This window comes from Shewanella pealeana ATCC 700345, from assembly GCF_000018285.1.
Classification (GTDB): domain Bacteria; phylum Pseudomonadota; class Gammaproteobacteria; order Enterobacterales; family Shewanellaceae; genus Shewanella; species Shewanella pealeana.
Map to the genome: position 1 here is coordinate 3,875,980 of NC_009901.1, position 230,686 is coordinate 4,106,665.

The 230,686-nt window shown below is 44.8% G+C and carries 198 protein-coding genes, 1 tRNA gene, 1 other RNA gene, 3 pseudogenes and 2 riboswitches (2 of these 205 running past the window's edge); of the genes and pseudogenes, 102 read left to right on the plus strand and 101 right to left on the minus strand.

What is annotated here, in order from left to right:
- The 3 genes from clpB to rluD form a co-directional block, all read right to left on the minus strand.
- Positions 1–809: the 5' end (the start) of an ATP-dependent chaperone ClpB gene (clpB, locus tag SPEA_RS16735; protein ID WP_012156381.1), read on the minus strand. Its footprint begins 1,765 nt before the window's first position; the window shows 809 of its 2,574 coding nt (coding positions 1–809); its start codon is at positions 807–809; the stop codon falls past the left edge of the window.
- A 225-nt stretch (positions 810–1,034) separates the two neighbouring features.
- Entirely contained in the window at positions 1,035–1,781 is a 747-nt protein-coding gene (pgeF, locus tag SPEA_RS16740) for a peptidoglycan editing factor PgeF (RefSeq protein ID WP_012156382.1), read from the minus strand.
- On the minus strand, positions 1,781–2,752 hold the full coding sequence (gene rluD / locus SPEA_RS16745; protein WP_012156383.1) for a 23S rRNA pseudouridine(1911/1915/1917) synthase RluD: 972 nt from the start codon (positions 2,750–2,752) through the stop codon (positions 1,781–1,783). The genes pgeF and rluD overlap by 1 nt, the downstream gene beginning before the upstream one ends.
- 122 nt (positions 2,753–2,874) lie before the next feature.
- Here rluD and SPEA_RS16750 point away from each other — a divergent pair, with 122 nt between their 5' ends.
- Positions 2,875–3,636 (plus strand): outer membrane protein assembly factor BamD, encoded by a 762-nt coding sequence (locus tag SPEA_RS16750; RefSeq protein ID WP_041411049.1) that lies wholly within the window; start codon positions 2,875–2,877, stop codon positions 3,634–3,636.
- A gap of 116 nt (positions 3,637–3,752) precedes the next feature.
- Here SPEA_RS16750 and SPEA_RS16755 read toward each other — a convergent pair whose 3' ends face one another.
- Positions 3,753–5,936, minus strand: coding sequence for an efflux RND transporter permease subunit (locus SPEA_RS16755; protein ID WP_223296517.1), 2,184 nt, complete (start codon positions 5,934–5,936; stop codon positions 3,753–3,755).
- Between the two features lie 238 nt (positions 5,937–6,174).
- On the opposite strand from SPEA_RS16755, the gene SPEA_RS16760 reads away from it, so the two are divergent.
- Positions 6,175–6,250: transfer RNA gene (locus SPEA_RS16760), tRNA-Phe, on the plus strand.
- Between the two features lie 187 nt (positions 6,251–6,437).
- Here the strand turns inward: SPEA_RS16760 and SPEA_RS16765 are convergent.
- The gene (locus SPEA_RS16765) at positions 6,438–8,300 is read right to left on the minus strand and encodes a methyl-accepting chemotaxis protein (protein WP_012156386.1); all 1,863 of its coding nucleotides are present in this window, start codon (positions 8,298–8,300) and stop codon (positions 6,438–6,440) included.
- Between the two features lie 240 nt (positions 8,301–8,540).
- Here SPEA_RS16765 and lhpI point away from each other — a divergent pair, with 240 nt between their 5' ends.
- From lhpI to SPEA_RS16785, 4 genes are all read left to right on the plus strand, one after another.
- Complete coding sequence (gene lhpI / locus SPEA_RS16770; protein WP_012156387.1) at positions 8,541–9,488, plus strand: bifunctional Delta(1)-pyrroline-2-carboxylate/Delta(1)-piperideine-2-carboxylate reductase; 948 nt, start codon at positions 8,541–8,543, stop codon at positions 9,486–9,488.
- 234 nt (positions 9,489–9,722) lie between these two features.
- Positions 9,723–10,268, plus strand: a complete 546-nt coding sequence (locus SPEA_RS16775) for an RNA polymerase sigma factor (protein WP_012156388.1) — start codon at positions 9,723–9,725, stop codon at positions 10,266–10,268.
- Positions 10,261–10,803 carry a hypothetical protein gene (locus tag SPEA_RS16780; protein ID WP_012156389.1) on the plus strand — a complete coding sequence of 181 codons (543 nt, stop codon included), beginning with the start codon at positions 10,261–10,263 and terminating at the stop codon, positions 10,801–10,803. Before SPEA_RS16775 ends, SPEA_RS16780 begins: the two co-directional genes overlap by 8 nt.
- Positions 10,800–11,741, plus strand: a complete 942-nt coding sequence (locus tag SPEA_RS16785; RefSeq protein ID WP_012156390.1) for a DUF4097 family beta strand repeat-containing protein — start codon at positions 10,800–10,802, stop codon at positions 11,739–11,741. Before SPEA_RS16780 ends, SPEA_RS16785 begins: the two co-directional genes overlap by 4 nt.
- Positions 11,742–11,828: 87 nt before the next feature.
- Here SPEA_RS16785 and SPEA_RS16790 read toward each other — a convergent pair whose 3' ends face one another.
- A complete protein-coding gene (locus SPEA_RS16790) occupies positions 11,829–12,731 on the minus strand; it encodes a LysR family transcriptional regulator (protein ID WP_012156391.1) in 903 nt (300 codons plus the stop codon).
- A gap of 446 nt (positions 12,732–13,177) precedes the next feature.
- On the opposite strand from SPEA_RS16790, the gene SPEA_RS23480 reads away from it, so the two are divergent.
- The gene (locus tag SPEA_RS23480) at positions 13,178–18,127 is read left to right on the plus strand and encodes a S8 family peptidase (RefSeq protein WP_012156392.1); all 4,950 of its coding nucleotides are present in this window, start codon (positions 13,178–13,180) and stop codon (positions 18,125–18,127) included.
- A gap of 269 nt (positions 18,128–18,396) precedes the next feature.
- On the opposite strand, the gene rsuA is transcribed toward SPEA_RS23480, so the two are convergent.
- Entirely contained in the window at positions 18,397–19,089 is a 693-nt protein-coding gene (rsuA, locus tag SPEA_RS16800) for a 16S rRNA pseudouridine(516) synthase RsuA (RefSeq protein WP_012156393.1), read from the minus strand.
- A 403-nt stretch (positions 19,090–19,492) separates the two neighbouring features.
- Here rsuA and SPEA_RS16805 point away from each other — a divergent pair, with 403 nt between their 5' ends.
- The 4 genes from SPEA_RS16805 to SPEA_RS16820 all read left to right on the plus strand — a co-directional run bounded on the left by SPEA_RS16805 (position 19,493) and on the right by SPEA_RS16820 (position 24,136).
- Positions 19,493–21,577 (plus strand): M13 family metallopeptidase, encoded by a 2,085-nt coding sequence (locus SPEA_RS16805; RefSeq protein ID WP_012156394.1) that lies wholly within the window; start codon positions 19,493–19,495, stop codon positions 21,575–21,577.
- Between the two features lie 391 nt (positions 21,578–21,968).
- Positions 21,969–22,754, plus strand: a complete 786-nt coding sequence (locus tag SPEA_RS16810) for a RelA/SpoT domain-containing protein (RefSeq protein WP_012156395.1) — start codon at positions 21,969–21,971, stop codon at positions 22,752–22,754.
- Between the two features lie 412 nt (positions 22,755–23,166).
- The gene (locus SPEA_RS16815) at positions 23,167–23,571 is read left to right on the plus strand and encodes an SMI1/KNR4 family protein (RefSeq protein ID WP_012156396.1); all 405 of its coding nucleotides are present in this window, start codon (positions 23,167–23,169) and stop codon (positions 23,569–23,571) included.
- 64 nt (positions 23,572–23,635) lie between these two features.
- A complete protein-coding gene (locus SPEA_RS16820) occupies positions 23,636–24,136 on the plus strand; it encodes a DUF4447 family protein (RefSeq protein WP_012156397.1) in 501 nt (166 codons plus the stop codon).
- A 303-nt stretch (positions 24,137–24,439) separates the two neighbouring features.
- Here the strand turns inward: SPEA_RS16820 and SPEA_RS16825 are convergent, their stop codons facing one another.
- Positions 24,440–25,063 (minus strand): glutathione S-transferase family protein, encoded by a 624-nt coding sequence (locus SPEA_RS16825; protein ID WP_012156398.1) that lies wholly within the window; start codon positions 25,061–25,063, stop codon positions 24,440–24,442.
- Positions 25,064–25,304: 241 nt separating this feature from the next.
- On the opposite strand from SPEA_RS16825, the gene SPEA_RS16830 reads away from it, so the two are divergent.
- From SPEA_RS16830 to SPEA_RS16850, 5 genes are all read left to right on the plus strand, one after another.
- Complete coding sequence (locus tag SPEA_RS16830) at positions 25,305–25,841, plus strand: PH domain-containing protein (protein ID WP_012156399.1); 537 nt, start codon at positions 25,305–25,307, stop codon at positions 25,839–25,841.
- 46 nt (positions 25,842–25,887) lie between these two features.
- Positions 25,888–27,150: an Nramp family divalent metal transporter gene (locus tag SPEA_RS16835; protein WP_041411050.1), complete on the plus strand. Its 1,263-nt coding sequence runs from the start codon at positions 25,888–25,890 to the stop codon at positions 27,148–27,150.
- Positions 27,151–27,174: 24 nt separating this feature from the next.
- Positions 27,175–28,344 (plus strand): serine hydrolase domain-containing protein, encoded by a 1,170-nt coding sequence (locus SPEA_RS16840; RefSeq protein WP_012156401.1) that lies wholly within the window; start codon positions 27,175–27,177, stop codon positions 28,342–28,344.
- A gap of 97 nt (positions 28,345–28,441) precedes the next feature.
- Positions 28,442–28,915: a YehS family protein gene (locus tag SPEA_RS16845; RefSeq protein WP_012156402.1), complete on the plus strand. Its 474-nt coding sequence runs from the start codon at positions 28,442–28,444 to the stop codon at positions 28,913–28,915.
- A 684-nt stretch (positions 28,916–29,599) separates the two neighbouring features.
- Positions 29,600–31,288 carry an NAD-dependent malic enzyme gene (locus SPEA_RS16850; RefSeq protein ID WP_012156403.1) on the plus strand — a complete coding sequence of 563 codons (1,689 nt, stop codon included), beginning with the start codon at positions 29,600–29,602 and terminating at the stop codon, positions 31,286–31,288.
- Positions 31,289–31,495: 207 nt separating this feature from the next.
- Here the strand turns inward: SPEA_RS16850 and SPEA_RS16855 are convergent, their stop codons facing one another.
- From SPEA_RS16855 to SPEA_RS16870, 6 genes and pseudogenes are all read right to left on the minus strand, one after another.
- A complete protein-coding gene (locus SPEA_RS16855; RefSeq protein ID WP_012156404.1) occupies positions 31,496–32,074 on the minus strand; it encodes a 4Fe-4S dicluster domain-containing protein in 579 nt (192 codons plus the stop codon).
- Positions 32,075–32,157: 83 nt separating this feature from the next.
- Positions 32,158–34,428 carry a thiosulfate reductase PhsA gene (gene phsA / locus SPEA_RS16860; protein WP_012156405.1) on the minus strand — a complete coding sequence of 757 codons (2,271 nt, stop codon included), beginning with the start codon at positions 34,426–34,428 and terminating at the stop codon, positions 32,158–32,160.
- 615 nt (positions 34,429–35,043) lie between these two features.
- Positions 35,044–35,202 (minus strand): annotated as a pseudogene (locus SPEA_RS22835) (IS4 family transposase); the annotation flags it as partial.
- A 369-nt stretch (positions 35,203–35,571) separates the two neighbouring features.
- Positions 35,572–35,775 (minus strand): hypothetical protein, encoded by a 204-nt coding sequence (locus SPEA_RS23145; protein WP_150102246.1) that lies wholly within the window; start codon positions 35,773–35,775, stop codon positions 35,572–35,574.
- A gap of 160 nt (positions 35,776–35,935) precedes the next feature.
- Positions 35,936–36,373 carry a DUF3069 domain-containing protein gene (locus SPEA_RS16865; protein WP_041411051.1) on the minus strand — a complete coding sequence of 146 codons (438 nt, stop codon included), beginning with the start codon at positions 36,371–36,373 and terminating at the stop codon, positions 35,936–35,938.
- 80 nt (positions 36,374–36,453) lie between these two features.
- Positions 36,454–36,978 carry a phosphatase PAP2 family protein gene (locus SPEA_RS16870; protein WP_012156408.1) on the minus strand — a complete coding sequence of 175 codons (525 nt, stop codon included), beginning with the start codon at positions 36,976–36,978 and terminating at the stop codon, positions 36,454–36,456.
- Positions 36,979–37,163: 185 nt separating this feature from the next.
- Between SPEA_RS16870 and SPEA_RS16875 the strand changes: the two genes are divergently transcribed.
- The 3 genes from SPEA_RS16875 to queG all read left to right on the plus strand — a co-directional run bounded on the left by SPEA_RS16875 (position 37,164) and on the right by queG (position 42,508).
- The gene (locus SPEA_RS16875) at positions 37,164–39,047 is read left to right on the plus strand and encodes a GGDEF domain-containing protein (RefSeq protein ID WP_012156409.1); all 1,884 of its coding nucleotides are present in this window, start codon (positions 37,164–37,166) and stop codon (positions 39,045–39,047) included.
- A gap of 236 nt (positions 39,048–39,283) precedes the next feature.
- Complete coding sequence (locus tag SPEA_RS16880; protein WP_012156410.1) at positions 39,284–41,167, plus strand: tetratricopeptide repeat-containing diguanylate cyclase; 1,884 nt, start codon at positions 39,284–39,286, stop codon at positions 41,165–41,167.
- 117 nt (positions 41,168–41,284) lie between these two features.
- Positions 41,285–42,508, plus strand: a complete 1,224-nt coding sequence (queG, locus tag SPEA_RS16885) for a tRNA epoxyqueuosine(34) reductase QueG (RefSeq protein WP_012156411.1) — start codon at positions 41,285–41,287, stop codon at positions 42,506–42,508.
- A 66-nt stretch (positions 42,509–42,574) separates the two neighbouring features.
- Here the strand turns inward: queG and SPEA_RS16890 are convergent, their stop codons facing one another.
- Complete coding sequence (locus tag SPEA_RS16890) at positions 42,575–42,787, minus strand: dodecin (RefSeq protein WP_012156412.1); 213 nt, start codon at positions 42,785–42,787, stop codon at positions 42,575–42,577.
- 163 nt (positions 42,788–42,950) lie between these two features.
- On the minus strand, positions 42,951–43,454 hold the full coding sequence (locus SPEA_RS16895; protein ID WP_012156413.1) for a carboxymuconolactone decarboxylase family protein: 504 nt from the start codon (positions 43,452–43,454) through the stop codon (positions 42,951–42,953).
- A 129-nt stretch (positions 43,455–43,583) separates the two neighbouring features.
- On the opposite strand from SPEA_RS16895, the gene SPEA_RS16900 reads away from it, so the two are divergent.
- A complete protein-coding gene (locus SPEA_RS16900) occupies positions 43,584–44,477 on the plus strand; it encodes a LysR family transcriptional regulator (RefSeq protein ID WP_012156414.1) in 894 nt (297 codons plus the stop codon).
- Between the two features lie 80 nt (positions 44,478–44,557).
- Here SPEA_RS16900 and SPEA_RS16905 read toward each other — a convergent pair whose 3' ends face one another.
- The 5 genes from SPEA_RS16905 to metE form a co-directional block, all read right to left on the minus strand.
- Positions 44,558–45,124 carry a protein disulfide oxidoreductase gene (locus tag SPEA_RS16905; protein ID WP_012156415.1) on the minus strand — a complete coding sequence of 189 codons (567 nt, stop codon included), beginning with the start codon at positions 45,122–45,124 and terminating at the stop codon, positions 44,558–44,560.
- Complete coding sequence (locus tag SPEA_RS16910) at positions 45,111–45,845, minus strand: DsbA family protein (RefSeq protein WP_012156416.1); 735 nt, start codon at positions 45,843–45,845, stop codon at positions 45,111–45,113. The genes SPEA_RS16905 and SPEA_RS16910 overlap by 14 nt, the downstream gene beginning before the upstream one ends.
- Before the next feature lie 130 nt (positions 45,846–45,975).
- Complete coding sequence (locus tag SPEA_RS16915) at positions 45,976–48,033, minus strand: protein-disulfide reductase DsbD family protein (protein WP_012156417.1); 2,058 nt, start codon at positions 48,031–48,033, stop codon at positions 45,976–45,978.
- 218 nt (positions 48,034–48,251) lie between these two features.
- Positions 48,252–48,767 carry a hypothetical protein gene (locus SPEA_RS16920; RefSeq protein WP_223296519.1) on the minus strand — a complete coding sequence of 172 codons (516 nt, stop codon included), beginning with the start codon at positions 48,765–48,767 and terminating at the stop codon, positions 48,252–48,254.
- A 164-nt stretch (positions 48,768–48,931) separates the two neighbouring features.
- On the minus strand, positions 48,932–51,202 hold the full coding sequence (metE, locus tag SPEA_RS16925; protein ID WP_012156419.1) for a 5-methyltetrahydropteroyltriglutamate--homocysteine S-methyltransferase: 2,271 nt from the start codon (positions 51,200–51,202) through the stop codon (positions 48,932–48,934).
- 177 nt (positions 51,203–51,379) lie between these two features.
- Here metE and SPEA_RS16930 point away from each other — a divergent pair, with 177 nt between their 5' ends.
- Entirely contained in the window at positions 51,380–52,282 is a 903-nt protein-coding gene (locus SPEA_RS16930) for a LysR family transcriptional regulator (RefSeq protein WP_012156420.1), read from the plus strand.
- A gap of 50 nt (positions 52,283–52,332) precedes the next feature.
- On the opposite strand, the gene SPEA_RS16935 is transcribed toward SPEA_RS16930, so the two are convergent.
- The 4 genes from SPEA_RS16935 to SPEA_RS16950 all read right to left on the minus strand — a co-directional run bounded on the left by SPEA_RS16935 (position 52,333) and on the right by SPEA_RS16950 (position 57,429).
- Positions 52,333–53,061 (minus strand): HDOD domain-containing protein, encoded by a 729-nt coding sequence (locus SPEA_RS16935; protein ID WP_012156421.1) that lies wholly within the window; start codon positions 53,059–53,061, stop codon positions 52,333–52,335.
- A gap of 585 nt (positions 53,062–53,646) precedes the next feature.
- Complete coding sequence (locus SPEA_RS16940; protein ID WP_012156422.1) at positions 53,647–54,252, minus strand: arylesterase; 606 nt, start codon at positions 54,250–54,252, stop codon at positions 53,647–53,649.
- Positions 54,253–54,349: 97 nt separating this feature from the next.
- Positions 54,350–56,203, minus strand: coding sequence for a TonB-dependent receptor domain-containing protein (locus SPEA_RS16945; RefSeq protein WP_012156423.1), 1,854 nt, complete (start codon positions 56,201–56,203; stop codon positions 54,350–54,352).
- 123 nt (positions 56,204–56,326) lie between these two features.
- Positions 56,327–56,548: riboswitch (cobalamin riboswitch) on the minus strand.
- A gap of 233 nt (positions 56,549–56,781) precedes the next feature.
- Positions 56,782–57,429 carry a hypothetical protein gene (locus SPEA_RS16950; RefSeq protein WP_012156424.1) on the minus strand — a complete coding sequence of 216 codons (648 nt, stop codon included), beginning with the start codon at positions 57,427–57,429 and terminating at the stop codon, positions 56,782–56,784.
- Between the two features lie 258 nt (positions 57,430–57,687).
- Here SPEA_RS16950 and SPEA_RS16955 point away from each other — a divergent pair, with 258 nt between their 5' ends.
- On the plus strand, positions 57,688–58,065 hold the full coding sequence (locus SPEA_RS16955; RefSeq protein ID WP_012156425.1) for a BlaI/MecI/CopY family transcriptional regulator: 378 nt from the start codon (positions 57,688–57,690) through the stop codon (positions 58,063–58,065).
- A complete protein-coding gene (locus SPEA_RS16960) occupies positions 58,062–59,255 on the plus strand; it encodes a M56 family metallopeptidase (RefSeq protein WP_012156426.1) in 1,194 nt (397 codons plus the stop codon). Before SPEA_RS16955 ends, SPEA_RS16960 begins: the two co-directional genes overlap by 4 nt.
- 97 nt (positions 59,256–59,352) lie before the next feature.
- On the opposite strand, the gene SPEA_RS16965 is transcribed toward SPEA_RS16960, so the two are convergent.
- Together SPEA_RS16965 and SPEA_RS16970 are read right to left on the minus strand one after the other, a co-directional pair.
- On the minus strand, positions 59,353–60,138 hold the full coding sequence (locus SPEA_RS16965; protein WP_012156427.1) for a hypothetical protein: 786 nt from the start codon (positions 60,136–60,138) through the stop codon (positions 59,353–59,355).
- Between the two features lie 491 nt (positions 60,139–60,629).
- Entirely contained in the window at positions 60,630–61,151 is a 522-nt protein-coding gene (locus SPEA_RS16970; RefSeq protein WP_012156428.1) for an NADPH-dependent FMN reductase, read from the minus strand.
- Between the two features lie 206 nt (positions 61,152–61,357).
- On the opposite strand from SPEA_RS16970, the gene SPEA_RS16975 reads away from it, so the two are divergent.
- Together SPEA_RS16975 and SPEA_RS16980 are read left to right on the plus strand one after the other, a co-directional pair.
- Positions 61,358–62,251: a LysR family transcriptional regulator gene (locus SPEA_RS16975; protein WP_012156429.1), complete on the plus strand. Its 894-nt coding sequence runs from the start codon at positions 61,358–61,360 to the stop codon at positions 62,249–62,251.
- A 179-nt stretch (positions 62,252–62,430) separates the two neighbouring features.
- Entirely contained in the window at positions 62,431–64,578 is a 2,148-nt protein-coding gene (locus SPEA_RS16980) for a cation:dicarboxylate symporter family transporter (protein WP_223296520.1), read from the plus strand.
- 103 nt (positions 64,579–64,681) lie between these two features.
- On the opposite strand, the gene SPEA_RS16985 is transcribed toward SPEA_RS16980, so the two are convergent.
- The gene (locus SPEA_RS16985) at positions 64,682–65,401 is read right to left on the minus strand and encodes a pseudouridine synthase (RefSeq protein WP_012156431.1); all 720 of its coding nucleotides are present in this window, start codon (positions 65,399–65,401) and stop codon (positions 64,682–64,684) included.
- 200 nt (positions 65,402–65,601) lie between these two features.
- Between SPEA_RS16985 and pyrC the strand changes: the two genes are divergently transcribed.
- Both pyrC and SPEA_RS16995 read left to right on the plus strand, forming a co-directional pair.
- Positions 65,602–66,639, plus strand: coding sequence for a dihydroorotase (gene pyrC / locus SPEA_RS16990; protein WP_012156432.1), 1,038 nt, complete (start codon positions 65,602–65,604; stop codon positions 66,637–66,639).
- Between the two features lie 269 nt (positions 66,640–66,908).
- Positions 66,909–67,253 carry a DUF3718 domain-containing protein gene (locus SPEA_RS16995; RefSeq protein ID WP_012156433.1) on the plus strand — a complete coding sequence of 115 codons (345 nt, stop codon included), beginning with the start codon at positions 66,909–66,911 and terminating at the stop codon, positions 67,251–67,253.
- Between the two features lie 93 nt (positions 67,254–67,346).
- Here the strand turns inward: SPEA_RS16995 and SPEA_RS17000 are convergent, their stop codons facing one another.
- The gene (locus SPEA_RS17000) at positions 67,347–68,126 is read right to left on the minus strand and encodes a CLCA_X family protein (RefSeq protein WP_012156434.1); all 780 of its coding nucleotides are present in this window, start codon (positions 68,124–68,126) and stop codon (positions 67,347–67,349) included.
- 260 nt (positions 68,127–68,386) lie between these two features.
- On the opposite strand from SPEA_RS17000, the gene ppiC reads away from it, so the two are divergent.
- Entirely contained in the window at positions 68,387–68,665 is a 279-nt protein-coding gene (gene ppiC / locus SPEA_RS17005) for a peptidylprolyl isomerase PpiC (RefSeq protein ID WP_012156435.1), read from the plus strand.
- Positions 68,666–68,954: 289 nt separating this feature from the next.
- On the opposite strand, the gene SPEA_RS17010 is transcribed toward ppiC, so the two are convergent.
- From SPEA_RS17010 to gshB, 3 genes are all read right to left on the minus strand, one after another.
- A complete protein-coding gene (locus SPEA_RS17010; protein WP_041411054.1) occupies positions 68,955–70,040 on the minus strand; it encodes a PQQ-dependent sugar dehydrogenase in 1,086 nt (361 codons plus the stop codon).
- Positions 70,041–70,476: 436 nt separating this feature from the next.
- Positions 70,477–72,471 (minus strand): flavohemoglobin expression-modulating QEGLA motif protein, encoded by a 1,995-nt coding sequence (locus SPEA_RS17015; protein WP_012156437.1) that lies wholly within the window; start codon positions 72,469–72,471, stop codon positions 70,477–70,479.
- The gene (gene gshB, locus SPEA_RS17020) at positions 72,455–73,492 is read right to left on the minus strand and encodes a glutathione synthase (protein WP_083766690.1); all 1,038 of its coding nucleotides are present in this window, start codon (positions 73,490–73,492) and stop codon (positions 72,455–72,457) included. The genes SPEA_RS17015 and gshB overlap by 17 nt, the downstream gene beginning before the upstream one ends.
- Positions 73,493–74,002: 510 nt before the next feature.
- Between gshB and SPEA_RS17025 the strand changes: the two genes are divergently transcribed.
- On the plus strand, positions 74,003–74,791 hold the full coding sequence (locus tag SPEA_RS17025; protein ID WP_012156439.1) for a phosphatase PAP2 family protein: 789 nt from the start codon (positions 74,003–74,005) through the stop codon (positions 74,789–74,791).
- Between the two features lie 92 nt (positions 74,792–74,883).
- Here SPEA_RS17025 and SPEA_RS17030 read toward each other — a convergent pair whose 3' ends face one another.
- The 4 genes from SPEA_RS17030 to SPEA_RS17045 form a co-directional block, all read right to left on the minus strand.
- Positions 74,884–75,915: a GGDEF domain-containing protein gene (locus tag SPEA_RS17030; RefSeq protein WP_012156440.1), complete on the minus strand. Its 1,032-nt coding sequence runs from the start codon at positions 75,913–75,915 to the stop codon at positions 74,884–74,886.
- 276 nt (positions 75,916–76,191) lie between these two features.
- On the minus strand, positions 76,192–77,301 hold the full coding sequence (locus SPEA_RS17035; RefSeq protein WP_012156441.1) for a cadherin-like domain-containing protein: 1,110 nt from the start codon (positions 77,299–77,301) through the stop codon (positions 76,192–76,194).
- Positions 77,302–77,325: 24 nt separating this feature from the next.
- Complete coding sequence (locus SPEA_RS17040) at positions 77,326–78,219, minus strand: LVIVD repeat-containing protein (RefSeq protein WP_012156442.1); 894 nt, start codon at positions 78,217–78,219, stop codon at positions 77,326–77,328.
- A 98-nt stretch (positions 78,220–78,317) separates the two neighbouring features.
- Complete coding sequence (locus SPEA_RS17045; RefSeq protein WP_012156443.1) at positions 78,318–78,962, minus strand: LVIVD repeat-containing protein; 645 nt, start codon at positions 78,960–78,962, stop codon at positions 78,318–78,320.
- 263 nt (positions 78,963–79,225) lie between these two features.
- On the opposite strand from SPEA_RS17045, the gene SPEA_RS17050 reads away from it, so the two are divergent.
- Positions 79,226–80,770 carry a glutamate synthase-related protein gene (locus tag SPEA_RS17050; protein ID WP_012156444.1) on the plus strand — a complete coding sequence of 515 codons (1,545 nt, stop codon included), beginning with the start codon at positions 79,226–79,228 and terminating at the stop codon, positions 80,768–80,770.
- Between the two features lie 165 nt (positions 80,771–80,935).
- Here SPEA_RS17050 and SPEA_RS17055 read toward each other — a convergent pair whose 3' ends face one another.
- Complete coding sequence (locus SPEA_RS17055; protein ID WP_012156445.1) at positions 80,936–81,526, minus strand: HAD-IB family hydrolase; 591 nt, start codon at positions 81,524–81,526, stop codon at positions 80,936–80,938.
- Positions 81,527–81,572: 46 nt separating this feature from the next.
- Positions 81,573–84,146: a [protein-PII] uridylyltransferase gene (glnD, locus tag SPEA_RS17060; protein ID WP_012156446.1), complete on the minus strand. Its 2,574-nt coding sequence runs from the start codon at positions 84,144–84,146 to the stop codon at positions 81,573–81,575.
- 413 nt (positions 84,147–84,559) lie between these two features.
- On the opposite strand from glnD, the gene SPEA_RS17065 reads away from it, so the two are divergent.
- Positions 84,560–84,973, plus strand: coding sequence for a hypothetical protein (locus SPEA_RS17065; RefSeq protein ID WP_012156447.1), 414 nt, complete (start codon positions 84,560–84,562; stop codon positions 84,971–84,973).
- A gap of 27 nt (positions 84,974–85,000) precedes the next feature.
- Here the strand turns inward: SPEA_RS17065 and SPEA_RS17070 are convergent, their stop codons facing one another.
- From SPEA_RS17070 to SPEA_RS17080, 3 genes are all read right to left on the minus strand, one after another.
- Entirely contained in the window at positions 85,001–85,960 is a 960-nt protein-coding gene (locus SPEA_RS17070) for a hypothetical protein (protein WP_012156448.1), read from the minus strand.
- 145 nt (positions 85,961–86,105) lie between these two features.
- Complete coding sequence (locus tag SPEA_RS17075) at positions 86,106–87,575, minus strand: MBL fold metallo-hydrolase RNA specificity domain-containing protein (RefSeq protein WP_012156449.1); 1,470 nt, start codon at positions 87,573–87,575, stop codon at positions 86,106–86,108.
- A 259-nt stretch (positions 87,576–87,834) separates the two neighbouring features.
- Positions 87,835–89,025 carry an alginate export family protein gene (locus SPEA_RS17080; RefSeq protein WP_012156450.1) on the minus strand — a complete coding sequence of 397 codons (1,191 nt, stop codon included), beginning with the start codon at positions 89,023–89,025 and terminating at the stop codon, positions 87,835–87,837.
- Between the two features lie 492 nt (positions 89,026–89,517).
- On the opposite strand from SPEA_RS17080, the gene SPEA_RS17085 reads away from it, so the two are divergent.
- Positions 89,518–89,766: an HP1242/YdcH family protein gene (locus tag SPEA_RS17085; protein WP_012156451.1), complete on the plus strand. Its 249-nt coding sequence runs from the start codon at positions 89,518–89,520 to the stop codon at positions 89,764–89,766.
- Between the two features lie 73 nt (positions 89,767–89,839).
- Here the strand turns inward: SPEA_RS17085 and SPEA_RS17090 are convergent, their stop codons facing one another.
- Positions 89,840–91,723, minus strand: a complete 1,884-nt coding sequence (locus SPEA_RS17090) for a beta strand repeat-containing protein (protein WP_012156452.1) — start codon at positions 91,721–91,723, stop codon at positions 89,840–89,842.
- Positions 91,724–92,255: 532 nt separating this feature from the next.
- Between SPEA_RS17090 and SPEA_RS17095 the strand changes: the two genes are divergently transcribed.
- The 5 genes from SPEA_RS17095 (at position 92,256) to yghU (ending at position 99,881) form a co-directional block, all read left to right on the plus strand.
- Positions 92,256–93,143 (plus strand): prohibitin family protein, encoded by an 888-nt coding sequence (locus SPEA_RS17095; protein ID WP_012156453.1) that lies wholly within the window; start codon positions 92,256–92,258, stop codon positions 93,141–93,143.
- Between the two features lie 249 nt (positions 93,144–93,392).
- Positions 93,393–95,138 (plus strand): DUF3859 domain-containing protein, encoded by a 1,746-nt coding sequence (locus tag SPEA_RS17100; RefSeq protein ID WP_012156454.1) that lies wholly within the window; start codon positions 93,393–93,395, stop codon positions 95,136–95,138.
- 262 nt (positions 95,139–95,400) lie between these two features.
- Entirely contained in the window at positions 95,401–96,480 is a 1,080-nt protein-coding gene (locus SPEA_RS17105) for a PepSY-associated TM helix domain-containing protein (protein ID WP_012156455.1), read from the plus strand.
- 234 nt (positions 96,481–96,714) lie between these two features.
- Positions 96,715–98,793, plus strand: coding sequence for a M13 family metallopeptidase (locus tag SPEA_RS17110; RefSeq protein WP_012156456.1), 2,079 nt, complete (start codon positions 96,715–96,717; stop codon positions 98,791–98,793).
- A gap of 230 nt (positions 98,794–99,023) precedes the next feature.
- Positions 99,024–99,881, plus strand: a complete 858-nt coding sequence (gene yghU, locus SPEA_RS17115) for a glutathione-dependent disulfide-bond oxidoreductase (protein ID WP_012156457.1) — start codon at positions 99,024–99,026, stop codon at positions 99,879–99,881.
- A gap of 74 nt (positions 99,882–99,955) precedes the next feature.
- On the opposite strand, the gene SPEA_RS17120 is transcribed toward yghU, so the two are convergent.
- Both SPEA_RS17120 and SPEA_RS17125 read right to left on the minus strand, forming a co-directional pair.
- Entirely contained in the window at positions 99,956–100,441 is a 486-nt protein-coding gene (locus SPEA_RS17120; RefSeq protein WP_012156458.1) for a cupin domain-containing protein, read from the minus strand.
- A 223-nt stretch (positions 100,442–100,664) separates the two neighbouring features.
- Positions 100,665–100,913, minus strand: a complete 249-nt coding sequence (locus SPEA_RS17125; protein WP_012156459.1) for a hypothetical protein — start codon at positions 100,911–100,913, stop codon at positions 100,665–100,667.
- A 300-nt stretch (positions 100,914–101,213) separates the two neighbouring features.
- Between SPEA_RS17125 and guaD the strand changes: the two genes are divergently transcribed.
- Positions 101,214–102,578: a guanine deaminase gene (gene guaD, locus SPEA_RS17130; RefSeq protein ID WP_012156460.1), complete on the plus strand. Its 1,365-nt coding sequence runs from the start codon at positions 101,214–101,216 to the stop codon at positions 102,576–102,578.
- Positions 102,579–102,694: 116 nt separating this feature from the next.
- Here guaD and SPEA_RS17135 read toward each other — a convergent pair whose 3' ends face one another.
- Entirely contained in the window at positions 102,695–103,993 is a 1,299-nt protein-coding gene (locus SPEA_RS17135; protein WP_190272115.1) for an NCS2 family permease, read from the minus strand.
- A gap of 494 nt (positions 103,994–104,487) precedes the next feature.
- Here SPEA_RS17135 and SPEA_RS17140 point away from each other — a divergent pair, with 494 nt between their 5' ends.
- Complete coding sequence (locus SPEA_RS17140) at positions 104,488–105,240, plus strand: sporulation protein (protein WP_012156462.1); 753 nt, start codon at positions 104,488–104,490, stop codon at positions 105,238–105,240.
- A 165-nt stretch (positions 105,241–105,405) separates the two neighbouring features.
- On the opposite strand, the gene SPEA_RS17145 is transcribed toward SPEA_RS17140, so the two are convergent.
- The 3 genes from SPEA_RS17145 to SPEA_RS17155 form a co-directional block, all read right to left on the minus strand.
- Positions 105,406–106,560 (minus strand): mandelate racemase/muconate lactonizing enzyme family protein, encoded by a 1,155-nt coding sequence (locus SPEA_RS17145; protein WP_012156463.1) that lies wholly within the window; start codon positions 106,558–106,560, stop codon positions 105,406–105,408.
- A 4-nt stretch (positions 106,561–106,564) separates the two neighbouring features.
- Entirely contained in the window at positions 106,565–108,163 is a 1,599-nt protein-coding gene (locus SPEA_RS17150; RefSeq protein WP_012156464.1) for a BCCT family transporter, read from the minus strand.
- A gap of 98 nt (positions 108,164–108,261) precedes the next feature.
- Positions 108,262–109,617 (minus strand): FAD-dependent oxidoreductase, encoded by a 1,356-nt coding sequence (locus SPEA_RS17155; RefSeq protein WP_012156465.1) that lies wholly within the window; start codon positions 109,615–109,617, stop codon positions 108,262–108,264.
- A 177-nt stretch (positions 109,618–109,794) separates the two neighbouring features.
- On the opposite strand from SPEA_RS17155, the gene SPEA_RS17160 reads away from it, so the two are divergent.
- The gene (locus tag SPEA_RS17160; RefSeq protein WP_012156466.1) at positions 109,795–110,442 is read left to right on the plus strand and encodes a GntR family transcriptional regulator; all 648 of its coding nucleotides are present in this window, start codon (positions 109,795–109,797) and stop codon (positions 110,440–110,442) included.
- Positions 110,443–110,719: 277 nt separating this feature from the next.
- On the opposite strand, the gene SPEA_RS17165 is transcribed toward SPEA_RS17160, so the two are convergent.
- On the minus strand, positions 110,720–111,415 hold the full coding sequence (locus tag SPEA_RS17165; RefSeq protein WP_012156467.1) for a hypothetical protein: 696 nt from the start codon (positions 111,413–111,415) through the stop codon (positions 110,720–110,722).
- Between the two features lie 379 nt (positions 111,416–111,794).
- On the opposite strand from SPEA_RS17165, the gene gltS reads away from it, so the two are divergent.
- The gene (gltS, locus tag SPEA_RS17170) at positions 111,795–113,018 is read left to right on the plus strand and encodes a sodium/glutamate symporter (protein WP_012156468.1); all 1,224 of its coding nucleotides are present in this window, start codon (positions 111,795–111,797) and stop codon (positions 113,016–113,018) included.
- Positions 113,019–113,336: 318 nt separating this feature from the next.
- Here gltS and SPEA_RS17175 read toward each other — a convergent pair whose 3' ends face one another.
- The 7 genes from SPEA_RS17175 to SPEA_RS17210 all read right to left on the minus strand — a co-directional run bounded on the left by SPEA_RS17175 (position 113,337) and on the right by SPEA_RS17210 (position 122,217).
- Positions 113,337–114,248 carry a DMT family transporter gene (locus tag SPEA_RS17175; RefSeq protein ID WP_012156469.1) on the minus strand — a complete coding sequence of 304 codons (912 nt, stop codon included), beginning with the start codon at positions 114,246–114,248 and terminating at the stop codon, positions 113,337–113,339.
- A gap of 292 nt (positions 114,249–114,540) precedes the next feature.
- Positions 114,541–116,727: an OsmC domain/YcaO domain-containing protein gene (locus tag SPEA_RS17180; RefSeq protein WP_012156470.1), complete on the minus strand. Its 2,187-nt coding sequence runs from the start codon at positions 116,725–116,727 to the stop codon at positions 114,541–114,543.
- Between the two features lie 219 nt (positions 116,728–116,946).
- Positions 116,947–117,177, minus strand: a complete 231-nt coding sequence (locus tag SPEA_RS17185; RefSeq protein ID WP_012156471.1) for a hypothetical protein — start codon at positions 117,175–117,177, stop codon at positions 116,947–116,949.
- Between the two features lie 178 nt (positions 117,178–117,355).
- Positions 117,356–118,543, minus strand: coding sequence for an ankyrin repeat domain-containing protein (locus SPEA_RS17190; RefSeq protein ID WP_012156472.1), 1,188 nt, complete (start codon positions 118,541–118,543; stop codon positions 117,356–117,358).
- Positions 118,544–118,757: 214 nt separating this feature from the next.
- Positions 118,758–119,159 (minus strand): ribosome recycling factor family protein, encoded by a 402-nt coding sequence (locus SPEA_RS17195; RefSeq protein ID WP_012156473.1) that lies wholly within the window; start codon positions 119,157–119,159, stop codon positions 118,758–118,760.
- Positions 119,160–119,285: 126 nt separating this feature from the next.
- A protein-coding gene (locus SPEA_RS22845; RefSeq protein WP_086024287.1) for an IS3-like element ISSpe1 family transposase occupies positions 119,286–120,520 on the minus strand; the annotation gives its coding sequence in 2 pieces (ribosomal slippage) (positions 119,286–120,163 and positions 120,163–120,520; 1,236 coding nt in all).
- A gap of 113 nt (positions 120,521–120,633) precedes the next feature.
- Positions 120,634–122,217 carry a Na+/H+ antiporter NhaC family protein gene (locus tag SPEA_RS17210; RefSeq protein WP_012156474.1) on the minus strand — a complete coding sequence of 528 codons (1,584 nt, stop codon included), beginning with the start codon at positions 122,215–122,217 and terminating at the stop codon, positions 120,634–120,636.
- 82 nt (positions 122,218–122,299) lie between these two features.
- Positions 122,300–122,473, minus strand: a riboswitch (Lysine riboswitch).
- 456 nt (positions 122,474–122,929) lie between these two features.
- Here SPEA_RS17210 and SPEA_RS17215 point away from each other — a divergent pair.
- From SPEA_RS17215 to SPEA_RS17225, 3 genes are all read left to right on the plus strand, one after another.
- Positions 122,930–123,118: a hypothetical protein gene (locus tag SPEA_RS17215; RefSeq protein ID WP_012156475.1), complete on the plus strand. Its 189-nt coding sequence runs from the start codon at positions 122,930–122,932 to the stop codon at positions 123,116–123,118.
- A gap of 518 nt (positions 123,119–123,636) precedes the next feature.
- Positions 123,637–123,846, plus strand: coding sequence for a transcription antiterminator/RNA stability regulator CspE (gene cspE, locus SPEA_RS17220; RefSeq protein WP_012156476.1), 210 nt, complete (start codon positions 123,637–123,639; stop codon positions 123,844–123,846).
- A gap of 369 nt (positions 123,847–124,215) precedes the next feature.
- Positions 124,216–124,425, plus strand: a complete 210-nt coding sequence (locus tag SPEA_RS17225; protein WP_012156477.1) for a hypothetical protein — start codon at positions 124,216–124,218, stop codon at positions 124,423–124,425.
- A 454-nt stretch (positions 124,426–124,879) separates the two neighbouring features.
- On the opposite strand, the gene SPEA_RS17230 is transcribed toward SPEA_RS17225, so the two are convergent.
- Positions 124,880–126,847, minus strand: coding sequence for a multiheme c-type cytochrome (locus SPEA_RS17230; RefSeq protein ID WP_012156478.1), 1,968 nt, complete (start codon positions 126,845–126,847; stop codon positions 124,880–124,882).
- A 1,318-nt stretch (positions 126,848–128,165) separates the two neighbouring features.
- The gene (locus tag SPEA_RS17235) at positions 128,166–129,254 is read right to left on the minus strand and encodes a DUF3083 family protein (protein ID WP_012156479.1); all 1,089 of its coding nucleotides are present in this window, start codon (positions 129,252–129,254) and stop codon (positions 128,166–128,168) included.
- Positions 129,255–129,685: 431 nt separating this feature from the next.
- Between SPEA_RS17235 and SPEA_RS23525 the strand changes: the two are divergent.
- Positions 129,686–130,018, plus strand: a pseudogene (locus tag SPEA_RS23525) (acyloxyacyl hydrolase); the annotation flags it as partial.
- 99 nt (positions 130,019–130,117) lie between these two features.
- On the opposite strand, the gene SPEA_RS17240 reads toward SPEA_RS23525, so the two are convergent.
- The 4 genes from SPEA_RS17240 to SPEA_RS17255 form a co-directional block, all read right to left on the minus strand.
- Positions 130,118–131,749: a methyl-accepting chemotaxis protein gene (locus tag SPEA_RS17240; RefSeq protein WP_012156480.1), complete on the minus strand. Its 1,632-nt coding sequence runs from the start codon at positions 131,747–131,749 to the stop codon at positions 130,118–130,120.
- Between the two features lie 286 nt (positions 131,750–132,035).
- On the minus strand, positions 132,036–133,223 hold the full coding sequence (locus SPEA_RS17245) for a GGDEF domain-containing protein (protein ID WP_049767982.1): 1,188 nt from the start codon (positions 133,221–133,223) through the stop codon (positions 132,036–132,038).
- A 489-nt stretch (positions 133,224–133,712) separates the two neighbouring features.
- The gene (locus tag SPEA_RS17250; RefSeq protein ID WP_012156482.1) at positions 133,713–134,636 is read right to left on the minus strand and encodes a glucosaminidase domain-containing protein; all 924 of its coding nucleotides are present in this window, start codon (positions 134,634–134,636) and stop codon (positions 133,713–133,715) included.
- Positions 134,637–134,820: 184 nt separating this feature from the next.
- Entirely contained in the window at positions 134,821–135,069 is a 249-nt protein-coding gene (locus tag SPEA_RS17255; protein ID WP_041411606.1) for a DUF3297 family protein, read from the minus strand.
- A gap of 281 nt (positions 135,070–135,350) precedes the next feature.
- Between SPEA_RS17255 and SPEA_RS17260 the strand changes: the two genes are divergently transcribed.
- From SPEA_RS17260 to nhaD, 3 genes are all read left to right on the plus strand, one after another.
- Positions 135,351–135,938 (plus strand): GNAT family N-acetyltransferase, encoded by a 588-nt coding sequence (locus SPEA_RS17260; RefSeq protein ID WP_012156484.1) that lies wholly within the window; start codon positions 135,351–135,353, stop codon positions 135,936–135,938.
- A gap of 325 nt (positions 135,939–136,263) precedes the next feature.
- On the plus strand, positions 136,264–137,409 hold the full coding sequence (locus tag SPEA_RS17265; RefSeq protein ID WP_223296521.1) for an NRAMP family divalent metal transporter: 1,146 nt from the start codon (positions 136,264–136,266) through the stop codon (positions 137,407–137,409).
- Positions 137,410–137,828: 419 nt separating this feature from the next.
- Complete coding sequence (nhaD, locus tag SPEA_RS17270; protein WP_012156486.1) at positions 137,829–139,256, plus strand: sodium:proton antiporter NhaD; 1,428 nt, start codon at positions 137,829–137,831, stop codon at positions 139,254–139,256.
- Positions 139,257–139,324: 68 nt separating this feature from the next.
- Here the strand turns inward: nhaD and SPEA_RS17275 are convergent, their stop codons facing one another.
- Positions 139,325–139,591, minus strand: a complete 267-nt coding sequence (locus tag SPEA_RS17275; protein ID WP_012156487.1) for a hypothetical protein — start codon at positions 139,589–139,591, stop codon at positions 139,325–139,327.
- Positions 139,592–139,734: 143 nt separating this feature from the next.
- On the opposite strand from SPEA_RS17275, the gene SPEA_RS17280 reads away from it, so the two are divergent.
- Positions 139,735–141,147: a class I SAM-dependent methyltransferase gene (locus SPEA_RS17280; RefSeq protein ID WP_012156488.1), complete on the plus strand. Its 1,413-nt coding sequence runs from the start codon at positions 139,735–139,737 to the stop codon at positions 141,145–141,147.
- Here the strand turns inward: SPEA_RS17280 and SPEA_RS17285 are convergent.
- Positions 141,096–142,835 (minus strand): sulfatase-like hydrolase/transferase, encoded by a 1,740-nt coding sequence (locus tag SPEA_RS17285; RefSeq protein ID WP_223296522.1) that lies wholly within the window; start codon positions 142,833–142,835, stop codon positions 141,096–141,098. The two genes, SPEA_RS17280 and SPEA_RS17285, sit on opposite strands and share 52 nt — an antisense overlap.
- 531 nt (positions 142,836–143,366) lie before the next feature.
- Positions 143,367–144,473: a M20/M25/M40 family metallo-hydrolase gene (locus SPEA_RS17290; protein ID WP_041411056.1), complete on the minus strand. Its 1,107-nt coding sequence runs from the start codon at positions 144,471–144,473 to the stop codon at positions 143,367–143,369.
- 228 nt (positions 144,474–144,701) lie between these two features.
- Here SPEA_RS17290 and SPEA_RS17295 point away from each other — a divergent pair, with 228 nt between their 5' ends.
- The 14 genes from SPEA_RS17295 to SPEA_RS23455 all read left to right on the plus strand — a co-directional run bounded on the left by SPEA_RS17295 (position 144,702) and on the right by SPEA_RS23455 (position 155,950).
- The gene (locus tag SPEA_RS17295) at positions 144,702–145,136 is read left to right on the plus strand and encodes a dCMP deaminase family protein (RefSeq protein WP_012156491.1); all 435 of its coding nucleotides are present in this window, start codon (positions 144,702–144,704) and stop codon (positions 145,134–145,136) included.
- 543 nt (positions 145,137–145,679) lie between these two features.
- Complete coding sequence (locus SPEA_RS17300; protein ID WP_012156492.1) at positions 145,680–146,111, plus strand: hypothetical protein; 432 nt, start codon at positions 145,680–145,682, stop codon at positions 146,109–146,111.
- Between the two features lie 79 nt (positions 146,112–146,190).
- Entirely contained in the window at positions 146,191–146,724 is a 534-nt protein-coding gene (locus SPEA_RS17305) for a Na+/H+ antiporter subunit E (RefSeq protein WP_012156493.1), read from the plus strand.
- A complete protein-coding gene (locus SPEA_RS17310; protein ID WP_041411057.1) occupies positions 146,724–147,020 on the plus strand; it encodes an MrpF/PhaF family protein in 297 nt (98 codons plus the stop codon). The genes SPEA_RS17305 and SPEA_RS17310 overlap by 1 nt, the downstream gene beginning before the upstream one ends.
- A complete protein-coding gene (gene mnhG / locus SPEA_RS17315; protein ID WP_012156495.1) occupies positions 147,017–147,343 on the plus strand; it encodes a monovalent cation/H(+) antiporter subunit G in 327 nt (108 codons plus the stop codon). Before SPEA_RS17310 ends, mnhG begins: the two co-directional genes overlap by 4 nt.
- A 2-nt stretch (positions 147,344–147,345) precedes the next feature.
- Positions 147,346–148,473, plus strand: coding sequence for a Na(+)/H(+) antiporter subunit B (locus tag SPEA_RS17320; protein WP_083766691.1), 1,128 nt, complete (start codon positions 147,346–147,348; stop codon positions 148,471–148,473).
- A complete protein-coding gene (locus SPEA_RS17325) occupies positions 148,473–148,835 on the plus strand; it encodes a cation:proton antiporter subunit C (RefSeq protein ID WP_012156497.1) in 363 nt (120 codons plus the stop codon). Before SPEA_RS17320 ends, SPEA_RS17325 begins: the two co-directional genes overlap by 1 nt.
- On the plus strand, positions 148,835–150,313 hold the full coding sequence (locus tag SPEA_RS17330; RefSeq protein ID WP_012156498.1) for a monovalent cation/H+ antiporter subunit D family protein: 1,479 nt from the start codon (positions 148,835–148,837) through the stop codon (positions 150,311–150,313). The genes SPEA_RS17325 and SPEA_RS17330 overlap by 1 nt, the downstream gene beginning before the upstream one ends.
- Positions 150,310–151,800, plus strand: coding sequence for a monovalent cation/H+ antiporter subunit D family protein (locus SPEA_RS17335; RefSeq protein WP_012156499.1), 1,491 nt, complete (start codon positions 150,310–150,312; stop codon positions 151,798–151,800). Before SPEA_RS17330 ends, SPEA_RS17335 begins: the two co-directional genes overlap by 4 nt.
- The gene (locus tag SPEA_RS17340) at positions 151,790–152,209 is read left to right on the plus strand and encodes a hypothetical protein (RefSeq protein ID WP_012156500.1); all 420 of its coding nucleotides are present in this window, start codon (positions 151,790–151,792) and stop codon (positions 152,207–152,209) included. Before SPEA_RS17335 ends, SPEA_RS17340 begins: the two co-directional genes overlap by 11 nt.
- Positions 152,196–153,896 (plus strand): Na(+)/H(+) antiporter subunit D, encoded by a 1,701-nt coding sequence (locus SPEA_RS17345; RefSeq protein WP_012156501.1) that lies wholly within the window; start codon positions 152,196–152,198, stop codon positions 153,894–153,896. The genes SPEA_RS17340 and SPEA_RS17345 overlap by 14 nt, the downstream gene beginning before the upstream one ends.
- Positions 153,897–154,179: 283 nt before the next feature.
- Positions 154,180–155,490 carry a PD-(D/E)XK nuclease family protein gene (locus tag SPEA_RS22425; protein ID WP_012156502.1) on the plus strand — a complete coding sequence of 437 codons (1,311 nt, stop codon included), beginning with the start codon at positions 154,180–154,182 and terminating at the stop codon, positions 155,488–155,490.
- Between the two features lie 142 nt (positions 155,491–155,632).
- Positions 155,633–155,794 carry a hypothetical protein gene (locus SPEA_RS23405; protein ID WP_223296523.1) on the plus strand — a complete coding sequence of 54 codons (162 nt, stop codon included), beginning with the start codon at positions 155,633–155,635 and terminating at the stop codon, positions 155,792–155,794.
- A gap of 30 nt (positions 155,795–155,824) precedes the next feature.
- The gene (locus SPEA_RS23455) at positions 155,825–155,950 is read left to right on the plus strand and encodes a hypothetical protein (protein ID WP_263053336.1); all 126 of its coding nucleotides are present in this window, start codon (positions 155,825–155,827) and stop codon (positions 155,948–155,950) included.
- A 145-nt stretch (positions 155,951–156,095) separates the two neighbouring features.
- Here the strand turns inward: SPEA_RS23455 and SPEA_RS17360 are convergent, their stop codons facing one another.
- Together SPEA_RS17360 and SPEA_RS17365 are read right to left on the minus strand one after the other, a co-directional pair.
- On the minus strand, positions 156,096–156,794 hold the full coding sequence (locus SPEA_RS17360) for a hypothetical protein (RefSeq protein ID WP_150102248.1): 699 nt from the start codon (positions 156,792–156,794) through the stop codon (positions 156,096–156,098).
- Positions 156,795–156,814: 20 nt separating this feature from the next.
- Positions 156,815–157,450, minus strand: a complete 636-nt coding sequence (locus SPEA_RS17365; RefSeq protein ID WP_012156504.1) for an outer membrane protein assembly factor BamD — start codon at positions 157,448–157,450, stop codon at positions 156,815–156,817.
- Positions 157,451–157,617: 167 nt separating this feature from the next.
- On the opposite strand from SPEA_RS17365, the gene SPEA_RS17370 reads away from it, so the two are divergent.
- Positions 157,618–158,175 (plus strand): hypothetical protein, encoded by a 558-nt coding sequence (locus SPEA_RS17370; protein WP_012156505.1) that lies wholly within the window; start codon positions 157,618–157,620, stop codon positions 158,173–158,175.
- A 75-nt stretch (positions 158,176–158,250) separates the two neighbouring features.
- Positions 158,251–158,589 (plus strand): hypothetical protein, encoded by a 339-nt coding sequence (locus tag SPEA_RS17375; protein ID WP_012156506.1) that lies wholly within the window; start codon positions 158,251–158,253, stop codon positions 158,587–158,589.
- Between the two features lie 309 nt (positions 158,590–158,898).
- Here the strand turns inward: SPEA_RS17375 and SPEA_RS17380 are convergent, their stop codons facing one another.
- Positions 158,899–159,393, minus strand: coding sequence for a DUF6985 domain-containing protein (locus SPEA_RS17380; RefSeq protein WP_012156507.1), 495 nt, complete (start codon positions 159,391–159,393; stop codon positions 158,899–158,901).
- A gap of 315 nt (positions 159,394–159,708) precedes the next feature.
- Between SPEA_RS17380 and SPEA_RS17385 the strand changes: the two genes are divergently transcribed.
- Together SPEA_RS17385 and SPEA_RS17390 are read left to right on the plus strand one after the other, a co-directional pair.
- Complete coding sequence (locus tag SPEA_RS17385; RefSeq protein WP_012156508.1) at positions 159,709–160,284, plus strand: hypothetical protein; 576 nt, start codon at positions 159,709–159,711, stop codon at positions 160,282–160,284.
- Between the two features lie 58 nt (positions 160,285–160,342).
- Positions 160,343–161,035, plus strand: coding sequence for a transposase (locus SPEA_RS17390; protein ID WP_012156509.1), 693 nt, complete (start codon positions 160,343–160,345; stop codon positions 161,033–161,035).
- Positions 161,036–161,301: 266 nt separating this feature from the next.
- On the opposite strand, the gene SPEA_RS17395 is transcribed toward SPEA_RS17390, so the two are convergent.
- From SPEA_RS17395 to SPEA_RS17405, 3 genes are read right to left on the minus strand one after another with little or no spacing between them, the layout of a single operon-like run.
- A complete protein-coding gene (locus SPEA_RS17395; protein ID WP_041411059.1) occupies positions 161,302–161,997 on the minus strand; it encodes a hypothetical protein in 696 nt (231 codons plus the stop codon).
- Between the two features lie 53 nt (positions 161,998–162,050).
- Positions 162,051–162,668, minus strand: a complete 618-nt coding sequence (locus SPEA_RS17400) for a hypothetical protein (protein WP_041411060.1) — start codon at positions 162,666–162,668, stop codon at positions 162,051–162,053.
- Complete coding sequence (locus SPEA_RS17405) at positions 162,665–164,542, minus strand: NACHT domain-containing protein (protein ID WP_012156512.1); 1,878 nt, start codon at positions 164,540–164,542, stop codon at positions 162,665–162,667. Before SPEA_RS17405 ends, SPEA_RS17400 begins: the two co-directional genes overlap by 4 nt.
- 309 nt (positions 164,543–164,851) lie before the next feature.
- On the opposite strand from SPEA_RS17405, the pseudogene SPEA_RS17410 reads away from it, so the two are divergent.
- Positions 164,852–165,487 (plus strand): annotated as a pseudogene (locus tag SPEA_RS17410) (transposase); the annotation flags it as partial.
- A 2-nt stretch (positions 165,488–165,489) separates the two neighbouring features.
- Here the strand turns inward: SPEA_RS17410 and SPEA_RS17415 are convergent.
- The 7 genes from SPEA_RS17415 to SPEA_RS17445 all read right to left on the minus strand — a co-directional run bounded on the left by SPEA_RS17415 (position 165,490) and on the right by SPEA_RS17445 (position 174,883).
- On the minus strand, positions 165,490–165,939 hold the full coding sequence (locus SPEA_RS17415; protein WP_012156514.1) for a hypothetical protein: 450 nt from the start codon (positions 165,937–165,939) through the stop codon (positions 165,490–165,492).
- Between the two features lie 275 nt (positions 165,940–166,214).
- Complete coding sequence (gene gcvP / locus SPEA_RS17420) at positions 166,215–169,103, minus strand: aminomethyl-transferring glycine dehydrogenase (RefSeq protein WP_012156515.1); 2,889 nt, start codon at positions 169,101–169,103, stop codon at positions 166,215–166,217.
- 259 nt (positions 169,104–169,362) lie between these two features.
- Complete coding sequence (gcvH, locus tag SPEA_RS17425) at positions 169,363–169,752, minus strand: glycine cleavage system protein GcvH (RefSeq protein ID WP_012156516.1); 390 nt, start codon at positions 169,750–169,752, stop codon at positions 169,363–169,365.
- Positions 169,753–170,180: 428 nt separating this feature from the next.
- Positions 170,181–171,275 (minus strand): glycine cleavage system aminomethyltransferase GcvT, encoded by a 1,095-nt coding sequence (gene gcvT / locus SPEA_RS17430; protein WP_012156517.1) that lies wholly within the window; start codon positions 171,273–171,275, stop codon positions 170,181–170,183.
- Between the two features lie 338 nt (positions 171,276–171,613).
- Positions 171,614–172,834, minus strand: coding sequence for an FAD-dependent 2-octaprenylphenol hydroxylase (locus SPEA_RS17435; protein WP_012156518.1), 1,221 nt, complete (start codon positions 172,832–172,834; stop codon positions 171,614–171,616).
- A gap of 96 nt (positions 172,835–172,930) precedes the next feature.
- A complete protein-coding gene (gene ubiH / locus SPEA_RS17440) occupies positions 172,931–174,211 on the minus strand; it encodes a 2-octaprenyl-6-methoxyphenyl hydroxylase (RefSeq protein WP_012156519.1) in 1,281 nt (426 codons plus the stop codon).
- Positions 174,212–174,307: 96 nt separating this feature from the next.
- On the minus strand, positions 174,308–174,883 hold the full coding sequence (locus tag SPEA_RS17445) for a UPF0149 family protein (protein ID WP_012156520.1): 576 nt from the start codon (positions 174,881–174,883) through the stop codon (positions 174,308–174,310).
- Positions 174,884–175,264: 381 nt separating this feature from the next.
- On the opposite strand from SPEA_RS17445, the gene SPEA_RS17450 reads away from it, so the two are divergent.
- Together SPEA_RS17450 and ssrS are read left to right on the plus strand one after the other, a co-directional pair.
- The gene (locus tag SPEA_RS17450) at positions 175,265–175,585 is read left to right on the plus strand and encodes a cell division protein ZapA (RefSeq protein WP_012156522.1); all 321 of its coding nucleotides are present in this window, start codon (positions 175,265–175,267) and stop codon (positions 175,583–175,585) included.
- Positions 175,586–175,667: 82 nt separating this feature from the next.
- A non-coding RNA gene (gene ssrS, locus SPEA_RS22855) (6S RNA) lies at positions 175,668–175,849 on the plus strand.
- A gap of 251 nt (positions 175,850–176,100) precedes the next feature.
- On the opposite strand, the gene SPEA_RS23290 is transcribed toward ssrS, so the two are convergent.
- Genes SPEA_RS23290 through SPEA_RS17460 form a run of 3 tightly spaced genes read right to left on the minus strand, consistent with a single transcriptional unit; the run spans position 176,101 to position 177,588 of the window.
- Positions 176,101–176,271 (minus strand): hypothetical protein, encoded by a 171-nt coding sequence (locus SPEA_RS23290; RefSeq protein ID WP_190272078.1) that lies wholly within the window; start codon positions 176,269–176,271, stop codon positions 176,101–176,103.
- 46 nt (positions 176,272–176,317) lie between these two features.
- Complete coding sequence (locus SPEA_RS22430) at positions 176,318–177,169, minus strand: DUF6861 domain-containing protein (protein ID WP_012156523.1); 852 nt, start codon at positions 177,167–177,169, stop codon at positions 176,318–176,320.
- A 32-nt stretch (positions 177,170–177,201) separates the two neighbouring features.
- On the minus strand, positions 177,202–177,588 hold the full coding sequence (locus SPEA_RS17460) for a hypothetical protein (protein ID WP_012156524.1): 387 nt from the start codon (positions 177,586–177,588) through the stop codon (positions 177,202–177,204).
- A gap of 207 nt (positions 177,589–177,795) precedes the next feature.
- Between SPEA_RS17460 and SPEA_RS17465 the strand changes: the two genes are divergently transcribed.
- The 3 genes from SPEA_RS17465 to SPEA_RS17475 all read left to right on the plus strand — a co-directional run bounded on the left by SPEA_RS17465 (position 177,796) and on the right by SPEA_RS17475 (position 180,033).
- A complete protein-coding gene (locus tag SPEA_RS17465; protein ID WP_012156525.1) occupies positions 177,796–178,425 on the plus strand; it encodes a 5-formyltetrahydrofolate cyclo-ligase in 630 nt (209 codons plus the stop codon).
- Between the two features lie 205 nt (positions 178,426–178,630).
- Entirely contained in the window at positions 178,631–179,251 is a 621-nt protein-coding gene (locus SPEA_RS17470; RefSeq protein WP_012156526.1) for a DUF1326 domain-containing protein, read from the plus strand.
- Between the two features lie 44 nt (positions 179,252–179,295).
- Positions 179,296–180,033 (plus strand): DUF2182 domain-containing protein, encoded by a 738-nt coding sequence (locus tag SPEA_RS17475; protein WP_012156527.1) that lies wholly within the window; start codon positions 179,296–179,298, stop codon positions 180,031–180,033.
- An 80-nt stretch (positions 180,034–180,113) separates the two neighbouring features.
- Here the strand turns inward: SPEA_RS17475 and ung are convergent, their stop codons facing one another.
- Complete coding sequence (ung, locus tag SPEA_RS17480; RefSeq protein WP_012156528.1) at positions 180,114–180,782, minus strand: uracil-DNA glycosylase; 669 nt, start codon at positions 180,780–180,782, stop codon at positions 180,114–180,116.
- A gap of 255 nt (positions 180,783–181,037) precedes the next feature.
- Between ung and SPEA_RS17485 the strand changes: the two genes are divergently transcribed.
- The 3 genes from SPEA_RS17485 (at position 181,038) to SPEA_RS17495 (ending at position 182,603) form a co-directional block, all read left to right on the plus strand.
- Positions 181,038–181,595, plus strand: coding sequence for a type II secretion system protein (locus SPEA_RS17485; protein ID WP_012156529.1), 558 nt, complete (start codon positions 181,038–181,040; stop codon positions 181,593–181,595).
- A gap of 79 nt (positions 181,596–181,674) precedes the next feature.
- A complete protein-coding gene (locus tag SPEA_RS17490; RefSeq protein WP_012156530.1) occupies positions 181,675–182,208 on the plus strand; it encodes a type II secretion system protein in 534 nt (177 codons plus the stop codon).
- Positions 182,209–182,282: 74 nt separating this feature from the next.
- A complete protein-coding gene (locus tag SPEA_RS17495) occupies positions 182,283–182,603 on the plus strand; it encodes a DUF3144 domain-containing protein (RefSeq protein ID WP_012156531.1) in 321 nt (106 codons plus the stop codon).
- A gap of 79 nt (positions 182,604–182,682) precedes the next feature.
- On the opposite strand, the gene SPEA_RS17500 is transcribed toward SPEA_RS17495, so the two are convergent.
- Positions 182,683–183,297 carry a LysE family translocator gene (locus tag SPEA_RS17500; RefSeq protein WP_012156532.1) on the minus strand — a complete coding sequence of 205 codons (615 nt, stop codon included), beginning with the start codon at positions 183,295–183,297 and terminating at the stop codon, positions 182,683–182,685.
- Between the two features lie 418 nt (positions 183,298–183,715).
- Between SPEA_RS17500 and SPEA_RS17505 the strand changes: the two genes are divergently transcribed.
- The 4 genes from SPEA_RS17505 to SPEA_RS17520 all read left to right on the plus strand — a co-directional run bounded on the left by SPEA_RS17505 (position 183,716) and on the right by SPEA_RS17520 (position 189,697).
- Positions 183,716–184,258, plus strand: a complete 543-nt coding sequence (locus SPEA_RS17505) for a thioredoxin family protein (RefSeq protein WP_012156533.1) — start codon at positions 183,716–183,718, stop codon at positions 184,256–184,258.
- Positions 184,259–184,393: 135 nt separating this feature from the next.
- Positions 184,394–185,848, plus strand: coding sequence for a sigma-54 interaction domain-containing protein (locus tag SPEA_RS17510; RefSeq protein ID WP_012156534.1), 1,455 nt, complete (start codon positions 184,394–184,396; stop codon positions 185,846–185,848).
- Positions 185,849–186,158: 310 nt separating this feature from the next.
- Complete coding sequence (gene ccoG, locus SPEA_RS17515) at positions 186,159–187,625, plus strand: cytochrome c oxidase accessory protein CcoG (RefSeq protein WP_012156535.1); 1,467 nt, start codon at positions 186,159–186,161, stop codon at positions 187,623–187,625.
- A 473-nt stretch (positions 187,626–188,098) separates the two neighbouring features.
- Positions 188,099–189,697: an AMP-binding protein gene (locus SPEA_RS17520; protein ID WP_012156536.1), complete on the plus strand. Its 1,599-nt coding sequence runs from the start codon at positions 188,099–188,101 to the stop codon at positions 189,695–189,697.
- 116 nt (positions 189,698–189,813) lie between these two features.
- On the opposite strand, the gene SPEA_RS17525 is transcribed toward SPEA_RS17520, so the two are convergent.
- From SPEA_RS17525 to SPEA_RS17545, 5 genes are all read right to left on the minus strand, one after another.
- A complete protein-coding gene (locus SPEA_RS17525) occupies positions 189,814–190,182 on the minus strand; it encodes a hypothetical protein (RefSeq protein ID WP_012156537.1) in 369 nt (122 codons plus the stop codon).
- Positions 190,183–190,338: 156 nt separating this feature from the next.
- Positions 190,339–192,381 carry an ABC transporter transmembrane domain-containing protein gene (locus SPEA_RS23410; RefSeq protein ID WP_012156538.1) on the minus strand — a complete coding sequence of 681 codons (2,043 nt, stop codon included), beginning with the start codon at positions 192,379–192,381 and terminating at the stop codon, positions 190,339–190,341.
- Positions 192,382–192,533: 152 nt separating this feature from the next.
- The gene (hutZ, locus tag SPEA_RS17535) at positions 192,534–193,103 is read right to left on the minus strand and encodes a heme utilization protein HutZ (protein ID WP_012156539.1); all 570 of its coding nucleotides are present in this window, start codon (positions 193,101–193,103) and stop codon (positions 192,534–192,536) included.
- 37 nt (positions 193,104–193,140) lie between these two features.
- Entirely contained in the window at positions 193,141–193,665 is a 525-nt protein-coding gene (gene hutX / locus SPEA_RS17540) for a heme utilization cystosolic carrier protein HutX (RefSeq protein ID WP_012156540.1), read from the minus strand.
- A 127-nt stretch (positions 193,666–193,792) separates the two neighbouring features.
- Positions 193,793–195,826, minus strand: a complete 2,034-nt coding sequence (locus tag SPEA_RS17545; RefSeq protein ID WP_398353688.1) for a TonB-dependent hemoglobin/transferrin/lactoferrin family receptor — start codon at positions 195,824–195,826, stop codon at positions 193,793–193,795.
- Between the two features lie 361 nt (positions 195,827–196,187).
- Between SPEA_RS17545 and SPEA_RS17550 the strand changes: the two genes are divergently transcribed.
- The 6 genes from SPEA_RS17550 to SPEA_RS17575 all read left to right on the plus strand — a co-directional run bounded on the left by SPEA_RS17550 (position 196,188) and on the right by SPEA_RS17575 (position 201,335).
- Complete coding sequence (locus SPEA_RS17550) at positions 196,188–196,946, plus strand: energy transducer TonB (RefSeq protein ID WP_012156542.1); 759 nt, start codon at positions 196,188–196,190, stop codon at positions 196,944–196,946.
- A 174-nt stretch (positions 196,947–197,120) separates the two neighbouring features.
- A complete protein-coding gene (locus tag SPEA_RS17555) occupies positions 197,121–197,897 on the plus strand; it encodes a MotA/TolQ/ExbB proton channel family protein (RefSeq protein ID WP_012156543.1) in 777 nt (258 codons plus the stop codon).
- Positions 197,894–198,307, plus strand: a complete 414-nt coding sequence (locus SPEA_RS17560) for an ExbD/TolR family protein (protein ID WP_012156544.1) — start codon at positions 197,894–197,896, stop codon at positions 198,305–198,307. The genes SPEA_RS17555 and SPEA_RS17560 overlap by 4 nt, the downstream gene beginning before the upstream one ends.
- A 194-nt stretch (positions 198,308–198,501) precedes the next feature.
- Positions 198,502–199,440, plus strand: a complete 939-nt coding sequence (locus tag SPEA_RS17565; protein WP_012156545.1) for a heme/hemin ABC transporter substrate-binding protein — start codon at positions 198,502–198,504, stop codon at positions 199,438–199,440.
- Between the two features lie 58 nt (positions 199,441–199,498).
- Positions 199,499–200,515: a FecCD family ABC transporter permease gene (locus SPEA_RS17570; RefSeq protein ID WP_012156546.1), complete on the plus strand. Its 1,017-nt coding sequence runs from the start codon at positions 199,499–199,501 to the stop codon at positions 200,513–200,515.
- Between the two features lie 13 nt (positions 200,516–200,528).
- Entirely contained in the window at positions 200,529–201,335 is an 807-nt protein-coding gene (locus SPEA_RS17575; protein WP_012156547.1) for a heme ABC transporter ATP-binding protein, read from the plus strand.
- An 87-nt stretch (positions 201,336–201,422) separates the two neighbouring features.
- Here the strand turns inward: SPEA_RS17575 and SPEA_RS17580 are convergent, their stop codons facing one another.
- On the minus strand, positions 201,423–201,980 hold the full coding sequence (locus tag SPEA_RS17580) for a TetR/AcrR family transcriptional regulator (protein ID WP_012156548.1): 558 nt from the start codon (positions 201,978–201,980) through the stop codon (positions 201,423–201,425).
- 135 nt (positions 201,981–202,115) lie between these two features.
- On the opposite strand from SPEA_RS17580, the gene SPEA_RS17585 reads away from it, so the two are divergent.
- Positions 202,116–202,649 carry a dihydrofolate reductase family protein gene (locus SPEA_RS17585; RefSeq protein WP_012156549.1) on the plus strand — a complete coding sequence of 178 codons (534 nt, stop codon included), beginning with the start codon at positions 202,116–202,118 and terminating at the stop codon, positions 202,647–202,649.
- 136 nt (positions 202,650–202,785) lie between these two features.
- Complete coding sequence (locus SPEA_RS17590) at positions 202,786–203,283, plus strand: YdcF family protein (RefSeq protein ID WP_012156550.1); 498 nt, start codon at positions 202,786–202,788, stop codon at positions 203,281–203,283.
- A 52-nt stretch (positions 203,284–203,335) separates the two neighbouring features.
- Here the strand turns inward: SPEA_RS17590 and SPEA_RS17595 are convergent, their stop codons facing one another.
- Positions 203,336–204,241, minus strand: a complete 906-nt coding sequence (locus tag SPEA_RS17595; protein WP_012156551.1) for a LysR family transcriptional regulator — start codon at positions 204,239–204,241, stop codon at positions 203,336–203,338.
- Between the two features lie 151 nt (positions 204,242–204,392).
- Between SPEA_RS17595 and SPEA_RS17600 the strand changes: the two genes are divergently transcribed.
- From SPEA_RS17600 to torD, 7 genes are all read left to right on the plus strand, one after another.
- Complete coding sequence (locus SPEA_RS17600; protein ID WP_012156552.1) at positions 204,393–204,818, plus strand: PACE efflux transporter; 426 nt, start codon at positions 204,393–204,395, stop codon at positions 204,816–204,818.
- A gap of 249 nt (positions 204,819–205,067) precedes the next feature.
- Positions 205,068–206,507 (plus strand): heme anaerobic degradation radical SAM methyltransferase ChuW/HutW, encoded by a 1,440-nt coding sequence (gene hutW, locus SPEA_RS17605; RefSeq protein WP_012156553.1) that lies wholly within the window; start codon positions 205,068–205,070, stop codon positions 206,505–206,507.
- Positions 206,508–206,589: 82 nt separating this feature from the next.
- Positions 206,590–206,979, plus strand: a complete 390-nt coding sequence (locus tag SPEA_RS17610) for a DUF2956 domain-containing protein (RefSeq protein ID WP_012156554.1) — start codon at positions 206,590–206,592, stop codon at positions 206,977–206,979.
- A 302-nt stretch (positions 206,980–207,281) separates the two neighbouring features.
- Positions 207,282–207,452, plus strand: coding sequence for a periplasmic nitrate reductase, NapE protein (locus tag SPEA_RS17615; protein WP_012156555.1), 171 nt, complete (start codon positions 207,282–207,284; stop codon positions 207,450–207,452).
- A gap of 40 nt (positions 207,453–207,492) precedes the next feature.
- Positions 207,493–208,671 carry a pentaheme c-type cytochrome TorC gene (gene torC / locus SPEA_RS17620; protein ID WP_012156556.1) on the plus strand — a complete coding sequence of 393 codons (1,179 nt, stop codon included), beginning with the start codon at positions 207,493–207,495 and terminating at the stop codon, positions 208,669–208,671.
- A 14-nt stretch (positions 208,672–208,685) separates the two neighbouring features.
- Entirely contained in the window at positions 208,686–211,178 is a 2,493-nt protein-coding gene (gene torA, locus SPEA_RS17625) for a trimethylamine-N-oxide reductase TorA (protein WP_012156557.1), read from the plus strand.
- A complete protein-coding gene (gene torD, locus SPEA_RS17630) occupies positions 211,175–211,840 on the plus strand; it encodes a molecular chaperone TorD (protein ID WP_012156558.1) in 666 nt (221 codons plus the stop codon). Before torA ends, torD begins: the two co-directional genes overlap by 4 nt.
- A 98-nt stretch (positions 211,841–211,938) precedes the next feature.
- Here the strand turns inward: torD and torS are convergent, their stop codons facing one another.
- Positions 211,939–215,055 (minus strand): TMAO reductase system sensor histidine kinase/response regulator TorS, encoded by a 3,117-nt coding sequence (gene torS, locus SPEA_RS17635; protein WP_012156559.1) that lies wholly within the window; start codon positions 215,053–215,055, stop codon positions 211,939–211,941.
- Between the two features lie 81 nt (positions 215,056–215,136).
- Between torS and torT the strand changes: the two genes are divergently transcribed.
- Entirely contained in the window at positions 215,137–216,201 is a 1,065-nt protein-coding gene (torT, locus tag SPEA_RS17640) for a TMAO reductase system periplasmic protein TorT (RefSeq protein ID WP_012156560.1), read from the plus strand.
- An 86-nt stretch (positions 216,202–216,287) separates the two neighbouring features.
- Here the strand turns inward: torT and torR are convergent, their stop codons facing one another.
- The 4 genes from torR to SPEA_RS17660 form a co-directional block, all read right to left on the minus strand.
- A complete protein-coding gene (torR, locus tag SPEA_RS17645; protein WP_012156561.1) occupies positions 216,288–216,998 on the minus strand; it encodes a two-component system response regulator TorR in 711 nt (236 codons plus the stop codon).
- A 193-nt stretch (positions 216,999–217,191) separates the two neighbouring features.
- A complete protein-coding gene (locus tag SPEA_RS17650; protein ID WP_012156562.1) occupies positions 217,192–217,929 on the minus strand; it encodes a TorF family putative porin in 738 nt (245 codons plus the stop codon).
- Between the two features lie 141 nt (positions 217,930–218,070).
- Positions 218,071–218,895 (minus strand): ion transporter, encoded by an 825-nt coding sequence (locus SPEA_RS17655; RefSeq protein WP_012156563.1) that lies wholly within the window; start codon positions 218,893–218,895, stop codon positions 218,071–218,073.
- A 408-nt stretch (positions 218,896–219,303) separates the two neighbouring features.
- The gene (locus SPEA_RS17660) at positions 219,304–219,600 is read right to left on the minus strand and encodes a winged helix-turn-helix domain-containing protein (RefSeq protein WP_012156564.1); all 297 of its coding nucleotides are present in this window, start codon (positions 219,598–219,600) and stop codon (positions 219,304–219,306) included.
- A 183-nt stretch (positions 219,601–219,783) separates the two neighbouring features.
- Between SPEA_RS17660 and SPEA_RS17665 the strand changes: the two genes are divergently transcribed.
- The 3 genes from SPEA_RS17665 to SPEA_RS17675 are packed head-to-tail and all read left to right on the plus strand — an operon-like array spanning position 219,784 to position 222,519.
- Positions 219,784–220,434 (plus strand): PH domain-containing protein, encoded by a 651-nt coding sequence (locus tag SPEA_RS17665; RefSeq protein ID WP_012156565.1) that lies wholly within the window; start codon positions 219,784–219,786, stop codon positions 220,432–220,434.
- Complete coding sequence (locus SPEA_RS17670; protein WP_012156566.1) at positions 220,424–221,938, plus strand: PH domain-containing protein; 1,515 nt, start codon at positions 220,424–220,426, stop codon at positions 221,936–221,938. Before SPEA_RS17665 ends, SPEA_RS17670 begins: the two co-directional genes overlap by 11 nt.
- A gap of 2 nt (positions 221,939–221,940) precedes the next feature.
- Positions 221,941–222,519, plus strand: a complete 579-nt coding sequence (locus SPEA_RS17675; protein ID WP_012156567.1) for a DUF924 family protein — start codon at positions 221,941–221,943, stop codon at positions 222,517–222,519.
- A 175-nt stretch (positions 222,520–222,694) separates the two neighbouring features.
- Here the strand turns inward: SPEA_RS17675 and SPEA_RS17680 are convergent, their stop codons facing one another.
- The 3 genes from SPEA_RS17680 to SPEA_RS17690 all read right to left on the minus strand — a co-directional run bounded on the left by SPEA_RS17680 (position 222,695) and on the right by SPEA_RS17690 (position 224,164).
- Positions 222,695–223,138, minus strand: coding sequence for a universal stress protein (locus SPEA_RS17680; protein ID WP_012156568.1), 444 nt, complete (start codon positions 223,136–223,138; stop codon positions 222,695–222,697).
- A gap of 85 nt (positions 223,139–223,223) precedes the next feature.
- Positions 223,224–223,655, minus strand: a complete 432-nt coding sequence (locus tag SPEA_RS17685) for a universal stress protein (protein WP_012156569.1) — start codon at positions 223,653–223,655, stop codon at positions 223,224–223,226.
- A gap of 128 nt (positions 223,656–223,783) precedes the next feature.
- Positions 223,784–224,164, minus strand: a complete 381-nt coding sequence (locus SPEA_RS17690; protein WP_012156570.1) for a SpoIIAA family protein — start codon at positions 224,162–224,164, stop codon at positions 223,784–223,786.
- 193 nt (positions 224,165–224,357) lie between these two features.
- Here SPEA_RS17690 and SPEA_RS17695 point away from each other — a divergent pair, with 193 nt between their 5' ends.
- From SPEA_RS17695 to SPEA_RS23530, 3 genes are all read left to right on the plus strand, one after another.
- Positions 224,358–225,785, plus strand: coding sequence for a coniferyl aldehyde dehydrogenase (locus tag SPEA_RS17695; protein ID WP_012156571.1), 1,428 nt, complete (start codon positions 224,358–224,360; stop codon positions 225,783–225,785).
- 22 nt (positions 225,786–225,807) lie between these two features.
- Positions 225,808–226,380, plus strand: a complete 573-nt coding sequence (locus SPEA_RS17700; RefSeq protein ID WP_012156572.1) for a TetR/AcrR family transcriptional regulator — start codon at positions 225,808–225,810, stop codon at positions 226,378–226,380.
- Positions 226,381–226,467: 87 nt separating this feature from the next.
- Complete coding sequence (locus tag SPEA_RS23530; protein ID WP_223296620.1) at positions 226,468–226,689, plus strand: DUF1272 domain-containing protein; 222 nt, start codon at positions 226,468–226,470, stop codon at positions 226,687–226,689.
- 61 nt (positions 226,690–226,750) lie between these two features.
- Here the strand turns inward: SPEA_RS23530 and SPEA_RS17705 are convergent, their stop codons facing one another.
- The 3 genes from SPEA_RS17705 to SPEA_RS17715 all read right to left on the minus strand — a co-directional run.
- The gene (locus SPEA_RS17705) at positions 226,751–228,115 is read right to left on the minus strand and encodes a sensor histidine kinase (RefSeq protein WP_012156573.1); all 1,365 of its coding nucleotides are present in this window, start codon (positions 228,113–228,115) and stop codon (positions 226,751–226,753) included.
- Positions 228,116–228,118: 3 nt separating this feature from the next.
- Positions 228,119–229,648 carry a sigma-54-dependent transcriptional regulator gene (locus tag SPEA_RS17710; RefSeq protein WP_012156574.1) on the minus strand — a complete coding sequence of 510 codons (1,530 nt, stop codon included), beginning with the start codon at positions 229,646–229,648 and terminating at the stop codon, positions 228,119–228,121.
- A 134-nt stretch (positions 229,649–229,782) separates the two neighbouring features.
- Positions 229,783–230,686 carry the 3' portion of an FtsX-like permease family protein gene (locus SPEA_RS17715; protein WP_012156575.1) on the minus strand. 308 nt of this gene lie beyond the right edge of the window, so only the last 904 of its 1,212 coding nucleotides appear in the window; its start codon lies off the right edge, out of view — the gene reads right to left on this strand; its stop codon occupies positions 229,783–229,785.

Consider the following 230,686-nt stretch of genomic DNA (forward strand, 5'->3'; position numbering starts at 1 on the left):
TCCTCTTGAGACAACTCATTGAGCACCGCTTTTAAACGCTCCTCAAATTCACCGCGATACTTAGCACCTGCCACTAATGCGCCCATGTCCAATGACAATACACGCTTATTCTTGATGCCTTCGGGGACTTCGTTGTTAATGATCCGCTGCGCTAAGCCTTCAACAATCGCCGTTTTACCGACACCCGGCTCTCCGATCAATACAGGATTGTTCTTGCTACGGCGCTGCAACACTTGAATGGTACGGCGAATTTCATCGTCACGACCAATAACTGGGTCTAATTTCCCCTGCTCTGCTCGCTCGGTAAGATCGACGGTAAACTTCTTAAGTGCTTGACGCTGATCTTCAGCATTAGGGTCGTCCACATTTTGTCCGTTACGAATTTGGTCTATAGTCGACTCCATCAACTCTTTAGTCGCACCGGATTGTTTTAGTGCTTGCGCTAGGCTGTCATTCCCCTCTAGCGCCGCTAATACAAACAGCTCACTAGAGATAAACTTGTCTTTACGCTTTTGCGCCAGCTTATCGCATAAATTGAGTAGGCGAATCAATGCCTGAGATAGCTGTACATCCCCGCCAGTCCCTTCGACTTGAGGTCTTTGTTCTAGATCTTTACTCAATAACGAGCGCAGAGTACTTACTTGGATCCCTGCTTGCGTGAGTAGAGGGTGAATTGAACCACCATCTTGATTCAGTAACGCCATCATCAAATGTGATGGTTCGATAAATTGATGATCTCGGCCTAGTGCCAATGACTGAGCATCCGAGATGGCAATTTGGAATTTATTGGTCATACGATCGAGTCGCATAAATCCTCCGATAACTCAAAAATAGTGATTAAAAGGCAATGGGCATTGCATATCTGCTTCGAGAAACCGAATTGGATAGCATTCATACCGCCATTTATGAACGATAAAAATCCATTCGCACTTCTATTCACATAAGAAAAGGTGATTCCGCTATTAAGCAGAATATCTGTTACTTAAAAGATGGGGGCTATTTGAACAATATCAAGTCGAAAAGGAGTAATTAAGTTAGCGACTAAGCCAAATAAATGATGCCATGCGGCCGGTAATGCCTTCGCGGCGATAGGAAAAAAATGTTTCTGTGTCAGAAACTGTGCAGCGTGGATCGCTATAAATACGTTTTACGCCCAATAACGACAATCTAAATCTGGCTAATCCGTGAATATCAGCCATAAACTTTTGTTCCCCATCAGCATTGACATGAGCAGAGAAAAACTGACTTGTTTGCGGGTGTTTTGCTTCAAATTGCGCTTTAACTTCAGCACCTACTTCAAATGCAGTTGGACCGATTGCAGGGCCAAGATAAGCAATAAGCTCTGCAGGCATATGACTAAACTTACCAATTGCAACTTCAATGATACCGTCACACAAACCACGCCATCCGGCATGTACAGCCGCGACTTCGGTGCCATTTTCATCACATAATAATACCGGCAGACAATCTGCGGTCATCACCACACACACTTGTTGTTCACTTCGAGTGTAGCTACCATCGGCATGATGAACTTGTGAGTGATCGGCATCGACGATGTCGACACTGTGAATTTGCTCGAGCCAGGCAGGCTTTGCAGGAAGATTAAGTTCCTCTGCGATGAGTTGACGATTAGCTAAGACCTTTTGCGGATCATCACCAACATGTAGCCCTAAATTAAGGCTAGCGTAAGGAGACTGGCTGCAGCCACCTTCACGAGTCGAAAAAGCTAGGCTTACTCCAGATGGAATAAACCAAGCTTGATGTTCATTATTACGACTCATTAATACACTGTAGGGTTTTCTTCAGTGTCTTTACGCAGCGCTCTAGTCAGCTTAACCATATCCTCAGGGATAGGTGCTTGCCAGCTCATGATTTCACATGTAAATGGATGCGCTAACTCAAGTCTTACAGCATGCAGAGCTTGACGTCTAAAGCCCATATAGGTCTCAAAGAAATCAGGGGCTGCACCTTTTGGCGGACGTGGACGACCAGCGTAAACTGGATCACCAACCAAAACGTGGCCAATATGTGCCATATGTACACGAATTTGGTGAGTACGACCAGATTCAAGACGTAGTCTCAAACGTGTATGTGCTCTAAACTTCTCCGCTACGCGGTAGTGAGTCATCGCAGGCTTACCATTATGGACAACTGCCATATGAGTACGCTTAGTCGGGTGACGGTCGATTGGCTCATCAACTGTACCACCAGCAATAATAGTGCCTGTGACAATCGCTTCGTATTCACGAGTAATTTCACGAGCCTGTAGCGCCGTCACTAGATGAGTCTGAGCTTCAACTGTCTTAGCCACCACCATCAAACCTGTGGTGTCTTTATCCAGACGGTGAACAATACCTGCACGTGGAACTAACTCAATACCAGGGCAATGATGCAATAACGCATTCATCAAGGTACCACTTTGGTTACCCGCACCAGGGTGAACCACTAAGCCCGCTTGCTTGTTGATCACCAAAATATGGTCATCTTCATAGATGATATCTAAGTCAATCGCTTCAGCTTCAGCTTTAGTTTCTTCTTCAAGCGTGGCGCCAATAGTCACAACCTGACCTTCAAGCACTTTGAATCTAGGCTTGTCAGAAGTCTCACCATCAATAAAGACTGAACCTGATAAAATCCACTCTTTAATACGTGTGCGAGAGTAGTCAGGGAACAAATCAGCCAAAGTTTGGTCTAATCTTTGCCCGGTTTGTGTTGCTGTGATCTCGCTTTTTAGATTAATCTCTTGTGTCATATGAACCGTACCCACTTTTCAGGGTCCAAAAATGTTTACTATCTGTTACAATCGGATTGTTTCTATTTTATCGTGAAATGGAAAAATTCTTAACAATAACTTTAAAAGAATCGAATTCAAGTATGCATAAAATTGCCAAAAGTGTCGCTGTAGTCCTTATCACACTTGCAGCTACGGCCTGTAGTAGTAAACAGGGCGAAGACCCTGCGATGACAAAGAGCTCTCCAGAAGTGCTCTATTCTCAAGCAAGAACCTCTATGGAACTAGGTAATTACAGCAAAGCTGTCCGCTCTCTAGAAGCCTTGGATTCACGCTTCCCATTTGGTCCACATAAGACTCAAGTTCAACTTGATCTTATTTATGCCTATTACAAACTTGACGATCCTGCGTCAGGTATTGCGAATATCGATCGTTTTATTCGCTTAAACCCAACTCATAAAGATATTGATTATGTTTATTACATGCGCGGCTTAGTCAATATGCAGTCTGACCGATACCTGTTTCACGATATGCTAAATATCGATCGTTCTGACCGCGATCCAAAGGCTGCGCAAGATGCATTCAACGATTTCGATAGACTAATTAAGTCATATCCAAACAGTAAGTATGCAGCAGATGCACAAAAACGCATGCAGCACCTAAAAAATAGACTGGCACTTTACTCGATCAAGGTAGCCGAATACTACATAAAAATGAATGCATGGAGTGCTGCCGCGATCCGCGCGCAGTCAGTTTTAGAGACCTATCCAGGTACACCATCAACTGAAAAAGCATTAGAGATCATGTCTACGGCCTATGGTGAACTAGGCCAAGAAAAGCTTAAAGATCATGTACTCATGGTAATGAAGGCTAACTATCCTAATAATAAATTAGTGACTAAATAACCTAAACATTAAGCATGTTTTACAATAAATAAAGGCCTCTTTTTGAGGCCTTTATTTTTTTATTCAATTTTCGACGGATCTTGTTACCGCGCGCAGTCGTAAGCTATTTATACCCATCAGCTAGAGTTACCCTCCTTATAAAGCCTTGAAGAAATCCAACGTCGATAGAGCACTGGCAACATCAACACATCGAAGCCCCAAGCAAAAATCACCACTAAACAAGACAGTAAGCTCAAATGAACGATAGGAGCAAACGCCGATAGCAAACCAATTGAAAACCCCAGCGCGATAGTCAGGGTGGTAAAGCTAATAACCGGCAACACCTTGTACAGACTCAGCCATATCGCACGCTCGCTTAACACCTTGCTATCGGGCAGCTTTAACATCAAATGCAGAGTATCATCGACGATAATCCCTAGCATCATACCTAGTACTACAGCAGTTCCTAAACTAATAAAGCCGCCATTTAGTTGCCAAAGAGCAAAAACCCATAGCAGAGGTAAAAAATTCAATAATAACCCCATAACCCCAAAGATGATTGAACGCTTCAATACACACAGTAAAATCGCCAAAACAATCAGCGCCACGGCGAATGACAGCAGCATATTATTAGCATTTTCAACGCTGAGATGAGCAAACATTAAGTTACTGGCTATGGGGGCACTCACCATAACCTTGGTAGAATGCTCAGCGAGCCAATCACCTACCTTGTGCTCGAAGGCGATTAACTCCATCGCAGTCATCGGCTGCAAATATAGCGTCACTAAACTCGATTGTTTATCTGCCGACAGCTCTCCGGCAAGCCCAAGATCAGTAACAGAGTTGTTGGCCAAGATCTGTTTAAACTGATTCTGGCCCACTCCAGCACTCTTAATCCAATCACCGATATGCTGTACCTTGACCACCTGTGGCTGGCGCTTTAAGAAACGACTAAATTTATAGATAAAACTAATCTCGGCCTTAGCAAGCTGCTCATTGGCAGCACTCGACACCACATAATGCTGTAAATTAATTCCCGAGAAATATTGGGTCATTTTTTCGCTTGAAAGACTAAAAGGGTTTGATGATTCAAAGTAACTTAATGGGTCATCATTTAACGTCAGCTTAGACACACTAACCAGTGCAAAGGCGCTTATCAACACTATGCCCGTCATCACAGCCATAGGTTGTCCAGCATTCCATTTAGCAATGGCTACCACCCCGGAAAAGTCTAGCCCTTTAGTCATTGATGGCTTCGAGTGACGAGCGAAAAAAAGCAGAATTGTTAGAGTCAATAGATAATTGCACAGCACTGCAAACGCCACCAGCAAACCAAAGCTTTGAATAGGAGGGGATGGGCTAAACATTAACAGACTAAAGCCAAATATCGTGGTGATGCTAGAGTAAAATAGCGGCGCCTGATTGATCTTAACCGCGTGGCGCAAGGCTTGCTCATTCGTTTGACCACGATTAATCTCACCACGCCAGCCAAAATAAAGGTGAGACGCATAAGCTAAGCCAAGGGTGACGATAATCACTGGCACAAAAGCTGTAATCGCCGTCAGAGTCAGCTTTAACCAAGCGGCAAGCCCCATACTTAATACTAAAGTAATGCCGCAGTTGATACAGAGCGCTAAAACCCATAGCTTTTGCCTTATAAACAGCACCGCCATCAACAAGATGATGCCTAATAAGGCTGGGGCAAACCAACTCAAGTCATGGCTGAGTACTCTAGCATATTGCCAATTCAGCGCGTGGGTACCATTAAAGTATGTATTGACCCCTAAAGGCTGCCAATATTCGCTACTATCACTATCCATTCTTTGCAATACATCATCTAACCACAGACTCTGAGTTTTAAAGTCTTGGACTCTATGATTACTCAAGCGCAACTGCAGCAAGAGCCCTTGGCCATTTGCCGACAGCACCGAAGCCAGCCGAGGATGAGCTTTATAATTTAAGATCTTATCTTCTTTAGCTGTGCCTTGTACAAACTGGTTATAGCCCTGAATACTCACAATATCTTGACTGGCTTTAAGCTTATCTATGAAGTTAATTAACTGGGCTTGTGGCTCCTTGTCGCGCCAATCTTGTTGAGTCTCTAGCAGCAACCAAAGCTGATCATGACGTTCAAACTTTTCCATCATGCTGTTAAACGCCACAAATCGTGGATCAGAAGGGGCAAAGTAATCGCTAAAATCCACATCAAGATTGAGCCGATGAAACCCCATCAGCGAAATAAGTAACGCGGCAGCGATAACCATAAACATGATTATTGGATATCGCTGAATATGCCAGATGGTGCGCACTTGGTAACCCAATCAATCTCTCCCGGTATTTCAATTAGCTGTTAGCAATGAGTAGTCTATAAAGCCTAGCAAAGTCGCCTTCCACATCACTGCGTCGACGGCGGACAAATATTCAATAAAGCATTCATTTACGATTATTGCTCACTTCTAAAGCTAAGCGTCTAATTATTCAACGAACGAGCAAATAAACTCACTTATTTGCAGAAATGGGTTGACTCAAAACCATAAAAACCTTTTAATAGCGTCCGTTGCCCGAATAGCTCAGTCGGTAGAGCAGAGGATTGAAAATCCTCGTGTCCCTGGTTCGATTCCGGGTTCGGGCACCAATATTTAGTTTAGGTGTTGCAACAGCTAAACCAGCGACAAGGCAAATTAAGACCTTAAATCGCTAAACTAAACCTCGCATCGCGAGGTTTTTTTATATCTGAAATTTAATACAGGCAGTATAAGTATATTCAATCCATATAAAAAAGCCCCGAGCTAAGTCGAGGCTTCTATTCAAAAAAAGAATGTCTAAACCTTAAATTTACTTACCGCATCTTGCAGGAACTCAGCACGCTCACGAACTTCCTCTGTGGCACTGGAGTTTTGCGTAGCAACATCGGCCGTCTCCTGAGCGATATCGCGGATCACCACCACATTTTGATTAACCTCGGCCGCAACCATACTTTGCTCTTCAATCGCAGCCGCAATCTGAGTGCTCATATCCATAATGTTGGTCACGTCAACATTAATCTGCTCGAGTAGAGTCCCAGCAGAAGCGGCTTGTTCAGCACTCTCGTTGCCCTGCTCACGACTCGATTGCATCAGGGCTACGATAGAGTGGGTTCGAGACTGTAAGGTCTGAATGATTGCAGCTATCTCCTCAGTCGACTCTTGAGTTCGCATCGCAAGACTTCGAACCTCATCGGCGACAACCGCAAAGCCCCGTCCCTGCTCTCCCGCTCTTGCCGCTTCGATAGCCGCATTTAATGCCAGTAAATTGGTTTGCTCGGCAATACCGCGAATAACATCGAGCACACTGCCAATAGTTTCGCTGTCTTTTTCAAGGTCGCCCACCACTGCAGCAGACTCATTGATCTGTTGTGCCAATAGCTCGATTTTTTCAATCGTCTGCTGCACACCAACCTGTCCCGTCTGAGCGTTGTCGTGAGTCATGCTAGCCTTGTTGGCGGCAAGTTCTGTGTTCTTAGCAATTTCATCAATGGTCGCCCCCATCTCAGTAATCGCTGTAGCCACCATATCGGTTTCATTAAGCTGACTCTCAGCGCCTTGTGAAGCGCGTGCCACATTACTTGAGAGATCTTGGCAAGACTGGTTCATGGTCTCAACCGATTGCGTCACTTGATGAATAAGCTGCTGAAAGCTTTCTACCATGCTGTTAAAGTGTCTGGCTATTTGGCCAAGCTCGTCGTCGCTGCTGGCATCACAACGCATCGACAGATCTTTATTGGCCTCAATGTGAGTAATCACAGCAGTAATGCGTTTAACTGGATCGATAATACTGCGGATAATCATCAAGGTTGTCACTGCTAACGCAAGGGCAATGAGGACAGCAATCGCAAGGCCAAAGATAAACGCCGAACTTTCTTTATCGCTGATGGCATTCAAGGCTAAAGATTCGAGCTGCTTAAGCGCACTGTCTGTATTGGCAACCGCTTGGCGTAATTTCCCTCGCTCGCCTTCAGAAATAGTCAGACCGAGCAGTTTCTCTTTTTGCACCAAGGCTTTGAAATCAGCATTATATTGCTGGATATTACTCAACACCTGCTGCTTAGCTTGTATTGCCAATTGGGACGCGTTCGCTGTATTAATAAAGGTTTGGAGATTCTTATCAAACTTTGTCACATAGCTTTCACTACGTCTGAGCATAAAGTCTTTCTCGGCGCGCCTAAGTTGCAGCATCTGCACCATCAATTGTGGTTCATCATATTGCTCAACTAAACTTTCTACTTGATGTACTGCGCTTCGCAAGGTGCCATATAAACCCGCTTTAGGGGTGAGACCTATCTGCTTATTTAGGCTAACTACGTTGCTAAAGGCTGATTCATAACGGCCGAGCTCTTGACTAAACAGACTTAAACTCGCTGTTGGGATCTCATATTTTTCAAACACAGCGGTCAGCTTAACGACCTTATCTTGAGCTTCTCGGTTATCAGACCCGTGCTGCTCAACATACTTAAGCTCCTTCCTTGCTAGAAAATCCTTTTCATCTTTACGTAACCTTAAAACTTCATTCTTGAGCTCCGAAATATCTTGCGAGGCTTGTGCTAATTCCGTTTGCACTTGAGTAAAATAAACTTGAAGGCCAAACATGGCGGCTAGCGCCGTGATGGACACTCCTGCACTTAACAGTAATTTGTAACGAATTAGCATTTTACATCTCTTTTTTTATCGGTTTATTTCCCTTGGAAAACACATTTTCGCACCCTCCTCGGACTGTCATTTATCCCTATCGGCCGATTACCTAGTACATTTAGCTACAAAACAGAACAAAAACAGCAAATAATAACTAACATTCTAATTATTAAGTTGAAATAAAATTCACCAGCTAAAAGTTCATTGACTCAAGTAGCGCCTGCAAATAGTATAAAATATACTTAAATGGAGGTTTTCATGTTAGTCATTAATGCAGAATCAGTTCATCAGTCACTTAATTTCCCCGATCTAATCAATGCCCTCGATGAGACATTTTCTCGCCCAGCAGGCATGCCCCAACGCCAAGTGTTCGGCCTAGATGAGTCTGGTGAGCATAATGATGCTTTTGCCGTTTTACCTTCATGGAATGAAAAAGCGATAGCCGTTAAAGCCTTTACTTACTTCCCCGGCAACCCGAAAAAAGATCCTGCACTTGCTAGCTTATATTCAAAAATATTAGTCTTTAGCCGTGAAACCGGTGAGCCACAAGCCCTGGTCGATGGCACCAGTGTCACCTTCTGGCGTACAGCCGCTATCTCTGCACTAGGCAGTCGTTATCTATCCCGTGAAGACTCAAGTAAATTGCTGGTTTGCGGCACGGGTAACTTAGCTTCCTTTATGGCGCTCGCTCACGCCAGCGTGCGCCCTATTACCCAAATCACAATTTGGGGACGCAGCGAAGAAAAGGCTCGTGCCACTATTGAGCTTATCCGTAATAAGCGCCCAGATATTGAAGTATTGCTATGCACAGATCTTGAACAAAGCGTGCGTGAAGCCGATATCATTAGCTGCGCAACAGGAAGCCCGACTCCGCTGTTTGATGGTGATTGGGTACAACCGGGCACCCATACCGACTTTGTGGGTAACCATAACCATGACAGACGTGAGTTCGACACCAAGTTGATCCGCAAGTCTTCGGTATTTGTCGATTCAAAAATCAACGTGTTTGCGGAAGCGGGCGAACTGCTCCTGCCTATTGAAGAGGGGGACTTCTCTCTCGATCAAGTTAAGGGGGAGTTGAGCCAGCTTTGTACGGCACAAATTAAAGGTCGTACTAGCAATGATGAAATCACCATCTTCAAGACGGTCGGTACGGCACTTGCCGATCTTGTCGGTGCGCAACTGGTGTTTTCAAAGCTAAGCTAGACGTCAAGCTAACTTGTGGCGAGCAGTTCTTTGCTGCCTAAAAAGAGAAGCGCATTAGGCTTCTCTTTCCTAATCATCTAACTCAATCATTTACTTATTGCCCCCAAAGTCAAAATCCCCTTCCTCATTGACAAAAATAATTTCTATTGCATTTAAACCTTTTTATCTGTTGGCTATGTCTTATTGGTATCGAAAGCGCACAAGGAATATTGAGTGACGGCACAAATAAGGGTAATGGAGCCAAGGCCGCTTCTAGAACCTGAACTAATAGATAAAGCCAAGCTAGGTGACAAGCTCGCTTTCAAGCAACTGTATCAACTGCATCATCAGCGCGTATACGCACTGTGTTTGAGGATCACCGGCCAGGTATCACTGGCCGAGGAAGCGACACAGGACTGCTTCGTCAGGCTTTGGCAGAAGCTGCCCCAGTTTCGTGGTGAGAGTCAATTCACCACTTGGCTGCACAGTCTGAGTGTCAACCAAGCCCTATCTAGCCTGAAGAAGCACCGCTCCTTTTGGTCACGATTTGTGAGTAGTGATACCGATGTTGAAAGTATCAGCGATGAGTATGAAGACTTAGATAAGATTTTACTCAAGCTGCCTGAGCGAGCCCGGATCGTTTTCGTACTGCATGCGCTCGAAGGCTACAAACACCAAGAGGTGGGGCAACTTATGGGCATTGCAGCAGGCACGAGTAAGGCGCAATACCACAGGGCACAAAAGTTACTCGAAGCACTTATAGATCAAGGCCAAGTCGATATAGGAGGCCGTAATGAATGATGCTAACGCAAAACTGACCCAATTAATTAATCAGGCACCTAAAGCAATCGTGCCACAAAAAGATCTGTGGCACGACATTGAGCGACAGCTCGATAAGCCTGAGTTCGAGCAGGCTAAACCTGGACATCAAAAAAATAGCCAATGGATACGACTCGCCATTGCCAGCATGATTTTACTTGTGGGCTTAGTCGGTCTGAATATCTGGCAGCACAAAGGTGAGTTTTCAACATTAGCAGCACCATCGTCGCTATTAGCCACACTAGCTGAGATAAAGCAGCAGCATCAATTACAGGTTAATCAGCTAAGCCAGCAACATCTCACCGATTGGCAAACCACCGAGTTAGGCTTACCACTTGAAAAAGGTATCGAACAACTAAGAAAAGCCGCAGAGCAGATCTATCAAGCCCTGCAACAAACCCCGAACGACAAGGAACTTTGGCAACTCTGGCTTTGGACTCAACAAAGAGAAATAGAGTTATTACAACAAGGCCAGACACTGCCAGTTAACCCATTACCTCAAGGAGCTTTAATATGAAACTCTCATTCATTAGTACACTCATGGCAAGTACGCTTTTTTTAACCAATATAGTTATTGCAGGCGAAGCTATCGAACAACAGCAGACCGTTCAAGGCAATCCGTTAGTTAAAGTCAAAGTGCAACGCGGGAGTGTTACCTTTAAGTCTTGGGATAAGAATGAGATAGCGGTAAAGGGAACCCTTGACGACCTCAGCGAAGGTTTCACCTTTTCAGTCAAAGGTAACAATGTCACCATTGAGGACACCCTGCCCCGTCAATACAGTGGTAATAACACTGAGGGCTCAGAGTTAGTCATCACTCTTCCTCGCAAGCTTAAGCTTGAAGCAGAGGGCGTATCGGCAAACTACAGTCTAGATAACCTCCAAGGAGCACTAGAGGTAAGCTCCGTCAGCGGCAATATCAAAGCCACAACTCTTAGTGACAAGACCATGTTGCAAACCGTATCAGGTGATATTTTGACTCGAGGTTTAACAGGTAAGAGTCAGCTGCAAACGGTTTCTGGTGATATAAAAGATACCCAAAGCACGGGCACATTAAGCTATCAAATGGTGAGCGGTGAATTAACGACCGATACTCAGGCCAGTAAAGTTTCCATAGAATCAGTTTCAGGCGATTCAACCATTGCACTTGGCAGTATTGATACTCTGTCTGTCAAAACCGTGAGTGGTGATGTGGAACTGTCACTCAACAGCTTACAAAACCGCGCCAAATTGGGCAGTGTCAGTGGTGATATCGAGATGCGATTTCTTGGCGATACCGATGTGAGCTTCAATATTAACGGCGGCCCCAGTGGCAAGATCAATAATAAGTTAACCGACGACAAGGTGACAAAAGAGAAATACTCGCCCCAAAGCTACTTAAAGTTCCAAACCGGTGATGGCCTCGCAGAACTCAATGCTTCTACTATTAGCGGTAAAATTGAGTTACTGAAGTAATTAAATTATAACTTTTCAGGGATTAAACAGATGCAGCTAGTAAAGAATCAGCTGCATCATATAATGTATAATATATAAATAATATTATTAGTTCACGTAAGATTTAACAAACGAAATAAACTCTTTAGCAGCCGGATTTAAATTTTTCGACTTTAAATATACTGCACCAAAGTCTACGTTTATATGTGGCATATCTTTAACATCAAGCAATACCAAACTTCCCGCTTTTAATTCTTCATCAATAACAAGTTTTGGTAATAGACAGATCATATTAGTGTTATAAAGAGGTAAACTAATTGAATTAAACAACTCGAATCTCAACAAACCTGAAAAAGCTGGTCGCTCTATATCAAAAAGATCACCGAATAAGTCCTCAACCTCTTTCGTTGTTGCTCTTGGCAGGGATAAAGGGAAATCTTTTAGTCTAGGTGTATATAGATTCTTCTCTCTCACTAACGGATGCCCTGGCCGACAGCAAAATACGCCTACTGAGTTACAGTAGTTTATAATTTCAAGATCATCTCTTTGGTCGAACTGCGTTACTTTAGTCTCCGCAACAAAAAGATCGATCTCTCCCTTTGCAAGAAGTTGATGCAACTCACTAACATCTCTAGCGCGCAGCTCTACACTAATCGATGGAGAATATTTAACGAACTCATTTAATAGTTCACCCAATATACGACTCGACGTTAAAGTCCCCCCACCAATAACCAGCTTCCCTGCTAGCTTTCCGCTATTTACTCTTATATCCGACTCGAGTAAATGCACTCGATTTAGAATGTTATCGCTATGCTTTAATACTATCCCACCGTGATAGGTTAATTTCACCTGTCTAGAGTCTCGAGTAAATAGTTGTACTCCAAGATCTTGTTCCATCTTCTGAATACTACGAGTTAAAGAAGGTTGTGTTATCTCTAGCTTTTCAGCCGCTTTACTAAAACTTCTACATTCAGCTAATGCTGAAAAATGTTTTAGATGCCGTAAGTCCATACTCCTAATCCAATAAATCAATAAATCAATAAATAATCCAAACTTTACTCAAGCCGAAGAAAATATCGCAGTCAATAAACTGGTAGTACTAGTCAAATGCAAATCTTCGAGTACCCTATACGACCTCCATTTCAGCCATTACAAACTATGTCAGTTAAAAAATAGATTCAAGTATAGGAAAACAAGGGTGTAACAGTTTGTATCAAGTGTAACCAATCTCCATCTTTTACTTAATCTCAACTATTTATAGTAGTTTCAAGGCGTAACAAAGATTTCAAATATACCTTTCAACTTTAAGCACTATTCAATAGATTAAAAATGATACGATTTTAAAGTGAAAAAAATTTAAAATGCCTACGGGCTATGGCTATATTCACTTTGTCTATTGGTCACGAGCACAACAAAAGAATAACAATCCTGCAACACCACAACAAACAGGCAGGATAATGAAAATAAAAAAAATCACTTTGATGACTCTAGCTGCAATTTATGCAGCAAGTACTGGAGCGGTAGCTGCATCAAGCTCTAATAACATCAAAAGTATCGAGATCACTGACGCTATACTTAAATATAACGAAGATATTAAAAACGGTAAGCAGCGCAATGGAAGTACCAATGCAATAAGAAGCAAGGGAAAAAATATTCATCGCGCCATAGCCACATCAGTAAATAGTAAGGTTCCGTTTCAATACCAAGATAGCCTCTCAGGTGAGCAAACCTACATAGTGGAGCTGAGCGATAAACCCGCCTCTCTATATCGTGGAGGAACTGCGCATTACCAAGCAACCTCTCCCACGTCAAGCAGTGTGCCAGTCATGCTCAACGCGAGATCACACAATAAACTGGATATACAAAGCAGTGCAGTCCAGAACTACAGTCGCTACCTTAGTGAAAAACAAGATTCTGTTTTAGCTCTAATCTCTGGGCAGGCTGAACTCAAAAACCGCTATACCTTAGCTTTTAACGGTATGGCAGTAAAAATGACACAAGCTCAAGCGGCAAAATTAGCTCAAGAGCCTGGTGTACGTAATGTCAGCCTAGAAAAGCACTATGAACTTCATAGCGATACAGGACCGAAACATATCGCTGCAGATGGCCTGTGGACAGGTTTCGCAGCCGATGACCAATACAAGGGTGAAGGTATTGTCGTCGGCGTCCTCGATACGGGTATTAATAGTGACCATCCCTCTTTTGCAGCTGTCGCTGGCGATGGTTATGTTCACAAAATGCCAGCTCGGTATAACAGTTACTTGGGCGATTGCGAAAAGCCTGAGTTTGCCAGTATGTGTAACGATAAACTCATCGGTATTCGTTCCTATGAAAGTATTACCGACAGCTACATGGATCCAGCATTCCAACCAGATGAACCCTTCTGGAATATCACCGCTCCTAAGCGTCCACAAAATGGTGAAGATTATAACGGTCATGGTTCTCATACAGCATCAACAGCCGCGGGTAATGAACTGTTTGATGTCAACCATGTTGTCGCGACACTTGGTGAAACGGGGGATGGAATAGCAACAGGGTTAACCTTCCCTAGAGTATCGGGTGTGGCACCTCGCGCTAACATTATCATGTACCAAGTTTGCTTTTCTGGTGATGGCAGTTACGGCGATAATAATACAGGCTGCCCAGGTTCGGCCTTGCTGGCGGGGATCGAAGACGCTGTTGCCGATGGTGTTGATGTCATCAACTACTCGATAGGCACCACCTTCGGAACATTCCCTTGGGATAGTCCTATCGAGATGGGCTTTCTAGCGGCTCGAGAAGTGGGGATCTCAGTTGCAGCATCTGCAGGTAACTCTTACTCTCCACAGTACGCTAATCAAGCAAGGGGGGCAATTGATCACTTTTCTCCTTGGTTAACCTCTGTTGCTGCCAGTACTCATGGACGTGAAATTAGCGTTGAAGGTAAGATGATTACCGCGGCAACAGGCGGTGATAAGCCTCTGTCAGAGCTCTCTGGCGCCGGGATCTCAGGCGAATATACAGGGCCAGTGTTAGAAGCTAAAGCCTACGGCAACGAATATGAGAAATGTAATGAGCCCTTCCCTGAAGGCTTTTTTGATATCGATCCTCAAGGCGCGCCATTTGCGACAGCCCCAATTATTGTCTGTAAGCGTGGAGATATCGCCCGAGTCACCAAAGCCAGCAATGTCCAAGCTGGTGGAGCCGGAGGCTTCATTCTCTGGAATTCAAGTTATTCAGATCCAATTCACAATGATCCTTATCCTATCCCTGGCATCAATATCGACAATGGTAGCTATTATGGAAATAACTTAAATGGTTATTTTGGGCTCCAAGCTTGGTTAGCCTCAGGTACCGATCACTCCTTAACTATCACCGCATCAGAAGTCATCACCAACAAAGGTATTGCAGACTATGTGGCCGACTTTTCATCTCGTGGCCCCAACTTAGAAGCTCCCGATGTCATGTCACCCAACGTTGCAGCGCCCGGAGTCGATGTTTATGCTGCGTGGGCCGACGAGATGCCCTTTAGCATGTATGGTATGCCAGCTGATTACGCAGCTATAAGCGGTACCTCTATGGCTGCACCACATGTCGCTGGTGCGATGGCACTACTGAGCCAAGCACACCCTGACTGGACACCCGCTCAGATCCAATCAGCCTTGATGACAACAGCCTCACTAGAAGGAGTGACCCGTTCGCGTGATCGCTACCCGTTCGACTCAGTGGTTGCAGGCCATAGCGATGCTGGTAGTGGGGTGATCAATGTTTCCCGAGCCAATCAAGTTGGACTGTTGCTCGATGAGACAGCCGAAAATTACCGGGCAGCAAACCCGAACAATGGCGGTAATATCCATACCCTCAACTTACCTTACTTCTACCAAGATAACTGTGCTGGAACCTGTAGCTGGATGCGAACGGTTACCGCTACCCAAGATGGCTCATGGAATGTTGATGTCAATGAGTTTGAAATCGATGGTGCATCAATGTTGGATCTAGAAGTTTCACCAAAGCACTTTACCCTGCAAGCAGGCGAGTCTCAGGCAATCAGCTTGAAAGCAAAAGTATTAGATATTGAAGCTATCGGTGCAAACTCCTCAGAGATACAACTTTCAGGAGCCGTTTCGCTGACACCGAGTAATAGCGCTATGCCTAAGCAGCAGCTTCCAGTTGGGGTACGTTATAGCGGTGATAGCCTTCCCTCAGAGGTTTCAGGCATTATCCACAGAGAACAGGGCCACACTTTAACCCCTATGATCAATACTGCGGAAATTCAGTCCTTTAACTCCCAAGTCTTTGGTCTAAGTAAAGGTGAGCGTCATGATGCTGAACTTCAACGTTCCGAAGTAAGGATGTATTCAGACGGTTTTACACGCCAAGAGATCGAAGATGGTGGTGCTAAAGTCATATTCTTCGACGTGCCAGAAGGTACAAAGCGCGTCGTTTGGGAGGTGCTGTCAGCGCCTAAACAAGCCTATACCTCAATTGACTTAGGTATGGATGTAAATAGCGATGAAGATATCCAATGGTTAGATGAGGCGATCTGTTATTCGGCCACAGATAAAGGCGACTTTTGCGCAATAAACGACCCTACTCCTGGGCGTTATTGGGCTATTGCTGCCAACTGGAAGTGGTTATACGAAGATGAAAAAAATCTTGCCGATAAGTTTGAGCTTAGCTTAGCTGTTATCGGCTCCGAGGATGATGGAAGCCTTACCGTTGAGGGGCCAAGCACTAACGACGGCTTAACTCCCTACCAAGTCAAACTCAACTATAACCTCCCAGACGCTGTTGAAGGCGATACCTATTACGGTATGGTAGCAATTGGTAGTGACGAGCATAACGCCACAAACTTAGGCGACTTCGCCGTGAAGCTTCAACATTTTGGCGCAGATACAGAGATCAGTGCTTCACAAACTGCAGCTAAAGAGGGGGACATCATCGATTTTGTTGTTGAACTGGCTCCTAATCTGCTAGGTGGTGAGCGAGAGTTCAGCCTTAATGCTAACCTTTCACAAGGCATGCAAATGATTGCAGACTCCGTGATTGTCGGTGGTGTGGGCAGCTATGAAGAAGGCTTAACGGTTGAAGGAAACACAATTAGTATCAACGCCGCTCAAGCGTCCTCGAGCGATATGCAGCGTCACTATGTGTTTACAACTAACCTTGATGATGCCACCTGTAAAGTCCCTTATGGCGATGATGAAACTTTCTATGATCTACCTATGCAAGGATTCAATCCTATGGGTATTTCTGGGTACTCGAATCAAACTGTGTTAATCCCACTCAGTGAGAGCGGTTTACCTCATGTTCCACTTTATGGTAACCCTGAAGTGTTTGGCCAAGATGTCCTCGCTATCTCACCTTTTGGTTACGTGCAGTTTGATGGACTACCTGACTTTTGGAATCTAAACGTCCCCTTCGATGACCACTTTCAAAGTTTCCCTGACACCATGATCGCTCCTTTATGGCGCGGTGATGTTTTAATGCCAGATATGTTCTTTAATTGGTCAACCCTTCGTTGGGAAAACGCTGTTTACGGAGCCGTAACTGACAAACACTATATATTCCAGTGGGACGGCGGTGAAGAGTGGAGCTCTTTCTTTAGTGGTAACACAAATCCCGACCCAGAGGCTAAGTTCAATATTCAAACTATTATTGCAACCAATACTAGTTTTGCACCTGAAACCCCTGAAATCATTTTTGCATATAAAACCTTAGAGTCAAACAATGCGCACCTTGGTTCTATCGGCCTGCATGGATATTGGGGTGAGCGTGCCACCATGGGCCCCATTTATGGCTGGTTAAATGACGGTTTTGCCTATAACGATGTTGACGATAAAGTCAGTGAAGGAACGGTAGTTTGTGCAGATTATCGCGGGCCAGAGCAAACTGCGGTATCGCTCAAGTTCTCAGCCAGAGTATCGGCATCCGCTATTGGTTCTGATAACACCTTGGTCGTAGAGAGCCAGTACGCAGACTCTGAGGTTGTATCAGTAAGCCACACTGTTTCAGCTCCAAGCAATATATCCGTCGCGACAATGCCAGACCTTGTGATGGAGGAAAACACAACACTTGAAGGCATAAAGGTGATGTATAACGATGTGAAAGACACCACTAACGGGTTAATGGTAAGCGGTGACAACATCACTGCCACTGTGATGGGTGAGAGCTTTGCTATCACTCCCGATACCGACTGGCACGGTAGTACTGAGGTGACTGTAACAGTCCACGATATGGCTTATCCAAGTGATGCTGCGAGTACGACATTTACACTTACGGTTAACTCTGACGGTCTCGAACCCACTCCACCAGCAGAAGAAACACCTGATGAGCAACCAGAGTCTGATTCGAGTGGTGGTAGCTTGGGTTTCTTAGGTCTAGCACTTCTAGGTTTGTTTGCTGCGGGTCGTAGAAAACTAGGCTAAACATAGTGATGCAGCTACAGGTTAACCTTGCAAGCTTCACTGGCTAACCGATAAATGCGCTCCAACAAGATGCAAAAAGGGCTCTTAAATTAAGAGCCCTTTTTTATATTTATCCGTTAGCATTTAACAACCGCCCACTCACCAAGTTCTGTGCCGTTATCAAGCTAATATCGGTATTACTTAACTGACTTTATCTCTGCACCGGTTAACAGTTAGCAACCCATCCCCCACTCAGAAGTAACCACGCTAAGAGTGAATATCTAGTTTGCTTACTTAACTGATTTTATTTCAGCATCAGTCAGGTATCGCCATTCACCCAGCTCAAGGCTTGGGTCGAGTTCGATAGCGCCCACGCTCTCACGGTGTAGCTTAGTCACCTTATTTCCTACCGCGGCTAGCATACGCTTAACTTGATGATATTTACCTTCGGTAATGGTCAAACGCGCTTGGTTCGAGCCTAACATCTCAAGCTCTGCCGGTTTAGTCAGACCATCTTCATTATTGAGTTGCAAGCCATCGGCAAATTGCTGCACTAGAGCTTCACTTAATGGATCAGCCGTCTCTAATAGGTAGCGCTTGCCACACTCTTTCTTTGGCGAGGTGATTTTATGCGACCATTGACCATCTGTGGTGATCAAAACCAGACCTGTAGTGTCGGCATCTAAACGGCCAGCAATATGCAAATCTTCAGGACGGCTCACATCCAACAGGCTGATCACCGATGGATACTCTTCATCTATGGTTGAACAGATAGTATCGACTGGCTTGTTTAGCATGATAAAGCGCGGGCCAATTATCGTTAGCACCTCACCCTCAAGACGGATCTCATGCTCATCGGTGACTTTAAAACCAGAGTTTTTAACGACTTCACCATTACAAGTGACATCACCACGATGAAGGGCTTTCTTGGCAGAAACGCGAGAGTGTGAAGTTGATTCACAAATAAATTTATCTAAACGCACAGGAAGAACTCAGCTTATATAACCATAATGGCCGACATTATGAGGCCAGCGCCGCCAAAGGGCAAAGTTTTGCTTATGTCTATCTCAGCAAAGCGCGACTCAAGCCAATGTCATAAGCGTCCGCTAGCCCTGAAAACTAGCCTATAAAAGCCAACAAAATGCTCCATGGGAAACCTTTTCTTACACATGACAGGCCAAATATCCACATAAGTTTACGCCTCAGGCTTGTCCATACCACCCCAAAAAACTTAACATAAGTAACTCAATGTAATTCATTCGACCTAGCAACAAGCAATAGCTACAAACATTAGCTAGGAGCATGAATACGCTATTTGAAGATTAGAAAAACAACTCGCTTAATTCAAAAGCAAAATAAATTGACGGTATAGATTAAGGAAGAAAAATGAAAAAAGTACTCGTTGGGGGCTTATGCGCTTCCCTTATCGTTGGCCTCAGTGCATGTAACAGCGAACCTACAGAAGTCAAATCACCTGACACAAGCAAGACAGAAGCTGCCGTTGCAGTTGAAAAAGCACTGACCTCAGGTATCGACTTTGCCAATTTCGACAAGTCAGTTCGCCCACAAGATGACTTCTATTCTTACGTGAATGGTACTTGGATTAAAGACACCACTATTCCGAGCGATCGCACCAGCACAGGAGCATTTTATGATCTGCGTGAAAAGTCACGTGATGACGTAAAGGCTATCATCGAAGAAGTCGCCGCGACGCCAAACCTTAAAGTAGGTAGCGACGAGCAGAAAGTTGCCGCTCTATACAACTCATTTATGGATGTAGACACCCTCAACAAGTTAGGCGTGACGCCAATTCAAAGCGAGCTTGAAAGAGTCAATGCGATTGAGTCGAAAGATGAGCTTGTGACTTACTTCGCTCGCAGCCAAATTATCGGTAGCGGCACACCAATGGCATTTTATATCAACGTCGACGCCAAAGACTCGAGCCGTTACGCCACTCATATTTGGCAATATGGCCTTAGCCTGCCAGAGAAAGACTACTACCTAAATCAAGATGAGCGTTTCGTTAATATTCGTAAGGCCTATGTTGAACATATCGAAAAGATGTACACCTTAGCAGGCCTGCCGAATCCAAAAGCCAGTGCCGAGGCGATTTTGGCCCTTGAGACTGAAATTGCTAAGCAACACTGGGATGTGGTCGAGACTCGCGACAGCACTAAGACTTACAACAAGTACCAGATTAAAGACTTGCCCACACTGGCACCAGACATTAACTGGAACGGTTACCTAGCCGCACTTGGCGCCGACAAGCAAGCCGATATCATCATCAATCAGCCTAGCTATATCCAAGGGCTCAACCAAGTCATTAAAGACACAGACCTCGCAGCCTGGAAGACTTACATGCAGTGGCAGGTACTGACTCATGCTGCAGGCAGCCTAAGCGAAGCGCTTGATACCGAAAACTTCGAGTTTTTTGCCAAGACACTTAACGGCCAGCAAGAGCAGCAGCCACGCTGGAAGCGCGGCGTATCATCGGTTAACGCTCTATTGGGTGAAGTTGTGGGTAAAGTGTACGTTAAACGTCACTTTAAGCCTGAAGCGAAAGAGCGTATGCAGGTTTTGGTTGAAAACCTACGAGGTGCTTATGGTGATAGCATTGAATCGTTAGATTGGATGAGCGCCGACACTAAGCTGGCAGCTAAAGATAAGCTCGCCAAGTTTGATCCTAAGATTGGTTACCCGGATCGCTGGGAAAACTACGATAAGTTAACCATCAAATCTGATGATCTATATGGCAATAACCTACGCGCAAGCGAGCTAAGCCACGAGAAAGAACTTGAGAAGCTCGGTAGCCCAATCCGTAAGTGGGAGTGGCACATGACGCCGCAAACCGTTAACGCGTACTACAACCCTACCATGAATGAAATCGTCTTCCCTGCCGCTATTTTGCAGCCACCATTCTTTAATATGGCAGCCGACGATGCGGTGAACTATGGCGGCATCGGTGCGGTCATTGGCCACGAGATGGGCCACGGTTTTGACGACCAAGGCGCAAAGTTTGACGGCGAAGGCAACATGCGTGACTGGTGGACAGAGCAAGACTTAACCGAGTTTGCAGCTCGTGGTAAGGCACTTGTCGATCAATACAACGACTACGCAGTATTTGACGACTTAAATGTTAACGGTGAACTGACTCTGGGTGAGAACATAGGTGACCTGTCTGGCGTCACTATCGCCTATCGTGCCTATAAGAAGTCACTCAAGGGCAAAGAAGCTCCTGTAATTGACGGCCTAACGGGCGATCAACGTTTCTTCATTGGTTTCACTCAAATTTGGCGTGCAAAAATCAAAGAAGAGTCAATGCGTAACCGCGTCGCGACCGATCCACATTCACCAGCCCAGTTCCGCGCTCTAGGTGCACTATCTAACATGCCTGAATTCTACAGCACATACGCTTTGAAGCCAGGCGATTCGATGTACATAGCACCAGAGAAACGCGTAAAAATTTGGTAATCAGTTTTTTTAAAGAGCAGGCCCTAGGCTCTAGGAACTGCCAAGAAAGGTTCTAGGAAATGCAAAAGGCAAAGACGATGAAAGCCGAGACGGGTAAAGCAGGGAAAACGGTGTTTGTTGTAGGTCAAGCTTTTGCTTTTCCTAGCAGGGCCTCTCAGCACAAACAGCCTGTCCTCGAAGCGTAGCGTCCTAGAATCTAGATCTTGGGTCCTAGGTCCTTTAAATTTAAAAGCTAAAAAGCCGTTGATGTCTCACTTCATCAACGGCTTTTCCTTTATTATCATTTTTCAGGAGCTACAGCTCACACTATGAACAAATGTTAATTTGCCATTCAGCATAGCTTAAGCATTTTCCAGCTAGATTACGGTATAGCCATTATTAAAGGACTGCTATGAACCGGATATTGCGGACGTTTTTCATTTTCTTACTGTTATTGTCGACTCGAACAGCTTTTGCTCATAATGTCGATCATGGCCAGAACAACAGCAAAAATAACGGTAGTTACGCCGCCAAAAAAGCGCTCCCTAAAAACCTTGCAGGACTCACAGCCATCCAGTCCATGCAATACCAAGTGCCTAGACAGACCAGCGCCGATCTCGATACCCTCTATAGCCAAGCCGCAAGCGCGCAAGATGAACTAGCCCAACTGCTCAATATGATCACCACTCAATCTCAGACTCAATCTGTTCTAGCCGATATAAAGAGCCGTGATAGAGCCGAAGCTAAGGTGCAAAACAAATTAGATAACGACGCCAGCCAACTAACAGATATCGTCAGAGCCAGCATCGTCAGCCACGATATTCACAACTTGATGCAGGCGTTTGCACTGCTAAAGTCAGATAGCCAACTCATCCAAGTTAAAAACCGCTTCGCTAGCCCAAAAGAGTCGGGTTACCGCGACCTAAACTTATTGGTAAAACTGCCAGAATCGCAAATGATAGCCGAGGTGCAATTGCACCTTGCCGATATCGCCGAGATTAAAAGTGGTGTGGAACATAATGTCTACGAGCAGGTACAAACCATTCAGGCCTCTGCCATGCAAGAGCAACGTAACTTAAGTGAGCTCGAAACCACTAAGATTACTCAGCTACGTCAAGCATCCCATAAGCTTTATCATAAGGCATGGCTCAAATATAAACGCAGCGATCAAGCAAACGAAATCAGCATCGCAGCCTAAAACCCAGTATTAATAATGAATGAAAGAACCCAGCATAAGTTGGGTTCTTTGCTTTAAAAGCTATAAACCACGAAGAACAGGTAAAGCTCTGAATGGCTTTTCTTCGTGCTCTTCGTGTCCTCAGTGGTTCATGTTTATCTTTCAAATCATCTGATTTTTTCTGAGTAACGTCCTTAAGTGAAGGACATTAGCAACTAGTGGGTGCTTGTTGTATCGCTGTAGTCAGTTCCGCTTACAAAAGGTTTGTCACCGACGCTCTCCCCCAAATTAAGTCCGTTAGCTTCGCCAATTTGTAAAGCCATATACCAGTCGAGACGCTGAAGATTAAATTAGCGCACTAACCTGCACTTCCTGCTAATTTGCGGTTATACTCCGCCCCAATAGTCTATACAGCCAGATACCCCGAAAACTTATGAACGATATCATTGAGCAACTGCAAGAGATGAGTGAAACGGTTCCCGTACCGTTAGAGCTAGCGACATTTGAGCAAATTGTTGAAGTGGAAGAAGAAATTCTTATTCCACTGCCTATGGAGCTGAAAGAATACTTACTCTATGCCAGTGATGTAATTTGTGGCAGCTTAGAACCTGTTACAGCAAGCGACCCTAACTCGCATACTTACTTGTCAGAAGTGACCTCGTATGCATGGTCGATTGGCTTGCCGCGTGAGTTTGTGCCTATTTGTCAGCAAGGTGATAACTTCTTCTTTATTAGCCAAGAAGGCCAGATTCAGTTATGGCAAGATGGCGAAATTGACGAAGAAGAAACTTGGGAGTCATTTTGGGACTGGGCCGAAGACGTATGGATGCGTAGCTAACTTAATCGACACATTAATTAGTTAACTTTTAGCAGCATAGCGACACATTTATTAAGGAAACAAGATGTCTAAAGAACTTGGTTTAAATGCCATTGAGATGCAGTACCTTCGTCACTCTTTGGCGCTAACCACTGCCCAAGTTGCCGAAATTGGTAAAGTGACCGAAGCCGATGTTATCGCTTGGGAAGCCGGTGAAAAGCCAGCTCACATGCCGGTACAAAAGAAGTTGCTTGAAATTGATGAAGCGATTGAGATGCAAGTGCTTAACACTTGCGACGGCATCGAAGAGCTATTTAAGTCAGAGCCAAAGCGCACTCTAAGCTTTGTGGTTTATCCAACTCAAGCTTTATACGCCCAGTACAACCCAGAGTTTTTAGGCACATTGCCATTAGCAGAGCTCTATAACACTTCGGCATATCGCATCAAGAAAGAGTGCAAGCTAATGCTAGAAGTTGATGTAGTGCTAGTAGCGTTAGAATTTGAATCTTACAAAGCATTCCGCGAGAAAGAAGGCTTGAAAGAGAGCCGAGAAAACCGCGCGAAATGGGCTAAAGCGCAGTTATAAGATTTAGGGAAAGCGAAGAAGGTAAGAGCCGAACGGCCTGTGGCCTAGGGAACGTGACTACGTCACTGACGGAACGCTGCGCTTACGGAAAAGTGGTTCTGTTTTTGTAGGTCGGGCTTTAGCCCGTCAAGCTTCTGCTTTTCCTAGCAGGACATAGTCCGTCCTCGAAGCGAAGCGCCCTAGAGTCTAGCTCCTCATCCTAGCTTCTGCATTAAAAAAGCATCCATTCTATTATTAAAATAGTGGATGCTTTTTTTATGCTTAATTTTCCTTTGAGCAGGGGTTAATCTGTGCCTTGTCAGCTCAAGCGGCGCCCGCCTCTTCTTTAGCAAGTCCCTTAGCCATGGCTGGTCGAGCCGTAATTCTATCGCGGTAGGCGGTCAGTTTTGGTGGAATATCTTGCTCAAATCGTGTCGCCCACAGCAAGGTATGCCCAAGCAATATATCGGCAATACTTAGCTCATCGCCAAGTAAAAAATCACTCTCAGGTAACCACTTTTCGGCGATTGCCGCAGCCTTGTCAAACTCCCACTTAGCAACCGATAGCATAGCAGGAAGACGCTGTTCCTCTGGCAGGGCAAACTTATGTTTTCCTATGCTCCACAGCGGCTGCTCAAGCTCACTGATAATAAAGCTGACCCACTTATGATGCTGCGCCGACTCATGAGTCCCCACCTTTGGCAGCAACTTACCCTGACCATATTTCTCAGCTAAATAAAGTACGATTGCTGCTGATTCAGTTAATGCAAAACCATCATCTACCAGCGCCGGAACCTTGCCACAAGGGTTAACGGCCAAAAACGCGGGGTCACGACTGTCGCCCTTGGCAAAGTTGATATAGTGATATTGCCAGTCGAGTCCTAACTCTTCTAAGGTCCATGACACTCTCAAAGAGCGGCTACGCGGGATCCCATATAGTGTAATCATCTAACTGTTCCTTAATTTGCATCAATTGGGTGAGCCCCTAAGCTACCGCTAAGAGTTAACAATTGAAACCGTGACATTGTTTCAAAATAAATCGGTTTCAAAATAAATCAGTTTCGAATTAATTGGTTTCAAAATAAGTCAGCCTAAAAATTCCCCCTATTTTAATTAGGTTTAATTTTACTCAAAATTTTGTTTTAGTAATAAGGGAATTAGATAACTGCAATAATACAAGGGAATGATTATGGAAATCCGCCAAGAGACCAGCATCAAACAGGCAGAATTTGCCAGCAACTTAGGCCAATATTGGCTCACACCATTCGCTATCATTCTCACGCTATCTGTCGTTGGGATCCCACTATTACTGCTATGGCTGCCCATCGGCAGTATCTTTACCCGCCGCTATATCGACAACATGAGTACCGAGCTCACCGATAGAAAGCTCATTGTGCGTAAAGGTATTTTTACTCGTACCGAGAATAGCGTACCACTCGACAAAATCACCGATATGGCACTGATCCAGGGCCCCTTAATGCGAGTGTTCAAACTGCACAAACTCACCATAGAAACCGCTGGGCAATCGGGTGCTGGTGCATTACTGAATCTTACGGGCATCATAAATGCGGCAGACTTTAGAAGCTTGGTGCTAAAGCAAAAAGAAAAGCTTAGCCAAATAGACCCTGTTGCTCAGCAAGATGAAAATAATGAGGCTAATGTTGTCAGCCTTTTACAAGAGATATCTGATACTCTCAAACGTATTGAAAGTAATAGTAAAAACTAACGAACAGCACTTCGGCACCCCAAAAAGAATAAGAAACCCAATCAAGATGAGCGATCACAGCACAGTAATATCAAGTCAAAGAATGAATTTACCCACACTACTGAGCGCCATGGGGCCAGGACTGCTTATGGCTGCGGCTGCTATTGGCGCCTCACATCTAGTGGCATCGACTCGTGCAGGCGCAGAGTTTGGCTGGCAACTGGCCTGGGTAATTTTGGCGGTGAACCTGCTTAAATATCCCTTTTTCGCTGCTGGGGCACGTTACACCGCAGCTACAGGTGAAAGCTTGCTCCATGGCTACTTAAAGCAAGGGCGAAAGTATCTTTTGGTGTTTACCGTGCTTAACACTCTGGCCGCCATCGCTAGCACAGCGGGGGTCGCCATGCTCACCGCCGCCATGTTGACCCAGTTTGTGCCCTTACCTATCGATCTGCTAGCGCTGCTGGTATTGCTCTCCAGTCTGGCGATTCTCATCTTTGGCCATTATGCGCTGCTCGATAAAATGACTAAAGTCATCATGCTGGCGCTAACACTCACCACCTTGATTGCAGTGGCCCTAGCCTTTAACGCCCCAGCAATTGTTAATGCTGATTTTGTTGCCAAATCGCCTTGGCAATGGGCTTATATCGGTTTCCTCGTCGCCATGATGGGCTGGATGCCTGCGCCTATTGAGGTCAGCGCTTGGAATTCACTGTGGTTAATCGAAAAGCAAAAGTTATCACCTGTGAGTAAGCAGCAGGCACTATTTGATTTTAACTTCGGCTATCTGATGACCGCGCTACTGGCCATCGTTTTCCTCGCCCTAGGCACCTTAATCATGTATGGCAGCGGCGAGCAATTTTCGCCATCTGGCGCTAAATTTGCGAGTCAGCTAATCAGTTTATATAGCCAAGTGATGGGCAACGACAGCCGCTATCTTATCGGCGCCGTCGCATTTCTATGTATCTTCAGCACCACTGTCACGGTCATTGATGGCTATAGTCGTACACTCAATATGGGCTGGCAGCTGCTCACCAAGCAGCAAGATAGTGAACGCCGACTTAATGCTGTTATGTTAGCAGTCAGTACTCTTGGTTTATTTATCATATTGTTTTTTAAAGGTGCTCTACTTCCATTGCTGGAATTTGTTATGATTCTGGCCTTTATGACAACAGTAGTTTTTGCTTGGCTTAACTATAAGTTGATGATCAGCACAGCACTGTTGCCAGCAGATAGGTATGGTAGCGCTATGAGAGTACTCTCATGGCTTGGCTTAACTTACTTAGTGAGTTTTGCCGCACTATTTATCTATTGGATGCTCACAAAATAACGTAAACGGACACCTACACCTTAAATGCACCTAATAACAAAAACACTAATAGGCTCAGTCGTTGTTGGCTGCTGTCTTTGGGCTGCTAACAAAGCCAGTGCAAACCGCGTCGCCAGCAGTGATATCGCCAAACAGCTGCCTACCATTATCACTCAAGCCAAGCGTCCCTTTAGTGGCATCATTATGCTCAAGCGTGACAATCAACCGATATTTACCTATATCTCAGGTGACGACATTGAAATCAATTCAAGCTTTGTTATCGCATCCCTGTCTAAGCAAGTCACCGCTGCGTTAGTTCTAAAAGCCGTTGATGAAGGCTTAATTGAGCTAGAGCAAAGTGTGAGTCATTACCTCGCGAAACAAGCTAATGAGGCCAAGCTCTATATTCCCCCTAGCGTCACAGTGTCGCAGTTACTCAGCCACACGTCAGGGCTGGTCAATATCGGCGAAGCGCCGCTATATAAGCCCGGTAGTCAGTTTCAATATTCAAATTACGGTTATGCATTACTTGGTGAGTTACTCGAAACGGTTTACCACAAGCCGATTTATCAACTAGTCAACGAACTCAATGAGCAAACTAAGCTCAATGGTTTATACGCAGAAACAGGCGAGCTCAGCAGCATTAAAACCAAACATCCAAGTTTGATCCTCGGCCAAGCCGAAGAGCAGACTCAAGATGCTGATGGCAAAAACCACTCACACTATACCCATGCCGACATCAACATAGATAAAAAATTGGTTGCCTTCGGCGGTATGATCGCCTCAGTAGAAGCTTATAGCCAGTTTCAGTACGCCCTTTACAGTGGCAAATTGATTAGCCCACAGAGCCTGGAGTTAATGACCTCCCCCCAAGCCACCCGTAACCACAGGTGGGGCGTATTAGAATACGGCTATGGCACACAAATTAGCCGAGATGAACAGTTGCTCGAATATAGCCACAGTGGCTATTTGCCTGGCTATGTGAGTCTCGCGACTTACTACCCTAAGTCTAACGTGAGTCTGGTTATCTTCGAAAACACTTCATGGGATCTTAGCGACAGTGAAAGAACCTTTGGCTTACACGATGACATTCGTAACAGCATTCGCAGTAAACTGATTGCACTTGAAAACCGCCCAGTAGAAAAGCTCTATCAAGCCGGAGTTTTGGCCGTCGAAAGCGTGATGACTCCCACAGCCCCCAAGCTAGCAGACTAATGCATCTAAGAGGCTGCTATTTAACAGCCAATGTCTGCTATAATAGCCTCGATGATCGCGCAGCCGCGCGATCCCATAGTTAGAAGAAATCAAACCAATGATTAACAATGATATTTTACGTAAAGTTCGCTATATCCTCGACTTAAGCAATGCAAAGATGATCCGTATTTTTGCTAAAACTAAGCACGAAGTGACTCAAGAGCAGATGATCGACATGCTTAAAAAAGAGCATGAAGAAGGTTATACACCGCTTAATGACAAGAACATGTGTCATTTCCTAGACGGTTTAGTGATCTACAAGCGTGGCCTAAAGCCTGGCGCTGAAGCACCTGAGCCGCTATCTCAATTGACCAATAACCTTATCTTCAAGAAGCTAAGAGTGGCATTTGAGTTACGTGAAGACGATATCATTGAAGCGCTAGAACTAGCTGAATTCAACATGAGCAAGTCTGAGCTAGGCGCTCTATTTAGAAAGCCTGGTCACAAGCACTACAAGCCATGTGGCGACCAAGTATTACGTAACTTCTTGATGGGCTTATCACTTAAGCACCGTCCAGAAAACGCTAGCTAATTATCACACGTATTTATATGCAAGTGATTGAAAGCACTGCCAATGGCGGTGCTTTTTTTTAGGAGCTAGGAACTAGATCCTAGGACGCTTCGCTGCGAGGATGGGCTTCGCCCTGCTAGGAAAAGCAAAAGCCCGACCTACTACAAACACCACTTTTTCGGCTTTTCCCATCTTTTCTGTAAGCGTAGCGTTCCGTCTGTGACGTAGTCACGTTCGCAAGGCCGTAGGCCGAACGTCTTTGCTCTTCCTAGAAGCTAGGACCTTTCTTGGCTTTTCCTCGCACCTTCTTTTCCTATATTTCATTAAAAATTTCGTCTATTTCGTCCGCAATAGCTAACAAAGATCACACTTTATGTTAGTCTTCCGTGATTAGCATCACCTGTAATACCAATCAGTATATAGATTTACTCGCTCAGCGAGAATTTAGCGGTTCTGAGGCAAGGTGACGAATGAAGAGCATAGCTGTTCTACGGTCAAGTTCGTTAACGCAGCATCAGAGCAGCTAAAACTCGTCATTCTGGAGCGTTTTTGGCTGCCTACTTCCACATTGAACAGCACCATAAGGGAATAATAGCTCTTTCGACTATTCACCTTGAAACAGTTTGCCAAAAACCGCTCTGAGCAGATAAAGTTCTTATACTGATTGGTATTACTCTACTAACAAAAACAAAGAAAAGGTTTCCAATGGACGATAACAAACGCCCGCTCTATCTTCCTTTTGCCGGTCCAGCCATTCTTGAAGCACCTTTGATCAACAAAGGTAGCGCTTTCACCGACGAAGAACGGATATTTTTTAATCTCGAAGGCCTACTGCCCCACGTCATCGAGACCATCGAAGAGCAAGCCTCTCGCGCTTATGATCAATACAAGAACTTCAGCAACGATCTCGACAAACATATCTACCTAAGAAACATTCAAGACACCAACGAGACTCTCTATTATCGCCTGGTGCAAAACCACATTACCGAGATGATGCCTATCATCTACACCCCTACAGTGGGGATGGCCTGTGAGCGTTTCTCTAAAGATTACCGTCGTAACCGTGGCCTGTTTATCTCTTACGCCAATAAAGACCGTATCGACGATATTCTTAATAACTCAACCCGCCAAAAAGTAAAAATCATCGTAGTGACCGACGGTGAGCGCATCTTAGGTCTAGGTGATCAAGGCATTGGTGGTATGGGGATCCCGATTGGTAAGTTATCTCTATACACCAGCTGTGGCGGTATTAGCCCGGCTTACACCTTGCCGATTACACTCGATGTAGGAACCGATAACCCACACCTACTCGAAGACCCTATGTACATGGGGATGCGTAGCCCACGTATTGGCGGCGAAGAATACACAGAATTTGTAGAAGCCTTTATGCAAGCGGTTCACCGCCGCTGGCCCGACGCACTGATCCAGTTCGAAGACTTTGCTCAGAAGAACGCCATGCCACTGCTTGAGCGTTATAAAGATCAATACTGCTGCTTTAATGATGACATTCAAGGCACTGCCGCAGTAACTGTTGGCTCACTGTTAGCAGCCTGTAAGGCGGCAAAAACACAGCTTAGCGAACAGCGCATCACCTTCTTAGGTGCAGGCTCAGCCGGTTGTGGTATTGCCGAGGCTATCGTGGCGCAGATGGTGTCTGAAGGGATTAGTGAAGCACAGGCACGCAAGCAAGTGTTTATGGTTGATCGCTGGGGCATGTTGCAATCAAATATGCCTAACTTGCTACCGTTCCAGCAAAAGTTAGCGCAAAATTGTGATGACATTACCAGCTGGGATAATTTCAGCGACAACATCTCACTGCTGGATGTGGTAAACAATGCCAAGCCAACGGTATTGATTGGCGTTTCAGGCGCGCCGGGTCTGTTCACCGAAGAGATCATCAAGGCGATGCACAGCCATTGTAAGCGCCCAATCGTGTTCCCGTTGTCGAACCCAACTAGCCGCGTTGAAGCCACGCCGAAAGATATCCTACACTGGACCCAAGGCCAGGCGCTTGTAGCAACAGGTAGCCCGTTTGAGCCAGTAGTGGTTGACGATGTGACCTATGAAATTGCCCAGTGTAATAACAGTTATATCTTCCCAGGTATTGGCCTTGGCGTATTAGCCTCTGGGGCAAAACGTGTCAGCGACGCCATGTTGATGGCATCGAGCCGCGCGTTAGCCGAGTGTTCACCACTGGCGATTGACGGTGAAGGCTCACTGCTGCCAAAGCTTGAAGATATTCATAAGGTGAGTAAGCATATTGCGTTTGCCGTTGCCAGAACTGCAATTGAAGAAGGCCATGCGTTGCCAACAACCAATGAGTTGCTGACCTATGCGATTGAGGATAACTTCTGGACCGCAGAGTATCGTAGTTATAAACGAACTGCGTTCTAGTTCTGAACGTTAGTATTCGCAACGTTCATTAGCGAAGTTGAAACAAAAAGCAGTCATATTTGGCTGCTTTTTTGTTTTTTGGCTTTTGTGTTATCCGGTAGTTGGTTTGCTATCAAGCGCAGCTTGATTACTCCTCCTAATTGTTAGACGCTGTCTAACTTAAAGCTCAAGCGCCGCCTGATAGGTGGCAAAACCTCAACTGTTGAGCTAAACAAGTCTCCGTTCACTTGCCACCTGACTGGCTACTCGGTAGAGCTTAGGTTTATTGTTATAGCCAACTGGACGGTTATAGGTGAGTACCGTCGACAGACACTTATGTACTTCGCTGTTTGGATCGTTGGCATTGCCAAAAATGAGGGCATCGGCAGGACATACCGTGACGCAGGCTGGCTGTAGCCCCTCTGCAACACGGCTTTTCATGCAGAAATCGCAGTTATCAGTAGATTTGGCGTGCTTATTATAGAAACATCCCCCTGTAGGACAGGCGGCTACACACATTAAGCAGCCTTTGCAGCGGTCATGATTAAATGACACTACACCATCCACTGTTTGACTAATCGCCCCATAAGGGCAGGCCTTGATGCAGGCGGGTCTGTCACACTGCTCGCAAGAGACTCGCAGATAACGATAGTGCAGTTCGCCATCGATAAGATATGGGCCCTTTACATCAATTGTGGCCCGGTTTTGATGATCGGCCAAATCGTTAGATGTGTTACAAGCAGCAGTGCAGGCATGACAACCTATACAGCGATTTTCATCATGAATGAGTACATATTTTTCGTTCATTGCGTTCCCCCCACTCTACTCCAACACATACTGTTGCCTTGGTTGAAGTAAAGTAGCTCCTTGTTAGTTTAACTAAATACACATTACACACGTCTGATAGTGACGCCCGTGGTATGAACATTACTGCCTGTAATGGCTGCGGTAGCATGGGGTAACAAAGCGCCGCAATGCACTCCTTTACCGAAGGCCCGTGTGAGTTCTTGGTTCTTACTGCCAAAACCCATATGTGCGAAAACGGTATCTTTGCGGATCCCAAGCGTTACCTTGGCTGTACCTTGCTCCTCTCCCACCTGACTAGTGATGGTGATGCTATCACCATCACTTATCCCGAGTTTGGCAGCAGTGTCTGGATGGATCCAGACAGGGTTATCTGGCTGCAAGTCGTAAAGCAGTGGGATATTTTGAGTAGCTGCGTTGGTATGCAATGCAGACTTTCCTTGAATAAAGTACAGCTCACCAGGCTGCTTTAGCGTCACGGGGCGGTAGCTAATCACACTGCGGCCTGGGGCTATCTTTTCGAGACTAGGAGAGCTCAATTCAATCTTGCCACTTGGAGTCGTGAATTGGAGCTGATGACCGTAGTCGCCACGCTCTGAGACAGGCTGCGCATTAGGATAGTGCTGGCGAAACTTCGCCACCATATCTGGTTCTCGCATCAACAGTGGGATGCCAAATGAGAGGTAACCTTCTTTTCTAAGTTGCGGTAATAATTCCGGGTTGTTTGCAACCTGACGCTGTTGATAGTCAGCAATATCTTGCCAAGGAAAAAATTGTCCCAGCGCCATTGCGTCAGCGATCTCTTTAAATATTTGCCAACTTGGTCGAGTGTTACCTATGGTATCGGTTGCTTGCTGACGCAAGGCGTAGGCTGGGCTCTTAGCAGAATAGTCACTGATGTCTTCGTCACGCTCAAGATAAGTGGACTCAGGCAGAACAACGTCGGCATAGGCCGCGCTCTCGCTAATATATACGTCACAGGCGACAACAAAATCCATCGCCTCGAGTGCTTTTTGAACTTGGGTTCGATCGGTGACGGTTTGCACAGGGTTAGAACGTGACATCACCCATGCCTTTATCGCGTAGGGCTGTTGCTGCAAGGCAGCAGGGATAATAGATTGATAGAGCCCACCCGCTTTGGCAGCATACTTAAACTGGGCTTGGGCTAAATCGATACGTGGTAACACTGGGGTTGGTAAACCTTCTACTTTTATTTTTTCGAGTGATGGGGCTACCGCTTCGCCAGCAAGTTTGTTGTACAGCTTAGAATTCTTAGCGAAATACACACCTCCTTTACGTTCAATATTACCCAGCAGCACGTTTATGGCATAGATACCACGCCGAAGATCGAACTCTTCAGGTGTAAAGGTGCAGCGATGGCCATGGTCCGCTATCGCTGCGGGGGCGGCTGCGGCGAGTTCTCGGGCGATACGACGAATGTCGCCAGCTGAAATCCCGCATACCTCACTTGCCCACTCAGGGCTGTATCGCGCCATCGAAGTCGCAAAATCCTCGAAGCCACTAACATATTGCTGAACAAAAGATTCATCGTACAACTGCTCTTCTATTAATACATGACTCAGAGCGAGTACAACGGCAATGTCTGTGCCGGGTTTAATGGCATGCCATTCATCTGCTTTGTCAGCCATCACCGATAATCTAGGCTCAAACACCACGACCTTGACCGTGCCTTTTTCCTGTGCCGCCAACAAGCCTCGGGTCATTGACATATTGACCCCTTCATACAGGTTATGACCGAAGTTAAGTATGTATTTGCTGTTTTCTAAATCCAGCTTAAGCTCATTGCCGAACATCACCTTGGCGGCAACCGCATAGGAGATCGGACATGTTGAGCCGTGTGAAAAGATATTTGGGGTGCCAATGGCTTTACCAAAGTGAAAGGCATGATTGGATAATGAGCCAGATTTACTCGAGACTGCGATTGCTTCTGGTCCGTATTGGTCACGCACTTGATTTAGGTTAACCGCAATAAGTTGGTATGCTTCTTCCCACTCAATTTCCTGCCACTGCCCCGAACCTCGAGGTCCGGTTCGCTTAATCGGTTTTACCAATCGATGAGGATCATTGAGCAGCTTGCTACCTGATGTACCTCTTGCGCATACCTTACCGCCAAAGCTCTTAGCGTTCAGGTTCCCCCGAATGAATAACTTGCCCAGTCTGCTTTCAACGGTAATGGGACACCGAGTTGAACACATTTCGCAGATACTGTTTATTTCTTTAATAAATGGCGTTGCTGGTGTTAATATTTTACTTTGCGCCCCTAACGTTCCGGGGGCATAAACTGTTATAGCGCAAAAGGCGCTACCTTTTGCCAAAAAATCGCGGCGAGACAACATGTTCTTACCTCTCTTTTCACGTTTATAACCATCAGATTTAAAAGAAATTATTTTTTATACGAAGAGAAGCCGGCTGTACGCATAGTACGCCTGCCCCAATCAAACAAAGCATGATTAAGATCAATAAATCAGATGTATTTAGATGTGAATCACATATGATAAGTTGTGATTTAGATCCGAACACAACTAAAAATTGTGATCGAAAATAAAAACACCGCTACAGAGATGCCATCATCTCCCCCCCGCTCACAGCAAGCTAATCGCCTTATTCGTTAATGCTATCGATGTAACGCGCAAATAGGCCTATAACAAATGAGCTATAGATGGGTTCTTATAGGCAAGGCCGCTTTTCAGGTGAGCATAAAACCCATTGACTCAAGGCTATGAATGATGAAATTTAAGATGAATCTTAACAAGGCTAAGAGGTTTTCTTGAAATTATGTCTTTATCGTGACGCGCTAAATCCTGAACACAAAACCATAAAACTTTTAGATATATATCACATAAAAAATATTGCAAACCGGCAAAAAGATCCATATCTCTGCCATCGACACTGAGATGACGCCAAAAAGTAACAGAACATGTGGGCTCAGAGTCTGATGGATCCCCACGAATTTAATAGTATGCTTGTGGTTTCCGAACTAAGCCTTGTAGTGTCTTGAGAGCTATCTGCCAATGCGATTTCAACCGCTTCAAGTTCTTATCTTTGTATGCTCTCAAACCTATAAATTGGTTTGAGAGTACATTGCGGTGCTTTAATGAATTCGCCTGATAAAAGATAGGACAGGCATAACTTTTGCTCCCTGTGCCTTTAACCATAACGTTAAAACTTACTGACTCCTCAGACTTACAGGAAACACCAGTTCCCCATCGGAGTTGCCGAAGTGCGTTGGAAGCTCTATATAAACCAGAGTTGCGTGATATCCACACGGACGTGGGCGTAGCTTTCGCGGGGTAGGCCGCTCCTAGGCATCCCTGCCATCACGGCATTTGTGAATCCATTCACATCAGATGCCCCATCGGAAGCGTTAGCAATTTATCCATAAGCATGAGGCCCGTATCTAATGAATATAACTCCGTCCGGTTATACACTGTTGCCCCCTCTTGGCCGTAAAATAATTGGGTCAGAGTAAACTAAACAATTCACTCCGAATCCCCAGAGTTATGCTTGTCTAACCCCGTGTAAATACGGCCGTGACCGTCAATCTTCTGGTGAGAGATAACGAAGTTATCAAGCTCTCGAACGAGAGGCATGGATGCCGAACTGGCTTTTAAACATGGAAGTTGTTTGTCATGGCCGAGCTTCCAGGGATGGACTTGCTGCGTGTCACGGCAGTGTCTGCACATACGCAGGCCATTGGAACCACCGCTGCTGGATCCTACTCGCAGCCTAAAAATACCTCCCTATCTACACGAAGATAAAAAGTTGCTATATCTGCTAGCAACAAAAAAGGCTACAGAAACCCTGTAGCCTTTTTGATTAAACTTTTTAGCAAAAAGCTAAACCTTATTTGCCAGCAATCACTGTTTTGATGCTATTAAGCATCGAACGGTCAGTTCGGGCTTTCTTCAACTTACGTACGCTTTCTTTAAGCGAAGCATCTGCTAGTCGAGTGAAGATACCGTTGTACTCTTTCTCGGCGATCTCATCGTCAGTTTCAGCCATCTCTGCAATATCTTGGGCTACGCGGCTTAATTGGAACCAAGCATTCGCAATGTAGAAACCGTGGAAGTCTTCTCTCGGTAATAGGCCCTTAGCACTGGCTGGTAGTGCATCCCAACCGGCGCTGAACTTAAGGTCGGTATCTTCGATTAGCTCGTTGCAAAGGTTGGCGTAAGCTTCGAACAATCCCTCTGGAATGTCGTTCATCGGCATTACTGTGTTACATACATTCAGCGCTACTTGCTCAGCACGATCTCTATAAGCTTGAGTTACTTCTGTCATCACTTTCTCTCTACAAATATATCTAAAAACAGTTCGGTTAGATGACGCCATATAGCGCCTATCTCAATTCAATTGCTAGGTTAAAATTTGCCGCTTACGTATAAGCCATAATTACCATTACCGACGATTGGCGTTACCGTAATACCTTTATAAGGGTCGGTAAAGTATAGCCCAGACAATATGCCAATTGCCGCGCCAGCTAACACGTCTTCAACGTGGTGCTTGTCGCTTTCAACTCGGGTATAGCCTACATAAGCAGCGCCAATATAAGCGGGGATAGCCCACTGCCAACCATAACGCTGCTGCACAAATGTAGCTGCGGCAAAGCTGTCGGCGGTGTGACCTGACGGAAACGAGTCATCACCTGAGCCATCGGGTCTGTCTTTATCTACCGTGTATTTAAGGCCTTCTACCACTAAACGAGAAACCACACCGGTTTTGGCTAGCTGCCAAGCCCCTTCATAGCCATCTTCATAAATAAGCGAACCACCCAGCGCAGCGGCTGGAATAAGCAGGTGCAATACATCACCAGACCTTTCTAAATCCGATGCGGCGGAAGTTGACCAACTTGCCAGTAAAAGTAAACAAGCAAAAAACTTTTTCATAGGAAAGACCTGTGTCATGAGCCATTAGAGGGCGTTGTTATACAGGCACAATGTGGTAAATGCAAAAACTTGTGAAAGCGATTCAATTTTAAGCACTCAACATATAAAAACTTAGTTAACAAAAACCCTTATCGTGTATTCTAATGGCCGAATATAAAAAATTTTGATACCAAAAATAAACGTAAATGCCTAAGCTAATTCAGTTATTACTCATCTCCCTAGCTTTTATTATGGCCTCGGTCAGCCATTATGCTGTTTCTGCCACAACGGATCTCCAACGTGCAGATGAGCTATTCGACTTGCTCGATAGTGGTGTTGTTGAGAAGAACCTCGAAAAGAAGCAATACCTCGAAGAGCTGACCCCCTTAGTGCCAAAAAATGACCTAGCGAGGCAATTACGTTTAGCTCGAACCATCTGCTGGTCATATAACATGCAAGATGATGCTGAAATTGCTCAAGCCTTGTTATTTGCTAAACAAGCCTTAACGCGTCCGGAGTTAACCAATTTCCCTGATGATAAATTGGACTTAGAGCTTTGCTATGCTTGGTTTTCTGAGCAAAAAGGCGATGTCGATACAGCGCTGAGTTATTACAATCGACTGGTCATTGACGCCTACAAGTTAGAAAATTTGCGCCTAATGGCTGACGTTCGAATGATGCGCGGCTATTTAACTTCGTTCCAAGGCAACTATACCCAAGGCCTAGAGGACTTAATGACGGCGCAAACCCTCTATAAAAGTTTAAATGTCACCGTTTGGGTACAGCATAGCCTCTATGAAATCGCGACGATTTATCGCCGCTTAGGTGATCAAGAAAATGCTATCCGTTATTTCAACCAGTTGCATAAGAGCCACATCGACAACCAAGAGTTTGACAAGGCTAACGTGGTGATCTCATCAATCGCTATTGCTGAAGAGGAGCGCAAGAGCTTTACTCAAGCTAAAAAACTTTTCTTAGAAAGTTACCACTACTGGAACACTAACCAAAATGGGTTTAAGAAAGCCGGCGTAGCCGTGAACATGGCTGGAACCTTAATTAAACTTGGAGAAATCAACCAAGCCCTTAAGTACCTAGATGAGTCAGTTCCTTTTATCACTCCATCTGCGGAAGGCTTCTATAACTATATGCAGCTGTTTTATGCCCAGATATACTTGGAGCTAGGGCAGTTCGAACAAGCCCACAAAAGCATAGCCTTAGCCCGCGCAGCATTTGAGCGAGTCAAGAGTTTGCGCGGACTGGTGCAGGTGCAACTTGTAGAGAGCCAGATATTTCTTATGCAAGATAACTGGCAAGCAGCCTATGAGTCTCTATATAAGTATATGGAGCTGCATATGGAGCTTGATAAAAAGCTATTCTCTCGCTACAACACCGAAATGCGAACCCGTTTTAATGCCGAGCAGATAGAAGCCGAGAATCGCCACCTCGTTGAAAATCATAAGCTCAAAGAGCTTGAGCTAGCCATGCTGGAGCAAAATAAAGTTCAGCAATGGATTATCATTTTTATGGGCAGCATAATCCTTATTATCATCTCGACTTTCACCTACAAGCAGTCGCAGAAGAATAAATTACTGTCGGCGTTAGCCCTGACTGACGATCTCACTCAACTGCCTAATCGACGCTACATCTACACCCAAGCGCAGGACTACTTTGAGAGCGCAATAAAAAACCAGCAGGCTTTATCCTGTATTAGTTTCGATGCTGACTATTTCAAACTCATTAATGACAGATATGGACACGAAGTTGGCGACGAGACCCTAAAGTTACTCGCTGATACCTGTAGAGCAGTACTCGGAACTCAATATGAAGCGGCGCGAGTGGGGGGCGAAGAGTTTCTGATCTTACTGCCGCATACCGATAAGGCTCAAGCCCTTAAGGTTGCCCAACACTTAGTTAATCAGGTTCGCAATGCTGACTTTAGCCCTTTCCCTGAAGGGTTCTCGATAACAATAAGTGCCGGTGTTTCAAGCCTTAGCGAAACTGACGATAAGCTTTCCCAACTGCTGAAACGAGCCGATGAGGCACTTTACTTAGCCAAAAAACAAGGCCGTGACCAAGTTAAGATGAATTAATAGTCTGTCACTTTGGTTTTCAAGTCTGGCTTTCATTGCAGTAAATAGTCGGTTTTAGGCGAAAGATTTATAACTATCAGCTTTGGCTATATTAAGGACCTGAAAAGGCTAGCTTAGAGGCTTATGTTTGGCTTTACTCTATTACTCGGAACGACACTAAAGCTTGCTATACCTCATATTGCATAGTGTATAATTAGGCCTAAATATCAATAACTTCCACTCGAAGTCGACTCTAAATGCCTAAACTTTCCCTGTTAATACAAATTCTGCTATTTGTAAGCACTCTTACGGTGTGCAGTTTAGGCTTCGCCGAACAAACTAACATCCAAAAGGCAGATAAAATTTTTGCCATTATCGATAGTGGCACCATTGACAATCCCGAAGCCTATAACCTGCATCTAACTCAATTAGAAAGCTTAATCTCAAAAGGGGATACCTCAAGACAACTGCGCCTACAACGAGCCCTGTGTTGGTCATTCAACCCTTATATAAAAGAGCAAATCCCAACAGCTTTAGCATTTGCCAAACACGTACTGACCAACCCTAAATTAGTAAACTTTCCAGACCATAAGCTCGACTTGGAGCTGTGCCACACTTGGTTTTCAGAGAAGCATGGCAACGTAGAAGCGGCGCTAAAAGGTTATAACAAGATAATAGAAGAGGCCTATGCTCGAGAGAATTTACGCTTGGTGGCCGATGCCAGAAATATGCGTGGCTTCTTACGATCTTACCAAGGTAACTTTACTCAAGGACTCGAAGACTTACTGATAGCCCATGCTTTGTATCAAAATTTAAACCTACCCGCTTGGGCTCATAGCAGCTTGTATGAAATCGCCACCAGTTATCGCCGCCTAGGCGAACATAAAAATGCTATTCGTTACTTTAAACAAGTTCAAAACGGCCATATTAACAAGCAAAACTTTGATGGTGCCAATGCCATATCTGTCTCAATTGCCATTGCTGAAGAAGAACAAGGTAATCTCGAAGTCGCAAAGACATTGTTTGAAGAGAGTCATGACTATTGGAGAAACAACAAAAAAGAGTTAGAGCAAGCTACTGTTGCAGTGAATATCGCGAGTACCTTGATAAAACTCGGTGAGTTTACTCAAGCTCACCAATACCTAGATGAAGCCGAGCCGTTTATCCTGTCTACAGATACCGCGTTTTACAGCTTTTTACATCTATTTCGCGCACAAGCGTACCTTGCAGAGAGTCAACTGTCTCAGGCTCACAAGAGTATTGCATACGCCCGCAGCGCTTTTAGCAGAGTGAAGAACATACGCGGGTTGGCACAATTGCAATTAGTCGAAAGCCAGGCATTTCTCAAGCAAAAAGATTGGAAACAAGCCTACTATGCACTCTCTGAATATATGAAGTTGCATATCGAACTCGATAGTAAGCAACTTTCAAGCTACACCACAGAGATGCGTACCCGCTTCAATGCCGATCAAATTGAACAAGAAAACCGTCATCTTATAGAAAATCAGCAGCTCAGAGAATTAGAGCTGGCCATGTTAGAACAAAATGAACTACAGCAAGGGATCATTATCTTTCTAGGTGGCTTTATCATCTTGATTGTTTCGGTGTTTGCCTATAAACAAATTCAAAAGAACAAACTATTATCGGCACTTGCGCTAACGGATGACCTCACCCAACTTCCCAACCGACGCTATATTTATGCTAAGGCTCAGACCTACTTCGAACAGGCTCAAAGGACCGAGAGTCCATTATCGGTGATCACCTTCGATATCGACTATTTCAAGCTAATTAACGACAAGTTTGGTCACGAAGTCGGCGATCACGCCTTAAAGCTTCTGGCGGATACATGCCGCGAAGTGCTCGCAACACAATATAAGACCGCCCGTATTGGCGGCGAAGAGTTTTTAGTTATCTTGCCTGATACCGATTTGGCACAGGGTTATAAGATAGCTCAGGCCTTGGTGCATAGTGTCAGATACGGTGATTTTAGCCAACTACCATCAGGGTTTAGCATGACTATCAGTGCCGGTGTCGCAAGCCTCAGCACTGCGGACAGCAAGTTGTCGCTGCTCCTCAAAAAAGCCGACCAAGCCTTGTACATAGCTAAAACAGAAGGTCGCAACCAAGCTAGGATGGGTTAACTGTGCTACAGATGGGGATACCTATTCATCCCCAATAACTGCTATCATTAGCGGTTATTCTAAGCCGTTACTTTTCACCAATACTTTTAGCCAATACTTTTAGTAAATAATAGGCCTATGTCCGACACTCCTTCACAACTTGCCCCAATCGACAGCCTAACGTCCACTCAACTTGGCGAATTAGCCCTTAACATTAAAGTTTGGGGCCAAGAACTAGGCTTTGCGCAAATTGGTATTTGCGATACAGACCTCAGTGCAGAAGAGCCAAAGCTTCAAGCTTGGTTAGACAAAGATTATCACGGCGACATGGGCTATATGGCCAATCATGGCATGATGCGCGCGCGAGCTTATGAGCTCCATCCTGGCACTGTGCGGGTTATTTCAGCGCGGATGAATTATCTCCCTCCTGAGGCTGGGTTCGCCTTCAATCTTAAAGATCCTAATCTTGGTTATATTTCCCGTTATGCTGGCGGTCGCGACTACCACAAGATGATCCGCAACCGTCTTAAAAAGCTAGGCGACAGAATTGAAGCCGAGCTAAAAGAACTTGGTATAAGTAAACCTAACTCCCGTCCTTTCGTCGACTCTGCGCCAATTTTAGAGCGCCCCTTAGCCGACAAGGCAGGCCTTGGTTGGACCGGAAAACACAGCTTATTGCTGAATCAAGATGCTGGCAGCTGGTTCTTTTTAGGGGAACTATTAATCGACTTACCTTTACCGGTCGATATTCCGGTTGTTGAAGGCTGTAATACCTGCGTGGCCTGTATCAAGTCTTGCCCGACGAACGCAATTGTCGAACCTTATATCGTCGATGGGAGTCGCTGTATTTCCTATTTAACCATTGAGCTGCAAGGTGCAATTCCCGTTGAGTTTAGAGAAGCTATCGGTAATCGAATCTACGGCTGTGATGATTGTCAGTTGGTCTGCCCGGTTAATGCTAAGGCGCCCCTCACTGAAGAAAGCGATTTCCACACCCGCGCTTCGCTCAAGCAGCCTCGACTACTTGAGTTATTTGCATGGAGTGAGGCTGAGTTTTTAAAACTCACCGAAGGCAGTCCAATTCGCCGCATCGGCCATGCTCGCTGGCTAAGAAACATTGCCGTCGCCCTAGGTAATGCCCCTAGCAGCGAAGAAATCATCACAGCACTCGAGGCTCGTAAACTCTCCAGTGAAGTGGATGAGATGGTAACAGAGCATATTGACTGGGCCGTTAATCAGCAGCGACAGAAACTTGAACAACAAAAAGCGCAGCCTGAAGCTACGCTGACTTATAACACTCAAAGTCGTAAAACCCAGAGGGTGATCCGCAGTATTGAAAAAGGCTTACCGAGAGACGCCTAACGTTTTATTGCTTAAGCCCTAACGTTAAAAAGCATGAAGCTAAAAGCATAAGCGAAACAGCAAAACTTAGGCTTTGGGGTCTAAGGTGAAACCCACTTTTATTGTTACTTGCCAATGAGCGACCATACCTTCTTCTAGATGTCCTCGGGTTTCAACCACCTGAAACCACCTAAGGTGCTTCAATGATTCATTTGCCGTGGCTATGGCATTTTTAATGGCTTCATCTGAGCTAATTGGAGACGATCCTGCTAGTTCGATAATCTTGTAGGTATGACTCATATTGACTCCAAAACTGGTTAAGGTAATGACCTTAACCAGTATAGAACAACATCTGGGGTAGTCAGTGTGTGCCTAACATTTTTACCGTTAACTTTAATACCAAGCTTGCTAGCCATTACACACCAAAAGCCACTGAGTAAACACCATGACAACAGATTAGGATTTAGTTACTCACTTCAAAGCTGCCAACACCAAAGTCGAACGTTTTAGCTAAACGATTCCAAGCATTAATTTGGATCACAGCTAATGTCAGCTCGCTTATCTCTTGACTAGAGAAGTAACTGCTAAGTGCTGTTGTCGCCTGCTGCAGACGCGTCTCATCATGGGTCACTCCAACATGGGGAAGATCCGTGAGCGCCTCGGCCCAGTTTAATACCACACGCTCTTTCTGAGTGTAATAAGGCGCTTCGCGCCAGATAGACAAGGACGCCATTCTCTGGGCTGTCTCGCCAGCAGCTAATGCCTCTTTAAAGTGCATATCGATGCAGTAGGCACAGCCGTTAATTAACGACACACGATAACGAATAAGCTCGAGTAAAGTATGGTCAAGTCCACTGTTATTAACATGATTTTCTGTTTTTAACATACAGGCCATCACTCTACTGCTGATATCACTACTCTCTAGTGCTGAAGTAATTGAAAGGTGTTGTTTAGTTGCTTGTGTCATCTCTTGTACCTTGTTAATTGAATCAATTTATTGAACAAGAGACATTATCCATAGATAGAAAAAAGCTGGAATACAGATAAAAACTGTTTTACCTTTGCGTAAAACGCAAAGGTAAAGTTAGGACAATTCATGTTAAGTGCGATGCGGATCTTCATCAAAGTGGTTGAACTAGGAAGCTTCTCCAAAGCTGCCGAAGTACTCAATATGGCGCCATCAAGTGTCGCCCGCAATATCGACAGTCTTGAGCAAGACTTTAATGCAGTCTTGCTCAAGCGCAGCACTCGTCAGCTATTACTCACTGAAGCCGGTGAACTCTTCTTAGAAGGTGCACGCAAGCTGGTTAATGATGAAGAGACCCTGAAAACGTCGCTTTCAAAACGAGATAGCCAACCTGAAGGAATATTAAGGATATCGGTCTTTGAAGGATTTGGGCGGGTAAAAATCTGCCCTATTCTGCCCGATTTCTTAGCTCAATACCCTAAAGTAAAGATTGAAATAGACTTAGATAATCAACTGGTAGATTTACACTCAGAAAATGTGGACATTGCAATTCGCATTGGCAATGCACAAGATTCGAGTCTAAACGCCAGAATGCTGATGGCAAACCAAACTTCGCTCTGTGCTAGCGCTAAATACCTGGCTCAATTTGGCACTCCTAAGAAGCCTGAAGAGTTGCAGCATCATAACTGTTTACTCCTCGACCGGGACAGGCAGCGCACCTACTGGCATTTCAAAAAGGGCAATCAATATAAGAAAGTCCCAGTGCAAGGCAACTTAACCTCAAGAGGCGGCACGCCCATTCTAGAGGCGGCGATACATCACGGCGGCATAGTGCAACTGTCGAGTTGGATGATGGAAGACTTAATCCAAGATGGCAGTTTAGTGCGCTGCCTACCCGACTGGACACCCTCACTGTCAGAGCAATCCAGTGGCGATATCTATGCGCTCTACCGCGGCGGTAAGCACATGCGGCCAGTGATCCGCGCCTTTATCGATTACTTAGTAAAGGCGCTAAAGCGATAATATTACCCACTTTAGAACAGCAAAAAGCCGCATAACTAAATGATATGCGGCTTTTATTAGCCCTGGCGATCTTAGCTAGCTTATGCCAAGAGCATACGCCACCAAATTCCTGGCAAGCTAGTAAAGCCACTCGTGTAATAAGCCAGCTCACCATCTTTTATCACTAACAGCGTGGGCGTTAACTGCATTGACCACTGCTGTGATATTTCTCCGCGAGGGTCATTCACCACGGCAAAGTCATACCCTTTATGCTGTAAGTATTTACGCACTTTCTCATCCGTTCCCGAGTTCATCGCGACGGTAATAACCGGATATTGGCTGGCGGCGATATCGACCGATGGACTAACAAAACTACATACCGGGCACCAAGACCCCCAAAAATACAGCAACACAGGTTGCTTGTGGCTCATAGCTAATAAATCAACCTTGTCACCTTGCACCGTCGTTGCTTGAATATTGGGTAGCTGATCTGTAGAAATATCTCGACTGCGCCATACGTCCAGCGCAGCAGAGAACACAGTTAACACCACCAGCATAAACAACAGTTGCTTGAGCCAACCAAATAACCTTCGTCCAAAAGATTGATGCTTAACTGCAATTTTGTCTCTCGAATTCGGCTTATCAGGCCTTTGGCTATCCGTGCTCATCTTGTGCCTCCAATGCCTGCTCGACTTGCTGCTTTAGCTGTGAAAATGGCACCAAGCCCACAATAATGTTCTCTCCAATCACCATACTCGGTGTGCCACCTAATCTTAATCCCCTCATTAATTCAAGGTTATCTGAAATCGCTGGAGATATGCTTGCGTCAGCCTGACTCAACCATTGACTGGTATTTGTCATCGCTGCGACTTTAGCTATTGTTTGACTATCTAAACGACGTGGTGACGCCATTAACATCTCTTTTAATTTTAAATACTTATCAGGCTCATTCATCCAAACCCTTTGTGCAAAATCGACCGCCTCAACAGAGCTTTGTCCCTGTAATGGTACCATTTTTACTATGACTTTAAGCTGTGGATATTCAGCCATAAGCTTATCTAACTCAGGCTCCAGTTTCTTGCAGTAGGGGCAGTTAAAGTCGGTAAAGTAAACCATGGTGATTTGTGGCGTTTCTGCACCTTTCCACGGGTCGTCGGCTTGATGAAACAGAGCTGAGCGATTGGCATTTATCATCTCCTTCATAGTTGGCGCACTCACCCACATAGGGTTAACCCTTGAGCCTTCAGCTTTCACATTTTGACTGATGATCAACATCGCACAATAAAACGCAAATGCGGCTATGGTCGATATAAAGAGTCCTGCTTGAAACTTACTTTTAAAAATTGGCTGCTTAGGGCCTAGATAATTGTGTGTTTTATGAGTCTTCATTCTTTTCACTTAGGCTTTCTCTTAAAATGTTCTCTTAGCGCTGCCAATAGCAGCGCTCTTAACTATTTCTTTAACACTTACATTTGGCGCTATTAGCTTCGTATTTAGCGCTTGCAAGTGTTAATTTGGATTAGAACCTTACCGAGGCCACATTGATAGCATCGATAACATCGCTGGCAGACAAGATCACTGGCAGTGCAATCCCCTCTGGCGCATTCGGGCCGTAAACCACGTTAAAGGGCACACCAAAGCGGTTATGGCTCTGTAAATACTCGGTTATTGGCTTCGATGGTTTAGTCCACTCCCCCTCCATCAACACGATATTGTCAGCCTTTAATTCGCTGTATACCGGATCTTGTAAGATCACCCCAACCTTGTTGGCTTTACAGGTAATACACCAATCGGCAGTCACATCGACAAATACGGTCTTGCCTGCCGCAACTTGTCTCGCGATTTCAGGCTCATTCAACATATGCCATTCTAAGTCGGTTGGTAACGGCTGCGCCCACCTGTTAGATGTAGAAAATGCCCCAACGGCTATCACCATAATTCCGACGCTGACACTGGCGATAACAGCAGCTTTTCCTTGAACTTTGGCCATCAACACTAAAAACAACAGTACTAAAGTGCCAGCCGCAATCCACAAGTAAGCAGCCGGTATAAAGTTGGCTAACAGACTAAGTAGCCACAGACTAGTCAGTACCAAGAGGCCGGAGAACACCACTTTAACCACACTCATCCAGCGGCCCGGTTTAGGGAAATAACGCGCAACTTGAGGAAACGCAGCCACTAGCAACCAAGGTAACGCCATGCCTAGCGCTAAGGCGCTAAAGATAACAAATAGACTCAATACGTCAGCGCCAAGGGCGAAGGCCACCGCAGTACCAAGAAATGGTGCGCTGCACGGCGTCGCAAGTAAGGTCGCAAACATGCCTTGCAAGAAATGTCCGCGGTGATCATTACCGCCAGTGGTTGCCAACTTAGTTTGCAAACTCGATGGTAAGTTAATCTCAAACGCGCCCAACATATTGATGGCAAATATCGCGGTAACTACCGCCATAAAACCAATAAACCAAGGGTTTTGGAACTGTACCCCCCAACCTATCGCCTGCCCGGTAAATTTAAGGATTAAGATAAATCCTGCAAGCAACCAAAATGACACTAAAATCCCCAAGGCAGAGGCGATAAACTGCTGGCGGATTTGCTTAACTTGTAGATTTGGCGCCGCTATCACTGAACTTAATTTCATGCCTAGAACCGGTAACACGCAGGGCATGACATTTAAAATCAGGCCACCTAATAGCGCGATAACTAGCATGCTCAGTAGCGAATGGCCGCTAGCTTGAATGGTGATGCCGCTAACGTTTGCAACAAACTCTAATGCCTGCTCTTTATCCATCACCGTAAGGTTTAACGACTTACCAATGAGCTCAGGCTCACCTAGCCAGCTTGTTGCATCAAAGATAGCTCGTAGCTTTTGCTGGCCGCTATCGGTGTCATAACGCTCGAACCGCACAAACTTAAAGGTGGTATCAGGCTCACCATCGATAATAAATTTTGGCATGCTCCAACCAGTATCATCCATCTCCACTTGCAGTTGCTGCGCTTTTACATCCCAACCAAGCGTGACATCTTCTCGCTGCAATTTAACCGGTACTTTAGACACGGCTTTGTTGTAGGCAAACATGGCGTCAACATCAGCATTTAATGCAGTGGGGTCGATATCTAGGTTAAGCTCATAATCTGTTAATACACACACATTAGTGCATGACGACAGGGTAAATTTACCCTGTAAATGAGTGGGCTTATTTGTATCATCGAGTTGCAGCTGCATAGGAAAAGCAGCCTCATGGTGATAACCAAAGGTTTGTAGACCAAGTAGCGAGAATTGCTCAGGTGCAGGCCAGTCCCAATCGACTTGGTTTAAGTTGCTTGAGCCACTCCAGTCGATACTCGGCGCAATGCCGCCCTCACCAGGGCTACGCCAATAGGTTTTCCACTCACCATCGAGCTCAACTTCCAGCACCCCAGGCACTGTGTTACTGGCCTTATCGACCTCCCCCGTGAGCATAAACCTCACTTTTACTGGCGGGTGATTAGGGTTCTCTAGCCAGCCTGTTGACTGGGCAAATACCGGATTAGCTAATGCTAATAAACACACCAGAATAATCTGTTTTAATATTTTCACTTTTCTTTCTCCGCAAAAACGGCTCGCCACCAATCCAGCACTTTTAAGCTATTGGCTTAGCGATTAATAAACGGTTTATGTTAGGGGTTAGGCCCAATTTCGATAACGGCAATATAGCGATATAACAGCCTAATACCAATTGGCCTAAAACAAGCAAATTCAAGTAGCTGGGTACTAGCTATTAATACCTATCAGTATAAAAGCTAGTGCAGTTGTTTTTATTCTTGGAAGCGGCACAGAGAAAGGTGGATACGCCTAGGCCTTGGCAGTACGGGGACATTCAGCGCCCCTTGTAGCACACGTGAGGCAATTGGGATAAGCGGAAAGATAAACAGCAACACCAATAACGGCATAATAGGTGGCTCGTCGAGGCACACTCTTAACGACTTTTCGGATAACTCACACTGCTTAAACTCTGAATCTTTAGCTTGGCTAACACTCAGCCCGCTAATATTGGCCTCACCAATGCTTGTGGCACTATTGCTTGCCTCGCTGGTGAGTTCAGCCGCACTTATGCTCGCATAGGTAGGTGAGCTGACATTTAGCTGCTCGAAAATCTGCAATACGCCACTATTTTGCGCCAAGCAAAATAAGACTAATATGGCAAAAACCATAACAGTCCAATACTTGTTTGTTTTACTAAAGCGCAAATGCGAGATAAATGACTCCGGTTCATCGTCAAAATAGAGGCTGACAACCACTATCGTAATTGTGGTATCAGCTAAGGTATTCACAGACTAAGACCGGACTTTTGTAAAAATAGTTCATCACCTAAGTCAATTATATTTCAACCGTTGAAAAAAAAAGCAAAACAAGCAAATAAAACAACCAGCCGATATCAATCGACTGGCTGTATCTCGTAATGGCATTCATTACGCTAAAAGACTGTGCTACAAATTTAGCTCAGTGTACGTCTTAAAATTTTCGTTGCCGCGACAAGGTTAACCAAGGCTGGCTCAACTTCATCCCAGGTGCGGGTCTTCAGGCCACAATCCGGATTTACCCAAAGTTGCTCTACAGGTACCTTTTGCGCTGCCTTCTGCATCAAGCTAACAATCTCATCGACCGTTGGCGTATTCGGTGAATGAATATCGTAAACACCCGGACCAATTTCATTCGGATAATTAAAATCTTCAAATGCATTTAACAGCTCCATTCTTGAACGGGATGTCTCTATGGTAATCACATCGGCGTCCATCGCCGCAATTGCCGCTATGGTTTCGTTAAATTCGCTGTAGCACATATGAGTGTGGATCTGCGTTTCGTTTGTCACGCCTGCTGCACTTAATTTAAAGGCATTAACCGCCCAGTTAAGGTAATGCTGCCAATCGCTCTTCTTCAGCGGCAGCCCTTCACGAAATGCTGGCTCATCAATTTGAATGATGCCTATCCCCGCATTCTGCAGCTCGACCACTTCATCTCGAATGGCTAGACCAATTTGGGTCGCGATCTGCTCGCGACTGATATCTTCACGGGCAAACGACCAATGCAAAATGGTAACAGGACCTGTCAGCATGCCTTTAACGGGTTTGTCGGTGAGGCTCTGAGCAAATTCAGCCCACTGCACCGTCATTGCCGCAGGACGTGACACATCACCATAGATTAGCGGCGGCTTAACGCAGCGCGAACCATAACTTTGTACCCAACCAAACTGCGTAAAACCCACACCATCGAGCTGTTCGCCGAAGTATTCCACCATGTCATTGCGCTCTGCTTCACCATGAACCAGTACATCGATACCAAGCTTTAGCTGACGCTCAACGGTGTCGCGAGTCACTTGTCGAAGCTGGTCGTTATATTGCTCAAGGCTTATCTCCCCTTTACGCCAGCGGCTACGCAGGCCACGAATGGCTAGTGTTTGCGGGAAACTACCGATAGTCGTGGTAGGCAGTAACGGTAGCCTAAATTTCTGTCTTTGCGCCGCCTGCCTAACAGCAAACAGATCGTCACGCTCATAGTCCTGCTCTGTTAAAGCCGTGACTCTGGCTATCACCTGTTGATTGGCCGCTTCGGCGCGAGCACTGCGTCTTGAGCGACACTCCACGACAATGGCTTTAGCCTCAACCGAATCAGCATCATTTAATAATATTTTCAACTTACTCAGCTCTGTCAGCTTCTGTTTTGCAAATGAAAGCTGCTGTTTAAGCACAGGTGACAACGCTGTTTCGACTTCGAGATCGACTGGACTATGAAGTAGAGAGCACGATGGCGCTAACCATAAACGTTGCTTGAGATCGCGAGCCACACTGCTTAGCTGCGCTGCAATATTATCTAGATCTGCCGCCCACACATTACGACCATTAATCACACCGGCAGACAAGACTTGCTCTTGGCCTAAGGTGGCGACAAATGTGCTTAACTGCTGTGGCGCCGTGACTAAATCAAGGTGTAAACCTGCAACAGGAAGCTTAGACACCAACGAGTGCTGATGAGCAATACTGCCGTAGTAGCTGGCTAATAATACCTTCAAGTCGCCCTCGGTTAATGCCGTATAGGTTTGACTTATCGCTGCTTGCCAATCACTTTCAAGCTCCAACGCTAGCACCGGCTCATCGAGCTGGATCCATTCAACGCCTTGGCTGTTAAAGCGAGTCAGTATTTTTTGATATGTTTCTAAAAGCTGTGGCAATAAACTTAATCTATCAAAATCTGAGCCCACCGATTTAGACAGATATAGAAATGATACCGGCCCAAGAATAACCGGCTTAGCTTGATAGCCAAGGGCTTGTACTTCGCTCACTTCTTCAAACAGCTGATCATAGCCAATTTCGAAAGTTTGATCCGCTGTCAACTCAGGCACAATATAGTGGTAGTTAGTGTTAAAAAACTTGGTCATTTCAGCTGCTGGCGCATCATTACCTGTTGGTGCTCTACCACGTCCGACTCGGAATAGTGTGTCGATATCTATGCCTGCATCTCCACGGTGCCGTTCAGGAATTGCCCCTAAAGTTGCACTCAATGTTAATACTTGATCATAAAAAGCAAAATCACCAACAGGTAATAATTTCACCCCAGCATCTGCCTGCCACTGCCAGTGTGACTTACGCAAATCTCTCGATATATCAGTTAATTGAGATTGTTCAATTTCACCACGCCAATACTTCTCTAAGGCAAACTTTAATTCACGAAAACGACCAATGCGTGGAAAACCCAAACTATTTAATTGCATATTGTATACCTTTTGATGTTAAGATGAGGAAAATTCAGAGTTAACGCCCGTCTGAATTTCATATAACTAAACATAACAATGGGCGTCTGGACGTCTAGAAGTTTATTGTGTTAGCCTATGTATTCGCAATCGAAACGAATTCAAGCGCAACATGAGCGAATTTCATGTGAGGATAAAATGATAGAGCTTAGACATTTACGTACGCTAGTTGCCCTAAAGGAAAGCGGCAGCCTTGCTGGGGCAGCAAAAAAACGCTTCGTCACTCAGTCAGCACTCTCGCATCAGATCAAGGAATTAGAGACTCGTATTAACTCTGCTATTTTTGTACGCAAGAGTAAGCCGCTCTCTTTCACACAAGAAGGCGCGAGATTACTCAACCTTGCTGAAGATATTCTACCTAAGGTGATCGAAACGGAGTTTGATCTCAAAAAGGGCCTAGAAGATGGAGATAATCACTTAGGTGTTGGCATCGAATGTCACAGCTGTTTCCGCTGGTTAATGCCTGTGATGGAAGAGTTCAGAAAGCAATATCCGCAAGCCGAACTCGATTTATCCAGCCGTCATCTGTTCGACTCGTTGAACGCACTAGAGCAAGGTGATCTGGATGTTGTACTGAGCTCAGATCCTGTGCCTGGTCAGTCAATTGCTTATCAGCATCTGTTTGATTTCGAAGTTAGATTAGTGGTGGCCAGTGATCACCCTCTAGCTCAGCAAGAATATGTCACACCGAAACAGTTAGAGAATTTACCGATTTTAAGCTACCCGGTAGCACTCGAACGCTTAGATATATACCGCCACTTTTTAGAGCCGGCAGGCATTCAACCCGGTCCACAAGTAAAGTGTGATTTAACCATGATGCTGTTACAGCGAATTGCCTGTAAAGATGGTGTTGCCGCTTTGCCAAGCTGGTCGATAAGTGAGGCGCACGGCCTAAGTCTTACCAGTGTAAAACTGGGCCCTGAAGGGCTAAAGCGTCCACTTTTTGGGGCGTATCGTCGCAACGGCGCTAATGCTCGTTTAGCGCAACATTGGTTAGAGCTAGTGGCTAAAGAAGGTTTGGCAAAACAGAAGCTCAATTAAGTCTGAGTTAGTTAACAAAAAGCCTGCATACTGCAGGCTTTTTTGGTTTGCTATATTGGGTTAAGCAATAAGTTTCTCTTTGTTAATACCCGCCTTAATACTAGGCCTGGAGAATTAACATTGTGTGTCTTTCGTAAATTATGAGCAATCATAAACTCGCCGCTAAGATCATCATCTAGTCCTAATGACTCAAAAGCTTCTAGGGTCAGTGCTTGCTGCTGCTCCTCAATCACGGACTTAAGTAAGCTTAACGGGTAAGGCTCTGTGCGTTCCGAATTTAAGTAGGCAAATGCGGTCAGTGCGATAATGTCACCAAACACACTAAACAGTGCCAATGTTTGTACTTCATCAGGATTAATTTGCACACTATCCATTTGATATAACTGATCAACAGCATCTACTGCAATCGCTTCAGTCATTGCCCAGTAACCGTGAATGAGTTTCTTGTACGGTTCATTGAGCTCGTCTAAACGCTCTTTCAGATAGAAAGTAAAAGCATAGCGATAAATGTTAACTTGGCCCAAGCGCACTAAGGCGTCTTTTAAGGAACGATTCTTACTCGACTGAGCTGTGGCGTGATCTGCGCTGCTACTGCGCCATAGCAGGTGAGCAGATAACGCAGGATCAGACGAAACGATATCAATGACATTGCGAATATCACCGTCTGCAATAATAGCCTTTTTCAATGGGATTAAAATCCCTCGACGACCTATTACCTGCTCTTCATTGCTGATAATGGCACGTACTTGAGTAAATACTTGCTGCTCAAGATCTGTCATGTGAAACGTTAAACCTTATTCTTCTAATAATTATCGCTAACTAGTTTATACAGCTGGGTGGCCATCTATAAGTAGCTCGATTATATGTGCATTTATTTCAGGTAAATTAACCCATAATATGGCGTCAAAGGTCAAGCCATATAATACCAATCAGTGTAAGAATTTGCTCTACTCAGAGCATTTTTGGCAAACTAATTCAAGGCGAATAGTTGAAAGAATGGCTATTCCCTTATGAAGCTGTTCAACGCAGAAGTAGGCAGCCAAAAACGCTCCAGAATGGCGAGTTTTAGCGCTCATGATGCTGTGACTCTTAAGGAACAAGAGGCTGCTTAACCGTAGAACAACTATGCTCTTCACTCGTTGCCTTGCCTCATAATCGCTAAACTCTCGCTGAGCGAGCAAATCTTTATACCGATTGGTATAAACCATTACCTTAACAAGTTTCGCCTATTTACGGTGTATTAATTTACTCAAGCTGAAGAAATCTGTGATTGAACTAGCAATCCGCAAGCAGACTGAGGCCTTTAATTTAACTCTGAGCCATTTCGCGTAGCAATAATCCATCAACATCTACATCAACCTTTATTATATCGCCTGATAAATCGCCTCAGCCAGCGCTGTGTAGCCCTCGTCGTTTAGATGTATGGCATCAGACTTTTTACTCGGAGTTCTCAATAGGCTACTCAAGGTATCTTCTACTAAAACCAGCTCATATTGCTCGGCTAATTCCGCATAAATAGGCGATGGTGACAGGAATAAGCTCTTTTGCGGCACGGCCACCAGCAGAACCGGGATCTGCTTAGCCTGTGCTATCTCGATCATCTGCGCTAAGTTAGCTTTGGTCGTTGCCAATGGCTGATTACGAAGAAAGTCATTCCCGCCCTCTAATAAAATTAACAACTCAGGATCATGATGAGCCAATAGCTGAGCTAAGCGTTTCTTACCACCCGATGTAGTCTCTCCTGACACCCCGGCATTAATCACCTCAAAGCCGCTTATCCCTGCAAGTTGACTCGGGTAATCTTGGCCCTTACTCGCACCGACGCCATAGGTCAGGCTATCACCAAAGGCTAGCACCCGCGCGTTTTCGGACAAGACTGGAATACTGGCACCAGAGCAAGCTTGCAATAACAGCAATGACAGTATGATGAGAGATCGGCCAAATGGCCTCAGTATCGACAAGTGTTTCATTGGTACGCCTACTTATGAGTTTGCCAATTTATAACATAAAAAAGCCAGACACAATGTCTGGCTTTCTTCCTATAACAATAGTATTAGCTATAGGTAATTAAAACGCTTGGTAGCTAACGCTGAAGAATAACTCTCTTCCAGGGCTAAAGTAGTTCTGATCTGAGATAATCTCTTCATCAAACAGGTTGTTCGCCTTTAAGCGTAGGCTCCATGCATCATCAATCTGGAAACCCAAACTCAAATCGAGCTTATGATAGGCATCTAAGTACTGCTCATAGCCAGCATAACGCTTACCTTGATAATGATAGTTAGCAAGTAGATCAAACTGCTGCCAAGTGTAGCTCAGTAAATAGTTGAACTCATTCTCACTGCGACCGATAAGTTGTTCATCAGTTTGCTTGTTTTCTGCATTTAGGTAGGTGTAACCCAGCTGATGTTCTAGCCCTAACAGTTGATAATTTGCCGAAAGCTCTACACCTGTGATCTTAGCTTCATTGATGTTCGCAGGCTTCCAGATATCCCAACCAAAATCATCTTGCTCACCAGTTGGTGCCCAGGCAATAAGGTTATCAATCTTATTCTGGAACACACTGATATAGGCGCGAAGATCTTGATTATTAAAATGCAGCGTCAGCTCATAACTCTCTGCCGTTTCTGAGATCAAGTCAGAGTTACCAGAGTCAGGCCAGTATAGATCGTTAAAGGTTGGCGCCTTAAAAGCCGTGCCCGTGGTCGCTGCTATTCGCCATTGTTCATTAAACTGATAGGCTAAACTGGCATTATAGGAAGTTTCGCTATCGATATTTTCCACATCATCGTAGCGTACAGCCACTTCGGCTAGCAACTTGCTCCATTGCTTCTGGATTAATGCGTATGCGCCGAAAAGGTCTCGCTCGTCTTGGGCGTAGTCGCCTCTGACCTGCTCTCTTGACCAGTCAATACCGCCGGTAATAGTCAGATCATCTGCCGCTAAATACTGATTGCTCCAGTTAACTTGATCGCGCTTAGTTTCAAACTCTGCAATGGCAACACTCGCATCATCACCGCGGAAATTTTCATTTGAATCTTGTGATTGACTCACGGCTAACTTGCTAGTGAACTGCTCACGACTGTACTGGGTAGCAAGACTCCAAAGATAGTTTTCATAATCTGACTCATCGGCCGAACCTGAGGCGTAGATGTCATCGTATTGGGTATTGCCCTTATCGTACTGGCCATTCCAAAGTGCTTGCCAGTTTTGATTAATTTGCTGCGACCCTTTCAATGAAAGCGCATTACGCTTGTAACCGTCGTCATCGTTCTCGACTTCGGCGCCATTATATACATCATAGCCGTCAGACTGTTCATGGTTAACGGCAAGTGTGGTGTTTCCGTCGCCATGATTCATGCCTGCGCCAAATGAGCCTCGAACATAGTCATTGCTGCCATATTCGGCACCAGCAAACCACTCGCCACCTTTAAGCTCACGGGTAAATATTTGAATAACGCCGCCTATAGCATCGCTGCCCCATACAGACGCCCGCGGACCTTTAAGCACTTCTATACGCTCGATGTTCTCAGGAGATAGGGTATTAAAACTGACAGTACCTAAGGTTGCAGAGCCAACCTTTACGCCGTCAACTAGCACTAGAACATGATTTGAATTACTACCGCGAACACTAATAGAAGTAGCCTGACCCGCACCACCATTGCGAGATACACTGACGCCAGGAAGCGTTTCTAGTACATCGGCAACCGATTTAGGGTTAAGACGCGCGATTTCTTCACGCTCAATCGTATTGATAACTGTCAGTTGCTGATCTACCGTTCTGTCAAAACGTGATCCTGTTACAGTAATCGTTTCATCGATTGTCGCTGAGCTTGCTCCGAGATCTTCGGCGGTCGCTGTGAATGCAGTAAAGCTGATAAGACTGCTAATTAGCAGTGCAATTTTAGAGGGTTGTGTTCCCATTTACCTTTGACTCCTAAAGGAAAACGGGGCAAAAACGTCACGGTGATACGAGCAATAAATGGCAAGTGCTATTGTTTGTTTTGCTCGTTAATTGCCGCATTTCGAGATCTGCCCGCCGAAATCATCGAAATCACTTTGTTGGCCGGTCTCCGGACTTAGGTTCAGTGTTAGAAACTAACACGCGAATACAAGCTTTAAACGCCTATCCATTAAGGCGCGCTCGTCTCTCACCATTCACCGTTGCGGGGGCAGTGCCAGAATTTAACTGACTTCCCGATTATCCCTAATACCAAATAGGTATATGTTACAGCTGTAACTTAAGGCACCAATAAAGTTGACTAAAATAGTATTTTTTCTAATAGCATGCTTTTTAATAGCATGATGCTTATCGCTCAAGAGTAAAAAAACGTCACTTTTGAGAGTGCGCGCATTATAGACGTCTATACGGTTAAATGTCTAACTTAACTAGATTTTAAAGCGCTATTTTAGACGAAGAATATTCACCCACCGAATAACATTAGTATATTTACTTTAAATATCAGCTTGATAAGGCTTGGTTGTATAAGTCGATTAATGCCTTAATACAGACTTAAAGGTGTAATGCTCGACAGGAACTCTTGGTGATTGTGGGCTTGGATTGGCGGATTTTGCTTAGTAAAAGCCTCACCTCGAATCGATTTATGAATTAAATACAGATCCTGCTTTCCCCTTACGACAATGTAATGCCCTATTTCTCCTTGAGTCACAACTTTATTCGTTCCAATCGCTGCTGCCGACTTAAGGTGAGAGTTAGGTATTACAGTACAGCCTATTATTGCACTTGCTGTTTCATGGTTATTGAGCGGCTCACTCGGTAAACTTTCAAGCACAGTCTCGCCTTGGCAACGTTCAAAATATACCGCCGCCATCGTCTCTAAAAATGCCTGTGGGCTCACGTCCTGCGCCACATCTTTAAAGCCCTGTACACACAGCATAGATGACCAAGTATGTAACGCTTCAGATGCGGGAACAAACTCAGCAGAGTACATAGTACCTTGCTGCTGTGTATAGGCTAACTTCCAATCTAGTGGCAAGTTAAAGTTAAGGGTTTGGCTAAATATCGCTAACTTTTTAGGGGCTTTAGCGACTTGCGTCTCAGCTGAACCCGCGCTTACCCAAAAAGACGGAATAGCTAAAAAAATTGCGCTCAGCATACCCGTCGCTACGCGAGGAAAGTATGAACTCATACCTATACAAACCTTGTTGATGGTAGTTTCTGGGCAGTATTCTATCTGGGCATATGTAAAAGTGGTACTTAAATAATTAATTTTTGTTAAATCCTGTCGCACATTTAGTTAACCCAGGCGAACTTTTAGCCCCTTATTTAACAATGACTTATATTGCCACGCCTAACCTAGATTAAAAAACACACTAAAAATCACTTGCACAAACTGATTACATTTGTAATCTTAATTGAAATTACAAACGTAATCGAAGAGAAAGCAATGAAAGAGATCAGTAATGCAGAGTTGTGCGTACTCAATGTCCTGTGGCAATCCTCACCTATCAGTGCCAGTGATGTCATAGGTGAACTTTCTCGCACCCATGACTGGCACCAGAAAACCGTAAAAACATTACTCAACCGCCTAGTAAAGAAGCAAGCCATTGGCTTTGAAAAACAGGGGCGCTCCTACCTTTATAGTCCGCTAATCAGGCAGAGTGAGTATCAACTCAAGGAGAGTGAGTCTTTTATCGAACGGTTATTTTCAGGACGAATCGCGCCCTTGGTCGCAGGATTTGCTAAGCAGAATAAGCTCAGCGCGGAGGATGTCGACGAGCTACAACAGCTGATAGACACGTGGAAAAAGGATAACAAGTCATGATGCTATGGATGGCGCAGCAGACCCTTTTACTCTCATTAGTATGTGGCGGCTTACTCTTGAGTCACCGTTTATTGCAGCAACACCTTGGCGCCCACAGAACCTATCATTTGTGGCTAGCCATTCCCGCTCTGCTCATCAGCTCAGCCATAATGGTAATGCTTCCCTCTCCTCTTAGTGCAGTGCAAGCCAACCAACTTGCTCACTACAGCGTGATGGCGGGCAAGGCAATCTCTGCCGTACAAACCACAGATTATGCGAACTTATTACTGCTTACATGGTTAGTTGGCGTAGGAATTATGTTCATCCTACTACTATTACAAGCCATAGGGTTGAAACGGATATTGCGTACAGCAATCCCCCTTGAGCATCAAGATGCAGCGCTGCCAACACTGCAACACCCTAGTGTGCAGTCGCCCATGCTGGTCGGTATTAGCAATGCAAAAATCTTACTTCCAACTAGTTTTAATCGCTTGTCGGATGATGAGCGGCAGTCAATTATCGCTCATGAACAATACCACCATCAGCGCCGAGACCTAATCAGCAATCTACTCGCCTACTTAACCCTAACGGTTTTCTGGTTCAATCCTCTATGCTGGCTGGCTTACCGACGCTTTAGAGACGATCAAGAGTTGTCTTGCGATGCCCATGTCACCCGAGCGTTAAGCAAGCAACAAAAAATCAGTTATAGCCAAGTGCTATTAGCCTACTCCCAGCAAGCTCATCACGGCCTGCTACACACTCACTATGGAAATAAAAACATACTCAAGGAGCGAATAATGCAAATGAAAACCTCTCAGAAAGGACAAAGTGGCTTAGCCATTATAGGCCTCACTATCTGCCTCGGACTAAGTGGCCTACTACTGAACCAACAGGTACAGGCTGGTGCGCACGAGCATAATGAGGTTCATCCCTTAACCCGTGTTGAACCTAAATATCCAATTTCGGCAGTCGAGGCTCACCAGAGCGGCTTTGTGAAGCTTAAGTTTGATATCAGCCCTAGCGGCGCAGTAAGTAATGTCAGCGTGATTAAGTCATCGCCAGAAGCTGTATTTGATAAGTCAGCAGTTACCGCACTTGAGCAATGGCGCTATAAAGAGTCAACCAAGGGATTCAAAGGCGCAAAAGTGCAGCTCGATTTTATGATTGAGCCACCGGCAACCGATGTTGAGCGCATTAAAGTGACGCCTTAAGCTAGAGTAAAAGATGAAAGCTAGTACTGATTGGTATTAGCTTTCATCTTTGTAGAGCTAGATTATTCGCGCTATTTATAAAAGCTATTTACCAGAGCTATTTAGACTGCATCGACATCTCATCCACTAAACGATAGACGGTATAAGTCGTCGACTTAAAGTTTTCCGACCAATCTTCTAAAAGCTCCTCAGCTTTTCCCTCATTGCCCATATGTTTGGCTAATGCCTGTGCAAAGGAGCTATCCGGTGGTGTCATTTCGGCATAATTTTTATAAGGGATCACTAAGCTTAAGCCGCCCTTGCCGCCGATGCGTTGCCCCCAAGACCAAGAATATGGCCACTTCATTGCTTTAGCACTGTCACTGAGCACTTTCTTCATCGCTTCAACGTCTCTCCAACTGCCCATCTTGACGCGATAATCCGTCACCGCAAAGTAGCGATAAGCTTGCTCTTCTGGCCAATGACTATTGGCAAAGTCGACTCGAGTGTAGAAGTGCTCGTAGCGCGCAATGTACTGATCCACATTGGCGTACCAATGCTCGAGTATCTTGTTATCAGACTGCCATTTTTGGTATGCATCGACATCATTCCATTTGGTACAGCAATATCTAACGATATAACGATCCATTCTTGTTCCTATCACCGGCCGATAGACTTTCCAGTCTCTAGCGTCACCTTTCTCTGCGCGAAATTGAATGTGCTTTTTAAAGGCTGTCTCAAATTGCGCTTCTTGACCGGGATTAGGGATCATCACCCAGACATCGGCTAATGAGTCTGGCTTAGCCTCAGCGGCTTGTACCGATAATGTCAGACTCAGTAGGGTAACCAGACTCAGTAGGGTAACCAGACTCAGCAGTAAGCCTTTTAAAATAGAGTTTTTCATTACATCTATCCTTTTATACCAATCAGTATAAAGATTTGGTCGCTCAGCGAGAGTTTAGCGGCACTGAGACAAGGCAACGAGTGAAGAGCATAGTTATTCTACGTTTAAGCTCGTTAACACAGTATCAGAGCCGCTAAAACTCGCCATTCTGGAGCGTTTTTGGCTGCCTACTTCTACGTTGAACAACTTCACAAGGGAACAACCATTCTTTCAGTTATTCACCTTGAATTAGTTTGCCAAAAAACGCTCTGAGTAGATCAACTTCTTATACTGATTGGTATTAAATGAGTTATTTAGCAGTCCGATTGACAGCGAATCATTGAAAACAAAGGCTAATCAGCAAGAAAATGAGGTGCTGTAAATCGAAAGTCGTACTAAAGCCTAGCAAGGATTGGGCGATTGTGCGGGATATTTGGAACATGCAGTAAACACAAAAAAGCGAATGCACGGCATTCGCTTTTCATGTTTAAATTTTAGTATTCGATTCAGTGCTAGAGCAGTGCTAACGCACTCTTCAACTTATCTTGCAACTCTGGGTTACGCAGCTGTTGCTTCTCCATGTCGAAGTTATCGAAGAAACTTGGTACAGATAGTGAGGCTTTCACATCTGCAGCAAAGTATGGCGCCGAGCCCGCTGCCGCAGCCAATACACTCGACGCACCACCTGGGCCTGGAGATGTAGCCAGCAATACCATTGGCTTATTCTGGAATACTTTCATATCGATACGCGATGTCCAGTCAAACAAATTCTTATAGGCCGCTGTGTATGAACCATTATGCTCGGCAAAAGAGATGATAATCGCATCGGCTTCACCGATTTTGGCAAAGAACTTTTGCGCCTGTTCAGGCTGACCTAGCTCCTCTTCTCTGTCTTGACTAAAAATAGGCATTTCGTAGTCGTTAATATCGAGAATTTCAACGTCTGCGCCGTCCACTAACGAAGCGGCATAGGTTGCAAGTTGCTTGTTAATTGACTTAGAACTGCTGCTCGCTGCAAAGGCTAATAGTTTCATAATTGGACTCTCTATTCTGTTGGCTTATGCTAACGGCAATTCATCAGCACCTTTAATTAATTATCACTGTAACCATTAGCAACTAGGCTAAGTTTTGAGCGACAACCCGATGTAGAGCAGTGTATATTAGATGCCAGTTGTGATTAATGGCCTAAAAAGATATTAACTATTTCCATATAACTGTTAATCGGCGTCTGGACTCAAGAATGAATAAACTGTTTGATGGTATCGTGATATTTGTGCAAGTGGTAAAGAGTGCAGGTTTCTCCGCCGCGGCAGAAGTCTTGGGACACTCCACCTCCTATGTCAGCAAGGAGGTCAATAAACTGGAGTCTAGACTCGGAGTGCGACTGCTCAATAGAACCACGCGCTCGATAGGCTTAACCCCTGAGGGAGATGCCTATTATCAGCAGTGCCTACAATTGATTAGCGACGCCGAGCAGGCGATAGGCTTAATCACTCAACATGATGTGAGCCCTCGTGGAGTACTAAAACTCAGTTGTCCCGTCGGTTTCGCCCAGCAACACCTCAAGCCCATTATCTCCGAATACCTAAAGCGTTACCCCAATGTGAGTTTAGATTTAGATCTAAGTGATAAGCGCACCGATGTGATTGCCGATGGTTATGATTTGGCCATTAGAGCATCGGCGCAGCTGGAAGAATCCAGCCTCATCTGCCGTAAGCTCTATAGCTGTAAAGCTTATACTGTGGCGTCGAAAGAATACATTTCACGCCATGGTAAACCTCACCACCCCAGAGAGCTCGAGACACATAACGGGATCTGTTACTCCAACCATAAACAGCCAAGCAGATGGGATTACATTGACCATGACGGCAAACACTTTTCGGTGGATATTAGGCCAAAGATCCTCTGTAACAACGGCAACATGCAGCTAAATCTAGCGCTGGCGGGACATGGCATCACTCGCTTACCTAACTTCTATATGCAAGGTGAACTCGAAAATGATCAGTTAGAGATCCTGTTTGACAAGTTTCCCAGCGCCAATATTGATGTGTTCGTGGTTTACCCAAGCCGCAAACACCTATCGCCCAAAGTCAGAGCCTTTATCGATCTGGCTGCCGAACGGTTAGCTGGATAGCCGTTCGACAATGTTAATCTTTATGGCTACTTTCTAGATAAATAGCTTTAAAGTTAACCATCTACAAACTTATAATCGAGCAGCCCCCTCCCCTGTGGCTGAGTAGCATTCGACCAAGACGCATTCTTCGGGGAGTTCAAACAACTTAGGTGACTTGTGTGCTAAAAAAAATTCTAACTATGACTAGTTCGACCCAGATGTTAGTGGCCATGTTTGTCGGTTTCGCAGTAGGTCTATTTTTCGGCGAATCAGTCGGCTGGATGGGTACCATAGGCACCAGCGTCATTTTGCTTATGCAGATGACAGTCCTACCCTATATTGTGGTGTCGCTAGTTGGAGGCATAGGAAAGCTGCAAAAGAGTACCGCCAAGCTTATCTTTAGCCGCGCAGGCCTTATCATGTTACTGCTGTGGCTACTGGCAATCGTCATGATAGCCCTCATGCCACTGTCTTTTCCTGTTGTTGAATCGGCGTCGTTTTTCAGTACCAGCAGTATCGAACCTGTCACCCCAATCGATTACTTTAAACTGTATATTCCCTCGAATCCCTTCGAGTCCATGGCCGATGGATATGTTCCCGCTATGGTGGTATTCAGTATCGCCATGGGACTGGCGCTAATCGGCATGCAGGGCGAAAATAAACAGCAAATTTTAACCTTTATGCATACTAGCTCAGAGATCTTCTCGCGCATCACTCAGGGCCTAGTCAAAGTGCTACCTATCGGTATTTTCGCCATGTCGGCTTCGGCAGCAGGCACCATGGGGGTCGATGAGTTTGCCAGCATGCAGGTGTATCTGATCAGCTATTTCGTGCTGTGCTTATTGCTAACCTTCTGGGTGCTGCCCTGGATTGTGGCATCGCTGACGCCAATTACTTTTGCACAAGCGCTGCGAATTTCAAAGTCGAGCCTAGTCACAGCCTTCGCCACAGGTAACATCTTTATCGTGATCCCTGTGATTGTCGAAGAGTGTAAGCAGGTGATGCGTGAGCACGACAACTTATGTGATGACGGCGCCACCTTGATTGAAATTTTGGTGCCTATCGCCTTCACCTTCCCCAATATCGGCAAGCTCACAGTGATTATGTTTGTCTACTTTGCCGGTTGGTTTAACGGCACGCCTGTAGATATTGCCAGTATTCCATCGCTGTCTATTAGTGGACTATTAGCCCTATTTGGCAGCGTGTATGTGGCAATTCCCTTTATGCTGGATCTCGTCAAGCTCCCCGCAGATCTGTTCCAGCTATTCGTGATGTCGGGCTTTATCACAGGTAAATTCAACTCTATCGCCGCGGTGATGAATCTGTTTGTACTCACCTTGCTGACCGCATCACTGTTTCAAAAGTCACTCAAACTGCGTCCACCACAACTACTCAAGATGGGCATAGGGATCGGTGCCAGTGTATTGGCAACCTTGATTGTTTGCCGTGTCGGCATGGGCATGTTCATTCACAGTCCAGAGATCACCAGCGGCGTGATAGCCAATATGCAGGTGGCAGACAAAGTGCCGACCAAGGTGAATAGGCAGTTCCCAGTCCTTGGGAAAACACCGACAACTCCGATCCGCGGCGTGCAGGCTATCAGAGATAAGGGAACACTTAGAGTCGGTTACATCCCAAGTAATGTACCTTTTAGCTACTATAACAATAGCGGGAACTTGGTCGGCTTCGATACTGCGATGGCGACCAAACTTGCCGAAGACTTAAAGGTCAAAATCGAATTTATTCCCTTTAAGAAAGACCAACTTGCTGCATCGTTAAAGGCGGGATTCTTCGATATTGCCATGTCGGGGCTGGCCATGGATATCGAGCAGATGGATGCCCTCAGTTACGCTAATCCAGTGCTTGAATTAAACATTGCCATTGCAACGAGAGACCATCTGGTCAACGAGTTCAAGAGCAATGAAAAGATTAAAGAGATGCGTAATATGACTATAGCTTATGTTGAGCATAGTGATGTCATCGACGATGCCAAACATTTTGCTCCCCATGTTAAGTTCGTCAAAATTGAAGGCTACAAAGATTTCTTCAGACAGAAAAATCACCAATATGATGCGGTCGTGATCAGCGCTCAGGCAGGTTCGGCTTGGACTCTGTTCTTCCCCGGATATGGCATTGCCTTGTTAGAAAACAAATCTCGCTACCCCGTGGCGTACGCTGTAGCACAAAACAATCAGTCACTACTCAATTACATCAATAACTGGCAAAGGTTACGTAAGGTAGATGGCACTAAAGAGGCTATCTATGATTATTGGATGCTGGGTAAAGGCGCCGAAAAAGTGCAGCCTCGCTGGTCGATAATCCGAGATGTGTTGCACTGGGTGGAATAAAATCACAGCCCGCTAATGGAGCCTTAGCCAAGATAATGAACTAACTAAAAAGCCCTTAATCGATATCGATATAAGGGCTTTTATATTTTTAGCGGGAATGCAGTCAGTCACCGCTAGGCGTAGGAGTCGACAATCGCTTCACCTCGGTATCAGAAAGATAACGCCACTCACCGACCTTTAAATCTAAGCTTAAATCACCAATTTGTTCTCTGTGTAAACCGATAACGCGATTGCCCACCGCGGCAAACATACGCTTTACCTGGTGATACTTGCCCTCGGTGATGGTGAGTAACACCTCTCTAGGCGCAACAATCTCAAGTTTCGCAGGTAGGGTTAACGCCTGCTCATTTTGCAGTTGTAGGCCAGCCTCAAACCTTGCGATAACATCGGCTGCTACATCTCCAGCAATGGGATCTCTGAGCATCACCCGGTAGGTTTTTGCACACTGTTTGTCGGGGCGAATAATATCGAATGACCAGCGACCATCATCGGTCAGTAACACTAAGCCCGTGGTGTCGGCATCGAGCCTACCCACAATATGTAAATCCTCAACCCTGTCAATATCGATACAGCGAAATAGGCTTGGGTAATCACCATCGACATTTGAGCTTAAGGTATGTATCGGCTTATGCAGCATGATGTAGCGCGACGGCCTCGCAACTAACCTTTGCCCCTTATAGCGCACCTCGTTACTTTCATGTACCTGAAAGCGCACATCAGTAATGACCTCGCCGTTAACGCTCACTTCCGCGCGCTCGATACAATCGCTAGCGTGCTTGCGATTAAGCTCGGTACTCTTACAGATAAATTTATCTAAACGCATGTCACTCTGTTATCACTTCTTATATGGCGGAATTATCGCAAGCGGTAAAAATTGCACAAGCCCTCATTTTAAAAAGCCCTATATTATCCGCTCTAATAGAGGTTCAGCTATTAAGCGGCCGCGATTTCAGGCACAATAGCGCCCTAAGAAAAGCTTATAAAAAGCTGACGTATTTTGTCGTAAACGCTTAGGAACCTACAATGACGCAAATCACCCTACTTACTCCTGACGATTGGCACTTACATTTTCGCGATGGCGATATGTTGCAAGAAACCGTTCCCGCAACGGCGAGATTGTTCCAACGCGCAATTGTTATGCCGAACCTATTACCACCTGTCACCGACGCCAAGATGGTAACCGAGTACCGTGAGCGTATTTTAGCGGCGCGACCAGCAGGTTCGACCTTCGAACCGCTAATGACTATCTTCTTGACCAACAACACCACAGAGCAGGACATCATAGATGCCAAAGCTGCTGGCGTTGTTGCAGCAAAGCTTTATCCAGCAGGCGCGACCACTAACTCAGATGCTGCAGTTAAAGCTCTCGATGCGCTCTTCCCTGTGTTTGAAGCCATGGCTAAGCACGGCATGTTGTTATTGGTTCACGGTGAAGTGACTGAATCGCATATCGATATTTTCGACCGCGAAGCCATGTTTATCGAGCGCTACTTAGCCCGTATCGTTGCCGCCTTCCCAACTCTTAAAGTGGTATTTGAGCACATCACTACTAAAGACGCGGCTGACTTTGTCATGTCGGCTGCTGACAATGTTGCCGCAACCATTACCCCGCAGCACTTGCTGCTAAACCGCAATGACCTGCTTGTTGGCGGCGTACGTCCGCACAACTTCTGTTTGCCAGTGCTAAAACGCAGCACTCACCAAGAGGCGCTACGCGCAGCAGTTGCAACAGGTTCGAGCAAGTTCTTTTTAGGCACAGACTCAGCGCCACACGAGAAGCACCGCAAAGAGTCGGCATGTGGCTGCGCAGGTTGCTACAGCGCATGGAGTGCATTAGAGCTATACGCTCAGGTATTTGACGATCTAGGTGCATTGGACAAGCTTGAAGGTTTTGCTAGCAAGCATGGTCCTGACTTTTACGGCTTACCACGCAATACCAGCACTGTTACCCTAGTAAAAGAAAAGTGGACAGTACCGAGCGAGATCATCTTGCCAAACGGTAACCCAATAGTGCCTTTCTTCGCTGGTGAAGAGATTAACTGGAAAGTGAAAACCGCTTAACAAGCTTAAGAATAGTTAAACTCACGCTTTGGTTAAGAGTAGAAGCCCCTTATTGCGGGCTTTTTTATTTTTGAAGCCACTGCATGAGTATCCTTACCCGCGCAAAATACACACTCTGTTACCTCAAGACATCAACTGAATTGAGAATAAGATAAAGATACATTTGTATACAAAGTTAGCACATCATTTCTCATCACTTTGCGCTTAACTAGCCTTATGCAAACGCATAGCTTAAAGCAGTTTTAAGTCTCACACGCAAGGAGCAACCGATGAAAAAACTATTATCATTAACCGCGATTGTACTAACCTCAATCACCTTTAATGCATCAGCAGCAATGGACCCAACTATAGAAAAGAAGCTTATCGCCGTCTGTAAGACGGGCTTGAGTGATAACCTATTCTTATACAGCAGAACCATGCTCGAAAATAAGATCGACAAACGGAGAATATTTCCAAGATTGGTCTGTAACGGACAGAGCTTTCATGACTTTGCCCTATCTAATGGCGCACACAAAATTGCCAGTAAGGTAGCCCATTACAGCCCTGGCACGACTTCGATTATCGATCTTGCACAGAATTCACAATCTAACGCGCAATACTCTGTAAGCTTCTAGGCGAGTGTGCCAGTATGCTTAAAGGAGTGACTCCTGTTAATCATACTGGCATCGATGCATATTCAAGTTTTCATCTAAAGCGACAAAACCGCTTTACTCCCGCCCTAATGCTTCACCCAAAGGCTCAAAATAGGCGGTAAGCGCTTTAAAAATCGCTTGTCTATGCTCAAGAGTCGGGTAACCGCCCGCATCAAATAGTGACGACTTTAAGGTTTCATCTACGAGGTAGGGATTACTAATCTCTTGATAAGACTCGATGCAAGACTCAAAGGCCCGCGCCATTAACTCGGTTGGCTTCGAAAAGTACTGAGTGGCATATTGCTTATCCAGTGCGATGGCTCGGTTTACATAGTCATGACCATCTTCACCATTTCCACTCAGCATCGTCACTTCAAATACCCGCTCTAAACGACGATTGAGCGGATGAACAATAGGTTTAACATCCGCAAGCCAACTATGGCTCGCAAAGGATATACCTCGCGCTGAGGTATGAAACGACTTAGGGGCGATATAATGGTCAAACGCATGCCAGAACTCATGGGCGAGCGCCCCTGCTCCAGCATTTTTAGCTAGCGCTAACTCACACCTGTGCGGTGCATAATGGGCTTGCACACCTTTTTGGCCACCGCTACCGAAGGCAAGATTTAAAGTTTCACGCAGACCCAGCGCTTTAGGAGGCAGCTTTAAGATAAACGCCAAGTCGGCCAAGGAGTCAAAAATCAGATTAGCGGCCTTATCACGCTCCTCGTTTTCAACCCACTTACCCAAACGGATATGCCCTAGGCCAAATACCTGCTTAATGTCGACGAAGCTGACCTGCTCATCGAAACGGTAATCGGGTCCAATGCGTTTATAACTGCGGCTTTTTAACACGAATAATTTCTACCTGACAAATGACCCTACTAAAAATGACTAAGCTTGAAATGACCTGCTTAATGACACTCAATTATAAAGCCATCAGCAGCTGAGATACCAATGACAATAAGATCTCACCCCAGATTAAAAGTAGCAGCAAGAAGACTTCAATACTGTAGCAAAAAGGGAGCAAGACGACATCGAAAACAGAGACTAGCTTAGACTCCGTCTTCAACGGTATAATTGGGCATTAGTTTTAAAATCATATAGGCCTTTAGATGGCGCGCACCGCAGCTGCATTACACATACTTGTTAAGCACCAAACACTTGCTGAAGATATTATCAAACAGCTCAATAAAGGCGCTAAATTTGACGTACTCGCCAAGAAGCATTCTACATGCCCATCGGGTAAGAAAGGCGGCAGCTTAGGCGAATTTAAGAAAGGCCAAATGGTGCCGCAATTTGATAAAGTTTGCTTTACAGGTGAGTTAATCACTCCGCACTTAGTAAAAACTAAATTCGGTTGGCATGTTATAAAGGTCCTCTACAGGACCTAGATGCTAGGACGCTTCGCTGCGAGAGCGGGCTTCGCCCTGCTAGGCAAAGCACAAGCCCGACCGACAACAGCCACCGCTTTTCCGGCTTTCCCTAGGTTCTGCTTTTCCTCGAACCTAGGATCTATCTTAGCTTTTCCCATCTCTTCCGTAAGCGCAGCGTTCCGTAAGTGAAGCAGTCACGTTCCCTAGGCCGCAGGCCGTTCGGCTCTTACCTTCTTAGCTCTTCCTGCTTTTAACCGTCTTAGCTTTTCCTCGAACCTAGGACCTTCTCTTAAACCTAGAACCTTCTTTAAAATCTTTTAAGCTTATAGATATTGCCGCTATCGGTACTGAAATAGATGTCTCCTTTAGGCGACACTTCAATATCTCTTATTCGTTCACCAAGTTCTGACATTATTCGCTGCTCGGCAACCGCTTTACCTGCGTCATCGATAGTCACCACATTAATGTGGGTCAGCTTTAATGCACCAGCCAGTAGCTTGCCATCTAGCTCGGGGAACTTATCACCGCGATACATGACTAAGCTGCCCGGTGCGATAGACGGAACATAGACCTTAACCGGTGGTTCTACGCCCTCTTTTAGTTTACCTTCACCGACACTAATTGGCCCCCAATACTCTTTACCGTGAGAAGTGATTGGCCAGCCATAATTAGCGCCTTTTTTTATGAGATTGATTTCATCACCGCCTCGGGGGCCATGCTCTATAGACCATAGCTTCTGGCTGTGAGGATCAAAGATTAAGCCCTGAGGGTTGCGATGGCCGTAACTCCAGATCTCAGCAAGAACGCCTTGGTTATTAATAAAAGGATTATCGCTTGGTGGGCTGCCATCTGGATTTAAACGTAATATTGAACCAGCATGTGTCAGGGTATCCTGACCATTTTCGCGTACACCGCGATCACCAATGGAGAAATAGAGACTGTTATTATCGAAGGCGATACGACTGCCAAAATGCCTTCCAGTATCTGAGCGGGATGTTGAAATAAACAGATCTTGCCATTCAGTAAGCTTGCCGCTCTTATATGTCGCTTGAGCAAGGGTTGTGGCGCCCTCCTCCCCAATATCTTTGCTATAAGTTAAGTAAATTTTACTCGCTTCGAAAGGCGAAAGTGCAACATCGAGCAGACCGCCTTGGCCCTCAGCCCATACTCCTTCTGGCGTGAACAGTGTTTGATGCTTACCCGTTTTAAGGTTTAAGCGCTTTATCACGCCTTGTCTTTCCGTCACCAGCATGGTTTGGGCGTCAACATAGGCCATACCCCAAGGAATATTTAGCCCACTGGCAACTTTCACTGCCTCATAGGCTTGCGAATAACTCGATACTGCGACTAGCAGTAACAATCCTGTTTTGCTAATTGCTGATTTCATCGACATACCCTCGTCCTTATTAATGAATTTGTAATGAGGTTCTCAAGCGCTACGCTTATATAGGTGCTAGGACGGGCTTTAAAGCAGAGCCTAGGTTCTAGAACGCTGTGCTTCGAGGGCGGGCTGCGCCCTGCTAGGAAATACACAAGCTTGACGGGCTAAAGCCCGACCTACAACAGAGTCGTTTTTCCTAGAACCTGCTTTTCTTAAAACCTAGGGCCTTTCTTAGCTTCCCAAGCTTTTCCGTGAGCGCAGCGTTCCGTAAGTGACGTAGTCACGTCCGTAAGGCCGCTGGCCGCTGGCCGTTCGTCTATGCTTTCCTCACCTTAGCTTTTACCGTCTTTAGACCCTTTGTTAACTTTAACCTTAAAACCAAGATAAAAAAACGCCCTATTAAATGAATAATAGGGCGTTTTCGTGAACGTCGCTGTGGCCGCTGCGCTTAACGGATCGCTGAAACCAAGTAATCAATTACCGCTGTTTCAGGCGTTGACTTGTGCTTTAGCTCAAATAACGGAACCGGCTTTTCAAGCATGTTACGTTCAACCATTTCGCTAATGATCGACAAATCCAAAATGCCAGCTTTACCGACTAACAAATTATCTAGCGGCGTGGTTTTACTTAAGTTAACGATATCTCTAAAGCCCTTTAAGTAAAGGAAATCTTTAGTGAAACCGCCACCACGATAAACACGCGTGGTTAACGTAAACGCTTGCTCGGTTGTTTGACCATATTCACGCATTAGCGTTTGGAAGGTCATCGAGAAATCACGCTGCTCTAACATCAAGTTTACTGCAATTACGCGCAGCGCTAAGATCTTAAGGCGATTAAGAGTTAGGTTACCTGAACAGTATTCACTGTAAATCGCCACACCTTCTTGAGTATGGGTGTTACCCACAAGCCCTAGTGACAGCACTCTTAACTTTTGGCGACGCGCGTTAACCGTAGTCAACATATGCACGCCCAACTCATGGTTAGCAAACGCGATAAGTTCTTTAGCAGTGAACATCGCATCTTTGTTGATCAACAAACAGTTTCTTTCGCTGTCGACCATGGCTTTAGCCACAATACGCGATGACTTTTCGACCTTACATTTAAGGCCCCATTCATCGGCCTGCTTTTGGAATGACTGAACCGCATGGCTTGCATCAAAACTCGGCTCTTCGTCATCACCTATGATATCTGGCGCACGCAATAAAAACTCTGCGTTAGCAATATCGTCTTTATCTGGCTGACCGTAATATTTAAGCGAGTTATAAACAAAGTCGTCATTGCCGATAGAGCATAGCAGGTCAATCTTAGTCGCTAAGTTATCAATCACATGGCGATAAAGCTGCTGAATATCGGCATCCATTACGTTTTCAACGGGTAGCTTGTACAGCTGCTCGCGGAACTGATATGGATTAAGGTTTAGCTGCTTGTAGCTAAACTCTGGTGCCACAGCCCCTTTGCGCGCTAAAAACTTTTTACGCTCACTGGCAATATTAATCGGGTTAATATACTTCAGTGTGGCAACGTTGTTAGCCAACTTATATAAGCTTTTATCTAATGATAAAATCTCAGGCGATAACGTCGATGACAATAAGTCGACATTTCTCACCGATTTACGCTTACCAAAACGGCGCATAAAGAATGCAGCAGTTTCAGATATCGCCTGCTTAATCCCCGCCTTTAGCTCTTCCAAAACCAGTGGGTATAACTCACCCGTGGTTTCGTCCATAAACACTTTTTTAACTTCGACAGGTAACACCAAGGTGTTATCGAAATGCGCGTTTACGTGAGCAATTAAATAGCCGCGACCTTGAAACACTTCATCTGTGGCAGCGCGCACGGCAAGGTTTGGTAGCTCAATCTTATTAAGTTGCTTCTCAAAATGGCCTGGTGTGCCACCCCAACGTTCGATATCAATCTGGCTGGTGCCAATATTAAACGTCGGCGTATCGGCTTCTATACGCTGATGGTTATACGAGTGCGTATCGAACACGATGCAGTTTTTAAACTGCTTCTCTAGACGCGTAATCAAAGCACTCAGTACGTTATAAAACGACTGGTGCTTAGCGTGACTTTCGCTACGCTGTTTAGTGCTTAATGGCTTTTGCCAGACTTGCTTGTTCCACGCGGTTTTGAAATAGGTTGAATGCGCCTTTGGGCGGTTCAAGTCATATTCAAAACGAGAGTCATTACCTATCAAGACAATAGGGAATGACGACAGCATTTCGTCTGTGTACGGGTCTTCTTCATAAAAGCGTTCTTCTTTAGTCAGCAAGAAGGACTTGTTAAGGTCATCGCGTAAGCGGTGACCATTATGAATAGCAGTACATACAACTGGAGAGTACTCATCAATCTTAACGATGAATGAGCCGCCTTCAACTTCAGCTTGAAAGCACTCGCCTTTATTAATTAACGCAATACACTCTTTTTCAGATAATGTGAGCATCGTCAATCGCCTTTCTAAACTCGCTTCTTCTCTGTGTTAATGCTTCTTTGGCATTGACTACACTTTCAACGAAATCAATGACTTTTTTCTGAAGCTTAACGTTATTAAGCTTATTGATACGCATAATGCCACCCGGGCTTTGTACGTTAACTTCAATCAGCTTTTCGTTAATCACGTCGATACCAACAAAGAATAAACCGTCACGCACCAGCTTAGGACCGATATGCTTACACAGCTCTTTTTCTTTCTTGGTTAAAACGTGCTTAACCACACTGCCACCTGCGTGAATATTAGAGCGCACTTCGCCTTGTGCAGGAATACGCTTCATTGCGCCAATAGGCTCGCCGTTTAGCATTAAAATACGTACGTCACCTTCTTCGGCGCCCTCGACGTATTCTTGTAAAATAACGTAGTTGCCGCCTTTGCCACTGTTGATGTAAAACTCAAGCAGTGAGTGGAAGCTCTTTTGTGCTGCCTTTTCAACCAGAATAACGCCTTGACCACCGTAGCCATCAAGCGGCTTCATGATCATCTTATCAGTCTTAGATTCACGTAGTACTTCTTCTAAATACTCTGGTGTTTTTGATACGTGAGTAACTGGAATAAACTTATTGCTAGGATCATCAAACGAAGCGGTGTAAAGCTTGTTGTTAGCAATACGTAGACCATCAATATCGTTCATGATGAATACGTCATCACGCACTGAATCGAGGAAGTTAAGCGCGATAGGATCAAGTGGTGGATTGGCACGCATAATAATGCTGTCAAAACCCGCTAGCGGTAAACGCAACTTCTTGAACTCAGCTCTCTTGTAGAAAGACACGATATTAGTCGGCGTAACCTGATCTTTATTAAACACCTGGCAAAAAGCACTAGCTTCTGAATCACGCATGGTTAGGTTGCTGGTCGTTGCTAACGCAACCGTATGTCCCCTTGCCACACATTCGTGAATTAAACGCAGTGTAGTGTCGGTTTCAGGCTCAACGCTTGACCATGGGTACATCAGAAATAAAATATTCAATGAAACTCTCTTAACAAAGGGAACGCTCTAAAGATCTTGGGCCGGGTGATGGCTTGGGGAGGTGTAGAGTATTCAAAATAAACAACACAATGGCTCGGGTTAGAAACAACCTTGACCAGACAATGGCATCTATCTATCAATACAAATTTGAACTAGATGAAGTGGCGTAATTTACACCATATTTTGAGATTGGAATATAAAAATTTTTATCGAAGACATTTTTAGATAAGTCACTGTCCTAAATAGAGCCGCGCAATCAGTTAAAGCGATTGAAAACAGGTAGATAAGCAGGAAAGGTGTAGGGTAATCTGTCAATTATGATTCATACTCATTACCAGATAGTCATGAAAAACGGTATCCATACTACTGTCAGTAAAGCCTAAGCCTGATACCTGTCGCTAAGTTATACTCGCGACAAATTTGACGTTTCTTTCACACAGTCAGTAATAGACTAAACTTTCGATGATTACTAACTAAGTCCTCTCCATAGGACTCTTTAGGTACTTGCCCGTGAGCCTAATTCAACACCATGCCTCTACTTCAGAAACCTTATATGAGCCATTCTCAGTTAAGCACCACATAACACTCCCCTTATTAGTATTTCTGTTGGTTGCGTCATTATTCGAATATTTTCAATTTGATCTCGACATTGCTCAATACATTTTTGACTGGCAAGGGGGGCTGACTTACTGGCCGTTAAAAACACAATGGTTTACCAGTACCATAATGCATACTGGCGGGCGAGATCTCGTCATATTACTGGGTGTACTTTTATTTACCGCTTTGGGATTGAGTTTTAAAATTCAATACCTTAACCAATATAGCCGTAACTTATTTTGCCTAGCCATGAGTGTTGTCAGCAGTATTTTAATCGTTAAATTTGCCAAAGACTTCACTCATGTCAATTGTCCTTGGGACTTGACGCGATTTGGTGGTCATGTCGCTTACACAGCCATTTTTAGCCCACTACCTGCAGGCACAGAACTTGGTCGATGCTTTCCAGGGGGGCATTCAAGTGGTGGCTATGCATGGGTGGCTCTTTATTATTTCGCGTTACAAGTTAACCCTAAATATCGCTGGGCAGGCTTAGCCTTCGGAGTCACACTGGGCTTGAGTTTTAGTATTACTCAGCAGCTAAGAGGTGCGCATTTTTTCTCTCATGGGATATGGAGTTTAGCGATATCTTGGTTTGTTGCTAGCGGTTATTACTACCTTTTGTTTGCAAGCAAAAGATCAGGAAAAAATGCTCTCGTAATGGAATCGAACAAGAAAGCGTTAAATAAGCCCAGTGCTGTTTAACGCATCACTGCCACAGTTCAAAACTCAGCCACCACAATAGTAAGTTGTGGCTTATATTCTTTGAGTTATAAGCCACTAAACTGTCTATTACATTAAGCATAAAGGTCACTCGGATTATTAACTTTCACCTGATTTCTCCCCGCTAACTTAGCTTTATACAACGCCATATCTGCACGTTTGACCCAAGCTTCAACCTCTTCATTCGCTATTGACTCTGCGATGCCAGTGCTGAGTGTGACCTTGTCGACTTCAGGGTATGCCTCCACAATGCCTTCAGCCACTTTCTGACCGATATTACGCGTGATTTTCAACGCGCTTTCAGCATTAGTATTATCAAATAAGAGTAGGAACTCATCACCACCTAAACGAAATAGTAAGTCAGTCTTCCTACAATGGCTGTTAATTAGCTTAACCACTGTTTTAATAACTTGGTCCCCCATATCGTGGCCATGTAAATCATTCACATCCTTGAAATAATCAATATCTATTGCCGCAATACAGGTGGCTTGATCCATCTTGGCTTTTTCACTCGCCGCTATTAAAGATGCGTCCAACTGATGACGATTGAGTGCGCCAGTTAATGAGTCTCGCGTTGACAGATAACTTAAATTGGCCTGCAGCTTTCTCACCGTTTCAATAACATAATGAGCAATTGATACACAGAAAAGCAGCGCAAGAGTAAATCGCAGTGTCACCGTGGGTTCTTGATGCGGAAGTGCCGCTACAGCACTCGTTAAGATAATTCCCCCATTAGCCAACATGGCCATTTTTTTAGGGACTAATAGTACGATGCTTGTGACAACAGGAAACACCCAGTATGTTGCCAGCGTACCAAAGGCATGGATGCTTAACACCATAGAGATGGCGAGCAAAAAAAGTGGTGGTCTATAACCCAATATATTGCGATTTAGTCGCAATATACCAAAGACTTCAATGACCAAACTTAACTCAAAGGCAAGTAAAGAAAAGCCGAGCAAGGTCTCTCCTATCACAAAATTCTTGATGCTCAGAGGTAGAAAAGTCATCAGTGTCACAAGCAAAATAAATATCAGTACTCTCTGACGACTATATAGGTCAAAAAGACCTTCGTCCTGAGGTTTACCCAAAAAGCTTAATCTATCCATAGTGCCCCTTTTTATTGAAAATAGAACAGGTAGTGGATGAAAGACACCTATTTAAAAAGTACTGCACTTAGCAATAAAAACAAGTAAACACGCTAACAATATATAAAAGAACTCATGCACTTCAAACATAGAGCTCTTACCTACAGAGTAGAAGCCAGAGTATAAGCTCTGGCAATAAAATGGTCTTTGCCAAGGCACTTTATTCATGAGAGGGCGTATTTATGATGACCAATAAAAAAACGCAGCCTAATCGCTGCGTTTTTTTTCACTACCAAACTATCGAAATCTTTGGCGATATCCAACCGTAAGCATCAAATAGAGTAAGCACAAGTACCCAAGAGAGCCCCCCGATGAATCTGAGGTCGACTCTTTCGGTTTTGCACTAACTGTTATACTAACAACGGCTTCACTTGTGCTTCCTGCGGTATCAGTTACCCGATAGGTAAAGCTGTCATTACCGCTAAAATCAGTTTTTGGGTTATAGATAAAGCTACCATCATCATTTAAGGCTAATTCCCCATGACTAACATTGGTAACGACTTCAAACATCAATTCATCTTCATCAACATCGAAAGCTGATAATCGACTCGCGACCTCACGATTGTATCCGATGTTTAACGACTGATGACTTGCAACAGGCGCATCATTAACCGCTAAAATGTTTATGGTAACACTCGCTTCAACGGCAGCATTAACGCCATCAGTCACACTAAAAGTAAAACTATCTGTACCATTAAAATTAGCTGTCGCTTGATAAGAATATTCACCTGACTCACTAAGCGTGACCACCCCGTTTAGCGTATCTGTAACCAACACGAATTGGAGTTCATCGCTATCAACTTCTGCAACTATTAAACTGCTACGGAGTTCAACATCCTCATTCGTAACAAATGTCTGATCTAATACTCTAGGTGCGTCGTTAATTGGAAGGATATCAATCCGAATCTCTTTTTCAGAGCTCCTTCCATGATTGTCAGCCACTCTAACAGTAAATTGATCTTCACCGAACTCATCTTTGTTAGGGGAGAAATTTACAACGCCTTCGTGGTCAACAGTAACAGTCCCCTTCGAAGCCTGCGTCAATATTTCAAAAGTTAATACGCCTGCGTGCCAAGTACTTACTGGGAGCTCCTGTATTAGCGTTTCATCTTCATTGACTGTTAAGAGAGAAGCCGTAATGACTGGTGCAATATTTATCTGATACTTCTTAAGCTGACCATCTCGCGCAGCGATTAAGGTATCGCCTAACACTTTTACATCTTTAGAGTGGCTTAATGCTGGTACTTCTTTATTGCCAATCACCTCTGGAGAGCTAGGATGTGTAACGTCGATTAACCAAAACTGCTCATCGTACTGAATAGATAAACGATTATTGACTAAATCCATATGTGTTGGATTTGATGAGCCTATTCAGGCTCCTGAAAACTCAGAGTAACTTGCAGCTAATAAGGGGGAGTCTAAGTTTGATAGATCCCAAATATTTAGGCCACCATAATAGGTTTGATACAAATATGAATCGACAATATGAAGCGAAGAGATTATCTCACTATCACCAAAAGAGCCTAAGTTTGTAATACGCGAACCATCATTATACAAGTGATATAAACCTTGCCCCGATGTACCTAAAAAGATATGTCCTTGGTGGACAGCAAGGGAGGTAAAATAATAAATCTCAGGATGATTCAAATCAGAGATAACTAGCTTGTCTATTGCAAGTGGGTTTTGTGGGTCACTATTATCATAAGCAAAGAGTTCGCCTGACGAGAGATAATATAAATTAGAATCTGACTGAACAATGGCTGTAGTGCTAATGTTATGTGAGCCAAAGGCGCTCACGACATCTAGCTTATTAACTTGTGCTGCGGTGTTAAAAACAAACCCCATATTGTTATAGAGTAAGTCATCTTGAAGTTTTACGTTAACTGAATAACCAACATCAGTCTCTTCAATTAGTTCAAGCTTACCTTTGCTAATATCAAATAGCTTTAGTTTCTCATCGGCATAAGCTAAAACATTATGATTAAAGTCGAGCGACTTACTCATGCTCGAAAAACTATATTTACTCTGTTCGACTTCTCTTGAAGCGACAAAAATATCAGTAGCACTACCGTAAAGTTGCACACTATCTGCCGCCTTGATTCTGTCAACACTTCGTCCATTTAGGTGTATATAATAACTATCAAGCTCTGTCATTAGGACCGATAAATCTCGAACGCTAACCTCTTCAGATTCTTGAAGAATAAGTAGTTGATTATTAGCAATCACCATATCACGAACATAAACTTCGCCAGGATTATCCTGCATCAACACTGAAGAGCGAGAGACATTATCTAAGTCACTAAAATCATAACGAATGACCTTATTGCCATTAGCAAGGTAAACTTGCTGACCATGGGTTTGAATTATCGAATATTGCTCGTTAACCTCTTTTTGACCTGTATTTTTTGACCTGTATATAGAACTTTAAACTTAGTTGCTTCAGCGGTCGATACCACATATAAAATATCGTCTATATTCACCACTAATGCTCCATCAATAGAAGCCAGTGCTAAACCCATCGTCGAGACGGCACCAAAGCCTTTCGTTCCTATCATTTGAGGAGAAGTAATATCGGAGATATCATACTCTGTAATGTGAGGCGTATTCATTCCCACTGTGTACAAGCGAGTTCCAACAACTTCAAAATCCAAAAAGAAATGATCCTGAAGATATTCAAAGCTAGCAACGACACTCGCAGCAGTGAGATCTGAAACATCTACAATAAACATCTCTTTTATCGACATAACAAAAAGATGCTCTCCTTGCTTCTTTACTCGAATGATTTCATCAAATGTCGGCAGTGAAATTTTAGTCACATGAGTTGGCGATGATGGTACTGAAATATCTAGAACGACCACCCCGTCACTCGCTATATATGCATAGTCACCCTCTGCGTAAATATCACCATAATGTCGATCTCCCCACACATCTTCCTGTACTAAATTGAATGTGTTTGCGAATAATGGCGCAGCCAAAAAGCAAACACTTAGCAGTAAAACTCTAAGCATCACTATAATATCCCTATATTTTATTATTTTTCCATAACGCTCAAATTGTAAACACAATGATGCGACATTGTAAAACAAAAGTTCTACGGGAGATTGATTGCCAATTGAATCACTAAACAAGCACTTGCTTATATAAATACCTTTTCAATTAAGCTTAGAGCGCTAAGAGCAATCACACATAAGTTCAGGGCTAAAACCATCAAGTTCACCGATTAATGACTATGCTTTATGCTGTTCACTTAAAACTAAATCTGGGGTAAAGCATGAAGCCAATAGTCGCAGATAATAAGCCCATAAAAGTCAGCCTCACTCAAGGAAAGGAGTACTACTTCTGCAGTTGTGGGCGATCTAAGAATCAACCCTTCTGCGATGGCTCCCACGCAGGAACCCCATTCAAACCTCAGCAATTTATTGCAGACAAAACTGAAGATTCTTATCTGTGCCAGTGCAAACACACAGCAAACTCGCCCTTCTGTGATGGATCTCATAAGCAATTCACTCAGAGCGACATTGGAAAACAGGGAAAAGAAAAAGAGACAACGACAACAAGCCAATCGGTTCCCATTGCTCACAATACGGCTGAAGAGCCAACGCTTGAATATATTCACATGCTAGCCCGAGAAGGCTTATCGAAAGTGGGCCATCACGGCCCCATGACATCCATGGGCGTGCCACGCAATCAGTTGCCGCATTGGGACGACTTGCAGCTCATGGTGGCGCAGATGGCCACTAAACCCTTAATGGAAGATGTTGAGGTGACAACCGAGCTCATCATAGGGCCGCAGGCAAGAAAGCCTCTCAAGCTCGATATCCCATTATTCGTCTCCGATATGAGCTTTGGTTCATTATCTGAGGAGGCAAAGATTGCCCTCGCTCGCGGCGCCGAATTAGCGGGAACAGGGATCTGCTCTGGTGAGGGCGGCATATTGAGCGATGAACAAGCCGAGAATTCACGTTATTTTTATGAGTTAGCCAGCGCTAAGTTTGGCTATAAAGAAGCCTTGCTCTGCAAAGTACAAAGCTTTCACTTTAAGGGCGGGCAAGGGGCAAAAACAGGCACAGGTGGTCATCTGCCAGCTAGCAAAAATGTCGGCAAAATATCTGAAGTTCGCGGTTTGCCTGAGGGCGTCGACGCCATATCTCCACCAACCTTTACCGAGTTAAAAAGCAGTGCTGACTTTAAACGTTTTGCCGACAGGGTTAGAGAGGTTTCAGGCGGGATCCCAATCGGCTTTAAGCTCAGTGCCAATCATATCGAGCGCGATATCCAATTCGCCCTAGACGCCAGTGCCGACTACATCATACTCGATGGTAGAGGTGGCGGAACGGGAGCCGCACCGGAAATTTTTCGCGATCATATCAGCGTACCAACGATTCCAGCCCTTGCTAGAGCCAGAAGGTACCTTGACCAAAAAGGTGAGAGTGGTCGAGTGACCTTAATCGCCACTGGTGGTATACGCACTCCCATCGACTTTGTAAAAGCCATGGCCTTAGGCGCCGATGGCGTCGCGGTATCTAATAGCGCCATGCAGGCTATTGGCTGCGTGGCGGCAAGAATGTGCAATACCAACAACTGCCCAGCAGGGATTGCCACTCAAAAGTCAGATCTTCGTCAAAGGCTCAATATTGATAAATCAGCCAAACAGTTACACAACTTTTTTGAAGCCTCTGTCGAGCTTATGCAGGTAATGGCCCGTGCCTGTGGTCATGACTCTCTCAGCCAGTTTAATAAAGATGACTTAGCCACCTGGCATATTGAGATGGCTCGCTTAACTGGGGTTAAATATTCCGGATTTTGTGAACCTTAATAACTGTCATTGGCCCATATTCCCTTGTAGGCTTCTCAATGAAAACCTGACTCTGCTGGGTTTTTTCATTACGGCTACCCATGGCAAAGATGCTTGAAATAAACGGAATGTAAAGAATCCACCTTCTGAAGAAGGTGGTTTAGGGCTAAAAATTAAAGCAGAGACTTACTGCTCGACGCCTTGCATAAAAGCTTTGTCGGCCAGTGCCAACATGGCAAGATCTTCTTTGGTATCACCATAGGCGTAGATTTGGCTAAAAGCACTTAAGTCAAACTGCTGCGATACCTTGTAGGCCTTAGCGCTGCAGCTGCAATCTCCTGCGCTGTAATAACCGCTATAACGCTTGCCCTGACTCGCCATTTCGCTACAGATAAGCTGGATATTCATCATCTGACACCAAGGCCGAAGGTAGAGATCGAGCGAAGCTGAGACCAAGACAATGGTGGCACCATCATCTTGATGTTGTTTGAGTGTTTGCATTGCATCTAGTCGAATATGCTTAGAAATAACCTGGTCAGCATAAGCACGCCCAATGACATCGACAGCAAGCTTATTGCGGCCAGCAAAGGCAAAAAAACTCACCAAGGGCCTAAGCTTTCGCGCGGGGATCAAGCCTAAGCGGTACAACAGATAAAGGGGAGACATAAACATCACGCCAAGCACTAATCGTACCGGCGTGGCTGAGTAGATAATAAATTTGGTGAACATATCTTGATGGGTCAAGGTACCATCAAAATCAAACAAAACCAGCTTCAAGTCTTTCTCCCTAGCGGCAAGAACAATAGCGAGTATTCTACAGCTTTTAAGCGATTTCCTCTTCGATAATATCCACCAGCTTTAGCTGTTCATCATGACCAAAAGAGCTTTTCTCGGCATTCGATACCAAGAATACGTTTTCGGTGCATTCTCCTAAGGTACTTATTTTTGCCGAGTGGATACTCAGATTCTGCTCAGATAATAAATTACAGATCTGCTCTAGGTACATAGGGTCATCTAAAGTATTAACCTTAAGCAAGGCTCTGTTTTTCTTGGTGGTGTGCAGCACAGTAACCACTGGAGGACTATCAAAGTTCTTTAAGGCTCTAGGGGTAACTAGCTTCCTAGGTCTGTCTTTTTGATCAATCGCGCGATAGATGCGCTTAACGATTTGCTCTATTCTTGGTTCATCATCAATTGGCTCATCTTTATGATCCAGTACCTTGATGATCTCCAACACTTGACCATCTTTAGTTTGCATCATCTGGGCATCTTTGACCTTGAGCTTAGAGCTAGCTAAAGTCTTAAACAGGTCGACAAACAACTTAGGCCTGTCCTCGGTATAAACATAAATACTGGTAAAGCCATTATCACCATTCTTACCGACTAAGACTCGGGTCGTACCCGCAACCCCCTCGAGGAGGCCTTGGCTGATCTCAACGATATCTTCTACAGAGTTACCACTGAAGAAATTATTCGGCAAGCTATGCCAGAACTGGCTTAGACGCTCCTCATCGATCCCCGCCTTTACAAGCTCTGCCCTGGCATCCGTCTGATTCTCGCGAATGACGGTACGCACCTCGAAGATATTTTCTATTCCCTGTTTTAACGCGTCACGAAGCGCCATATACAAGAGAGTTAGCTGGCTCTCCTGCCAATCGTTCCAATAGCTTTCGTTAGTCGCCATCATATCGGCGATGGTGAAAAGAAATAGGGCGTTAAGTTTATCTTGCGATCCTATGGTTTTAGCCAAGTGCTTAATCACGTCCGGCTCGCTGATATCCTGAGTTTGAATTGCGCTAATCAGTAAATCTTGATTGGCCACTAGCCAATAGATAAGCGCCGTGGTTGAAGCCTTTAACAGGTGTTCTTCGGCAAGTTCCTTAGCCTGAATAGCACTCAACTCACTGTTCTCTATCGCCTGTTTACCAGAGAGGTGATGACAAAGCGTTGCAAACACCAGTGCAAACCGATTACCGATATTTTGATAAACCGAATAGGTGAGGCTGTTTTTCTTATTGAGTGCAAAGCTGTCGATATACTGAATCGTTTTAAAGGTGTGCTCATCCACAGTAAAGGCATTGTGCATATCAAACTGCATCTGACCTTCAATTGCATGCCACTGTGAGCAGTATGCCGCTAATACACCGTAGCGATGCATCAGACCAAGGCATTTACGTAGGCCCTTAGGATGGGACAAGATAGCTAAGAACTCTTCACGGCACCCCTGATAATCTTGTAACTCGCCGAGCAGCCCACGGCGGGTCTGTCTGAGTAATCTCAGTGTTTGCGGCGCAATGCCATCGATATTATCGTTCTCGGCAATCAGCTTGAACATACGTATGACCTGACGCTTATCAATGAAAGCTTGGGTAAATTTCACCTCAATGAGCCCGTTACATACGCTGAAATACTTATCGATGGATTGCAGGTTACCGCGCTCGGTTTCGTTTAGGGTATCGAGCTTAAAAGAGTCACAGATGATCTGATTTAACTCACGTACGCGAGTCATGGCCCTAAAGAGCTGGCGCATCATACGCTCAATCGCCAGCTGGCTATTATCACCTTGGCCAAATTGCATAAACTCGGCCACACCAGCTTGGTGCTCAAACAGCAATACATCCTGCGCCGATTGCGTTACACAGTGCAATGCCCATCTAACGCGACAGATAAAGTCATAGGCTTCTAATAGCTCATAGACTTCATCTTGCTGTAAAAATCCTATGGTTTTAAGGGCATTGGCATTGGCCAGTGAGAAATGCTTTTGTGCGATCCACATAATGGTGTGTACATCGCGTAGGCCACCAGGATTGTTCTTGAGATTAGGCTCTAAATACAGTGCAGTGTTCAGCGCCTTATTGTGTCTGACTTGCTGCTCGGCCATTTTGGCATCGTAAAAAGACAGGCTGGTCCACAGCTCATTTTGATAAAGCTGCTCTTTAATGGTCAGCGCATGTTTTTTTGAGCCAACTAAACAGCGGATATCGAGCAGGTTGGTGGCAATGGTGATATCGGATCTTGCTGACGCTATCGATTCAGAGAGGGTTCTAACTGTTTGACCTATATCTAAGCCAAAGTCCCAGAGGTGGGTAAGGAAAAGCGATAATTGTTCTTGCTGCTGCGGGGATAACTCTTGCTCTATGATGATGGCTAAATCGACATCGGATCTAGGATGCAGCGCCCTTCGACCATATCCTCCCACCGCATTAAGCGACATCGAGGTATTATGCAGGTTGTACATCTTCCATAATGAAACCAACATTTCGTCTATATGCTTAGCGCGCCTCTTTAATAGAGTCTGCACCGGCAGAGTTAAAAACTGCTCGTTAAGCTTTTCGTCGAAGGTTTTTATATGAAACTTCAACTCCGAGAGAGAATTCAGTTCCAATATACTAGACATAATAAGGCTTTTTCCTATTCGCTATATAACCACTTGCTTATACCTTAATACATATAAGGTAGATGACAACATTCAACGTTCTAATTAGCCCGCAGAAAACATGATTTGACTGGATTAATTGCACCACAACCATAACAATTGCAAGACTTTTTTTCAACAAGACTCAGCCTTAGCTAGCTTCCGACTGGTAAACTTAGGCTAGATATATCAAAAAAATAGCATTGGAGTGCTCAATGACTCAATGGGGAAAACCAGACCAACAAGCTTGTATCAACTTTATATATGCGCCTTAAATAATAACAAGTTAACCATATTTACCCGTTTAAGCGAATAGAGTAGTCTGTGACTTAAAACAGACTACTCTAAAGCCATAGCCAGCAATAACATGGCTATGACAAACTAAAGGCGACTCAATGAAGCAGAAAATCGTATTAGTGAAGAGCTATTTCGCCAAGATTGAAACCGATAAGCGCGAAGAGATGTGGGCCGCTAAGCCAAAGACATCGGAATTTGAATATTCCACCTGTAAAATAGATAGCGAGCGGCTCAATACCGATCTACAGCTGGCAATAGAAAGCCTCAACAATACTGGTTATAAGGTGGTGCAGATAACGCCTGTGCTCTCTGGAGATTTTGCCTTTGAAGATCACTTCAGCGACCCGCATCTGCTAGGCAATGGTGTCACCACTTCTGGCGGCTATGGCTATGGTTTTTCTTACACCGACAGCTTGATTATCTTGGCTGAACTTGTGACTCCCCCCTCAAGCAATCCAGTGACTGCAATCCCAGATGAAGAAGACAGCAGCATAGCTCCCGACGCAGTCTAATTAATGCTTATCTATCCCTGCTTAGAACTACACATTCTGAAATAACACTTCGACAGTAAAGGTTAGGATGAACTGATTGATCCGCATCGAAAACTCATCCTCCTTACTCCAATTATATTCAGGGGTAATGGCGAAGAATAACCAGTCTCTGGCGTAGTTTTGCCTGTAGGTCAGGCTAATGCTGGCATCTTTAACGAAGTGATAAGGCTCATCGACACCGTAAATACTGGCCTGATAACTCATTGCCTGTTTATTATTGATGTACTGATAAACCTTAAAACTAGAACCAAACTCCCAACCGTTATCTCGATTCTCATATTGCGCGACGGCACTCCAGCGGGCAACGAAAGTCTCGTTAAACGCATGCTCAATATCAAACTCGGTTGATTCACCGGTGACCTTCTTCTCTTGGTAAAGCTTCTGAGTTAAGCGGGTAACGGTATTGTCTGAAATCGGATAGGTGTAGCGCCATCTAGCTTCGATTTTTGGCTTAAAGTTGGCCTTGATGTTAAAACTAACCCGGTCTTTCGCATACCAGTCATACCTGAGACCAATATCCGTTTCATTATTACCATCAGGCGAACGAATAAAGCCGAATGGATCGTCTTCCCCAGTCGTATCAAAGATAAGTTTTAACCGTTTTGTCACCCCGGGAAGATTCAATCTGGCATTGAGGTTTGCCCGATATTTAAAGCCCTCCTTCTCATAGTGCGAAAAGTCGTTATACCAACGAACTATGGTGCCAGCCCTCGCATCCTCTTCGATCCTGTCATCAACAAAAAAGTTATCAAACCAGATCGCAGGTTGGCAAAACTTAGTATTGAGGTAATCGAAGGCTTTATCTATCGCCTCTTCCATCTGTGACTCGCTATAACATGGGTCATCTTCAGGGGCGAGGCTGGCTTTAACTTCTTCATGCTTAACTTCTACAGACTTTGCCTCCGTTGGTTTAAGCTCCGCAGGCCTCACTTTTGTAGAGCTAGGCACAGGTATCCCCCCCCCATAAGCAGGGGCAAAATGAAAGGCTAAAACAATAAATAACAGCCACTTAAACGACAAGCTAGACACTCTGAATATGACATTAATGTTTCGAGATAGTATCATCCATCACAGAGGTTTTACATCTTGAGGCTCACTCATCTTGCTTCCCATTGCCAAGAGCGCTCGGTAACCAAACAAATTTAGGCAGCCGACTAAGATCCAGGCAATTACCTTGCTCTGCTATCGCACTTTGTCTAGGAGCTAAGCTGCTATTTGCATTAAGTTGAGCTAGTAACACCTTTTGCGCCTCTACCTCTCCGTGTACTAATACGATGGGAGGAGAATCATTAAAGTGTCGATACCAGCACAATAACTCCGCCTGATCCGCATGAGCCGAGAGTCCTCCGACCGTATGTAACCTTGCCGCCACATTAATGCTTTGCCCACTGATAGTCAGACTCTCTGCGCCATCCACCAAGAGTCGCCCAGGAGTACCATGCGCTTGATAGCCACAAATAATCACGTCAGAGAAGCTATTAGCTAAGTTGTGCTCTAAGTGACAACGGATTCGACCACCGTTACACATGCCGCTACCTGCGATAATAATTAGTCCTTGGTGGATATGGTTGAGCTCCATCGACTCCTCAGTGGTGTCGATAAAGTCCACATTGGACAGTAGAGGGTGCTTGCCGGGAGACATATGGGTGAAGCGTTTAAAATCCTCATCCATAAGGCCATAATTATCGACATAGATCTGTGTCGCTTTGATTGCCATAGGGCTATCGAGGCAGATCCGCCAGCGAGAGAGATCCCACTCCTTAGCGTAGAGATGAAACAGGTAGAGCAGCTCCTGCGCTCGGCCAACCGAAAATGCTGGCAACAGAATATTGCCACGACTCTGTTCAATGGTGCGGGCAAATATCGCTCTCAACTCCTCAAGGGTATCATCCCAACTGCGATGCAGCCTGTCACCATAAGTACTTTCCATCAACACCAGATCTGCGCTATCGATGAATGTTGGATCATCAAGAATCGGCATCCCCTCGCGGCCTAGATCGCCACTAAATACCAGTTTCTTAGTTTCTGAACCTTCTCCTAACCAAAGCTCAACCACAGCAGAGCCCAAAATATGCCCCGCATCCGACAGACATACTTTAAGATGAGGGGCCACCTCTTTATTCTCGCCATAATCTAGTGCCACAAACTGTAGCATCACTCGCTCAACATCAGCTTCATCAAATAAGGGGTCAAGCAAAGGCAGATCATTCTTTGCCCTTTTCTTGTTGAGTCTTTCAGTATCTCTTGCCTGCAACATGGCGGCATCTTTTAGCATGACGCCACACAGCTCTACCGTGGCCTTGTGGCTATAGATAGGGCCTGTAAACCCAGATTTAACTAACAGAGGGAGCCGACCTGAGTGATCGATATGAGCATGACTTAAAACTACTGCGTGGATCTGTGATGGAGTGAAGGCAAAAGGCTCGTGATTACGCAACACATCGGCCTTACTCCCTTGGATCAAGCCGCAATCGAGCAGCACTTGTCGTCCATCAATCGTGAGTAAGTGACAAGAGCCTGTCACTTCCTGAGTCGCACCTAAAAAAGACAGAGTCATCTGCATGGCATTCTTCCTCAAAGGCACCTTTATTCCCTTTAGGCGAGTTCAACACAGGGGGCATTTGTGGTGCTTATGCTTAAAAGATAAACCCTCAATGGCTTTTCGACTAGCAATTAGGCTAAAAATATCTCGGAAATGACTCTCAAACTTTTTCCATAAAAAAAGCAGGAATAACTTAAGTATCCTGCTTATAAATGGGAGCTTTTAGCTGAGCCCATGTGTGGGCTCAATACAACTAAGTTAGACTTACGTCCAGTTTCATTTAGTACTTGGCTTGCATTGTTAGCCATAATTTATCGGTATCATTTGAGAAACCGTATCCCGCATCCGCACCACTGAAACTGGCATATTTAATCCCTACGCTATAGTACTTAGCAAATGGATAAGTCGCAGCAACGCCCCACTCTTTACCCATATCGATGTCACCATAATCAGATTCAAACATATGGTATTTAGCCAACAGTTTTAGCCCTGCAAGCTTAGCGGTAACAATGAAGTGAGTATCGACTAGGCCATTTTCCCAGTTACCTTTACCACCAAACAAGAACTTATCTGTCCAACCGTTAAAGGCGTGCAATGTCGCAAGAGGCGTGATAAATCCAGCCTTGCCGTCATCCGAGCCCAGTACTTCGTAACCAACTTTGGCGCCAAAAGCATCGAAGTTAACGCCTGCACCTAGCTTGTAGTAAGACGCGCTGTAACTTACAGGGTTATCGCTACCTTCTGACTGCTGTGCATATTCTGCTTCGTAGCTAAGCTTTAATGAATCAAGCTTGATATCACCCGTTGCGCGGATACCATAGGTATCGGTAGAAAAAGAGGGTACATCAATATTATCAATTAAATAGCCATAACCAGAGATCTTAGCGAAATCCAATGCCTTGTAGTTGATATTGACTAAGTTAGTTTCGTTTTCATGTTCTTCTTTGCCTGAACCTTCAGGGAAAATACGGTTCACATTAGCCACATAAGCGTAGTATGCCGTCAAGCCTTCGATTGCAGTGTTCTTCACCGAAACCGCGTCATATGTCTGCTCATTTTGGCGGAAACCCACCCCCCCCACAAAACGCTGGTTATCGAGTAAAATACGTTGACGACCAAGCTTTGCTAGCGTTTCAGCAGGGCCTTTATAACCAATGTAACCTTGGTTAATTTGGGTATATTTATAATCTGCAATCAATGGCTCATTATCTGTAGACCGAACATCGTCAATTTCGGCAACAGCAAATAAGTTATACAGATCGCCAGTTTGATAGTTCAGGCGGGTACGCAAGGTGGTTTGATTTTGCTGATCAACATTCGCCACATCCACATCTTCATAACGAAGACGGAACTGTACTTTTACAGCGGAGTCATCGATAAAGGCTTTCTTTAGTGGGTCAACGGTTTCTGCGGTTACGGCAGTTGAAGCTAAGCTTGCGAGTACAGCTAGGGTAAGGGCATGGACTTTCATTTATTGTAATCCTTTCGTTTCATCATTCTCACATGCAGTTATATTAATGAAACAGATTTAACTTTTTGATCTAAAACAATGTTACACCTTGATTACAATTTAGATTTAATATCTGTGACAAAGATCATCATCGAATACTAATTTAGGGATACCTACAAGTAGGTATTTATTTTGATTTCCTAATTTTTTAACAGCTTAAATAACTTGTAGCGGTGACTTTTTTAGCGGAGTCATCACTGGCTATTCGAATCAACTAGAAATGCGTTATTAAACCAAATGCCATCGCAAAGTAATGCTAAAAGATAAAAATCAGACCTATACCTAATCCAATTGGTATTATTCAAAAGCTAAAAGTAACCAGACAACAATGGTCTAAATAAGCTTAATTATTAAGTAAGTATTAAACCTCTACTAGCAACCTTGAAATTAATCCAACGATTAGCTTTACTTACCTAAGTAACAAAACTGTTCATTCACTATTTAGGGGTTGATATGTTAGGCGAAGACCACTCACTTGTTCATGAGTTTCCTGAGTACCAAAATATTATTGTTAAGCTTTGCCAAAGCGACGATGCTTTTGCAAAAGATACCAAACACTATAATGCACTGGATAAAGAGATCCGAGATCTTGAGTTAAGAGGCGCGCCCATTGATGACGATGCTATGCATCAACTGAAACATGATCGAGCGGAGTTAAAAGACTCACTATTTTATCGCCTTAGCAAAAGTAGTAGCCAATAAATATTTTCAATACATTTATCGCCAAAAAAGCAGAAAGGGAGCCGAAGCTCCCTTTTTTAATATATCAACGTCATTACTGAGGCATGCTACCCTGAATGATTGTCGCGCTATTATGGCTTCCCGTAGAAGTCACAACAGCAGTGTTACTTGCATTGTATTGCATAATTGAAACATGGTTACCTGCGCCACCATAAACAAATACGTCTGTAGTGTGATTGTCACCTGTTTGAGCTACAGTAATATCATTTTCAGCGCCCCACCAAGACTCAACTGATGCTTCGTTAAACTCACCAGTTTGTGAAATATCAACAACCGACTGGTCATGCGATGCATCAGCATAAACACGGTTACTGGTACCATCTTGTGAAACCATAAGGATATTATCCGCTCCCCAAGTACCTGCACCAACGGTGTCACCGTAATAACTAGGTGTATTCCCCCCCCCCGTAATGACGTTATCAGAACCTTGCTGGTCAATGATGATTTGGCTACCGCTACCATAACGCGTGCCAGCACCAGCATAGTTACCCTCACCATTTTGATTAATACTAATGCTGTTGCCATAACTGTCATCTGCTTGCTCAACAACTGCAGTATTGTTTTCGCCTACTTGAACAATAACGGCTGCATCACCGTTACCCGCTTGGCTTACAATTGCTTCATTACCGTTACCCGCAGTGCTACCACTTTGAGTCAGTGTTAGTTGGTTGTTTGAACCACCCTGTGTCACGTTGGCAACGTTTGACTCATCAAATTGAGTAATGGTTGCCGTTTGAGCTGTACCAGTCTGATTAACTGTGGCGCTGTTACCTTGGTCTTGCTGGCTTAACGAAACAACACTTAAGTCACTTGCTTGAGTGATATTAGCAACTTGGCCTGCACCTGACTGATTAACTGATGCTTGGTTTTGATTACCAATTTGCTCAACCATAGCAGACTGTGAAGTGCCCGCATCCGCAGTTTGATTTACATAGATGTTGTTAAGGTTACCTGTTTGGCTAGCGCTTAACGTATTACCTAAATGCTCTGAACCCGCTTGATTAGCAAAAAGGCCGTTACCATTGCCTGTTTGTGTTGCGGTAACTGAGTCATTAGCTTGCTGGTTAATATAGCCTTGGTTGTTATTACCAACTTGCTCAAGGTTTGCTACAGCAAGTTCACCAGTTTGAGAAACACTGGCAATGTTTGCATCGCCTAACTGACTAACATTCGCTGTGGTTTGCATCGCTGTTTGGCTAATATAACCATTATTGCCTGCACCATTTTGGTTAAGGGTCGCCACTGTCGAGTCTGATTTATCATAATGATCATCTGCATTAGTGAACTGGTCGATAACACCAATGTTCGCACTGCCTGTTTGGTTTAGCTCTGCAGTTGCATAATCAGCATCACCTTGCTGAATCGTTGCATTATTACCGCCACCTACATTTTGGGTGATGGTTGCACTTGCGTGATCTGTTGCCATGTTATTGATAAATGCCGTATCACCAGAACCGTTTTGAGTAATGCTTGATAGTGAGCCATCTGCACTATCTTGGAAAATACTCGCATCGTTAGTATCACCATTTTGGGTGATTATCGCAGTCGCTTGCTCTTGTGTGCCGCGTTGCAGCCTGATGCTTGCGTAGTTACCATCACCAGTAGTGTCAACTGTAGCCGTCGAAGTACTAATCTCATCGTGCTGCTGGATATTGGCTTGGTTACCATTACCTAACTGATCAATATCAGCAGTCGCGAAAGAGGTTTCAGTTTGTGAGATAGACGCTTCGTTCGTGCTACCGTTTTGATCGACTGTTGCAGTATTGTTTGAGCTTTCGATAGATTGAGATACGTATGCTTGGTTGGTATCACCAGCTTGATTTACTGTTGCAGTATTATTAGTGCTTTCTGCTGCGTAAGCGCTAGTCGATGCAAATATCGCTGATGAGACCAGCAGTGCAATTTTAGTGTGTTTCATATCCCTATACCCTTTCCCTTGGTTATCATGATGAGGTAACAGATAAGCCTGTTTACCACGACTTGGAGCTATTGTTCTTAGTTAGCAGTCAGCTCCAATGACACAATATTTGAACAGCTCATGCGCAATAACATGTGCAATAAATAGTTATATTGATAAACACTTAAAGCATGCCGCCAAATTATTGGCACTGATTATGCGCAGTGCAAGCAATCTCTGAATCCCCCCAAAGTATTAAGCCAATCTAGCCTAAAGTCGTATAATCCCAGCTAATATAGACTTAACTACTACCCACGCCCTTCTCTCGCCCCCTTTCAAAAGTGTGCAAACAAGTAAAATTCCAACTTAATGAAACCGCGTATGATCAAACAGAAACTCATCATGTCCCCCTAAAAACTCAAGCTCCAAAATACTTGTGCAACAAAAAACGAGAGTCACAAAAAACAAACAAACACAACCAAAAGCACACAATCATTTCATCGTGGTAACTTTACTGGTATCTTTGCTGCGCATATTTAGAAAGGACACTCCAATGCTACAAAAATCAAAACTTAGCCAATTTTTCAAATCGGCTTCAGTGGTAAAGCTACTACCGCTTGCACTCATAATCATCGCCATCTTTAACTCCTACTTCATCGTTATTGAAGGTCATGTCGGCGTAGTGAAACGCTTTGGCGAAGCCAAGGATCAACAAAATCCTGGTTTACACTTTAAGATCCCCTTTATTGAAACCGTCGAGATGATTGAAGTGCGTACCCGTAAGAATGCCGAGAAAATGGCCTCTAGTACTAAAGAACAGATGCCAGTAACAATTGAGGTTTCGGTTAACTGGACAGTTAATAAAGAAGCCGCGTTAGAGTTATTTAAACGTTACGGCGGCCTTACTCAATTTGAACAACGCATTCTGGACCCGCGTTTTCGCTCGGCAACCAAAGACACTATCCCTCAATTTGAAGCAGAGCAGCTTATACAAGACCGAGCCAGTGCAATTCAGGGCATCGAGCGTCGCTTAGCCGAAGAAATGGAAGGCTTCCCTGTTGTGGTCGATAACATTCAAATTGAAAACATTATTCTGCCGCAAAAATACATTAACTCGATTGAAATCAAGCAGACAGAAAAGAACCTTGCTGCCGCTGAGGAGCATAAGCTTGAGCGTCAACGCCTTGAAGCATTAAGAGCAGTAAACACCGCCGATGCACGAGCGAAAGGCATTCTTAAAGTGGCTGAGGCCGAAGCGCAATCCATACTGCTAAAAGGTAAAGCTGAGGCACAGGCAATTGAAGCCAAAGCTAAGGCACTTAAGAACAATCCATTGATTGTTAAACTTACTGAAGCACAAGCATGGGACGGCAGATTACCTATGACTATGATGGGCGAAGGCGCGATGCCCATTATGGATCTTCGCGACGCAAGCAAGTAACAACACAATATTCATCAACGTAAAACAATAAATGGAACCTAAGGGTTCCATTTATTGTATGAGCCCTGCAGATTTACTCGATCGACTTCAAGCAATTCAAATACTTCCCCCTATCAATAACAGCTTCATGCTAATTTGCCCGCCTTAAGTTGATATACCACTAATGGGTTATATAAGGCTTACCCGCAATCATTAGGCCAGCTCTAAAGAAGCGTCAATTTACAGCAAGCGTAAAAGGAAAAGTATTAAATGAAATCATCGAAATTAACCATCGCCTTACTTGGCTCAAGCCTGTTAGCCTTAAGCGGCTGCGCGCTCATTCAAGCCCCTAAGCTTGTGAGTGAGGTTCAATTTAACGACCCGCTATTTGCAAGATGCGTTGAACAAACTGGCATAAAAGAACTGGCACAAATCTCTGAGCTTAGCTGTAACAGCAAAGCTATAACCAATGTAGACGAAATCCGCTATATGCCTGAACTCACGGCACTAGTGCTGTTAGACAATCAAATAAAGTCTATTGATGTCAGCAGTCTAGAGGGACTTGATCGCCTCATCATAGGTGATAACCAGCTTACTCATATTGATCTATCTAATAACCCACAGCTTATCGCGCTCAATATTTCAGGCAATCAAATGACTGAAGTTGATGTTAGCGCAACCCCCAAGCTTAAGAGCCTTTATGCCTATAAGTTACCTTTGACTCATATCGATGTTTCTCATCAGCCAAAACTTAGGGATCTTGGCTTAAGCCGCCACCAACTTACCGAAATTGATCTATCAAATAACTCAGAATTACAGACATTGAACCTTTCAGTCGGCACCCTCAAAAAAATTGACCTGTCGCATAACCCTAAGCTGAATCACCTCTACTTACCAAGTAACCAGCTTACTGAGCTTAACCTCGAGCATCATCCAGATCTAAGGGTGGTTTCGGTTAGAAATAATCAACTCAAACAGCTAGATCTAAGCCACAATCCACTGCTATTCAAAGTTAAAGCCGATTACAACCAGATTGATGAGCTCATGCTTAACCCTAGCGCACCGATGCAAGAGATTGAGCTTAATAGCAATCGTATTACAAGCTTAGATGTATCCTCTTTTAATAAGCTCAAAAAGCTGATTGCCTTTAATAACCCACTGCAACAGCTAATCGTCGATGAGGAGCACTTGCCGCAATTGATCTCAATTGAAGGCACGCCAGTGGATTTAGCCAACAAGGCTCAACATGAAAAACAAGCACTCTCCAATTTAGTCTCACCGAGAGTCAGCATTATTGAAGCCGGTACTATTAGCCAAAAAGGCAATCAATATGATGTAACAGCCAGTCAATTAGTCATGCCAACCTTAGGGCAATACCTAGGTTACCGATATGCCGTAACCCTACCTAAAAATGCTAAAGGTCAAATTGATCCGATACTTGCTAATCAAAATCAATTCCCAATTACCGTGCGCATGACCCACCCCGAGATCATCGATCCTAAGAGCGGTAAAGGTTTTACCAGCTCTAGTTGGACCGACACCATGTTTAAGCACGATCGAAATCTCGCCATGTGGTATTTCGGTGAGCCCCATGAACTCGTCACTGGACGTTGGACGTTAGAGATCCTTTATCGCGACTCAGTGGTGGCCAAAAAGTCTTTCATGCTGGTCAATATGGATGAAAAAACTGCGTTAAAAGGGCAGAAGAATAAGGTCGCAGAGCAAGGGTTGACACTGGAAAAGTTAATCACTCAAGGGGAATATTACCTTTGCGAACAAGATAAATATCAACAGTGTTTAGGTTTTAATGATGCCAAAAGCTGCGCAATTAACATGCAGCCTTTTAAGTCACAATGCTTAAAAGATGCTCTTGTCATGATTAAACAGCACTCAGCAATACCTATGAATGACCAACTCAAAGAGTTTTTTAGTCACTTCATGGCTTGTATGGGCAGTCACTACATTCAAACCACTGAGCTTAATCCTAAGCAAGTGGGTCAGTGTTTAAGTCAATAAAGCTTCGCGTTTTCTACGACTCTCACTTTCCAAAGCCCGCCTATTGCGGGCTTTGTATTATGTCTAATTGTTAACCCTATCACGCACCTTTACACTTCTTTAATTGCAGTCGCAAGTGAGATTAATTATCATTCTCGCAACTTTATGGTTCTTAACCAAATGTTAAGAACTATATAAAGATCAAATAACTTAAAACAATATCCTTAAGGTTTCCCCTTATTGTCGAAGGCCTCTTTGCCTTGACTGATTTGAGAGTGTAAATATGAATGCTGTATCAGCTTTAAAGTGGTTTCATAATTGGGTTGGCTTTTTTATTAGTATTACCATGCTAATCGTACTCACCACAGGTGTGTATTTGGGCAGCGTTGACATGTTTAAACGACTCGATGATAAAGGTCAGCAATACACGCCTCTATCTATCGAACAAAAAGCCCGTGTGGTTGCAAGCTTATTCCAGCGCTATCCAGAAATGAGCACCGTCCGTTTCCCAACCGAACACACTCCTTACATTCAAGCGGCCACTCGCGGTAAAACTATCGCCCTAGATAATGAGCTCAACGAATTATCAGTTAGTTCGTTTGGTGACATTCCCGGTTATCGCACTGTATTTTGGCTACACCGCAATTTCTTACTGGAAGATTTTGGTGGTAAATACATTAATGCATGGGCATCTCTACTAGGTGGTGCAGTAACTCTTGTAGGCATCTACCTGTGGTGGCGCGTACGCAAAGGCTTTCGCTTAAAGAAATCTATCCCTAGCGATACTCGTTCAAGTAGTTTGCTAAAGAGTCATATACAGCTAGGTTTGTTTATATCGATTCCACTGTTTATCTTATGTATTAGTGGCTTTTTAATTACCTACAAGAGCTTATGGACTGGCGCTCTTAAGCAGCCGCAAACCGAGATAAGCTACCCCGTCAGCCAGGCAAGTAATTGGCAAAGTCAGCTGCAAACAGCACAAAAGCTATGGCCTGAGTCTAACCTCGTTGCCATTAGTAAGCCACGAGTGAAGAAAGGTGAAGTGTTAACAGAGCTCAACTACAGCATTCGTTTCGATAGCCATAATGATGTTTGGTTACGAGAAGCAGACCGTATGACAATGAGCTTTGAGCAAGGACTTATCAAAGATGCGCTAAAGCATAGTGATAGGACGCTTTCAGGAAAAGTGGCTAGCTTTGTAAGACCACTGCATGATGCGTTAAATATGCCATTAAGCTATGTCGTTTTGATAACGTCAGTCTCAATCGTTGGCTGTATGATCTTGTTATTTAGCGCGGTCACCTTCTATCGCCGTATATTTGCCAAGAAAACTAAGCGCGTTAATCAACCCGCTACCGCCTAATCTTCACTAAAAATAGCAGCCATTAGGCTGCTATTTTTTTAATCTAATGCCCCTTTCCTGCAACGTCCCGACCAGCTTTTCTCAAGCTTAAAACTTACTAACAATTCAAATGTTGACATTTTATGCCAATTCTAGAAGATAGCTTAGTTAACAATAATAAAAAGTTTGCTCATAAATCATAATAAGATCCGTTAAAAAACGATAAAAACTTTTGACAAGGAAGAAAGCATAAAAATGAAAAAGTCACTAATTGCTATAGCCCTAGCAACTACCTTTTTAGGTGGCTGCGGCGCATCAGATGTAAATACTCAAGCTAAAGAAACCAAAACAGAAGTCACTAAAACCGCCAATACCAAAGCCGAACTCGGAAGCTTTGGTGTCGACTTAAGCGCTCGTAATGAAGCGGTTAAGCCAGGTGATGACTTCTTTATGTATGCCAGCGGCACTTGGTACGACAACTACGTGATGCCTGCCGACAAAACCCGCTTCGGTGCATTTACTGGGCTTGCTGAGCGTAGCGAGAAGCAAGTTAAAGAGATCATCGATGATATCGCCAGTCGCAGCGACCTTAACGCTGAAGAGCAGCTCATCGCCGATTTTTATCAGTCATACATGGACACAGATACCATTAATAAACTGGGTATTACTCCAATTCAAAGTACGCTAGATCAAATCAGCGCAATCGAATCGACTGACGACTTAACTAAAGTCTTTGGCGCAGCTTGGCTAACGGGGGCTACCTCTCCTATTGCCGGTGGCATGTGGTTTAACCGCCTAGATCCAAATCAGTATGAGATGTCGATTGGTGCTAGCGGCTTAGGCTTACCAGACCGTTCTTACTACCTTGAAGATGCTGAGCGCTTCGTTAAGATCCGTGAAGCTTATGTTACTCATATCGCTGAAATGCTGGCATTTGCCGGTATTAAAGATGGCCAAGCACGCGCCGAGGCTATCCTAGCGCTTGAGACTAAGATGGCTGAAGGCCAATGGCCACGTGAGAAGCGCCGTAACCGCGACCTGACACTTAACCAAGTTAAGCGTGCCGATTTGCCAAAAGAGTACCCAGGTTTTGATTGGGACGTTTACTTTGCTCAAACGGGTTATCAAGTCCCCCAGCTAAACATCTCACAACCTGAGCCAGTCAAAGCCATGATTGACTTGGTCAACAAGCAGCCACTAGGTGTTTGGCAAGACTACCTAACCTTCCACACCGTCAGTAATAACGCGGGGCTGTTGTCTGAAGATATCTACGCTGCAAGCTTTGGTTTTTACGGTAAGACCCTAAGTGGTCAAGAAGAGCCGCGCCCACGTTGGAAGCGCGCGGTATCTGAAATGTCTGGTACCCAGTCTCTAGGCTTTGCCATCGGTAAGGTGTACGTTGCTCGTTATTTCCCAGAGTCTTCAAAGCAACAGATGGCTGAGCTAGTTGAAAACCTGCGCACAGCCATGGGGCAACGTATCGATGGTCTCGACTGGATGGGCGCCGAAACTAAGGTTAACGCACACGCTAAACTTGCCGCATTTAACCCTAAAATTGGCTACCCAGATGTATGGCAGGAGTTTGATGGTGTAACGCTCACGAATAAAGACCTTGTCGGTAATATTCAAAATCTACGTCAGTTCTTTAACGCCGATAGCGTTGCTAAAGAGCTTAAAAAAACTGACCGTAACCGCTGGGGCATGACACCACAGCGCGTTAATGCTTACTACAACAGCTCGTTCAACGAGATTGTATTCCCAGCGGCAATCTTGCAACCACCATTCTTCGATCCAAATGCGGATCCGGCCGTCAACTATGGTGGCATTGGTGCGGTTATCGGCCATGAGATGGGTCATGGCTTCGATGACCAAGGCTCTAAGTCTGATGCCAATGGTATTCAACGTAACTGGTGGACAGACTCTGATCGTGCGGCCTTTGAAGCAAAAGCCGATCAGCTTGCCGCTCAGTACAGCAAGTATGAGCCAATCCCTGAAAACTTCGTCAATGGTCGTAACAGCCTAGGCGAGAACATCGGTGATGTGGGAGGCCTTTCTATGGCTTATCACGCATATAAACTCAGCCTAAACGGTAAAGAAGCGCCTGTCATTGACGGCGTAACCGGTGATCAGCGTTTCTTCCTTGCTTGGGCACAGGTTTGGAAAGAGAAGCGCACCGAGCAAAGCATGCTAAACCAGCTACGTGCAGGTACTCATGCGCCGGGTCGCTACCGTGCTCAAGCACCACGTAACCACGATGCTTGGTACAAGGCATTTGACGTTAAACCAGGTGATGAGTTGTATCTTCCTGAAGATCAGCGCGTACGCATCTGGTAATAAGCAACCGCTTGTGGCCTAACCTTAAAATGCCAGTCAGTTCTCTGACTGGCATTTTTTATTTCGTATCTTTTATTCCTAAGACATATCAATCAGATTAAAGGGTTATATCTTCGAGGGTTTAAAAGCAATAAATTGACCCGATATCAATATCCATAGCGCTCGGTACTCAAAACCGTTCGACTCGTATTACAACGCAATTGACGGGGCTAATCCCCATAGGACATGACATGACGAAGCAATACACCCCCGCGAAAGTTTGGAGCATGGATATCGAAAATGGAGGCGAGTGGGCCAGTATTAACCGCCCCGACTCAGGTGCTAGGCATGAGCAAGCATTGCCAGCGGGGAAACAGCCACTGCAGCTGCACTCTTTAGCTACACCAAATGGCCAAAAGGTCACCATCATGTTGGAAGAGTTGTTAGCTAAAGGCGTTAAAGCTGCTGAGTATGACGCCTATAAAATCAATATTGGCGAGAGTGAGCAGTTCAGCTCAGGTTTTGTCGATATTAATCCCAACTCGAAAATACCTGCGCTACTTGATACCTCAACGAATGAGCCTATACGTGTCTTTGAGTCAGGAAATATCCTGCTGTATTTAGCCGAGAAGTTTGGTCACTTTTTACCGACCGAGCTAGCCGCTAAAACCGAGGTGATGAATTGGCTATTTTGGCTACAAGGCTCAGCCCCCTATCTTGGTGGCGGTTTCGGCCATTTCTATGCCTATGCACCAGAAAAGTTTGAATACCCTATTAACCGTTTCGCTATGGAAACCAAGCGCCAACTCGATGTGCTCGATAAGCAGCTTGCCAATAATCAGTTCATCGGCGGCAGTGAATACAGTATCGCCGATATCGCAATCTGGCCTTGGTATGGCAACTTAGTCTTAGGTAACTTGTACGAAGCCGCTGAGTTTTTAGATGTCTCTAGCTACAAACATCTACAGCGCTGGGCAAAACAGATAAGCGAGCGCGACGCCGTTAAGCGCGGCCGTATCGTTAACCGCTCATGGGGCGAGGAGTGGGAGCAACTGAGGGAGCGCCACTGCGCCGAAGATATCGATGCAGTGCTAAACAAAAAGCCATAGGGCTATCACAAATACAGAAAAGGCGCTAAGTGAGCATACCAAGCGCCTTTTGAATAACAATATCAATTAAACAACTAGCTACCAACACCACTGCGGCTTAAACGCTTAATGATTTCTTCATGCTGCGGATATTCAGCTAACAAGGTTTCTTGGCTAAACAGCTCAAAATCTTCAAAGGTAAAGCCCGGCGACACCATACATCCGACTAAAGAGAATCCTGGCTTATTCATCGCCGAACCGAAGATGCAGCCTTTAGGTACTAAAAACTGTGGTCGCTCACCCGCAGCCAAGTCTAAACCTAATTGCGCCGTGGTCAGCTCGCCTTGCTCATCAATCATATAGATGGTCAGTGACTCACCCGCGTGGAAATACCACATTTCATCGGCGGTTAAACGATGGAAGTTAGACACCTCACCGGTACGCAATAAAAAGTAAATGCTGGTCCAAAGGGCACGCGTGTCATCGAATTGTTGCTCAGAGCGGTATGAAGAGCGGAAATAACCACCTTCAACATGTTGTTCTAATTCTAGGTGTTGAATAAAGTGTTCAGCTGTTTGCATTGCAAATACCTTTTAATTTTAATCTGATGCACGTTTCTATTGAAACTAACAGGGTTTAGTAGGGAGCATTTATATCTACAAAGTAGCGCTAAAGTGTAATCGAGGCCAAGGCTAAAGACTGCGAGCAAAATTAAAGTTTCGTGCTTTTCGTCCGATTTACTGCCATAAAAAAGCCCAAACTAATCCAGCTTGGGCTTCAATAGTGATCATGATGGTAATGAGTCTAGTGTTTGCCTGTCACGCCGTCACGGACCATATCTTTGCCCGTCTCATACACTTCATCGGTGACCCAGCGAGCATGTAAAAGCTTATGATTATTATCAAACACCGCAACGAAGTGGCGACCATCTGCGTTATTGGTTGCCATGCCAACACCAGCCACGCCCTCAAGGCCTAAACCACCCGTTTCAATCGACACTAACAAGCGTCTTAGGTCGTCTAGATTATCGATAACATTTTGCTCGTCACTCATCTTCAATACTCTTATCTCTTTACCCAGCAATAGAGCCCATTAGCCCTAAGCACATTATGCGGCGTACTTTACAGATCATAGCCGAGGATTAAAAGACTGCACTTCTATTTTAAACAAAGGAAAATAGCGATAGAGACGATTTAATACCAATCAACATAGACGGCTGAGCGCAAATTAAGCAGGTGCTTATTTAGTCTATTAGCTTGGTCACAAATTGCAGCTTATTTTATTAAATTTGATTGAGCTCATGTAATACTCCGCCAGCGAAAACCCTACAATTAATAAGATGGATGCATACTGATGTCAGAGATTAAATTTGGTGTATTAGGACAGTATTTTCATTGTCCAGTGAAAGGCGATTTTGAGTATGCGGCTCAAGCTTTGGTGCTCGTTGATAATAGCGGCGCTATTTCATCAATTATCAACGAAAATGATGCCGATTTTCAAACACAGATCAGCGAGTTATCCGCTCGCAAACAACTCATCGAATTAAGCCCGACTCAGTATCTAATGCCAGGCATGGTTGACTTGCACGTACATGCGCCGCAATTTCCTCAAGCCGGAAAAGGGCTAGATCTGCCTCTATACGATTGGCTACAAGACTATACTTTTCCGCTAGAAGCTAAATTTGAGGATATGGATTTTGCCAAGAAAATTTACCCAGAGTTAGTCCAGTCACTGCTCGCTAATGGCACCACCAGCGCAGTGTATTTTGCCACTATCCATAAAGACACGAGCGTTGAGCTTGCCCGTGAGTGTGTAAAGCAAGGTCAGCGCGGCTTTATCGGCAAGGTCAATATGGATGAGGCGAGTCAATGCCCAGCATTTTACATTGAGCCATCTACAAGCGACGCCCTAATCGACACAGAAAACTTTATTCAGCAAGTACAGGCACTCGAAGGCAACGAGCACAGATTAGTGTCGCCAGTAGTCACTCCGCGCTTTGTGCCAAGTTGCAGCAGCGAGATGCTGCAAGGCTTAGGCGAACTGGTACAAAAGTACCAGTGCCATGTGCAGACCCACTGCTCTGAAAGCGACTGGGCAAGGGATTACAGCCAAGAGAAGTACGGTAAAACAGACGTTGAGATCTACAGCGATTTTGGCTTAATGACCAACAAAACCATTTTGGCACACTCGATATTCCTAACGCCGAATGATCACAAGGTGATTAAGGCGACAGGCGCCAGTATTGCCCACTGCCCGCTATCTAACATGTATTTTGCCAATGCGGCGATGCAGACCCGTGAGATCTTGGATAACGATCTAAAATGTGGTTTAGGTAGTGATTTAGCAGGCGCGCCAATTCCATCGATTTTCCATACTTGTTTAGATGCGGTAAACCACTCGCGAGTTCGCGAAGATGGCACATCCACTTATCTGCCTGCTGATACTCGTGGTGAAAGCGGATCGCGCATCTCATTCCTAGAGTCTTACTGGATGGCGACAGTTGGTGGCGGACAGGCAATAGATGCCAAAGTCGGTTTGTTCCAAGCAGGCTTCGAGTTCGACGCCTTAGTGATTGATACCGCCGTTAGCGACAGCAATATCTTTATCCTTGATGAGATGGACAGCGCTAAAGACAAGCTTGAGAAAATCATCACCCTCAATAGCCGCCAAAACATCCGCAAGGTGTGGGTCAAAGGTCAGTTGGTGGTAGAGAAGTAAGCCACTTACTTTCTAAACTTAGTTGACTAGTCATATAAAAAAGGCTCAGAAGATCATCCTTCTGAGCCTTTTATTTGTTTATCACTTTTACAGACTACTCATTTAAGCGAGTAGAATTAATGCCCATCAACAAAAGCAAATTTGATAATAAACAGCAGAGCCACTAACGCCACGCCAGGGTGGATTTCACGCCAGCGATTGGTACCCGCTTTTAGCACACAGTAGGTAATAAAACCTGCCGCCACGCCTTCGGTAATCGAGAAAGTAAACGGCATCATCACCGCGGTAATAAAGGCTGGAGCCGACTCGGTTAAGTCTTTACCATCAATTTTAGCCAGCTCTGATGACATCAAAATGCCCACATAAACTAGCGCGCCAGCAACCGCGTAACCCGGTACCATAGCCGCCAATGGCGAGAAGAAGATCACCAGAATAAACAGTAGACCGGCGACGATCGCAGTTAAGCCTGTGCGGCCACCCGCAGCGACACCTGCCGAACTTTCAATATAAGCGGTTACCGTAGAGGTCCCCATATAGGCGCCAGCGACTGAAGTTGCCGAGTCGGTCAACAAGGCTTGCTTCATGCGTGGAAAGCGGCCGCGCTTGTCGGTAAAGCCACACTTTTCTGTTACGCCAATCATTGTGCCAGAGCTATCAAATAGGCTCACAAGCGCAAACGAGAAAATCACCCCCATTAGCGCCACATCTAAAGATCCAGCAAGATCTAGCTGACCAAAGGTATTGGCGATGCTTGGTGGCATAGACACAATGCCGGTGTACTCGATATCGCCCATTAAGGCCGCAATAGCCGTCACGATAGCAATCGACACCAATACTGCAGAATGGATACCACGAGAGGCTAGAATAACGATGATAAAGAAGCCTAACGCGCCTAACACACATTGCAGCGAGCTTAAGTCACCGACGGTGATCATAGTCGCAGGGCTTGCGACCACAATGCCCGCGTTACTAAAGCCAACCATGGCGATTAGCAAACCAATACCACTTGGAATACCTATGCGTAGACATTTTGGGATATTGGTTAAGATCCACGAGCGGATCCCTAATAGCGACACGATAGCAAAACAAACGGCGCCCCAAAAAATGGTGCCCATACCGATTTGCCAACTCACGCCCATGCCTACGACAACAGAGAAGGCAAAAAAAGCATTGAGTCCCATTGCTGGCGCGAGTGCGATTGGCAAATTGGCAATTAAGCCCATGCCGATACAGCCGATAGCGCTGATCAAACAGGTAACCACAAACACCGCACTGGCATCCATACCAGCAGCAGATAGGATTTGTGGATTCACGAACACGATATACACCATGGTCATAAAGGTGGTGATACCCGCAATCACCTCAGTTGAGACTGAAGTGTTATGGGCTGATAATTTAAAAAAGCGCTCTAACAACCCACCACTTGCAGGTTGGGCAGAAGCACAAGCTCCTACGGGCTCTTCATTAGTTGAAGCATGTTGTTTATTGCTTGGCGTACTCATAAATAGATTATTTCCAGTTTTACTTCACTCAACCCGCGTCCCAAACAGCTGCGCAACATCAATATTAAATTTACGACGCACACACTTAATCCCCTGAAAGCATATTTCTGGAGATGACGACTTAATGATTACGGTTTTAACTAACGAGGGGCGCTATTGTAGAGTACAGACGGCATTAGGCATGAGTGATTAACATCACATATTGCAGAGTTATTTAGAAAACGGTCAACCTGAATAAACACCTGCTCGATTAGCGATTTTCTTGGCAACAAAAAACCTTTGCCTGCCAACGAAAGCGTAACCAACAACACCTCAGGCTAAGCCTTTAGATACAAAGTAGTTATTGAGCTAAAACACGCTCAATGCTAGTGTCAGTTCAAGCTTGTACACACCCTAGGGAAACAATAATGCTAAAGAAAATCTTAGCCAGCGTCGGTATTGGCAAAGCCACCGTCGATACTATTTTACTGAATGAGCAGCTTAGAGCTGGTGAACCTTTTGCTATAGAGGTGGTGATCAAAGGCGGTGAAGTCGAGCAGGAGCTTAACGGTCTTGAGTTCGCAATTATGGCCGAAGCGAAAACCGAGCAACAAGTCGGTGACGATGAAGTGAAATACAACAAGAGTGTGGTGCTACAAAGCTGGAAGCCAATGCTCAAACAGACGATTCAACCAGGCGAAGTGATCACCCGCCAGTTCAATCTTGATCTACATCCAGAAGCCCCAGCCACGAGTCTTTTTGGCCATAGAATCGCTAAGGTCTGGCTGCAAACAGGTCTAGATATTAAAAACGGCATAGACGGCTCAGACAAAGACCCATTAGTGATCGTACCTTCCAATACTCAGCTTGCTGTTCTGGATCTGATTGAGAGCAGCGGCTATCGCTTGTTTAAATCAGACATCGAAGTAGGCTATGTTCGAGCGCAAGGCTTTGCCTCGCATCTACCTTGTTATCAAGAATATGAGTTTAAGCCACAATCTCGCTCATTCTTTGGCGCACGAGAACTAGAGGTGACTTTTGTTGATAATGGCGCAGAAACCGGCGTATTGATCGAAATAGACAGAGCCTTCTCTGGCGACGGTTACCACAGCGTGTCGATTCCTAATCACTGCGATACTGTAGAGAGCGTTCGTCCTTATATAGAAAGATTACTGTCTTAGCCTTACTCACTTAAGATAAAGCTACAACATAAACAACATAAACAACATAAAAAAGTGCCGATAAGCCATGCTTATCGGCACTTTTTAAATCTGTCCGCTGAATTAGCTCGAAGCTAATATAAAGAGCTACAGCTAAGAGCTAACACTAGCTTATGAGACAACGTGTTAGAACTTGTGACCCGTTACCTGCTCAACAAATTCAATATTTAGCTCGATACCTAATCCCGGCTTATCACTGACTTCAATGGCGCCATCGATAATCTTTGGCTCATTCAGTGTTAGCTGCTGGGTCAAGGTGCCGTTCCAGAAATCTGGGTGTAGATACTCTACATACTCAGAGATATGGCAAACGATACCAAAGTGACGCGCCGCCGCGGCAGTAATACCTGTTTTCCAGTTATGAGGCATTAGCTGAGCATTATGGTGCTCACAGATGTCCATAATACGTAAAAGCTCAGTGACACCACCACAACGGTTGTAGTCAGACTGCACGACCGAAATACCGGTTTTTTCGAGCCACTCTTGCGCTTCAAAACGTGTGGTCGACATCTCGGCGCCACATAAACGGGTATTAATCGCCGCAGCCAGCTTTTGATGACCAATCAAGTCGTCATGCTGCAAACAGGCTTCGATAAAGTACAAATCGATATCTTCTAGCTGGCGGAATGTCCAGCGAGCTTTCTGCCAGTCGGTCCAGCGATATAGACAATCAACCATCATGTCCATATCCCAACCGATAACCTCACGTAACTCACGTAGGTAAGCGACAATCTCTTTGTCACTAACCTTATCATTAGGAATGATGCACACTTTAACGGCTTTAGCGCCACGCTCTTTGGCTTTAGCGATAAGCGGTTTATACGCTTCAACAATCTCACTTAGTGTCGCATCGGCGGCAACCGACGGATACAGAGTAAAATATGGCGTTAACTGCGCTTTCTGGGCGCCGCCCATTAGCTTATAGGCTGGTACACCTAACTGCTTACCGGCAAGATCATATAGCGCCATATCGATACCAGAGATGGCAAACAAACCTAAGCCGCGCATACCGATCCACTTGGTGGTGTCGTACATGCGGTTGTAGTTTGCGCGGAACTCTAACGGATCTCTACCAATCACAGCTTCTTTAATGTTGTTGAGCCACTTATGCTCATTCTCAATTTCCGAGAAGGCTTTCATGCACTCTGGCGGACCATCGGCCTCACCCAGTCCATAAACACCATTTTCATCGGTAACCTTAACGATAACGGTGTTTTCGCTCCAGTTAGTCGCCGCCACGTTTACCGGAATAAATTCAACCGAAACAATATTTGCGCCCATCTCGTTATCCCTCAACTTTTGCTAATTCAGCTTGAGCAGGCTCAGCCTGTTCTGCGTTGTTTTTTGCAGCCTGTGTAACTGTTGATTTGAACAGTTCTGGGTGGTCCTTTCTAATCCACTTCATCAAGCACACCACCATCAAAATATTTAGGAAAATCATCGGCAAGCCAACGATAATACACATGGACTTAATCGTATCGATACTGCCCCCCATAAAGAAGGCCGCCATTGAAACCGCGCCAATACCTAATGCCCAAATCAATCTTACCGAAACATCCGGATCCGCATCCGCATCCAACTCTTTGGTGGTCATCATCGAGATTGCCACGGCAGCCGATGTCATAGTGGTCGACATTAAGAAGAATTCAACGATAAGGAAGATAATCAAAATCGCCGCGCCAAAAGGCAGCGCATTGATCACCTCAATCACGGCCATGGAAACCCCTGCCTCATTCATCCACTCAAGCACTGGTAGTGCACCCGTTAACTCACTAAATACCGAGTAGCTGCCGAAGATAGCGATAAAGAAGGCACAACCTGCCGAGCCAAAGAAAATCGTCGTTAACACTAACTCTTTAATCGTACGTCCCTTAGAGATACGCGCTAAGAAGATGCCCATCATCACTAGGTAAGCAAAATACCAAGCCCAGTAATACATGGTCCACGCCTGTGGGAAACCAGACTTTTCAACTGGATCGCTCCAGAAACTCATGCGCACGAAGTTATCGACCATCACGCTCAAGCTGTCGAAGAAGTAAGACAGAATAAACGCGGTTGGCCCCGACAATAAGATGAAAATACCTAAAGCGAACGCGGCATAGACACACCAGTTAGCAAGCTTAGCAACGCCCTTCTTCATACCGGCCAACATCACCACGGCATAGAAGACAATAAACAGTACAATCAGACCGACCTGAAGCCAGATATCATTTGGTAAACCGGTGACTTTCTCAATGCCCGAACCGATAAGGTCAACGGCTAAGCCCATTGAAGTTGAGAAGGCGCCTAGGGTACCGAAAATGGCGATAATGTTGATGAAATAGCCAAGTGGACCATCGGCATTTTTCTTACCAATCACATCCTCAAGTAAGTTAGATAGACGCAGGTTACGTTTCTTTTTCTTATGTAGGTAATAAGCATATGGAACTGCAGGCAAACAGAAGATCGCCCAGCCTATCGGTCCCCAATGGAACAAGGTGTAAGTAATAAGCCACTGAGAAGCCTCAGCACTGCCCGCCTCAGTAAACATAGGTGGGCTCTGCATGTAGTACATAGGCTCGCCAACGGCCCAAAAAATAAGTGCCGCGCCCACACCCGCAGTAAAGATCAAAAACGCATAAGTGGCATAGGTGAACTCAGGAGCATCGTTATCGTCACCTAACTTGATATGACCAAAACGACTAAAAGCAATCCACATCAAAAATACAAGTGCACCAAAACCGGCTAATTGGATAAACCAGCCAATATCATTGGTCACCCACTTCATGCCCGCATGGGCGACCTCTTTAGAGCTTTCAGGAAAAAATACCGCCAAGGCCAAGCTTAAAAAGGTGAAGCAGATAGCAGGCCAAAACAGCTTATGATCGAGATTTTTGAAATTCATAGGTAAATTCCACGCTGCCCCTTTTTGTTATTATTTAAGGAGCAAGCTTGATGCCGCCTTATGCTGTTAGCATAATCGATGCGGCGAGTTATATTGGGTTACAGCGCACTACCATTGGCAATCATGGTCGCGCGGATCTCTGCAACATTCAGGTCACGGATGTGACTTTGACTATCGATAGCTTGTATAGCGGCAACGCCTGCGGCGTGGCCTAATTCGAAACATTGGGCGGTGACTCGCGCCGACGCCAGCGCTTCGTGCTCTGCACTGAGACAGCGACCCGCGACTATGATGTTTTCACCCACTCGAGGGACTAGAGTGGCGAAAGGAATGTCGTAGTAATCATTTAGTAACCAGTGCAGCTTTGGCTTATCGCCCGAGTGCAACTCAATTGGCCAAGGTGTACGACAGATACCATCTTGCTGTTTGCGACAGTTAACCACATCATCATTAGTCAGTGTCTTCACCCCCTTGATAGAACGCGTCTGACGAATCCCCACTTCAACACCGGTATCAACCACGTAGGCATTGTCACACCCAGGCACAAACTCATTAAGGAACTTGGCATAGGCGCGAACTTGGCGACGACCAAAGACTTCGGCTTCGGTAAAGTCAACAGGGTCAATCACGTTCAACATACGACCATCTTGGCCTGCCAAACGAGTCGCATTAACCATCAGCTCGCCAGGACGTGTGGTCGGGAAGATCCAGATCTTATGACGTGGTAGCTCCCAGCCTAATTCATTATTCGCTTTTAGAATGTTCTCGGTCACTTTCGGCGGGCAGATGGTGTCCATACCGTAGTACTCTAGATACTGCTCCATATCCACGCCCGCGATACGGAAGAACATGGTTGGATTTTGAATGCGACCTTCATCACCAAAGTAGGTATCAAGCCCTGCACGCGCGATGACGGCAGCATCACCTGAAGCGTCGATGATAATTTTTGCAAGAATAATGCTCTGGCCTGCATTTGATTCAATCACCACACCTTTGAAGCTGTCGCCATCCATAATCACGCCTGTAACAGCAGTGTGATACAAGATATTCACCCCTGCGGCCGTTAACATATCATCCGCCACTTCACGCCATACTAGAGGGTCATGAGTAACGGTAAATGTCTTGCCATAGCGCTGTGGTGCAGTCACCCCATTATTATCAGCTAATGCCTGACGGAAACGTTCGGTAAAGCCGAAAACAACCTGCTCTGGCCCGGCGGCTTCATCTTCGGTCGCCATATACATGCCACAAATTGTGCCAGACAGTCCTGCTACGGCAGCGCCGCCGCAGAAGCCATATTTTTCAACTAGGTAAGTACTCTTGCCCGCAGCCGATGCGGTTTCTGCAGCAGCAACGCCAGCAGGACCACCACCCACGACCAAGACATCGACCTCAGCCAAGATAGGTAGCTGTGGCACCTGTTCAAAGCGGTTAATAATTTGCCAATTTTTCATTTTTACTCCAAAGGATGCTGATATGAGCCAGACCAAGCTAATACACACCTAATATGCAGGTGATATTCATCTGATATATCAGTTGTTGGGGGCTAATATATTCCTGTATCATGCAGCGAACAAGTGAAAGCTACAAAACCGTGATCTAGATTGCGAAGATAGAAAAGGAGTGTGACGATGATCATTAATGACGTAGCGAATAAATCTGAATTTGCATACGACCAACTCGAAAAAATGATTACTTTCAGGGAGCTTAAGCCGGGTTCCATGGTCAGTGAGAAACAACTTTCAGAGCAACTCGGTGTTGGCCGAACGCCGGTTCGCGAAGCACTACAACGTTTATCCTACGAGCGAATGGTAGAAATCCATCCTAGGCGTGGCATTCAAATTCCACAGATCTCGTTAGAAAGCCAACTCAAGATCTTAGAGGTGCGCAGAGATGTCGAAGCATTGTGTGCGCGTTTTGCTGCGACCCGAGCCTCCGAGTCAGAAAAGATCCGTATGACCAAGCTGGCTAATCAATTAGAAGCGAATGCCACCAAGCAAGATGACTTAGTCTATGCTCAGCTACTTAAGCAGATCCATATCTTGTTAGTTCAGGTCTCTAATAATGAATATCTGCAATTGGCGATGGCGCCATTGCAAGGGCTATCGCGTCGCTTCTGGTTCGCCTACAAGAATGAATCTAGCGATCTGGCCGATGCAGCGAATTTACATGCAACCATACTGCGTAAAATTGTTGCAGGTGATCCTGTTGCTGCCGTTGAAGCATCTTATGCGCTCAATGACTACCTCACTAACATGGCTCGGCGCACGATAAGCTAAATATAAACAGCCAATTCACTACTCGTTAAAGAGTGGTATTAAATAAGGTGGAGCCGCCACTGGCTCCACTTTGTTAACTAGTGACACAGGGCTCAAGTAACCGAAAAAGTTAAAGTCTATACCGGATCCGCGATGGTAAGCAGCTGCTAGCCTGCTTACAGAAACTGCTACAGGGTCAGAAACTCATCTAAAACTCAGCTAGAGCAACACTAGAGTAACTTAAAAGCCAGCATCTTATTGCTGGCTTTTTGTTGAGATAAACACAAGTCCATTTGTTTTAACCCGCTTCTGGAATAGGCTTCTTTTCTGCTTCTCTGGTAATTTTATCCGCCCTTTCACGAGCCTCACGTTGACGCTCGTCAGTGGCTTTCCTCGATTCTAGCCTATACTCCTCAGCACGCTTTCTGGCTTCGCGTTCACGCTCTTGCGCCGCCTTACGTGTCTCACGATTATATTCATCACTATCCTTTATCGCATCGCGCTTATACTCCTCAGCACTCTTTCTCACTTCGCGTTCACGCTCTTGCTCCGCCTTACGTGTCTCACGATTATATTCATCACTATCCTTTATCGCATCGCGCTTATACTCCTCAGCACTCTTTCTCACTTCGCGTTCACGATCCTGCTCCATCTTACGTACTTCTCGATTGTACTCATCGCTATCTTTTCGAGTCTTACGCTTATACTCCTCAGTGCTCTTTCTCGCTTCGCGTTCACGCTCCTGAGCCGCCTTACGCTCCTCTCGATTGTACTCATCCGCATTCTTTCTAGCCTCACGCTGACGCTCTTCGGCTATCTTGCGCGCTTGCTTGTCTTGTTTTCTCTGCTCCTTATCCCACTCCCGCTGTTGCCTCTTCAAATCCTTTTGGGCCTGCTTCTCGGACTTTTCTGGCGGCTCAGCCATCACCGTAGGCACTAAGGCTACTAATGACATCATGACAAGTAGTGCTTTTAACCATTTAGTAACTCTCATCTTCAGACCCCTCGCGACTCGGCGCAATAGCAATCACAATTTGGCTTAATCAGCCCTGAGTTCCCAAAAAATCAAGCTGAAGCTTCACCTCATTTAATTTCATTATAGCTAAGCTAGAGAAGGCCCCTGTCTGCAGGGGAATTAAGCACATTGTTCCATTTTCACTCGACGCAGGTCATATATTCGAGATTTATAAATAAATATTAATCTAAATCGCTTATTTTTCACTCTTTCAAGGATATCCCACAGCTAAATAAGTATGGCAGTATATGCTGCCCTAAAAAGGCATGACCAAACACAAATAACCAAATAAAAACAAAAGTTTAATAACAAAAAGGTCACTTACTGCAACAACTTAACCTATTTTGCAAGGAATCATATGAATACAGTTTATACAATCGGCGAACTAGAATCGTTTTTGGTAGCGATCCTAGTGCTGTTCATCGGGCATACGGTCAATCGTCATATTCCTATATTGAAAAAATATAATATCCCCGAACCTATTGTCGGCGGCCTGTTGATAGCAGCATTAATCACGGTATTGCATTTCAACGATATTACCGTGGCATTTAGCCTATCGATGCAAAACACCTTGATGTTGATGTTCTTCAGCACTGTTGGTCTGGCGGCAAACTATAAGCTATTGCTCAAGGGAGGCAGTAAGGTATTTCTGTTCCTTGGTGTCGCCTCCTTATTTATTGTGATCCAAAATATTGTCGGTGTTAGTCTTGCCAATCTGTTGGGCCTTGAGTCATTTATGGGCTTAATCGCAGGCTCTATCACTCTATCTGGTGGCCACGGTACCGGAGCCGCTTGGGCTGATACCTTCCAAAGTGAATATGGTATCAATACCCTTGAGTTCGCCATGGCGGCGGCAACATTTGGTTTGGTGATGGGTGGTATTATCGGTGGCCCCGTGGCGCAGCGACTCATCAACAAGAACAACTTGGTATCGAGCTACGGTGTTGGCGGTAACCACCATACAGACCATCCAGATCTGGTTACCTATGATCAATTTGAAGAAGACAGAGTCACGGCTAAAAGTGTATTAGAAACCCTGTTTATCATGCTGCTGTGTGTGGCGGGAGCGAAGTGGACTACGCTGTTAATCGATACAGTCGGTGCCAGTTGGCTGAAGATGCCAGAATTCGTTTATGCGCTGTTTATTGGTGTGATCATTACTAACCTAACCGAGATCTCTCGCGGCTATAAGATCAACAGTGAGTGTGTCGACGTACTCGGCTCGGTGTCTCTCGCATTATTCCTATCGATGGCTTTGATGAACTTAAAGCTGTGGGAGATTTTTGATCTTGCCATTCCACTGCTGATCATCCTTGTTGTGCAAACTGCCGTACTAGGACTGTTTGCCTACTTTGTGACATTTAAGATGATGGGCAGCAACTATGATGCTGCGGTTATGGCTGGCGGTCATTGCGGTTTTGGCCTAGGTGCGACTCCAACAGCGGTGATGAACATGGGCGCTTTGGTATCGAGAACCGGTCCGTCACCACAAGCCTTTATGGTAGTCCCCATTGTGGGTGCCTTCTTCGTGGATATCGTTAACGCGGTGATCCTAAAAGGCTTCATGATTTTTGTTGGCTAGGTTTCAATAGCAAGCAGCATTCATAGCCGTAAAAAAGCCAGCGATTAACGCTGGCTTTTTAGTCTTTGCTTTATAAAGAAGGGGCTAGGTTCTAGGGCGCTTCGCTTCGAGGGCGGGCTTCGCCCTGCTAGGAAAGCAACAGCAAAAATCACGACCTTTATCTATTCTTTGCTTTTCCGTCTTTGCTTGTACCGTAAGCGCAGCGTTCTGCAAGTGACGCAGTCACGTTCCCTAGGCCGCAGGCTGTACGTCTGTTATCGTCTTAGCTCTTCCTAGCACCTAGGACCTTTCTCAGCTTTTCCTAGGATCTAGTACCTTCTATGCTTTTACCGTCTCAGCTTGTTCGGTCTCTACTTGTACCGCCTTTGCTTGCTCTGCCTTCGCAAAGCGTCGAGACAGTTTGATATAAAGAAACAGTGACAAGAAGATCACCCCGCCGCCAATAAGCTTTTGTGGCTCTAGCGTCTCTCCCAACAGAGTCATACTCAAGAGCAGGGTCCAAATAGGCTCTAAGATCATCAATAGCGCTGCGGTTTCCATGCTCACCTTATACTGCCCCATAGTCTGCAATAGGTAACGTACAGAGGTGGCAATCAGGGTCGAAATGGCAAACCAACTAATTAGCTCTCCAGAAAACGCTATGCTGTGAGGCTGAGTAATCGAGGCATAGCCCAAGCCCACTAAGCCGACCACAAATAACTGTAAGCAGATAGAAACCAGTGGCTTTAGATTACCGCTGATGCGCTTATTCATCACGAAATGTACAGAAAGCAATGCCGATGCCAGCAAGAACAGCAACTGACTCGACTCCATCTTCCAGCCATTAGTTAGGCTCAGTAGCATCATGCCCGTCGTACTCACAGGCAAGGCTATCCAAAAGGCACGATTAGGTTTAGCTTGGAACAGTATCCAAGCGGTCAGCGGTGCAATAATCATTGCCAAACTCATGATAAACGCCCCCTCAGACAAGCTGTCACTAATCGAGACCGCATAGATCCAAACTTGCAGTGCGAGTCCGAGAAAGACGCCAACACCACAGGCCGACAGCAACTGTTTCATACTGAGTTTCAGCAGGCTCTTATAGCAAAATGGCAGCAAGACTAAACTTGCCAATAGAAAGCGGGAGCCAATAAATAACTCCCCCGGCACAGATTGCACCACAATTTTAGAGGCAACCCAGCCCACAGCAGCCAACAAGGTGGCAATAAATAGATACAACACTCCGCGCATCAATAGCACTCTTAAATAGGGGCTTATAGCCAATTGAAATAGGATCTTTACACAGCGCCATTGAATAAAATGCGCTGCGCTAAAAACAAAAATAGCAACCCCGTATCAATGGGATTGCTATTAATAATCTAACGCCTGATTTTAATGTAGATAGCCACTCTAAAGCTACAGGCAAAACCCACACAGATCAGTAAAAGCTTGCGAGTAGCAAACAAAAAAGCGAACCTTTAGAGCAGTGCCAAAGAGTTCGCTTTTGACGGCTAGCTTATCACTTAGAAGCTAGATAAGCCTGTTACTTAGCTGCCGCCTTAGCGCGTGCGCTATGTAACTTCTTGTAGCTTTCAATCAAGCGTAGGTGTGGCTCGATGCCTTCAAGCGCCATGCTGGTCTTGGTTAGGCCGAAGAAACGCACTTCACCACTAACAGTGCCGATAACGTTATCCATGACTTCTTCGCCAAACATACGATTGAAGCTATGGATAAAGTGCTCAAGCTCTAGCTCTTCGTCCATTTCAACTTCAAGTACTGCATTGACTGCTTGATAAAACAGGCCGCGCTCAACCGTGTTGTCGTTATACTGTAGGAAATCCCCCACTAGCTCCATCGCTTCCTCTGCCGCGCCAAGTGCTAGATAGATTAAGATCTTAAGCTCAATAATGGTTAGCTGACCCCAAACGGTATTTTCATCGAAGACGATACCTATCATGGTGCGAATGTCGGTGTAGTTATCGAGCTGGCTCTCTTCTAGACGATTAACCAAGTCCACCAGCTCATCATCAGACAGTGAGTGTAGGTTTAAGATATCTTCACGGTAATCTAGCGCCTTGTTGGTGTTATCCCAAATCAAGTCATCCACTAGGTAAACTTCAGAGAAACCCGGTACCAGCATACGACAAGCCGATGCGCCAAGCTGGTCAAAATCAGCTGTGTACACCTCTTTGCCTAAGGTTTCTAAGATGCCGAATAAGCCATCTGCTTCCTCTTGGTTAGTACCAGAGAAGTCCCACTCAACAAACTCATAATCATGCTTGCTGCTAAAGAAGCGCCATGAGATCACACCCGTCGAGTCGATAAAGTGCTCGACGAAGTTTTCAGGCTCAGTTACCGCCATGCTGTTGAACGTAGGCTTAGGTACATCGTTTAAGCCTTCGAAGCTACGGCCCTGTAGTAGCTCAGTTAAGCTACGCTCCAGTGCGACTTCAAAGCTTGGGTGCGCGCCGAATGAGGCAAATACACCACCGGTTTTAGGGTTCATCAAGGTCACGCACATCACAGGGAACTGACCACCCAGTGACGCGTCTTTAACCACAACTGGGAAGCCCTGCTCTTCTAGACCATTGATGCCTGCAAGAATGCTTGGGTACTTCTCTAGCACTTGCATCGGTACATCTGGCAGTACAATTTCTTGCTCGATGATTTGACGCTTAACCGCACGCTCAAAAATTTCGGACAGACACTGAACCTGAGCTTCTTGCAGGTTGTTACCCGCGCTCATGCCGTTACTTAGAAACAAGTTTTCAATCAAGTTCGATGGGAAATACACGGTTTCGCCATCTGAGTGACGCGTGTATGGAATAGTACAGATGCCGCGGTCGATATTACCCGAGTTGGTATCGATAAGGTTCGAACCACCTAGCTCACCTTCTGGGTTGTAGATAGCTAGACAGTAATCATCGAGCATGCCAGCAGGCAATGAGTCATCATCTTCTAACTCGAACCATTTCTCGTTCGGGTAATGCACAAATTCGCTGTTAGCAATCTCTTCACCGAAGAATTGGTCATTGTAGAAGAAGTTGCAGTTTAGACGCTCAATAAACTCGCCTAATGCCGAGCAAAGTGCGCTCTCTTTAGTCGCGCCTTTACCATTGGTAAAGCACATAGGTGACGCCGCATCACGGATATGCAGCGACCATACGTTTGGCACGATATTGCGCCAAGAAGAGATCTCAATCTTCATGCCTAAATCAGCAAGCATCCCCGTCATGTTGGCAATGGTTTGCTCAAGCGGCAGGTCTTTACCTAAGATGTAAGTGCTCGCATCGCTATCGCTTTGGCCCATCAACATGGCGTTAGCGTCGGCATCTAGGTTTTCAACGGTTTCAATCTTAAATTCTGGTCCGGTTTGTACCACTTTTTTCACGGTACAACGTTCAATCGAGCGCAAAATCCCTTGACGGTCTTTATCCGAAATATCGTCTGGTAGCTCAACTTGAATTTGGAAGATCTGGTTATAGCGATCTTCAGGGTCGACTATGTTGTTCTGCGACAAGCGAATGTTTTCAGTCGGAATATCGCGAGCCTTGCAGTACACCTTGATAAAGTAAGCCGCACACAAAGCTGATGATGCTAAGAAATAATCAAATGGGCTCGGTGCTGAGCCATCGCCTTTATAGCGGATTGGCTGGTCGGCGGTGACGGTAAAGTCGTCGAACTTGGCTTCGAGTCTCAAGTTGTCGAGAAAGTTAACTTTGATTTCCATTGAATATGATTTCCACTTAATAGCGAGCGTCGCCCTTGGCTCAATAATGAGTCTTGGCTCAAACGAGCCCTAAGGCCAGATAAACTTATGAAGGGAATTATCGGTGTTTTTGGCGCATTAGTCTTGGGTTAATTACACAAAAGCTCAGATTTGCCACAATGAAATGCAATAGCTGCATAGAACTAAGACAGAGAGGCAGCAGCTGTAGAAAGGGCTAGCTTATTGATTCTTATCGGCTTCGCGTTTAACTAAGATAAAGGTCAGGTACATTTTAGTCGGCAATGACAACACCATACCAAAGGCCACACACATCGCGCTGATGATGATCCCCTTGACGCCCATAGCTTCAACAGTTTCATTAAAGTTATGCAGATAGATACCAGTAAGAATGAGACAAATACCCATGCTGATGCAGGTCTTAAGGAGCAAGATGAGCTTTTGGTCTGTCACTATAGCCTCCTTATCTGCATCCACAATGCATAAGTTTAGACTAATATAGTGAGTGATTCTTCAGCCTTACACCTTGATTGAGATCAAGACGCAAGGCTGAACATCTGCGCTATTGAGAGAAAGCCTATGGCCTATTCTGTATAACGCCTTATTTTGCGGTTTCTTATTAGCGTTTTATTTACATCGCTTGTTTAAGCAGCTCGATAATGTCTTGATGCTCACGGTCGAGCGCTAAGTCCATGGCGCTTGAGTCATGAATATTCTGATGATGAATCGTCTCTGCTGCACCATTAGCCAGCAGTAATTCTACAATCGCTGCGCGTTCATTATAGTTACCAATAACAGCCTTAATTAGTGCTGTATTACCATCATCAGTCATCGCATTAACGTTTGCGCCTGCTTGCAGTAATAACGAAACCACCTCGGCAGTGCTATTTCCGGCGGCCGTTATGAGTGCGCTCTCACCTTCATCATCTTTGTCGTTTACGTCTGCGCCCTTAGTTAACAGCAACTGCATTTTCGGCAACATGCCGTTTAAGCTGGCAATATAGAGCGCTTTAGTTCCGTCACTCCCGGCTTGGTTAGGGTTAGCGCCCGCCTCGAGTAGCAAGCTAACAATCTCAAGAGTGCTTTTTTGGACCGCATGATTAAGCGGTGTATTCTTGTACCAATCGCCTTTATTAATATCAGCGCCATTAGCTATCATATTGGTTACCGCTGCGGCATCTTTATCTAAAATAGCCTGGATAAGTGCGGTAAAACCACTGGCGTTTAAGCCATCCTCATCAAAGCCATCGGCATCAAATCGATCATCGTTTTCATCATCGTCATCATCATCGTCGTCTTCATCATAGTCTTTCTCGTCATAGTCATAGCCGTAGTCAGCGCCGTTACCTTGCTCACGCCCTTCTATATAGGCACTCAATCCTGGCCAGTTGCCACGATCACAAAAGTCGTTAAACTCAACGATAGGCTCATTAGGCGACTTCTCAATTAAAGTTTCTAACAGTTGTGTAGACCACTTCAAGGTCTCAATCGGCGTGCCTAGGCAGTTATGATGAAAAATAGCGATTTGCGCAGTGACGTTATTAGTAGCAAAAGCTTTCAGCAACATCTGTGATAACGACTTAACCTCATCAACTTCGCACTCAAGGCTGAGTAACAGCAACTGCTTTTCTAGTCTAAAAGCAAAGATATCGTCATCAAGATGATCAAGCTCAGGGATCAGCAGCTTTATCGCTGCATCAGCAGTCGTACTCAGTTGCATACAGATAAAGTAAGGCTCATCATAACTATCTAATCCATCAAGATGCCCGCGGAGCACATCGTCTAGCTCTAATCTGTCGAAAATATTACTGCTGAGCATGTAAACCTCATTTAAATTCATTTCTGGAGCGGGAATACGAAAATAGCAAAGTAAAACAGATACAAGCTTCCCCGTGATGCGCAGTAGACTATGCCTTAGCCCATACAAGTACAAGCCGTTACTTTTAAAAGGGATAATTGATTTTTAAAATTGCTCTGATGATCAATATTTAGAATAAAATTGAGGCCAAGTTTATCGGGATAGAGAAGAGAGACTACCAAGTATCTGCATCGAAGCGAGCGGCTCTAGCCTCAGCCTGAGTACACTCTGTCATGTGCATCAGTTCGGCTAAGGTAATATTTGGGTCTTCACGGATCAAGCGGACCAGCTTTGCTTCTAACGGCTCAAGCTTGTCCGCATGGCTAAGCAATGCTGCGTCGATTTTTCGAATAAGGTAAGTAAACTCACTCCCCCCAGAGCCTATTTGCACTATTTTTAGCTGCTGGCAAAAAGATTGAATACTGATAGCCTCACCTGTTACCCCCCAGTTTCTTGAGCGGCGCACACGCTTAAGCTCACAATTGAATTGCTGAGCAAGGGTTTGTGCTTGCTTTACCGCTTCACGGCCAATTCGATGAATGAGTGAGGGAAGCGAGATGGTGATATCTTGTTTCATAGTGGTGTAGTAAGGGGTCTTAGGCGATATCCAATCACGCTATTTTTTCAGTCTAAACGGAAAAACTCAAGTCATGCTTGTGGGGACATAGCTGTGTCCCGTCCTGAAATAGGTTGACGGTTTTTACTAGACCAGTAGCTTCTGCTGCTGGTCTTTTTTATGCACTTGATTAGGTGTTTTCATACCCAAGCTTAAGTGCGGTCTCAGCTCATTGTATATAAAAATTGACTCCTCAACGAGTTGCTTTAACTCATTAAGGTTGCAGCAAGGAGATAATAGAAACTCTTGCTTTAATATCCCATTTATACGTTCTGCTAGTGCGTTTTGGTAGCAGTCATATCCATCGGTCATTGATGCGCGGATGTCACTTCTTTGCAACGCTAACTGATAAACGGCAGAGCAATACTGTAACCCTCTGTCTGAGTGATGCACTGCTCGATGTTGATACTGCCGATTACTTATCGTCATTTCTAACGCTTTGACTACGTCTGTAGCTTTCATTTCATTACTTAATTCATATCCCATTATTTTACGACTGAACGCGTCAGTTACCAATGATAGATAATGTATGCCTTGCTCTGATTGCACATATGTTATATCACTAACAAACACCTCTTCAGGTGCTGTTGGCACTAACTCTTTCAGTAAATTTGGATGTTTCTTCATCCAATGTTTACTGTTAGTCGTCTTGGTATAATTACGCTTAGGTTTGACTAACAAGCCTTCACTTTTCAAGTAACTAAAGAAGTTATCGCGCCCAAGTTTAATCCCTTTCTCGATGAACTTAGGTTTAAGTAAAAAGTAGAGTTTCTTGCCACCAATCCGAGGCATAAACCGACGGATATCTAGTATCATCGCTCTTACAGGGGCTAACTCCATTGCTCTACAATTCGCTCTTCGTTCTCTTTGATAGATAGCTTGTCTTGTTATACCCAGAAGCTTACAAGCGCGATTTAAGCTCGTTACTTTCTGTTTTTGAAGACTTCTCGCTCCCTGGCTAAGTACTTTTTTCTAAGGCCAGCTCCATATTCTGCATCAATAATATCAACGGCTTCATTGAGTAATAGATTACGTAAGTGCTCATCTTCCAGCTCTTTTTCAAGGCGCTTAATCTTTTGAGCTGGGGTTTCTTTAGCTTTAGTTGTTTTTGGCATAGTCATTCTCACTGGTTGAGTCCAGTCCATCTTACCGTGCTTTCTAAGCCAAGTAAGTACCGTGGAGCGACCTTGGATGCCATAGGTTGTTTGAGCTTGTTTATAAGTCATATCGCCTTTTTCTACGGCAGCTACAACTTGTAATTTAAAGCCTAACGAATAATCTCGCTGTGTTCGCTTAACGCGGGCTGGTATTGGTGTAGTCATTATAAAGTCCTAAATGTGTAAACACATTTCAGGACAAGACACTGAAAATAAAAAAGGCCCGTAAAGGGCCTTTTCTTTGGGTTAACTTTTCGCGTTAAACCCTCGGTAACTGGCTATGCATTAGCTGGTAGCATTTGCTGTCTTTTATGACGACGAAGATGGAATACACAGTTCGCGATAAACCATAGGCTACTCACCGCAATACCGGCAAGGGTTGAGCCAGTGATGCCCATCGCCAGATAACCGAGGAAGGCACCAAAGGCAACCGTAACGGCATAGGGCAGCTGGGTCATAACATGGTCCATATGATGACAGCTCGCGCCTGTCGCCGATAAGATACTGGTACTCGATATAGGTGAGCTATGGTCACCAAATACAGAGCCAGCCAATACCGCCGCAAGCATAGGCATTAATAGACTTGCGTCACTGGCAATAGCGATATCACCAGCCAGTGGCAACATGATGCCAAACGTGCCCCAGCTAGTACCGGTGGCAAATGACATCCCGCATGCTAAAACAAACACTAAGGCTGGTAGAAGCTGAACCGGAATGCTGCTCTTAGTCAACGCTGCTAAGTATTGGCCAGTTTGCATATCGCTCACCACAGTACCAATTGTCCAAGCAAACAGCAGGATAATAATCGCAGGCATCATAGCCTGAACACCTTGTGGCGCTGCAGATAACCATGTTTTTGCTGGCAACTTTAATCGCAGGGCGAGCACGATAGAGACGGCAAGACTACACAGCGCCGCATATACCAAGGACGAGCCCACATCGGTATGCTCAAGAGAGCCTATCAAGCTAAACGCTTGGCCCTTAGCCGACAGGGCATCGGCGCCACTCATCACCATGAAGAAGATGCTCGACAGGGTTAAGGTCGCAATAGGTAAGACCATATCAATCATGCCACCACGGCCTTGCCCCTCGGTGGTGATTTCAAGCCCTTTAGGGCGTCCTTTAGACTCATCCCACAGCTTGCCCTCTTGCGCCCAACGTTCATGTTGACGCATAGGGCCAATGTCGAGCTGAAAAGCAATGACGACAAGTACCATTAACAGAGTAAACACCGCATATAGGTTCATTGGGATCATCTGTACAAACATGGCAATAGGGCTGATATCGGTAATACCATTTGTCACCAAAATACCGCCTAAGATCGCAATGATAAATGCGCCCCAAGAGGAGATCGGCATGATGACGCACACAGGCGCGGCAGTTGAATCCAGCAGATAAGCCAGCTTTGCCCGCGAGATCTGGAATCTATCCGTTACCGGGCGGCAGATAGGGCCAACTGACAAACTGTGAAAAAAGTCATCGATAAAGAAGGCAAAGACCATTAAGCCGGTAAGCATATTGGCACTGCGGCGGTCTTTACAACGACGCACTCCCCACTCAGCAAAGGCTCTGGTCGCCCCCGTAGCCGTCATCAGGCTGATCAAACCACCGAGCAGCAACATAAACAGTAACATATTGACGTTGCCGCTATTGATAGCGCCATCGGCCCAAAAGATCCCGGAGACAATATTAAACAGATAGTGAAGTGCATTCAGCGGATTATAGCTGTTTAACAGTATGGCACCGGCAAGAATACCAACCCCTAAGGATAGCAGTACACGGCGGGTCGTAATGGCGAGGATAACGGCTAACAGTGGTGGCACCACCGACAGCAGGGAATCGGAATATTGAACTAAACTCATGATCTCGTAACACCTATTATTTAGGTGGAGATCTACCAAAAGGATAGAGAAACAGATTTCAGTCGAAATAATACTTCTTACCCCTTTAGGTAGCGCTCCATAGACAACATAACTATGGCAGTCCTGCATCTGTTAAATGCAGACCCAGCGATTGTTGATGACGCAACAATAACTTCGGCGCTGACTCCTTTCCCCAGATGTCTTAGGTGTCACCCTCTATCTGGATACTTTTAGGCAGCGCGCCTCTACTCAAAGGATTAAGCCTAGATAATACTCATAGATTTGTGAGTTGCAAGAATATTTATTCAATCATCCTCTAAGGTATGCCCCTCCCCACTTAGTGGTTGATTTTCACACTACAAAATAGCGTTAACTAGCACAAACTCACTCATACGTCGTGCAACGACGTGCGGAGGGGACCATCTTAGCCATAAAGAGGTATAACATTCAATCTGACGGAATATTGCTCTACCTAAGCACCCTCTAGCCATCAAATTCAGTGATTTATATCGCCACTATAAAAAGGAAAAACGGCTAACTCTCTCAGGATTGATTTAGATCAATGAGCACCTACGCCTTTTCGGGTCATATAAAGGTGAGCTCGATCACAAACAGCATTTACAACTACACCGACCGGCTCACGCAAGCACAGCTTTTACTGCTGTGAATAGCAATAATTCTAATAATGAAACCAAAAATATAGAGGTACCCTATGGAATTACTACCAAATTGTTATACCGATCTATGCGTTAATGGGAAATGGTTTCACTATGATCACGGTGCCAACTCAGTATTCATGCTCAATGGTAGTAAGCCACTCACCTTTGAGTTAGATTCGTTACCTAAAACCGAAGATGAACTAGAGATGCATTTAAGCGCAATTTCTTCCGAGCTCATCTAGCGTATCCAAAGCAAGCGAACTGATTTGGGTGATCATCTAAAATAGGCCGAATTAGGCCTATTCTGCTTATTTTTGGTGGTGCAAGCCGCTATCATTTTTAGTGCCCTCTATTGCCAAGCACTTGTAACGCGCTCCGGGTTTTCATCACCACAACCACCATGAGCTAAACACTACAAAACTAATAACATCTAAAAAATATAGGTACTTAAATACAAAAAACCTCAAATTGTGCAGTCCAAAAGCTGGAAGCCACAGGTCGTTTTTCAGGCTGAACCTACAGGCTATTGTAAAAAACTTAAAAATAAATATGGACAACGTTAAATTATCGGGTACTATTTATCTCGCTCTGCTATTGAGAGTGATTAATGAAACATAAAAGTAAAACATCAGAATTCCTTCGTTATTGTTGTTATCCTCAGTTTTCCCTTATCTTCATCATCACATTAAATAATTCAATTTTTCAGTGCATCGCATAATGCGACAATTTTTTATGAATTTAAATATATAAGGGACACAACATGTCTAATACAACTGGTATCGTAAAATGGTTTAACGAAGAGAAAGGTTTTGGTTTCATTACTCAAGACAACGGCGGCGCTGACGTATTCGTTCACTTCCGTGCAATCACTTCAGACGGCTTCAAGACTTTGGCTGAAGGCCAGAAAGTATCTTTCGAAGTAGAGCAAGGTCAAAAAGGCCTTCAAGCAGCTAACGTAATCGCGCTGTAACTTCGTAAGTTGACGTAAATGGTTTTATAACCATTTACGTCATTTCAAACTAACGCCAAAACACTAACGTTAGTAAATCAACTTCAACAAAAATGCTTTAATCAACATTTATACTGTATCTGCGAAAACATTAACATTTCAATCATCTGCTTGTTGTATATGTCATTACGTTTCTGAATCACTTCGTTATATTCTTATAAATCCAAATTAAACATCAAAAATAAAGACTAATTTTAAGTTTTACTTATTTTTACGTCATCATTTTAAAAAAGGTTAACTATGTCTCGTACATCGGGTCCAAAACGATTTTGGTTTCACCAATCAAAAAAGAAATCAGCACAAACTAAAATAACCAAAAAAAGGGTATAAATGAGAGTAAATTTTAATATTTTTAAAGATAACATTTCTTGGAATGCACTAATCCACCAGTTAAATGGTGATGTACTATTGCGTCATGTTCTAGTGAAAGGCAATGTCGTAGACAGAAATATAGACTTTATCTATTGTGATGAAACCTGCCAAGGTAAAATCATTAATGGTGATAACCAGCTTATCGGTAATTTTTCAACCTCCTACTAGTAAACTCACAGGCACGGGCTCCAAGCACCCAATGTCACTCTTAAGTCTGCCACTTTAAGAGCAGACAGAAGCTAAGAGAATTGACGGAGAATTCGGTCGAACAATCCGTATCTCAGCAATGACTAGCCCTAGATAAAGAGCCTTGCCTACCATAGATAAAACATCATTCGGTCACACAAGACTCAGATTCTCCCCTAGGATTTAAGAGCTGTGCGGTGGGTGCTCACAAACCATAAATAATCTTCAGATAATTAACAGCAAAGTAATCCACCGACCGACGTAGCAGGCTTAAAGTAAAAAGGCCCCGAAGGGCCTTGGCATGTGCGTTAAATTTACGTATCTAGGGCGGCGGTTAAACTCCACTATCTACCTTTAGACAATCTGCAGGGACATGCTAAGGGTGAAGTGCGTCAGATACCGACCAGAGTTACCTGTCAGCCCAATACACGCTTACCTACCGCTCAAACACGTGGTATTTCTCGATGGCAAATGTCTTACCTGTGGCGTGACAGGTTGCACAAGATTCAGATGTTGGCGCTGTGTACCACTCACCATCATCACCAGCACCTTTCTCGGCACTTAGCTCTCCGCCATTTTGAACCATATGGTTTAAAGCTTGGTCGCTGTCATGACAGGCATAACAGTTAGCTAATACTGGGCTAGACATCTTAGTGGTATCGCCAGCGTGATAAGCTTGTGAACGAATATACTGGTTTGGTACGGCATAAAGGTCGATACCATCGGCGTGACATGCGACACAGTTTTCAGCATTAAGCTTAGCAGCTGAGTTAGCAATGCCATCGTCATCATTTACCGTGTTGCCTACCCCCCAATGCATGCTGTGGACCATAGGACCAAATCCTGGTGCAGACATTTTTGACTTGCGGTCTTGGCCATTGTTATGACACGCAACACAATCTATGCCCCCCTCTTGATAGCTACCATTTTTATGATAGTTACTCTCACTGTTATGACAGCTAGTACAACTATCATTGGTGACAGCAAGACGACGATCATACTTACCTTCAGGTGTAAATGTTGGCACTGTAACCGCAGGATCATAAATATCAGTCGAAACAACATCTGAATAAGATGTCAATGTCACGCCGGAATAGCCCGGGTCCATACCGTCATTCATGTCAAAGGTGACTCTAGAGCTCGCAGATAGATTTGAGTTTGCAAAACCCGTTACAAGATCTGGGTAACAGACTGAACGCGTACCGTCTTCACGCTCAACATATTGATGAGCACCATAGGCATTGGCTCTACCAACAAGGGTATTGTGCTTACTGTCATAACCATGAATATAAGCGCCTGCATAGCTCAACTTATCGCCATATAAATTAGCAATATTAAGCTGAGTTTGAGTTTCACCTTCGATTTTAAACAACTTCAGGTCAGTACAAACAGCTCCTGTTGGTTTATCAGTCCAAGTAACATCCTTGTCCCAGTAAGGGGCTGATAGGGTCGTAGTATGTGACTCGCGGATCTGTTGACGCTCTACAAGCCCTGATTTAGTCGCGTGGAGTTCGCGTACATCGACATCGTCGGCAAAAGCGGCAATCTTATCATTCAGGACGGCGCCCGATGCGTGACAATCAACACAGCCATTACCCGCTATGCTCGTGTTCATTACAGGCTCTGCGTGGCAGGTAGAGCAGTTAGTCACTTGGAAATCACGTTCGAATGATTGATGATTAATATGACCTATTTTTTGCAGAGTATTTTTCGCATAACCACCATTTTCCTCATTACGGGAAATATTGCCATGACAGACCATACAACCTGCAACGAAATCGACCTTGCCCTCTAGATCGATAGCCGTATAACTAGGATGAGGGAAATCAGATGTACCGTAATCCACATGGCATGAATAGCAGGTCTCTGTGGTTGTTGTATGCAATGCATCAGGTTTGTCGACGATTAGTGGCATACTGCGGGCAATCGAAACAGTATCATTAACTTCAGCTCCTCCGACGCGCAACCAAACAATCCCTGTGTCTCCCGCCTTCACATGCTCCATCGGCATAACAAAGCTATAATTACCCGCTTCATTAATAGCTAATGAGGCGCCTTCAGGATTGCTATCTTTTGTCGCATCAAAAGTGCCATAGCCGCCAAGAGTGCCTTCACCTGAACGACTTAATCCAATACCTTTTTCAGTTTGTATGGCGAACTTAGCTTCAGCCTTTTGCAGGCCCTCTATTATTACACCGTCTTCATTAATAGCCTGAAACTCGAAGCTAATTTGACCATCTTCTATGGTATGATTTATTAACTCAATTTTAGTTTCTACAGAACTGCCAATGGTGGGAGGGATATACTCGCCATCGGTGCCATCTTTACCATCATCACCACATGCACTTAGGCCCATTGCTGCTGCAACCGCTAATACTAAATAGCGTTTATTTAAACTCATCATAGTCATCCTAATAGTATTGTTGTTTTTATTGCTTGAAAATAGTATTTACTTATTACAAATAAAATTGTGAACTAGGCACCACTAATAAAGCGTAAAAACAACAATTTATATAAGTTGTGACCTTGCAAAATTATTAAAATTCCAGAAAACAACAACAACACAAAGATCACATATGTGAATTCTAAATTCTAAAAACCGTGGCAACAGAAATACACTCAAATATCTGGAGATTGTTTAATCGACGTTAAGGCAAGTTAAAACTCATAGCGCTGTCGATATTGATAAGTAATTGCTTAAGAGTAATAACTTCTGTCAGCAGTATAAATCCCTACGTCATACACGCTAAGCTGTACGTGCCCCTACCCAATATATTTAACCAGCCAAACCCGAACCGTCGACCGACAAACACTAACAAAAGCGCAGAATCAAGTGATATAAACCATCAGGATATAAAATACAAAATAGCTAATCATCCTGCGTTCGATATTGACTAATGCCCCCTATAGCTCGCTAGAACACAAAGTTTAGCTAGCAGCCCTCTTGCATGCTTCACGCAATTACGGCTTTGGTTTTTCATACTGATATCTTTAACAATAAATGCAGCAAAAAATTTGAGAGGAGCCCTATGAATGACTATCGAATTGTGCGCTGAACTATACATTAGCGGGAGATATATTCACTACGTTCATGATGCAAACTGTATATTCATGCTAATGACAGTGGTTCAAAGTCCCCTTAATTAAACTAATCAAAAAGGAAAAACTGAACTAAAGATGTATTTAGCCGATATCGCTATAATTCGCATACCCAATAATTGACTAATCACTGTTAACATGTTTTTAAATAGCCATAGCAGTTCTTGTTGAAGGTAGACCCATCCAATTAACCGCCCCTATAATAACCATGTAAATACTTAGCACGGTTCTAATTTCATCTTCATTTATATTTTTCATTAAATGAGTCAAAAAACTGTTCATTACCACTTAATTAGTCAGATTTATAATTATTAAGTTTCACTACTAATAGCGTGACAACATAAGCCCCCCCCCACTATAAATAGCGACAGCGATACTGATTTGTAACAACAGATTATAGGTGTTGCCGCAGTGGAAGTATTATCCCCAGCGATTATCTGTGCTCATATAGTAAAGGGACAAGTACAGTTATGGCACTCAAGACTCAGCATAAAATCGCTAGTCACACAGAGTCATGAAACGATCCCATCAGCCAATAAGAGCTTTTCACACAACCACTCGCGTCGCTAATGTGAAAAGCACATAATACTAGATGGGCTTAATTGACCAACTTGTGAAGACGCTTACTCGCAAGTAAGCTGCTCTGGGGCTTGATAACTAATGTGCTGATGGAACCGCACTATAAGCTCATCCCGTGACTTATCTAACGCTAATTCAGATGTCATGCTTCTTAGCGCATCTTCAACTCGATTCAAATAACGGCCAAGCGCGCCATCTTTACAGTCGTTAATACCTGCGGCGATAGTAAAACTCACCATCTCGACTAACTTATTGCCGTCCCAGTGACGAATAAACTGCTGCTCTTCTATATTCGGATCGAAGCCAAGCATTTGTACCTCGTCAGTACCATCAACTTGATCGAATTTACTGTTACGTACAAGCGGGGTTAACCCATTAGCAACCATTGCAATTCGCTTAAGCTGTTTAGCTGAAGCCGCCTGCACAAATGCATCCTCAAGCTTCTGATACAGCGGGGTAAAGTCATCTGTATGCTCTGGCAACATAGCCTGCTTAAGCTTACGACTCAAAGGCAGCTTTACCGTGACATAGCACAGTGAACCGTGTGCTTCAGGGATCGGACACTGTCTTGCTCTATATCTGTCGCTAATCGAGCGTAGCTTGTAGCCATAGCTCTCTTTATTGCCCTTGGCTTTGGCAAACAGATCATATGATAGGTGTTGATGATCGCGGATCTTGATGGTGAGACCTTTCTCCGGCAGCTGAGGTAAAAGTTTGCCGAGGAAAGTCTGCACCCGAATATGAAAATTAGCAGAGTTACTGCGAATTTCGTCACCGGTTGCTAAGAATGCGATCCTAATTTTTCTGGCGCGGTAATCATCTTTACTATGAAGGCTTTGGGCTTCATGGTACTCAGGATTATAGAAGAAGATGATCTGCTCTTCGGTTGGGAAGCAATACGCCTCAGAGTGAAAACGTACTACAGGTAACTTATCGTTAGTGATCACATGCAGGTTATATAACTCTTCTTGCTCACCAAGGCTGAAAATAGCGCGGCTAAGGGTCTGATAACAGGTTTTGTAATCGGGATAATGGGCCAGCAACGCATCCGTTACTTTAATCTCTGCGGTGATATATTGATTGGCTCGTACGTCCTTGGGAATGTACACTTTTTGCTGATGGCTAAGGGACATAAATACTCCTTGTGATAAGTTAACCATGCCTAGTTCGGTGCCTATACTAGCGACTATTTATGACGAGTTTGCTGCGACAGGACACATTTCTAATACTTGATAGCAACATAATACTCCCCGAAAATGATTTATTTCTTAAAATCATATACCTAAGTGACAAAGCACAATAAACACCAGCTAAACTCTATACCTACTGAACATAAACAGTCAGAAACATAAAACACAGGCGGTAACATGGATGAAGAGCCTGCTCTTTGGTTACTTACTCGCATTCACATCAATCTGCCATGCAAGCTCAGGGCTAGATATCGCCCACGGCTTCTCGCCAGCAAAAAGCAGCGCCCTCGACAAAGGGCAAACTTGGGGGTTGTCTTACTCCCATAGCGTTCATTCGCTCGATAGTTTATTAAAAAAAATATAGCCTAAACCTTAGGCTTGCAGTCTCTCTACAGAGATGGAGCGGCGACCCCCATAAAACCAATCATGTCATCAGCCTTAACCCTATTTTTCAATATCAATGGCAGCTTGAGCCGTTAAGTATTTACCTTGAAATAGGCGTTGGTGCAGCTTACATCCACAATACCGCTTATCTAGACCGCGACTTAGGAACAAATTGGTTATTTGAATATAGAATAGGCTTAGGTGTTATTTTCAATCAGAATCATAGAGTAGGCTTATCTTTTATCCATTACTCAAATACCGAACTCGCCAGTATCAACGATGGCGCTGACTCAATTGGACTGAGTTATGGCTATTTTTGGTAAAATAATAAATAAAAAGAGTAAACACTGAGATGGTAATACAAAAGAGGCTGTTGAATTCGATAGCCTGCACTACCGAATTCAACAAAAGATACTGATTAGCTATACCGTGCGGAATCGACGGATAATTTCGTCTAGGTTTACCGCTAACTGACTTAATTCATTGCTTGATTGAGACACTTGGACCGTACCTTCACTCACTCGACAAGCTGCATCGCTAATATTAATAATGTTTTGACTCAGCTCTTCAGTTACTGCTGTTTGTTGCTCTGTCGCGCTAGCAACTTGAATTGCCATATCATTAATTTGCGTGATCGCAGCATTAATATCCTCAATCGCCGCGCTAGCGCAACTTGCCTGCTCGACGCTATGCTTCATCTTATCCCGGCTTGAGCTCATGACTTTAACAGCTGTTTTTGAACGATTTTGCAGCAGTTCAATCGTCGATTTTATTTCATGGGCTGAATCTTGAGTACGGCTAGCCAATGTTCTCACTTCATCTGCAACGACCGCAAAACCACGCCCTTGCTCACCAGCTCGAGCGGCTTCAATTGCGGCATTCAAAGCCAGTAAGTTAGTCTGATCGGTAATATTGGTAATCACCTCGGCAATGACAGAAATCGCATCTGTGTCTTGCTGAAGTTGGCTGATCACTTCACTCACTGCGGTGATTTCAGATTCGGACTCATTGATCGCTATCATGGTATTAGCCACCACACGGCTACCACTATCGGCTGCAGTAACGGCCAATAATGCTTGTTCAGCTGTTTGGTTAGTATTACGAGCAATTTCCGAAATTGAAGATTGTAGCTCTGTCATGGCGGTGGCAACTTGATCCACTTCATGCTGCTGTTGCATCACGCCATTAGCCGACTCCCCAGCAATTGCACTGACCTCCTCTACTGCTGCAGCCAACTGAATAGAGCCTGCGCCGATCTGAGAGATGATATCCTGCAACTGATTACGCATTTGCAACAAAACCTTGGCCATATCACTAAATTCACGGCTATTAAATTGACTCATATCGATATCAACCGTTAAATCACCACTCTCAATCGCTAACAGCACCGACTTAGTGGCGTTAAGAGGCGAGAGAATGCGCTTTAGCATGAAGATCGCTGAACTCAACAAGGCAAATATGAAGACGACTGCAACCATAATCGTGCTGCGATTTAGTGAAGTCATGGCATCTGCAGCGGCATTTTTAGCAGCAAGCACTTTTTCGGCTTGCTGCTTCATTAGCTTGAAAATACCCTGCTCAACATTGTTATAAATATGCCAAGCATCCATCGAGCTCAACATCTGCCCGGCTGCCGCCGCGCCTTGAGACGTGTCACTATTGAGAAAGTCCTGATGTAGACGACTAAATTCGGCGATAGGATCCTTAAGCTGACTGAGCTGCGCCTGAGTCTCTGTGCTGACCACCCGTTCAGACTTAAGCATAATATCGTTAATATCCACAACCTGTTGATTCAAGTATTCTCTCGACTCTTCACTAATTGGTGAGGCCTGCACTCGGCGTAGACTGTAACCTAACTGTTCGCGGCGTAATCCAGACACTTTATTGAGTAACTGCGAAACCAGCTCACTGGTTTGGTTCTCCAGTTCGAGAGCGTATATTTGTTTTTCAACCTGCTTGCTATGGTAATTGATAAGCCCAAGAGACAAAGCAAAAATCATCAATAAGCTACTAAAAAGGGTAATAAATAATTGCTTGATGGAAAGATTTGACATACTAAAACCGTTTAAACCTATGCAGGCATATTAAAAAGGATCGGAATACTATCAGTTTACTTGGTCGAAACTGTGACCGACTGACAAATATTGACTCGTATAAATCCACTTACAATTATTTAAGTTTTCAATGAATTAGAGCATCATATAAAACCTAAATATAAAGCAGGTAAAAAATTAAAAATAACAGCACTAAACACTTATAATGACCGCTCAAAACTACGTTCAAATAAATAATTAATATTTCCCTATAACAATCACAATAAGGCTGATAAACAATACGACGTTAAACACAAACCTGATTACGCCCTTTTTTCTTGGCTCGATATAGTGCCTGATCGGACCGCTTCATGGTTTGCTCAAAAGTTTCACCGTTTTGGTGCTCTGCAACACCAATAGAGATGGTGACACTCACTGTCTTAGCTTTACCTTGTGTCTTGCCCCGGGTGGCTTTTGACTGACTCTTACGTTTCTCATCTCGCAGCACGATGTCGTATTCCTCTATCGACTCACGCACCTCTTCGAGATAATCCAACGTCGATGATGAGTCTTTACGAGGAAAGATGATGGTGAACTCTTCCCCCCCGTAGCGAAAGGCCCTTCCGCCACCGCGAACCCCTGCAATTTTACTGGCAACTAGCTTTAGCACCTGATCACCAACATCATGACCATAGGTGTCGTTGAATTTCTTAAAATGATCGATATCGAGCATAGCCACACTGTATTTACGGCCTAAAGATAGCACTAAGTTAAACAAGGCACGGCGTGAAGCTAAGCCCGTTAACTCATCACGATAGGCCAAAAAATAGGAGTCAGTCAGAACCGTCAAAATGTAAATGCTAGCTAATGCCGTCATCGATACCGCCAGCGGCAGTGTCTCTGGGCGAATAAATTGTGCAGTCCATAAGGCTAAGCTGATAAATATAGAAGTGTTAACCAAGTTAGCCTGCCAAGCTGCGCGTATCGCTACGATAAAGATGCACAGATAAAGAGGCGCTAATGTTCTCACATCCACATTAAACAGTTCAGGCAGGTATTGATCCAATAGCGGCTTAAATTCAGTGTTCAGCCATAGCCAGCCAAAAGCCGCCGCGAAGCTAACTATTATGCCCATTAGCCTGACTAAGCTATGGGGTGATAAGAGCCCCCTATCTTTAATGAAAGCAAACCAAGTCATAATGAACGTGCCGCCAAGCAAGATCTGCTCGGCATACTCTTGCTCTATCGTGCCCAACCAATCGTTTGTCGTACAAACAAAGTAAGCCAGCATGAATGCTGCAAGATAAGCTAGTCGACTACGGTTAAATTGCAGCGCTATCGCAATGCAAGCAGGGAGTAGCCAGTATGGAAGTTGCTCAATCACCCCTTGCCAAACTTGTAACTGGCCTTGATTAAACTGGAACAAAGTCAAAGCTAGACCTATGGCGATCATAGGAATAAAAAAATAACGGCAACTATGATAAATAGCAGACAAAACAAACCTCAATATGAATCTAATTAAATGCCTAGCTCTGAAATTCAGAGCAATTAGCTAGCTCAATCACCTAGGCAGGCAATACAGAGCCATTAGGGGAGTTAAGGGGGTGATAATTTAATACCAGCAATACTCGGCCTTATACCAATCTCTATAAGTCGACAATATTTTAATAAGATAAAGCTGGCGTAGGCGATTATCATAACAAGTGTGAAATAACACCTTTGTGTTCAACATCATAGATATCTAATTAGCAGACAAAAAGCCGCTATTGTCGAATGCGAGTCACTTAATGACGTGGCTCAGAGAAAATTAGAAAACGTCGAAAGATGGGAATCGACCACAAAGAACACGAAGAAAGGCAACTTCGAGCAGTTTCTTTTCTTCGTGTCCTCTGTGTAGCAAACGAAGTGAGCGCTTCGTGGTTTATAGCTTTTAAAACAAAGAGCCCTGTCTGTGCAGGGTTCTTTGTTTCTTGTTTATTAAAAACTAACCCTTAGCTCTACGAGCAAAGCGGTAGCGAATACTGTCACTCTCAGTTAATTTCGCAGAGTCGAAATCATCTAGGTGATGACGCTTAATCAGCGCGCGCAGGTTATCGACATATGCCTGACCACGGGTTGAATAATGCAGCAAAGATTGCACTAGCTCATCGCCAGTTAACTTTTTTTGCAGGCGTAATTGCTGGCGTAATTGCCTCAGCTCTTTATAAGCTAAGGTGGTATTAAGGTTATGCATATAACTTGCGGTGCTCTGATACAGGTTATCAAATGCCGCCACCTTGACATGACCGCCTGGTGTCGTTAAAAACTTGCCACCATTATGGGGCAGATGCTCTCCATAGAGGTTATTACCCGTGATGGCAAAATAACTGGTGCCCCAGCCGCTCTCATCTATGCCCTGAGCAAGCACCATACCCGCAGGAATAACATCTATGTGCAAGAGTAACTCTGCTATCGCCCCCGACTTAACCGCATAAGTATCAGCTAAGCTCTGTAACCAAAGCCTCTCTGCCTCGCTCCACTGGGATTTAGGTTTAGCAGACAGTGTTTGTAATTCATCTCTAATCTGTAAAATATCCCTGTTTACCGCCTTGATGGTGGGTAACAGCAGCCGAATAAAAGCAGATGTTTTTTGTGAAACGGGCAGCTCATTTAAATCACTTGGCAGGTTCTCAACAAAGTAACTGGGCAACATATTGCTTTGCTTAACGACCTTAAGCCGATAGTCGTGAGTATCAAAGGCCGCAATAAGCTCTTTGGCCGAGTGAAGCCTTGTTATGCTTACCTCTGGATAAGGCTGCTGAATCTGCTCTGGAGACAAAGGGGGACTCGGGTTAAGGGAGACTGGGTTAGCCAAGACAAAAGGTGAAGCAAGCAAAAGTAAACTAGCAAAAATTTTTACAAAGGACATTCGAGCTCTCTCTGTTGAAAGGAAAATCAGCCAAGTCACGCGACTATATAATAGCCCCCAAAATACCCCAAAAAAAGTAAAGACTATTTTGAGCCTAGTCGATATTTACTATTGAAATTGGTTTTCAACAAACAAAAAAGGCCGCAATTGCGACCTTTTAGCGGGTAGAAAAGAGCCTAGAACCTTACTTATAGAAAGCTTCAACTTGACCTTTTACAGTGATCATTAGCGGTTGACCACGACGGTCTAATGCCTTGTGCGAAGGCACTTTTACCCAACCTTCGCTGATGCAGTACTCTTCAACATCAAAACGCTCATTACCGTTAACCTTGATACCGATATCGTGTTCAAAAATTGCTGCCACGTGGTGTGGGCTACGTGGGTTAACAGAAAGACGATCTGGTAGAGCTGGTTGTGCTGTAGTGTCGGTCATATTGGTGGCCTGTAATAAAATAGCAGTCATTAAAAACTGCAGTAAACAAAAAGTGCGCTATTGTAGGCAATACGCTGCATATGCTCAAGTGAAGAAACGCTCAAAGCAAGATTAAAAGCGCTGCCTGTTGGCGGCATATAACTAGATTATTAGTTCAATGTGCGCCACATATCAAACTTCAAATACAAGCCTGAGTTTGCTAGCTAAAAAATACTTTCAATTGCTATAATTGCGTTCTCTTAATTAACAATATTCAACCAACACCTCACCTGTCGCTTCTTATGGCTAATAATCTCGAAAAATATACTTCAGCAACTCAAACTCTGTGCGCCTCATTTACCCTTGAAAATGCCTATATATCACCTCTCATAACTGCAGATATAGCAGCACTAAAAGCGATTGGCATGCACCCTGATATTTGGCGATTTGCGCGATTTCCCAAAGAGACAACTGATGCTTTTGACTGTTATCTCAAAAGAGTACTGAGCGAACCCAATAGCTTACTATTTACAATAAGATGCGGCTCAACACATAAAGCCATTGGCTTTACACGACTAAAAAATATTAATTTAGCTGAAAAACGTGCAGAGATAGGCACTTGGCTCACTGGTGAGTATCAAGGTAAAAAGCTTAACCGTTATATTAAGCAGCAAGTATTAAAAGTAGGATTCAACATCCTACAGCTAGATGAAATCTACTGTTATGTGACTGAAAACAATCAGCCATCAATTAAAAGCCTGCTCGCATTTGGCTTTCAAATTGACGCCAACAAGCAGCGTTTATCTCCGACCCAAAAAGGACTGTTAGAGATCCCCCAGCATTATATTTTTATAACTGCTGCACAATTTAACTCATTGAATAAGCCGTAATGATACTGAGCAGTTGCTTAAATTAATCGAGCAGCTGCAAATGCATCAATAAACATCTGAATTTTATGACGAAACGGTTGACTTACTTTTGAGGAGTCATTAATATCCGCCCCCAGCAAAAAGCAGCCCGCCGCGGCACCTTATCCTAAGTTTTTTTGCTTTACATCAGCTGATCTCGGTCAGTTGTTTCTCTATTTTTATAAATTGAGAGATAACTATTTTTGAGAGCAGAATGACTACCCAAACCACCTCCGCGAATGCGTCAATCACAACTTCCCCGCCCCCGTCTTGGAAGAACAAAGCTGTTCTTAGTGTTGCCTTTTTAATGGCGACAACATCTGTTGGGCCCGGATTTTTAACGCAAACAGCTGTTTTTACCAATATTTACAAGGTAGATATGGCATTCCCTGTTTTTGCCTCTATGTTTATCACTTTCGCTATTGTGATGAACCTATGGCGCATAGTGGGAGTCTCGGGTCTTCGCATTCAAGACATAGCCAATAAAATTGCACCTGGCGCGGGATACTTTATTGGTATTTTGCTGGCACTGGGCGCGGTCGCTTTTAACTTCGGTAACGTCAGCGGCTCGGCGCTAGGTTTAAACGTACTAACTGGCGTCGATACCACATGGGGCGCACTGTTTACCGGTGTTGTGGGTTGCTTACTATTTGTGGTTCACAACGCATCAAAGCGAATGGATCAAATGGCTCGCTATCTGGGGCTGTTCATGATTATCTTAATCGCTTACGTCGCCATGACCAGTCTGCCACCTATGGGCGAAACATTAACCGCGGCCGTCATGCCAATGAACATCGAAAACTTACTGCTACCCACTCTGACGATAGTTGGTGGGGCCGTTGGTGGTTACTATACTGGCGCGCAAAGACTGGTTGATATAGGCCTGCAAGGCAAGGAGCAGATTGGTGCGATTAAGACAGCGGCCTGGGCTGGGATCTCGATTGCTGTCGTTATTCGCATTTTACTTTTCCTTGCGGTATTTGGCGTAATTGCAGCGGGGGGCGTTTTAGATACGAATAATCCAGCCGCCGATGCATTCAAACAAGGCGCGGGCGACTTAGGTTACTTTATCTTTGGATTGGTGCTGTTCGTTGCATCAATTACTTCAGTTGTCGGTAACTCCTATATGGCGACATCACTGATCAAGACCCTATTCCCAGTAGTTGAGCGCAACGAGAGAAACTTCTGCATTGGTTTTATCGCACTCACTAGCATAGGCACAGTAATGATGGACATGCCAATCCTATTGTTGATGTTGGCAGGCTTAATCAATAGTCTCATCCTGCCTGTCGTACTCGCATTTATGCTTATGGCCACTCGCCGCAAAGATATTGTCGGTGATTACAAGCACCCACTTTACCTGTCGATCATGGGGGTTGTGATTGTGTTAGGAATGGGCATAGCAAGCTTTAGTAACGTCGGTAACTTTATCTCTAAGTTTATTGGCAGCTAAACTTACTCGTCACAAAGAATATCAAGTCAAGGCTAGTAGCTAAGAGTATCGAGGCAATTCATTCCGGCGCGGGACTATCTAACCCGCGCCTTATCGACTAATTTAGCCGACGGGTTTAGTCTACTGATTTAGTCACAAAAGCTACTTTTAAAAGTTTTATTTCAAACAATTGCCAACCCAGATCTCCTATAAATACCAGTATCAGCAGAATATCCCACCAACACACACTTTGAGTTTGTTCATAAACTAAAGTACTAGCAATAAACCATCTATTACGCCTGTATTGTTAACTGCAATCACGTTAAAATACGCAACAAATTCCACACCATCACTTAACAATACGCAGTTCGTCAATTTTGTTGAAGTGATAGCGCATTGCTCTAAAACTACTTAATGCCTTCAAGGAGTCGAGAAGTCACATGAAAGTCAGTCAATTAATTTTAGCCATAATATCCTTAGGGCTAGCAAGCCCCGCCTTTGCCAGCGAAGCTGGATTGGATTTAACGCAATCGGGTGTAGGTTATGCAGCGTTAATCATTTTTTTTCTGGCTTATTGTTTAGTGATGGGAGAAGAGTATTTACAGCTGCGTAAATCAAAACCTGTACTGTTAGCGGCAGGTATTATCTGGCTGATGATAGGTTTTGCCTATCAGCAACAAGGCCAAGTTGAAGTGGCGAAACAAGCCTTAGAACATAATTTACTGGAATACTCTGAGCTATTGCTGTTCTTACTGGTGGCAATGACCTATATCAGTGCGATGGAAGAAAGGCGCCTGTTTGATAGTCTGCAGGCATGGATGGTGAGTAAGGGGTTTAATTTTCGTACCTTATTTTGGCTCACTGGCTTCCTATCTTTTATCATTTCACCTATTGCCGATAACCTGACCACGGCATTGTTAATGTGTGCAGTGGTAATGAAGGTCGGTGGCAGCAATGTAAAATTCATCAATATTGCCTGTATCAACATCGTCGTAGCCGCGAATGCTGGCGGGGCCTTTAGTCCATTTGGCGATATTACCACCTTGATGGTCTGGCAAACTGGCTTAGTGAGCTTTATGGAATTCACAGATCTGTTTATTCCATCGCTAGTTAACTACATTATTCCAGCAATCATTATGTCGTTCTTCGTACCTAAGACTAAGCCGGATTGCGCTAATGAACAGGTCGAGTTAAAACGTGGCGCCAAACGGATTGTCGCGCTATTTATTCTAACTATCGCCACCGCGGTTAGCTTCCACGCCTTAGTACACTTCCCGCCAGTTATCGGCATGATGATGGGCCTAGGCTACCTACAGTTCTTTGGTTTTTACCTACGTAAAACGCTGCCTCGCTCACTAGAAAGAAAGAAAGCCGTTGCCTTAGCCAATAAAGATGAAGCAGCACTAAAACGCTTAGGTTCAGTGGTGCCATTCGATGTATTTAAACGCGTATCCCATGCAGAGTGGGACACCTTACTGTTTTTCTACGGCGTGGTGATGTGCGTAGGCGGTTTAAGCTTACTAGGTTATCTCGGCATGGTATCTGATGTGATGTACAACCAGTGGGACCCGATTTGGGCTAACGTAATGGTCGGCATACTCTCGGCAATTGTGGATAATATTCCAGTGATGTTTGCGGTACTGACCATGCAACCAGAGCTGAGCTTAGGCAACTGGTTATTAGTAACATTAACTGCAGGTGTCGGCGGAAGCATGTTATCAATAGGCTCAGCTGCTGGTGTAGCACTAATGGGCGCAGCTCACGGCAAATACACCTTCTTTGGCCATCTAAAGTGGATGCCGGTTATTGCACTAGGTTACGCCGCAAGTATCCTTTGTCACCTATGGCTTAACGGCGACTTGTTTTAAGCGTTTCTTTTAATTAACAGTGCTAACAATAAAGCTCGGCCTAGGCCGAGCTTTATTGATTTCACCATTTAGTTTTTCCCTTCTTTATCCGTGCCGACCTCATCTGTTTCATTATTTTGTGGATTAAGCTTCTTGTCATTTTTACGTGCACTGAACAGGCCGATAAATTTATCCCACCAAAGCCTTAAACTGGCAAACCCCACTACTACAGAAGCTATGATAGCCTGAAGAATGATGCTGCCAGTTCCTGGGTCTAAATAAGCATAGGCTGGCATACTTAGCATGACTAAGGCGGCAGAGATGAAAACTTTTTTCCCTATTTGGTAGCGCTTCATTTCGGACTCTCCTGAGCTGAAAGTCGATTGAGAGGGTATTCTTGAATATAGTTAGGCATCTACCATTGAGCAAATTGCAAATGAGCTATAGTGATATCTGAGATTATTTATTTTTTAACTAACTTCATTAGTGGGTTATTTCTATGGATGAGATTGAGGTACATAGGGCTTCGTTTCGAGATAACAGTGGCTTTATCTTCAGTAAGCAAGGAAGCTTGTATCGACAGGTTAACTCCTCCTATAAAGAGGAGTTCGATGCTTACGTTGAAAGTGGCCTACATCAAGCTCTGGTTAATAAAGGCTATATCGTCGACCATGAAGAGATAAGCCTAGATGAGCATTGCAGGGACAACGTACATAAAGTCATTAAACCTGTGCTGATCCCCTACCTTACCTATCCATACGAATGGAGCTTCAGTCAGCTGCAAGATGCGGCAAAGCTGACCTTAGATATTCAATTATTAGCCTTAGATTTTGGTTTTACGCTCAAAGATGCCAGCGCCTTTAATATTCAGTTTTACCAAGGTAAGCCTGTTCTTATCGACACACTCTCATTTACCCGCTATCAACAAGGCCCTTGGGTTGCATACCGTCAGTTTTGCCAACACTTTTTGGCGCCATTGCTATTGAAGAAGTACTGCGATCATCGCTTGGGGCGTATGACAGAACTCTACATAGATGGAGTACCACTCGATTTAGCCAGTCGCTTACTACCACGCCATACTTGGTTTAGCTTCAATGCACTGTCACACATTCACCTGCACGCTAAAATGCAATCGAGATACAGTGCCAGTGGAGATTCTGCTAGTCAGCATATCGAAAAAGCCAGTTCGAAAATAGACATAGGCAAACTTGGCGCGCTAGTCACAAGTTTAAGGGCTTATGTAGCAGGATTAAGCTGGTCATCGGCGAATACCGAGTGGGGTGACTACTATGACAATACCAACTACTCGCAAGCCTCAATGCTAGGTAAACAGGAGATTATTGAAAGCTATTTGAAGGATTTCGACAAGCCTATCTCACTGTTAGCCGACCTTGGTGCCAACAATGGACACTTCAGCCGCATAGCCAGTAAGTACTCACACAGGGTCATTTCTTTCGACTTTGACGAACTCGCGGTTGAACAGAATTATCTTAAAGTCAGGGCCGAAGGGGACGAGCGTATATTGCCTGTGGTGTTAGATCTATTTAACCCTTCACCGTCGATAGGCTGGGCTAATGAGGAGCGCAGCGCTTTTGTTGGCCGAGAGAAGTTCGAAGTGATGATAGCCTTAGCATTGATCCACCATCTGGCCATAGGCAACAATGTACCACTTAACAAGATTATTCAGTTGCTACACAGTCTGGTTAGCGATTATTTAATTATCGAGTTTGTTCCCAAAAGCGATTCACAGGTAGAACACCTGCTAGCAACAAGAGAAGACATATTCCCAGACTACCATGAGCAGGGCTTTGAGCAGGCTTTACAGGGATACTTTACTATAATGCGTAAGGACACAATACCTCACTCAGTCCGCACACTATACTGCCTTAAGCGCAACTCGACGTTAAGTTGATCGGTATTGTAGCCCATCTCTTTAAGGTGGGTGACAATCATCCCATACGCTAACATGGGCTCTAAATCGACATCTGGACATGTAGCGGCTTTAGGGTGAACTCTTTGCTGGGAAAGCAAAGGTTGATGAATATCGTTAATGTCCATGGAATATAAAATGCCACAATACGCCATAGATATGGTGCCCAAAGAGTAAAAAGGCGGCTTTAAATTAGCTGCAACCTTCCAGTCCCCGGCATTGGTTAACTGTTGCATCGAAGAGGTGACGATGAATATTGGATAGAAGTCGTTACCTCGAGATAATAGACTATGACCGTCCATCCATTGCGGCGGCGTGACTCCCAAATAGGATAATACGGTTGGCGCAATATCCACTCTCTGAGATGCCTGAGTTATTGTGCCTGTATGCTCTTTATTCGGGTAACGTATGATCAAGGGCAGAGTTTCATTTACACTGTGGCCTTTGCCGTGATCGCTGCTGAATACCAACAGGGTATTATCCAGCTCACCTAACTCATCTAACAGTTGGTATATTTCTCGACTATATGCATCCCATTGATAGATTGCGTTGTCATAATGATCAACCATCCAATGCTCATCTTGCTGCTTTGTTTCGGTAAAAATAGCTTCTTGATAGTCAAATTTGCTCCCGTGTGGGCCGAGCAAATGTACGTTTGCAAAAAATGGTTTGGGAGCCTGTAGAATTTGCTCCTTCAATTGCTTTATACGGCCAATATCCGAAAGATGGGGCGCAGCATCAGCACCTTGATGGATCTGCTTACGTGGATTAACCATAGAGGTATAACCACTCAAGTGCGCCAATCGTTGATAGAGCCGCAGCCCATTTTCTTCGATAAACTGCACCATAGTGGGCCAACGCAGTAGAAAGAAATGCTTTAGTTGTGAGCCTTGTTGATTCAATTGCCTATGATTTGCGTAATCGAAGGCATTACGCATCTTCAGATCTTCCGAGTCGATGTAATGCCTCAAGGTAATATCAATATTATAATATCCAAGCCCTCTCAATATTCCGGGAAGATGCTGAAACATATCTTCTCCTTTAAAGGTATCTGGCCTGAAGATAACCTTGGTCCGAGTTGGATACTTGCCAGTCAATAGCGCTCCAATTGAGCCTGTCGTTTTAGATGAATTAGTCCAATGATTTCTATAGATAAGGCTCTCATGGGCGATACTGTCCATAAATGGTGTGGTGACCCGTTGATAGCCATAGATAGACATGTTGCTGCTATTAACCCCGTCAGCACCTAAGAAAATAATATTGGGTAACTTATCCCTCAATGGTGTAGCACTCACGGCAGCAGTACTTACACCTAGCTCTGTAGAAAGTGGTTGATTGTACGATACCACTAAGGAGACCGATGAGAGACCGAGTAATATCAACATCAACTTAAGCAAAGACCCGCAATACTTGCCGATGACCCCGTCAGTGGAATTAGCCTTGGCGAGCTTGTCTATGAAGTAGATGAAAAAGAGGAAAATGATAATCCAATAGTAAGCTTGAAAAGCAAAGGTTGAAGCTGAGTGTGAGGCGATACCAAACAGGGTATATGAGAAATTATCTAGCATTAAAAATGCCGTCCCCGTCAAAACTATTGCAGGAATAGCATAGCGAGCCAAGTTAGAAACAGCCTTAGGCACTGCTTTCATGCTAGCTAAGAGAGTCGACAATAATCCCAATATGCCTACTGCAGGTAGAGTAATAGTAATGAGAGGTAAAGGAGCGCTGAAGAGTAAGGTCAAGTTGTCAGTGAAGCTCAAATAACTAAGCATTGAGGGTCGAGAGAGGAAGAATAACCACTCCATGAAATAATAGAAGTAACAACTCAACCCCGTTAACACTAACAAGCTAACCAAATGTCTGAGGTTGCTAGTATAGCCTCGCATCATTTAATCCCTTAATGTGAGCAATCTTGGTGCGCTGTGATATCGAGTCCGTTAAGTTAACGCTCTGCTAGCGCTCTTTTATATCAATCAGTATTAGCATTTAAATTACCGTAATAAGTATAGTTGGAGATCTGAATTTACACTGACCAATGTCAGTACAGGCAAGTTAACTCCCGCCCCTCGCCTAAAACATCAAAAACAAATGCTTAAGCACAAGAAGGTAAACAAGCTGTCTTATATGAAGGGGCTAACCGTTATCGCGAAGTATGATTGTAATGAAAACAAGGCCGGCGACTAAAGCCGGCCATTGTTATGTTAGCGGGTCAGATAACAGTGAACGAATTCAGTGATTGCGGCCAAATCGGCTACCGCGATGAACTCATCAGTGGTGTGAACTTTCGACATCCCCGTCGACAAGTTAACCGTCTTTAAGCCATTCGCGTTAAAGATATTGGCGTCAGATCCACCGCCAGTAGGTTTAGTCATAGCCTCAATGCCTATGGCGGCAAATGTATTTTTAACCTCAACCACATGGGCGTCATCATCCGCAATATGATAAGCGTTATAAGAGCGAGTCGAATCAATCTCAACGCTAGCGCCATGCTTTTGCGCCGCCGCCTCAAAGGTCGACACCATATGCGCCACTTGCTTTGCCAGCTTGTCATCATCGAGTGAGCGCGCTTCCGCCTCAATATACAGCTCAGGCATCACGATATTGGTTGCCTGGCCTCCTTGCACTACACCAATGTTAGCCGTGGTTTCATCATCGATACGGCTCAACTGCATTTTGCTGATGGCATCTGCAGCAACCGTTAACGCGTTAATCCCAGCCTCAGGCTCAAGACCCGCATGGGCAGGTTTACCCTTGATGGTCACTTTTAGGCTTTGCTGGCCCGGCGCCGTGGTGATAATGGTGCCAATAGGGCCGCCAGAATCGAGCACGATAGCTTGGCTAGATTCAATCTTACTGATATCAAAATTCTTAGCACCATGCATGCCACGTTCTTCATACACAGTAAACGCCACTTCAATGGTTTTATGGGCTTCGCCGCGCTCTTGAATGCTGCGAACCGCCTCCATCACAGCCGCAATACCCGATTTATCATCGCCGCCTAGAATGGTGTCGCCTTTAGAGCGAATAATGCCATCTTCAATAATCGGTTCAATACCAATACCCGGTGTCACAGTATCCATATGGCTACTGAAAACGATGCTGCCTTCAAGTGAGCCGGTTAACTTGCCATAGATATTAAAACCGTTAGTGATCTCGCTAGGTACAGCAAGTTGAGTCACCTCAAAGCCCAGTTGACCGAGCTGCTCTGTTAGCACCTCTGCCACCGCTTTTTCATTGCCTGATTCACTGTCGATTCTCACCAGTGAGATAAAATGTTCAACGAGTCTTTCTTGATTAATATTTGGCATCAGTGTGCGAACTCTTTTTGCGAAACGAACAAAGATCATAAACCTTAGTAGCGCACTGTATCGCTGGGTTACATCAAAGAAATGCTAGAAAGAATAAGTGATCACTAACTTAGAGTCATTTAATTGCTTATTGATGGGTTATATGTTGATTTATCATTGTTCTGCATAGAGAATAACAGCTAGTTTGAGCGGTTTATTCAATGGTATCGATTTAGGAGTTTTAGTTAGATGATGACAAAATGGGCGACACGTTTTTTACAGATGGCCGAGCTCGTTGCATCTTGGAGTAAAGATCCCTCCACACAAGTGGGCGCAGTGATCACCGAAGATAACCGAATTGTCTCATTAGGTTTTAACGGCTATCCCCATGGGATCTCCGATAGCGCCGAAACCGACAACCGAGAGATGAAGCTACTCAAAACCCTGCATGCCGAAGAGAATGCCATTCTCTACGCTAAGCGCGATCTTAGTGGCTGCGAGATCTGGGTGACGCATTTTCCCTGCCCTAACTGCGCCGCCAAGATAATCCAAACAGGATTAAGCACAGTCCATAGTCCACAACCAAGCGAAGACTTTCTGTCACGCTGGGCGGATAAGATTAAAATAAGCCAAGATATGTTTGACCAAGCAGGGGTTAAGGTTGATTGGATGCAGGCAGACTAATACAAGTGGACGAACAAAAGCACCGCTTAACATGATTAAAAAGGACGCTGATTAGCGTCCTTTTTAATATAATGAGCTTAAACATAGTTAAACTAGGTTTAAGCTTAAAAGTCGTTAAAAGCCACGATATAGGCATGATTTTACTTAAGCCAAAAACCCCTCGCTTTTAAATTAAGTCAGCCCCCAAAGCTTAAAACAGACTTAAAAATAAGCGCAAACAAGCTTAACTTAACATAAATTGAAACTTAACTACCTTCCCCTTCGGCATCAAATCAACACCGAAACAAAAAATCAACACCAGAAAAACAACAGCTTGAATCAACACCTCGCTATTTCCGAACAATGATGCAACAATATCCGAGTTTACACTAGCTAGCGATTTACTCTTAACTGTTAAGGTCAGTGAGTGACTAAACCTAACAATAAAAATATGATTTCTAAGTCGGGATGAATTGTTAATCTAATATTGTGCCACTCAAAAAATAACCGCCAAGCAAGCATTTATGACTCTCGATTCAGTCATTACATAAATAAGGATTTTAAATGAAGAGCAGCCAGTTATTAGTACTACTAACAGTCGCCTTATCCTTTTCGTTGTTTGCAGACTCAACAGTTCCTACAAATGAAGAACGAGCAGTACTTAAATCTTGTATTGCACTTAAGAATACCCCTGAAGAGCTCTCAGACAACTCCTGTGTTTATTATATTCAGGGATTTCTGGCAGGCTCCTTAACCACAAAATCAAATTACGTCTTACGTGAAACATCGGGCGTATTTTTAGATAGAGCCTATCGAACCAGAGTAGGAAAAGTGACTTCAAAGGAACAACCGATACAGTTGTGCCTGCCTAAGGATGAAAATATCGAGCAGTTAGCAGAGCGCCTCGTTGGACACTTGTCGTATCCAATTGACTCGATGCTGTTGCTACACACACAAATTTTAAATGCTCTCGCTGTGGAATCATCATGTTCATAAGCCACTGAAAGCCATAGATGAAATGTAATGACAAAACATAACCCCTCAACCCAATGAACCTATTGGTAACGGTGAGAAAATGAGCATAAATGAAGATAAGTTATTAGATAAATTAGCACCCGATGAAAAAACGAGATTACTGCCAAGGCACGCAGTTAGCCTCTGCTTAACCCTGTCTATTTTCTGGTGGATTAACTCAAATTACAGTAACCCACTACTGCTGTCACTTGGGGCCGCTTCTATCCTGCTTGTGCTCTATATCGCACATAGGATGAATGTAATCGACTATGAGTCTCTACCAATTCACCTTTCTGCCAAAATGCCAGGCTACATGCTATGGCTAGCCAAAGAGATCATTATCGCTAATATTTCTGTGGTCAAACACATTTGGCTTGGCAATAGCAGCATCTCCCCAACTCTCGCCACAATAGACGCCACTCAGCGCACAGATCTTGGCAAGGTTATCTACGCCAACTCCATAACCTTGACGCCGGGTACCGTCGCGGTGGGCTTAGTCGATGATAAAGTCATCATCCACGCCTTGAGCAAGGAAAATATCGATACCTTAAAAGCCGGCAAGATGGATCGCCGGGTCACTGAATTGGAAAAATGATGTTAACTGCAGCCACTATTGCCATTCTCGTTGTCATGCTCCTCGCGATCATCCGCTGCATCGTGGGGCCATCGCTATACGATCGAATCTTAGCATTCAATATGTTTGGCACTAAAACGGTGCTACTTATCTCTGTGCTGGGCTTTTTAATGGGTCGACCCGAGTTTTTAGATATCGCTATCGTATACGCCCTGATCAACTTTATCAGTGTTATCGGCGTACTACGCTTTTCTGACTCTGTTGAGTTCAATCAACAACATCAAGAGCAAACGTCAACCAAGGAGGGTAAACAATGAATCTCTTACTCGAGTTCGCGAGTGGATTGTGCTTATTGCTCGGCTGTTTTCTATGCCTATCTGGCGGCATTGGCATCTTGCGCTTCCCAGATTTTTATACTCGTATGCACGCGGTAGGGGTCACCGACACCTTAGGGGCAGGCATGATCCTCATCGGCTTGATGCTACAAAACCCACAGGGAATAGTACTACTTAAGTTGATGATGATCTTAGTGTTGACCCTATTGATTAACCCCGCTGCAAGTCATGCTCTGGCCAAAGCAGCCCTGCGTAACAACTTACACCCGCAGCTTGATGAGTCAAGCAACAAGGGAGGGAACTAGCCATCGAAACCTTAGTTGATGTCGTTCTATTAAGCTTTCTCGTCGTGATTGCTATCGCCATTGTTCGGACAAAAGATCTATTGGCCGTAGTGATGTTGACGGGGATCTATGGATTACTCTCTGCAAGCTTTTTTGTTGTATTAGATGCTGTGGATGTGGCCTTTACCGAAGCCTCTGTAGGCGCAGGTATATCTGGTTTATTGATGCTGGCAGCCATCAGCATGACAGGCCGCACCGAGTCGCCTAAGCGTCACAAGCCTTTACTGGCTTTATTTGTGGTACTTATCACAGGTGGCATGCTGATCTACGGCACCATGGATATGCCTTACTTTGGCAGTTTCGATGCACCTATTCATCAACATGTCGCACCTCGTTACATTAATGACTCGATGCAGGAGGTCGGTGTACCCAATATTGTCACCTCGGTACTCGCGAGCTACCGAGCATTTGATACCTTAGGTGAGGTAGCCGTTATCTTTACTGCCGGCATTGGGGTGTTATCACTCTTGGCATTGCCGCAACGACGTAAGTCATATCGCTTAGATGAGCCCAAAAAAGAGCAGATGTATCAGCAGCATATCGTACTGCGAGTCATCAGCAAAGCCTTGATCCCTTTCATCCTGCTGTTTGCACTCTATGTGCAGTTCCACGGCGATTTTGGTCCCGGAGGGGGCTTTCAAGCTGGGGTGATCTTTGCCGCAGCAATCATTCTCTATGCCATGTTATTTGGCTTAGACAATGCCAAGCGTGTCTTTAGTCTATCGCTGTTCCAACTGCTCGCAGCTATCGGACTCTTGCTATACGCCAGTGTTGGTGTGGTCTCGCTATTTAACGGAGGTAACTTCTTAGATTACAACGTATTGGCCGACGACCCTATTGCTGGCCAGCACTTAGGTATTTTGCTGATCGAGCTTGGTGTGGGCTGCACCGTCGCCTCAGTGATGATCATTATCTTTTTCAACTTTGCCGGCCGCAGAGAAGCACAACAGCACTCTACTAAACAGAACTGTCATGAACTAATCAGTCCAGAACTAAACCGCAATGTTCTAAATAGTACTGAGCTAAACAGTACTGAACTAAACAGTGCTGAGCTAAGCATTACTGTACTAAACAACGGCGAGGTGAAGTAATGATACTGGGACTCTATAACTACTGGATCGTGGTATTACTGATGATGATAGGTTTTTATATCGTCATCGCCCATGGCAACCTAATCAAAAAATTAGTTGGCTTAACGATTTTTCAGACCTCGGTTTTTATCTTTTATATCAGTATGGGCAATGTCGATAGTGGTAGCGCGCCAATCTTGGCCGAAGGAGTGAGCCGTTACTCAAATCCCCTCCCCCATGTGCTTATTCTCACCGCAATTGTGGTCGGTATTGCCACGACCGCACTAGGGCTCGCCTTGGTGGTAAGAATCAAAGAATCATACGGCTCTATAGAAGAGGATGAGATTCAAATTCAAGATCAGCTGACTGAGGACAAAACATAGTGTTAGCACATCTGCCTATTTTACAAGTCATTGTGCCACTGATGGCGGCACCGCTATGCTGGTTTCTAGACCGCTCCAGACTCGTGTGGCTGTTCGCCCTCTTAGTGAGCGGTTTTTCCTGCCTAACCAGCATAGCCCTACTGCAACAAGTGATGAGCTCCGGCACCATTCTTTATCAGCTTGGGGGCTGGGACGCGCCTTGGGGGATCGAATATCGCATCGATGAGCTCAACGCCCTTTTACTGCTGATCATCTCAACTATTAGTACCATCGTCCTGTTTGCCGCACAAACCAGTCTTCAAAAAGAGCTGCCTAAAGAGCGTCACACGCTGTTTTACAGCCTCTACCTGCTGTCATTGACTGGGATGTTCGGCATCGTCGCCACTGGCGATCTGTTTAATGTATTCGTATTTCTAGAGATCTCCTCGTTATCAGGCTACGCCCTGATTGCTTTGGGCAAAGATAGACGCGCTCTTTGGGCCGCCTACCAATATCTGATCATGGGGACTATCGGCGCGACCTTTATTCTGATCGGCATCGGTCTGCTGTATCAGATGACAGGCACGCTAAATATGGATGATCTCGCCAACCGGCTACCAGAGGTTGACCAAACACGTACCGTATTTGCCGCGTTTGCCTTCTTAATCGTTGGGGTCTGTTTAAAGTTGGCACTATTTCCACTGCATCTATGGTTACCTAACGCCTACGCCTATGCTCCTTCAATAGTGACTGCATTCCTCGCCGCTACGGCAACTAAAGTTGCGGTTTACTTATTGATCCGCTTCACCTATACGATATTTGGCATCGAGCTTTCCTTCTCCATCCTGCCACTGCAGAACTTATTTATGGTCCTCGGGCTGGTTGGCATATTCGCCGCTTCTACTGCGGCGATATATAAAACCAATGTTAAACATATCTTTGCCTACTCGAGCATCGCTCAGGTTGGCTACATGATTATTGGCTACGCCATCAACACCCCCACAGGGCTTATGGCTACTCTGCTGCACCTGTTTAATCACGCCTTAATGAAGAGTGCGCTGTTTTTAGCGCTAGGCGCGGTGATGTACCGTATCGGCAGCGTACAACTTAGCCAGTTCCAAGGGCTAGGACGACAGATGCCGCTAACCATGGCCGCCATAGTTGTAGGCGGGTTAAGTTTGATAGGCGTCCCCCTGACAGTCGGTTTTATCAGCAAGTGGTATCTGCTCATCGCCGCCGTTGAGGCTGGAATGTGGCCAGTGGCGGTGTTGGTGCTACTCGGTTCATTACTGGCTGTGCTTTATATATGGCGAATCGTTGAAATCGCCTATTTCAAGCCCCCCGTACCGGGTCGTGAACCCGTCAAGGAAGCCCCTTGGACCTTCCTTGTCCCGATTTGGGTGCTGGTACTGGCCAATATCTATTTTGGCATCGATACCCGCCTTAGTGTGCAGGTGGCACAGGCGGCCTCTCAAAGCTTGTTTGGAATTAACCCATGAATCACTCTTTGGATCTATTGCTACAGCTAACCATTATATTGCCGCTGCTTGCCACTTTGGCGATCTTGGCAACGGGAAAGCACCCCAACCTTCGTGAGGCTGTAACGATAAGCATCAGCCTTGCCGTTATGTACTGTGTGATAAACCTATATCAAGGGCTCAGTGCAGGCGCATCTATCGAGGTGTTTTGGTGGCAACTGCTACCGGGCTTGGAAGTGAGCTTTGTGGTTGAGCCTTTAGGTATGCTGTTTGCCCTCATTGCCAGCTTTCTGTGGCTCATTACCACCCTATACGCCATCGGCTATATGCGCGGCCATGGGGAGGAGAATCAAACCCGCTTTTACCTCTGCTTTGCGTTGGCCATAAGCGCAGTGATGGGATTAGCATTTTCCGCCAACCTGTTTACCCTGTTTATCTTCTACGAAGTCTTGACCCTGTCCACCTATCCTTTAGTGACCCACGCTGGCACAGAAAAAGCCAAGCAAGGGGGGCGCGTATACTTAGGGATCTTACTCGGGACCTCCATCGCCTTCTTCCTTTTAGCGATTATCTTGACCTGGTTTGTGGCCGGCACCTTAGACTTCAAACCCGGCGGCGTGTTTCACACTGATGTTGATACCAGCTTACTGGGAGCCATACTGGTACTGTTTGTGTTTGGTATTGGTAAGGCGGCCATCATGCCGTTCCATCGTTGGCTCCCCGCCGCTATGGTGGCGCCAACACCGGTGAGTGCCCTGCTGCATGCGGTAGCTGTGGTCAAGGCTGGGGTGTTCACCATCTTAAAGATCTGCGTGTTTATCTTTGGTATCGAGCTACTACCTACTCTGCCTACGACCGAATTCCTGCTCTATTTAGCTGGCGCATCGGTATTGCTCGCCTCCATAGTGGCAATGCGTCAGGATAACTTAAAAGCACGACTCGCCTACTCAACGGTGAGTCAACTGGGCTATATCACCATAGGCGCACTGCTGGCCACCTCATCAGGGGTCATTGGTAGCTCGATGCATATTGCAACCCACGCTTTTGGCAAGATCACCCTATTCTTCTGTGCAGGCGCGATTCTGGTTGCGACCCATAAATCAAAAGTAAGTGAAATGCGCGGCCTCGGCTTTACCATGCCTGTCACCATGGCGGCTTTTTTTATCGCCAGTCTAAGTATTATTGGTGTTCCACCCGCAGGCGGTACGTGGAGTAAGTGGTTCCTGTTAATGGGCACAATGGAAACCGAACATTGGGTCATTATGATGGTGCTGATGGTGAGCTCTCTGCTCAATATCGCCTATCTTCTACCTATTCCATACCATGCCTTTTTCCCAGGCAAGGGCCATGCCGCAACTAAGACTGGGATCAAGGAAGCCCCTCTCATGTCATTAATCGCGCTGTCCATCACCACCCTAGGTTGCTTGATTCTATTCATCTATCCGCAACCCCTCTATGAGTTGGCAAAAACCATCTTAACTGTACCGGGAGTCAGCCATGGACAATAACAGTAACAAGCAATATCTGTTTGATAATCCTAAGAACATAAAACGTGTTCTGTATCTTTTATATGCCTGCTGCACCCTGCTCGTGGTGCTTGATTTTGTTATCAATCGCCATGTCTATCATAGCTGGGAGAACCTGCCCGCCTTCTACCCCATCTATGGTTTTGTTGGCTGTGTCGTCTTAGTGGTCATTGCCCGCTGGATGCGAACGTTTTTGATGCGCCCAGAAGACTATTATGACAATTTTTACGATAACCATCCCGATGGCAACCGAAATAAAGTTCATGGCGGTATTCATAGCAACATTCATTACCAAAACACTTCAGAAAATGCTGCAGATGAAAACACTCAAAAGGGTGTCCCCCTGCTAGCAAAAAACAACACTAGAGGTGGTCACCATGTGGATGCTTGAGCTACCGCCCTTTACCCTATTCTTTATAGGTGGGCTTATTGCTGCAATGACCCGGGGCACACTGCGCGGCGCAATAATGGTTGCCATTCCTGTTATTAGCGCCATTCACCTGTGGACAGTGCCTGAAGGTATTCATCTACAGCTGACGTTTTTAGATTATGAGTTGGTGCCATACCGCGCTGATAAACTGAGCCTGATGTTTGGCTATGTATTTCATATCGCCGCATTCATCTCCATTATCTACTCGCTGCATGTCAAAGATAGCGTACAACAGGTCGCAGCCATGCTCTATGCAGGTAGTGCGTTGGGCGCTGTATTTGCGGGCGATCTACTGACTCTATTTATATTCTGGGAGCTACTCGCCTTTACCTCAGTGTTTTTAATCTGGGCGCGCAGAACGACCCGCGCTTATCATGCAGGCATGCGCTACCTGATCATTCAGGTCCTATCCGGTGTCATCTTGCTAGTAGGCGCACTATTTTACGCCGCTGAAACAGGCTCGCTATCTTTTGAGTATATTGGCCTAGATAGTATCGCTGGCTGGCTGATCTTTATCGCCTTTGGTATTAAATGTGCTTTTCCCTTTGCCCATACTTGGCTCACCGACGCCTACCCTGAAGCCACACCAACGGGTACCGTTATTCTCAGTGCATTTACCACTAAGGTAGCCGTTTACGCACTGGCGCGCGCCTACCCAGGCACCGAGCTATTGATATACATTGGCGCAGCCATGACCTGCTTCCCGATCTTCTTTGCGGTGATTGAAAATGATCTTCGCAGAGTCTTGGCCTATAGCCTGATAAACCAGGTGGGCTTTATGGTGGTAGGTATAGGTATTGGTACTGCACTGGCAATCAACGGCGCAATAGCTCATGCCTTCAACGATGTGATCTTTAAAGGCTTGCTGTTTATGAGCATGGGCGCAGTGCTGCATATGACTGGCAGAATCAACGGCTCGGATCTGGGCGGCCTGTATAAAACCATGCCCAAGACCACGATACTATGTATTATCGGCGCCGCCTCTATCTCAGCCTTCCCACTGTTTAGCGGCTTTGTCAGTAAATCAATGGTGATGTCTGCCGCGCTTGAAACCGGTCATGACTGGGTCTGGTTGATGTTACTGTTCGCCTCTGCGGGTGTGTTCCACCATGCAGGGATCAAGATCCCCTACTTTGCATTTTTCGCCCACGACTCGGGGCTGCGCGCCAGCGATCCGCCGCGCAATATGTTATTCGCCATGTTTATCGCCGCCAGCCTGTGTATTGCCATCGGTATCTATCCTGCAGCGCTGTACTCATTGCTGCCATATGATACGGGTTACAACCCTTATGATGCGACCCACGTATTGGCGCAGACTCAGTTGCTGATGTTCTCAGCCCTGGCGTTTGTTTGGCTAAATCTCAGAGGCATGTATCCTCCCGAATTGCGTTCAACCAACTTGGATGTGGACTGGGTTTATCGCCGCGCTATTCCCAACGTGCTACAAAAACTGTTCGCGGTAATATGGAAAGCTGATGGGGCGCTGCGCCAAGCTATACGAGGCAAACTAAGCCAATACCAGTCCATTATTGCCAACAAACATAAAGGCTTAGGAGGCTTGCTATCAGGCTCATATCCTTCGGGTAATATGGTGCTATGGGTAGCCGTGCTGCTAGCGTCTTATCTGTTTATGGGTTTTATTGGCTAGGTTTGAGTGAGGAAAGATATGGGGTCAAAGTCTGACCCCATTTATCATACACCCACGCTTGTTAACCACTTGTAACACTAATAGCAATGGCTTATCTTTATACTCGACAAATGGAATGTAATTGTCAGTGACAAAAGAGTCAGGGATGAAGTAACCATCATAAAAAGTGCTTAATACACTAGATTACCTACAAGCTAATGAGCCTGTGTAGACCCCTTTCTGAAACTTCAGCTAGCAATTCATTCCATTGATAAACATTTTAAAATATTATCAAAGGCTATCAATGGAACCGTTATACCTAAAACTCAAATCGGACTTAAATCAGTTTTTTCAAGACCCTAATTATCTCGCCTTTTACCAGCGATTTAAAGCTGTGACTTATCTGGATGGATATGTCACTTTTGATGAAAACCGCAAATCAGATACCTTACGTTGGTTACTAACACCACGAGAAGGACACCTGCAACAAGACTACTTTATTAAAGCATTACTCGCAGCATATTACCGTGAAGCAACAACTGAGCAGTTAATTGATCTACCACAAGCATACGAGCTATCAGTAAAAAGCTTCAACCAAGCCACGGTTATGCGTGAGCTGGTGATAACCAACAACAAAAGAATTGACCTATTGCTAGCCGATGCAGCATCCAAAACCCTCATTTTGATTGAGCGAAAAGACGGTAGCAAGGCCCATACTGGTCAACTCCTTTCCTATTTTGATTGGGCAGAAACCCATTACCCTGACTGGAAAAAATATTACATTTTATCTGACAGCTGCAATCAAAATCATGACAAACAAATGCATCCTGCATTCGTTCAATTGGATGATGAATGGATAAGCACTGCGATAAAAAGGCTTCTCGAATCAGAAGCACTACCTGCTAGGCAAAGTGGTGTATTAAAAGACATTCAAGCCTATGTTTTCGGCGAGTGGGATGAACACACCGAAAAAGCAGATAAAGACATCACTAAGTATGCAAAGCTATTAGCCCATAAACATGCTTCATTATTTGAGACATTGAGTCATGAATCGGTGATGGCCAATGGTAAGCAAATACAATTAGGCCATGTATCACCACAGAACTATTTCAATAGTCTTGCGTTAGAGTCGCAGGTAAGAGACAGTGATGATCTCAATGAATTGTTACTAATCTTGCAAGCATCCCATGAAGTATTAGATTACATTCAAGACTACTCTTCCTTCGAGCATTTAGCCGATGAAATCAAGAATATTTACCCACAAATAATATCTGATGTTGAATCCGACGGAGTGTCCTTTTTGCTAACTAAACATTACTCAAATCCAGACGACTACTACCCTTATTACTTTAATTTAGCGAAACATACCGATGAAGAAACTGGTAATGATTACTACACCGTAAACTGGGAAGCACATAAAAAATGTCATGAATCGGAAATTAAGTATGCAGAAAGCTTTGCTCAAAAAGCTGGGATGAAAATCAGCAGAAATTGGCAATTTAGAAGCATGGCGCGGATAACCCAAAAAGATGGTATTGATAAGTTAGATATCTCATCTAACTCCCCCATCAGAATTGAAATTGACGAGTTTATAAAGCTAGCCAGAAGCTTGTAGGAAAACCATCTATAAGGCTGAGTGCTGCTCAGCCCTATAAACCAACGTAAAAACATCGCCCTATAGTAAATCGTTAAGTTTCCGTACAGCATTCTGTTGCTATATTAATCATCAAGTTAAGATGATTAAGCAGAGGCGATAGATGAAACAATTATCTAAAATGTTAGCAACAGCAGCGAAAACGGCAACCACTATCGCTCTGACCTTGTTTATCTCAATGGGCAGCGTTCACGCCTCACCAAATACGGCAGTAACCGCCAATTTAGTCAAATCTAACACCGATGGAAACTTGCTTATCTGCTAATATCAGACAATCTCAGCGAGCCATTTTCAGGTGTTTGATAAGCTTTTAGACAATGAATCAGCCTGCCCAACTAACATACAGGTCTCGCCCGAGCCTATGCTTACCGATGCGGAAGAAGCACAGCTTAAACAGATGTTCTCTCGCCAGAGTTATTAAAGCTCGCTAAAACGTATGTTAACTATACCGAACTAAAGCGCAGCACAAGCTGCGCTTTATTGTGCTCGGGACAGTAATATCGAAAGCTGAGCAAGAGGTCTGCAAACATGCCATTAACTATGGGCGCCTTAAAGCAGCTGTGCGATTAAAGTCCTGAAAAATAGAATCGACCCGCTTGCTCTAAGATGATGTAGCGGTTACCTTGCTCAGATCTGTAGTTATAACAAGTATTACTTGAGTCGCTGAAACCACAGCCATCTATCGACAAGCTAAAGTGACTCTCTTTTGCGTTAGCGATTGCACTGGCAACTGTCGTATCGGTTTCATTTTTTAAGCTCGCCGCAATTGCGGCGTAATCATTGATAAAACGTTCGCGAACAGCCGGCTTCAGCTCAGATATTTGCTTAGTGAGGCCGTTATACTCATCTTGGTCTAAGCCTGTAAAAAATAAAGTACCATCTTCTGGCATGGCTAAATGAGCGAAAAAATATCGGTAATCATTACTCGATAGAGCTTTGACCACTGAGTTCGCCAACGCCAATTTACTATCTTGCGGATACTTATCGTTATCCACTTTAACGCCATTTCTAAATACCTGACCATTTAACTCATTGAGTCGAATTTTGCTCAGTTGCGCAATAGTTGATGAGCTATATTGCTCGGCAATCTGTTGAAACTTGTCATAGGCCTTATCTAACTGGATGCTATCCTCTAGCTGCTTTGCAGTGACAAACTCAAGATTGGCCGCATCGACAGCGGCATAGCTCAAACTGGTATAACTAAGGGTTAACAGTAACAAGGATGCACTCAATAGCGTGTTAATTAAGCGAATGTGTTTTTTCATTATCTTAGAAGCCTTTGCCATTATCTTAGGTGCCAATAGTAATTATTATTGGCTTTAATCAATCTAAACCCTCTAACGTCTTGCCAGTGCATTTTATAAAGCACTGCAACTTGCTTTTCGAGCACCTCATCAAATTCAGGCTGAACATCGTTATCTAACAGCAGATTAATATTATCGATTATAGAGGTGACTCGAGGATCATTAGTATCTAACAAGCTTTGCATGGTTTCGATAATATCCTGATCAACGTCTACATCAGGAAGGTTTGCATATTGACTTAAATGATAAACCAGATAATTAGCATCTTTACTTTTCAATGCCTTAGCTAATGACCTCAGTAAGTCTTGGTAGCTGGATTGCGGATACTTATCGCTATCTTTTTTTATGCCGCCATTAAACACTTTGTCGGTTAACTTACCTACTTCCAATGAGCTAACAACAGCAGCACGGGTGTTAGGGTAAGCTGTGATGATCTGCTGCAACGCATCATATTCTTTATCGTATTCACCTGTATGTTGATACAAACTGGCCTCAACAAATAGGCTATTAGCATTGCTTGCAGCGGACCTTGTTTGCGGGGCTTCATAGCTTGAGCTGCAACCCAGCATGAGAACCAAGGGAAACGATGCAAGGCAAAGTGGTGCGATCTTTATCATTGGTAAACTCTAGAGTGAATTTTGGTGCCCGCGAATATAACAGATAACTACCTACGCAACAGAGGCTTACACAACAAACAAGAAGAAAACCTTGTAATAACAGACCTTAAGCGTTTACATTCGGCAAAACAGACTTAGCAGCATATTGCTAAGCCAGCTTCCCATTTATGAAGTTCAGAATTCTGGATAAGCCTACGATGCCAATTAAAGATGAGTATTATGTTTTTTCAAATGACTACTCCAAAGTCAATTTTGTGGTCAATATGAACGATACTCGCAGACTGGGGATCTTGAGAGACCAAGCGATATCAACAAATGTCCCAGCCAGCTTTGAATGTAAAAGTCTAAGAACCTTTAAACCAATAGCCGCATCATTTGATATTTCGGCTAGCACTAAGCTGCTCTTCGATATGGACTATGCAAAGCCTTTAGTAGAGCTGAATTTATATAACAACTCACTTGTTCCCGCTAAGATTATTGATAAAGATTACCTTTACCTTCACTGCTACAACATCATCAATATTCTGGATGATGAGGTAGGTTTTGACTTCGAAGAGCTCAATGGTATTCCGTTAGAAAATAGACTGGTGTTTACGCCCTCATTTGAGTCAATCATAGTATTTTTCCATAAGTCTGTTGTTGACGCGATTGTAGCGATTAAGCCCCCCTCATACGCAAAGCAAGTCAAAGTTTCTGATTGGACGCTAGAATTGGAAATGTCATGATAAATCATTAAGTTTCAGTACAGCATTCTGTCGCTATATTGATTATCAATAAGGATGATTAAGCAGAGGTGACAGATGAAGCAATTAACCAAAATGATAGCAATCGCTGTGAATATGTTAGCAACAGCAGTGAAAAGGTTTACCACTATCGCTCTGACCTTGTTTATCTCAATAGGCAGTGTTCACGCCTCCTCAAATACGGCAGTCACTGCAAACTTAGTGAAAACCCAAACTGATGAGAACTTGCTCATTTGCCAATATCAGACAGTCTCAGCTAGCCATTTTCAGGTGTTTGATAAGGTTTTAGACAATGAATCAGCCTGCCCAACTAACGTGCAGGTCGCCCCCGAGCCTATGCTTACCGATGCGGAAGAAGCCCAGCTTAAACAGATGTTTTCAAGGCAGAGCTATTAAATACACTAAAACTTATACCGGACTAAAGCACAACACTGCGTAGTGTTGTGCTTAGCGCTAATAAAGATGAAACCGTTAAAGACATGGCAAACTTGCATAAGTTACAGAGCGGGAATGTACTGAGCCAATCAAGGTCGTTCTAAAATGGGGCATAACAACCTCCCCCTCAAATTCGTAATATAGGAGGCTGAGTAAGATGTTGTAAAATATGTCATTTAGCCCGAAGTTATTCAGGGCATTTATTCTGAGCATTCATTCAGGGTGTCTATGTTCGGTTTTATAATTGCTCGGTTTTATGATTGCTTAGTTTTATGATTTAAGGCTTCTATACGCGACTTGGGCACCGTCTTGCAAGATAATGCTGTCACCTTGGATCACAATGCCAAAGCCATGCTCTTCATCCCAAGCACATTCAAAAATCATCCCAACTGCATTTTTGTCTGGGTGATGTAAAATAAATCCGGACAGCTGCATTAACTTAAAGATATCCCCAGCCTGCATATCGGCTTCGCTCACCTCGCCAACACCGGTTTCGTAAGATTCTGAATCTTCGTCAAACACATCTAAAAACTCTGAGTCTTCAAGTAATTCTTGATAGTTGTCATTCACATAATCACAAACAAGCGCATAAATACGCTTTTCATTATCTATGAACCATTGCTGCATGCTATCAGCAATAGCCAGATCTTCTCGGGTGAGAAATTCAACACTACCGTACCCTTGAAAATCATGCCAAGCTGTCAGCCCTGCTGTACCTTCATGAAACTCTTCACCCGCTTTCCAAGTAATATTTATTGTTTTCATAATTAACTCGCAAAAATGAGCATAATAATTGAAACGGTTTCACATTAATGTGCTGTTAAGGCGTAAACGAGCATTTTTCCTAAAGAAAACAAAGCGAAAGAATAAGCTTCTAGTATGGGTATCTAAGGTGACTCTTAGTTGATGAGGGCTATGCTTTTTCGTACCAAAAGTGTCCACGTTGAACAGATTATGTGTTCACTCTCTGGGTAATTTTCAATTTAAAAAAGTAAAGCCAATAAAACCAGTTAATTAAAATAGGGCACGATTTATGCTGTTTTTACCGCACATGTAATCTATTTCATTAAGGATACAACGATGAATACAAAATTTATCATTGCACTGGTTTTACTCATTTTTATAAGTGTTTCATCTGATGCTATAGGTGACAATCAAGGTGGAGGAAATGTAATGATCCTAAACTTGGTTGGTACTGGGAATGGCGAGCTACTTAAGGTACCGGATATTGACGGTGATGGCATTGAAGATGACGCCACTTGTTTCGAAGTCAATCTAGTCAATGGCAAAAATGGTCATTTGATTGGTAAAGCCGTCGACTGTTTGTCGATGATATCCAGCGTTGGCGACGGGCTATCTTTAGTTGGTACAACATATTTCTATTTACCCCAAGGCACACTCATCACCAGAGGAAACACAAGCGTTCAGCCCGTCACAAATGAGATAGTGACTCCAGATGGCCAAGCCATAACTCACATAACGGGAGCCTCCAGCAACGAAAATGCAATTTTAGAAGGTACAGGCCGTTTTGAGGGCAAGACCGGAACTGTGCGACTCTCAGGAATGGTGGACATGTCAAATATTGAGATCGGCCAATTAACCTTTGATTGCTTATTTGTTATAGCACTAGAACAGTCAAAAGTAGGGGCGGAGTGAACTAAAGTTATTCATCTATACTCATTAACAAAGTGAACATTGCAAAAGGAACTTGCACATGTCTAGAAAACCTAGAGCCAATCCGATAGGCATACCTCAACATGTCATTCAACGCGGTAATAACCGCCAAGCATGTTTTGCTGCAGAACAAGACTTTATTGCCTATGCCGGATGGTTAAAGGACTATGCCAAGAAATTTCAGGTTGAAATCCATGCCTGGGTATTTATGACAAACCATGTTCACCTACTTTGCACACCGCAAGAAACCAATGCGATTAGCCAAATGATGCAGTCTCTTGGGCGACAGTATGTGAGGTATTTTAATTACACTTATAAACGCTCTGGAACACTATGGGAGGGACGATATAAGTCTTGCCTAGTACAGACTGAAGACTATCTACTACAACTATATCACTATATAGAGCTCAATCCAGTTAGAGCAAATATGGTCGATGCCCCTTCTGAATATCAATGGTCCAGTTACCAAATCAACGCCTTAGGCAAAGCCTCCACATTATGTACGCCTCACCCTGCTTACCTCGCTATTCATCCTACAGAAAAAGCCCGACAAGCATGTTATCGAGCACTCTTTAAACACCAGTTAGACACACAAATCATTGAAGATATTCGACAAGCAACCCACAAAGGCATGGCTATCGGAAATAATAAATTTAAAGATGATATTGAGAAACTAACAAACACAAACACGAGACCGCAGAAAATGGGGCGGCCAACAAAGCCAATAGCATAAAGTTTACTCTGACCCCACTTATTCACTTCTATTCTCTTCCACTTATTCTCTTCAGCAATAACTAAAGCTTAGTAAGAGGCCGACAAACATGCCATTATCTATGGGTGTCTATGGTTGGTCGTTGCTTAAAGCGAAAAGAGTCAGTCAATAAGCACTAAACTGGAGCCAAGAATAAATAGAAACTAAGGCAAAAAAGCCTCGGTTAGCGAAGTACTGTCTTGACTAACCGGGAGCGTCCATATATATCTATGGTTGGTTAGTTTCAATTAGTTATTATTGCGCTCAATTTTGATTTTTTGCCCATAATCAAAAATATCTACACGATCAGAGATAGTTTTCCAAACTGATGTATACCCCCAAAGACACAATGAAATAAATAACATAACAACAGTTAGGCTGTTTTTATTTTTGCAAGTAAACTCACCAAGCCAACCCTCACTAGGGTTTAAAGATAGAAACCTCCTCATATTTAAAGCTAGAATAATCATTACTGTAGGAAAAACCAATAACCAAACAAATTGTAGATCAGCATTTTTAACTAAGAAATAACTCACCCCATAAAAGACACCTGCTGTAAAAACAAAAAACATTGGTAATCCAGAAATGAAGAAATCTTTAAAAGGCTTTATCCAAGGAAGCAATTTAACTAATTTATCATGTACATCATCATCAAGTTTCAATAGTTGAAACCTTAATGCCATATACATAAACAAAGGAATACTTAACTCACAAACTTTACCAATCCACCAAGACTGTATTGATATAATCGACTTTAACTCTTCATCCATCTCATTGTAAGCATAAAGTATATCAGTATCAATAACCCAACCAGACACAAAATATGAAACAAAAGAAAAAACAATGCAAAAAATTATAGCCAGCATGTAGAATTTTACCGTTCCAACCTTAGAAAGCATATTACATAACTCACCCAACCTATTATCAATTTCTTTATTACGCACACTATACCCCCTAGTTAAAAACATTAACAACCATCTCTAAAACTTATTCACACTCATACCTCGCAAATAAATAGTTTCAGTGCATAAAAAACATTTACAATGGCACTCACGAATAAAAAAGACAAACCAAGAAAGTAAAAGATAAAACAAAAAACTGCTGAGATACGGAACTGACAATTAAGCTTATTATAAGTTTTCCAAAAAAAGTCAGCTCTAAGTTCAGAATCAATAAAAACTGACTCAACCTCCCTCTTCCGATTTAAAATACCAACCACCGCTTTACAATCTACATCCTTAGTCTTATCAAAGTCTTTTACAAAATTAAAGATATCATCACAAGAAACTTTAGACCCTATTTTTGATGAAGATAACTGAAGGTAGTCAATAATGTGCTGCATAGTTTTCCCTTCGCTTTCAAAATCGCTCAAACTTGAGTTCTGCTTAATCATCAAAGGACACCTAACCTGATAAATAAGAGTGCCAATAGCAAAACACAAAGATGCATAAAAAAACTTAGAGACACTAAAAGGAATAAATAAATCCACACCTGAAAAAGTTGAAAAGCGCTCAAAATTAATAGTCAAAAACGGGATTAAAAATATCCAAAAGTAATTACTTGTAATCAACTTACTATTACCTAAAACCCGCAAATCACTCCAAAGAATACTCATACCTCAAACTTCCCCTTTTTACTTTCTTCCTCTTTCCTTCTATTAAGTTCATAATACTTCATATACTTTGCCTTCATATTATCTAAAGGCAGTTTATTCAACTCATCTTTAAACCATTGATTCAACTTCAACTCATTTAACACTTCGAAGAGGTTAATAACCCTTACTTTGTGCTCTTCTATGTCAGACGCAACACCAATTTTTGATAACTGAGTAAAATTATCATCTTGTCTACACCCACTTACTTTCCTGTAAACCCTATCAATAAAACTATCTAGATTAACTTTCTCTGTGGTTCCGTTAGAATGACCTGGGTTCCAAAAGTGTTTATCCACTAGGAAGTTTGTTGACACATTAAACATTAAAACATCTTTATACTTATCCTCTGCCGTCATTTCCTTTGAGCTTCCAATAAATATAATAAAATAAAAATTTCTCGAAAACATATCAGCACCTTCACTAGTAAACGACAACTTCCTAGGAAGTAGTGATGGCTCAAAAAACAACTCTACTTCAGGTAAATAAAGATTTCTTACAAATCGTCTAGTGTCAATATCTGCTAAAAATTGCAATACATTTAACCACTGTCGCCACTTACGGCGACTAGAACCATAAAAACTTATCGCATCTAAATCATCAGTTTGCTCTTTAATACAAGATGCAGCGAAGTAATGTGGTATCATTTCATGTAAAAATCGATAATCATGATCATCGATTTGCAGTAAACACGTATTCCTAGTTATATCATCTAATAAATTGCTTGCTTGAGTTACTTTCTCTCCCATATCTAAAAGAACATTTTTTATTACCCGAATGAAGTCGTCCTTACTTCCCGATAATTCAGATGATTTAATAGAATAATATGACAACAATTCCAATGCAGTTTTGATTTTATCTGCACTGAACAATGTTTTTGTTGGCCTTGTAAAACCCAATTTTAAACCATCATGTTCAGACACCAAAGTATCAAACAGTTTTTTATAAAAGTCTGAGTGGTCTTCCGGAATTTTTACTTTATTTCGATATACCATTGAAAACAATGTAAGCATAAGAGGTGTTTTCAAAAGCTCTCTTAGTTTTTTAGGTAAACTATCAATGTTTCGCTGCAAATTCTCTTTTTGAACGATAGACTTTTCTGTCGCCATTAATTTTTTTACAAAACCAATCTGCTCATCGTTATCAAGGGGTTTAATACTAAAAATAATAAAGCTAGATGAACGTTGTATCTCATTGCCAGGCCGAGTTGTAACAAATATTTTTTTGTTTGAACTTCTCGAAGCTACATATTGAATAAACTCTACAACATTCTGCCTAATATCATATTCAACCTCATCAAAGCCATCAAAGAAGAATGAAAACAAACCAATTTTCAACAACGATTCAAACAGTTTTTCAGAACACCTAAAACCAAGGTTTTTCTCTATGTATTCTGAAAAAAACTCAGATATAGGTTGCTCAACATTTACATCTTTTAGCTCTATAAATAATGGAATTGTTGCTGCCGAATTCAACTCATAATTATGTAAATGCCTTAAAAGTATTGACTTACCATGACCAACAAGGCCTTCGATTATGATTGATTCATCACAATTAAAATCAGCATATGTATCAGCTTTGATATTAACCTTTTTAGGGCTACGCTTTTCAATCAATTGACAAGGAAAGTAAAACTCTTTTACTTTTTTAGGTTCTTCTTTCCTGAAAATCGTTACTACAAACTCAACCTTTCTCAACTCCTCAACTGCGAACTTTACCTTTTCAGGATCAACCCAAGAGCTGAACTCTGCTTGATTCCGTCCAGATAGACAACCCTTCTTTTCTTCAAGCATCTTAAGGTGTGATGTATAAGGTCTTGCACGTACATTTTTAGGCATATTTTAAACCAGTAAATATCAAATGATAACGATTAAAGTCTAGATACACTCTCCTACAAAACTTCGTAAAACCATACGAGTCGCTATTGCAGTTATATCGTTAATTCCCTCAGTAATTTCGCAATAGTAACATATTGTTAAGAAACAACAAAAAGACAGGACAACAACAAAAAGACAGGACAGCCATATCTTTTGTGCTTTCACAAGAAAAGACAGGAAAAAGACAGGACAGCCATATCTTTTGTGCTTTAGCACATCCTCTACTAGGCTTTGCAGTACCTCCTCTTGGCCTAGTGTAGGATCGCGATTATGACCTCTGCTCGACGAACTTTGATAGATCCAGAATCGACTCCTTTCTATCACATCATAAATCGTTGTGTCAGAAGAGCATTTCTCTGTGGCGAGGATAAGCTTACAGGTAAAAGCTTTGAACATAGGCGTGGCTGGATTGTCGATAAAATCAAAGCGCTTTCAACTGTCTTCTGTATCGATATTTGTGCCTATGCTGTCATGAATAATCACTATCATTTAGTCCTTAAAATCGACACTGACAAAGCTAAATCATTGAGTAACAAAGAGGTCATTAGTCGATGGTGTAAAATCACTAAAGGGCATGCTGTAGCAACCAAATACATGAATGGCGAGACATTAATTGAGGGTGAGCGTTTACTACTTGATGGATTATTAGCTGAGTGGCACGAGCGTTTATCGAGTATATCCTGGTTTATGCGTTGTCTTAATGAGGAGGTAGCGCGTAGGGCGAATCGTGAAGATGAGTGTAAGGGGGCATTCTGGGAAGGAAGGTTTAAGTCTCAAGCCCTACTCGATGAACAGGCATTACTTGCATGTATGATGTACGTGGATTTAAACCCTATCAGAGCCGGAATAGCAGACACTCTTCAAACCTCTGAGTTCACATCTATTCAAGAGCGTATTACCGAGCTACTCTAAACCAAACCCAACAACCTGTGCCCTCTTGCCACAGACTTAGCAATCTCATTAGCTACCGCTATCAATCTAGCCTTAATCGCTTGCTCTATCCCAACACCAGCCTCAAGCAAGTCAGCAACTGCAATAAAAGCCGTGGTCTTTAAGCTAGTGCTGTCATAACAATAGGCATAACCATCACCCGAGATCCACTCTTTTCCCGCCGCAGCGCTCCCACTCTTTTCACTAACAGCCACAGCACCCGCTTGCAGCCCTTTATCTTCCAAGCTTCTAACCAAGGTAAAATCGAAAGCCAAGATACAGGTTTCATCGCCATACCAATCCGCTTTCAACGCCTGAAAGTTGATCCACATTTCCAGCTCAATCAATAACGGTTTAAGCGAACTAGAAAAGCCGCTATCGGCACTAATCGTAATAGGAAGTTGTTCTTGCATATCAATTTGTGTCATCGGTATTTGTCGTCACTTTGCTATGGTTTAAATCAAGTGGTTTAAAGCTGATTCTGCTGGCTAATGCCATTAGTTGCAACAGCCCACTATCAAATCTGCCTTTAAAATTCACCCAATAAAAAACGCACCACTAAGGGTGCGTTTTACGTAATGGCGTTACTGCCGATGATAAGACAAAGAAGCCGATGGTTTTCGCCGCGGAGTTGACTCCAGTCAATGAGCAGCGAAAATCTGAGGCTGAAGCCGTATTATCAAGGCTAAGTAGCCATTATAAATTATTCGTAGTCAGAGACAGGGGCGCATGAACACATCAAGTTACGGTCGCCGTAAACATCATCAATACGGTTAACCGTTGGCCAGAACTTATTCGCCTTAACCGCATTAGTTGGGAACACCGCTTCTTCACGACTGTAAGGACGTGAATCAAACGCTGGGTCCATGATGTCAGCTAGGGTGTGCGGCGCGTTGTGCAGTGGGTTGTTGTCCACTGGCCACTCGCCTGCTTCTACCTTGGCGATTTCGCCGCGGATAGACACCATAGCCTCGATGAATCTGTCTAGCTCAACCTTAGACTCAGACTCCGTTGGCTCAATCATTAAGGTGCCCGCAACAGGGAAGCTCATGGTTGGTGCGTGGAAACCATAGTCGTTTAGACGCTTAGCGATATCCATCTCGGTCACGCCTGAGGCTTCTTTAAGCGGACGTAAGTCGATGATGCACTCGTGCGCAACACGGTCATTACGGCCTGTGTATAGCACTGGATAATGTGCAGAAAGCTTCTTCATCACGTAGTTAGCGTTAAGCAGTGCTACTTGAGTTGACTGACGTAGACCTTTTTTACCTAGCAGCTTGATGTACATCCAAGTGATAGGCAGGATCCCTGCGCTACCAAATGGCGCTGCAGATACTGCACCGTTATTGTCAGACTCTAGACCGTGCTTAACCACACTGTGGCCAGATAGGAATGGCGCAAGGTGCTTTTTAACACCGATTGGGCCCATACCTGGTCCACCGCCGCCATGTGGAATAGCGAAGGTTTTGTGTAGGTTAAGGTGCGATACGTCTGCGCCGATAAAGCCTGGTGATGTTAGGCCAACCTGTGCGTTCATATTGGCGCCGTCTAGGTAAACCTGACCGCCATGCTGGTGAATAACTTCACAGATCTCACCGATGGTTTCTTCATACACACCGTGAGTCGATGGGTAAGTGACCATGATGCAAGACAGGTTATCAGCCACTTCCGCCGCCTTGGCTTTTAGGTCTGCCATGTCGATGTTACCGGCTTTATCACACGCGGTAACCACAATTTTCATGCCTGCAAGCTGCGCCGATGCTGGGTTAGTACCGTGCGCAGATTGTGGAATTAGACAGATGTTTCTGTGCGCATCACCACGTGACTCATGATATTGCTTAATCGCAAGCAGACCTGCGTATTCGCCCTGTGCGCCTGAGTTAGGTTGAAGCGATACGGCGTCGTAACCTGTGATATCCACAAGCCATGTTGATAGCTCCTCAAGCAGCTGCGCGTAACCTTGCGCTTGGTCTTGTGGGCAGAATGGGTGCATATTGCCAAACTCTGGCCATGTGATAGGCGCCATCTCGGTTGCCGCGTTAAGCTTCATGGTGCATGAGCCTAATGAGATCATTGAGTGGTTTAGCGCCAAATCTTTGTTCTCGAGACGCTTGATGTAACGCATCATCTCGGTTTCGCTCTGGTAGCGATTGAACGTTGGGTGAGTCAAGATAGCATCTTTACGCACAAGCTCGCTTGGAATTGAGCTGCTGCCGTTTGCAATAATGGCGGCATCAAGTGCTGCAGCATCTTGGCCGTGGCCTTCACCTAAAAGAACGTCAAATAGCTCAGCAACGTCGCTGCGAGTGGTGGTTTCAGACAAACTCACACCAATCACGCCATCGCTGTCGATGCGTAGGTTCAGGCCAGTAGCTAGAGCGCGCGCTTGTACAGCGGTAACGTCTAAGCCTTTAATCGATAGGGTGTCGAACCAAGTGTTGTTTACTAGCTCAACGCCTTTTGCTGTTAGTGCTGCAGCCACGATGTCGGTTAGACGGTGAATGCGCTCGGCAATGACTTTAAGACCCTGTGGGCCGTGGAATACCGCGTAGAACGATGCCATGTTGGCCAGCAGCACCTGTGCAGTACAGATGTTTGAGTTAGCTTTTTCGCGGCGGATATGCTGCTCACGAGTCTGCATTGCCATACGCAGTGCACGGTTACCGCGTGTATCTTGCGATACACCAATAATACGACCTGGTAGTGAGCGCTTGTACTCGTCACGAGTCACAAAGAAAGCAGCGTGTGGACCACCAAAGCCCATTGGCACACCAAAGCGCTGTGAGTTACCTAGTACCACATCGGCGCCCATTGAACCCGGCGACTTAAGGACCACTAGCGACATGATGTCGGCTGCAACTGACACAAGTGCCTTTTTCTCATGTAGCTTGGCAAACAGTTCTGTGTGATCGCAAATTTGACCTACACGGTTGGTGTACTGGAACAGGGCACCAAATAGCTCGTAGTTAACTGCTTCTTCTGCAGGACCTACGACAACCTCAAAACCAAAACACTCGGCGCGAGTTTTAATTACGTCGATAGTTTGTGGGAATACGTCATCAGCTACGAAGAAGATGTTAGCTTTTTTAGCTTTAGAAACACGCTTAGACAGTGCCATTGCTTCGGCAGCGGCTGTTGCTTCATCGAGTAGTGAAGATGAGGCAAGATCAAGACCTGTTAAGTCCATAGACACTTGCTGGAAGTTTAAGATCGCTTCAAGACGGCCTTGAGCAATCTCTGGCTGGTATGGTGTGTACGCTGTGTACCAACCTGGATTTTCAAGCACGTTGCGCTGAATAACACTTGGTACTTCAGTACCGTGGTAGCCCATACCGATATAGCTTTTGAAGACCTTATTTTTGTCTGCAATTTTGCGGATATAAGCTAAGCCTTCCGCTTCGCCACATGAATCGCCAACCGCTAAGTCGCGGTTTAGCAAAATGGCACCTGGAACGATTTGTGCGGTTAAATCTTCTAATGATTCTGCACCGACAAAGTTAAGCATTTCTTGCTGTTGGTCTGCACCTGGGCCAATGTGGCGGCGTAGAAATAATTCGTGCTGCTCTAACTGCGTAAGGGTTTCTGTGGTCATGAGTAACCTAGTTCCATATTTGCCAGTATCCTGCCTGTAGGGGGCGGTGCTACCGGTCTCTTTAGTTTTAGAATGCTTGTGTTGTTTGGCCTTTTTGCCGAGGCTTATTTACGTTCGCTTGAATACTCTGGTTTACATCTAGGGTTCACATCTAGCGCCAAAATATTCTCACTTACATGCCTGTTAATTTTGCTTAGAAGCCATATAACGAACAAAGCCCCAATCAGCGATGAGTTGGGGCTTTGTGAGTCATCGACGCTTATTCGTCGTCGATAACTGCTTGATAACCTTCGGCATCAAGCAAGTTGTCTAGTTCTGCAAGGTCGGTAGGCATTACGCGGAAGAACCAACCGTCACCGAATGCATCGCTGTTGACTAGCTCTGGAGAATCTTCCAGTGCTTCGTTAACGGCAACCACTTCGCCTGAAAGTGGTGCGTAGATGTCTGATGCTGCTTTTACTGACTCTGCTACTGCGCAGTCTTCACCAGCGTTAACGTCGTCGCCAACTTCTGGAAGCTCAACGAACACCATGTCACCCAAAAGCTCTTGAGCGTGCTCACTGATACCGACTGTGTAGCTACCGTCTTCTTCTTTACGGATCCACTCGTGAGAAGAAGCATATTTAAGTTCAGCTGGGATATTGCTCATTGGTCTTAATCCTTATTCGATGTTCTAATTCTGTATTTAATAAGACGTTATACTGATTTGCCTATAAGGCTTATATCAACTTTTGCACCTTTTTTACATCATAAGTGCAGCGATTTCATCTAGTTTTTGACGTTTGCCACATTGATCTTGCTCAAACAGGCAAATTTAGCACTTTCCACTTTATATCAGTGTTTGATGAAACCATAAACTTTAGCCTATTGGTCCAATCTCTCAACTAAGAGCATCAACTGAGCCAATAGATAACACAATCTTGATAAAGCGAATGTTCGCCACATCAACAAAACATTTTCAGAGCTTAATACGCAGAGATTTAGTTCTAATTTTAGGAGCCAGCGCGCAGTTGATAAGCATCAATGAGCACTGGCGACAACAAAGTAGGACTAAATAGCCAGTATTAAGCCTGAAAATTAGAAGGCTTGCTTACCATTGCGCACAAATGACGGAGCGATAACTTTTACCGGTACACGCTTCTTACGCATCTCTACTTCAGCCACGTCACCAATGCTGCGCGGTACGCGAGCCATGGCAATTGAGTAACCCAGTGTAGGCGAGAATGTGCCGCTGGTAATGGTACCTTGCTGCTCAACGCCGTCGCTGTCGGTAAAGAACACTGACATGCCGTGACGGATAACGCCTTTAGCGTCCATGATTAGGCCAACAAGTTTGTCTGTACCTTCTGCTTTAATCTTCTCTAGCGCTTGGCGACCGTTAAAGTCACGTTCCGCTGGCTCCCATGCCACAGTCCAGCCCATGTTGGCTGCAAGTGGGTTAACGCTTTCGTCCATATCTAGGCCGTAAAGGTTCATGCCCGCTTCGAGACGTAATGTGTCACGTGCACCTAGTCCACAAGGCTTAATACCCGCATCTAGGAAAGCTTGCCATAGTGCTTCGGCTTCATCATTTGGTACGATAACTTCGTAGCCAGTTTCACCAGTGTAGCCAGTGGTTGCGATAAACAGTGAGCCAGCTTGTACACCAAAGAATGGCTTCATGCCTTCGATTGCTGCGTTTTGCGCATCGTTAAATACGGTAGCCGCTTTTGCCTTAGCATTTGGGCCTTGAACGGCGATCATCGCCAGCTCTGGACGCTCGGTCACTTCGACGCTGAAGCCTTTAACTTGTTCGTTTATCCAAGCGAGGTCTTTTTCGCGTGTTGCTGAGTTAACAACAATACGGTACTCGGTATCTGATAGGTAATAAGTGATAAGGTCGTCGATAACGCCGCCATTGTGGTCAAGCATACCGCCGTAAAGTGCCTTACCAGGCACTTTAAGCTTAGCGACATCGTTGGCTAGCAGTTTGCGTAAAAAGGCACAAGCGTCATCACCAATCACGTCGACTACTGTCATGTGTGAAACGTCGAACATACCAGCGTCTTGACGAACTGCGTGATGTTCTTCGATTTGTGAACCGTAGTTTAGTGGCATATCCCAACCATGGAAGTCTACCATCTTGCCGTTCGATTCTAGGTGCTTGTTAAAAAGTACAGTTTTGTTAGCCATTTCTATCCCTTCTTTGGGGTCTTCTAGTCTGCAACTGCCGCCATCACTTTACACTTTATATAGCGTACTTATATCGCGTACTTTTGTAGGGTACATATATAAGATACCGATAAAGCGACTAGCAGCAGATCAATGTAGTCGTATTAAAATGCGGCGAAATTATACCTTGAGACACGACTTTGTATACAAAAGAATTTTCTAATCCGAACAGTTTTGTCATTAGTTTTTCTCATTATCAATATGTGAAATTTTCACACAAAAACAGCAAGTAAACTAATTGCAAAAACAAACCCCTGAAATTAAAGACTTATTTAGACTTAACTAATGAGTTGTAGTTGTTAACTTTCAGACCGCTTACACAGCTTAGGTAGATTAGTCTTGTTGCCTAGCGCCTGTTGAATAAACAGTGTTTTCAATGGCGCAAAATTGTCGACGATATTTAAGCCCAGATCACGGATGGCTTTCTTAATCGGATTAGTGCCTTGGAATAGCCTCTTAAAGCCTTCCATTGCGGTGATCATCTCTAACGCTTCGGCCTTACGCCAGCGCTCAAGATCGCGCAGGTTGCGGTAATCACCAATATCTTTACCCTGCTGTTTAAGCTCGCTCACCACCTCGACTATGCTGGCCGCATCGAGGAAACCTAAGTTAACTCCCTGCCCCGCTAGTGGGTGTATGGTGTGCGCCGCATCGCCTGCTAACACCAGACGTGACCGTGCAAAGTGACGCGCGTAACGCATACGTAGCGGGAACGACTGACGCTCACTCTCAAGGGTGCACATGCCTAGACGGCCATCGAAGGCGGCGGTAAGGGCACGTTCAAAGTCTACCTTATCTAATGCCAGCAATTGCTCGGCTTTCTCTGGAGATACCGACCAGACAATTGAGCAGAGATCTTTTTCATATAAAGGCAAGAAGGCTAATGGGCCTTCGCTGTCGAATACTTGTCTTGCGGTGCCAGCGTGAGGCAACTCGGTGCGTATAGTTGCCACAATAGCGTGATGATTGTAATCCCAGAAGGTCATGGGGATTTTACATTGCTCGCGCACCCATGAATTAGCGCCATCCGCAGCGACCACTAACGCTGCGCTTAAGTTGTCGCCATTATCTAAGGTTAACCAAGCCTCACGCTCTCCAAAGGCAATACGCTCTAGACGCTGGTTTTCGATATATGTCAGCTCACTAAACTCACTGGCGCGCTCGGCTAATGCAAAGGCGATGGCATCGTTTTCGATAATCGAACCTAGGTGGGTTTCACTCAATGAATGGGCGTCGAAATCAATCTTGCCTAGGCTGTCTTTGTCCCACACCTGCATTTTTTGGTAAGGACTCACTCTCGATGCAGCCAAGTAAGGCCAAGCACCTAAGTTAGTAATCAGCTGTTGGCTGGCCTTGTTGATGGCGCTAACCCTAAGCTTAGGGGCACCCGATACCGCTTGGGTCTGACCCGCATCAATCACCACGACTTTAATGCCTTCCATCGCTAAACCAATAGCCGTTGCAAGGCCAACCATGCCTCCACCAACAATTGCGACATCATAAGTTTGTGTGCTTAACATCTTTTACCCTTACTAAAAATACTGCTCATAGCGTGAATTACGCGGCCACTAGCTTGCCATAATGATGCTTAGCTAATGGAGACGGTTGTACTTAGCCTATTCGCCTTGGTTCCAGCCCATTGCGCGGCGTGCAACAGGTGCCTTTAACGGCGGGAACCAAGACAGCAATCGTAGCCCAAGATTACGCCCAACCACCAGCGGCCAATAATCATTAGAAAAACCGCGCACTAAAAACTCGATACTGTTCATGGTACCTTGTCGGTCTGTCTTACGACGTTCAAGAAAGAGATGGGTCAATTCGCTACTACCAACATCCTTGCCAGCCTGACCTTCTGGATTAGCAAGCACTTGCTTAAGTACCTCAATCAGGCATACCACATCCCGCAGACCTAAGTTAAAACCTTGGCCTGCAATTGGGTGCAAGGTCTGGGCGGCATTGCCTAAAAAGACGGTGCGGTGGTAGATAGGCCTTGGCATATACGACAGGGTCAACGGGTAGCTAAAGCGATTACCGACATCGACAAATCGCCCGGCTCGGTAGCCAAAGGCTTGCTGTAGCTTGTCGATAAACTCACTCTTTGGCGCCGTTAATAGCCGCTCAGCTTCTTCTGGCGGTAATGCCCACACTAAAGATAAGCGCGAGTCCCCCTTGTTATCGGCCATAGGCAATAAGGCTAATGGTCCGGTTTGGGTAAAGCGCTCATAGGCCCAGCCAGCATGTGGCTGCTCGGTATGAATATTGGCAATTATTGCGCTCTGACCAAACTCAACTTGTTCTAATGGCTGCTTAAAGGCTTGGCGCACCTTAGAGTTTACCCCGTCGGCGGCAACCACGAGTTTTGCCGAGATCTGCTGGCCATCTTCGAGAGTTAGCAGTTGTGAGTCGATTCGCGCTTCAACGCTGTGCAAGCGACTCGGACAGTAAAGTGCAATATCGCTTTTCTCTAACAGGCTAAACAGCTTGTTGCCCACAGCTTCGAGCTCGACCACTTGGCCAAGATATGGCAGGTGAAGTGACTCGCTATTAAGCTCCGTCATTCCAAAGTGGCCGCGATCGGATACATGAATATTGCTAATTGGCGTCGCTAAGGGGTCAAGATGCTGCCAAAGGCCGAGCTGTTTTAGCTCAAAGATAGAGCCATGGGAGATAGCGATAGAGCGGGCGTCGAACCCTGGGTGTTCATTGCTTGGCTTATGCGCCTCGATAAGGGCTATTTTAATTGGCGCATCGGCACCAATGCTCGCTTGCTGTTTAGCAAGTTCTGCTAGGCCTAGGGCTAAAGTTGCCCCCGCCATCGCACCGCCAACAATCGCGATATCGACTTCATTTATCTGTGTGCTACTTGCTAGATCAGCCAGCTCGTTAGGATTAGCCATGAGTTTATAGACCCAATAACAAAAATATTTGGTAGTGTTGCAGATACAAAAACCGCCATTGCAAATTGCTGCGATGGCGGTATTTAGGTATGAGTTTTAGTGAAGCACACCCACGTCGATGGGTTCGTCGTCATCAACCGCTGGGCCAAACTCGGCGTAGCACATGAGTGCTGCCATACGGGTAAACTCCATTAGCTCAATGAGCGCCGCTTCTGATTCTTCGTCTTCACCGACATCAAACTCCACCTGGGCAATCTCAGACAGATCTTGAATCACTTCGCGCACATCGAGTGGTGCTTGATTTAGCTTAGGCTGAATAATAGCAATCCCCGTAAGGAAGCTTTGCACCCATAAGGACAGGGCTTCGACACGCTTAGAAAGTGGCTCCTCCTCTTCTGGCAGCATAGGGCTAAAGCCAAAGTCGGTATCTGACAGGCGGGTAACCGCATCTTGATATAATTCTTCAATCAGCGCTTGCAACTCTTTAGGTAAAGCTTGACCATCGTTCATCAGCTCTAATAGCGGTTGAGTCCAACCTGAGGCACTTTGCTCTACTCCGCCACAAATAAGCCCAACAAGAGCACCGTGAACTTCGACTGGGTGCTGACCAATTTCAGCAGCATTAAGTGCTGCAAGTAATTTATCCATGCGCAATGTAGGAAGACTCGCCATAAAGTGTTATCCAATCACAAAATATACTGTGTTCATGCTAGCAGAAGTGCGGGTGTCGACCAATAGTGCGCTCGATAAAGTCGGCAAAAGTTTGCGGGGTTAGCCACAAAAGCAGCAATCCACTCTATCGAGGATTGCTGGCTAATCGATTCATCGATAACAGGTTTAGCAAAAGTCGGCCTTTGTTCAAAGTTCGGTACTATTGCAATGATGCAGCGATTAATGACTTTATTAGTACAAACTGGTTTATGTTTATACGCCAATGGCGATCTAAACAACAATTAATCTAAACTGCGCCAGTTTGCGAGCCGATCGTGTTGCACTTTGCTATTGAGACCGATATAGTCCGCTCAAGTACACGGTTAAAGGATCCTTTTCGGAATGAGTAGCAAGGCGATTGAAATTACCCTTATGGGTCGTACCTACTCTATTGCTTGCCCACAAGGACAAGAAGCTGCGCTTAGGCATGTGGCCAATAATCTCGAAAAGCAGTTAACCTCGCTTAAGGCGCGTACCAATAACATTAGCCGTGAAGAAATTGCCATTATGGCGGCATTAAATATCGGTTATGAGCTGTTAGAAGAACAGCAAAAGAATCAAGATTATATTAGGCAGATGGATAATAAAATCGGTTTGCTACAGTCAACTCTTGAAGACGCACTCGTTGAGCGCGCTACAAAACCTGACGAAAAGTCGTTATAATAGAGCTTGCTTAATAAGCAGCGGTTAACAATTTTATCGTAAGCCCATTTTAGTCACCCGACTGGTTTACGAACACAAGTTTTGCTCCCTGGGATATTCGCTAGCTGGTAATGTCCCTGTGCCGATAATTACAAACCCAGGGTGAATGTTTTACTGACATTGTGCAAGCTCGGCTCGTACCGAGAAGCCTTAGGAGGTATTCATTTACCCGCCTTGAACCTACGGTTCAAGGGCTACACCAGCGGTCGGTATTCTGGGGAGCAATTTAATTACAAATTAAGCCATCTCATTTGAGGTGGCTTTTTTGTTTATTAAAGGTCCTAGATCCTAGGGCGCTTCGCTTCGAGGGCGGACTTGGTCCTGCTAGGAAAATCAAAAGCATGACGGGCTAAAGCCCGACCTACTGAAGAGAATATGTTTTCCGGCCTTTCGGCTCTTACAGTCTTAGCCTTCTTCGTCTTTGTTCTTCCTAGGACCTTTCTTTGCCCTTCCTACTACCTTCTTTACCTACCTTCTCAATCCTTGTGTAACAACAAATTCAAATAGTAACCACCGTAACCTAAGGTGGCAACGATAACGATAGCCCACTCATACCAGGCAATCAGCTGGCCTGTGAGTAGTTCATAACCTAAATTACACCAAAGTACGATGACTAATATCAACGGAGAAAGAGCTGCAGCTAACATTGATGACCTCTATATAGCTTAAAACATTAATAACTCGATGTATCACTTAAGCCCAAAGCTTATTAAATTTGTTTTTCATACTATTCACTGTATCGCTAGCCACATTGCTGACACTACTACTGACTTCATTAACCCTACCACTAACATCATTAATAGCCTCGCTAACGGCTTCATTTTGGCCGCACTTATTCAGTTCCTTTCCGCCAAAATGTTTACCGATAGTCGCTCCTGCAGCCGCCCCGACTATGGTGCCAGCCCCTGGTACTATTGACCCCATAACCGCGCCAACTTTTGCCCCCACCAGCGCTCCACCAACAGACCCGGCAATCTCGGCTTTTTTAGCTTCCGCGCTGTTGTTTTTACCTGAGACGATCCCCTCTAGTAAGTTACGCTCGACTTCGGTGTCAAAGCCTTCTATATAACCCAACTCTTCACGCCATTTACTCATGGCTGCAATCAATAGATCCGGCTCATTGCCACGGTTAAGCAATTCACTGAAAATCCCCAGAACGATATCCATGCCAAAAGTTTGGTACATATTGCGCAGTTCGATATAAATAGGATCGTCTGCTAACTGCTCACCAACAGAGTCTCTAACCCACTTTCCTATAGGGTTGATAACCGAGCCAACTATACCACTCACATCACCAATTAATGAGCTACGGTCTCTTTCTATAATGCCTTCGACAAAGGCATAACCTTGCTCAAACTGCTCATCATTGAGCATAATAAATTGATGAATATCCGCTCCCAACTCAATGCATACCGCTTCACATAAACACTGTGGACCAATAACAATCTGAGTGATGCTGTCAGAATCGGCCATTGATAAAGCGTTTTTAAGGTGTAAGTCTAAAATGGTAAAAGCTTCGGCTTCTAATTGCTGAATTTGGTTCATTGCCGACCCTATCTTTAATTAGGAATTTGTAGTTAGGTATTAATAAAGTTAAGAATGGAGTCGGTGAGGTTATCACCCGCATCGATATCACCTATGTAGGAGGTATCTAAACCTCCTTGAGCATCATAACTATTGGCGCCAAAGGCGGTATCGGCGCTATGGCCTGAAAACTGGCCGTTAGCATTATACCTATCGACACCACCAAACACGTTTGGCCGAGTAAAGCCATCAAACTGACCATGGGAGTCAAAGTGATTTACTCCCCCAAATACGTTATCGATATCCTGCCCAGCAAAGGCGCCATGAGCATCGGTAAATGAGATGCTATTACCCAAAGGGTTAGCCATGCCACTGCCAACAAAAGTGCCGTTTTCAAACATACTGACACGACCCGCAAATTGATTGGTTAGATTTATCATATCTTCGTCGATGCTCTGAATTAATTGCCCAAGTATACAGCTGTATACAACTGTGTTCAAGTGAAGGTTGTAGAGCTTAGGACCTGCCTTACCCTCTCAGCTTGCACCGTCTTAGCTGTTCCTAGAACCTAAGACCTTTCTTTGCCTTCCCTAGGATCTTCTTTTGTATGCTAAGCTGCTTAGGTTATTGATAGGAGAGCCTATGTTATGCCATCACAGCTGCCGTCTCAGTTTTCATCCACAGCCAATATTCAATCGACTCGCAAAGCGCTTCGCCTGCAGATCCGTCAAGCTCGGCGATCATTGTCGGATGAGCAGCAGCTTGCTTGTTCACAATTGGCAGCCAAGCACACACTGGAGGCGCTAATATCACGCAAGGTCAAGTGTGTGGCCTTGTATCTAAGTAATGATGGCGAACTCGATACGCAACCATTAATCGATGGGCTTTGGCAAAACGGGGTTGATGTTTACCTCCCTAGACTGCACCCCTTCAGCGCAGGAAACTTGCTATTTTTGCGCTACGACAAAGGTACCCAACTGCTAAAGAATCACTTGGGGATTTGGGAGCCAAAACTGGATATCACTCAGATGATCCTCACTCATCAGCTGGATGTGGTGATCACGCCGTTAGTCGCCTTTGATCTGCAAGGCAACAGAATGGGCATGGGCGGTGGTTATTATGATAGAAGCCTCAGCAATTGGCAGCAGCAACATAGACCTTTGCCTATCGGCTATGCCCATGATTGCCAACAAGTCGAGGCCCTGCCATGTGAGCATTGGGATGTACCTTTGCCATTTATTTTCACTCCTAGTCACTGCTATAGCTTTGAGCAATAGTAGTTATTAGACTTATTACTGCTGAAAGGAATTTGTTTAAGCCTTTCAGCTATATGCTTTGCTCTCATATCACTTAAAAACAACAAGTTACAAATCACCACTGTCACCACAGCTCTTGCAGCTAACTTAGATTCTACCCCATCTGACCTCCACAATTGTTCATGGCTATACTTAACAGCACCCTTTTCACTTTTGGATATGCATCATGAGTGCAGATAATAACTGGTCGCTGAATATGCACCAGATAGAAACTTGTAACTGTAACCACGGTTGCGGCTGCCAATTTGCTGGTTTTCCTGACTTCGGATCCTGCGAAGCCTTACTCGGATTTAAGGTCAATCAGGGTCATCACAATGAGCTCAAGCTTGACGGTTTAAAAGTTGCTATCGCCGTAAAATGGCCTGGAGCTATCCATGAAGGTAACGGTACCTGCATACTGTTTATCGACTCGAGTGCCAGTGAAGAGCAGGTCACAGCCTTAGCTACTATATTTTCAGGTGCAGCTGGTGGCATGCCATTAGAAGCCCTAGCAACAACGTTTACCACAGTCATTGGCCCAGTCATTGTCGATATCAATATGGATACCAGTGAAGACAATGCTTCTTTCAATGTGGAAGGTGTAATGCAGGTCCAGCAAAAACCACTAATCAACCCTGTGACTGGCGAGAATCAACACGTACATATTAGCTTTCCAGATAATGGCTTTATGTGGAATGACGGCCGCATTGGCACAACCGAAACCATGTGGCTTAAACATGACGCCTTAAGCTTTAACCATGCCGGCAAGTTTGCCGCTAAGGCCAATGTGCAATGGCCAAACGGATAGTCGCCTTTAACAGAGAAGCTCTTCGACAGCGAAGAGATTAGCCAATGGTTAATTTTTCGCAAATGACTCATCACCTTCACTCTCCAATAACCTGGCTGAGCATTCTGCTATTAACCGGACTGAGCTGGTATTACATGCTATTTGATATGACCATGGTCATGTCGCCCCACTGGCATTTATATGAACTCACCATGGTGTTTGTTATGTGGGCCGTGATGATGGCCGGCATGATGATGCCCTCTGCCACGCCGATGATTTTGCTATTCGCGAAAATAAACCGCACACGCCTACAGAGATCTGCCGAATTTGTCTCATCGAACCTGTTTATCTTAGGTTATCTGCTCGTTTGGAGTCTCTACAGCCTAGTTATCACCCTGATGCAATGGCAGTTACATGAACTGGCGTTGATGACGCCTATGATGAAAAGCAGTAATGATATCGCCAGTGGTATTTTATTAATCCTTATCGGTATCTATCAGATCTCCCCCTTGAAGCAACAGTGTTTAAATTACTGTCGCTCGCCACTTAACTTTCTTATGACCCAATGGCAGGAGGGAAAATTAGGCGCAGTTAAGATGGGGCTCAAACACGGATTATATTGCGTGGGCTGCTGCTGGCTATTAATGGCTTTACTACTGGTAGTCGGCGTGATGCATATAGGTTGGATCTTAGCGCTATCGATTCTTGTCTTACTGGAAAAGGTTGTTAACTGGCCTAAAACGATTAACCTAGGTATTTGCCTAACTTGCATCGGCTCCGGGATCTATTTCTTGGTGGGGTAACAATTAAGTACGCTAATTGAGGCAGAGCTAGATAAAGTAAAAAGAGCGCAATGCGCTCTTTTTGTTTGTATCGCTGACAATTATACCTGCCAGTCTATCGGCACTTCGCCTCTAGCTTGCAAGATCGCATTAATTTTTGAGAAATGCTGACAACCAAAGAATCCACGATAGGCCGATAACGGCGATGGGTGCGGCCCCGAGATAACCTGATGCTGCGGTGCGTTAATCACTTTACCCTTTTTAATGGCGTGAGCGCCCCAAAGCACAAAGATTATCGGTTGAGCTTGTTGATTCAGTAACTCAAGCGCATTGGCAGTAAAAGTTTCCCAACCCGATTTAGCGTGGGAGTGCGCCTTGCCCTGCTCGACGGTTAACACGGTATTGAGCATCAATATTCCCTGCTCGGCCCAGTGACTCAGGTTGCCATGCTCTGGAATACTGAAACCATCAATATCTGTTGCCAGCTCTTTATACATATTCACCAAGGACGGCGGCGTCTTAACTCCGTGTTTAACTGAGAAACACAAGCCATGTGCCTGCCCGGGACCATGATAAGGGTCTTGCCCTATTAGCACCACGCGTACCTTATCCAATGGCGTCGAGTCAAATGCGGCCAGCACTTCGCTCTCAGGCGGATAAATAACCTTGCCCGCTGCGCGTTCGGCTTCAACAAACAGCTGTAAGGATTGGAAATAGTCTTGTTGCTGCTGTTCGTTTATAAACGATGACCAGCTAGAGTGCGCCGTCATGATCTGACCTCAAGGTAAAAATTTGCCTAAGCTTAAAAGCTCGCGGCATCCCATGCAATCACCGTTTTGTAAATCCCCCTCAAAATGCAATCCTAGTACACACATTGGCTTGAATAAGGATTTAGCAGCAAGTAAGCACTAACAAATTTATCATCTAGGGCAGCATCTTCTACGACAAAAACCAACCTTTTATCATTGGTATTAAAAATTGTCAGTGTTAATATAGCGCCTCTTTATTCCTTAGGACGGCAATCGATGTACTCTCCAGCCCAATCCTCTCAACGACACTCAGGTTTCACGCTAATTGAGCTGGTTGTTGTGATTATCATTTTAGGCATTCTCGCCGTTGTTGCCGCACCTAAGTTTCTGAGCCTTTCTGAAGATGCACAGGTTTCGCATGTTAAAGCTACTGGTGGCGCCTTTAAATCGGGGATCGATTTAGCAAGAGCCGTTTGGGCGGTGAAGGTGGGAGATGGTCCAGCTGAAAATCTTCCGGTATTTGGAGACTCAGATGACAATCACGTCGACTTCAATGCTAACGGCTGGCCTGCCCAGCATTACTATACCGATGATGAAGAATCGCCTAAGCTGGATAACGTTGAAGACTGTATCTCGGTGTGGGAAGTACTTTTTCAAAACAAAGAACCCACGGTTTCAAAATCGAATTCCGCGGATGAAACCGACTATAAAGTCAGTTACGATAGCTCTGTACCAGCTGTTTGTATGTTCAGCTATACAGACAACCCTAACCTATCAATTACTTACAACTCGAATAATGGTAGCGTTGTGGTGGACTCAGATCCGAGCAGCTAGCATAAACCTGCTTAGATGAAATCAGAATAGGTCTGCTTGGGTAAAACGAGAGCATCAACTTAAAATAACGGACTGATTTATGGTTAGAAACACAACATCTTCAGGATTTACCCTCATTGAAATGGTTGTCGTTATCATCGTTTTAGCGATCTTAGCCGTTATCGCCGCTTCCAAGTTTATCAATCTTAGCCAAGATGCCGAAATTGCCAGCGTGCAGGCCACGGGGGCAGCCTTTAAAGGTGGGATCAGCTTAGCCAACGTTAAGTGGGCATCTAAAGGCGCTATTGGCCCAGTCGATAACCTGCAAGTCTTTGCTGATGGTAGTAATGGACAGTTGGATATCAACCAATGGGGCTTTCCGGCGCAAAATTACCCACCTTTCGAGTCAAGCCCGAGACTTAATAACGTTGCTGACTGTATATCTGTTTGGCGCACTATTTTACAAGATGCACCAGTGGTATCGGATTCAGCCAATACGCCTGATGCGGACTATTTAGCGAGCTATATTAGCCCCGATCAGTGCCGTTACTTCTATCTTCCACAACAGACCATGTCTATCTATTATGACTCCCGTAACGGCAGCGTTATTACCGATTCAGATCCCATTAGTTAATAACAATGATTCATTAATGTCTCGTTTAAGTTAGAATCGAGACACTATCCTAGGTAAACAAGAGCATAAGCAAGATGTCAGAAGCTAAAAAAGAAACCACCATTTTTGAACTAGCCGATCAATTCATTGCATTGGCAAACGAACTTGCGGGTAAAGAGCAAGATGTAGGTAAAGTCGGCACGGCTATGCGTTTTGCCGCCTCTCGATTCAACGCATTTGAAGCCGCATTGAAGTCATCAGATCTTGCTGCCGAGAAAGATAATGCACTTGAATGGTTTACCGATGAATATAAAGCCATGCTAAGTGACAATCTTGAAGACCATATCAAGAACCCTGTCCAATCTCGTGAGCCAGAACCAGCTAAAGATGATGCCGTACAGGTATTCACCTCTTAATCGCTATCGGTTACAAGTGCATTAAACGCTTAACGAAAAAACGCCATCAAATTGATGGCGTTTTTTGTATCTGTAATATCTAAAGCGTCACAACTACTCGCACCGCCAACAAAATAAGCACTACACCCGATAGTTTATCAATTAGGGCTGCTTTTTCTCTAAGTTTAGGCAGCACTGACGAGTGAGAAAGCAGTAAGGCGATAAGCGTGTACCAAAGGCCATCAACAATCAGCGGCGTTAATACAATCAAGACCTTGCCCGTCATATTGTCTGCAACCAGCACAAACTGGCTAAACAGCGCCAAAAAAAACAACATTATTTTGGGGTTAAACAGTGAAATAGCTAAGCCATCACGCGCCGCGGTAAAGACATCGGTCGACTCACCAGCTGCTAGCTTATCTGACATGCCGCCTTTTGAGCGCAGCGCCTGCACGCCCATATACGCAAGATAAAGCGCACCTATAATCGCAATACCGTTAAACACCATAGGCGCCTGCTTTAGCAATACCGCTAAGCCTAATAAAGTCAGCAAAGCATAAACACCAATACCAATTGAGTGCGCCCAAGCGCAGATGATGCCTTTACCTCTACCTCCACCTAAGGTATGTCTCACTACCATAGCCAGACTCGGCCCCGGTGACATGGCCCCTAAACAGCAGATAGCTAACAAGCCTAGCCAAGCACTAATAGTCATTGCTTGCCTCGATTATTATTTTTGTTCACGTATTGGCCTTAACCTGTTTCAGTTATTTGTAATCGCCACAATATACAGGATCTCTGCAGGCAGATCACAACTAGCAGGTGAAATCCGAGGCTAAATTAGCAGTCAAATCTAGTGTTAAATCTAGCAGTGAAATAAGAGTCTAACTAAAACTTGGATAATGAGCAGATAAAGCCCTGATAAGCGCTCAACACCCTGTCTAAGCGAGAGATTTAAGCTTTAGCCGTCGCCATGTAACAACGACTAATCTGTGACAAGCTCCATATAGAATTTTCACGTAACTCAGGTAATTTTCATTTAACTGATGCAGAATAGGTCATTAATTGCGTTTAAGCTGGCTACGCACAGTTATCACAAATCAATAGTCATTGTTTCATTTTATGGAGTTTTCATGGATAGCATCTCTATTTCCATTCTGGTCTTTTTCAGTCTACTTTGCTTGAGCATTGCTTCGCTTATCTGGCTAAAAATCAAAGGCAAGATCATCCCTAATGGCGTGATTGTGGTACTTGGTTTTATGGCAATGTGTGTCGGCAGTGTATTTGCTTTTATTAACTACGGCGAAGATTACGACGCCTACAAAAAGCTGCATTGGCAAACCTTAACACCTAGTCAAATTCAACCTCTTGTAGACCAAGGTTACACTGTATTTGTTGATGTAACGGCAGATTGGTGCAACATCTGTTATGCCAACAAAGTTGGTGTTACCCACAGAGAAAAAATAGTTAACGCCCTAGCTGCAGACAATATTATTTTAATGTTGGGTGACTGGACTGAGCCTAATGCAGTCGTTGAAGATTATATGCGAATGCAAGGTCGCGGCGGCACGCCTTATAATAAAGTCTACGGCCCTGGAGCACCTGACGGCATCATACTGCCCACCCAGCTGACGATGGAATCTGTTCTACAAGGGCTACAAAAGGCTAAAATCTAAAGGTCATCAATTTAGGTCTCCTATCGCTGCGTTACAATAAAAACAATAAGGTCACGTTATTTCGTGGCCTTATTTTTTTAGCTATCACTTTTGCGTATACTGTGGCGACAAATTGCTGCGTACACAGGGCTCAACATGTCTGCCATAAACCTTGAAAAGAAAACCAGTCACGATGATTTTCTTCCCGAGAACCAACTCATTCTGAACGCGGTCAGCGAAGGCATTTACGGTTTCGATTTAGCGGGTAATGCGGTTTTTATTAATCCCGCTGCCGAGCGAATGACAGGCTGGCAATCCCATGAGTTACTAGGCAAGAATATCCATGATTGTCATCACCATAGCCACAGCGATGGTAGCCATTACCATAAAGATGACTGCCCGATTTATAACACCTTAATCGACGGCACTGCCCGTGAGATCTCTCATGAAGTCTTCTGGCGCAAAGACGGCACCAGCTTTCCGGTGCATTACACCTCTACCCCAGTGTACAAAGATGGCGTATTAATTGGCGTGGTCGCGATATTTCGTGACATCAGTATTCAGAAGCAAACTGAGCATTCATTACGTCAGGCGCTCGAGCAAGTACAAGCCCTATCGGAAAAGCTGTCGTTTGAAAACCAATACCTACAACTAGAACTGGCAGATAGAACTGGGGATGTTGAGATCTCAGGTAGCAGCCAGCCGATGAATCAGCTAATTCAGCAAATTAAACTCGTTTCCAATACCGAGAGTACGGTATTGATCAGTGGCGAAAATGGCACAGGCAAAGAGTTAGTCGCCCGCAACTTACATCGCTTGAGTAACCGCGCAGATAAGCCATTAATCAGCGTCAACTGCGCCGCCTTTTCCAGCGCCTTGTTAGAGAGTGAACTATTTGGCCATGAAAAAGGGGCATACACAGGTGCCACCAGCCGCCGTAAAGGGCGATTTGAACTGGCTCACCAAGGCACGCTGTTTCTAGACGAAGTAGCCGAGCTCAGCCTAGAAGCCCAGTCTAAACTACTGCGGGTGATCCAGGAGCAGGAATTTGAGCGCGTAGGCAGTAGCCAAACCATCAAGGTAGACATTCGCCTCATTACCGCAACTCACCATGATCTGCTTAAGCGTGTAGAACAAGGCTTGTTCCGTATGGATCTCTATTATCGCCTCAATGTGTTTCCCATCGTGGTACCGCCATTGAGGCTACGATTAAGCGATATCCCTGAATTAGTCAGCCATCTCATTCAAGACTTAAACCGCAAGCTAGGTAAGAAGGTCACCCAAGTTAGCCACAAAGGCATGACCAAACTCATGCAACACAGTTGGCCGGGAAACGTACGTGAGCTGCAAAATGTCTTGGAGCGTGAGATGATTTTATCCCAAGGGCCAGTACTGGAGTTCTCACAGCTACAGTTTGCAGATCAAGCTGAAAATCCTCCCCTAGCGACCAGCCAAACCTTACAAGAGGTGGAACGCCAACATATTTTGCATGTACTCAAGCAAACCCAATGGCGGATATCAGGGGCAAGCGGCGCAGCGGCATTGTTAGGCCTTCCACCGAGCACCTTACGTTCACGGATGAATAAATTGGCCATTTCTCGCCCCGTCTAAGCTAACGCCGCCTTAGATAGCACCGCCTTCACTAGACCTTAGCCTAACTCGTAGGCTGTCTATCTGGCTCTAGCATCCGGCTCTCGATCCCTGAGCTCAAGTCCAGATCTCAAGCTCAGAGCTCACGATATATCACCAAGGCACGATATACCGTGAGCGCAACAAACCCGTCGTAATATATTATTCAACAAAATCAATAGCTAACATCTTATAGATTTTGGCCTAAGGCTTGCAGATACGCTGAGTAACGATATCGTCACGCAGTGCTCTGGTTACTGCGAACACAAAATGCGTCCAGTAGAGAAGTCTTATGCAAAAAAAGAACGTGAATAACACGATAGATAACCCAGCAAGAGAACAGCGGATCCCAGTAACTGTTTTATCAAGTAAACCTCAGAGCAGTAAGATCCATATTCGTCAGCAGAAAGGGGATTTCCAGAAGATAAGAACCGGCATGAATAGCTTGCTGGTAGCACTGTTTTTTCTACTGCCATTTATCTCTTATGAGGAGCGTCAGGCCATTCTCTTTGATCTTAATCAGCAGCAGTTTTTCTTTTTTGGTACCACCCTCTGGCCGCAAGACTTTACCATTCTAGCTTGGGTATTTATTACCGCCGCGTTCCTACTTTTCTTTATCACCGTTTTCTGGGGAAGAGTCTGGTGTGGCTACCTTTGCCCTCAGACCGCCTGGACCTTTATCTATGTCTGGGTTGAAACCCGCATCGAAGGTAACCGTAATAAACGTTTCGCCTTAGATAAAGCCCCTTGGAGCGGTGATAAACTCAAGAAGCGACTGTTAAAACACTATGTTTGGGGCGCAGTAGCGCTGTTGACAGGTTGTGGCTTCATCGCCTATTTCGTGCCAGCACGTGAACTCTATATCGATATTTTCAGCTTTGGCGCCAGCTTTTGGGTCACTACCTGGGTGTGGTTCTTCGCAATCTGTACCTACCTAAATGCAGGTTGGATGCGCGAGCAGATGTGTCTTCATTGTTGTCCCTACGCCCGCTTTCAGTCTGTGATGTTCGATTCCAATACCAAGACAGTTACCTATGATGCTGCGCGAGGAGAGAACCGCGGGCCACGCAAGCGTAATCAAGCCCTCAATAGCGCAAACTTATTAGCCGCGAACCTTGAGGCCTCAAGTACAGTAAATGCCATCTTGGGGGATTGTGTCGATTGCAACTTGTGTGTGGAGGTCTGCCCTACCGGAATCGATATCCGCAATGGCCTGCAGTATGAATGTATCGATTGTGGTGCCTGTGTCGATGCCTGTAACCAGACGATGGACAAGTTTGGCTATCAGCGCAATCTTATCGGTTACACAAGTGAAAACGCCTTATCAGGAAAGGCTGAACCCTTTTATGAGTCTTACAAATTTATTGGCTACGGGATCGCTGCCTTATTGATGTTGACGGTGATCGTAGCCGATATCTATAGTCGCAGTAACATAGAGCTAAACGTTATCCGAGATAGACAGAGCCTATATAGAGAAACCAATGATGCAACAATCGAGAACAGTTACACCCTTAAGATCCGCAACAAGACTCAACAGACTAGGTTTTATCGCGTCTATGTTTCGGGCAATAGCGGTTATCGACTCGTTGGCCAAGCGAACTTAAAGATAGAACCCGGCGAACAATTAGATTACCCCGTTACGGTCATTGCTACGCCAGAATTACTCGCAGGTGCTCGCAATGAGATCACCTTTACCATTGCCGAGCAACATAACTATGCTCAAGCCTCCCAAGAGTCGAGCTTCTTCGCGCCGATTTAATGGTTTAAAAGAAGGTACTAGGTTCTTGGGCGCAGAGCTTCGAGGACGGGCTTCGCCCTACTAGGAAGAGGAAGAGCAAAAGCAAAAATCACTACCTTTAGCGTTTCTTTGCTTTCTCCATCTTTGCAGTTCCTAGAACCTGCTGTTTCTGTTTTACCTAGGCCCTTGTTCGTACCGTAAGCGCAGCGTTCTGTAGTGACGTAGTCACGTTCCCTAGGCCGCAGGCCGTTCTACTCACCTAAAACCGTCTCAGCTTTTCCGGCCCCTTACATTTAGAGCAAAAAGTCTAATCCTTACAAGCCGATAAGCATGGATTTAATACCGCTAGAAGGAAACAATTTATTTCAACTTCTTTCGACTTCTTTCGACTTAGCCCATTGACCTTTGGGCTTGGATCACACTAATCTAAACGCTTGTTTGATTTAAAAATAAGCATCACCACAAAAATAGTAAACCAGCTAAAGGGCAATTCAATGGCATACGATTCAGACTCAACTCTAGACCTATCGCGTTACGCTTCCCTTATCGATCTAATAGAGCTTGCCAGTGCCCGCTACGGTGACAAGGCTGCTTATTCATGCCTTGGTCAAGAAACTAGCTTTAACGAAATCAACCGCTATTCACGCCAGTTTGCCGCTTATCTCCAGCAGGAAACCAACCTAGTACAAGGAGACAGAATTGCCATTCAGCTGCCCAACATTACCCAGTTTGTTATCGCGGCTTACGGTGCAATCAAGGCAGGAATGGTGCTGGTTAATACCAATCCACTCTATACTCAGCGCGAACTCATTCACCAGTTCAACGACTCGGGCGCCAAGGCCTTAGTGGTACTGTCTGACTTATTACCCACATTAACTGAAGTGGTTGAGAACACAGGTATCGAAACTGTCATCTCAACCCATGCGATGGATTTAATCGCGCCGCAGCCACAACCTGAAGTCCCCTTTGCTACAGTGCCTTTTTGTGAGGTGTTAGCAAAAGGAGAACAGCTTACCTACGCGCCAGTTATCAGCGTGCTCGGCCAGATTGCAGCCTTGCAGTACACAGGTGGCACCACAGGTCTTTCAAAAGGCGCCATGCTGACCCACGGCAATTTAATCGCCAATGCGATGCAAATTAAGTCTCGTTTAGGTAGCCGAATTATTGAAGGTGAGGAGATCTTCGTCGCGCCATTACCTGTGTATCATATCTACGCCTTTATGGTGAATCTGGTGCTTTATTATGAGCGCGGCGGCTGCTCGGTATTAATCCCTAATCCGCGAGATATAGCTGGGCTAATTTCAACCCTATCAAAGTATCCTTTTACCGGCTTTGCAGGTCTTAACACCTTGTTTGTTGGCCTTTGTCACCAGCCCGAATTTAAGGCGCTGGACTTTAGTCACCTTAAAGTCACCATTTCTGGCGGCACCGCACTCACCCAAGCGGCGGCTAACATTTGGCAGCAAACAACAGGCTGCACCATCTCTGAGGGCTACGGCTTATCGGAAACCTCACCCGTGGTATCACTCAACTCACCAGGACTTGAGCAACTCGGCACCATAGGTAAGCCAGTGATTGCTACTCAAGTGAAAATCTTGGATATGGATGATAACGAAGTGGCCATTGGTGAAACGGGTGAGCTTGCGGTATTTGGTCCGCAGGTGATGCTAGGTTACTGGAATAACCAGACTGAGACCGACAAAGTGATGACCAAAACAGGCTTCTTTAAGACCGGGGATATTGCTATTGCTACTGAAGATGGCTTTCATAAAATCGTCGATCGCAAGAAAGATATGATTATCGTCTCTGGCTTTAATGTTTACCCAAATGAGGTCGAAGATATCTTATCTAACCATGATGCTATTTTGGAATGTGCCGTGATTGGCGTTAACGATGAACGCAGCGGTGAAGCGGTGAAAGCCGTAATCGTGCTCAATGATAGCCATGCAGACAAAGACCAAGCCATCACTATGATAGATAGCTACTGCCGTGAGCAACTTGCCGCCTATAAGGTACCTAAAATCATCGAATTTGTTGAAGTTCTGCCTAAGTCTACCGTCGGCAAAATTTTGAGACGCGAACTACGCAAGTAGTTCAAAGGTAAAAGTTACGCAAGTAGTTCCAAGGTAAAAGCTGCGTAAGTAACGCAAGCCACAAGTAATGAAATGATTAGAGCAACAAGTCAATGACTTGTTGCTCTAATAAAGCGCTACTTATCAATAAGACGTTGATTCATCTCCAAGGTAAACCAAGTTCCATTTTTTTCGAATCTTTGATGATAAGTATACTGCCAACCATCACGCACCTGAACGACGACTCGGGTATCACCTCGTTGTGGTTTTTCAGGCTCAGGCAAGGCTTGCTCCAGCCCTGCTGTCGCCGTATTAAGTGTTGGCGCCGTTAGCTCTTTGCCTCCCGCCTCTTGCTCGGCCTCTTTGCCCTCAGCAAGGGCTACAGAAGGAGACATGGTTAGCGCACTTAGCAATAACCCGGCGATTAGGCTAGCTTGCTTCTGTTGCTTCTGCTGTCCTAGTCGTCTAATTTGCATGAGTCGCTTGATTAGCTTTAGTCGTTTCATAAAAAATCCTTTTAAATGAACTAAAAACCCCACTAAAGTACCTTATCATCTGACACCAATGGGTATCAGTTTGTATCGTCTCCCTACATAATGGGATAACAAAACAGTCTGTACTTGTGTTAATAAACAGAGGCCTTGCACTCTTGCACCGTTCAGTTAGCTGTCATCAGTTAGCAGCTGCAAGCTGGCAAACTCTTGGTATAGCTCACTGCTTTGCATCAGCTCGCTATGAGTGCCGCTGGCGACAACTTGGCCCTTATTCAATACCAATATGCGATCAACATTGATAACTGTGGCTAGCCTGTGGGCGATGATTAAGGTGGTTTTGCCTGCCATCAAGCTGTCGAGCGCCAGCTTTACCTTGTGCTCACTCACCGCATCGAGCGCGCTTGTGGCCTCGTCTAGTAACAGAATCGGTCGGTCGGCTAATATGGCTCGGGCAATGGCGATACGCTGTTTTTGGCCACCGGATAAACGTACGCCTCGCTCACCTAAGTAGGTTTGATAACCATCTGTAAACTCGCTAATAAACTCATCGGCTTTTGCGGCAATACAGGCTTGTCTCACCTCTTCTTCAGTCGCATCGGTGCGGCCATAGCGCACATTATCTAATACACTGCTGGCAAAAATCACCGACTCTTGTGGCACTAAGGCATATTGCTGGCGCAAGGTTTGTGGCGTGAGCTTGGCGATATCGACACCATCGAGTTCAATTGAACCGCTATTCAGCACATAAAAACGCTGCAGCAGTTCAAACAGGGTGCTTTTACCCGCGCCGCTAGCGCCAACTAAGGCGACACGCTCACCAGGCTTAATATGAATATTGAGGCCACGAATGACTTCATCTTCACTGTTGCTAGGAACTCGCTCTGAGCTCTTTATTGACTCAGTGCTGTTAACCTGCTCAGGGCTGCTACTCTCATTAATACGCTCAAGGCTGCTTTCAAGCTCAGGGCTATTTTCAAGCTCAGGGCTGCTACTCTCACCAATCCGCTCAGGGCTGTTAACCTGCTCAAGGCTGTTCGCATCTGCGCTACCGGGCTGGTTCTCGTTATTCCCCATATTGCTATAGCTAAAGTGGACTTGTTTCAGCTTGAGGTCGCCGCGAACAGGCGTAACGAGCTCGAGTGGGCTTGCTACAACAGGAATATCAATAGGGGTTTCAATCAGCTCAATTAATCGCTCGGTAGCACCAGCTGCGCGCTGTATTTCACCGATAACTTCACTGATGGTTGCCACTGAGCCTGCCACCATGACCGCATAGAACATAAAGGCCGATAGCTCACCAGCACTAATCGCACCACTCATCACATCATGGGCACCGACCCAAGTGACTAGCGCAATAGCCAAGATACTTAGGAACATCACTAAGGAAATTAATATCGATCGATATTTAATCCTGCCCTTAGCGGCGTCCATCACAGCTTCGACGCGGTTATTAAATAATGCTCGGTCTTGGTCTTCATGGGAGTAAGCCTGCACGGTATGGATCTCATGTAAGGTCTCATCCACATAGGCGCCTAAGTCACCCACCTTATCTTGACTCTTACGCGATAAATCACGCACCTTGCGCCCAAAGAAGAAGATGGGGCCCAGCACCATAGGCACGGCTAATAGTACTAATCCGGTCATTTTAATGCTGGTGATTGCCATCATTACGATACCGCCAATCACGGTCACACTGGCTCTTAGCATCATAGACAGACTCGAGCCAACAACCGATTGCAGCAAGGTTGAGTCGGCAGTAAAGCGGGAGATGATCTCACCAGTTCTCAGCTTGGCGTAAAACCCCGGAGAGAGCTTTAGTAGATGGTCATACACTTTTAAACGTATATCGGCGCTAACGCGCTCACCGAGCCAAGTCATTAAATAAAAACGGCAAAAAATAGCACTGCTACTCAGCGCAGTAATGCCTATCACTAGCAAGATAATTTCATTTAGACGTGATCCGTTCTCGTTTAAAAAACCCTCATCAACCATTAGACGCACGCCTTGCCCCAGTGACAACCAGGCCAATGAACCAATAAACAGGAAAATAATCGCAGTGATAACTTTAGTACGATAAGGCTTTAAAAAGGCAGCTATCCAAGGTAACACCGCACGCTTGCTAACGTGGGGGGCCGGTGATTGGGGGCTGTCAGCCTTAGACGTCGATGTATGAGGCTCGGCTTTGGCGACAGAGGAAGCGTTTTGATTCAATGCAATATCCCTAACCTTTACTCAGGTTAAAATGAAAACAACAGCAGAATAACAAAACCCGCGCAAAGGCGGGCAATGTTTATTTGTATCAGAATACTTTTATTTAGCTCGCAATCTAATATCACGAAATCACAATGGTATAAGTGATAAGCCTAATTAGCAGCTTCAGCTAACTCCAGATCATCTTGTGCTATATCAGTCTTTGGAGTGCCATGGTGGCCATCACGCTTCCAATCAACGTCCAACAACTCCGCACCTGATAGGCTAAATGCCTGACCGAAACCTTTAACGTACAGACCGTGATGTGGATTTAACTTAAACAAGTTAAAATCGCCCAATCCGGCTAGATTATCGATCATCTCGCCAAAACGCGCCGACAATGCTGCAACCCCTTTGGTAAAGGTTTCGCTGTCACGCGCCACTAATTCTGCAGTGGCATCGAAGGTCAAACGTTTACGGGCAAACACAGTTTTTGCTTCCGCTTCATCTTCTAACAGCATCACAGACAACTGCTTTGAGGCTTTTAGGTTTGTGCCATGACGCGCAAGCTCACTGACTAAAATATAAAAACCGTCATCGGCTAAAGCGAAAGGGGCGTAACTTGCATTAGGTACACCATCAGCATCCTGAGTCGCAAGCTGCAGTGTTGAGCGCTCAGCCTTAAAAGCTTCAATTTCTGGTAACAGCTTTTCTCGTAATCTTTGTTCTTTTTCTATAGTCATTACTCTACTCTCTTATTTTAAGGTTTATTCGAATAGCTTAAGCGGTCGTGGTTAATACTTGTTGCTTCAATTGATTAAAGCGGGCAACTTGCTCTGGCAGTAATACGCGCTTTTTATCCCGGCCCAAGTACACCTTAAACACCACTTCCCCCTGCGAACCAAAGAAGTTAATAGAGTGACTTTCGGTGCCTCTAAAGGGTTTGCTAATGAGGGCAATCGCAGTAATCACATCTAGCTTTAAGTGACCATGAAGACCGTCGCCTTTAGTGATTAAGTTGTAATAACCATGGGCATATTTTCCCTTTGGAAAACTGCCTTTAAATTCAAAAATACTGCCCGATGCCGACACAATCGTGGTCATATTGCCCCACTCTGGTAGCTCGGCTAATAACGCATCTTTCTCGGCTAAGGGTAGGATAGTAATCTGTTCAACGGGCAATGCTGATACCACATCAAACTCGCTAATATTAAGCTCTGCGGCAATTTGGCTTGGCATAGCAGCAGGATTGTTTTCTATATGCTGACGAATTTGTTCGACTGACACTGATACAGGGACTGACATGGAATATCTCCAATTAACTAAGTGATGATTAACTAAGCGCTTGTTAACTATGCGTTAGTTAACTAAACGACAAAGAGGCCAACTCATTTATATTCTCTGAGTCGGCCCCGGATTGGCATAACTTAACTTAGAAGTTATAGCGCGCTGACAACTTGAAATTCCTGCCTTGTTCATACAAGGTTTGCCACGCTTGGCGATATTCCTCATCACCAATGTTTTCTACTGCGAAGTCGACTCGTAGACCTTCAAATGTGCCCATGGCTGGCTCCCATGCCACATACATATCCCATAGTTTGTAAGAGTCGTACTGATTTACGTTATCTACTGGTAGCTGATCTTGCTCGGCAACATAAGTAAAGCGAGTACCAACCTTCATATCGCCTTCCATGATCCCTTGTGAAAGGTCAATCGCTAACTTCTTAGCGGGAATGTTTGATAAGTATTCGTCTGTAGCCTTGTCTTTGCCTTCGGTTTGACCGTAGTTGAAGCTCACGCGAGTTTGCTCATAACGGTAGCGAGTTGAAAACTCAAAACCAGTCAGTTTAGCTTCATCAACATTGTCCCAAGAGGTGGTTTGCTCAAAGCCGGGGATGCCCATTAATGGATTCGAAACTGATTGCTCGATAAAGTCATCTACGTCATTTCTAAACACGTTAAGCGTAATGGCAAGCTCGTCATTACCCGCTAGATTGGCAAAACGTAAATCGGCTTTAATTTCTTTGTTTTCTGCTTGCTCAGCTTTAAGGTCTGGGTTGATCTCAAAGGTGTTACATAGGCCGTTCGGCAAGAAACCTGGAATAGCTGGAATACAGTAGTGGGTACCTGTTGAGTACATCTCTTCCATGCTTGGGGCGCGGAATGCTTGATCGTAACGTGCGCTCAAAGTTAACCAATCAGTGGTCTTCCACACTAGGCCAACTGAAGGGGAAAATGCGCTATCATCCGATGACTGATTAAGGTTGTTACTCTGGTTTTCAAAAGCGTCGTAACGCACAGCAGCGTCCACAGACCAAGTCTCTGTTAACTCAATATCGGCACGAGTAAATGCACCCCAAACTGTGGTGTCGCCGTCTATATCATCTGGACGTTGGCCAAATTGGCCGCTGTCATCACGTACTGTTTTAATTGAGTCCTGATAACCATCAACACCGTATGTCAGTACAGTATTACCTAGCGTAGAGCTATTACTAAGACTAAAACCTAGAGTTTCATATTCAGTGCTATCAAATTGGTTTTTAGTGACGCGATCTTCATCGTAATCGGTACCGTTCCAATACAGGGTGGCATTTAAGTCAAGTAAGGCGTTATCTGTCGGGTTTAGGCTGTAATCTAACGTCACGTTTTGATCTTGGGTTTTACGCTTAACTAAAGGTACCGAGGTGCCGACGTTAGTCGCTGGGTTACTCGGTACTAACTCGTCAGTATCAGAAAAACGTGCAGACAGTTGCAGGCGCTGTTCATCCGTTGGCTCCCAGCCAAATTTTGCTAGACCACTTGTGCCTTGCGACGCACTGTTCTCTAGCGTTTTATCATTACCAATTTTGATATTGTTGCTGTCGTAGTAGCTACCATTGAGTAACCAATCTACCTTGCCAGCTGCATCAGTTTGGGTTAAGCCGTAAATCGCACCACTGGTTTTAATGCGGTCGCCGTTAGATTCATAACCTTGCTTAAGGTAGCCACCAAAGCTGTCTTCTTCGTCTAAAAAGTCTGCTGCCGACTTGGTATTTTGCGCAACGACGCCACCAATCGCCCCGCTGCCCCATAAACTACTAGCAGGGCCACGAACCACTTCGACCGAACTTAAAAGCTCAGGATCCATAAAGTAGGTGCCGCGATGGCCTGAATTTGTGTTTTGACGAGCACCATCAATAGTTTGCAGCACTCGCTGGCCACCAAGACCACGGATCTCAACGCCTTGAGATGAAGCACGAGGACCATTGCTCACATTAACGTTAGCTTCATTTTTCAATGCCTGGGCAACCGATGAAGGTTGCGACTCCTGCAATTGCTCTTCAGTAACGACTGCCACGCTGCGGCTAGTTTCCGATGCTTTCTCGCTTACACGAGTCGCGGTGACAAGCACTTCATCAAACTCAGTTATTTGCTGCTCAGAGACTTGCTGAGTTTGCGCAGCAAATGCGCCCGAGCTTAGAGCCATTGCCATAGCGACTACAACAGGCTTCTTAGTCATTTTTCAATCCTCAAGGTAAGTATCAATAGCGTCTCATCTGCAATCCACTTGGTTAGGATTAGAATTTCGAGACTGCCGTTTTGTTATTTTTCGGCACTTTACCTGAGACAAAAAAATAGATCAAATGAAAATCATTATCATTTGCGATCTCATTCAAGCTGGTATATCTTATTTGGAAACCATTAACGCTGACTTACCTAACCAATTGTAAATAATGTAAATATCTATCTTTTATGTCAACTTTGTAAAGATGTGGGCAATGAGGTAGCGTGAAATACAATTGATGAGTCAGTACTAATATTATTCTATTGAGTAAGAATTTTCGGCCATGACTCCTAAACGTTATTTTGCTTTTGGTTGTTTAACGATTTTAATCCAAGGCGGCGTACTCGCCTCACAAAACAGCCAGCCAGATCCGCGACTAAACTCTGGCTCTGCGATGGGCTCTAGTCAGGCAGTCAGCATCTCTATTGCAATGCAAGCCAGCCAAGCTGTAAAAACGCCCGAGCAGGTTCAAGCACCTGTTGAAACCCAAGCTAAGCCGACGACTCAAGCTAATCCTGTTGCTCAGACCATTGCGAAACCCCAGCCAATTGCCAAGACTAACGCCATTGCCCAAACCCAAGCTAAACCGCTCTCCCCCAAGATGGCTGTAACTGACAAGCCAAAAACGCTAAAAGAGGTAGCGAAAAAGTTGGATCCAATCAAGCCAATCGAAAAAACACAAGAAAGTGCCGCTGAAGTACAAACAGAGCAACTTTCTCACAATCAACCAAAGGCTGATGCCAAGCAAGGTGTAAGCAAGCAAGCCGTTGCATTAAGCCAACCCACTTTTGCCACACCACCGAGCCAACCCCACTACCCAAAAAAAGCACGTAAAAAGGGATTTCAAGGCACTGCGACCGTGGAGGTGATGTTTAACCAGCTTGGCGAGCAACTCTCGCTCACCTTGGTGGATAGCTCCGGTTACCGATTATTAGACAAAGCCGCGTTAAACGCTGTCGAGAAGTGGCAGTTTGCCGCACCTAGCCCACAAACCGCCTACGCCTACACTGTGCGAGTACCGGTGAAGTTTGCATTGAATTAATGGCGGACAGAATCGAGCCATGGGTGACTTAGCTAAGTAGCGAATGCCTTAGTTAATGCACAAAAGCTTACAGGGAAAGTAAGGCTAACAATACGTGTTTAAGGCAAGGCGCAAAACACACAAATTTATTTATATCGTTAATGCGATGGCCTAAGTTATCGCCAAGGAAACACCATGTATCAACCCTTATATCAACAACTCATCGAGCAGCTTGGCTACTTAAGCTGGCCGTTATTTATCTGCGCTTTCTTAGGCCTGATGATTATTCTAGAGCGTTTAGCACTGCTGCTCTATGAGCTGCCAAAGCGTGATAGCTGGTTAACTCAGCTCCGCCAACAGGCCCGCAGCGCAACCCCAGAGCAAAGACAACAGTTGATGACTCAAATAAGCCAAGGTCGCAGCATGCTAGCCAAGGGCACAGCCTTGTTATTGAGCCACGGCGAACAGTCACGCGCCATGCGCGAAGAGATTGTTTCACTCTGGCTCGTTAAGCAAAAAAGTAAGCTGCTTTCGGGTTTAAAAATTTTACACATCATAGGTGTGATCACCCCACTTCTTGGTTTACTGGGCACGGTTTTGGGGCTAATCGAGATGTTTAATCAGCTTGGGTTGTCAGATGGCCCGGTAACACCATCACAACTGGCATCGGGTCTTGGTCTTGCGATGAACACCACTGCCGCTGGCCTTATTATCGCCGTGCCTGCTATCACCATGGCGCACCTATTTACCCTTTGGGCCGAGCGTCGCTGCAACAAGTTAGCCCATGCACTTAACTTATTAAATCTTTGGCTAGACGGCTTCGATCAAGCCCTGAGTATCGGCACTGATTCAGCGGCTCAGTTGTGCTCAAAAGCGGCTACCTGCAAAGAAGCTAGCTGCCAGTCTCAAGCTGCTGAGCTAAATAAAGAAGCCGAGCTAAATAAAACACCTTTGACAGGTTTGTCATCATGATCAGTGCAGGCAAGGATGAAAGTGCCCAGAGCTTTGGCTTAGATCTGACGCCGCTTATCGACATTATCTTTATTGTACTGGTGTTTTTATTGCTAACCGCTAACACCCAGCTACTGAGCTTACCGGTTGATGTGCCGACTGAAACCGACTCAAGCCTAAGCGCGCTTTCCCAAGACCGTCATATTGGAATCAATGTGCTGCAGAGTGAGCCACACTGGGCTCTTGATGGCCAAAGTTATAGCGACTTTAATGCCTTTGAAGCGGCATTTACTCAAGCTTTTAAGGCTAACCCAAAAGCTAAGGTAGTTATTGCCGCCGACAAAACAGCCCCAGTACAGCCCTTAATGACAGTTTTAGCCGCCATGCAGCGCCAAAATATTACTAATACCCAAATTTTGATGGAGCCCTAATCGACGCGAAATTAGTTACAACACGTTTACTACGGGTTGTTTACGAAAAGTTGTCTACGAAAAGCTTTAACCAGTGCTCTACACCATTTTTTAATTAATACCCCTTACTCGATTGGTTGGTCACATTACTTATGAGTAATCGGTATCAGCTAATCACTAACAGCTAGTCACTATTGACTGAATTGGAGTCTTTAATGCTAAACAAGATCTTGAAACAAACCATTGCCAGCGCTGCGCTATGTTCAATGCTGACCTTGAGTCACTCTGCACTCGCCCATGACGACCACACTCATGATAAGGTCGCTAACAAAACAGGAGCCGCTAACCAGACAGAAAGCGCTCGTGTAGTCAGTGCTGGCGCTGGGGTAACAGAATTAGTCTTTGCGCTTAATGCGGGCAATGAGTTAGTGGCCGTCGACTCCACCAGCCAACTCCCTAAAGGTCACAATGAAGTAGCAAAGTTAGGCTACCACCGCATGCTGAGCGCCGAAGGGATTTTAGCGCTTTCGCCTAATCTAGTTCTTGGTACAGACGCCATGGGACCAAAGGCGACCCTTGACGTGCTAAGCGGCGCAAATGTCAAAGTGATCCAGCTCCCTGATGCCCACACTCAAGCTCAGTTACTCAGTAACATCGATGAAATGGGTAAATTGCTCAACCGCGAAAATCAGGCGAAAACACTACAAAATCAAGTTAACCAATCGTTTACCAAAATAGAGAAAAAACAACAGCAAATAGCTCAGCAAGGCGATGCACCTAAAGTGTTATTTTTACTGCTTCAAGCAGACAGACCAGCTCGTGTTGGCGGCGATGATACCGCGGCTGACATCATTATTAAGCTAGCTGGTGGCAAAAATATCGCCGGTTTTAGCGGATATAAATCTGTGTCTCAAGAAGGGATATTGTCACTGCAGCCTGACGTAATTTTAATCTCTAATCGCTCTGACAAAGCAATCGAAAGCCCAATTGATGATCTGCTGAAACAGATGCCACTGCTTGAGCATACGCCTGCTGGTAAAAATAAGCATATTCAATCGCTAAAGCCACAGGCGCTGCTAGGCGGCTTAGGTTTAAGCGCCATCGAAGCTGCCGACAAGTTAGCTAGCGACTTTATTAACGTAAACCAGTACTAAGACAACCTCTTTAACTGAGCAATATCGCCCCCACTAAGATAAAGAGCAGGATACATAAATGGATAATCGTCGTTGGCTTTGGCCCAGTTTACTCGCCGCTCTGGTGATAACCAGCCTGATGTCTGTCAGCATAGGTCCACTACAAATTAGCCCATCGGTTAGCTTTCATGCCGTGATGAATTGGGCGATGCAGCTAGATATAGGCAGCGTGGCGCCCCATGAGCAGCTAGTGATCAATAATGTGCGTTTACCACGCACTTTATTGGCGCTTGCTGTGGGAGCAGTATTAGCCCAATGCGGCGCGGTAATGCAGGGGTTATTTAGAAACCCGCTGGCAGATCCCGGCATTATCGGCGTTTCATCGGGTGCAGCCTTGGGCGCAGCCATCTGTATTGTGCTAATTCCTCAAGGTGGCGAATACATGGTTGCACTTAGCGCCTTTATCGCCGGCCTAGCGACCACCTTAATAGTGTATCGCCTTGCTAGCAGTCCCAGTGGTACCTCTGTGGTATTACTACTGTTATCGGGTGTCGCCATTGCAGCGCTTGCTGGTGCGGGGATCGGGCTATTAACTTATATGGCAGACGATATGGCACTTAGGGATCTGACACTATGGCAGATGGGCTCAATTGCCGGAGCTCAGTGGCATTACGTGCTATTAAGCTTAGTCGCGCTGGCACTTGTCAGCTGGCAGTTTAACTCCAGCGCAAAGGCGCTTAATGCCCTGTTACTTGGAGAAGCTGAAGCCCGCCATTTAGGCCTAGATGTCGATAAACTAAAGCTGAAACTCATCATACTGTGCGCTATTGGTGTGGGGATTTCGGTGGCGGCAACCGGGATTATTGGCTTTATTGGTTTAGTGGTGCCGCATCTTGTACGCATGATGGTAGGGCCGGATCATAAACAACTATTGCCACTGAGCGCCATGCTAGGCGCTGCAATGTTGGCACTTGCTGACATTGGCGCTCGCTCTTTAGTGGCGCCATCAGAGCTGCCCGTCGGCTTAGTCACCGCTTTGCTCGGTGCGCCCTTCTTTATCGTGTTGCTGTTAAAGCAGCGCCACCGATTAATATAAGGTTGCAATAGCCATGATAAATCAACTAGAACAAGCTAATCAGAGCAGTACAACCGCGCTACAAGTGAGTGATTTATCGGTGCGTATCGGCCATAAATCGGTGCTCACGGATATCAACCTGAAAATTAAAGCTGGCCAGGTTACCGCCCTACTTGGCCCCAATGGCGCAGGCAAGTCTACGTTACTGAAAAGCCTTTGCCAGGACGTTGAGATTGAGGCTGGCAACATTGAAGTTTACGGCAAATCCCTCACCGATTGGAATAGACAACTACTGGCTAAGTCCTTAGCGGTTTTGCCACAACATGCCTCACTCACCTTTCCGTTTAAAGTGCGTGAAGTGGTTGAAATGGGGCTCTACCCGTTATCCCTTAATCAACAACAAGGCAAAAGGCTTGTTGGTGACCAACTTGAGCAGGTAGCACTGTCACACTTAAAAGAGCGTAGCTACCCCACCCTTTCTGGCGGAGAAAAGCAGCGAGTCCAGTTAGCTCGCGTGCTGACTCAACTGGCTCAATCAGATAAGCCGCCCATATTGCTGTTAGACGAACCCACATCAGCGCTAGATCTTGCCCAGCAACATAGAGTGCTAGGTTTGGCTCGCAACCTCGCCCATGAACATAACTATGCCGTGATTGTAGTTTTACATGATTTGAATCAGGCGTCGCGATACGCCGATAGATTAGTGGTGCTCGAAAATGGCTGCATAGTCAGTGACGGGATCCCCAGCGAAACCTTAACGCCTGAAACGATTAGACAGGTTTGGCATTACGATCCGGTTGTGGTGATGGAACCTGGTAAGCAAACGCCGCTACTGTTTTAGAAAGCAGTTTTAAGGAGCCTGCTCTAGGAACTGAGCAGGCACTATAAGAGTGCTCATTTAGCCATGAACACTCTTATCTCTTATATCCTACACCTGCAGCGATCGAAATATAATCGAAAGAGGCCCATTGATAGCCTGCTCATCTAGTGTTTGCTCAGTGTTATTACAGCGGTAAGCGAGCGCAAAACCATGCAGGTAATCCACCAATAAATGTAGAATATTCTCTTGCTCGTTATCAGTTAACGCTAACGGTTCTAATATCTCCTTAAAGCGGTTAACGAAGATCTCAGCGGGGCCACTCGACTGCATCGATAACAAGGTTTCCAATAATCCTGAGTATTGCTTAAGTAAGTTTAAGTAACTAAGGCTTAGCTCAGTCAAAGCTTCCTGCCAACAGCCCCCTGTTTTGGGCTGATAAATGTCACTCACTAAAGAGATAGTAATCGCTTCAAGTAGGGCTTCTTTATTTTTAAAGTAATAGTAAATCGCCATCGCATCGACAGAGAGTGCGCTCGCTAGATTACGGATACTGGGGATCTTTCCCTCTTTTAACATCAGAGCCTTTGCTTGCACGACAATCAATTCTTGACTTAATAGACCTGTTTCACTCGTTGGCCTGCCGCGCTTCTTATGCTTGACAGTCATAAAAGAGTCTCGCTAAAATAAAAAATATTTCTACAATGTAGAATATATTATATATAAGTGATTTGATTAACAAGCCATAGGCTAAAGTTAACCTTATTTTGGTAAAATAACCTGCATATATGTGAAAGGGTTTCTATGGCAAATATTGTATATATCGCCACTAGCCTTGATGGCTTCATTGCCGATAAAGATAACAAGGTAGACTGGCTACATGACATTCCAAATCCTGATGGATTAGATCTTGGGTTTGGCGACTTTATGGCGCGTATTGATGCGCTCGTGATGGGACGTAATACGCTAGAGATTGTACTGAATTTTGGCATTGACTGGCCCTATAATAAGCCAGTATTTGTGCTCAGCAATACGTTAACTAATGTACCGGCAGGCCTAGAAGACAAAGTGTTTTTAGTTAATGGCCCCTTGCCGCAAGTGATTAAACAGCTCAACGACCAAGGTTACAACAACCTCTATATTGATGGCGGCAAAACCATTCAAGGCTTCCTACAGCAGGACTTAATCGATGAAATGATTATTACCACTATTCCAGTCTTACTCGGCGGCGGTATATCACTATTTGGCGAGCTGGCGTCACCACTTAAGTTTAAGCATGCTAAGGCCGAACGCTTACTCGATTGTTTAGTACAAAACACTTTTCTAAGACAGAGATAGCTGCGGCTTTGCTCCCAATAGGTCAGTTGCATGAGTCTGTTGCATGAGTCTTTTCCGTGAGACTGTTGCACTAGACTGGGCGATTCAACAGCTTGATGAAGCCGCTTAAATAACTTAACGAGGAAATACAGACGTAATGAGTCGCGTTATTCTTGTATTAGGTTCGCCTAACGATAACCAAGGCCGTCTTTCTGATATTGCGATATCGCGCTGCCAAGCAGCGCTTTGGCAATATCAATTACGTCCAGACAGTAAAGTACTGCTCACTGGTGGCTTTGGTGAGCATTTTAACCAAACTAACACCGCCCACGCTCTTTATTGTCAGGCTTACCTTATTGACCACGGCATGCCTAACAGCGCCTTTACCGATATTGCCCTTAGCCGCTTCACATTTGAAGATGCCATACTGTCGAAGCCTATCGTTGAGGAGCATGGCTTTAGAGAGCTTTGCCTTGTCACGTCAGAGTTTCATTTGCCTAGAGCAAGGCTTATTTTTAGCCAAATTTTTGCAGCGCAGATACTGACTTATGTGGCGGCAACAACGTCATGTTCAGCAGCCGAGCTTGAGCGACTCAAGCAACATGAGTTATCAGTGATGGATAGAGAAAAGGCCAACCTTGCTGCGCTAAAATAAAAAGAAATGAAGTGAACTGAGCCTTGTTACTTCAATGCCCTTTCAATGTACTTTATTCTCGCAGCTGCCAATCGGCACGGTTAAAGAAATACTCCTGTAGCCGCGCAATCAAGCTTTCTAATACCGGGCCTGAGCCATGACTCCTTGACACTAAGCAGCCCACAGCTGTTAGCCAGCCGTTATATTCATGCGCAACCGGTAGCGCCACTAGGCTAGATTGCTTGATACGCTCTTTTACCAGCAGCTCAGGTACAACGGCCCAGCCTATGCCATTATCGACTAACTCCAGCAAAATTTGGTGAGTATTGGCGTACCACATCGCACTGCTGATCCCATAGCTAAACCAAAGCTCTTTTTGTTTAGCACTGCGATGCACACACTGGCGATGCGCTTTAAGATCCGAGTCATGAACCACTGGCAATGCCGCTAGCGCATGCATAGGTGAGGCAACAGTTAAAAATCTTGCTTGCCCCAGCACAAAGAAATCCATATCGACTTTTAACTCACCATCAGCATATACAATTCCCACTTGGGCTTTGCCTTTACGGACTAACTCCTCAACATCAAAGGTCGAGGCACTAATCAGCTCAATGTGAGTAATAGGAAACTTATCGGCTAAGGGGGTTAGAATTTTCACAAAATCCCCATTCATCAAGCTTTCATCAATCGCTATCACCAATTGATGTTCATCGGCTTTTGTCAGTGATTCGATTTTTTGATCAAAGTACTGCTGCTGGTGCAGGATTGAATAAGCGATTGGCAATAGCGCTTTGGCATTTTCAGTTAACACAGGCGTGTTTTTATCGCGATTAAACAACTCCTGATTAATTGCGATCTCTAAGTTTGAAATAGCCTGACTCACCCCAGATTGTGCGCGCTTTAATTTGCGCGCCGCAGCTGAAAAAGAGCCGGTTTCACATACAGTGACAAAGATTTTCAACTGCTCAAAACTATACATGTTTCGTATCCAATAGAGGGTAATCGACGTAAGCCATCACGAAATGTGATAGCTGTTAACTTTGCCTACTCTTTTTTCCTGTAATAATCAGCGCCCTTTTACAGCCTTTAGGGGCTGACATAAATACATGCGACGTTTTTTGGAGTAAGTAATGAGTATTATAGAGCGAGTATTTCACTCTGTATTGTTTGAAGTACTAGCGGTGACATTTTCGATTATTGGATTATCGATTTTTACCGATTTCGATGTCAAATCACTATCTGGAATGATGATAGTTGTTGCGACCATAGCAATGATCTGGAACTTTATATTCAACTGGGGGTTTGATCGTGTTATCACTGGCGATAAAGAGAAGCGCCCGTTAAAAGTTCGAGTTGTACACGTCAGCTTATTTGAAGTGGGCTTACTATTTTTCACCGTGCCTGTGATGGCTTACATACTCAATATAGGCATAGTAGAAGCGCTAATTATGGATCTCGGCGTGACTGTGTTTATCACTATTTATGCCTTTACCTATAACTTTATCTACGATCACACCCGGGCTTTTATCATCCGCAGCCGCGCTGTCGCCTGTTGATTCTGTTCTGTTCTGTTCTGTTCTGTTCTGTAGTTACAGACTATTGATTGAGCTCACTTGAATTAATCATTGCTAACTCTTGTTTATTGACGAAGCTCGCTTGAATTAATCATTGCCATAGATGCAGTGATTAATTCAGTGCAACTCACCTTTACAATGCAAAGAGCGATTAGTTGATCTACCGCACCAAAATCGCATTTGATAATAATTATCATTATCAAAACACTTTTTTGTATTTTGAGAGTCGCGATGATTTTAACGCCAAGCATGACAGGCATTGCTAGCCCAGATCCGTTGCAACATGCCTTTAAGGTTAAAAGTGCGCCCCACGCTGGTCGCAGTGGAAGCCGTCCCGTGTTTCTTGAGCCACAGCAGTGGCACCAATGGTGGCAGCAGCCAAGCCAAGCCACTGAACGCGCGCTATATATCCATATTCCTTTTTGCCGCAAACGTTGTACTTTCTGTAACTTTTTTGAGAACGGTACCAATCCAGAGCGGATCAGTCGTTACATTAAAAATCTTACCCAGCAGCTTCATATTGCCGCCGACACGCCACTGGCACAAAGCCGTGGGTTTAATACCGTCTATGTGGGCGGTGGCACACCAACCGATATCAGTAGCGATGAAGTCAAACAGCTAGGTGAGGCCATCAGCCGATTTCCGTTAGTAGACAATGCCGAAGTGACATTAGAAGGTCGACTCAACGGCTTCGATGACGATAAATGGCATAACGCCACCGCTAACGGCTTTAACCGTTTTTCCTTTGGTGTGCAGAGCTTTGATACTCAAGTACGCCAAGCCGCTGGCCGCTTTGACGATAAAGATTTTTTACTTAACCGATTGCAGCAGCTTAGCCAGCACCCAAGTGCCAGTATCGTCATTGATTTGATTTTTGGCTTACCCGGCCAGACCTTAGATGTTTGGCAGCAAGACTTACAAGCGGTTATCGACAGCGGCGTACATGGAGTGGATCTCTATCAGCTAATTGGTTTGAGCGGGACTCGCATCGAACATGCTCGTGAAAAAGGCAAAATACTCGGTACAGCGCTAAGTGAGTTTCAAGCCGACAGCCAAACTCGCGCCAAAATGTATGCTAGTGGCGCAAACCACTTTGAGGCGCAAAACTGGCAGCGGTTATCGAGCTGCCATTGGCGTCGAGATAGTCGCGAGCGTAGCGTTTATAATAGTTTGGCAAAAAGTGGGATTGAGATCTTACCCTTTGGCGCTGGAGCTGGCGGCAGTATTCATGGCCATGGCTGTATGAACGGCCGAGACTTAAAAAAATGGCACCAAGCTCATGATGAAGTCACCTCCCCAAATGAGCTAATAGCAAATGACTCAATAGCAACTGAGCCAATGGCAAATGCGCCAGTACAGGTGCCGGGCATGCTAATGAGCCCTAATCCGTCGGCTAGCTTAGATGCTATTTTCAAGCGAGGCTTAGATGGCGGTAAGTTAAATCTCAGCTTATTGCCCAGCGCTATGGCGCTACATTTATCGCCTCTATTTAGCGCTTGGCAAAACAATGGCTTAGCCGAGTTAGTGCAAGACCAGCTCACGCTGACCTTAGCGGGACGTTTTTGGAACGTAAATATGCAAACTGGTTTATTTGAGTTTCTTGCTGAAAATCCACTGACGTCTGAAACTAGCAGCCAGCAGACTCACTCGGTTCACGCCATAGCAAGCTAGTCGTGAATCCTTTAAGCGCACTGCACAACTCAAAGTAGAGCTGATATAGTGCGCTTATTCTTCGCTAGGCATTCATATACTTATGGCAGCAACAAACGCTAAAAAAACCACCAATAAGCAAGTTGGCACTAAACCTTCGTCGGCAAAGAAGGTTATTTCTGACGAAACCAAAACAGAAGCACTGCAAGTCGCTAAATCAATGCAGAAACCGGGACAAACCAAAGAGCAAACTAAGCTCATTGCCCAAGGTATCGAAAAAGGCATTGCCGAATACAAAAAATTGCAAAAAGGAAAAGCTAGAGAGCGAGATAAGGCGCGTAAGCAAGAAAGTCGAGCCAAAGCTCGTGAAGCTAACATTGCCGATCAGGACCATAGCAATATAGAAGACCGCGCCGCTAGCCCTTATCTACCTTGGGGGTTACTAACAATTAGCTGGATTGGCTTCATCGCTTATATTGTTTTTACCAAGTAATTTTTCGTTACTCGTTAACCCCTTCAAACTGATCCCTTTCAGTATAAAAGTTGCTAAAAAAGGCACGCACAAGCCATTTGCGAGTGTCTTTTACTTTCGCAACTCATTATTTAGCATTTGATTATCCTGCAAAAGCTGATATAAAACTCAAACTAAATAACTAAAGATAGGGTGATGAAAAATTCTATTCATATTTTGTCATAAGTTGTCTTATCTCATTCATTGATGCCCTCATCACTATTCACATAATCTAACTATACTTAGCCTAATCAAAAAATATGGATTAGCCGGAGCACACAGTCATGACTGAGCAATGTCCCCCAAAAGAACAGGTTAGCAGCAAAAAAGATGAACTAAAGGCACTGGGCTTTATCATCTTTATTCTATTTCCAGCATTAGCCGCGACGTTTGTAAGCGTATACGGTTTGATTATCTGGATTTCTCTTACATTTAGTGGCGTTGCGTCTCACTAATTTCAATAACACATTTTAAATTTATTACGAGGATGCCGTTATGAGATGGTTACTTAACATCTGGCGCACACTGACTAAACCAGCTAAATACCTAACCTTAGGAAGTATTGGTATTTCTGCCTTTCTAATGGGAATTATCTTCTGGGGTGGCTTTAACACTGCACTTGAAGCAACGAATACAGAAGAGTTCTGTATCAGCTGTCACAGTATGGAAAGCAAGCCTTACCAAGAGCTCCAACAGACTGTACATTTTTCAAACCATTCAGGTGTGCGTGCAACTTGCCCAGACTGTCACGTACCGCATAACTATGGCCGTAAGATAGCGCGTAAGTTAGAAGCTTCTCACGACGTATACGGTTGGTTGTTTAACACCGTCAATACACCTGAGAAGTTTGAAGCTAAGCGTCTTGAAATGGCAAGCCGTGAGTGGAAACGTTTTGACCGTGATAAGTCTGCAGCATGTAAAAACTGTCACCAGTACGACTCTATGAAGTGGGACAGCATGTCTAAGCTTGCAGTTAAGCAAATGAAGCGCGCTGCTGAGTTAGATCAAAGCTGTGTGGATTGCCACAAAGGTATTGCTCACAAGCTACCAGAAATGGGTACCGCTCGTGCTCCAGAGTTGATTGCCGAAGTGGGTCGTGGCGTAAGTGGTGTTCAAGTGGGTCAAACTTACTTCACAGCATTAACCAAGCCATTATTCTTCAACGATAAAACTGACGTTGAAGCCGGCACATTAAACATTGCGACTAAGGTGAAAATCTTAGAAGTAAAAGGTAACCGTGCCAAGATTGGTATCGATGGCTGGAGAAAGAAAATCGGTGCAGGCCGCGTGATCTACTATGACTTTGGCTTAAACATTCTTTCGGCTCAGTTAACTAAAGACGCTGCGCTAGAAGAAGGTGTGATTAAGACATTCGAAGAGAAAGAAGATCCAATGACAGGCCTTAAGTGGCAGCGTGTAGAAGCGGACATTTGGACGGAAACTGACTACTTGCTAACGGATCTACAACCACTATGGGATTACGCTCGTAGTACATACAGCACAGCATGTAGCGTATGTCACACCCAGCCAGCTGAAGCACACTTTGACGCCAACACATGGCCAGGTATGTTCCAAGGCATGATCGCATTCGTCAACATGGATCAAGATACCCAAGCTTTGGTACAGAAATATTTACAAGAGCATTCATCAACTTTCGATAAGTCGGCTCACTAATAGGACATAGCGTAATGAACAGAAGAGACTTTCTAAAAGGCTTAGTTGGAACATCTTATGTCGTACTTAGCGGTTCATCAGTACTTGCACCGCTAAACGCTTTAGCGGCATCAGGAGCTGATGCGTCAGACGGTTGGCTTACAACTGGTTCGCACATGGGTGCGTTCAAGATGAAGCGTAAAAACGGCGTGATCTCTGAAGTTAAGCCTTTCGATACCGATATGTATCCAACAGATATGATCAACGGTATTAAGGGCTTAGTTTACAACCCATCACGCGTTCGCTACCCAATGGTTCGCTTAGACTTTTTATTGAAAGGTCACCAAAGCGATACCACACAACGCGGTGACTTCCGCTTTGTACGTGTGACTTGGGACAAGGCGCTCGGTTTATTTAAAGACTCACTCGATCTTATTCAAACTAAATATGGTCCATCGGGACTACACGCGGGGCAAACAGGTTGGCGTGCAACGGGTCAGTTGCATTCAAGCACCAGCCATATGCAACGCGCTGTGGGCATGCATGGTAACTTCGTTAAGAAGATTGGTGACTATTCAACAGGTGCAGGGCAAACCATTTTGCCTTACATCTTAGGTTCTACCGAAGTTTACGCTCAAGGTACCTCTTGGTCGTTAATTCTGGAACATTCTAAAACCATCATTTTATGGTCGAATGATCCATACAAGAACCTACAGGTCGGCTGGAACGCTGAAACACATGAGTCTTATGCTTACCTTGCTCAATTAAAAGAGAAAGTAGCCAAAGGCGAAATTCGTGTGATCAGTATCGATCCTGTCGTCACGAAAACACAGCAATACCTAGGTTGTGAGCAACTTTACATTAATCCGCAAACCGACGTAGCGTTAATGCTCGGTATTGCTCACGAAATGGTAGACAAGAACCTTCACGATAATGCGTTTATCGAAGGTTATAGCTTAGGCTTCGATCAGTTCTTACCTTACATTAAAGGCGAAACTGACGGTGTTGAGAAAACACCTGAGTGGGCAGCGGAGATCACAGGCGTTTCAGCCGAGATCATCCGTGATCTTGCTAAGGTAATGACAAAAGATCGCACCCAGATGTTGATGGGCTGGTGTATTCAGCGTCAACAACATGGTGAGCAGCCTTATTGGATGGCAGCGGTACTTGCAACCATGATTGGCCAAATTGGTCTTCCGGGCGGCGGCATTAGTTATGGTCACCACTACTCAAGTATTGGTGTTCCGTCTTCGGGTGCGGCAGCGCCAGGTGCGTTCCCACGTAACTTAGATGATGGTCAGAAGCCAATTTTTGATAGCACTGATTTTAAAGGCGCGAGCAATACGATTCCAGTTGCTCGTTGGATTGACTCAATCCTAGAGCCAGGTAAAACCATTGACTCAAACGGCTCTAAAGTTACCTATCCAGACATTAAGATGATGGTGTTCTCGGGCAACAACCCATGGAACCATCACCAAGATCGTAACCGCATGAAGAAAGCGTTCCATAAGCTTGAGTGCATCGTGTCGATTGACATGAACTGGACGGCGACTTGTCGTTTCTCTGACATAGTACTACCAGCTTGTACGACGTTTGAACGTAACGATATCGATATCTATGGCGCATACGCAAACCGTGGTTTGCTTGCCATGCAGAAGATGGTTGAACCGTTATTTGAGAGTCTTTCTGATTTCGAGATCTTTACTCGTTTTGCTGCACTACTTGGCAAAGAGAAAGAGTACACTCGCGGCATGACCGAGCACGATTGGTTAGTGAAGCTTTACAACGACTGTAAAGCAGCAAACGCTGGCAAGTTCGAAATGCCTGAATTCGAAGAGTTCTGGAAAGCGGGTTATGTTTACTTCGGTGAAGGTGAGCCTTGGGTTCGTCACGCGGCATTTAGAGATGATCCAGAAATCAACCCACTTGGAACACCATCTGGTTTGATTGAGATCTTCAGCCGTAAGATTGCCCACTACGAATACGATGACTGCCCTGGCCACCCTACTTGGATGGAAAAAGCAGAACGTAGCCATGGCGGCCCTGGCTCAGACAAGCACCCAATTTGGCTGCAGTCTTGCCACCCAGATAAGCGTTTGCATTCACAAATGTGTGAATCAGAAGAGTACCGTGAAACTTACACTGTACAAGGCCGTGAACCTGTATACCTAAACCCTGAAGATGCTAAGAAACGCGGCATTAAATCAGGCGATGTGGTACGCGTGTTTAATGACCGTGGTCAGTTGCTTGCTGGTGCAGTGGTATCGGATAAGTTCCCTAAAGGGGTTATCCGTATTCAAGAGGGTGCTTGGTATGGCCCAGTTGGTAAAGACGGTAGCAAAGAGGGCGGCGCAGAAATTGGTGCTATCTGTAGTTATGGCGATCCAAACACTCTAACGCTAGATATCGGTACCTCTAAGCTTGCACAAGCTTGCTCGGCTTATACCTGCCTTGTTGACTACGAAAAGTATCAAGGTAAAGTACCAGCAGTAAGTTCATTTAGCGGCCCGGTTGAGATTGCATTATGATTAAAGATGCTGTGAACACAGAGACAGTAGAAGTTAACCCAGTTGATCAGGTTAGAAGCACGATTTATCAATTACTTTCGTCACTATTTGCCAAAGAAATTGATCATAAGATTCTGCATGATTTAACCAGTGAGCAGGCGCAGCAGTTTTGGGCGCAGCTGGGTAGCGAGGCTGAATTTAAAGCTGACGTCGATGTTTTAGTCGCCGAGCTTGCTAAGCTCAATACTGATAAAGCATTACTAGAGCTTGCCGCCGATTATTGTGGCTTGTTCTTGGTCGGTACTAAATACAGTGCATCGCCTTATGCCAGCTTGTACTTAGACGACAAGCCAGCAAAGAAAGGTGATGAGCCGCTACTCTTTGGTGAACAGCATCAGCAGATGACTCAGTTTTTAAAACAGAGTCAACTGCAGGTACAAAGTGAGTTTCCAGAGCCTGCTGACCATCTAGCAGTGATCTTGGCCTATGTGGCTCACCTTTGTACTCATAGTGATGAAGCCGAGCAACACAGCTTTATCAAGGCCAACTTAGCTAACTGGTTAGGCAACTTTGTTGCTAAGGTTACTGAGGTGGACACCGGCAACTTCTACCAAGCTTTGGCGCGCCTCACCTACTCTTGGGTGAAGTCTGATGCCGAGTGGCTTGAGTCTGAATTGAACTAATCCCTCATCGATACTTTCAAAAAAGTATTCAAAAAGGGTGATGAACTGATGTTCATCACCCTTTTTTATGTCTGCAGACTTATCAACTTATACTAACTTTAAGTTTTAGGCTGCTCTGCTATCCAAGCCTGCAGGGCAGCTTGTGACGCCTGCCACAACTCCTTAAGCGAGTCATGCTCAGTTTGCTGATATTGGCTTGGGCTCATTGCAGATTTTTCTAACAACTTACATCGTTCAGATAGGCTAGCTAACCCCATGTTCGCGCTGCTGCCTTTTAGTGCATGCAAAATATGACCAATATCGGCATCGACCTTGAGCAAGCCTTCAAAGTGCACCTCACTGGTTTGTTGATAAATCCTAGCTAGCTCATTAACCGTCTCTAACCCTAGGTAAGTTAAGTCTTGGGTTAACTGTACCTCATCGAGTAAAGCTGTATCAGCTCGAACATTGACTAAGGAGTCAGAATCTTTGACTGGCGAAGTTGTCTTTACACTCAGGTCCAATTCCGCGCCCAAGGCTGTTTCAACCTCATTATCGAAGTCTTGCAGCGGTTCGGCATTGCCAAGCCAGCTCGATAAAGCCTGCATATCAAGGGGTTTCATCAAGACTAAGTTGAAACCTTTCTCTTGATAGTTCTCCATATCGTCGGCTTGTAGCTGCGCGGTAAAGGCCGCGATTTCGATTTGATGTCCAGCTTGTCTGTTAACCTCTTGTAGCTCAGCGAGTAACTCGATTCCCGAGCCGTCACCGAGTTGAATATCGAGCATAATGGCATCGAACTGCTTCGCAGTTTGTACTGTATACGCTTTTCTCGCGGCTTCGCAGCTCTTTGCTAACACCGAGCTATGGCCAAGATGAGCAAGAAACCCCTGAGCCACCATGGCGTTAATCTTATTATCTTCAATAACTAAAAGGTTTTTAGCTTGAGTATGAATTACTTGCTGCTGCAGTTCATAGTCCGGACGGTCACACACAACCAGCGGCAGTGAGAAACCAAAACAGCTGCCCTTACCCACTTCACTCGTGACCCATACGCCGTTATGCTCTGTTTGAGTGCCGCTATTCATCAGTTCAACCAGCTGTTTACTAATGGCTAAGCCTAAGCCTGTACCTCGGTCTCGCCCTTTACTTGGCTCATTACTGTATGCCTTAAATAACTTTTTCATCGCCTCAGGATCGATACCGACGCCGGTATCTTGCACCTTAAACTGCAACAAGCCCTGTTTTACTTCGACAACAAGCTCCACTTCGCCTTGAGGGGTAAACTTAATCGCATTACCGAGTAAATTGAGCAACACCTGTCTAAGTTTAGGGCCATCGATATAGATCCACTTCGGCAAATCGACATGGTTTGAGCGCAGGGTTAATCCAGCGAGCCCTGCACCTGCAAGCATAATGGCCACCACTTGATCCAGCAGCTCATTGATATCCACTGCACGTGGTTCATTGGCGAGTTTTCGCTGCTCCAAACGAGAAAAATCTAAGATATCATTCAATACCGTCTGCAATAGCGTGCCGCTGTATTGCGATAGCGCTAACATCTGTTGCTGCGCTGGCGGTAAATTAGAGTGCCCCAGCAAAGTTAATGTTCCCAGTAGGCCATTAAGTGGCGTGCGGATCTCATGGCTCATGGTGGCCAAGAACAGCGATTTTGCTTGGTTAGCCTGTTCGGCCATGTCCCTAGCGATTACATGGCCTTTGGCCTCTTTATCCAGCTGAATGTTGGCCTCGGCAAGTTCTAAGGTTCGCGCTTCAACCTTTGCTTCAAGCGCCTGTTTATGTTCATACAATTCAGCTGCGGTTTCTCGTAGCTCAGCCTGCAGCTTTTGATTATGATCGGTTTTCTGCTTAAAGGCTTTTATCGCACTGGCCATCGCCGCAAGCTCATCATCACCTTGAGTATCGATAGTCACCGCAGTGTTACCTAAACTAAGCTGAGCTAACGCCTTAGTCGCAGCATCAAGCTTCAATGCGATACCTTTGTAGATAACCTTGTAGACCACTACAAAGATCACCAAGAACATCAGTAATCCCGTCATCCATAAGCCGAATTTCGACCAGGTCAGCTGCTTGAGATAGTCACTTCTGGCATTATCGGCCTTGATTCGCTGTAACTGCATGGCGTTAGCTACGACTTCATTGAGCACGTCCAGTTTATCTGTGATGGTTTGTAGTTGCAGTTCCTGCGCCTGATGATACTTGGTGTACTCTTTTTGTAGGCTGAGGCTACTGGGCAGCGTTTGCAGTACAGCAAACTGCCTGGCTAAAGTGTTAGCCCTCTCTGGATCTCGGATAATATGCGTCAAACTAGTGAGGTTACTCAGATAGCGTCCCTGAGAATCACTAATACTCTTATCTAAATGACTTATCTCGAGCGACTCTCGATGAGCTTGCCCAAGTTCCGCTTGCAGCCTTGGAACAGCTACAGAACTCGCTTCAATTAGTCCAACTGCGGGCGCAATCCGGCTACCGATATCACCGACTAGCGGGTAAATACCCGACTCTAACTCGGGAGACTGAAACATTTGTCCCATCAAGGCGATGTTATGCACGATTTTAAGTGCCCGATTGAGCCTCTCTTGGGTATCTAAGTCCTGCTCTATCAGGGTATCAAGCAGCTCAGAGGTTTTCTCGGCTCCCACCACATCGGGATAAGCTAAACTCAGTTTAGACAAAATTCCCGAGTCGACAATTGCGAGCTCGGCCAGCAGCAGCTCGGTACTGATACTTGCCGCATCGACTAAGTCTTTGCCCTGTTTCTGCAAGCTATTGGCAACTTGAATACGCTGGCCGACCAGCTTCCCTAGCTCTGAGATGTCGGCAATGATGTCTGAGGCACTTTGCTCTAGACTCAAGTCAAAATTCACTTCCAGCGCCTTAAGGACCTTAATCGCACTGAGCATGGACGCACTTTCAATGGATAGCTTTCGCCCCACAAACTGACGCTGCGCCTCTCCTTGCGTCTGGCCTAACTGCCCAGCATTCTCAGCCAAGGCATTACTCGAGAGCGCCAACTGACTTGCCGCTTCAGAAGCTGGCAATGCGCTGTTATATAAGTATTTATCGGCCTCTTGAACCCAGCGTAAACTCACACTACCAAGGCTAACCAGCAGCAACAAGAGTAAGGCAAGCAAACCAAAAGCCAGCATTAGACGACCGATTAGGCTTTTTCTCGATAGAGATAATTTAGGCAAAGGGGATTTTGGCAAGAACAATACACTCACTGTTATCTATTAAGCTGATACAATATTATACCAATTGCACTAAATATTTAATCAATTCATCAGGACGTAATCATGGTCAAAGTTTTGCAGCAGAGATTATTACTCGTTGTTGGCTTAAGTTTTTTAAGCCCTCTTGTTAATGCTGCGACAACGCCATCGTCTTGGTCTTTAGAGCAAAGAACGCCTTATGAAAAAGTATTACAGCAAACCACGCCCTTACAACTCACACCACTCACCTCGGCTAAGAAAAGTTGGCGCATTTGCGTCTTAGTGCCACATTTAAAAGACACCTACTGGACAGGTATTAACTACGGACTAGTGCAGCAGGCTAAAGCGCTAAGTCTTAAGCTGGAACTGTTCGAAGCTGGTGGTTATTACGGCCAAGATAAGCAACTGTCTCAACTCGATAACTGCATGAAACACGGCTTTGATGCCATCTTACTCGGTGGCGTTCGCCCTGATATTTTAGATTTTTATCAAGCCCCCATCACTAAACCCGTTATCGCTCTCGTCAATCGACTCAAGCACCCAAAAGTAAATACTCGCGTGGGCGTGAATTGGTACCAGATGGGCTTAAAAACAGGGGAATATATTAAGCAGCAAACCAAGAAGCCTACTACCCTCGCCCTATTAACTGGCCCAGACAAACTCGGTGGTAGCGACTATGTTGAGCAAGGGTTATCTGCCGCCTTGAAAGACAGCTTGGTCTTTATTAGCGCAGTGCATCACGCCGATAATAATCGCAACCTGTATCGAGATGAGCTAGAGGCACTACTCGCTGAGCAGACGCCCGATTACATTCTCGGCAGCGCCGTCGCCGTTGAAGCCGCGGTCAGCATACTGCGTCAACATCAGCTAAGCGGTAAAGTCAAACTGATAAGCAGCTATCTATCTCCAGCGGTTTTACGGGGAATATATCGTGGCAAAGTTGAATTCAGTAACGATGATCAGGTGGTGTTGCAAGGAAGACTCGCCATTGATATTACGGTGCGAGAACTAGAGGGTGCAAAAGCCTTTGGCGATATAGGTCCTAAAATCCAAAATCTATACCCTAGTCACATCAACAAAGAAGTGCTAAAAACCAGCTTACCACCAGCAGACTATTACCCCATTTATCGGGTCAATACTGGATATTGAGCCGCACTTCTACTTTGAACTTCTACTTTAAACAAGGTCATTAACGTCTTGGTTACGATGGATTATCTGACTTTTACCTGTAAACGCTAGTCTTTCACCTTAGCCGCAAACAAGTAGCCTTCACCGTGAACGGTAACAAATAAATCGCTTGATAGCTTGTTTCGCAGGCGACGGATAATCACATCGATTGTTCTGTCGTTTACGTCCTGATCTCTGTGGCTAGTTTGCAACATTAAACGTTCGCGAGATAACACCTGTTGTGGGTGAAGAGAAAAGGCTGTAAGCAACTCAAACTCGGCTTTAGTGAGCTTGATTGACTCGCCGTTGTGGGTCAATTGGCGGCTATTGAGCTCTAATATATAGTCGTTAAATGCGATGATATTGTCATTTGGATCGTCTTGCTCGACACTATCGGCAACGGCCTTTTTCACTAACGACATGCGCCAGAGTAGATTCTTAACTCTAACTAATAGCTCACGTAACTCGAAAGGTTTAGTGACATAATCGTCGGCTCCCATCTCTAAGCCAACAATCTTGTCTATGGTTTCATCACGGCCAGTGACCAAAATAATGCCAACGTGACTTCTACTGCGCAGTTCTCGGGCGAGGCTTAACCCGTCAACACCAGGTAAATTAATATCAAGCATGACCAAATCGATATGCTGGCGATCGAATTCTTGCCACATCTGGTCACCATCTTGAGCTTCGAGGACTTCATAACCCTCTTTCTCAAAATAACCTTTTAACCTAGCTCGAATGACAGCTTCATCATCGACAACTAGTACTCGGTAGCCCATATATCACCTCAACCGCTGTTATTTTTATGCGCGTCTGCTTTATCGCGAACGCATAATATACACAAGTTAGCACGTAAAGCGAGCAGTTGAGTTACTTGGCAACAAATTGCAAAAACGACCCCATATAAAAAAGCCAACTCATAAGAGTTGGCCATTAAGTATCGAGATATTAATTTATATAAACAGCAATTACTTAGAAGCTCTTGCTAACACCGAAGACAACGCGATCATCGAAGATTTCAGTTTGTGTACCATAAACTAAGTGAGTGTCATCCACTGAACTACCGTGATAACGCAGATCGAATGTTAGGCCAACATAATTAGCTTCAACACCTAAATTCCAGTGAGTCCAGCCTTCTGCGCCTTCACCATCGAGATCTTGATAACCAAATGAACCTGATAACTTCACGCCATTGTTAAAATCATAGCTTGGGTGAATTGCATAGTTAACGCCTTGCCAGCCATCGACACCAAACCAATCATCTAATGTTGGCGTCACTTCAAGCTGCACATTAGCCTGACCAAACTGCTTAGCCACGCGAACCCAAAGCTCTGTGTAGTTTGAGTAAGAAGCGCCAGGATAAAGATATGAAAACACCATCACATCATAGGTAAAACCACTGTCACCAAACGCGCCGGCCTTACCGATATAAGGAGCGGTTACGATTTCAAGGTTTGGGTCAGCAAACTTGATGTTTGAAGCGAATACACCTGTGTACCAGCCATCGTCATTGCCCCAGCCTAGAGTACCTTGCACAACAGGTACATCACCATCCATGGTTTCTGACTCACCACGAAAAACATAGTCTGTAGCAAACTTAACGTTACCACTAATCTGGCCACCGAAAAGCTCATTGTCGTCTGCCGCAACGGCTGAGCCCATGCTCGCCATTGCTAAACTGCCAAGCATAATCGCATGTGTAAACTTCATAATCATCATCCCGTTTGTTTCAATTTATAGGTTTTAATCTAAGTCTATAGCAGATCTTACCCGCTAATTATTAATGACCTTGAGAGTAGATATGAACTAACAAACTAACATTATGAACAAATATGAATAGCACAGTACGACTTAACTCGCCTTTCTCAGCAGCAGTGCCTTTAGCTCCTCAATTTGCACTTTAATCTCTGCTACATCTGCTGCGCTAGCAGGTTTATCAGTTGCTTCATCAGAAGCCAGCTCACCACGCATGGCGGCCGTCTCTTGGGTCATCACATCTAGCACGGCTCCTACCATCATATTTAAAAACACGAAGGCAGTTAAAAAGATAAAGCTTAGATAATAGATCCAGCTCAGAGGGTATACCGCCATGGTCTCATACATGATCGATGTCCAAGACTCGAAGGTCGAGATCCTGAACAGGGTCAGCATGGCAACTGAGACATCTCCCCAGAGGAAGTCATTCACATTGGCAAAAAACATACTGCCTACAGCGCCGTATATATAGAAAATCACAAACATCAGTAAAGCGATATAGCCCATTCGGGGGATAGCCTTTAATAGCGCATTCACTAGCATTCTTAGTTCTGGGATCATAGAGACCAAACGCAGTACCCTAAAAATTCGCAATAAACGGGCGAGCAAAATAGCCGAGCCACCAGCAGGAATAAGGCTACCAATAACAATCATGGTGTCGAAAACATTCCAACCGTTACTGAAAAACCGCTTCGGGCCGTCACTGGCAAGAAAACGGATCACAAGTTCAATGGCGAAAAACACCGTAATACCGATATCCAGTACGACTAAGCTTTGCTCCATCCACGCTGGGAGATGATAGGTATGCGCGCCAATGGATAACGCCGACACCACAATGACAAAAATAACAAAACCTTGAAAAACCTTACTATTGTCAATCAGCTTAAGCTTTGACTGCAGGCCAGAAACGTTCGCAAGCACACCTTGCTCCTTTAGAGTAAAAAGAGAATTAAATAGGCATGCACTCAATGGTGTGAGTGCATCGGGGCGCGAAGTGTAATACCAATCAGTATAAGAAGTCGATCTACTCAGAGCGTTTTGGGCAAACTAATTCAAGGCGAATAGCTGAAAGAATGGTTATTCCCTTGTGAAGCTGTTCAACGCAGAAGTAGGCAGCCCAAAACGCTCCAGAATGGCGAGTTTTAGCGGTTCTGATGCTGCGTTAACGAGCTTAACCGTAGAACAACTATGCTCTTCACTCGTTGCCTTGCCTCAGAACCGCTAAACTCTCGCTGGGCGACCGAATCTTTATACTGATTGGTATAGAACAAGGCTTAATTTTGTGTTAAATCAAGCCAGGAAGGTGATTTAAAGCGGAATAAGATAAGCCTAATTCAAAACAGATTCTATTTCAGCAAGGTGCTGCTCAACCCAGTCTCGGTTAATTGCCCCCCAATGATTGATGCGATAAAAGCCCGCATTATTGCGCTCGCCATCTTGCACAAACTCGCACTCTATCGTTAAGTCTCCCAAGACAGCAATTGCATCTTGCAGGGTTCGACGAGGCATTTCAGTCAGCTTATGCAGTGACAATAAGTTATGTCTTTCACTATCGATTAGGTAAGCAATATAGAGCTTCCTAAAAAAAGCACTTTGCTGTTTTGAGGCAGTTAGGTTTAGGCTCATGACGGTCTTATATTTAGAATGATTCAGATAAACTACTTTATTTACAACAAATAACAAGTAATAACTAGCGTACGATAAGATAACTGTTCTGTTGCCAAATATGTCTCGCTGTAGCGGCAACGCCACAGATGCTGATATAGTCAAATTGAATGAATAGCCTTGAATATAAAGACGAGAGTTGAAATGGATAGCAGCAAAAATATCAGCAACGAAGCTGACTCTATTAACGAACAAGCTTGCCATGACTTAATAGCACCGAGTGAGTGGCAAGGCTTCGATCAGGTACTACTTCAGCCTGTCGATAAACGCCATTACACCCAAGTGCTATGCGAAAGCCTGATATTTGGCGGCATCGCGTTTATTGCAGTGTCTCTGGCCGTGTTCCTCCCCAGAGAGCTACAACTTCCTCTATTACTGGCCGTACTGACTGGCCTACTACTATTATTGGCAACCGTTGGCTACTTGAGAGACCGACATGCCAAGTCGCTGGCTTACGCAACATGCGAACATGAACTTATTATGCAGAAAGGCTTTTGGTGGGTTAAACGTACCTCGCTTCCCTATTCGCGACTACAGCATGTTAGCCTGTCTCATGGCCCGCTTGAGCGCCATTTTAATCTATCCACCATCAAATGTTTCAGTGCGGGTAGCGGATCGGCTGAGATTGAATTACCCGGTATAGAGCAAGATACAGCAGAACACCTGCGCCAGCATCTGCTCGCCCAAGCGGCGAAAGCCAATCCGCAACTACCGTTAGAAATGGCTTCGCAACAGAAGGAACTTGAAGATACCCCACAGACCATCACTCCGGAAAGGTCTAACGATGACTCATAAATTTTCACAGTGGTCTTCGCTATCGGCTTGGTCAATCATCAGCTTTACCCTACTAACAACACGGCAGTTATTGAGCAGTGGCTACGCCCTTATTCCAGTTGTCTACACGGGTTGGCAACAAGGATTTAGTAGCCCCTGGGTCATCATCGCAATCCTAGCTGTGGTAGGCCTCATCTTTGTCTTTAGTGTTCTGCAGTGGCTAAAGTTTCGCTTTAAAATCGAAACCGATAAGCTCAATATCAAACACGGTATTGTGTTTAAAAAAGCCGATGAACTGCCCTTCAGTAAAATTCAAAACGTGCGCTTAGAGCAGCCGCTTTACTTCCGCCCCATGGGCCTCTACCGCCTCGTTGTCGAAACCGCAGGCTCTAAAGAAAATGAAGCCGAACTATCGGCATTAGCTTACAAAGATGCCCTAACCCTTAAAAAGCAGTTAATGGCAGAGCATGATGCCCATCCCCAGCAAAGTGAGCACTCCCGTACCCCATCACAAGGCCAACATACATCTAAACAAGTTAAGACTATTAGCCGTAAGAGCCTTAAACAGCTAGTACTATTTGGGCTTTATCAAAATAATGCCATTTGGCTAGCCGTCATTTTAGGGCCAATCTTCGGTCAACTCGATTGGGAGTCGATGGAAAACCTACAATTGATGCAATCATTTATGGCCTGGTATGACAAGCATATTGCTGTCAGCCTGATGCTACAGTTCATCTTCGCCGTTATGGCACTGGTGGGTTTCTATCTGCTATTTTCACTGCTTTCTATCGCCTCTGCCGTGTTGAAATACTCGCCTTACCGATTAAGTCGTAGTGGTAATACGCTACATCGCACCGGCGGCATTATTGCTAAGCAAAACGATGCCTTGGCGATAAGGCGCATACAGGTGATTAAATTCTATCAGCCATTGATAGGCCGCTTACTTAAGCTTTGGACTGTGTACTTTAAACAGGTTCAGGGTCATGAAGTCGAGCAGCGTGGCTCGACTAATATGCTGGTTCCCAGCATGAGCCGTGGTGAAATTGCTCTACTTCTCCCCGAGCTAAAGGGCGTTGAAGCCAGCTCGACTCAGCTACCCAAGCAATATCAACACATTCATCTTGGCTGGTTCTGGCGCCGTGGGTTATTGCCATTATTAGTGCCCGCTATCAACACCTATTTTCTTGGCTTAAACCTGTTTACCGATCTGCTGTGGATAGGTGCAATTTTATTATGTAGCGGGATCTATTTAAGGTATCGACAGTATGGCTATCACCTAGAAGGTAATGACCTTTGGTTTCACTCAGGATTGCTTGGTCACAGCTGGCAACTTATCGCGTTGGCTAAGGTTCAACATGTATCAATAACACAGTCCCCCAATCAAAAACGAAGTGGCTTGGCTAACCTTGAAATTGGCCTCGCCAGTGGTACAGTTAAGCTGCCTTATATCTCTATCATTGCGGCGCGAGAAATTGCAGAGCGATCCCTCGTGCTTATTCATAACGACCATCGAAACTGGATATAGCCATGAACAGACTAGCCACAGAGCACACATCGGCGCAGCCAATTACCCCTGATATGATTATTCACTTCTGGTTTGAAGAGATTGAGCCGAAACAGTGGTGGATAAAAGACGCTGAGTTTGACGAGTTAATTAAGCAGCGTTATGCCAGCTTATTAGCACAAGCAATCCAAGGCGAGCTCTATCACTGGCGGGCTACGCCGCAAGGAAGGCTTGCCGAGATCATCGTGTTAGACCAATTCTCGCGCAACATTTACCGTGACAGCGCAAAAGCCTTTGCCGCCGATGCCATTGCACTGGTGCTTGCGCAAGAGGCTGTCGCGATTAATAGCGACTCCGAGCTAAAAGCTAAGCAGGTGCCGTTTCTGTTTATGCCCTATATGCACAGCGAATCGCCATTAGTGCATGAAGTGGCGGTTAGGCTATTTAGTCGCGATGCAGCTAAAGGTAATTTAGATTTTGAGCTCAGGCACAAGGCTATCATCGACCAGTTTGGTCGTTATCCTCACCGCAATTCCATCTTAGACCGTGAGTCTACCGTCGAAGAGATAGCTTTCTTACAGCAACCGGGCTCCAGTTTCTAACTGCCGCACTGCTTTGACCTAACGAGTAAAAAGACGAACAAAACAGCCACACAAATGATGTGTGGCTGTTTTTGTATTGCATTTTACAGCAATCTTTACGCCGTAAAGGCTTATTTAATCACCTGGCTATTTAGCGGTTTTAACGAATTATCTTAAGCAGCCAATTAGACTCGACTTACTTAACGACTAGCACTGGACACTTGGCTTTATTGGCTAAGGTCTCGGCAATATTAGGGTTGAGTAGATGCGCAATCCCTTTGCGACCGTGACTGGCAATAACTATCATACCAATCTGACCGACCTCAGCCTCTGCAAGGATCTCATCTAAGACATCCCCTTTGCGTAGTACCGTTTTCACCGTCAAGCCATGATTGAGCTCCTGCAAGATCTGCTGCTCTATTTTCTCTAGATTTTCATTGGCCGCGGTCTCTATTTGTCTATCAAGTTGCTCCACAGACTCTACTGCAATGCCATAATGATGCTCACTAAAAGGTTCACTCATCACATGCACCAATCGTAAGCTCACACCATATAGATTTGCCATCTCGATGGCATAGCTCAGTGCATGAGACGCCGTCAATGAAAAATCAGTTGGACATAAAATTTGTCGAGTACGCATAACTTCTCCTCAACCCAGCCTATTTGTACTGGGTTGCAGTCTCGCTTTTAAATGACTCAAACACAGGAGTCATTTAACTGTTGTATTACTTCACCACTAGCACTGGGCACTGAGCGCGATTCGCTACGGCTTCTGCAACGTTAGAATGCAAAAAGTGCGATAGCCCGGTGCGACCATGGCTGGCAATGACTATCATTCCAGACTCTGAGCCTTCGGCCTCTTTAAGAATCTGCTCGGCAGCGCTGCCGTGGCGAATAACAGACTCAACCGAGAGCTCACTCTTGAGTTCAGTTAATAGCTTCTTCATATTATCAGCCGCTGAGTCCTCCATACTCTGAGCAAGCTCTTCAGGGGTCACCGTAAGGATTTGATAATTATCCACTCCCATAGGCTGCTCGATAACATGCACGATACGTAGGCCAACATGGTATAAATTTGCCATTTCAATCGCATACTTTAGTGCATGGGACGCCGTATCTGAAAAATCCGTTGGACATAAGATTTGACGACTACGCATAACTATTTCCTCCAAACATTATTCGCTTGCTATCACCATGATGAATACCGCTTTATGGCAAAGACTTAAAACTTTAATTCAGTGCTATTACTTAAGGCATAAATTAATGCTATTTCCTCATACTAAGGTTAGTCATTAAGCCACTCGCGCGCCTCTTTTTTACTCTCAAAAAACTTAGCATCGTAAGGGGTAAACCAGTCCGTCATTTTCGCCATCCACTCTTGCAGTCGTCCCTCACCTACAATGGCTATTTTCTCGAACGACTTACCGTGGGCAACGCCTAATTTAAGATCGTCCCAGGCGGCGCGCAGCTCCCAACCATCTAGCTCGCTGATATCCGCTAATACATTAATTTCAGGTTCTTCTACCCCAGCAATCGCAGATTCCAACATGGGAACCATATAAAGATAATCTTCGTGGGTTAACTTACCAACAGCAACAAACGTCATATAAAACTTGCTACCACTGCGCTCAATTCCCACAGATATACCATGCCTATCGTTGCTCATTTGATGCTCCTCCGTTTTGAAGTCTGTTGGCTAAAAATAACAGCTTTTGTTAATTCAATTTTAGAGTCTTGACGATTATTGAGTTTGATCTAGCTCACAATTCAATATGATATTTGATCTTTAATCAAAAGTTCATTATTATCAGACCGACTAATCAGTCGGTTACTTAAAGGCCACATCTGGAGCTCAGTTAATGAATATGCATATCGACAATCAGGCAACACAACCTCTCTCGCAAATGCTTATCAAACAGCGCACTAGCTACTTAAAAGAGCCTGCGCCCAATTATGACGCCAGGATTGAGCACCTAAAGAGTCTTAAAGCCGCGATTATCACCTATCAAGAACAGCTAGTGTCGGCACTTAATCGCGACTACGGCAACCGCTCTATTGATGACAGTATCATCTCCGATATCATGCCTTGTATTAACAACATCAACTACAGCCTAAAACACCTTAAGAAATGGATGAAGCCCAGCTCTCGTCATGCTGGGCTGTTATTGTCACCGGCCAAAATTAAGGTGCACTACCAACCTCTAGGTGTGATTGGCATTATCGTGCCGTGGAATTTCCCTATCATGCTGTCTGTTGGGCCACTGATCACCGCTTTATCCGCGGGTAATCGCGCCATGATTAAGCTGTCGGAATTTACCCCAGAAACCAACCAAGTGATCAAAGAGATGTTAAGTAGCATCTTTGATGATAGTCATGTGGTCTGTATTGAGGGAGAAGCCGATGTTGCCGCCGAATTCTCATCCTTGCCATTCGATCATTTGCTCTTCACCGGCTCGACCATGGTTGGCCGCCATGTAATGCGGGCAGCAGCTGATAATCTCACTCCAGTGACTCTGGAACTTGGTGGCAAGTCTCCCGTCATTGTCGCCGACGATATCGATATGGATACCGCTGTCGAGCGCATGATCTATGGAAAATGCTTAAATGCCGGGCAGATCTGTGTGGCACCAGACTATGTACTCGTGCCGCGTGCCAAGTTAGACAGTTTCATTCAAGCCTATAAAAAGAAGTTCATCAACATGTACGGTAATGTCAGTGACAACAAAGATTACGGCAGCGTGATCAACCAACGACAATTTGACCGTATCATGCACGTTCTCGATGACGCTATCGACAAAGGTGCCAACATTATTAGCGCCAACGATGAAGCGATTAATACCGATAAGCGTAAGATGCCAACCCAACTTATCAGCAATGCCAGTGAAGATATGCTAGTACTACAAGAGGAGATCTTTGGCCCACTACTACCAATTATCCCTTATACAAGCCTAGACGAAGCAATAAGTTACGTTAATCAGCGCCCTCGTCCTCTCGCGCTTTATCTGATGAGCTTCGATAAAAACACTCAACAGCATGTACTCAAGCACACTCATTCTGGCGGAGTGTGTATTAACGAAGCCGTGTTTCATGTGGCTGCCGACGATGCGCCTTTTGGCGGCATCGGCCCATCAGGAATGGGGCACTATCATGGTAAAGAAGGCTTCCTAACCTTTAGCCACGCAAAAACCGTACTCCGTCGCGGTAAATACCTCAATACCGGTAAACTGGTGCACCCACCCTATGGTGGCTTTATTCAGCGCCTTTTGATGAAGTTTTTCTTACGTTAACCACAACTGAGCAGCAAATTTGATGAGTCGTATCGACAAAAAACAGGCCATATTAGACACAGCGCTGACGCTTTTTGTCAGCCAAGGTTTTTATGCCACCTCTACCGCCTCGATTGCCAAACAAGCCGGGGTTGCTACCGGCACCCTATTTCATCATTTCGCCTCAAAAGAGGCGTTGATGAACCACCTGTATATATCCATTAAGCAGGAGTTCGCCGATGGGATTCAATCGCAAATCAGTCAAAAGGGCGACTTAGAAAAAGATGCTCAACACCTGTGGCAGGTCGCCATAAATTGGGCGATGGCGAACCCACTTAAACAGGAGTTTTTCCAGCAATACTCTATGTCTCCGTCGATCGCATCCCAGGTAAGACAACAGGCCATGAACAGTATTTTAGGCTTTATGGGCGAGTTAATTCATCAAGGGCAAAAAGCAGGCGTACTAGCAGATTATCCGCTACCCTTAATGCTAGAGAGTTGTCATGGCCAATATTTAGCGGCAACACGATATTTTCTAGACAACCCTGAGTCATGGAAAGATGAAACATATAAACAGTCAAGTTTTGCAATGTTTTGGAATGCAATGAAGACCTAGCTAGTTAGCCAGTGACAACTTATGAATAAGGCATAGAGCTGTTATTGAGTTAAGGATAATTTATTCAAAGGAGTGAATATGTTAAGAATGAAGACTAAATGCGAGCAGTGCCACACACCACTTACACGTAAAGACACCGCTTATATCTGCTCATTCGAAGAGACCTACTGCAAAAGCTGTAGCGAGAAACTGGATTTTACTTGTATTAGGTGTCAAGGCGTACTTGTACTTAGGCCCTCAAGGAAAATTAAACCCTTTAAAGTGCCCGCCTCTAAATTAAAAATCCTCGCTTTAGCTAACTCTTGCTAGATTCAAAACTTGAATTTATCAGTTTAGTAGAGGGGGCATGCTCTCTCTATCGTAGCTCTGTCTATGCATAGGGTAACCAGAGGCTCACACATAGACCTTTATCATCCCGATGATGTAGGCTAATTCGTCCATCGTGCGCCTCAACTATCTCTCGACAAAGAGGCAAGCCTAAGCCTGTACCGGATTGCTTTGTTGAGTAAAAAGGCAATAACGCTTGTTGCAGTACATCTGCCGACATTCCTAGACCTTCATCTTTTACTTCAATATAGATCCCGCTGCTGGGGTCCACTTGATTTACCTCTCTGATCTCTATGGTGATCTTTGTCAAATCTGAGCCCGATTCATGGGCGTTTTTCAGCAGATTAAGCAGTACTTGCTCCATCTGAATCAAGTCCAGACTAACCTGATTTTGAGGTAGCTCACCCACGAGCTCAAACCGATAATGCTGTTTTAGTTGCTGAATGAGTGAATGCCAATCGACAGGCAACTTTTGCGGCAATGGCAATTTAGCAAAACGAGCATAGTTGAAGATAAACTGGCTCAGATGACTGCTTCTATCTTCGATGGTATCGAAAATAAGCTTCAGTTTTGGATCGTTGAGCTCTTTGGTGATCATTCGCCCAGAGTTAACCATAGAAGCTATTGGTGCAACCGAGTTATTCAGCTCATGACTGATGATGCGAATCACCTTCTTCCATACTGCCACCTCCTGCCTATTTAGCTCTCTAGTCAACTGCTTTAGTAACACCAAGTGATGAAACTGACCGTTTAACAGAAACTGGCCTCGGGACAAGTGCCAAGTTTCTAGATCACTCTCACCAGCATCATGCTTTAGCGAAAACAGACCATCTTTAGGATTATTAAGTGCCTCACTCAAAGATTCAGGGGCATCTGTCAACAATTGCGATAGGCTCATACCTTCAACACGTTGACCGCTATTAAACAAATGTCTCGCCGCATCATTGGCATAGATGACCCGCTGTTCATCATCGAGTAGCAGCATCACGTTAGGCGAGCTTTGTATGACTTTGTCGAGCAGCAATTCACGTTGATAAATGTACTGCCGCTCTTTACGCAATGTCTGCGCCGACTCATTAAACAGAGTCGATAATGCTCTTAATTGGCTGTCACCACTGACAGGTATACTCACGCTAAAGTCATTATCTTTAAAGTTAAGTAAGCCGACCTCTAACGCTCTTAAACTCGTCGCTAAGTCGCGAGTGCCGATGTAACTAATACTGGTTACTAACAGCAAAGACAGAGTAAATAACAGCAAGTAGAGCCAGGATTGCTCTACAACATTTTGCTGCACCGCTACAGGTGACAGCCATAACAGGCCTGTGAATGCCAGCAACAAGCCCGTAGCTGAAGCGAGCACTGCGCTGATAATAAGCTTAACTCTAAGAGAAACCACTGTATTGCTCATGAATTACTTATCAATCCCATACTTGTCCATGCGCCGATATAAGGCTTGTCGACTTAAGCCCAGAGCCTTAGCGACACGAGCTATCACGCCTCTATGCTGGTCGAGCGCCGCTTCAATATTGGCTTTTTCAGCTTGTGGCGTCTCTGTGCAACTCTGTTCAGTATTACTCGACTCATTATTACTCGCTTCGGGGTTACTCATCGGCTCCGCCGAAGAATGCTTAGCTGAAGCGTACGTTTGAGTTTGAGGGCTTGCTGACTTTTCAACTAAAGCCCCTGCAACAAAGTTTGTGACAGAGCTAGTAACTGGATTAGTTGCATCATTAGTCGCAGAAGTAGAGACGGGCTCAGCCATACTGGTATGAATTACGAGCCCAAAATCCTCGACGGTTAGCTCAGGGGAATTGGCTAATATCACCGCTCGCTTACAGGCATTTTCTAGCTCGCGCACGTTACCTGGCCATGAGTGTGCCACCAACGCCTGCTGAGTCTGGCGCAACAGTGAAAAGTCGGTGCCAATAAAGTGTTCAACCAACGGCAATACATCATCTTTACGCTCATTAAGTGCAGGCAAGGCTAACTCAATCACATTGAGGCGGTAGAACAGATCCTCACGAAAACGCCCAGCTTGAATATCTTGTGCCAAGTCAGCATTAGTGGCACTTACCACTCGAACATTGACTCTGCGGGTTTGATGGCTACCGAGTCGCTCAAACTCACCGGTTTGCAATACTCGCAGTAACTTCACCTGCCCAGAAAGTGGTAAATTACCTATCTCATCTAAAAACAATGTACCGCCATCGGCCGCTTCAAATCGTCCAATACGAGCCTTAGTTGCGCCAGTATAAGCGCCTGCCTCAGCGCCAAACAGCTCCGCTTCAAGCAAATCCATCGGCAACGCGCCAATATTGACCTTGATAAAGGGCTTGTACCTCAAGGGAGAATTAGCGTGAATGATATCGGCTAATTTATCCTTACCCGCGCCGTTGGGGCCTGTAATCAACACCGACACATCAGATTTTGCGATCTGCAGGGCTAAATCCACACAGCGCTGCATGGCGCCACTGTTAAAAACGATACCACACAGTTCCGCGTCTTTAATGGCCACCATACGCTGGCTTTCAACTCGGCTTAACTGAGCATTTTTCTTAGACAGTCGATGCAGTGAAATAAGGTTGCTGATGCTGTTGAGCAACTTGGCATCATCCCAAGGTTTGCCCATGTAATCGGCGGCGCCCTCTTTGACTAGCTCCACGGCAAGTTCAAGCTGGGTCCAAGCGGTGAGCAATATGATAGGCAGCTCTGGCTGCAGCTGTCTAAAGCCATAAAATAGATTACGCCCCTCTTCACCTGAGGTGGTGTCTTGGGTGAAGTTCATATCTTGTATCACCAGCGCCACGTCATGCAACCGGATGAGTTCGAGGGCGACGTCAGGCGATAAGCAGGTAAGTGTTTGATAACCGCTCAGCTCTAGCATTAACGCTAAGGCATTACACACGGCTTGGTTATCATCGACAATCAGTATGGTTTCCATAAACTCTTTAGTATTTATTCTTCATTCTTTATTTTTGGCTGGCTATCAAACTAACTGAAAGCCGAACAGAGTTAAAGCAAAGCTCACATTCGGCTAACAATTAGATAGCATTTATTGGCGTTAACAGTAGTGGATTACACGCTGCGAGTCGCTATCGCGGGTGAAATTTTAGCGGCTTTTTGTGCAGGTAAGATCACTGCAATAGTGGTCAACACAAGTAGGCCTGCTACCGTGGCTATCGGATAGACAAGCTCCAGTTTAGGCAAACTATAAAGCGACATCAGTTGCTGACCGAGCAGCACCGCAATCAAACCTCCTAGTAGCCCACCAGTGAGGCACAAGAGATAATTCTCCACCAGAAAGAAGCTGATAATGTCGCGCTTCTTTGCCCCAAGGGCTCGGCGTGTGCCTATCTGTTTAGTGCGGCGCTCGATGTTAAACATCACCATGCCCGCAAGACCTAAAGAAGTGATAAGCAGTAGTAGCACCACCATCATAGACAACACGGTCGCCATCAGCTCATGGTTACGATATACGTTATTGCGGTGTTCACTAATGGTTTTAAAGCCACGAACCACGCGATTAGGGTGCTCTTTATGTAATGCCGCAGGAATCGCTTCTTTTAGATCTGCAATAGCAGACTCATCGGCGCGCACTAAAAAGCGCGTAAAGGAGGATGCCAGTTCCACATTGAGGATCACGCTACGGTTTAAGTTATCGTGATCAACCCATGCACCTTGCAAACGCTCCACCACGCCAATAATTTTCATCGGCTGATCACCGATGTTACCCCGATACATCACTTGACCAACCGCTGACTCATCACCAAAAGTGTCTTTAGCAAAGTCAGCTGAAACTATGGCTAAAGTTGCGAGCTCAGGGCCACCACTGCTGACTTCATCGGGATAAAAATTACGCCCCTCAATTAGCTGAATACCTAAAGTTGAGATCATCTTCTCATCACCATAATAGATAGCCGAACTGGGGGTATCCTTACGATCCTCTTCACTGCTTCCATGGGAAAAGTTCGATGACCAA

Bases quoted from the DNA above. Each gene is read 5' to 3' on its own strand.
- SPEA_RS17015 (WP_012156437.1), bottom strand. From the start codon at position 72,471: ATGCTCACATTATCTGAAAAAGAGTGTATTGCGTTAATTAATAAAGGC.
- SPEA_RS16995 (WP_012156433.1), top strand. From the start codon at position 66,909: ATGAAAAAACTATTATCATTAACCGCGATTGTACTAACCTCAATCACC.
- phsA (WP_012156405.1), bottom strand. From the start codon at position 34,428: ATGTTGTCTCGCCGCGATTTTTTGGCAAAAGGTAGCGCCTTTTGCGCT.
- torT (WP_012156560.1), top strand. From the start codon at position 215,137: ATGGTCAAAGTTTTGCAGCAGAGATTATTACTCGTTGTTGGCTTAAGT.
- SPEA_RS17680 (WP_012156568.1), bottom strand. From the start codon at position 223,138: ATGCGTACTCGACAAATTTTATGTCCAACTGATTTTTCATTGACGGCG.
- SPEA_RS17030 (WP_012156440.1), bottom strand. From the start codon at position 75,915: ATGGATAGATTAAGCTTTTTGGGTAAACCTCAGGACGAAGGTCTTTTT.
- SPEA_RS17475 (WP_012156527.1), top strand. From the start codon at position 179,296: ATGGTTAATTTTTCGCAAATGACTCATCACCTTCACTCTCCAATAACC.
- SPEA_RS17035 (WP_012156441.1), bottom strand. From the start codon at position 77,301: ATGGATTTAGTCAATAATCGTTTATCTATTCAGTACGATGAGCAGTTT.
- SPEA_RS16835 (WP_041411050.1), top strand. From the start codon at position 25,888: ATGAGCGATCACAGCACAGTAATATCAAGTCAAAGAATGAATTTACCC.
- SPEA_RS16845 (WP_012156402.1), top strand. From the start codon at position 28,442: ATGATTAACAATGATATTTTACGTAAAGTTCGCTATATCCTCGACTTA.
- SPEA_RS17310 (WP_041411057.1), top strand. From the start codon at position 146,724: ATGTTAACTGCAGCCACTATTGCCATTCTCGTTGTCATGCTCCTCGCG.
- SPEA_RS16905 (WP_012156415.1), bottom strand. From the start codon at position 45,124: ATGAGCACGGATAGCCAAAGGCCTGATAAGCCGAATTCGAGAGACAAA.
- SPEA_RS16870 (WP_012156408.1), bottom strand. From the start codon at position 36,978: ATGAAAAAGTTTTTTGCTTGTTTACTTTTACTGGCAAGTTGGTCAACT.
- SPEA_RS17710 (WP_012156574.1), bottom strand. From the start codon at position 229,648: ATGGAAACCATACTGATTGTCGATGATAACCAAGCCGTGTGTAATGCC.
- gltS (WP_012156468.1), top strand. From the start codon at position 111,795: ATGAATACAGTTTATACAATCGGCGAACTAGAATCGTTTTTGGTAGCG.
- SPEA_RS17300 (WP_012156492.1), top strand. From the start codon at position 145,680: ATGAAGAGCAGCCAGTTATTAGTACTACTAACAGTCGCCTTATCCTTT.
- SPEA_RS17485 (WP_012156529.1), top strand. From the start codon at position 181,038: ATGTACTCTCCAGCCCAATCCTCTCAACGACACTCAGGTTTCACGCTA.
- SPEA_RS16930 (WP_012156420.1), top strand. From the start codon at position 51,380: ATGATAGAGCTTAGACATTTACGTACGCTAGTTGCCCTAAAGGAAAGC.
- SPEA_RS17275 (WP_012156487.1), bottom strand. From the start codon at position 139,591: ATGAAGCGCTACCAAATAGGGAAAAAAGTTTTCATCTCTGCCGCCTTA.
- SPEA_RS17405 (WP_012156512.1), bottom strand. From the start codon at position 164,542: ATGCCTAAAAATGTACGTGCAAGACCTTATACATCACACCTTAAGATG.
- SPEA_RS17600 (WP_012156552.1), top strand. From the start codon at position 204,393: ATGAGTATTATAGAGCGAGTATTTCACTCTGTATTGTTTGAAGTACTA.
- SPEA_RS17450 (WP_012156522.1), top strand. From the start codon at position 175,265: ATGAGTAGCAAGGCGATTGAAATTACCCTTATGGGTCGTACCTACTCT.
- SPEA_RS17505 (WP_012156533.1), top strand. From the start codon at position 183,716: ATGGATAGCATCTCTATTTCCATTCTGGTCTTTTTCAGTCTACTTTGC.
- SPEA_RS17575 (WP_012156547.1), top strand. From the start codon at position 200,529: ATGATAAATCAACTAGAACAAGCTAATCAGAGCAGTACAACCGCGCTA.
- SPEA_RS17400 (WP_041411060.1), bottom strand. From the start codon at position 162,668: ATGAGTATTCTTTGGAGTGATTTGCGGGTTTTAGGTAATAGTAAGTTG.
- SPEA_RS17585 (WP_012156549.1), top strand. From the start codon at position 202,116: ATGGCAAATATTGTATATATCGCCACTAGCCTTGATGGCTTCATTGCC.
- torA (WP_012156557.1), top strand. From the start codon at position 208,686: ATGAACAGAAGAGACTTTCTAAAAGGCTTAGTTGGAACATCTTATGTC.
- SPEA_RS16790 (WP_012156391.1), bottom strand. From the start codon at position 12,731: ATGGACTTACGGCATCTAAAACATTTTTCAGCATTAGCTGAATGTAGA.
- SPEA_RS17050 (WP_012156444.1), top strand. From the start codon at position 79,226: ATGAAGCCAATAGTCGCAGATAATAAGCCCATAAAAGTCAGCCTCACT.
- SPEA_RS17610 (WP_012156554.1), top strand. From the start codon at position 206,590: ATGGCAGCAACAAACGCTAAAAAAACCACCAATAAGCAAGTTGGCACT.
- SPEA_RS17295 (WP_012156491.1), top strand. From the start codon at position 144,702: ATGATGACAAAATGGGCGACACGTTTTTTACAGATGGCCGAGCTCGTT.
- SPEA_RS17195 (WP_012156473.1), bottom strand. From the start codon at position 119,159: ATGAAACAAGATATCACCATCTCGCTTCCCTCACTCATTCATCGAATT.
- SPEA_RS17290 (WP_041411056.1), bottom strand. From the start codon at position 144,473: ATGCCAAATATTAATCAAGAAAGACTCGTTGAACATTTTATCTCACTG.
- torD (WP_012156558.1), top strand. From the start codon at position 211,175: ATGATTAAAGATGCTGTGAACACAGAGACAGTAGAAGTTAACCCAGTT.
- SPEA_RS17260 (WP_012156484.1), top strand. From the start codon at position 135,351: ATGGCTAATAATCTCGAAAAATATACTTCAGCAACTCAAACTCTGTGC.
- SPEA_RS16980 (WP_223296520.1), top strand. From the start codon at position 62,431: ATGACTAGTTCGACCCAGATGTTAGTGGCCATGTTTGTCGGTTTCGCA.
- SPEA_RS23145 (WP_150102246.1), bottom strand. From the start codon at position 35,775: ATGTGCAGACACTGCCGTGACACGCAGCAAGTCCATCCCTGGAAGCTC.
- SPEA_RS17615 (WP_012156555.1), top strand. From the start codon at position 207,282: ATGACTGAGCAATGTCCCCCAAAAGAACAGGTTAGCAGCAAAAAAGAT.
- SPEA_RS16945 (WP_012156423.1), bottom strand. From the start codon at position 56,203: ATGGGAACACAACCCTCTAAAATTGCACTGCTAATTAGCAGTCTTATC.
- gcvH (WP_012156516.1), bottom strand. From the start codon at position 169,752: ATGAGCAATATCCCAGCTGAACTTAAATATGCTTCTTCTCACGAGTGG.
- SPEA_RS17445 (WP_012156520.1), bottom strand. From the start codon at position 174,883: ATGGCGAGTCTTCCTACATTGCGCATGGATAAATTACTTGCAGCACTT.
- SPEA_RS17490 (WP_012156530.1), top strand. From the start codon at position 181,675: ATGGTTAGAAACACAACATCTTCAGGATTTACCCTCATTGAAATGGTT.
- SPEA_RS16750 (WP_041411049.1), top strand. From the start codon at position 2,875: ATGCATAAAATTGCCAAAAGTGTCGCTGTAGTCCTTATCACACTTGCA.
- SPEA_RS17120 (WP_012156458.1), bottom strand. From the start codon at position 100,441: ATGCAAACAGCTGAACACTTTATTCAACACCTAGAATTAGAACAACAT.
- SPEA_RS17685 (WP_012156569.1), bottom strand. From the start codon at position 223,655: ATGCGTAGTCGTCAAATCTTATGTCCAACGGATTTTTCAGATACGGCG.
- SPEA_RS17240 (WP_012156480.1), bottom strand. From the start codon at position 131,749: ATGTCAAATCTTTCCATCAAGCAATTATTTATTACCCTTTTTAGTAGC.
- SPEA_RS17215 (WP_012156475.1), top strand. From the start codon at position 122,930: ATGGAATTACTACCAAATTGTTATACCGATCTATGCGTTAATGGGAAA.
- SPEA_RS17415 (WP_012156514.1), bottom strand. From the start codon at position 165,939: ATGACACAAATTGATATGCAAGAACAACTTCCTATTACGATTAGTGCC.
- SPEA_RS16985 (WP_012156431.1), bottom strand. From the start codon at position 65,401: ATGCGTTTAGATAAATTTATCTGTAAGAGTACCGAGCTTAATCGCAAG.
- SPEA_RS17700 (WP_012156572.1), top strand. From the start codon at position 225,808: ATGAGTCGTATCGACAAAAAACAGGCCATATTAGACACAGCGCTGACG.
- SPEA_RS17235 (WP_012156479.1), bottom strand. From the start codon at position 129,254: ATGTCCCTTAGCCATCAGCAAAAAGTGTACATTCCCAAGGACGTACGA.
- SPEA_RS16780 (WP_012156389.1), top strand. From the start codon at position 10,261: ATGAATGATGCTAACGCAAAACTGACCCAATTAATTAATCAGGCACCT.
- SPEA_RS17090 (WP_012156452.1), bottom strand. From the start codon at position 91,723: ATGAAACACACTAAAATTGCACTGCTGGTCTCATCAGCGATATTTGCA.
- SPEA_RS16975 (WP_012156429.1), top strand. From the start codon at position 61,358: ATGAATAAACTGTTTGATGGTATCGTGATATTTGTGCAAGTGGTAAAG.
- SPEA_RS17075 (WP_012156449.1), bottom strand. From the start codon at position 87,575: ATGCAGATGACTCTGTCTTTTTTAGGTGCGACTCAGGAAGTGACAGGC.
- SPEA_RS17365 (WP_012156504.1), bottom strand. From the start codon at position 157,450: ATGATAAAGATCGCACCACTTTGCCTTGCATCGTTTCCCTTGGTTCTC.
- SPEA_RS17105 (WP_012156455.1), top strand. From the start codon at position 95,401: ATGAATGCTGTATCAGCTTTAAAGTGGTTTCATAATTGGGTTGGCTTT.
- mnhG (WP_012156495.1), top strand. From the start codon at position 147,017: ATGAATCTCTTACTCGAGTTCGCGAGTGGATTGTGCTTATTGCTCGGC.
- SPEA_RS16825 (WP_012156398.1), bottom strand. From the start codon at position 25,063: ATGATTACACTATATGGGATCCCGCGTAGCCGCTCTTTGAGAGTGTCA.
- SPEA_RS16785 (WP_012156390.1), top strand. From the start codon at position 10,800: ATGAAACTCTCATTCATTAGTACACTCATGGCAAGTACGCTTTTTTTA.
- SPEA_RS17335 (WP_012156499.1), top strand. From the start codon at position 150,310: ATGAATCACTCTTTGGATCTATTGCTACAGCTAACCATTATATTGCCG.
- SPEA_RS17665 (WP_012156565.1), top strand. From the start codon at position 219,784: ATGGATAGCAGCAAAAATATCAGCAACGAAGCTGACTCTATTAACGAA.
- SPEA_RS17095 (WP_012156453.1), top strand. From the start codon at position 92,256: ATGCTACAAAAATCAAAACTTAGCCAATTTTTCAAATCGGCTTCAGTG.
- SPEA_RS16805 (WP_012156394.1), top strand. From the start codon at position 19,493: ATGAAAAAAGTACTCGTTGGGGGCTTATGCGCTTCCCTTATCGTTGGC.
- SPEA_RS23290 (WP_190272078.1), bottom strand. From the start codon at position 176,271: ATGTTAGCTGCAGCTCTTTCTCCGTTGATATTAGTCATCGTACTTTGG.
- SPEA_RS16815 (WP_012156396.1), top strand. From the start codon at position 23,167: ATGAACGATATCATTGAGCAACTGCAAGAGATGAGTGAAACGGTTCCC.
- SPEA_RS17590 (WP_012156550.1), top strand. From the start codon at position 202,786: ATGAGTCGCGTTATTCTTGTATTAGGTTCGCCTAACGATAACCAAGGC.
- SPEA_RS17500 (WP_012156532.1), bottom strand. From the start codon at position 183,297: ATGACTATTAGTGCTTGGCTAGGCTTGTTAGCTATCTGCTGTTTAGGG.
- ubiH (WP_012156519.1), bottom strand. From the start codon at position 174,211: ATGGCTAATCCTAACGAGCTGGCTGATCTAGCAAGTAGCACACAGATA.
- SPEA_RS17340 (WP_012156500.1), top strand. From the start codon at position 151,790: ATGGACAATAACAGTAACAAGCAATATCTGTTTGATAATCCTAAGAAC.
- SPEA_RS17570 (WP_012156546.1), top strand. From the start codon at position 199,499: ATGGATAATCGTCGTTGGCTTTGGCCCAGTTTACTCGCCGCTCTGGTG.
- SPEA_RS17555 (WP_012156543.1), top strand. From the start codon at position 197,121: ATGTATCAACCCTTATATCAACAACTCATCGAGCAGCTTGGCTACTTA.
- SPEA_RS17180 (WP_012156470.1), bottom strand. From the start codon at position 116,727: ATGGAAATCAAAGTTAACTTTCTCGACAACTTGAGACTCGAAGCCAAG.
- SPEA_RS16950 (WP_012156424.1), bottom strand. From the start codon at position 57,429: ATGAGTTCATACTTTCCTCGCGTAGCGACGGGTATGCTGAGCGCAATT.
- SPEA_RS17580 (WP_012156548.1), bottom strand. From the start codon at position 201,980: ATGACTGTCAAGCATAAGAAGCGCGGCAGGCCAACGAGTGAAACAGGT.
- SPEA_RS17460 (WP_012156524.1), bottom strand. From the start codon at position 177,588: ATGATAAATCTAACCAATCAATTTGCGGGTCGTGTCAGTATGTTTGAA.
- SPEA_RS17225 (WP_012156477.1), top strand. From the start codon at position 124,216: ATGAGAGTAAATTTTAATATTTTTAAAGATAACATTTCTTGGAATGCA.
- SPEA_RS17065 (WP_012156447.1), top strand. From the start codon at position 84,560: ATGAAGCAGAAAATCGTATTAGTGAAGAGCTATTTCGCCAAGATTGAA.
- yghU (WP_012156457.1), top strand. From the start codon at position 99,024: ATGACGAAGCAATACACCCCCGCGAAAGTTTGGAGCATGGATATCGAA.
- ppiC (WP_012156435.1), top strand. From the start codon at position 68,387: ATGGCGCGCACCGCAGCTGCATTACACATACTTGTTAAGCACCAAACA.
- hutX (WP_012156540.1), bottom strand. From the start codon at position 193,665: ATGTCAGTCCCTGTATCAGTGTCAGTCGAACAAATTCGTCAGCATATA.
- SPEA_RS17705 (WP_012156573.1), bottom strand. From the start codon at position 228,115: ATGAGCAATACAGTGGTTTCTCTTAGAGTTAAGCTTATTATCAGCGCA.
- SPEA_RS17465 (WP_012156525.1), top strand. From the start codon at position 177,796: ATGCCATCACAGCTGCCGTCTCAGTTTTCATCCACAGCCAATATTCAA.
- SPEA_RS17150 (WP_012156464.1), bottom strand. From the start codon at position 108,163: ATGAATTTCAAAAATCTCGATCATAAGCTGTTTTGGCCTGCTATCTGC.
- SPEA_RS22430 (WP_012156523.1), bottom strand. From the start codon at position 177,169: ATGAACCAAATTCAGCAATTAGAAGCCGAAGCTTTTACCATTTTAGAC.
- SPEA_RS17165 (WP_012156467.1), bottom strand. From the start codon at position 111,415: ATGAGAGTTACTAAATGGTTAAAAGCACTACTTGTCATGATGTCATTA.
- cspE (WP_012156476.1), top strand. From the start codon at position 123,637: ATGTCTAATACAACTGGTATCGTAAAATGGTTTAACGAAGAGAAAGGT.
- SPEA_RS17565 (WP_012156545.1), top strand. From the start codon at position 198,502: ATGCTAAACAAGATCTTGAAACAAACCATTGCCAGCGCTGCGCTATGT.
- SPEA_RS17695 (WP_012156571.1), top strand. From the start codon at position 224,358: ATGAATATGCATATCGACAATCAGGCAACACAACCTCTCTCGCAAATG.
- SPEA_RS17670 (WP_012156566.1), top strand. From the start codon at position 220,424: ATGACTCATAAATTTTCACAGTGGTCTTCGCTATCGGCTTGGTCAATC.
- SPEA_RS17140 (WP_012156462.1), top strand. From the start codon at position 104,488: ATGCTAAAGAAAATCTTAGCCAGCGTCGGTATTGGCAAAGCCACCGTC.
- SPEA_RS17660 (WP_012156564.1), bottom strand. From the start codon at position 219,600: ATGAGCCTAAACCTAACTGCCTCAAAACAGCAAAGTGCTTTTTTTAGG.
- SPEA_RS17230 (WP_012156478.1), bottom strand. From the start codon at position 126,847: ATGATGAGTTTAAATAAACGCTATTTAGTATTAGCGGTTGCAGCAGCA.
- SPEA_RS16810 (WP_012156395.1), top strand. From the start codon at position 21,969: ATGAACCGGATATTGCGGACGTTTTTCATTTTCTTACTGTTATTGTCG.
- lhpI (WP_012156387.1), top strand. From the start codon at position 8,541: ATGTTAGTCATTAATGCAGAATCAGTTCATCAGTCACTTAATTTCCCC.
- SPEA_RS17145 (WP_012156463.1), bottom strand. From the start codon at position 106,560: ATGGGCGCAAATATTGTTTCGGTTGAATTTATTCCGGTAAACGTGGCG.
- SPEA_RS17325 (WP_012156497.1), top strand. From the start codon at position 148,473: ATGATACTGGGACTCTATAACTACTGGATCGTGGTATTACTGATGATG.
- SPEA_RS17040 (WP_012156442.1), bottom strand. From the start codon at position 78,219: ATGCAGGATAATCCTGGCGAAGTTTATGTTCGTGATATGGTGATTGCT.
- gcvP (WP_012156515.1), bottom strand. From the start codon at position 169,103: ATGACCACAGAAACCCTTACGCAGTTAGAGCAGCACGAATTATTTCTA.
- SPEA_RS17525 (WP_012156537.1), bottom strand. From the start codon at position 190,182: ATGAAACGACTAAAGCTAATCAAGCGACTCATGCAAATTAGACGACTA.
- SPEA_RS16775 (WP_012156388.1), top strand. From the start codon at position 9,723: ATGGAGCCAAGGCCGCTTCTAGAACCTGAACTAATAGATAAAGCCAAG.
- SPEA_RS16890 (WP_012156412.1), bottom strand. From the start codon at position 42,787: ATGAGTCATACCTACAAGATTATCGAACTAGCAGGATCGTCTCCAATT.
- SPEA_RS17370 (WP_012156505.1), top strand. From the start codon at position 157,618: ATGAAGTTCAGAATTCTGGATAAGCCTACGATGCCAATTAAAGATGAG.
- SPEA_RS16895 (WP_012156413.1), bottom strand. From the start codon at position 43,454: ATGACACAAGCAACTAAACAACACCTTTCAATTACTTCAGCACTAGAG.
- SPEA_RS17210 (WP_012156474.1), bottom strand. From the start codon at position 122,217: ATGAGTTTAGTTCAATATTCCGATTCCCTGCTGTCGGTGGTGCCACCA.
- hutW (WP_012156553.1), top strand. From the start codon at position 205,068: ATGATTTTAACGCCAAGCATGACAGGCATTGCTAGCCCAGATCCGTTG.
- SPEA_RS17380 (WP_012156507.1), bottom strand. From the start codon at position 159,393: ATGAAAACAATAAATATTACTTGGAAAGCGGGTGAAGAGTTTCATGAA.
- SPEA_RS17545 (WP_398353688.1), bottom strand. From the start codon at position 195,826: ATGGCTCTAAGCTCGGGCGCATTTGCTGCGCAAACTCAGCAAGTCTCT.
- SPEA_RS17125 (WP_012156459.1), bottom strand. From the start codon at position 100,913: ATGAGTGACGAGCAAAATGTTATCGATAATCTAGACGACCTAAGACGC.
- SPEA_RS17390 (WP_012156509.1), top strand. From the start codon at position 160,343: ATGTCTAGAAAACCTAGAGCCAATCCGATAGGCATACCTCAACATGTC.
- rluD (WP_012156383.1), bottom strand. From the start codon at position 2,752: ATGACACAAGAGATTAATCTAAAAAGCGAGATCACAGCAACACAAACC.
- SPEA_RS17470 (WP_012156526.1), top strand. From the start codon at position 178,631: ATGAGTGCAGATAATAACTGGTCGCTGAATATGCACCAGATAGAAACT.
- SPEA_RS17550 (WP_012156542.1), top strand. From the start codon at position 196,188: ATGACTCCTAAACGTTATTTTGCTTTTGGTTGTTTAACGATTTTAATC.
- SPEA_RS17280 (WP_012156488.1), top strand. From the start codon at position 139,735: ATGGATGAGATTGAGGTACATAGGGCTTCGTTTCGAGATAACAGTGGC.
- hutZ (WP_012156539.1), bottom strand. From the start codon at position 193,103: ATGACTATAGAAAAAGAACAAAGATTACGAGAAAAGCTGTTACCAGAA.
- SPEA_RS17110 (WP_012156456.1), top strand. From the start codon at position 96,715: ATGAAAAAGTCACTAATTGCTATAGCCCTAGCAACTACCTTTTTAGGT.
- SPEA_RS17175 (WP_012156469.1), bottom strand. From the start codon at position 114,248: ATGCGCGGAGTGTTGTATCTATTTATTGCCACCTTGTTGGCTGCTGTG.
- SPEA_RS17690 (WP_012156570.1), bottom strand. From the start codon at position 224,164: ATGAGCAACGATAGGCATGGTATATCTGTGGGAATTGAGCGCAGTGGT.
- SPEA_RS17520 (WP_012156536.1), top strand. From the start codon at position 188,099: ATGGCATACGATTCAGACTCAACTCTAGACCTATCGCGTTACGCTTCC.
- SPEA_RS16875 (WP_012156409.1), top strand. From the start codon at position 37,164: ATGCCTAAGCTAATTCAGTTATTACTCATCTCCCTAGCTTTTATTATG.
- torC (WP_012156556.1), top strand. From the start codon at position 207,493: ATGAGATGGTTACTTAACATCTGGCGCACACTGACTAAACCAGCTAAA.
- SPEA_RS17345 (WP_012156501.1), top strand. From the start codon at position 152,196: ATGTGGATGCTTGAGCTACCGCCCTTTACCCTATTCTTTATAGGTGGG.
- SPEA_RS17100 (WP_012156454.1), top strand. From the start codon at position 93,393: ATGAAATCATCGAAATTAACCATCGCCTTACTTGGCTCAAGCCTGTTA.
- guaD (WP_012156460.1), top strand. From the start codon at position 101,214: ATGTCAGAGATTAAATTTGGTGTATTAGGACAGTATTTTCATTGTCCA.
- SPEA_RS17085 (WP_012156451.1), top strand. From the start codon at position 89,518: ATGTTAGGCGAAGACCACTCACTTGTTCATGAGTTTCCTGAGTACCAA.
- SPEA_RS17305 (WP_012156493.1), top strand. From the start codon at position 146,191: ATGAGCATAAATGAAGATAAGTTATTAGATAAATTAGCACCCGATGAA.
- SPEA_RS16965 (WP_012156427.1), bottom strand. From the start codon at position 60,138: ATGAAAAACTCTATTTTAAAAGGCTTACTGCTGAGTCTGGTTACCCTA.
- SPEA_RS17495 (WP_012156531.1), top strand. From the start codon at position 182,283: ATGTCAGAAGCTAAAAAAGAAACCACCATTTTTGAACTAGCCGATCAA.
- SPEA_RS17080 (WP_012156450.1), bottom strand. From the start codon at position 89,025: ATGAAAGTCCATGCCCTTACCCTAGCTGTACTCGCAAGCTTAGCTTCA.
- SPEA_RS16935 (WP_012156421.1), bottom strand. From the start codon at position 53,061: ATGACAGATCTTGAGCAGCAAGTATTTACTCAAGTACGTGCCATTATC.
- ung (WP_012156528.1), bottom strand. From the start codon at position 180,782: ATGACGGCGCACTCTAGCTGGTCATCGTTTATAAACGAACAGCAGCAA.
- SPEA_RS22425 (WP_012156502.1), top strand. From the start codon at position 154,180: ATGGAACCGTTATACCTAAAACTCAAATCGGACTTAAATCAGTTTTTT.
- SPEA_RS23405 (WP_223296523.1), top strand. From the start codon at position 155,633: ATGAAACAATTATCTAAAATGTTAGCAACAGCAGCGAAAACGGCAACC.
- ccoG (WP_012156535.1), top strand. From the start codon at position 186,159: ATGCAAAAAAAGAACGTGAATAACACGATAGATAACCCAGCAAGAGAA.
- glnD (WP_012156446.1), bottom strand. From the start codon at position 84,146: ATGTCTAGTATATTGGAACTGAATTCTCTCTCGGAGTTGAAGTTTCAT.
- SPEA_RS17160 (WP_012156466.1), top strand. From the start codon at position 109,795: ATGATCATTAATGACGTAGCGAATAAATCTGAATTTGCATACGACCAA.
- SPEA_RS23530 (WP_223296620.1), top strand. From the start codon at position 226,468: ATGAAGACTAAATGCGAGCAGTGCCACACACCACTTACACGTAAAGAC.
- pgeF (WP_012156382.1), bottom strand. From the start codon at position 1,781: ATGAGTCGTAATAATGAACATCAAGCTTGGTTTATTCCATCTGGAGTA.
- metE (WP_012156419.1), bottom strand. From the start codon at position 51,202: ATGCAATTAAATAGTTTGGGTTTTCCACGCATTGGTCGTTTTCGTGAA.
- SPEA_RS17510 (WP_012156534.1), top strand. From the start codon at position 184,394: ATGTCTGCCATAAACCTTGAAAAGAAAACCAGTCACGATGATTTTCTT.
- SPEA_RS17560 (WP_012156544.1), top strand. From the start codon at position 197,894: ATGATCAGTGCAGGCAAGGATGAAAGTGCCCAGAGCTTTGGCTTAGAT.
- SPEA_RS17010 (WP_041411054.1), bottom strand. From the start codon at position 70,040: ATGTCGATGAAATCAGCAATTAGCAAAACAGGATTGTTACTGCTAGTC.
- SPEA_RS16855 (WP_012156404.1), bottom strand. From the start codon at position 32,074: ATGAACGAAAAATATGTACTCATTCATGATGAAAATCGCTGTATAGGT.
- SPEA_RS17250 (WP_012156482.1), bottom strand. From the start codon at position 134,636: ATGTCCTTTGTAAAAATTTTTGCTAGTTTACTTTTGCTTGCTTCACCT.
- SPEA_RS17190 (WP_012156472.1), bottom strand. From the start codon at position 118,543: ATGCTCAGCAGTAATATTTTCGACAGATTAGAGCTAGACGATGTGCTC.
- SPEA_RS16830 (WP_012156399.1), top strand. From the start codon at position 25,305: ATGGAAATCCGCCAAGAGACCAGCATCAAACAGGCAGAATTTGCCAGC.
- SPEA_RS17360 (WP_150102248.1), bottom strand. From the start codon at position 156,794: ATGAAAAAACACATTCGCTTAATTAACACGCTATTGAGTGCATCCTTG.
- pyrC (WP_012156432.1), top strand. From the start codon at position 65,602: ATGACGCAAATCACCCTACTTACTCCTGACGATTGGCACTTACATTTT.
- SPEA_RS16900 (WP_012156414.1), top strand. From the start codon at position 43,584: ATGTTAAGTGCGATGCGGATCTTCATCAAAGTGGTTGAACTAGGAAGC.
- SPEA_RS16765 (WP_012156386.1), bottom strand. From the start codon at position 8,300: ATGCTAATTCGTTACAAATTACTGTTAAGTGCAGGAGTGTCCATCACG.
- SPEA_RS17265 (WP_223296521.1), top strand. From the start codon at position 136,264: ATGGCGACAACATCTGTTGGGCCCGGATTTTTAACGCAAACAGCTGTT.
- queG (WP_012156411.1), top strand. From the start codon at position 41,285: ATGTCCGACACTCCTTCACAACTTGCCCCAATCGACAGCCTAACGTCC.
- SPEA_RS16960 (WP_012156426.1), top strand. From the start codon at position 58,062: ATGATGCTATGGATGGCGCAGCAGACCCTTTTACTCTCATTAGTATGT.
- SPEA_RS16955 (WP_012156425.1), top strand. From the start codon at position 57,688: ATGAAAGAGATCAGTAATGCAGAGTTGTGCGTACTCAATGTCCTGTGG.
- SPEA_RS16850 (WP_012156403.1), top strand. From the start codon at position 29,600: ATGGACGATAACAAACGCCCGCTCTATCTTCCTTTTGCCGGTCCAGCC.
- SPEA_RS17650 (WP_012156562.1), bottom strand. From the start codon at position 217,929: ATGAAGTTTACACATGCGATTATGCTTGGCAGTTTAGCAATGGCGAGC.
- SPEA_RS17675 (WP_012156567.1), top strand. From the start codon at position 221,941: ATGAACAGACTAGCCACAGAGCACACATCGGCGCAGCCAATTACCCCT.
- torR (WP_012156561.1), bottom strand. From the start codon at position 216,998: ATGGGCTACCGAGTACTAGTTGTCGATGATGAAGCTGTCATTCGAGCT.
- SPEA_RS17595 (WP_012156551.1), bottom strand. From the start codon at position 204,241: ATGTATAGTTTTGAGCAGTTGAAAATCTTTGTCACTGTATGTGAAACC.
- nhaD (WP_012156486.1), top strand. From the start codon at position 137,829: ATGAAAGTCAGTCAATTAATTTTAGCCATAATATCCTTAGGGCTAGCA.
- SPEA_RS17255 (WP_041411606.1), bottom strand. From the start codon at position 135,069: ATGACCGACACTACAGCACAACCAGCTCTACCAGATCGTCTTTCTGTT.
- SPEA_RS16880 (WP_012156410.1), top strand. From the start codon at position 39,284: ATGCCTAAACTTTCCCTGTTAATACAAATTCTGCTATTTGTAAGCACT.
- SPEA_RS23480 (WP_012156392.1), top strand. From the start codon at position 13,178: ATGAAAATAAAAAAAATCACTTTGATGACTCTAGCTGCAATTTATGCA.
- gcvT (WP_012156517.1), bottom strand. From the start codon at position 171,275: ATGGCTAACAAAACTGTACTTTTTAACAAGCACCTAGAATCGAACGGC.
- SPEA_RS17385 (WP_012156508.1), top strand. From the start codon at position 159,709: ATGAATACAAAATTTATCATTGCACTGGTTTTACTCATTTTTATAAGT.
- SPEA_RS17155 (WP_012156465.1), bottom strand. From the start codon at position 109,617: ATGAAAAATTGGCAAATTATTAACCGCTTTGAACAGGTGCCACAGCTA.
- SPEA_RS16970 (WP_012156428.1), bottom strand. From the start codon at position 61,151: ATGAAACTATTAGCCTTTGCAGCGAGCAGCAGTTCTAAGTCAATTAAC.
- SPEA_RS17045 (WP_012156443.1), bottom strand. From the start codon at position 78,962: ATGCTTAGAGTTTTACTGCTAAGTGTTTGCTTTTTGGCTGCGCCATTA.
- SPEA_RS17435 (WP_012156518.1), bottom strand. From the start codon at position 172,834: ATGTTAAGCACACAAACTTATGATGTCGCAATTGTTGGTGGAGGCATG.
- SPEA_RS16820 (WP_012156397.1), top strand. From the start codon at position 23,636: ATGTCTAAAGAACTTGGTTTAAATGCCATTGAGATGCAGTACCTTCGT.
- SPEA_RS16910 (WP_012156416.1), bottom strand. From the start codon at position 45,845: ATGAAGACTCATAAAACACACAATTATCTAGGCCCTAAGCAGCCAATT.
- SPEA_RS16865 (WP_041411051.1), bottom strand. From the start codon at position 36,373: ATGACAGAAGTAACTCAAGCTTATAGAGATCGTGCTGAGCAAGTAGCG.
- SPEA_RS16840 (WP_012156401.1), top strand. From the start codon at position 27,175: ATGCACCTAATAACAAAAACACTAATAGGCTCAGTCGTTGTTGGCTGC.
- SPEA_RS17375 (WP_012156506.1), top strand. From the start codon at position 158,251: ATGAAGCAATTAACCAAAATGATAGCAATCGCTGTGAATATGTTAGCA.
- SPEA_RS16940 (WP_012156422.1), bottom strand. From the start codon at position 54,252: ATGAAACACTTGTCGATACTGAGGCCATTTGGCCGATCTCTCATCATA.